The following is a 219331-nucleotide window of genomic DNA, read 5'->3' on the forward strand; positions in this document are numbered from 1 at the left end:
CCGCGCCGCTGAAGCCATGCTCCGCTCGATGGCGGAGGATCTGGGCCAGACCCAGGTCGGCATCGAGATCGACTCGAACGCCACGAAGACGAGCTCGATGGGCTCGGTCAAGATGACGACGCCTTCGCTGAGCCTGGAGGTCTACATGGATGCCTTCGGCCCCCGTGAATCCCCCCGACTCATCTACCGCGACCGCTTCGGCAACGAGCAGGCGCGCTCCAAGTGGCTGTCCGACCTGGACGCCAGCGCTCGCAGCAACCTGATCCAGGAACTGCGCATCCTCGCTCGCAACGCCCGCCCGGGCACCTCGGCTGCCAGCCAGTCCAAAGGCGGATTCGTCCGCAAGTTCACCGGCCTCTTTGCGGCCTGAACCCCTCCGAAGCCCCGCGCAGCCATGCTGCGTGGGGTTTTTCTTTGCCTGGCCGGTATGCGCCGGCGTTCGTCATCTCGCCGGCATCAGGAGCATCCCGCCCCTGCCTCAACCAAGGAAACCCACCCATGAAGTTCTCGATGCCCTCACAGAGCTACACCAAGCTGTGCCACGCCAAGCCTGGCATGGTCGTCATGCTGGTCGACTCGAAGATGCAGCTGGACCAAGAACCCTACCTCGTCTGTGTCATTGCTGACGAGAAGAAGCGTTCCGCGCGCATCGGCATGTCGCACGGCCTGTACGATGACGAGCGTCGCCTCTTCCTGGTCAGCCTGAGCACCGGGCAGATGAAGGAGATGCCGAACTTGTCGTCGCGCGTGATCATGTTCCCCGATGCGGATCTGCAGCTCGGCCCGGAGTCCCCCAAGGACGCGCTGGCCAGCCTGGTGGCGCCGTCGAAGGAGCAGGCATGAGCACGGCAGTCGCCACGGCGCCGCGCTGCGGCCAGATGGCCCTGGTGTACGGCGGCTTGCGTCTGAACCTCCAGGTGCTCGAGTCGGCGGCCGGCTTCTACATCGGCACGACCCACGAGGACATGCCGTACAGCCGCGAGTCGGCCGAATACTGGCGAAAGCGCGAGGCGGCCGAGCAGGCCCTGGCCGACGGTACCTGGACGCAGCGCGACCAGCCGTAACCCCACAAGCCCGATGCGACCATGTCGTGTCGGGCTTCTTCTTTGCCCGCCTTCGCATTGCTTGGTTCGCATCACCAGGGGTCTAAACAACCTGGTGCACCGCCATGATCGATTGGCCCGCGCTTTCCTTCCCACCCGTGAACCTGCACAACGCGCCCGGCGGCACGCCGCGCGCACTCATCGCCTCCTTGGGTCTCCTCAAGGGCGTCGGCGCAGAACCCCTGCCTCCGCCCGCCCGGCCCGGCGCGGCACTTGTTCCTGCGGAACCAGTGCGGCCGGCCTCGTGAGCAGGCCTCACGCCCCCGTATCAGCCATTGCGCTGGACGGGGGCTCCTCTTTTGTGCATCATGTGGGCGTTTCGATACTGACAGGATTACCGCTACCTGTTACACTCTGGGGATGCATTCCCCCGAGATCTTCAACCTCCTCGAGCAGATTGCTGCGGAGAAAAAGTCGACCGGCAAGCTGGCGCTGCTGAAGGCGCACGCCGGCGACGCCACGCTCCAGCGCGTCCTGGAGCTCGCGCTGAACCCGCTGAAGACCTACGGGGTCAAGTCGCTGCCGCCACGCGGCGGATCCGGCTCCGAGCCGTTCGGCGACTGGCACTGGGCGCTGATCGAGCGCCTGCGCACGCGAGAGCTGACCGGCCACGCCGCGCGCGACGAGATCCGGCGCGCGCTGGGCGCGCTCGATGCCGGGTCTGCCGCCCTGCTGGGCCGCATCCTGCGCAAGGACCTGCGCGCTGGCATCAGCGACACCACCGTCAACAAGGTGTTCGCGGGCCTGATCCCCGAGTTCCCGTACATGCGGTGCTCGCTGCCCAAGGATGTCAAGCTGGCCGAGTGGCCCTGGGCGCGCGGCGTCTACAGCCAGATCAAGGCGGACGGCACGTTCGCCAACGTCAGCGTCGAGCAGGACGGGCAGATCTTCGTCACCAGCCGGCAGGGCTCGGAGTATCCGCTGGAGTCCTTCGGCGCGCTGGCCGACCACCTCGCCGCGGCGCTGGCGCCCGGCTTCCAGTACCACGGTGAGCTGCTGGTGCAGCGTCCGCAGGGTGCTCTCTGGGAGACCCTGCCGCGCGAGGACGGCAACGGCCTGCTGACCAGCATCCTCAAGGGCGGCGAGCTGCCCGCGGACCACCGCATCATCTACCAGGCCTGGGACATGATCCCGCTGTCGGTCGTGCAGCCCAAGGGCCGGTATGCCGTCGCCTACGAGGATCGATTCGCGCGCCTGAAGAGCCAGATCGAGTCGTCGGCCCAGCCGGACTCCCAGGTCTCGCTGATCCCCACGCGCATCGTGCACTCGCTCGAGCAGGCGTATGCGCACTACCGCGAGCAGCTGGCCGCCGGCCTGGAAGGCACGATCCTGAAGCGTCCGGACGCCATCTGGCGCGACGGGGACTCGAAGGAGCAGTGCAAGCTGAAGCTCGAGGTCGTTGTCGAGCTGCGCGTGGTCGGCTTCAACGAGGGTTCCGGCAAGAACGTCGGCGCCCTGGGCTCGTTCCAGTGCGTGTCCGAGTGCGGCCGCCTGCGCGTCGACGTGAGCGGCCGCGGCGACAAGATGCGCGCCGAGGTGTGGGCCAACCGCGAGGACTGGCTCGACGCCATCATCTCGGTGAAGGCGAACGACATCATGGAGCCGGAGTCCGCCGACGGCTACTTCTCGCTCTTCCTGCCGATCTTCCAGGAGCGCCGTCTGGACAAGAAGGCGGCCGACACGTTCGACCGCATCCGCGAGCAGTTCGACGAGGCGGTCAAGGTATGACCCGACTCGACGGCTTCACGTCGGCGCCCCGTGTCCTTCGCGTTCCGCTCAATGAGCTCGGACGCGACTTCATCGTGGGCGACATCCACGGCGCCTACGACATGGTGATCGAGGCGATGCGGCTGGTCAGCTTCGACAAGGAGAAGGATCGCCTGTTCGCCGTGGGCGACCTGATCGACCGCGGCCCGGACTCCTGGCGCGTCGCGCGCTTCCTGTCGCAGCCGTACGTCTTCTCGGTGCGCGGCAACCACGACCACAACCTGGTGAGCCTGTACGTCGGCGGCGAGCCCAACGAGGCCGCCCTGGACTTCATCGCGCCCCGGTTCGGCCTGCAGTGGTGGCTGGAGACCCCGCCCGAGCTGCGCGCGGACATCCTGCAGGCGCTCATCCGGCTGCCCGTGGCCATCGAAATCGCCACGCGCCGCGGCACGGTCGGCATCGTGCACGGCAACGTCCCCGCCGGCATGGGCTGGTCTGCCTTCCTCGTGCACCTGCAGCGCGGCACGCTGTCGGTGATCGACGAGGCGCTGGAGGGGCGCACGCGCATCGCCAACGGCGACACCAGCGGCGTTCTGGGCGTCGGCCGGCTGTTCGTCGGCCACACGCCGCGCCGCGGCGGACCGAAGCGCTACGGCAACGTCTACGCGGTCGACACCGGCGCGATCTTCAACGCGCTGATGGGCAAGGACCACTACGGCCTGACGATGGCCAACATCGAGGCGGCCTCCATGCCGCTGGTGCGCATCGGCGAGGACAAGGTCTCCCGGATCATCGCGATCCCCGATGCCGAGGAGGGGCGGCCCTTCGGCCTGTACGCGCGTGACCAGGGAGGCTCCGTTGTCTGACCTGATCGTCGACGCGGCGCCGCCGGAGGCCCTGCTCGAGCAGGTCGCGGTCACGCTCTCGCGCTACCGCTACCGGTTCAGCGACGAGGACTCGCTGCAGCAGGGCATCGCCAAGGCGCTCTCGGCCAACGGGCTGATCTTTCAGCGGGAGAAGTCGCTGAGTCAGCGCGATCGCCCGGACTTCCTCTTGACCGGTGGGCTGGCCATCGAGATCAAGATCGGCGGCTCCCTGGCTGACGTGCTGCGCCAGGTGGCGCGCTACGCGGAGCACGAGAGGGTGCGCGGCATCCTCGTGGTGGGCACGCCGGCCTGGCTGTCGCGCGTGCCGGAGTCGCTCGCCGGCAAGCCGCTGTTCCACCTCCGTCTTCTGGGCAGCCTCCTGTGAGCGGGCCCGCCAACACCTTCGGCACCATCACCCACGAAGGTGGGCGCTGGCGCATCGAGTGCGAGCCGCACGTGCGCACGAAGCTGCGCCGGCTGTTCCCGCAGGTGGACCAGCGAGCGAGCGAGGTGGTCTGGCTGTCGGACAGCGCCGAGAACAGCCGCGACCTGCTGTGGTTCATCGACCGCTACCCGATGTCGGTCTCGCCGATGAAGCTGCTGAAGGGCCTCTCAGCGGACCACGTCGAAGCGGAGAGCCTGGTCCACCAGCTGTTGAGCCGCGTGCGCGCGCCGGACCCGTTCGAGCTCGCGCTGCCGCCGCGCGACTACCAGGCCGCGGCCGCGTCACTGGCGCGCATCAAGTCCGGCCTGCTGCTGGCCGACGACGTGGGCCTTGGCAAGACGGCCACCGCCATCTGCCCGATGGTGATGCCCGAGTACCTGCCGGCGCTGGTGGTGACCTTGAGCCACCTGCCGCCCCAGTGGGTCAATGAGCTGCAGAAGTTCGCGCCGAACCTGAAGGTGCACATCCTCAAGAGCGGCCGCCCCTACGATCTGCTGGAGCGCCCGAAGCGGCGCCGCGGCGCGCCGGCGCAGACCGCGCTGTTCGACGAGGAGCTGCCGCGGCTGCCGGACGTCATCGTCTGCAACTACCACAAGCTCGCCGGCTGGGCCGAGACCCTCGCCGGGTTCATCCGCTTCGTCGTCTACGACGAAGTGCAGGAGCTCCGTGTGGCGGACTCGATGAAGTACGCCGCCGCCAAGCTGATCGCGAGCAAGGCTCGTCTGCGCATTGGCCTGAGCGCCACGCCGATCTACAACTACGGCTCCGAGTTCTTCAACGTCATCGACGTCCTGCTGCCGGGGGCCCTCGGCACGCGCGAGGAGTTCGTGCGCGAGTGGTGCGTCGACGACCGCATCAAGGACACGAAGGCCTTTGGCCTGTACCTCAAGCGCGAGGGGATCATGCTGCGCCGCACGCGCAAGGACGTCGGCCGGGAGCTGCCGCCGTGCCAGGCCATCCCGCACACGATCCAGTCCGATCGCGCCGCGCTGGACAAGATCAAGACCACGGCGGCCGAGCTGGCGCGCGTGATCCTCGCCGACCGGCAGCAGTACCGGGGCCAGAAGTTCATGGCCTCGGAGGAGTTCAATGGCCTGCTGCGGCAGGCGACCGGGGTGGCCAAGGCGCCCTACGTCGCCGAGTTCGTGCGCATGGTGCTGGCCAGCGAGGAGAAGGTCATCGTCTTCGCCTGGCACCGCGAGGTCTATGCGCTGCTGATGGAGGCGCTGGCCGAGTTCAAGCCCGTCATGTACACGGGCAGCGAGTCACCGAGGCAGAAGGAGGAGGCCAAGAACGCGTTCATCAACGGCGATGCGCGCGTGATGCTGATGTCGCTGCGCGCTGGCGCCGGCACGGATGGCCTTCAGCACGTGTGCAAGGTCGGCATCTTTGCCGAGCTGGACTGGAGCCCGGGCGTCCATGTGCAATGCATCGGGCGCTTCCACCGCGATGAGCAGGACGAGCCCTCGATGGCCTACTTCCTGCTGGCCGAGGACGGCTCGGACCCGGTCATCGCCGACATCGTCGGACTCAAGAAGACGCAGCTGGAGGGAGTGCGAGACCCCGATGCCGAGCTGATCGAGGAGCTGGAGATCGACGCCGGCGGCGTCAAGCGCATGGCCGAGTCCTACCTGGCCAAGCTGGGGCAGGGCGCTCCCGTGCGCACCGAGGCTGAAGAGGAGGCCCTTGCATGAGCACGACCCCGGCGAAGCAGAAGGGCGGTCGCTGGATGCCGGCCTTCGGTCTGATCGAGGGCGGCCGACTCGACGGCCACCGCTACCTGTTCCACGGGTTCGTGGTCCAGGCCGAGACGCTGCTTGTTGACGCGACGGTGTCGCGCCCGAACTGGCCGTTCCCCAAGCGCCAGCTTCTCTGGCCCGGCGACTACCAGACCCTGCACGCCGTTCCCGGCGAGCGCGCGAAGCGCATCGCGGCCGAGAGCCTGATCACCACGGCCTGGGCCTGCGCCCAGTCTGCGGCCTGAGGCCATGTTGGACGAACTGCTCGACCACGCACCGCCGGCCGGCGACTCGCTGTCCGACCCGGACTGGAGCCGCGGCGACTGGGAGGCCACGTGCCTCACGCGTCTGGTGCGCCAGCGCAGCTCGCACGACTGCGGCGTGGCCTGCCTGGCAATGGCTGCCGGCACGGCCTACGAGGACGCGCTTCAGACCTTCCGCGCCCTGGGCCTGGACGGCAAGCCGAAGCCCCTGTCCTCGAACTTCACCGACCTCGGCCGCGCGCTGCGTGCGCACGGCATGTCCTGCCGCCTGAAGCGCTGGGCCGGCTGGGAGGCATTCACCGGGCTGGGAGTGATCAAGGTCGGCAAGCGCGACGGCCGGCAGCGCGACTGGCACTGGGTGGTTGCCGAGGCGCACCCGGAGTTCGGCCTGGTCGTTCGAGATCCCGGTTCGCCTCTGGTCGCACTGCGCAACCCACCGCTGTCGGTGTGCTACCGGGACATCGACCGGATCGACCCCTATGGCAGCTGGCTGAGCGTCGCGCGCGCCGCCGGCGCCGCCGCCTCGCACCTAGCCTCGGCATGAGCGGCCTCTTCTGCATCCGGTGGGACGAGTGGCGCGGCAGCCTTGACGGCCGGCCGACCATGTGGATCCGCCGCCTGGCGCGCGTGCGCGGCTGGACGATAGACCTGCACAAGTTCGTCGGGCCCGACGACCCGGGCTGCTTCCACACCCATCCGTCCCGCGCCTTCCGGCTGGTTCTGGCCGGCGGCTACGTGGAGGAAGTGGAGGGCGGGCAACGCCGCGCCTGGCGCGTCGGACGCTTCGGGCTGGTCCGGCCGGAGCTGTCGCACCGCATCGAGCAGCTGCTCAACGGCCGCTGGTCCTACTCGCTCTGGATCCGCGGGCCGAAGACGCACAGGATCGAACTCCGCGGGCAGGGCTGGGATGCGCAGCGGGGCGCGGCGACCTAGGATTCGCGGTACGCCCGGGTGTTTTGCATCACGGTGGGTCAGGAGCATCCCGCCCTGCCTTTTCAAGGAACCCCACATGAACGCTACTGTCGAGACTCCCATCACCGCCGGCGACATCTCGGTGGACATCGAGCTGGACCACGTGCACCAGTCGGTGAACTCCAACCCGGACAAGATCCGCCTGGTGCTCCGCCCGCACCTGATCGCGCAGATCGCCAAGATCCAGGCCGGCCTGCTGGCCATGGACCTGGGCTACAGCGAGGTCACGATCCCGCTGCCCGACGACCTGCAGATGTTCGAGGACGGCGAGGAGTGGATCGAGGAAGAGAAGGACCCGGCCACCGGCGACTTCAACGCTTCGAGCACCTGGCTGCACGTCCAGCACAACACGCTGTCGGTCGAGATCTGGGACGAGCACGGTGACGACGAGCTGCACGGCAACGTGCTGATCTCCAGCATCCCCGGCCTGACCGAAGCGCTGCTTGCTGCGAAGGAACAAGCCCACAAGGACTTGATCGCCCGCCTCAGCTGACCCTGAAGCGCAACCCCTGAGCCCCGCCCGACACATTGTCGCGGCGGGGCTTTTCTTCTTTGCCGCCTTCGGTTCCTTCGCTTGTATTATCGGTACGTGTTATGTATCATGGCGGCTCAATGAAGATCGAACTCACCGCCCCACTCGCCAACGACCTCGTCGCTGCCAGCCCCTCGGATGAGCGGGCTGTTCGTCGTGCCTCGATGTACGACAAGAACGCCTTCACCATCGACCACGAGGCGCTCAGTCGCGCGGCGCTGGATGCTTTGTACGAGATCGCCAAGAAGCATGGCGAGCGCGGGCTGATGATGCAGCTGACCTCGCTGCGCAACGTCCTCGCGGCACCGGCCACGTCGAAGCTGGGCAACCTGAAGGCGCTCGAGCCCGGCCTGATCGCCTACCTGCAGCACGAATGCATCGACGGCTGGCTGTACCGCTACGGCGTCGGCGGCGAAGCCGTCCCGTTCCTGGTCACCAGCGTCGAATTCCAGCCCGCCGATCCGCGCAACGAGCGGCCGGCCTATGTGAAGGTCGGCTACTGCTGGAACGCCATGGGCGGCTTCCACCAGGAGCAGATGCGCTTCGAGCTGTCCGACGTGCAGGGCAAGACGATCCCCGAGGTGCTAGCCAAGTACCAGTTCGTGCACGAATCGCCCGAGCTGAAGGAGGCCTACTCCGCCCATCTTGCCCGGTACCTGGAGCTGCGCGACCTGCACGGCAAGCAGTTCCGATGCACGGGCCTGGCGATCACCGCGGAGCGCTACGGGCGCTCGGACTACAAGGCTGCCGGCGCGCGCATGGTCAACGACGAGGACACGGTCCCGCGCAAGGACTACCGCGTGGGTTTCTCGGGCTCGGTTCGCCTGCGCGCCTCGATGGAGGACGACGAGGTCTTCTCGACGGTCCCGATGCACCCGTTCATCTTCATGTACGACCTTCACCGGCACATGCACGCGTGGGTCCACGCCTCGAAGGTCGAGATCTACAAGTACGACAAGTCGGTCGGCGCCAAGCTGGTGCTGCCGGAAGTGCACCGCGACCTGGTCGACGTGCTGACGCAGGACATGGACGTCCTGGTCGAGGACATCGTGGAGGGCAAGTCCGGCGGCACGATCGTGCTTTGCAAGGGCGGCCCGGGCCTGGGCAAGACGCTGACCGCTGAGGTCTACAGCGAGATCGCCGAGCGCCCGCTGTACCGCGTGCACTCCGGCCAGCTCGGCGTGGAGGCGGCCGCCCTGGAGAAGCAACTGGGCACGGTCCTGGACCGCGCTAAGCGCTGGGGCGCCATCCTGCTGATCGACGAGGGCGACGTCTATGTCCGCGCCCGTGGCAACGACCTGGACCACAACGCCGTCGTGGCGGTCTTCCTGCGCGTGCTGGAGACGTTCGACGGTCTGCTGTTCATGACGACGAACCGCGGCGACGAGATCGACGACGCGATCGTCAGCCGCTGCATCGCGGTCATCAGGTACGAGAAGCCGAACGAAGAGGACTGCAAGCGCCTGTGGCGGATCCTGAGCACGCAGTTCGGCGCCGAGCTGAGCGACCAGTTGATCGACGAACTCGTGGCGTCGTTCGGCTGTCTGGCCGGCCGCGACATCAAGGGGCTGCTCAAGCTGACGGTGAAGTTCTGCCGCCGCCGCAACGAGCCGTTCTCGGTCGAGACGTTCCGCCGCTGCGGCCAGTTCCGGGGGCTCGTCTGATGGCCGCGCCCGCTTTCAAGCCCGGCATGTGGGCCATGAGCGCCGACGAGGTGTACAAGCCGATGCTCGGCCGCATCCGCGACGTGCACTCCGACGGATCGATCGACGTGGTGATCTACGCCGCCGACGGCCAGCGCCGCGGCCGCGTCTCTCCGGCGATGGGTGGCCCGCGCGGCTTCGAGCCGTGCTGCGGCGCCCAGAACTGGATCCCCATCGAGCGCCCCAACTTCGAGCTGCTCGCCACGAAGCGCTACGACTACCGCGACTGCCTGAAGCCCCTCGTGGCCGAGGAGCCCTGAGCATGGCACGCAAGAGCAACAACGGACGCGACGGCGCGCTCATCGACACCTGGACCTGGAAGTACCGCGGCATCGAGGACGACCTCAGCGCGCACCTGCGCGGCGAGGAAGACGAGCCTCATGGTGCCGATGGCGAGATGCACCGCAGCGAGGACAAGCGCCCGCTGTTGGTCAAGGAACAGGTCATCAAGATCGAGGTCCGGCTGCTCAAGGACCTGGCCGACGAGGCCTTGCCGCGCACCGTGAAGGCGGTGGAGTTCGCGGTCATCTGCCGCGAGCTCGACATCCGCCTGGTGGGCAGCGACATCGAGGCGCTGCGGGTCGCGCTGTGGGCGAAGCTGGAGGCGGCCCACGAAATCACCTGGGAGCGGTGGTATCTCGTTCAGATCGCCTCGGCCCAGTCGTTCGTCGGCGACCAGGAGACGGGCTTCGCGCTCAGCCAGAACACGATCTACCGCGGCGTGACGCGCGACGGTACGCTCCTGATGCGCGAGTACGAGCGCGGCCGCACCTTCGGGCCCTGGCGCTACAAGCCCTGGCCCGGCGAGTACCAGGACAAGGGCGGCCACGTGATCGCCTGCATCCCGGCGACATCCGCCAACGACAAGGCGCTGTCCGAGTTCCGTTCGCGCATCCTCGAGCTGCAGCGCCGTCTCAGCGACCTGGTCAAGCCCGCCGTGATCCTTCAGACGCTGGCCAACCTGTCCGCGGTCGGCCTGCCGGCGCCAACCCGCGAGGGCGACGCCGAATGAGCGCGCTTCGCCAAGCCGAACTGTTCGACCACGTCCTGGAGGCCTACGGGGCCGCCAGCGCGCCCTTGTCCAACGCACAGCTCTACCGCGAGGTCGGCGAGCGCGCCGGCATCGACCCGGAGGCCTGGGCGGAACAGATCCCGCTGGGCCCGGACCAGCCCGGTCACAGCATGCTCAAGCGCCGCGTGCGCTGGTACCAGCAGACCCTGCGAGAGCTCGGGCTGCTGCAGCGCGATGCCGACCGTGGCCGCGGCTTCTGGAGCATCACCCCGAAAGGGCGCCGCAAGCTGACGCCCGCCGAGCCCGGCCGCGTGCTGCTCGGGTTCAGCACCGACCTGGGTCTGGCCCTGTGGGCGGATGCCGGCGACGTCTTCCTGCACGTCGACGAGCCCATCGCGCTGTGCCTGAGCAGCCTGCCGTATCCGCTGGCGCGGCCGCGCGCCTACGGCAACCCCACGTCGCACGAGTACGTGGACTGGACCATCCGGCTGCTCGAGCCGATCGCGAAGCACCTGATGCCTGGCGGCAGCATCTGCCTGAACCTGTCGAACGACATCTTCGAGCCCGGCTCGCCGGCACGCTCGGACTACCTGGAGCGTCTGGTGATCGCGCTGAAGGACCGGCTGGGCCTGTGGAAGATGGCGCTCGACCCCTGGGTCAACCCGACGAAGCCGCCGGGCCCGATCCGCTGGGCGAGCATCACGCAGCAGCACCTGAACGTGGCCTGGGAGCCGGTCTACATCTTCTGCAACGACCCGGTGCTGTGGATGGCCAAGAACCAGCGCGTGCTGGAGCCGCACAGCGAGCGCCATCTGGCCTACGTGCGCGGCGGCGGCGCCAAGCGCGCGAAGACCAACGGTGACGGCGCGTACCGGCTCTACCCGGGCAGCTTCGGCCGCGAGACGGCCGGTCGCATCCCGAAGAACGTCCGCATCCTGCCGCATCGCTGCGCCGACAAGGAGCGCGCCCGCAAGCTGGCGATCGAGCAGTCCCTCCCGGTGCACGGCGCGACCATGCCGCTGAAGCTGGCCCAGTTCTACATCGAGTACCTCACGGAGCAGGGCCAACTCGTCGTCGACCCGTGCGCGGGCTGGGGCACGACCGCCAGGGCGGCCGAGATGGCCGGGCGCCGCTGGCTGACCACCGAGCAGATGGGCGAGTACGTCCTGGGCGCCTCGAACCGCTTCGTCGACGCCGACGGGTTCGAGCTGTTCGGCGCGATGCGCCACGCTGCCTGAACCTGAAGGGAAGCGGCATGGCTGAAACCGTCATCGAATGGGTCCGCAACCCGCAGGGCGAGCTGGGCTTCACGTTCAACGCCTGGATCGGGTGCGAGCACGTCTCGCCCGCGTGTGACCACTGCTACGCCGAGGTGGACACGCCGGCGCGCGTGCTGCGCGCCAAGGGCATGGAGACCTGGGGGCCGCACGCCGAGCGGTACCGCACCTCGGATGCCAACTGGCGCCAGCCGTTGCGATGGAACAAGAAGGCGGCGGCCAAGGGCACGCGTCTGCGCGTCTTCAGCGCTTCGCAGTCGGACTGGCTGGACAACAAGGTGCCGATCGAGTGGCTGGTCGACCTGCTGGACCTGATCCGGTGCACACCGAACCTGGATTGGCTGCTGCTGACCAAGCGCATCGGCAACTGGCGCAAGCGGCTCGAAGAGGCGGCGACCTACCGCCTGGCGGTGATCCTGGCGGACACGTCCGACCCGCGACGCGACGCGCTCTACCAGTGGATCAAGGCCTGGCTCGACGGCCACCCGCCTGCGCACGTCTGGCTCGGCGCTACCGTCGTCAACCAGGAGGAGGTCGACCGCGACGTCATCAAGCTGCTGCGGACGCCGGCAGCCGTGCGTTTTCTCAGCATGGAGCCGCTGCTGGGCCCGGTGAACATCACGCGCATCGACCTGGACGGGCACTCCGAGATCTACCCGCTGCGCGGCACCACTGGCTGCGAGGACGATGACGGCGAGCCTGTTGCCGACCTTCCGGCGATCGACTGGGTGATCGTCGGCGGAGAGAGCGGCCACAAGGCGCGCCCGATGCTTCCTGAGTGGGCGTTCAACGTGCGCGATCAGTGCGAGGCGGCCGGCGTCAGCTTCTTCTTCAAGCAGTGGGGCGAGTGGCACACCAGCGCCGTCCGGCTCACCGACGGCCGGGCCGTCTTCCGCCAATTCACGGACTTCCAGCACTGGGTCAACAAAGCCAGCACCTGGGTCAACGGCGGCATCTGCCTGGACCGCAACGGGGTCGAGCTCAAGATCGGGCGAGACTTCATGCGTGCGCGCGACGAGGATGCGTTCCCCGTGACGATCATGCACCGGGTGGGCAAGGCGAGCGCCGGCCGGCTGCTCGACGGCAGGCTCCACGACGCCTCACCAGCGAGCGTATTGCACTAGCCTTGTATTATCAGCACGTGTTAGGTATCATCTGCAAACAATGCGGATCGAACCTAACGAAGAGCGCGCCAACGATGCGCGCAAGAGCCTGGGCCAGTATTTCACTCCCCGATGGGTCGCCGAGGCGATCGTCGAGCGGCACTTCGCCGACCTGGCGCCCGGCGCCACGGTGATCGAGCCTTCGTGCGGGGATGGGGTCTTCCTGCACGCGCTGCCGGCGCACGTCAACGCGATCGGTGTCGAGATCGACCCGCACTGGGCCGAGCAGGCGCGCCGCGCCACCGGCCGCACCGTGCTGCTGGGCGACTTCCTCAACGTCCCGCTGCCCGCGCAGGTCGACGCCATCGTCGGTAACCCGCCGTTCCACGCCGACACCGTCGCGCGGTTCCTCGACCGTGCTCACCCCTTGCTCGGTGAGGGGGGCAAGTGCGGCCTGATCCTGCCGGCCTACGTGCTTCAGACCTCCAGCAAGGTGCTGTCGATGTCGGAGAAGTGGTCCATCGAACAGGAGCTGATGCCGCGCAACATCTTCCCGCGCCTGAGCGTGCCGATCGTCTTCTCCGTCTTCACCAAGGAGGCGCATCGCCGCCTGTTCGGCTTCTTCCTGTACCGCGAGGCGGCCGAGGTGAGCGCGCTGAGCAAGCCCGCGCGCCAGGTGCTCGAGCGCTCCGGCAAGGCCGGCTCCGTCTGGCGCCAGGCGGTGCATGCCGCCTTCGACCACGTCAGCGACGACGTCGCGCCGCTCGATGCGCTCTACCGCGCGCTGGAGGGGCGCCGGCCGACCGACAACCCGCACTACCGCGCGAAGGTGCGGCAGACGCTGCAGGCATACCCCGAGTTCGTCAGCGTCGACCGCGGGGTCTGGCGCCGGCAGCAGGCCGAGGCGGTCGCAGCATGAACGCATCCATCCATTCCCTCCCGCTGCGCAGCTCGGCGCCCGACGTGCGCAACCCGCTGCTGAAGCTGGCCAGCGCGCCGGCCTTCGCATCGCTTCCCGAGGCCGACCGCCGGCAGCTGCGCGTGCTGCTCGACGGCGTGCGCCGCGGCGCGAAGGCGGTGGCTGACGGCCTCTGGCGTCGCGGCCGTGTCCGCAAGGCGGCCTACTGGCGTGCTTGCGCCGTCTACGCCGGCCACGCCGCGCGCCTGGCGCATCCGAAGCCGTCGCCAGCCGCCGCTTGCGCGCTCCCGCTGGCGCTCTCGGGCCCGAACCCGTTGCTGGCGCTGCCGGCGGCGCACCTGGCGCGCGACATCTCCCCCGCGGCCGCCGCGGCGCTGGCGCACCTGATGCTGGATCTCCGGCAGGACGCCAAGCGCAGCTCGGTCAAGTCGTGGCAGACCGCGAAGTCGCCGATGGCCAGCTACTGGGCGGACGTGGCGACCTACGCCGGCCACTGCGCCCGCTTCGTGCGCGCGGGCCGTCCGACCGCTGCCGAGCGGCCTGCGCGACTCGCCGCCTGATCGCGGCCGCCACCTCTTTCCATTCAACTCCTTCACCCGCATCACCATGGGCGCCAACCACGCTGAATTCAAACCCTGGGCCAACGACCTCAAGTACGGCTTCATCATCCTGCTGGTCGGCGTTGCTGCGCTGTGGCTGGCTTGGCGCAACGCGGCGCTGCCTCTGGGTGTGGCTGCCGTCGCCGTGACCTGGTTCGGCCAGGCCAAGCTGCGCCGCGGGTACTACCGCCGGCGCGGCAAGCGCATCGAAGTCGCCGCCCTGCGCGCAAAGGATCTCCCGAGCGACTGGCACTTCCAGGCCGGCCGGCGCGTGCAGACCGGCGGGGACATCGACTTCTACGTCGAGTCACCGGACAAGGAGAAGAAGTTCGCGATCGAGCACAAGACGTTCGAGAGCATCGTCGTGCGGCACACGTGGCTGGGCCTGGGCGAGACCAAGTTCGAGATGGCCAATGGCAAGCCGCTGCGCGGCGATCCCGTCGGCCAGACGCTGCGCAATGCGAGGGCGGTCGGCGCCACGCCCGTGCTGTGGCTGTCGCGTGGCAACGCCAAGACCATCAAGCTGGGCAACGGCCTGATCATCGTGCAGGGCGGCCGCGGCAAGCTGCTGCGCGCGATCGGTGCGCGCTGGTTCTTGTTCTTCTGAGCCAGTAGGTGCCACCGCGTAGCGCGTGCTATCCGCGCCGCGTTGCATCGATGCAAAGCACGTGCCGTATCGATAAGTGTTAGGTACAATGGTGCGCATGAACCTGACATACCAACTACTCGGCGGCGGCGCGCATGGCTGACGTTCATGTGACCGGCGCGGAGTACAAGCGCTTCTACAGCGATCCGATCATCTGGGGCGCCGACGACGGCACGACCTACATCGAGGAGGACGAGGTCTATGTCGACAGCCTTCCGGTCGACCCGGCCACCTTCAATGCGCGCGAAATCGCCGACTCCGCCATCGTCAAGGTGACCGGCGGCTATCTGGTCAACCCGCCCCCCGGCGTGCCCGAGGACTACGTCAAGGCGATCAAATTCTGGTTGCGCAAGCAGTCGACGCGCCAGGTGCTGTTCGAGATCTCCGCCGAGAAGCTGCCCGAGTTGATCGCAGCAGCCAAAGCTCTCGGTGCCAAGGAGGTCGACGCCTGATGGACTGGTTCGAAGTCGACAAGAAGGGTCTCGCGAAGCTGCTCGAGCGCAAGGGCAAGGCCTGGGTGCTGTACGAGTTGCTGCAGAACGCATGGGACGAGAACACGACGCGCGTCCATGTGACGCTGGAGCGAATCCCGGGCGCGCGCACGGCGCGACTGGTGGTGCGTGACGACAACCCGACGGGCTTCTCCGACCTGTCGCATGCGTGGCGCCTCTATGCCGAATCTGGCAAGAAGGCGGACGCGGCCAAGCGCGGCCGGTACAACCTCGGCGAGAAGCTCGTTCTTTCCTTGTGCGACGAGGCCGAGATCTCCACCACGACCGGCACCGTGCGTTTTGATGCAACCGGCCGGCACGTGTCGCGCGTGCGCATCGACCGAGGTTCGGTCTTCACCGGCCTGCTGCGCATCACCAACACCGAGATCGTGGACTGCGCGCGCGCTGTGCGCGAGCTGATCCCGCCGCCTGGCATCGAGACCTTCTACAACGGCGACGAACTGCCGCGCCGGGCGCCGATCGCCTCCTTCGAGGCGACGTTGGCCACCGTGTTGGCCGACGAAGAGGGCTACCTGCGCCGCACCGAGCGCAAGACGGTGATCGAGGTGTACGAGCCGTTCGAGGGGGAGGTTCCTTCCTTGTACGAGCTCGGTGTCCCGGTTGTCGAGACCGGCGATCGTTGGCACCTAAACGTCCAACAGAAGGTCCCGCTCAACCCGGACCGCGACAACGTGCCGCCGGGCTACCTGGCGCGCCTGCGCGCGCTGGTGGTGGCGCACATGGCCGACAAGCTCCAGGCCGACGACGCGAACTCCAGCTGGGTGCGCGATGCGATTCAGAAGCACGGCGACCTGGTGCCCGACGCGGCGATCAGCCGCATGGCCGACCTGCGCTTCGGCGAGAAGCGGGTGGCCTTCGACCCGTCCGACCCGGAGGCTAACAACCGCGCCGTGGAGCAGGGCTACACGCTGGTCTATGGCTCGCAGCTGTCCAAGGCCGAATGGGAGGCGATGCGTCGCTCCGGCGCCGTCCGTCCGGCCGGCCAGGTCACCCCAACGAGCAAGCCGTTCAGCGAGGACGGCGACCCGCTGCGCACGGTCTCCGAGGCGGACTGGACGGACGACATCCGCGCCGTCGTCGAGTACGCGCGCCGCGTGCTCCCTCTCCTGGTCGGTGGACCGGTTCACGTCACGATCGCTTCGGACGTCACCTGGCCGTTCGCAGGGGCCTACGGCTCGCGCCGCCTGACGCTGAACCTCGGGCGTCTCGGTCACAAGTGGTTCTCCGGGCCTCTGGAGGCGATCAATGACCTCTTGCTGCACGAGGCTGCGCACGAGTTCGCGAGCAACCATCTGTCTGCCGAGTACCACGACGCCCTGTCGCGACTCGGCGCCAAGCTGACCAGCATCGCGCTGCGGCAGCCGGAGCTGTTCGAACTGCGCCGTACCGTCGAGGCATGATCTCGGCCTTTCTCCACCTGAACAAGTCATGACCCTTCTGATCAAGATCAAGCGCACTCGCCCCGACGCGCGCGTCCCCGAATACGCCACCTCCGGTGCGGCCTGCTTCGACCTGCACGCCTGCATCGACGACGGCCCGCCGAGCATCGTTCCCGGCGCCTCCGTGGCCTTCGACACCGGCCTAGCCTTCGAGATCCCAGAGGGCTACGTGCTCCAAGTCTTCTCGCGCAGCGGCCACGGCTTCAAACACGGAGTGCGCCTCGCGAACACCACGGGGATCATCGACAGCGACTACCGCGACTCGGTGAAGGTCAAGCTGCACAACGACGGCAAGGAGCCGTTCGAGGTGAAGGCCGGTGACCGCATCGCTCAGGCGATGGTGATCCCGGTGCCGCGCTGCAGTTTCGAAGAGGTCGACCAGCTGACCGACACGGCCCGCGGCCTGGGCGGCTTCGGCTCGACCGGAGCCTGAGCGTGATTCAGCCCGGCGACGTCCGCGTCGTCAGCAAGCGCAAGGGCGGCACGGCGCCCGAGCCCGGCGAAGTCGTGATCGACATCGACCGGACGAACCCGGTGCTGGGGAACCGCCACGTGCTCCGCGATCACCGCGACGCGGCCGGCCGCCAGGCGGTGATCGAGGCCTTCGAGCGCGATCTCGAAGCGGACCTGGCCGCTGGCGGCCCGATGCATGCCGAGATCGTGCGCCTGGCCACGCGTGTGCTCGCCGGCGAGCGGCTGGCGCTGCGCTGTTGGTGCGCGCCGGATCGCTGCCACGGCGACCCGATCCGCGACGCCATCCGGTCCGAGGCAGGTCTGGCGCCTGCCTGCGACCTGTCGCCAGCGAGGCAGGCTGCGCTCTTCTGAGTCGGCAGACTCAATCCTCCGCTTTGCCGTTACGCATCTCCAGGGATCACGACCCCGCGAGCCCTGCTCGCACCAACCTGGAGCAAACCATGCAACCCCAACTGAAACTGACCCTGACCCTGACGACGGCCGGCGGCCGCATCGGCGTGTCCGACCTGCTCATCCCCAAGTCCGAGATGACCTGGAGCCGTGAGTGGACGGACATCGACGGCGACGACCAGACGGTCAACGCCCGCTTCGAGCTCGTCAAGGGCGAAGAGGTGGCGAACGAGTTCGAAGTCGACGGCGACGCCTGGCGGCAGCTGGAGAGCGAAGGCGACATGGCCGAGTTCGTCAGCGACTGCGTCAGCGGTTCGACGATCGAATCCGCGCTGCGCGCCCAACTCGACGTCTTCGAGAACCACTACGAGCACGAAGAGTGCGGTGCCACCTGGACCGACACCCACAGCTGCGGCTGCGACGACGAGTGCCCGAAGTGCGGCGCATCGATCTCGCCCCACGACTCGGTGATGCAGTCCGGCCTGAGCGACGACTACCCCGCCAAGTACCTGGCCAACGCGCTGGCCGACGCCTGACGGTCTCGCCCGGCACAAGCCTCAACCCCTCAAGCCCCTCCCGGTCATTCCGGGCGGGGCTTTTCTCTTGCGCCACCCCCTTCAACTTGAACGCGCGTACCGGTACAATGAGCGTATGCACACGTGTTATGTATCTAGATGAGCGGCAGCAGTCTTGTCCCTGTCCGCCAAGGGTCTGCCGCCGGGCCTGACGTTGTAGTCGATGACGTCGGCGGCGACCTTCTGCGCTCTGAGCAGGTGCTCGAGCCGGGATACTACTGGCGCGCCAAGGCGACCCTCGGCGAGCACCCTGAGATCGAGGAAGGCGACGCGTTGCTCCTGGTCGACTTGATCGACTTCGAGGAGAAGCTGCACTCCGTCCAGCTGCTGTGTCATCCGCGCCATGGCGAAGGCAAGTACACCTTCCTGATCGACGACTTCATCGCCTCGTTCGAGCCGTGCCAGGACGCCGACGCGATCCGCGCGGCCGAGCAGCAGGCGATCCTGGACCGCGTGACCGAGCTTCAGCAGGAGCTGGTGAGCGCCCAGGCCAACCCGCAGCTGATGCTCGAGGCGATCAAGCCTCAGGTGGACCAGGCAGAGAAGAAGCACCAATACGAGGCCGGCCAGCGCCAGCAGCGCGCAGAGAACGACCGCCGCGAGCGCGACCGCAACCTGTCCAAGATCCACCGGCGCGCCGCGCGCCGCTCGGCCGCCAAGGGCAACCCGCTGGCGCTGCCTAAGGTCGCGGTGGGCACGAACGTCTCGCAGTTGCTGACGGCCGGCATCGACGAGGGTGGGGTGGTTCAACTGCGCGAGATCGCGGACAGGCAGCTCGTGCTGGCCCAGGCCCAGGCGAACTGGCTGACCAAGAAGACCGAGGAAATCACCGGCACGCTCAAGGAGCTGGCGCCGTACGCGGCCGAGAAGGCGGCGGTGGCGCTCGCTCGCAGTTCCGACGCGCTCAAGCGCGCCGAGCGCATCCGCCAGGGGATCGAGTCGCTCGACCTGTACACCGGCAAGGGCGTCGACGTCTTCGAGGTGCGCGACGGCCCGGAGGCGCCGACCCACGTGCCGCTGATGATCGTCCAGGGCAAAAGGTACATGGAGGAGGAGCTCGCCGCCCAGGCCGACGTGGGCATGTCCTTCGACTGGCGCGACCAGCCCCAGTTCTTCGCCGAACTCGCGCGCAACGACGCGCTGCTCAACCAGGTGTTTCCGAGCGAGCGCTGCGTGATCTCGATGGCCGTGACGCGCCACGAGCGCCGCTACGGCAAGGACATGTGGGCCAACCTGATCAACAACCTGCAGAACCAGCTGGTGTTCCTGCTGGTGCGCAACGGCGGCAAGGTGCACGTCGTCTACTCGGCTACGCCCTCGCACGAGGCCGCCAGCCGGCTGTTCCCCACGGCCGACGAGCTCGGCAACGTCTTCCGCGGCGTCGACGGCTCGACCATCACGCTGCGCGACGTGGAGTTCGGCGAGCGCAAGAAGGACTTCGACGACCTGGCGCTGCACTACCGCCGCTTCCTCATCCTCTTGTGCGGTCTGGACCACAGGCTGCGACTGCTGGGCGAGTTCTATCCGCCGGAGCAGCAGATCAACTTCATGACCGCGGACTTCCAGGCCCGGTACATGCGCTTCTACGCCGACCAGGAGGCCGGTTCGCAGATTGGTGACGACCTGCCGTGGGTGTCGGCATGGATCAAGGCGAAGAACACGCTGGTGCAGTCGGGCTCGCGCGTCTTCGTGATGAACTCCGACGGCGCGATCAACAACAGCCCCGAGGTCAAGCGCCGTCACGGCCTGCGCTTCCGCGAGCGACAGTTCGAGACCGCGCAGATCGCCCAGCAGGAGGGTGCGCGCTTCTACGTGACGCTGGCCACGAAGGACACGTGGGGGCACGACCGCTCCGAGCCGAACGTGAAGTGCTACCTCGAAGGCGAGTCCTCCGGCGGCGACGAATCCTGGTGGCTCTGCCTGGACGGGGTCTCGGTCGACGAGATCCGCCGATACCTGGGCAGCCGGCGCAACTGGGGGATGGGCGTGGGCTACCTGCGCCTCTTCCGTCGCCTGGAGGCATTCCTGGCCGCCGAAGCCGAAGCCGAGGCGCCGGCGCGCGCCTACCTGCTCCAGCAGGCCACGACGCACGGTGGCCTGCCTGAGCACGTCGCCCGGCCCGCGCTGGACGTGGCGGTGCGCAACTGGCGCGCGGCCCGCCGCGGCGCGGCGCTGCCCGGCCTGGACCGGCTGGCCGAACTGAACGAGGTGCTGAGCCTGGTCGCACCCGAGGGCTACGTGCCCGCCGGCATCGAAAGCCTGCTGCAACGCTACCTGGATGCCTGCGCCGCGGCCGACCCCGGGCGGCAGCCGCTGCTGCTGACACGATCCGGCTCCAACCGGTACGTCCTCTACACGACCGCGTCCGACCGCGATCGCGAGCCCTATCCCTCGGTCCTGTCCTGGGGCTGGGTCCGGCGCGTGGTGCTGGAGCCGACCAAGACGGCGCGGCACCTGCGCGAGGTCTCCGAGTCGCTGACGTGGCTGCATGAGGCGCTGCCGGCGTCCGAGGCGGAGCTGCGTCGCTACTCCGGCGCGGACGACTGGTTCCACAAGGACGCCGAGCCCATTCGTCTGCGCACCTACGCGACCATCAAGCGCAACCTGGCGGACGCAGTGGTGTGGGAGCCGGTGTTGCGCGCCGGCCCCGGCGCTGGCATCCCCGCGGAGATCTTCACGACGCTGGCAGCGACGTGCGCCCAGCGCCAGCGCGCGAACCACACACGCAGCGTGCTGCACCTGTCGCTCGGCATCCCGGTGGGTGTCTATGGCGGCGGCCGCAAGCTGTCCGTGGTCTACATGACGGCCCGCGCCGAGCACGTGCTGTACACCTACGGTGACGACGCACAGCGCGCCGCCATCCGCGCCCAGTTCACATCCCGATTCCACAACGCGCGCCGCGGCAGCGAGATCCTTGCGGCGCCGCTCGAGTGGGCGCTGCGCGTCTCAGAGGAATGCCTCGACGGCGAGGCCCTGCAGGTGCACAAGGGCGAGATCCCGGGCGTGTCCAGCTATCAGGTGGACTGGATGCGGCTGGGCATCAGCCAGAACCACAAGCGCCATCGCGGCACGGTCGACCGCCCGGGCGTCAAGGGTGATGGCAAGCCGTCGCTCGACACGCATGCCCACGCGACCCTTTCGCTCAACCGCGCCTTCGACGAGCTCGCCGGCGTCGGCCCGCTGCTGCGGCGGCGGTTCTACCGGCAGCAACTCGACCGCGTCCAATGGGACTGCCGCTGGGAGGCTCCGGAGAAGGCCAAAGCCAAGCGCAAGCAGATCCTGTCCCAACGCTACACGCCTCGTACCGCCCAGCTGTCCCCGCTGGTCTGGCTGGAAAGCCGCAATCGCTCTATCGCCCAGTCGGTGTTCGTGGCACCGCTGCGCAAGAAGGAATCCTGATGTTCGCCCGCCTCTTCGGCCACGACGCCGACCAAGTCCTCATCACGCTCGACCAGAACGACGAGGGCAGGCCGACCCTGTTCTTCCACGCCCAGCCGCGTGGCCTGGGCATCTGCCGGTTGGGCCTGTCCTTCACCGATTGCGACGTGGGCTGGGGCCTCGCGCGCAAGGGCCTGGCCGAGATGACCGAGGAGCGGGCGCGCGCGGCTGTGCGCGGCATCTACGAGTCCCCGCTGGTGCTCGCAGTTCAGGAGCCCTGATCGTGGTCGCGGCCCCCATCTCGTTCTACAGGGCGTCCGAGCGGCCGTTCGGCGCCTTCAGCAACCTCTTCCGCCGCGAGATCCTGATCGCCGGGCGCACGTTCGCGACCACCGAGCACGCCTACCAGGCGCTGAAGCCGCGCGACGCGCGTGTGCGCGACTGGCTTCTGGCCGCGCCGGCGCCATCGCTGCTGGCGATCGCGGCACACACGCTCCCTTCCGAGTCGGCAGACCCGACCGAGATCATGGCTCGCACTGCCGACGCGCTGCTGGGCTTCCACACGCGGCCTGGCTGGTCTCGGTTGCGCTTCCCGTGGATGCTCCGGTGCCTCGACGCGAAGTTCGACCAGCACCCCGATCTCGCCGAGCTGCTGCTGTCGACCGGCGACAGCGCCATCATCGAAGCCGGCCGCATCGACGATGACGCCGGCCGGCGCTGGGGCATCGTCAACGGCCGCGGCTCGAACTACCTCGGTCGCATGCTCCAGCGCGTGCGCCACCGTTTGGGCGGGCCCTGCGTCGAAGATCCCGACCTCGACGAGCGCCTGGCCGCCGGCGCAGTCCCGCTCGCTGCCGCGCTCGAGGAGCTGGGTTGGACCTGAGCATCCTGGCCCACGCCCGGCACGCGCTGCACCTGCTTGTCTCGGCGGCGCACCACCTCGCCGGTGACCTCGGCCGCGGCGACGCCTTGGTGCTGGCCGCTGTCTTCGTGCTGTCCCAGCTGGCGGCCCGGCTGGGTTTCGCCGCCTACTGCCTCTTCGCGCTGCCCGGCACGCTCGCGCACGAGCTCGCGCACTACCTGGTCGCGCTGTTGCTCCGCGCGCGCCCGTCGCTGCCGTCCATCATCCCCGAGAAGACCGAGTCCGGTTGGCGCCTTGGGTCCGTGACGTTCTACGCTGGCCTGTTTCGCTCCGTGCCGATCGCGTTGGCTCCGATGGCGCTGGCGCCACTGAGCCTCTGGTGGGCATCCTCGACGCTGCCTGGCCAGCCATTCGGCCTGCCCTACGCTGCCTATGCCTGGGCCGCGGTCACAGCCTTCCAGGCCAGCCTGCCATCGAGCGCGGACTGGTGGATCGCAGCACCGGCCCTGTTCCTGATCGGCGCTGTGGCGGCGCTCGCGATCCTGGGTTGACGATGCCGAACGTGACCGACCGTATGTCCGCCGCCGACTACCTGGCCATGATCCAGGCGCGCGCCGGCGGCGCGGCCCCCACCAAGCGGAAGAACAAGTTCGGCAACCGCCGAGGGCTTGAGTTCGACGGCGAGAAGTACGACTCGTCGAAGGAGCTGAAGCACCACCAGATGCTGAAGCTCGCGCGCACGGCAGCTGACCCGCGCGACCGCGTCGTGCGCATCGAGCGCCAGGTGCCGTATGTTCTGCTGGACAAGCAAGAGGGTGAGCGGGCTGTGCGCTACTACGCCGACTTCGTCGTGGAGTACGCCGACGGCCGCACCGAGGTGCACGACACGAAGTCCCCGCCGACGCGCGCGGACAAGACCTACGTGATCAAGCGCAAGCTGATGCTCAGCCGGCACGGCATCCGCATCCAGGAGTTCTGACAGCGCGCGCTCAGCGCGTGCGTTGGTTCCAGGTCTTGATCAGCTGTCGCAACTGCTTGCGGCCATCGCTGTTGGTGCCACGGTAAGCCTCGAGAGCCGAGGCCAGGAACTGCTGCTCCGCCTGTGACAGACCCTGCGGCGCGCGCTCTTCGTCCATCCATCCAGCCGGCAGCGCGCAGCGGTGCTCGAACTGGCGCGCGAGCTTGTCGCCGATCGGACGGCTGCCCGACTTGGCCATGCTCCAGGTGGCGCCACTGATGCCCAGCTTCTCCGCGAACGCGATCTCCAGTCCCTTCGGCTGCTCGCCCGCAGCGATGCGCTCTTCCGCGAACTGCTGGAACAGCGACAGCGCGTTCTGGCGCCTGATGGTGTGAGGGTCTGAAGACACGGAGGCCGGCGTGTTGTGAAAATACTTCACAGAGATTTTATGCGAAGAATCTTCACAAGAGGGGTTGACGCCGACGTTAAGAGTCTTCACAATCCGTCCTATGCGTTGCATGAGGCGTCCCGCTTCGTGCTCCAAGCAGAGAACTGAACCCAAGCAATCTAGGAAACACCGTGAACCGCACACTGCCCTTGACCACGAACAGGCTGCCCCAGTCGGGCGCGGTCGCGTTCGCCTGTGTCAGTGGCATGCACAACGGTCTTCCGTTTGCAAAGCGCCTGCCTTCGCCCTCCGTCCGCTACCAGTGGATTCGTGGGAACGAGGGCCAGGTGCATCCGGGAGAGGGAGCGGCGTAGTCGCACACCTCCAAGCTCGCAAGAGGCCCGGATTCCGAAAGGATCCGGGCCTTTTTGTTTTCAACCCTTCAACCCGCAGCGCGGCCTGGCAGCCGAACTGCAGCGATCGTTGGATCGCGCCTCCCGGCAACGGCCGACGAGGATGCTCTTTAACAACTCAGCGCGAGGCGACCCCGAAACTGGTTGGGATCATCGCTTCGCACTATGCGGACGTGGCGCAGTTGGTAGCGCGCGAACTTGCCAAGTTCGAGGCCACGGGTTCGAGACCCGTCGTCCGCTCCATCTCGGGTGTGCCCGTGCACAAGCACTGGGCCGGCTCGGTGTGCATGTGTGCAGGTGCGGCCGCGCCTGTGTGCAGCGAATGGCCTGGCTTGCCGGGCGACCTCGCGTGCGGACACAGCCGAGATGGAAAGCTCATCGCCCTTGTAGCTCAGCCGGAAGAAGCACCGACCTAGTAAGTCGGGGGTCGCGCGTTCGAATCGTCGCCGAGGGCACCAGTCAGATGCGGGGTGGGAAAGTTGGCAATCCGCTGGCCTCATAAGCCAGAGATCGAGCGTTCGAGTCGCTCCCTCGCAACCAGGTAGTAGAAGCTGCACAGCGGCGCCGCGAACTTCATGGGCGTCCAGCAGCGGAAATCGCCCGCACCACCGAGCGGGTCCGGAGCTCGTCACCGGAAGCCACATGCCCCGTTAACTCAGAGGCCAGAGTGCCGTCCTGTCCAGACGGAAGCCGCGGATTCGAATTCCGCACGGGGCGCCAGGTCAGTCCTGCAGCGTGACCAGAACTCGCATGACGGCGCAGCCGGTTCAGTGCGGTACTCTGCCGGGCGACACATCAATGCCGCGGTAGCTCAGTCGGTAGAGCGTTCGCCTGAAGAGCGAAGCGTCGAAGGTTCGATCCCTTCCTGCGGCACCACACATCGCGAGCGCAGCGCTCGCACTTTCGTTGCCGGAACAGAAGGCCCGCCTCCTGCCCGGTGTGTTGTTCAACATCCCCCGCGTGGCGGAATTCAGGTAGACGCGCTCGGCTCAGAACCGAGTGCCCATCGGGCGTGTCCGTTCGACTCGGACCGTGGGGACCAGTTCATGGATGGTTGGCCGAGTGGTCTAAGGCACCTGTCTCGAAAACAGGAGAGGGCGAGAGTCCTCCGCGGGTTCGAATCCTTCGCACCATCCTCCAGTTCGCTACCTCGTTAGCTCAGCGCGGAAGAGCACCCGGCTACGAACCGGGAGGCCACACGTTCGACCCGTGTACGAGGTGCCACGTCATCAACATCACCAAGGAGCATCGAGATGAAGAAGAGCATCGTGCAGCGCATCGCGACGCTCAAGCCGCGCAACGTGTTCGCGCCGCTGGCCGGCCGCCGCGCCGCCGGCGCGCACGCATCGCGCAAGCGCCATGCCGATGTGCAGCGCAAGGACCTTGTCCAGCGTCTGCGCGAGGCGGGCATGTAGATCAACGGATGGTTGGCAGAGTGGCTGATCGCGCCTGGCTGTAACCCAGGTTCCCCAAAGGACGCGGAGGTTCGAATCCTTCACCATCCACCAGACTCGCGCGGGCAACCGCGTGTCGGCACCCGGCCCTGTGGTGTTGACCCAAGAAGCAGGGAAGGGCAGTAGTGCCCTCGGCGCAGTCGCCACGATAGGCGGCGCCAACCGAGATCAGCCACTGACCCACGCGACGACGTGCGCAAGATGACCGCGCATGCCGGCCGGACGCAACCCGGTGCGACGCCCAAAGAGGCGGACCCTCGAAGCCTGTGCAGAGCGGTCTCACGACCGAGTCATCAGGCACATGCGGGCGGTCAAGTGGTGAACGTCTGGCCTTCCAAGCCGGAACAGACCGGGTCGGATCCGGTCGCCCGCTCCAGTCTTCAGCGCATCGAGCGTGCTCTGAAGACTGGGGGTGTAGTTCAGTTGGCAGAACACCCGCTTTGCAAGCGGGATGTCGCAGGTTCGATGCCTGTCACCTCCACCAGTCTCATACCGGGTTAGCTCAATTGGCAGAGCGGCGGCCTCCAAAGCCGAAGGTTTGCGGTTCGACTCCGTAACTCGGTGCCAAGCACCATCATCACCATCTCGACGTAGCCAAGTTGGCCGAAGGCACCTGGTTGCAACCCAGGCGGCGAAAGCCCGCATCCGTTCGAATCGGATCGTCGAGTCCACCACACAAGAAGGAGTGCGCCATGCACGTGTTTTCGAGCCCGGGCGCGCGTGCCGCGTTCAGGTTCGCGGACATCGCGCACGCCGGACAACTTCGCCGCTATGTGATGCGGCCCTACATCGAGCACCCCGTCGCGGTGGCTCGCCTGGTCGAACGCTTCGATCATGACGAGGCCATGGTGATGGCGGCGCTCTTGCACGACACGAAAGAGGACTGCGGCGTCAGCGTCGCGCTCCTCGAGCACGAGTTCGGTGGCGAAGTCGCTGGCCTGGTCGACGACCTGTCCGACGTCAGCACGCCGGCCGACGGCAACCGCGCGTCTCGCAAGGCAGTCGATCGTGCGCACACGGCGCGCGCGCGGCCGAAGGCCAAGACGATCAAGGCGCTCGACCTGGTGCACAACACGCCGTCGATCGTCGCGAACGACACGGCCTTCTCTCTGGTGTACCTGCCGGAGAAGGCGCTGCTGCTCGACGTCCTTGGCGACGCGAGCGACTGCCGTGCCGTTCACCTTGCCCGTCGAGTCCATGCGCGTGCATGCGCGCGCCTCGGCATCTCGCCTCGTTAGCTCAGCGGACAGAGCGGCCCGTTCCTAGCGGGTAGGTCGGCTGTTCGATCCAGCCACGAGGCACCACAACACCACGCGTCCGTAGCTCAGGTGGACAGAGCGCGGCTTTCCGAAGGCCGAGGCCGGCGATTCGACTTCGTCCGGACGCACCACAACCCATTCCCCGGTAGCGCAGCTGGTAGCGCGCCTGGCTGTTAACCAGGAGGTCCTTGGTTCGAGACCAAGTCGGGGAGCCACCACACGCATGAAAGGAACGCCATGAAGGCGCCAGTCACCTACGAGGCGGGCTTCGTTGCGGATCCTGCCTCCCTGTTCAACACCCTGTGGTCCGAGCTCGACTGGGAGCGCAGGGGCTCGACGCCAAGGCGCGAGTTCTACTGCAACGACGTGGCCGTGCCGTACACCTACGGCAGCGGCGCCGGCGTACGCGAGTACCTGCCCAAGGAGTGGCACCCCGCGCTGTCGGCCGTGAAGGCTGCCGTCGAGTCGCGCGTCGGCGCGGCCATGGAGGTCTGCTTCCTCAACGGGTACGAGGATGCTCGCGATCACCTCGGCTGGCACGCCGATGATTCGCCGGAGATGGACGACGAGCGCCCGATCGCGATCGTCACCGTCGGCGCGGAGCGCGAGATCTGGTTCCGTCCGAACAGCGACACGCTGTCGGTCGAGAAGTTGTTGCTCGAGTCGGGCAGCCTGTGCGTGATGAAACCCGGCATGCAGGACACCCACATGCACAGGATCCCGAAGGCCGGCTTCATCTGCGGGCCGCGGATCAGCATGACGTTTCGCGGATACGTCCGCACCTGACCTGGCGCGAGAGCGCTGGGTCACCTTGGCCGCTTAGCTCAGCCTGGTAGAGCACCGTCTTGATAAGGCGGGGGTCGTTGGATCGAAGCCAACAGCGGCTACCAAGAACACACAACGGCGTGTAGGAAAGCCAGGTCAATCCGCCTGCTTCGGGAGCAGGAGAACGCGGGATCGAAGCCCGCCACGCCGACCATCACCACCAGATCCACCTCGGTGTAGCGCAGCTGGTAGCGCATCGCGTTTGGGACGCGAGGGTCGCAGGTTCGAGCCCTGTCACCGAGACCACAGCCACTTCGGGATGTAGCGCAGCCAGGCAGCGCGCCTGCTCGGGGAGCAGGAGGCCGCGGGATCGAAGCCCGCCATCCCGACCATCTTCTTCCAGTGGTGCAGGTAGCTTAGTTGGCAAAGCCCCAGGATGTGACCCTGGTAGTCGGCGGTTCGAGGCCGCTTCTGCACCCCATCTCGATCATGCCCAGCTGGCGGAACTGGTAGACGCAGTCGCCTCAAAAGCGGCCGCCGCAAGGCGTGAGGGCTCGACTCCCTCGCTGGGCACCACCTGCCTGTCCCAGCCTCCGACTATGTGTTGAGGGGCCGCGGCTGTCACGGCCTCCGACTACTGGACAGGAGGCCTGCACATGGGCATGAACATCGTTTCCAACAAGCGTCGCGCCGCGGCGCGCAAGCACGCCACTCGCATCCACACCTGCAGCTGCGGCAAGACCGTACGCGGCAACGGTGGATGGTCGAGCCACCGCAAGGCGTGTCGCAAGAACAAGGAGAGCTGCCCGAGCGGCAAGGGGGCGGCTTGCTAAGCCGATGCCGGTGCTGAGAAGCGCCGCGCGCGTTCGATCCGCGCGCTCTCCGCCAGATCATCAACTCCCGACCTCCTTTCTTGGTCGGTGCCTTCTTCGTCTCGTTCGTCTAGTGGTCCAGGACACCGGGCTTTCACCTCGGAGATCGCGGGTTCGAACCCCGCACGAGACGCCACTTTCACCCATCGCGGTTGTAGCTCAAGGGGGTAGAGCAGCCGGCTCTTAACCGGCAGGCCAGGGTTCGATGCCCTGCGACCGCACCAACTGATTCGTCCGATGGCTCATGCCTTGTTGTACGGCAGCAGGCATGCGTGATCGGATGGCGCGTAGTCGAGTGGCCTCAGACAGCCGGCTTTGACCCGGTGTACGCAGGTTCGAATCCTGCCGCGCCTGCCACCATCCAGTCCCCTAGCTCAGAGGCAGAGCAGCGCTTTCACACGGCGAAGGTCGAGATTTCGAAACTCTCGGGGACTACCACCAACATCTCCGTCTGGCGAAATCGGTAGACGCGCGAGGTCGAGAGCCTCGTGCCGCAAGGCGTGCAGGTTCGAGGCCTGCGACGGAGACCAGCGCACACGGAGAGCCCTTTCCGAGCTGGTGGGGTCTTCAGCCCCACTCATCGGAAAGGAGGAACCTCAATTGCATCACGACGTGCTCCAGCTCGACATCAACGGCACCCCGCAGGCCTGGATCTCGCCTCAGGCAGCGGCGCTGCACTACGCGACCGACTCGGTGGCTTGGTTCGACGGCGATGGCCCGCTGACCACGCTGCGCGGCGGCATCAACATGGCCACCGGCCGCCAGTCGCTGATCGAGGTCCACCCCATCATCGCGCTGCGCGGCTCGGCGAAGGTCAACCTCTTCGACATCGAGCCGGCGTTCGCGCGGGACAAGCTGATGCGGCGCGATCGCTTCACCTGCGCCTATTGCGGCGACACCTTCCCCGACCGCGATCTGACCGTCGACCACATCCTGCCTCAAAGCCGCGGCGGGCGCGACGGCTGGATGGAGTGCGTGGCGAGCTGCTCGGCGTGCAACTTCCGCAAGGCCGACCGCACGCCGGAGGAAGCCGGCATGCCACTGCTGTACCTGCCCTACGTGCCGTCGCTCTTCGAGACCTTCCTGCTCGAGGGCCGACGCATTCGGGCTGACGTGCACGAGTGGCTGGCCAGCCGCCTGCCCAAGGGCTCGCGGCTGTGCTGACCCAGACCGAAGGGGCGCTCCGAAAGGGGCGCCCCTTTCGTCATTCTGGCGCCGGCGCGCCTACCAGGCTGCGTGCAGGACCTCGTGCACCTTCTTGGCTGTCTTCGCGCCTAGCCCCGGCACGCCCGCCAGTTCCTGTTCCGTGGCCACAAGCGCGGCGTGCACGCTGCCGAAGTGGGCGATGATGGCCTGCGCTCGCCCCGGGCCGACGCCTGGCAGGCCCTCGACGAGGAACTGCTGCAGGGTGCGCAGGTCCTTCGGCTTTCCTGATCGCAGCGAGATCTCGTAGCCCAGGCCGTGCTGCAGGTGGCGCGCCATCGTGGCCACGAGCCCGGCCGAGTCCGCGGCGTCGCGCGCGTAGATGAGCGAGACGCCCTCGAGCATGGCCAGCCAGGAGATCGCACCGTGCAGCGCCGCGTCTGCGATCCGGGAAGAGGTGTTGTGCACGTCGCCTTCGATCAGGACGACCACCTTCTCGAACTCTGCCTTCATCAGCTTCACCTGCGGCATGAGCCGGCCGTCCAGTATGGACGCGGCGAAGTCGTGGTTACGCTTGCGCTCGACGACTACGCCCGGCGCGACGATGAAGTCGCCGGAGTCCAGCTGCGCGCTCTCGACGACCACGCCGGGCATCTGGGCCAGGCGCGCCGGTATGCCTCCGACCGTCTCACGACTGTCCGCGACGATGGTGATGGACTTGCTTTCTGGCATTCGCCTTTCCCCTTGCGTTCATTCTCAGTTGCGAGCACACCGCCGCGTTTGCATCAACGGCCCTTTTATTCGCGCTCAGCGCTCGCATTTTCGGCTTTTGCTCATCTCGCCTCGGTCGCACATGATCTCAATCATGAACACCAACATCACCGCTGTCCAGGCGCGCCTTGACGACCTTTCGCTGCTCGGCCGCATGGCGCTATCCCTCTCTTGTTTCGGCTGTGACTCATCCGAGATGCTCCATATCGCGAGGGTCATGACGGACCCACGAGCCTCGCTCGCTCAACAGCTCAGCGCTGCGCAAAGTCATCTGGGGCAGCTTTACCTCTTCTTCCTCGAGCAAGCTGAGACGCTCGAAGCCACATCGCGGCAGCGCGGCCTTTTCACTGGAGACTTGGTTTACACGCCCTTCGGCGACTCCAGGCTCGCAAATGCCATGAGGGCAGCCCAAATACTCACTTGGGAGGACCTGGCTGACAGGGATCTTGATGCACTGGGTGCCGGAGCCCCTGGTTTCGGCCCGCACGACCTAGATCGGATTCGGGGCGGCGTGCAGGCGCTCGCGCGTGTTGGTCAGGTCGAAGGCATCGCGATGTCTGGGACTGGGAAGAGGCTGCTGGCCCGCGTCAATCATTCGTCGTTGGAAGCGCTTCGGCTTCGGATCGCGCCCCTCTTTCCTGGCCTGGCACCGCCTGCCTCACCACTATCCCCGTGAACCACGGCTGCACTGACGCAACAGTTTGATCCTGATTGGGACATAACACGTAGGTATACTAGGCGTGAATCATGTCCTTTCCAACCAGATTGCTTGCGCTGCTGAAGCGCCGCCGCGGCCCGCTGCTTGCCGCCCTCGCCATCGGCGCGGCCCTCCTCGCCTCAAACGCCGTGGAGCGGATGTCCGAGGCCGAATCCCTGGCCCGCAAGAGCCCCGCCGCCGCCGCCTTCGAGAAGGCGCCCGACGACTGGGTCAAGAACCCGCGTCCGGTCAGCGACTTCCAGCTCGCACTGGAGGCCGGCAGCCTGGCCGACGTCGGCATCGCCTCGGGCGGCGCTGGCACCATGCTGCTCTACACGCTCAAGGACGGAACGAAGCTCAGCGCGCTGGTGCCGGGCTGCACCGCCGTTTCCTGCGCCGGCACGGCCGCCGACCACCTCGCAGAGAAGAGTGCTGCGAAGGGCTTCACACTGGTAGCGGTCGACGTCGACTGGCGCGGCCGAGTCGAGCGCATCGTGGCGGTGTTCCAGCGCATCTCCGGCCCGGCTCTCTGGATTGCCGGCGTGGCGCTCGTGATGCTGCTGTGCGTGCAGATCCAGGCGCGCGGCGACGATGACCGCGTGCGCCTGGCGCAGCGGCCGCGCGAACGCTTCGACGACGTCGTCGGCGCGGGCTCCGCCAAGTCGGCGCTGCTGCGCGTCGGCCGCTTCATGGAGGATCCGGCTGCCTACCTGCAGGTCGGTGCCCGCGCGCCGCGCGGCGTGCTCATGACCGGCCCGTCCGGCACAGGCAAGACTCTGTTGGCCAAGGCACTCGCCGGTGAGACCGGCGCCCGCTTCATCGCCGTGGACGGCTCCTACTTCACGAGCATGTTCTTCGGCCTGGGCGTTCTCAAGGTTCGCAAGCTGTTCCGCCAGGCTCGCCGGAGTAGTCCGTGCATTCTGTTCGTCGACGAGATCGACGGCATCGGGCGCCGCAGCTCCGGCGCCGGCCAGAACGCCAGCACCACGGAGATGAACCGGATCATCAACTGCATGCTGGTCGAGATGGATGGCTTCTCCGACGAGGAGCGCGTCATTGTGGTCGCCGCGACGAACCACGCCGACAACCTTGACCCGGCGCTGCGCCGCGCGGGGCGGTTCGACATGGTGATCCCCGTCGATCTCCCCACCGTTGCCGAACGCGCCCAGCTGTTCGACCTGTATGCCGGCCGTGTCGCTGCCGAGCCGAACCTGGACACCGCCGCGCTGGCGCGCATGACCTCCGGCATGTCGCCGGCGGACATCGCCAACGCCGTGAACAAGGCGGCCTCGTGCGCCGCGGAGGCTGGCAGCCCTGTTGTCACGCAGGAACATCTGACGCAAGCCGTCGAGGCATTCCAGCTGGGCGGCGAGGTCACCGGAGCACCGCGTGTGCTCACCGAGGACACGCGCAAGCGCCTGGCGTACCACGAGGCAGGGCATGCACTGGTCGCGCACCGGGCCGGCGCCGGCAACGTCGAGCGCGTGTCGATCGAGCCGCGCGGCGGCGCACTCGGCGCCACCTACGTGTCGCGCGACAACGAGGATCCGCTCTACGCCGAAGGCGAGCTGTCCGGCCGGCTGGCCATGCTGCTGGGCGGGCGCGAGGCCGAGCTGGCGATCTTCGGCGACGTGTCATCCGGCGCTTCCGACGACCTGCGTCGAGCGACGGAGCTGGCGATCTCGATGGTCTCGACCCTGGGCTTCTCGCCGAACTTCGGCCTGCTCAGCATGGCGGGCGTCCCCAAGGAGCTTCTGGGTCCGCAGACGCAGGAGCAGGCGCTGCAGGAGGCGCGCGAACTGCTGTCCGCCGCCCAGCGCCGTGCGCGCGAGATCCTCACGGCCAATGCCTCCGCGCTGCACCAACTGGCTGCGGCGCTGCTCGAGCGGGAGATCGTCGGCGGGGAGCCTCTGCGCCAGATCCTGTCGCCGTCGCCACAGGAGGCGCGCGCCGCCTGATGCCCCGCGCGCGGCGCCACGCGCGCACCAAAGAAGAAGCCCCGAGGTCCGATAGGACGCCCGGGGCTTTGTGTTTACTGGATCACCTGGACCCAGGTTTCGTGGCCGTGCTCGAAGTCTTCGAACCGGTTGAAGCAGGTCAGGCTGTCGCCATCGAGCTTTCCAGGGAAGGACACGTACAGCTGCTCGCCGGGCTTGACCCAGACTTCGTGGTCGCGCATGCGCCGGCGGGCCGGTTGGTTCAGGCGCAGTACGGCGCCGTGGTGCTCGACGAACTGCTCGATCGTGCCTTCGACTTGGTCGACGCGGCCGTAGCGGCCGACGCAGCGTTGAACCATGACCTTCGCGCCCACCGTCACCGGTGTGCCGTTGCGGTCCAAGATGTTGATGGCCTTCATGTGGCGTTTCTCCATGGGTTCCAGGGGCGGGATGCTCCTGATCCAGGGTGATGCCGATCAGGCGGGCGTACCCTTCGCCGCCTCGGCGACCACCGGCGGCGGCGGCGCGCGCAGCTCGAACCGCACTGCGTAGGCGAAGTCGCCATCGCTCCCGGCCAGGCCGAGCATCACCTGCACCGGCGTGTTCGGCAGCCGGCCGAGCAGCTCGCGCACTGCGTCGGCGGGGATGACCAGCGTGTTGTCGCTGGCGTCGTGGCGCCAGTAGCCGGCGAGTTGGATTGACGTGCGCGTCTTGTCGTCGAACACGACCCCGATGGATGCGCTCGCGTCCAGCTTCGGTGCGCCGACGAGTTGAATCCTCATCTCCTCGGGCTGGATCACGTTGTCCTGGCTGATCCCTGCCATCAGCAGGATCGGCTGGGCCGGCGTCGGCCTTTCGTCGATCTCGGTGGTCACCTGCAGCCCCTGGGGTTGCCAGGCCTGGCGCTCTGGGGTCTCGATCGCTCCCAGGGTAGGTGGGCTGCTACAACCGTGCGAGAGGAGGGCGGCGGCAAATGCGAAGGCGCGCAATGCGCGCGGGAGGAACGGCCGGCAGCTCATCGTCGTCGCTTCGAGTTGCGGCCGGAGTAGCCGTTCGTCGGCACGGGATTGCCCGCGGCGGCGCGCTTGTCATCCAGGTGGTAGGTGATGGCCTGGGCGATGTCGGAGAGCTTGCGGCGCACGCTGTCGATGTACAGCTGCGGCCCGCCGGCGGTGTTGCGGCTGGCCGGGTCGGCACAGAGTTCGGACTGCATCTCGACGAGCGCCGCTTGCGAGTGGCGCCGGTAGAGGGCGAGAGCGCGGGTCATTCGGATCTTTCGTGGTTGCGCAGCTGGGCCAGCGCTTGCGGCTCCAGGCGGGTGTAGATGGCCTCGTGGACGAAGTCGATGAAGCCCTTGATGTCGGCGTCGAGCCGTCCGCTGGCGCGATCGATCTCGAGCTCGATCGGCGCGCCGCGGCGGCTCAGGTTGGTGCCGCGCAGGCGGTCATAGTTGGCGACGAGTTCGCCGTTGCCGGCGGCGGCTTGCAGGCACCGCACAAAGGCGGGGTCCAGGAGATGGGTAGGCGACAGGCTCACAGCAGGCCGTCCCCGAGCACCAGCGCGGTCAGTCGCTCCATGGCGCCCTCGCGAGCCAGGTTGATCACCGGCACGCCGCGGCGGTTGGCCAGCGCGATCGCCGTCCCGGTCCCACCCGTCTCGGCACTCCTTTCCTGTTCGGTCTGGGCCCCATCGGGCGTCCAGCAGACGACGAACTGCGACGGGCTCGCCAGATCCTGGCCGAGCACCTGGTAGACGTTGCGCGTGTGCAGTCCTTGCACGGACGGCTTGAGCCTGGGCCACGCCGGGTGGATGGTGGCCGCGATCTCGGCGGCGGCATCGCTGTTGGTCAGGTTGAACAGTGTGGATCGGCTGCCATTGAAGCCGCGCCAGGGGAGGTAGATCTCCTTGGGTCCTTCGCCCGCGCCGGTCTCGAACGCCAGGTCCGCGCCGTCGGCGCCGCCCGAGCGCAGCACGAAGCCGCGCGCAGCCAGGCGGCGGGCGATGCCCTGCATGAGCTGGATCACGGCACCGGGCGTTTTCCTCGACCCAATGCCCGTGTACGCGAGGGGTGGCTTGCGGTCATCCATAACACGTGAGTATAATTCAAAGAGGCATCAAACGCAATCTAGGATGGAATCTGCACTCGTCGACGGCAAGCGCATTCGCGCCAGCGCCTTGGGGCAGCCCCCGCAAGGCTCCCCTGAACGGACCATCCGGTGTCTGTGCTGCGGTGCGCCCACGTACCACGGCGGCAAGAACTCATCCGCGCGCGGCGCCTACTTTGCCCACGCGCCCGTGAAGGCTGGCGAGCCGGACCCGGCCGATCGGTGCCCGCTGCACTCGAAGAACGAGCGTCGCTTCGCCTGGCTCAAGGAGGCCCGGCGCGACGCCGTGACGGGCGAGCGATTCCGCACGAGCTACCTCCAGGATGCCAACCTGCGAAGGTCGTTTGCGTTCTGCCTGCGCGCGCTGAACTCCAAGCCGCCCATGTCGGCCGAGGTGTTCGCGGGCCTGCTCATGGTGGCGGACGGCTTGGATCTGTGGTCGCTGCCCGGCCAGACCGTCGCGACGCTGAGTGCTTTGCTGCTGACCCTGGAGGATGTGCGCTCGACCACCGGCGACCAACGCGAGATCTGGTACCGCTACGAGCTGCAGAAGCCGCGCGGCCTCAAGGATGTTTGCCTGAGCCCCGACCAGTGCCTGATCTCCAAGCACTTCGTCAACCGCGACGGCTCCACCGGCCCGCTGCTGGCGCGCGGCCAGAACAACGTCATTCACCTGACGCAGGACGACTTCGACCGCCTGGCCGGCAAGTCCGACTGGGTCTCCTCCGGCACGCTGATCGCCATCCGTCGGCGCGCCGACCACCAAATCCAGCCCGGCGCCGCCTCCGCGCCGGCCGTCTCCCGCCCGAAGCCGACCCCGCACGAGCTTCTCTGACCCTCGACCTTCATGCCTTCCTTGTTCCACCTGATCGACAGCCGCTGGCTGCTTTCGCCCTGGGCGCTCGGCGCAGCCGGCCTGCTGGTCGGCATGGCCCTTTCCGTGATGGCGCGCCTGCTGCCGCGCGTGCTCGAAATGCGGTGGCTTGGCGAGGCGGCAGTGCAACTCTCCGACCCCGACGCGCTGCGCGCGCATGCAGGCCTTGACCCCGCGGCCGCAGCTCGGTTGTCGCAGTCCGCCGACGGGGTGCGCCAGGCCATCGAGAGCCAGGACATCAGCGTCAGCGCTTCGTGTGCGACGTGCGGCCACCGCTTCAGCTGGCTCGAGCGCGCTCCTGTGGTCGGCTGGCTTCTGCATCGCGGACGCTGCGGCCGGTGCGCCGCATCCCGCCCGGTTCGCGGCCCGATCCTGGAGGCCGCCACCGGCATGCTGTTCGCGGCGCTTGCGTGGCGCCTTGGCGCGCAGCCGGCGACCCTTCTGTGGTGCGCATTCGCGGCGGCGCTCGTCGTGCTCGCGGCGATCGACTTGGAAACCCAGCTCCTGCCGGATGCGATCACGCTGCCCTTGCTCTGGGCCGGGCTTGCGGCCTCCGCGCTCGGCGCCACCATCCCGCCTGCCGACGCCTTGCTCGGCGCGGTCGCGGGCTACCTTTCGCTCTGGTCCGTCTACTGGGCGTTCCGCCTTGCCACCGGCCAGGAGGGCATCGGCTACGGCGACTTCAAGCTGCTTGCCGCGCTGGGCGTCTGGCTAGGCTGGCAGATGATCCTGCCGATCATCGTGATCGCCGCGCTCTTCGGGGCGCTCGCCGCGCTCGCGATCAGGCTGGCCGGCCGCAGCGTTGGTGGATTGCGCATTCCATTCGGCCCCTTCCTCGTCGCAGGCGCGTTGCTCGTCCTCTTCGCCGGGCCCGGCCAGATCATCATCGCGGTGGTCGGCCGGGCCTGACGGCGCGTAGCCGCGGCCGTTCTGCATCTCCGGGGGTCAGGCACTTCGCGTGTGCCTGCGTTCCCATCAACCCCCATAGGAGATCCCATGTCAATTCTTCAGGCGTGGCAACAGGTCGTTCACCACGGCCGCCACATGCTCACCCCGGAACAGGTCACCTTGCTCACCAGCGCCGGCATGCAGGAAGCCGCTGCAGCTGCGGACGATTCGTCGACCGCAAAGGCAGCGTTCATGCTGGAGACGCTGCGCGGCGTGTCCCTGGACCCGTTGCACGGCACCGCGGTCGAGCACTTCGTGATCGACGGCCCGGACTCGTGGGCGTTCTGCCTGCAGTTCGATCGCCTCTCGCACTTCGTGCTGTCCTTCAGCGTCCCCAAGAAGGAAGAGATCGGCGCTCAGCTGGTCACCCAGGTCCTGCTGAACCTCAACAGCCGGAAGTTCAAGGCCGCCGCCGCGCTGCGGCGCCTCGAGCGCAGCCGGCGTCTGCAGCGCCTGCACGACCAGATGCAGGAGCGCGGCAACGCGGCTCGCCGGGCCTACCTGAGCGCGCACCTCCGCGGTGGCGAGACCCGCGCCGAAGCGCAGGCCGTCTACGACGGCGCCGACGCGCTTCACGAGCAGGAGACCGCGGCGCGCCGCGCGCAACTGGACCGCCGCCGGCGGAGCCTGACTCACGCCGCCTCGCCGGCGCTGGCCGACCGCGGCTACACCCAGTGGGTGGCCGACGTGCTGTGCCGCGTGCTGCCGCTGCAGCGCGCGCTGGAGGCGGCCTGAATGGGCAGCATCGCCACCGAACTCCACGACAAGTCGCACGAGGTAGACCGTGAGCCGTTCGAGGTCATCTTCTCGGTGCGCTTCCGGGCCGGCAACGGCACCAAGCGCGACGTCAAGGTCCCCCTGACCGCAACGTACGAGGAGCTGGCCTGGTCGCCGAAGGACGTATCGGCGCGGGCGCGAACGCTGGCGGCTGCCCAACAGCAGCCCGGCGAGCGCCTGCTCGTGGCCGACTACTGCCTGGACGCGCTGACGAGCCAGAGCATCGAACGCGAACTCGAGGGTCAGCACGGCTTCCGCGCGACACCGGTGCCCAGCCTCTACAACCCGGTGCACAGCTCGTTCGTAAGGTATCGCGAGCAGTGGATCGACGGCCAGCTTGTCCTGGCCGTTCAAAAGTCGGCGTTCTACCGCTACTGCGTGGTGCCCCAGCACCTGTGGTCGCGGGCGACGCCTGGCTCGATCCCCGTCCTCGTGGTCTAACCCCGCCCGCCCGCCGCGTTCCTCATGGACCGGCGGGCTTTTCTTTGCGCTCTGCTGTTTCGCATCTCCTCGGGCACTCAACCGCGGCCGCAAGCCGCACCAACCCAAGGAGAAACTCTCATGTCCAGCCACGATATGGCCGTCCGCGCCACGCTCAAGGTCAAGCCCGATGTGACCTTGCCGTTCATCTGGGCGTCCATCACGCTCTTCACGGACCACTTCAACATCAACCTGGCAGAAGGCGAGTCGGTTCCGAACTTCGGCGAGATGCCGCTGGCCGACGACTACGAACAGAGCATCGAGCTGACCGAGGACGGCACGCTGAGCCTGTACCTGTCCTGCCACGCCGGCCACGGCGAGGAGCCCAACTACCTCCAGAACCTGATCGATGCGCTCGATGGCATGGTGATCGCCGGCGGCGCGCTCGAAGTTGTCGACCACGACACCTCGGCCGCCAACAACGACGCCGTCTGGGCGCGCTTCATCGGCGCCGACGACACCCAACGCATCTACGCACGCCTGGCCTACGGCCTGGAGCGTGGTCGCGAGTGGCTCGTCGACGTGATCGACCCGTCCGGGTTCGAGCAGTTGTCTCAGCTGGCCAAGAGCCTCGCCGACGCGAAGCTCATCAAGGCCTGAAGGGAGATCCGATGATCCGCGTTTGGTTTTCGTCGGGGCAATATGCCGCTTCGACGCATGACAACGTGCTGGACGCGGTGGCTTCGGCCATCACGAATCCGATGACGCTCGGACATGTCGTTGCCGTGACGCACGACGAGGACCCCATGGTCACCGCGGTGGCTCTGGGATTCCGCTAGGCACCATCACCAACCCGCGCTGGTGGGTCGGCGGCCGAACAGGGCCACCCGATCTACCTGGGCGCTGAAACAAGGAAGACCGATGGAAGAACTGGTCACGAAGGTAACCCGGGTCATCACCCGGAACGACGGATCGGAAGTCAAGCTGGTGGCCCAAGCCTACTTTGGCGTGGGCCTGCACCGCTCTGTGGGGGTGGACGTCTTTCGTCGTTCGACCCCTCATGACGGCTGGCATCTTTGCAGCGACCGGCCCGCCCCCGATTGGCGAACGATGTCCGTCGACGAATACTGCAAGCGAGGCCGATCAGAAAAGCTGCAGGCAGCTCGTCCGGGGGAGATCCTGGCCGTTGCAAGCCTGATCGGCAAACCGATGGCCGGCCTCCGCGCCGCCGCTTGACCCCGGGCTCCAACACCATTCCGGTGACGGAGCCTTTCACTAACCCCACCTTGCCCGCCGAGTTCCACATGGACCGGCGGGCATTTCCTTGCACCCCTCTGTTCCACATCCCCCTGGGTATTGAACCGCGGCCGCAAGCCGCACCAACCCAAGGAGAACCCATTGGAACAACGCAACACCCAAGCCGCCGAGAGGCGCGAATTCCGGATGGACAAGTCCATCCTCTGGTCGATCATCAAGTCGCAGGCCGGCACGCTCGGCAAGGCCGTGCTCGAGCTGGTGATGAACTCGATCGATGCCGGCGCGACGAAGGTCCAGGTCACCCTCACTGGCACCCACCTGACCGTCAGCGATGACGGCCGCGGCTTCCAGTCGCGCGAGGAGATCGAGAACTGGTTCGAGACGTTCGGCACGCCGCACGAGAAGGGCGACGCCCGCTACGGCCGTTTCCGCATGGGAAGAGGTCAGGTCATGGCCTTCACCCGCAATCGCTGGCGCTCAGGCGCTTTCGCGATGGCCGTGGACATCCGCGACATGGGCCTGGCATACGACCTGACCGCGGTCGACGGCAAGCCCCACAAGGGCTGCCAGATCGAGGGCGAGCTGTATGACCCGCTGTCGCCTGCCGAGGTGATCCGGGTGACCGACAACCTGCGCGAGCTGTGCAAGTACGCCCCGATTCCCGTCCTCGTGAACGGTGACCGGGTGTCGGTGAAGCTGGACAAGGAGAAGTGGACCTTCGTCGATGACGATGCGTACTACCTGCTCCGACCCCAGGCGCGCGCTTTGGAGGTCTACAACCTCGGCGTGCACGTGCGCAACTACTTCGGCGACTACGGCATCGGCGGCATCGTCGTGTCCAAGCAGCAGTTGGAGGTGAACTTCGCCCGCAACGACATCCTGCTGGCCGAGTGTGCGGTCTGGAAGCGCATCGCGCAGAAGGTCCGAGCGCACGCGAAGCAGTTCGAAGAGAAGAAGCCGACGCAGAACGACGCCTACCGCGACATGATGCTCGGCCGGTTGCTCTCTGGCAGCTTCGAAACGCTGGAGGAGATGACGGACGCATTGGAGAACGCCAAGGTCTTCACCGACTACAGTGGCAAGCACCACTCGTTGACGGGCCTGCACCGCGCAGGGCGGTTGGCTGGCAACGCAATCGCAGTGCCGGACGACTACTCGCTCAAGGCCGACAAGGTCCACCAGCGCAAGCTGGCACTGGTGATTTCGCCGAAGACGATCGAGCGCGCGCGGCACATGGCGCTGCCCGAGATCTTCGAGCGGATCGCCAAGAACCTGGCGACGTTCATGGGCTCAGTCAGGCACGGCGCCGGCTACTCGGCAACGTACCACCTCGAGGAGCTGCAGAAGATGCTGCGCCCGATCGATGAGGTGGCCGGCGTCATCAGCGAGAACCACCACATCGTGGACGACAAGGAGCTGAGCAAGCACGAGAAGCTGGTGCTTCGCGTGCTGCGCGACCTGTCCTACCAGTTCCGCGCGGCGGTGCCTGGCTGCAACACGGACCGCGAGATCCGCGTCTGCGAATCGGAGACGGTCGATGGCTTCACGGACGGGCGCACGAAGATCTTCATCGAGCGCAAGTTCCTGAAGATCGGAGGCTCCGCCGGGCACGCGTTCAAGGCATTCGATGCGCTGAAGCACCTGCTTCTGCACGAGTACCTGCACGACGCAGACGACTCGACCGGCCACGGCCATCCGCAGGAGTTCTACCAGGCGTTCCACGACATCCTGTCCGACGAACGATCGCGGATCGCCGGCTTCACCTACGATGCCGTGATGCGCTACGTGGCCATCCGCCGCAAGGCGGGGATCAAGATGCGCGCGGGAGATCTGCACGCCCTGGATCTGGTCACCCTGGAAGACGAGCCCGGCGACGAAGCCGACGAAACGACCGCGATGGTCGAAGCGACCGAAGTCGCCGCTGCAGCGCCCGCGCCGCAGCCCGAGGAACCGAAAGATCCGATCGCTGCCGTCGTGAGACGCCAGGAGCAGGAGCAGTTCGAGCTGGTGGTCTGACCCCAGCAAACCCCTCAAAGCCGCCCCTCACCGGGCGGCTTTTTCTTTGCCGGGGCCCGCCGGCTTGTCCTTCGGTGTTCCTCATCACCCTTGACCTAGACCCGCGGCCGCAAGCCGCATCCACCCAAGGAGAAACCCATGTACACCCGTTCCCAAGTCCAGCCCCTGCTGGCCCTCGTGGCCGAGATCGCCTCCATGTCCGCCGCCGACGGCTGTGCCGACGGCTACACCGTGACCAGCGGCGATGCCGTCGACGCGGCCGCGGCCGTGGCGAAGAAGCTGGAAGGCGCGTCGTTCGGCCTGGTCATCGGCCAGCACGATCACCGCCACGGTTCGAGCCACTACGCGTTCGGCGTCCCCGCCGGCGCGCAGTTCGGCGAGGCCGAGTTCCAGGCGTTCCTGGGCGACCAGTTCGAACCCGACCGCGAAGAGTTCGCCAACGTGATCGCCTTCCCCGAGAAGGAGATCCAGGTCCTGGCGGCTCCCGAGGCTCAGCCGGAACCGGTCGACTTCGAGCCGCTGGAGGTCCTCATCGAGGCCGCCAAGCAGCACGGGGAGGACTCGGAACCCGACCACGAGGTCGGCGACCTGCAGGACTTCCTGCGCGCCATGTGGGAACTGCTCACCCCCGAGCAGCGCCTGGCCTACGCCGGCCTGCCGGCCGTCCGCGACACCTACCGCAACGCCACCGGCGACATCTGACCAACCCTTTCACCCAACGGAAACCCCACCATGACCAAGAAGTTCAAGATCCTCGGCGACCTGGTCGCCTTCTCGCCGGCCGGTACCGAGATCGTCAACACGCTGGAGGGCAACCTCAGCACCCACTCGGTGCGGCACTTCTACCGTGACGAGGACGGCAGCTTCACCCACGAGTGCGGCGACGACTACGACGACGGCAACTACCCCGACACGGTGGCCATCGGCGGGCACACGGCCTACTGCGACTCGAACGGCGCCATCTGGCTCGAGCCGTCGCTCACGTACAAGACCGAGAGCGGCAAGGTCATTCGCCAGGGGCTGGACATGCCCCCGGTGGAAGAGCCCAACCTCGACTTCGCCCTGACCCTGGGCGTCAACGCGGAGAAGATCCGCGGCGACGTGACGGAACCGCTCGGCGAGAGCGACTGGGAAGCGACCTGCAACGCGCAAGGCTGGAACGAGGCCAGCCAGGTGATCCACCTGGAAGGCTTCATCCGCGAGATGGGGCTCATGCCCATCTTCGCGGCCTACGCCAAGCGCGCGGCCGCCGAAGAGAGCGCCGACGCCGCCGCCCTGCGCTGACCTACCAAGGACAGAGCATGGCCATCGGCTACGACAACGAAGCAGGCTGCTGCGTTCGCAACCCCGACCTGGATGCCGGCCACTGGTATTTGGACGAGGATGGTGCGCTGTACATCGTGCCGGACAACGGAGAGATCGAAGGGCCTGACAGCCCGATGATCGACCAGCTGAACGCGGCCTACCGGCGAATGAACTTCGCCGAGATCTGCCAGGAGACGCTCGCGACCGAGCTCGGACTGACCGTTGCCTACCCATGGCAACACCGGTTCGACCCGACCGCCGGCTACTTCACGGCCTAACCCCACCGCCCCGCTCGCGACTTCGGTCGCCTGCGGGGCTTTTCTTTGCGGCACGGCGCGTATGCATCGGCTATCGGCATCCCCGGGGTACCAGGCGCAATTCCGCGCCCTTTTCCCGGAGAGACCACATGCAATTCTTCAACGTGACCATGCCCTACAACGCCGACGACATCGACGGCGAAGGCACCTACTCGACCACGGTACGCGCCGCGGACACGGACCATGCCAAGCGCTTGTGCGCGACGGAGATGGCCGACAGTGGCCAGCGCGAGTTCGACAGCGACTCGGACCGCGAGGCCTACATCGACGAGCACGCCGAAGGCTGGGCCGACGTCTACGCGACGGCCGACCAGCTCACGCAGGACATGTCGACGGTGTTCGCCGATCAGCTGTTCCCGGACGGCGTCAAGCGCGAGATCAACCTCGAGGTGCTCGGCCAGATCCTGGCGCAGAACCGCGAGCTCGTGATCGGCACCAGTGTGCCCGACCTGAACGCCGAGCGCCGTGACGTCACCCGTTACGCCCTCGAATCGCTGGTCGAGTTGCTCAGCAGCCCGGAGAGTGCCGACCGCGCCGCCGACGCTGCGCAGGCCGACCGACACATCGAGGTCGCCAAGGAGCTGCTGAAGCTGATCCCGCAGATCGACGACACCGTCATCCGCAAGGCCCGCGCCCTGGACCGCCTGATGGGCGAGCTGGTCGAGATGGGCTTCGCGACGGACGACCCGATCAACGGCGGCGACTGCGTCGACTCGATCGCGCAGATCTACGAGCGCCTGGCGAAGCAGTTCCCGCGCTGATGTAACCCCCACGACCCCTCCTGGCCATGCCAGCGAGGGGTTCTTCTTTTGCTGCCAGGTGTAGCGCATCCCCAGGGCATGAGGTGCACGACCGCACCTTTCACCCAAGGAGATCGACATGAGCAACATCGAGCAAGAGGCCTTGCGCCTCGACCATCCGGCGTACCACGCTGAGCCGCGCCGCGGCTGGGGCGGCTACACGCGCCGCGTGTCCGTCATGAGCACCATGGACCCGGCCGGCGGTCGCCGGCTGCTGCGTCGCTACATGCCCGGCCTGACCGCCGAGCAGCATCGCAGTATCGCGCGAGGCCACGTGGAGCTCGCACTCAAGCACCGCCAGGGCTGGTCCGACACGGCCGACGAGGCCGCGCAGGCGACGTTCGGCAGGAACTTCGGGATCCACGACTACAAGGTGTCCGCCATCGGCCGAGACGAGTTCTCGGAGGCGCACAAGGAACGCTTGCGCCAGCACGCCTACAGCAAAGGCGACCACCATCGCCTGGCTGTCCTGCACTTCATGGCCGCCGGTCACCGGCACCAGACCGCTCTCGGCTTCTGCCGCGAGTCCGGCCTCTAAGCCCTCCGCCCGCCGCGATCACCTGATCCGGCGGGCTTTTCTTTGGCCGCTCGGCGTGGCCTTGCGTGTTCTGCATCCCCTGCCATGAGGCTGACGCCGCCCATCCCGGGCGGCCCTCTTTCACAAGGAGATCAAGATGAGTTCCACCTACGTGGTCGGAAAGGCGGCCGCGGCCTGCGTCGACGAGAAGGGCACCGTGTTCTTCCTGCTGTCGGAGCAGAGCTACGAGTCGAACGTGCACCCGCGCACCCCGCGCTGGTGCACCACGTTCTTCGGCACCTACGAGGCCTGTATCGCGCGCATGATCCGCTCTGCCGGCGCCATCGAGGGCGGCAGCCTGCGGGGTGACGCCCGCACGCCATCGGCCTGGATCAAGCACTGGCGCGAGCACCTGGCGAACCCCGTTCGCCTGGAAAAGGGCCTGGTCGAAGGCGAGTTCGGGCCCGGCCTGTACAAGCTGCCGGAGGCTCACCGCGACGCGGTGAACGCTCTGCTCGCTTCGTATGGCTTCCCGGCCGCCGAGGGCCCGAAGTTGACCATCGACATGAACGCCGACGGCGCCCTGCGCCTGCTGGCTGACCTGACCGATGGTCGATTCGAGGGCTTCTACGCTTGGCGCTTCTTCAGCAACGCGGTGTACCGCAGCATCCCGTTCCCGGAGATCGGCACGCCGATTCCGGCGCCGGCGAAGGTTTCGCTGGACGTGCAGGTCTACACCCTCCCGGGGGCTTCGACCTGTGGCACCGAGCAGGAGCATGTGATCGTCGGTCGCGACGGCGCGCGCCTCACGGGCTGGGAATACAGCACGGTGGGCAGCTTCGTGTCGAACGAGGTAATCGAGCTCGAGATGGCGACGCCCGGCTCCGCGGAGCCTGCGCTGCGCGAGTTCCGCAAGGTGCTCAAGAGCAAGACGGTGCTGCCGGCTTCGACGCGCGTCACGCTCGTGCGCCCTCCAGAAGAAGAGCGGTACCACCGCGGCAAGTTCGACGAGCTGTGCACGGCGCTGGGCCTTCCTGCGCTGGGCAACGTCGACGTCAAGCTGGGCGACCTGAACGACAGCCAGCTGTACGGTCTTCGTCACCTTGGCAATGAGTACGTCCGGTTCCATGTGGACCAGGCTGCGAACTCCCAGAACGAAACCGAGCAGCTCGACCTGGCGTGACGGGACTGGCCATGAGCTTGCAACCCAACGTGCCCGAGAAGGTGCTGCAACTGCTGCGTGCCGGCGGCTGGACCGAAAAGGCTGGACGCGACGACTTCGTCGCCAAGCACTTCGAGACGGCAGTCGGCGTCAAGGCGGCTTCCGCCTGGTGCTGGCCCGGCGACGACGGCAGGCACTGGATCGGCGGCAGCTACTACAGCGAAGGACGCGATGTCCTGGCGAGCTGCGGCGTCTGCATCTTCGCGAACGCAGACGATGCCAGCATCGCTGCCGCTGCCGAACGCTTCCTGGGCCTGGCCCAGCGTGAAGTCGAAGGCACCTACGCCATGCGGCTGATGCGCCCCAGCGCTTCCTGACCGCCCAACCCCTCCGCCCGCCGCGTTCCTCTTGGACCGGCGGGCTTTTCTTTGCGCCGGCGCGGCCTCGCCCTAGCAGCCGCTGTTCGTCATCTCCCCGTATCCGGTCATTCCGACCACAACCTTTGCGGACCCCACGTGCCCGCAAGGCGCGGTCGGGTTCGCTCCATCAGGAGCTTTGAATGGATACCAAGACGATTGAGTTGTTCCGCATGGACGAAGTCATGCCCTCGATCGAGGAGCGTGTCGAGTCCGCGACCAAGGCCATCAAGGCCATCTTCCTCGAAGGCCGGCCCGCCGTCTGCGCGTTCTCGGGCGGCAAGGATTCGTCCGTCGTGGCGGCCCTGCTGCTGAACACCGCAGCCGAGTTCGCTGCCGAGGGAGGCAAGCCGTTCGTTATCTTCACTACGGGCGACACGCTCGTGGAGAACCCCGAGATCGTGGAGCACTACCGGGCCGAGCTGGCCAAGGTGCGGCAGTTCTGCAAGGAGCGCGGCATCAGGGTGCACACCAAGATCGTCTCGCCGACGTTCGCATCCTCGTTCCAGTTGAGCATCCTCAGCGGGCGCGCGCTGCCGAGCTGGGCGGGCACCAAGGGTGACTGCACCGTGAGCTACAAGATCGTGCCCCAGCGTTCGTATCGCCGGAAGCTGTTCCGACAGCTGAAGGACCAGAACCTCCCGGAAGCGGTGACGCTGCTGGGAACCAGGTTCGACGAGAGCGAGCGGCGTGCGATGCACATGAAGGCGCGCGGCGATCGCGCTGACGTGCCGGTGCGCAACAAGGACGACGAACTCGTTCTTTGCCCGGTGGCCATGTGGTCGAGCGAAGACATCTGGGAGTACGTGGGTATGGTCACCTCTGGTGTCTGGACCGCGTTCACCGACTTCGAGGAGACGATGCGCATCTACTCTCACGCCGCAGGCACGTCCTGCGCAGTGGTGGCGGATGCGATCCACGAGGGCGCGAAGGCCAAGAAGGGCGGCTGCGGCGCGCGTCATGGGTGCTATGTATGCCTCCAGGCAGAAGACAAGAGCCTGGAAGCGATGCTCGAGCACGACGAACGCTATGAGTACGCGCGAGGCCTCAATCGGCTGAACAAGTTTCTCAGGGCGATCAGGTACGACTGGAGCCGCAGGCACTGGGTGGGTCGCACGATCCGCGCGGGGTTCATCGCGGTGCAGCCGGACACGTTCCACCCGTCGACGATCCGAGAGCTGACGCGGTACATGATGCAACTCGACTACGACGAAACTGTGCGCGCACGACGCGCCGGTGAACGTCCGAAGTTCCGCATCCTGCCCGACGACATGCTGCTGGCGCTGGACGCGATCCAGAGCTTGAACGGCGTGGCCAAGCCCTACCAGGTCTGGGCCGACAAGCGCGACATCTGGGAGCGTGGCGTCCGCTACGAGATCCCGGAAATCGAAACGGCACCGAAGACCGACGTCCCCGACGCGCGGTTCCTCTACGTCGGCGAAGACTGGGACGAGACGGCGAACTACCTTGGCCTCACCGGCCTGCGCGACGCCTACATGGAAGCGCTGACCGAGGGCAGTGGCTGCGCACCGGACCTGAAGGTGCTCCCGAGCGGCGAAACCGCGTGGGACCTGGAAACCGGACAGTCGCTGGATGTGGACATCGAGAGCATGAGCCTCATGCTCGAGTTCGAGATGGATCGCATGCTCGAGAAGTTCGACAACGGCTTCTTCCCGGGAGGGATCACCGAGGCCTACAAGTGGTACGTGTCATACGGCGTGCTGACCGTGTCGCACTCGCAGCAAAGCGAGCACGACGAGGTCTGCCGGCGCACTGCCTACAAGGACCGACTTGGTCTGACCCTGGAGTACGACATCGAGGACCTGCTGGCCAAGACGATCTCCTTCAGCCAACTGCCACCGAACGCGCGCAAGGCGTGGGCCCACAAGGCCACCACCGACTCCAGCCAGACCGACTTCCTGTCGACGCTGGATGAGACGGTGGAGGACATGCTCGAAGCTGCCTAACCACCCGACCCGGGCCTCTCATGAGGCTCGGGTTTTTCTTTGCGCGCGCGGCGCAAAAGACGAAGCCCGCCGGACGGTGAGGTCACGGCGGGCGGCGTCTGGAGCATCAGTGCAGCAGCGAGGATCGGATGAGCTTGGAGATGTCGTCCGGCTTGGTCGATGGTGCGACCTCCCGGATGTTGCCCCAGAAGGTCTGGAGCAGGCGACTTGCCAGCTTGTCGATCACCGCATCGTGCGGCGGATGCTCTCGATCCCAGACCGCCCCGTGCGCTCCGGCCGTCCCGAGCTCGAAAGCCGAGATGAGCGCGACGCGCGCGGGGTCTTCGGGCCCGTCCACATGGAACTGGCCGCAGAAGGTCTCCGAGATGTCTCGCAGCGCCGGATCCAGGCCGTACTGCTCGCAAACCTGCGCGAGAAGGGTCGGCTCAGAAGCTGCTGCTGCGGTGTGCAGATCGAGGTTCATGTGGTGGCTCCGGTGGAGGGGGTGTTGGTTCGTACGCAAGGGGATGCACCACATGAGCGATGAGACCGCACAGCCCTACTACACGTCACGATACGCTAGATGCGGAGAACGGATACTGATATGATTCTGGGGTGAGCCAGTCCGCACCGCCCCAGCCTGCCGCAGCACCGCTGCAGCAGTCCCCCATCCAGCGGCGCTACTACTGGTCAATCATCCGGCACGCCGCGCGCGCGACCCTCCCGGCTGGCACGCCTGTCCAGGCGCAGAAGTACCTGCACAACGAGTTCAAGGAACAGATCCTGGGCCTGGAAGAGGTCCGGGGCGCCGATGGCGTCGTTGCGCTGCAGGCGATCAGCACTACCTCTCTCGATCACGCCGAGTTCTCCGACTACATCGAGGCCGTCCTTTCGATCCTGGCCGATGCCGGCATCGACATGCCAGATCGCCCGGAAGACCTGCTCGAGATCTGTCCGCGCGATCTACCCGAACCTCTTCCTCGACCCAAGCGCAGGCCTCGCAAGTGATTCGACTCATTCTCCTCGGTGCCGCGGTTCTGGCCGGCGGCGTGCTGCTGAAAGCGGCACACGACAAGCCAGGCCCTCTGACGATCGACAGCGCTGCCCAGGCCGTTCGCCCCGGCGCGCAGGCCGCCACGCGTGCAGTCGACTCTGCTGGCGAGCTGGCCGGAACGATCTCCAAGGCGGCCGACTCGGGCTGGACGGCGGCCAAGGACACCGCGGGCATGCTGGGCGATGCGGTGGACGCAGGGTCCAAGCTGATCGGCGTCACGACGCCCAAGCTCGGCGAGATCCTTCCGAAGCGTCAAGAGCCTGCTGCGGCCAGGACCGAAGCCGCCCCTGCTGCTTCGCGGGTCGATCGACACGCGCCCTCGCCGGTACCGCCGGCCGCGCCTGCCGTCTATCGCGCGCCCGCCACACGATCTGGCGCGATGGCAGTTCTTCCGCTGGAGCAAGCGTCGCCTGACGCTGCCTCCGACGACGCTCAAGGCGATCGCTGATTCTGTTTCCGTTCGCGTGTATTTCGTCACCGTGGTACTCGGGCAATGGTGCTTGAGCAACCCAACGGAGTACACGCTATGACGAACGAAGAAGTCGTTCAATCGCGAACCATCAACGCCCGCGGCAACACGGTGTTGATGAACGAAGAGGCCGATGCGCAACTCGGCTTCGTGCGCGGCGGTGCGCGCGCCTACGAGCGCCGTCTGACGCAATGTGGTTGGCAGGTCTACCGCACGCTGCACGACGCCTGGTACTTCGGCGTCTTCGTCGACGTCGCGGGCATGCAGATCATGACCTACAGCGACTGCGAGCGTCAGCTCGTCGTCTGCTCGAACGAGGACAGCTTCCAGCTGGAGCTGCTGTCGATGGCCGAGTTCTACGGTCCGGCGGACCTGGACTTCTCGGCACTCAACCCGCACGCGCAGCCGGCACACCGGCACCGCGAAGCGGCTCTGTCTCATTGAGACGCAACCCCCACGCCCCTCCTGACTTCGGTCAGCGAGGGGCTTCTCTTTTGTGCCTGCGCGTGTCGCATCACCGGGGTACCAGGCGCAGTTCCGCGCCTTCAACCCCGGAGAACCCAAATGAGCAAAGCACTGGCCAGCCGCGTCGCCGTACTGGAGAACGCGCTGAAGACCATCATCGCCCAGGCGCCGCAGACGGCGCCGACTGAAGAGGACTACGACGACACCGAGTCGGCCTACAACAACGGCATGGATGTCGGCAGCTGGGAGCAGGCGCAACGCGCCTCGGCCGCCCTGAACGGCACCGGCACCGCGACCGAACGCGACATGGTCAGCCTGGCGATCGCCAAGCTGCGCGAGGCCCGCGACCTGCTGGCCGCCGCCAACGCGCCGCGTGCCACCGAACGTGTCCGCCTGGCGCTGAGCTCGGCCGAAGGCGCCGAACGCAACGCGGGCTACCGCGAGGTTCGCTCCCTGCGCACCAAGCAGTCGACCTAACCCCTCCACGCCCCGAGCAGACATCTGCCGGGGCGTTTTCTTTGCGCACTCGTTCACGGCGCCAGCGCGCTACGCCGAGCCTCCCCGCCTCTCGTTACACATAAACAAGTGTCGATAGATACACTGGCCGTATTGCGACGTGTTAGGTATGCGACTGGATAGAAGAGGCTTCCGTCTGGGTGTTCGACATCACCTCTCGTAAAGCAAATGCGCCGCCGGCGCACCTCTTCAACCCACTAGGAGTTTTCAGTCATGTTCCAACGCATCACCATCGCCGCCCTCGCTGCTTTCGCCTTCCTCGTCTTCTCGGGTTCCGCTTCGGCGGCCGAGCCGGTCGAGCAGGAAGAAGGTGGCAACTTCTGGGTCACCAGCGGCTTCTTCTCCAAGCACACCTCGGACCAGTTCGCCCCCAAGGGCGGCTACAACGAGACCAACACCGGCATCGGCATCGAGTACGGCATCGACCGCAACTGGACGCTCGCCGTCGGCACGTACAAGAACTCCGTCTTCAAGCGGAGCACGTACATCCAAGGCGTGTGGACCCCGGACGTCACGACCTACAACTTCGGCGAGCTCTCGCTGAAGGCTGGTCTGGCTGTCGGTGTCGTCAACGGCTACCCCGACCAGATGCAAGGCGGCTTCTTCCCTGCTGTCCTGCCTGTCCTGTCGGCCGAGTACAAGCGCGTGGGTGTCAACCTGACGTACATCCCCTCGCTCGACGGCGCAGTCGACGGCGCGGTCGCGCTGCAATTCAAGTTCAAGTTCTTCTGAGCTTGCAACCTCGAAGACCCCTCCAGCCATGCTGGCGGGGTCTTTCTCTTTGGTGCTCTCGGCGCCGCCGAGCGCATGCGATCACGTCACTGCGCCTAGTCGCACCTGTTCTTCATCTCGGGTCTGTAACGGCAATCCTGCCTCACACCCAAGGAGTTTCATGAACACCATCACCACCACCACGGCCAGGCCCTCTCTGGGCGCAACCGCAATCGAAGTCTGGCGCGCTTGGAAGGCCGAGGGATACCTCGCCGGGACATCCGTCTACGCGAGCGCCGTCGGCCTGGGAGAGTTGACCTTTCAGAACGACGGGCTGTATCGCGTCGTCGACGCCCACCTGATCACCAAGCTCAGCAAGGACGCGGAAGACGAGGCCTGGGACGCGCTGCTCAAGGGACAGTTGCAGATCTACCGCCGCCGGAACGCCCCCTTGAGCGGTGCCTCGACCGCTCCGACCCAGATCCTCCACCAGGCCACGGGCCGGCAGATCCCCAGCGGGCTGGAGTGACCATGACCAAGAAGACCGAACACCCGTTCTTCTGCGTGAAGAAGCTGGTCCGCAAGTCCGCCTGGGAAACGCCGGAGTACCTGTCGGCCCGTGACCTCGAACTGGCTCGCCGCCTGGTCGACGTCTCCAGCTACGATGAGTTCGCCTCGATCGTCTACGAGCGTCGCCTGACGGCAGAGACCCGCGTCGGCAACGACGAGGCGTTCTTCTACCGCATCGTGGGCTGGCCGGAAGGCATGAGCTACATGCGGAACGCGGCGTACGGCGAATGGGCCTTCCCGATGGTCCGCAAGCAGATCGAACGCGCCGCTGTTGCGCTGGGCTTCATGGAGCCGTCGGCACAGCCGGCCTAACCCCCTCCGCCCCTGTCTTCGGACAGGGGCTTTCTCTTTCAGGCCGCCGACTTGGCGTGTTCGGCCAGCCAGGCGCTCGCCTCGTTGGGGTCGAGGCGCAAGCTGGCGTAGGAGCGGCGCAGCATCACGTCCGGCAGCGCCCAGTCCCACTTCTCTCGGTCGATGTTCGCGGCGCCGGCCAGGAGTTGCTCTGGCTGCGGGATCTCGCAGCCGGCCAGGTCGGCGAGGACCGCGGCGATGCCCTGCTCGGACATTTCACCTTTCTGGATGTCGATGCCCGGCCCGGCCAGGGTGGCCGTGAGGCCACGGCTGAGCAGCAGGAAGACGATCGCCTCGTTCGCAGCGTCGCCCAGCCACGTGAACAGCCGCACCTGCGCGCCCGAATCCACCAGCACGACCTGGTCGAGCTGGAGATCGGCGTAGGCGCGCCGGGCCTCGGCCACGAAGCGAGCAGCGGTTGGATCCAGGAACCCGGGCTCGACCTCGCCGCGGAGGATCTCGCGCATGCGCTGGCGCACGCGTGTGTGCACGCGCCCCGACTCGCCTGTGAACAGCGGCGGTGCGCCGCCCTTCGTCTGCGTCACGTAGATCGTGCGCTCCTTCTCCGCCACCTCATCGACGCGCCAGGTCCGGCCGGCGAAGAGGATGCGCTGCCCGGCCACCAATGCCTGCGACAGCGGCAGCGTTCCCAGCGGTCTGCCGCCCGAGATGAGGCGGTACTCCTCTTCCGCGGCGAAGGCCGCATAGAAGCTGTAGTGGTTGACGATGCGCTCGCCGACGCCACCATGCAGGAGAAGGCCGGCTTCTTCTTGGACGATCAGGTCCTTGGAGGCCAGGTGGCGCAGCAGTGCCGCGAAGTCGGCCTTGCCGACGCCCGAGAAGGGCGCCTGCGGTCCGCACAGGTCGCGGTAGGCCTCGGCGGCCATGACCCCGCCCCGCTGCGCGATCAGCGACATCAGCTGCTGCACGAGGGTGGACAGGTGCGCGCCGTTCGTCACGGGCGGCTCGAACCAGCCTTCGAGCGCCAGGCCGACCATCGCGGCCAGCTGCACCGTGCTGACGCGCAGGCGCACGTCCAGGTCCGACTCGACGGTGACTGCGTCCTCGATCGAGTAGCCGCGCAGGATCGCCGGTTCCCCCTTGCGGCGGCCCGAGCGCCCCAGGCGCTGGCGCAGGCCGGCGACGGAGGATGGCGGCCCGACCTGGGCGACGCTCTTGACCGGGCCGATGTCGATGCCGAGCTCGAGCGTGTTCGTGCAGATGGCCGTGGCCACGCCGTCGGTGCGCTTGAGCGCCGCCTCGGTGTCCGTGCGGATCTCCTTCGACAGGCTGCCGTGGTGCGGCCAGAACTCCGGCGGCACCCCATCGGCCTTGCACAGGCTGTTCAGCAGGTGCGTGTAGCGCTCGACCTCGCGCCGGCTGTTCGGGAACACCAGGTTGTTCGCGCCGCGCAAGACGCCGTACATGTGCTGCGCCACCTGGGCCGGCGTACTGGGCTCACGAGGCCCGCGCGCGTCGCCCTCGCGAGGCACGAAGGGCTCTTCGTAGCCCTTGACGATGACCTTGACCTCACCGGCGCCGCGGCCGGAGTTGACCATCGCCACTCCGCGGCCGCAGCCCGGGCGCAGGAAGTCGGCAGCCATGTTCATGTCGCCCAGCGTGGCGGACAGCCCCACGCGCGGCACGCGACGCCCGAGCGCCAGGTCGATGCGGTGCATCAGCGACTGCAGCTGCTTGCCACGCTCCGAACCGATGAAGGAGTGCAGCTCGTCGATCACGACGTAGGCTAGGCGCGCCAGCGTGCCGGCGATGGCGTGGCCACGGTTCACGAGCAGCGCTTCCAGCGATTCCGGCGTGATCAGCAGCACGCCGCGCGGCGCCTTCAGGAACCGTGTCTTCTGGCTCGACGCAATGTCGCCATGCCAGGGCCACACAGGGATGTCCAGGTCGGCGCACAGGGCCTCGAGGCGGCCGAACTGGTCGTTGATCAGCGCCTTCAACGGGCTGACGTAGACCACCAGGCCGTCAGCGGGCTCCCGGCGCAGCAGGTGCGTGAGCGCCGGCAGCATTGCCGCTTCCGTCTTGCCGGCGGCGGTCGCCGCGGCCACGATGACGTCGCGATCAGCCTCGACGATGAGCGGGATGGCCGCTTCCTGTGCCGGGCGCAGCTGATCCCAGCCCTGCGTCCAGATGAAGCGCCGGATCCTCTCGTCCAGCAGGAAGAAGGACTTGCTGTCGCTCACGGCCTGGCGCTCAGACCTTGAACGTGGCCAGCTCGTCGTCTTCGACGGCCGCCGAAGCCACCGCGGGCGCGTCGCCGCTGTCCGGCTCCACCTCCTGCTCGGTGCGTGCCCCGTCGTCAGCGCGGACGTCGACGGCACCGACCAGATCCTCCCAGCGCGCGCCCGGGTTCTGCTCGAGCACGGCCAGCAGGTTGATGAAGGAGGTGATCGTGGTGCGCGGCGTGCGGAAGTAGGCGTCGCCGACGCGCTTGGCGCAGTGCTCCATGAACGCCTTGATGCCCGCATCCGGGATGAGGCGCTTCTCGGCTTCGCCGAGGGCGTGCACGTGGCTGATCTTCTGCAAGAGGACGTAGAAGTCCTCTGGGGTGAGCGCCGCAAGGCGAACGACAGGGCCGCTGAAGTCCACCAGGCCGCCGGCGGCGTAGCTGTTCTGGACCAAGCGGCTCTGCAGCGCCTGGTAGCTGTAAAGGCCGCGCCGCGTGTCCATCAGGAACTCCGGCGTGCCGCCCAGGACGAAGCCCAGGCCGACCGCGCTGCCTTGCAGCGAGTCGTTGAGGATGCGCAGCAGCTGCTCGTAGTTCGCGTCGCGCGCCTGCTTGTTGGCCAGCTTGTACAGGTTGACCATCTCGTCCAGGCAGATCATCAAGCCGGCGAATCCGGCCAGGCGCACGAAGCGCGCGAACAGCTTCAGCTGGTCATACACCGAGGCGTCGTCGACGATGGTGCGCACGCCCAGCGCGCTGCGCGCGTCGGTGCGGGTCGTGAACTCGCCGCGCAGCCAGCGGATGGCGTCGGCCTTGAGCTGCTCATTGCCTTCTTCGTGGCCGCGGCAGTAGGCGGCGATCACGTCGGCGAAGTCGAAGCCGTTGACCATCTCGGTCAGCTGTTCGAGCCGCTGACGGATGACCGCCTCGGTGGTGACGCCGCCGCCTTTGGCCTCTTCTTTCGCCGTGGCGATGAACTTCTCGACGATGGCGCCCATCGCGCCGCCGTCGGGCCGCGAGCGCGTCGACAGGTTGCGCATCAGTTCGGCGTAGAGCGATCGCGCCTGGCCGCCGCTGGCGTGCAGCCGGCGATCCGGGTTCAGGTCGGCCGAGGCCACGACCAGCTTCTTCTCCAGCGCGACGGAGCGAACCAGCCCCAGGAAGAAGCTCTTGCCGGCGCCGTATTCGCCCAGGACGATGCGGAAGGCCGAGCCGCCGTTGGCGATGCGCTCGATGTCGTGCACGAGCGTCTCGACCTCGCGAGCACGGCCGACCTGGATCAGGTGCTGGCCGGCGCGCGGCACGACGCCGGCGCGCAGCGATTGGATGACCGCGTCGCGGTCCTTGGTGCGGATGGTTGTCATCGAAGGATCTCCAGGATCTCGGGGTTGATCTCCACCGGGTCATCGCCCTCGGTGAACGGGAAGTCGTGTGTATCGAAGCAGGCTTCGTTGATGCGCTCGATCGCGCCGGCCGGCATGAGGTCCAGCGCGGCGGCGGCAGCGGCGATTTCGGCGGCGCTCCAGGAGCTGCGCTCCATCAGCTGTGCGGCCAGGGCGCTGTGTGCGGCATCGAGGCCCAGCAGGGTCTCGGCAGGCGGTGTGTCCCCTGCTGCCGCGGCTTGCGGAGTCGCGACGGCTTGCGGGGGATCCTCCTCGCGCTCGTCGTCGACGAAGATGCTGGACAGCATCGCGGCCACGCGCGCGGTATCCGAGTGCAGCGCGGCGATGCGAGCCGCGTCCAGGGCCAGCGGTGCATCAGCCTTGCGCGGAGCGCCGCCGGCGGCCGCTGCATGCAGCTGCGCCGGCACTGTCTTGCCATCCAGCCCCAGGGTCGTGAGCAGCTTCGTCAGCAGCTTCACCTGTGCCGGGCTAGGTTCTCCTGTGCACGCCACTGCGCGCACCGCAAAGTCGCCGACGGCGCGCCGCTGGTCTTCGTCCAGGGGCTGGGCATCCTTCTTGATTGCTGCGAGCCCCTGCGGGTCCGCGATGGCGATCCGCAGTGCTGCGCGAAGCTGGATGCTCGCGCGAAGCGGCTCTTCGTGCCAGCCCTCCAGGCTCGCCTCCAGCCACTGCGCCTGGTGCGCCTCGATGGCCTTGTCGGCTGTCAGCACGGTGACCGCCGAAGCCAGCGCGATGCGCGCGCGCTCCACCGCCGCCGCCTCGGCGCAGTCGCCCTTCAGCAGCTGCGAGGGCACGAGCACCACGCTGGCGTCGGCCTTGATGGCTCGGGTGCCACCAATCAGGAGGGGAGGGTAGGTGCTCAGGCCGACACCCTCCAGCAGTGCTTGGGCACCAGCCGCGGCCGCTTTCGAGTATCTGGCTTCGGGGTCGATCGATTGCACGAGCGCCGATGCCTGGAATGGGCGCAGGCCCTCGGCGGCATGCTGGATCAGGGCGCGCATGGCGTCCTTGGTCTTCTGCGGCCACAGCCTGGTGGGCAGCTGCTGGAGGTAGTCCAGCGTGCCAAGCAGGTGAGGCGATCGAACGACCAGTTTCGCGTACCGCTCCACCTCGGCCGATGCCGCGTCGAAGATCGCCTTGACCTTGGCGAGGTGGTCCTTGAAGTCGGTCGGGTCGATGGTTCCGGGCAGTTCGCGCGCCAGGGCAGGGTGCTCCATCAGCCCGATCGAGCGGGGGCTGTAGTGGAGCTTGATCGGCTTGCCTGTCCGCGGCAGAACCACGCCGGCGCCGTGCACGCCGGCGTACAGGTCTTCGAAGAGGCCGTAGAACTCGTTGCGGTGCAGGCGTACGTCGGCACGCAGGTAGGAACTGCCGGCTTCGATGGACCATGTTCTGGCCAAGCTCGCCGACAGCGGCACGCCGGCCGCCGCTGCCTGGCCCACGGCGATCTGGGTGTAGGCGCGCAGCCCGTGGGCCTTGCGAAACGCCGGATCCTTCTGCGCGTACAGAGCTGGCGGGCAGCCGGTGTTCTGCACCCAGTAGCTCAGGCTCTCCACCGCGGTTGCCAGCGCCTGTTCGCGCGCGCCGTAGACGGCTCGAAGCCGATCCAGTTCTTCAAGCAGCGCAGGAATCTCCGCCGGCGAGCACTTGCCCTCGTGGACGTCGACGGTGAGCCTTCGTTCGAGGCCGTAGAAGTAGAGGAACACCAACCGGGCGTCGACGTCCGGGTGATTGCGACCCTGAGCGAGCCAGGCGAGGTAGCCGCGGCGCTCCGCAGGCGTCAGCGCCTTGTAGCTGGCGCGTAGCGCGAGCGAGACCCTGAAGAAGTCCCCGACGGCAGCCACCTGCAGCGTCGGGTCGATCAGCGACAGTTCCGCGCCCGAGCCGCCGGCCGGCGGGGTGCCAAAGTAGACCATCCCGCCGATCTCCAGCCCGCCCGCACGGATGACCTCGCCCTTGGGTACCCAGCGAGGCGCCGGGTACTGCGGCGGCTTGGGTACGGTGAAGCCGCCCGGGCTCTGGTTCTCGTTGCGTATGTCGGTGCTGAGCTCTGCGGCCTGCATGCTTTGGCGGGTTGGGGTGGTCGCGGGTGATCCGCCGTGTTGAGCGGCGGGTGGGTTGTGGCGTGGTCTGCGCATTCTAACACATCACAATACGCGCACAGTATCGGCAAGATACAATAGCCGCAAGCTGGATTGCGCATTCCACGGCATCGCAGGTAGGTGCGTGTGTGACCGATCTCCGCTCTGCAAGGCGCAATCCCGCGCCTCCTTTCAATGGAGATCAGATGGAACTCATCAAATCAATCAGCATCGAGAACGTCGTCGCCAAGCGCGACGCCGCGGTCGCACGGCTGAAGGCTCTTTTCGACACCGTCAACGAGGTCGACGGGGAGATCGCGGGGCTCTGCGGCTCGCAACTGCGGTCCCTTCTGGGCGGCCGCGACTGTCGGCTCTTCGAGCGCGACGGACTGCCGGAAGCGATCCGTGAGATCGACTCGGGCATCTGGGCCAAGCTGCTGCTGGAGTCGGGCATCCGCTCTTTCATGGCGAGCGCCGACCGCGACAAGTGGGACACCAACATCATCAACAACGACGTCCCGGAGCTCACGCTCGACAACGTCACGTCCACGTTCAAGGCGCTCTACGCCCAGCGTGGCGAGATGTTCGTCGACGGCGTGGTCGCTGTGTTCCGTTCGCTGTCCTGGGACCACAAGACCAACAGCCCGATGGCCTTCGGCAAGAAGATCATCCTGGCGAACCTGTGGACCGACAAGGGCATGTTCCTGAACTCTCGCCGGTGCGACGTGCTGGACGACCTTCTGCGCGCCATGTGCGTGCTGGACGGGAAGCCGGAGCCTGACGTTCGCAACGGCATGAGGAACAGGATCCACCTGGCCGACCGCCCGGCGGACTACTGGGACGACGCTCTCGGGCGTCGTGTGCAGCCGGAAGGCTCGGACGTGCTCGAGGACGGGTACTTCACGGTCAAGTGGTTCAAGAAGACCGGCACGGCTCACGTCGTGTTCAAGCGCCAGGACCTGGTCGACAAGATGAACATGGTGCTCGGCAGCCGTTTCCCGGACGCCATCGCCACCGACATCCGCAACCCTGTCCACCGGCCGAAGCCCGCGCCTGCCCCCGGCAAGCGCAGCATCTCGCCGGCGGCCCTGACGGCACTGCGCGCGGCGCGCCAGGTCGAGAACCGACTCGAAGGCCTGCCCCGACTCGATCGCCTGGTCTACGAAGAGGTCGCACGCGTCCTTTCTTCCTTGGGCGGTGCGTGGAACAGCGGCCTGAAGGCGCACGTGTTCGAAGGCCTGTCAGCCACCTGGCTGGAAAGCAGTCTGAGGCGATGCATGCGTGAAGGCGCCTACGCCGAGCCGGACGACTTCGGCTTCTTCCCGACGCCCGAGGCGGTGGTGAAGGAGCTGATCGTGATGGCGGAGCTGAAGCCCGGCATGCGCGTGCTGGAGCCCTCGGCCGGCCGCGGCGCGATCGTCAAGGCGCTGCTCGACGAGGGCTGCACCGTGAAAGCGATCGAGCTGATGGAGAGCAACGTCTCGCACCTGTACCAGTTCGGCTGCTCGCTGTCGCAGGCCGACTTCCTCGAGACCCGAGTGGAGCCGGAATTCGACGCCGTGGTGATGAACCCGCCTTTCTCGAAGCACCAGGACATCGCTCACGTGATGCACGCGGTCCACTTCCTGAAGCCCGGCGGGCGTCTCGTGGCCGTCATGGCCGCCGGCGTGAAGTTCAACAGCGACAAGTACAGCACGCAGTTCCGGCAATACGTGGCCGAGTTCGGCGAGCTGATCGACCTGCCTGCAGGCTCGTTCAAGGAGTCGGGCACGATGGTCAACACCGTCGTCGCCGTGATCGACAAGCCGGACCCGGCGCTCCAGCTCAAGGCTGCAACGTCCGCTGCGGAAAAGTCGCAGGGACAGCTCGCGCTGGCCTGATCGCCAACCCTCTCAAGGCCGCCCACACCGGGCGGCCTTTTTCTTCGCCTTCCTCAAGCTGCGCGCCGCGCTCCGGGCAGACGGCGCTCGTCCAGCTGGACCCATACGCGTTCGCGCCCGGTTTCGTCGAGCTTCGACCATGCGGCGATCTCGTCAAGCGTGCGGAGACAGCCCGCGCACAGCCCGGATGCTTGTTCGATGCGGCATACGCCGACGCATGGCGAGGCCGGCCGCTGCTGGCTTGGGGTGAGTTGTTCGGCTGACACGGTGACCTGCATTCCTCCTCGCCCATAAGAAAAGCCCGCCGCCATTTCTGGCGCGGGCTCTGCTTCCGGACATTCGCGGCGTTCGCGCGATGACGTTTTCTGCTAGCGCTGGGGCACGGGTTCCCATGGTTGCCGCTCCAGTCATTGCGGCGTCGGTTCTGCACTAGCGAATGTTCGACATTGTACACGTAGCAATAAGCCTGTCAACACCGATCCGATTCAGGCTGTAGCTGAACGCTTCGCGTCGCGCCTCCTGTTGCGCATCCCCCTGGACCCTGCAACCGCGGCCGCAAGCCGCACAACCCAAGGAGATTCCCGATGGATAAACCCGGCATGCCTGTCAGGCAGGTCAATGCGGTGCTCGACGACGAGATGGTCATGCGCGTCGGCGTTCCGCACAAAGGCGGCAAGCTCGCCTTCCACGCCTTCGAGCAAGGCTACCCGGTGATGGTGTCGGCCAACGCCTTCTGGGACCTGAAGTCGCAAGAGTTCAAGTTCCCCGAGTACACCGATCTGACCGAGCTCGACTTCGCGCTCGATTCGGCCGGCTACACCGCGATGAAGCTGTGGCAGTCCAAGGGCAAGCAGGCCGGCATGGCCGGCATCTTCCCGTGGACGTACGCCCAGTACCTGGAGATGGCCAACCTCAGCGGGTGCAGCTGGTATAGCCAGCCCGATCTTTGCTGTGAGCCGGAGATTTCCGCTTCGCAAAGCGAGATCGACTACCGCATCAACGCGACCGCCACGCTGCTCGAGGGGTGCCTGCGTATCGTCTACGACTGGCAGAACGAGCTGGCGAAGACCTCGTCGCCCAGCGTGGTGGCGAGTCTGGTGCGGCCTCCGGTCCCTGTTCTGCAGGGCTGGTCGGCCAGCGACTACATGCGCAGCCTCGATCTGCTGATGCAGGTCTGGCAACGCTGGGAGCCATGGCTTGCCGCGCCCGCGCTCATCGGTGTCGGCTCTGTGTGCCGGCGCAGCCTGAACCACCCGACGCATGGTCTGCATGCCATCCTGGCGGCACTCGAAGGCCAGCTTCCGAGCGGCTCGAAGGTACACATGTTCGGCGTGAAGGGCGCATGCCTTTCGGAGCTGAAGATGCTGGACTGGGTCGGAAGCTGCGACAGCATGGCCTACGACTTCGGAGCCCGCGTGAAAGCGCATCGCACCGGCGTGTCCAACACGCTCGCGCACCGCTCGAAAGAGATGACGCGCTGGATGTCGGCAGCAGCCCAACGACTGAAGCCCGCCGCGGGTGACCAGTACCGGCTCGGCCTGTTCGCCTGACCACAACCCCCTCAAGCCCCGACTGCACACCGCAGCCGGGGCTTCTTCTTTCTCGCCTTGCCTGTTGGCCATCACCAGCCTGCAAGGGTCGAACGTCTCGACCTCCCAACGGAGATCCCATGAACACCATCATCCAAACCGCCCGCGAAACCGTCATTGCCGCCCTGGCGCAAGACCTGGCCAACAGCTACACCGGCGATCGCGACGACAGCCACCTCGTTTCGTTCCTGCGCCGCGGCTTCAGCGGCTTCGACAACATGACGCTCGCCGAGCTGCGCCAGGCCGCCTGCGACGCCGGAATGGATCGTCGCCTTGCCGAGCATCTGGCCGTGCTGGAAGACGCCGAAATCGAACTCGCAGGCCCCGACTTCACGGTCACCGTGGAGGTGTCGGTCACCGCCGACAGCGCGGAGCAGGCGCTGAATCACGCCCTGGACGACTTGAGCGACCCCGAGCTGCGACACAGCTGGTCGGGCCGCGTCAAGGACGTGCAGGCCAAGGTCAGCGTCGACGTCGACGCGTCCGATCTGGACTGCTAACCCCTCTCGCCCCGGTCGCGCTTCTGCGCTTCCGGGGCTTTTCCTTCTTGCGCCAGGACGCGCGTGCGTCCCCCTGTTGCTCATCACCTCTCACCTGGCCTCGCTCTGAGCGCGCCCCACCTCGGGGAATGGAGAAAGACCAGCACCGGCCGCAAGGCCACCACCACCCACACCACACCGATTCCGGACCTTCAAGGCCGGGCCTGGCGTGGCAACTCGCGCTCCCCACATCCGTCGGCCTGGCCGACTCACAAGGAAAGGAAATCCCATGAGCAAGACTCAAATCGAAAAGCGCGCGAAGCGCATCATGTCCAAGGCCAACACCCTGGGCTTCACCAAGAACGGCGCCGCCATGGTCATCGACCAGGCGCGCGAGATCCTCGCAGCAGCGGAGGGCCACCGGAACTGGCACGCGATGCTTGCATCGCTCGGTCAGCAGCCGGCCGGCTCCGTCCAGGCCGCAGCGTCGCACGTCGAGTCCGCCTCGGCCACGATGCTGCAAGCGCTGGAGCTCGTTTCCAGCGTCCTCGACCGCCTCGCGCACGGCGCAGACTTCGACCGCGTCGTCGACGAGACCGGTGTGACCCACCAGGTGCTCACCGCGATCCGCGAAGCGAAGACCGGGCAGAAGGATGGCGCAGCGATTCAGGGTCAGCCGACCTACGACCAGCTGTACAAGACGCTGTTTGCGCTCGGCTCCCAGAACCCCATCTGGACCAAGCAGCCGAACATCGACGTCATCGTCAACGAATGGCTCCAGTCGGCGCGCGATGTGCTGGGCATGGAGCTCAACGCTTCCGGCGATCTCGTCGCGAAGTCCGAGGCCGACCAGCCGAAGGATGACGCCGATGACAACGGTCTGACGGCAGCGCAGCGCCGCGAGGCGGGGCAGCAGGGCTGGAACCTGTTCGATGCCGATGGCGTTGAACTGCAGATCCAGCGAGAGGACGACTCGATGGTGTTCCCTGGCGACGACGAGGCCTGGCTCTTCGTCATCCGCGAGGCAGTTCGCAACCCGGCCTCGGCGGCCGCGAAGGCGCTGGCTCTGGTGCGCGAGCGATCGCCGGCGGAGTACGCCCGGATCGAGTCGTTCGACCGAAACAACGAGCAGCTGCTCGTGAAGGGGCCGAAGGCTTCCACTGGCCACCCGGTGGATCTGGCTGAAGTCGCGGAGTGGGTCGGGGCGCACTACAAGGTGAACTTCGACACGGTCGGTGAACGGCAGCAGGAGTGGATCGACAGATTCGCTCTGGCACACGCAAACGAGGATCGTTTCGCGAACTACCTGGTGGCGCACGGATGGGAGCACATCTTCATCGGCAAGACCCGTTCGGAGACCCGCTGGGTTTTCCGTCTGGGCGGCGACGACGAAGGCGTGATCCACGCACAGATCCGCAACGAACTGGGTGGCTGGGTCGACCTCGACCGCGTCGCGATGGACGACCTCGAGGAGTCGATCTACGACAACTCCGTCCCCGACGACTACCAAACCTGGGCGCCCGAAGTGCAGCTGACCCTGCGACTGCCCAACTGGGCGGCGCCGGGAGGCGTCAAGAAGCAGCGTGACACCAGCGAAGGCTGGTTCGACGTCGAAGGCTATTCGACGAAGGCGCGCTGGGAAGGCCCGGAGTCGAACGATGGCGGCCTGGACGGCTTCACAACGCTGGAAGCAGCGAAGGCGTACGCAGCCGGCAGCGCGATGGATGGCTTCTACGAAGTCGTCGTCACCGCTTACGGCCAGCACGTCGACTATGAGCCCGGCGAGCGTGTCTGGGCACGCCACAACCGCCCATACGCCGGAGACGGCAACGAGGATTCGTTCACCGAGATCCTGCAACACCGCGTCCGCTGGCATCTGCGCGGCGACGGCGCTCCGAGCGCTCTGAACGAGTCCGCCGAGGAGCACGTGGAGCATCTGATCCGCAACGGCTTCAACCAGGGCGAGCTCCTGGTGACATCCGATGACGGAGAAGCCGAGTTCCGCGGCTGGTGGTCCATCGACAAGTCCTAACGCAAGCCTGCAGCCAGATCCTCTGGCCAACCCTCAAAGCCGCCCGGTCACATCGACCTGGGCGGCTTTTTCTTTGCTTTATCGCTACCTGTTCCTCCTCTCCGTGTACCCATCAACCCTTCCTTCTGGAGGAACTTCTCATGTACGCAAACCTCAACGGCATTTCTGTTCAGTCGCAAGCGGACCTGGGCGACACCCGCGGCAACAACGCGGCGTGGTACCTGGTCGACCGTCAATCGCTGCGCGCCAAGTCCGCTCAGTGCGTCCGCGAAGGTCGTGTCCCGGCGCTCCTGCGCCAGCGCCCCTCCAACAAGGAAGGCCTGCCCGTCATCGACGGTCAGCACCTGAACTGAATGGACTCGCTCGACGACCTGCTCGCCGAGTTCCGTCGCAAGCGGGCCGAAAGGACCGCTTCGATCGGCGATGTGAGCAACGGCGCGATCCTGACCTGCGAGTCGGGTCAGCGCTGGGTGTTCTTGTTGCCCGACATGACGGAACCCGGCAAGTGGCGGATGCAGCGTTTCGATGAGCGTGGCTTCTCCGGCCACAGCATCTTCAACACGCAGGACGAGCTCGTCTCGGCAGCTGCCGATGACGGATTCTTCCGCCACGACCCCGGTGCACTGGACCGGCTTCAGGGGACTTCGCTGTTTCAGCGGGGCAACTTCCTGACCGACCTGGTGCAGCGCATCAACGCGCGCGAGCTATCGCACGCAGAGGCTGATCGCCTCCTGGCCGAGTACGACGCTCAGCCAGCTTGACCGAGACGCCCGCCGTGATCCTTGATCCGGTGGGCTTCTTTTTTTCCGCGCACAGCCCTTCGGCCCAGTCGGACACTGCCAGTATCGCCTATACTCTTTCGCAGTACACCTACCTGTTAGGCATTACTCCTCTACCAAGAGCAATCCCGCCCTTGGGCAACTAGGAGTCCGATTAGACAATGGAACTGACTGAATGCCACGTCGCCCTCAGCGTCTCTGCAAGAGCGTTGATCGACTACGTCGACCCCGACACCGGGATGTCGATCTACGGCCAGGAAACGCTCGACGGCATGCGCGAGCGGTACCCGGATGCCGAGGTCGTCTCGTCCTGGGAAGCGGCGCAGCGACTGATCGAGAAGGAGTTCGTTCAGCCGCCGAAACCGATCGGCCGTCAGGAGTGGAACGACATGCTGTGTTCCAAGACACCGCCTGTCGGCCGCTACGGACACGGTCAAACCGAGTCGTTCAGGCTCCCCGACCTGGTCTTCGGCCAGACCGGTGTGATCCTGGCTCGAGACGGTTGGCGCTTCTACAGGCTGATCGACCGAATCGACCTGACCCACCGGGAGATCCTGGCGAAGTGTCGTGCGATGCAGTGACGTAACGGGTCTCTGACCCAGCTTCGTTGCAAGCAATCCGAGAGGCCGCACCCCCATGGGGTGTGGCCTTTTTTCTTGCGTGCGCGCGTATCGCATCCCGCAGGACAAGGACGCATCCCGCGCCCTATCTCCAAGGAGGTCCTCATGGGCTTTGATCAACACGAGCTGGCTCTCGAAGAGCCGCAGGAGGGGGCGAAAGACCTCCAAACGGTGAACCCGCTCGACTACGAGCGCGTGCTCATCTTCTTCTCCGGTGGCAAGGACTCGGTCGCGTGCGTGCTGCACCTGCTCGAGCTCGGCGTCCCGAAGGAACGCATCGAATTGCACCACCACCTGATCGACGGCCGCGAAGGCTCCGAGCTGATGGATTGGCCGGTGACCGAGGCCTACTGCAAGGCCTTCGCCGACGCGATGGGCATTCCCATCACGTTCAGCTGGAAGCAAGGCGGCTTCGAACGCGAGATGCTGCGCAACGGCCAGCCGACAGCGCCCACGATGGTCCCGGTCGGCAACGACATGGTGGCGATCGGAGGCGAAGGTCCGGTGGGCACGCGAATGAAGTTTCCGCAGCTGGCTGCTTCGCTGAACGTGCGCTGGTGCAGCTCGTATCTCAAGATCGGCGTCGGCGCTGCCTACATCACGAACAATCCAAAGTTCGTGCAAGGCAAGACACTGGTGATCACCGGTGAGCGAGCGCAGGAGTCCGCATCGCGGGCGAAGTACCAGACGTTCGAGCCGCACCGCACCGACAACCGCACAGGCGCACGCATCAAGCGATGGATCGACCACTGGCGCCCCGTCCATGCGTGGACGGAGCAGCAAGTCTGGGAGATCATCGAGCGCTGGCGCATAGCTCCGCACCCTTGCTACAGGCTTGGTTGGGGACGTGCCTCGTGCATGCTCTGTATCTTCGGGAGCAAGGACCAGTGGGCGAGCGCCGCGAAGATCGCGCCGAAGAAGGTGATCCGCATCGTCGACTACGAACAGCAGTTCAAGGTCACGATCCACCGAACGCTCAGCGTCGAGCAACTCGTCGCCGCCGGCACGCCGTACAACATGGACGAGCGCCTCATCGCGCTGGCCATGTCCACCGAGTACAACGAGCCGATCATCGTCGAGAACTGGACCCTGCCTGCAGGGGCCTACGGGGAAGGCTGCGGCCCGACCTGATCACCCTCCCGCCCTGGTGCGCGTCTTCGGACGCCCCAGGGCCTTTCTTTTCCTGATCGGTGATCTTCATCACCTCGAGCATGGCAATTCCGCCTGTTTCAAGGAGATCTTCATGAGCAACAACCAACTGGTGCCCAGCGAGGGCGGCGTCGCACTCAACCTGATGGTCGAGCAAGCCTCCTGCGCCGAGGTGGCCAAGTTCACGATGCCCCAGGCAGTGATCATGGTGGCGACGCAGGTGCTGCTGGACCGCGCTGTCGACGACTCGTCGTCCCGGCTTCGCGTCATCGGCGCACGCAAGAGCACCCATCACGGCGCCGACGAGATGTGGTGCGTCCAGGGCCGCGGCAAGCGCAAGATCGGCCTGGTGGTGCCGAGCATCCATCGGCACTACAAGACCTCGATCCTGTCCGTCCTGCGTGTGACCGCGCCGAGCGGCCAGTGCAAGCTGCAGCTGAACGGGATGCCTGGCGCCGGCATGGCGACGGTCTCCCGGTGGGGCGACTCTGGCGAGTGCGAGATCCGCTGGCCGCAAGCCTGGGTCGCGGACTACCTGAACGCCCTGAAGTTCGAGACCATGGGAGCCGAGAACAAGGCCAACATGGCCGCAACCTACGGCGAAACGCCCACGCTGGTGGTCGAAGGCGAGCGCATCGCGCTGCCGTCGATCGCGCAGTGCGGCTATGTGGCACGCGCGCTGGCCGGCGAACACGTCGTCTGCAGCTCGCGCGACCTGGACGCGATCGAACCCTTCATGGCCTGCGGCCTGCCGCTGGTCTCCGGCCCGAACCCGAACCAGGTCGGCATCCTGGACGCCTACACGCTCCAGCTTCCTCCAGCCAGGGCTTGATGGTCAACCACGCAAGAACGGGGCTCTGCCTCGATCCTGCCCAGGGTCTGCGCTCGCGCGCGGACCCTTTTTCTTTGGCGCAAAAGGAAACGGCCGCCCGGGTAAGGGGCGGCCGTGGGTGGGTTCGGCGTCGATCAGTTGACCGCCTGCGAATTCAGGCGGTCGATCAGGATCTTGAAGGCCTGCTCGGACATCTTCTCGGCGTTGCTCGGGCGGCCGAAGAAGACCGCCTGGTCGGCGAGCGCCTTGGCGGAGCCGGGGACGCAGTTGCTCTTGAGCTCGCCGCGCCCGTCGGTGACGAGCAGGATGTCTTCGAGGGCCCCGACGCCCGGCACCTCCCGTTCACGGTACATGATGACTTGCATGTGGAATCTCCAGTGGTGGGTGCTGCAGCGGGATGCTGCCTTGCTCACGGGAATGCCTATCACCGACGCATACTCAACTCCACTCACCTGTTCGTCATCCCGGTTTCGTCAAGCAAGCGCAATGGGTGCGCTTCCATTACCAAGGAAACCAATGATCTACTTCGTCACAGTCCACCTCGAGGACGAGGTGCACGCCGGCCCGCTGGGGTTCACCAAGACGGTCTACCTGTTCACCTGGGGCGTCGATCCCGCCGAGGCCGAGAGGCACGCCCGGGCCTACTGCCTGGGCATCGGGGTGCGGGTTCGCGCTTGCTCCAAGCCCACGCTGTCGCAGAACCAGGACATGGGGCGCCTGACCTTCCCGGAGCAGGTGTACGGTGCGCCGCGCGATCTCGTGGAGCGGGCCATCCGAAGCCACGACTTCGGCGACACGATCACCAACGAGACGCTGCTCACCCTCACGAAGAAGCGCGAGATCGTCCGCCGCGGGCTGGAGGCACTCGCGACCGCCTGATCCTCAATCTGCCCGGCCTCCGGCCAGGCCCGCCCCGTCATCGCTTTGCGTGACGGGGTTTTCTCTTTGGTGGCGTCGCAGTGCGTGTGCCCGATCACCCCAGTGCCAAGAGAGAGCGCATCCCGCGCTCCGGTTCAACTGGAGATCCAAACCTAATGAGCACCCCCAAGCCCGTCCGGGCCTACATCCTGGCGATGGCGTTCGCTGCCAAGTTGCACGAATGGCTGAGCCCGGAGGAGATGGCGGAAGTTGTCGCGCGCAACGCCGCCTCGACAGACCCGCTGGTTTGCGCCTCGCACGACTTCTGCGACGCGAACATGGCGATGGCCGAGGCCTTCGAGGCGACGCAGGGGCGGGAGATTCTCTTCCCGTCCGATGTGGAGTCCGGCGCCTGCACCCAGGAGCAAAGCGATGCCGACCTGGCGCTCTTCAACAGCGCCTGGGATCTGGCCAAGGCCGCCGGCTTCGACGCCGAACAGATCGAGAGCAGGGCCGATGAGTCGATCCTCGATGCCGCAACGCACGCCGCGCTCGACGAGGCCTGCCGGATGATCCAGGATCACCTGGGCGTCACGACGGGTGACTTCGCCGGCATGTACTTCAGCGGCAACGCGTTCGACAGCGTCAAGGCCACGCTTCGCAGCTACCTGGAAGCCGAACGCGCGAGCGCCTCGGCCGACTGACCCAACCCCCCAAGCCCCGCGCATCTCTTGATGCCGGGGCTTTTTCTTCTTGCCTGGTCGCCCTTGGGCCGCGTGTGTTCGGGTGTGGGCGATCCCCTCGTATCAGGGCAATTCCGCCCTGGACCATGCAAGGAGAGATTCATGACTTCACTGCATACCTACGCAGTACGCAAGATTGGCAGCCACCGTGGTTCGCCACGGCTCTGGCTGGAGGGCAGGGAGCCGACCAAGGGAGGTTTCCTGCCGGGCACGCGCTTCAACACGCGTGTCGACACCGGCCGGGCACTCCTGGTGCTGGAGGCGGTCGAAGATGGTGTTCGCATCGTCTCTGGCAAGCAGCGCGGCGACCGGCAGATCCCGGTCATCGACATCAACAGCAAGGAACTGCTCGACATCTTCACGGGTATCGAGGCGGTCCGCGTGATCGTCCAGGAGGGTGTCATCAGCATCCTGCCGCTGGCCTCCGAACTGCGCGCGCGCGAGCGCGTCATTCGGCTGAAGGACGGACTGGCGAACGGAACCCTTTCCACCGGCTCGGTTTCGAGCGGCATCGGGGTGCTTGACCGTGCGGCGCACGAGGGCCTTGAACAGGCCGGCGTGGAGTGCCGCCTGGCCTTCGCGAACGAGATCCGGGAAGACTGCGTCGAGCACATGTGCGATCACAACCCGATCGTGGACCAGCACACCGTGACCCTGACGGCGCCGATGCAGGAGCTCGCGTTCGACGAGTGGGCGATGAGCCGCTTGCCGAAGGTGGACGTTCTGGTCGGCGGCATCCCTTGTTCCGGCGCAAGCAGGGCAGGGCGCGCGAAGCGGGGCGCCTCGCACGCGGAAGCGCACCCCGAAGTCGGTCACCTGATCGTGGCCTTCCTCGCCATCATCGCCAAGGTGAACCCGTCGGCCATCGTGCTGGAGAACGTCCCCGTCTGGGGAACCTCTGCTTCGATGTTCATCCTGCGCAACCAGCTGCGGGACCTGGGATACGACGTCCACGAGACGATCGTCAACTCGGCCGAATGGAACGTGCTCGAGCACCGGGAGCGCCTGTGTGTCGTGGCGGTGACCAAGGGGATCGAGTTCAGCTTCGACGGCCTAGAGCGGCCGGAGCCCGTGAGTCGCCGTCTCGGCGAGATCATGGACGAAGTGCCGGTGGACGCGCCGTGCTGGAGCGAGATGGCCTACCTGAAGGACAAGCGTGCCCGCGACGAGGCCAAAGGCAACAACTTCAAGATGACGGTGCTCACGCCCGACAGCGAGAAGGTGCCTTGCCTGAACAAGTCCTTGTGGAAGCGCCAGAGTTCTGGCAGTTTCTGGAAGCATCCGGACGACAGCAACCTTCTGAGGCTGCCCACAGTGCGTGAACACGCGCGCTGCAAGGGTGTCTGGGAGGATCTGGTCGAAGGTGTCGGCCTGACCTTCGGGCACGAGGCTCTCGGACAATCCGTCACGGTTCCGCCGTTCATCTCGATCTTCAAGCTGCTCGGCCAGGCGCTCAAACGCTTTGCCAGTGAGGCTGAGGCTTCGATCCAACCCTTCGCGCTCCGCGAGCTCAAGGCAGCCTGACCTCAGGCTCAAGCCATCGCGCCACCTGGTCTTCGGACTCGGTGGCGCTTTTCTTTCCGGTGATGAGTTGTGGAAATTCTCCACATCTATTGTCACAACTTCCCGGATCTCGGTTGCGGAGACCGCCGCCTTGACCCGCGCCTGCGGCGACCGCCGCCGCCGTCACTCTGCCTGTGAGGCATCTCCAGATCGCCAAGCAATCCCGCTTGGATCAACTCAGGAGTTGCCCTTTGAGCGACAACGAAGCCTCCCCCCAGAGCCTCGACGGCCTGGAAGTCGAAGTGATGCAGATCCCGGTTCTTTCGACCGCCCACATCACCAAGGCCACCAACGACCTGCTGCACGCCGGCCCCTCGGCCTGGCACCCGCACTGGTTCCACCACTGCGCCGGCTACGAGTTCGGCTGGTTCCTCTCGGTCCCGACCGAGGAGTTCCAGCAGGCCACGGACCCGGCGCCGCCGGCGGACATCCAGGACATCATGGCCTGGGCTCGCAAGCACGGTTTCGGCTGGATCCGCCTGGATTCGGATGGATCCGTCACCAACGAGCTGCCGACGTACGCCTGGTAGTCGTCTAACCCACCCCCGCGCCACCCGTCTTCGGACGTGTGGCGCTTCTCTTTTGCGTTATCTATGCTTGTGCGATACACTACACGTATGCGCAAGCGTTATGCTTGCTTCCGATCCACTAACCACCCCACCACTGCCGATGCCTCTGCCCAAGCCCCCGCGCCGCAAAGCGGCTTCCCTGGACCTTGAACCGGAGCGCGGCGACCGCGAGCCGGGCGTTCCCGTTCTGGAGCTGCGCGGCTCCGAAGCTCGTGGCGGCGGCGGGACTTCTGCCAAGGCGGCGCCGGCGAAGCCCGCTCCGGCCAAGGCCACGGCCCGTGGCAAGGCGGCGCCCAAGCCGGCCGCCAAGCGCGGTGCGCCCGTGAGCGCCAAGACCAAGCTCTTCGTGCTCGATACCAACGTGCTGATGCACGATCCGGTCTCGATCTTCCGCTTCGACGAGCACGACGTCTACCTCCCGATGATCACGCTGGAGGAGCTCGACAACAACAAGAAGGGGACCACGGACGCTTCGCGCAATGCGCGCCAGGTCAGCCGTGAGCTCGACGCCCTGGCCAGCGACCACCTGACACAAGGTCAGGGCCTGCCGCTGTCCAAGACCGGCCGGCGCGAGGCGCGTGGCTCGATCTTCTTCCAGACCGGCGCCCTCGAGATCAAGCTCCCGATGGGGCTGCCGGACACGAAGAACGACAACCAGATCCTCGGCGTGGTGCAGGCGCTGCGCGCCCAGCAGCCCGATCGCCAGGTCGTTCTCGTCTCGAAGGACATCAACGTGCGCATCAAGGCGCGCGCTCTCGGCCTGGACGCCGAGGACTACTTCAACGACAAGACCCTCAACGACGGCGATGTCCTGTACACCGGCTACCTGGCGCTCCCGCCGAACTTCTGGGAGACGCACGGCAAGGGCATGGAGAGCTGGCAGACCCGCGAAGGCACCCGCTACCGCGTCCGCGGCCCGCTGGTCTCCGCCATGTCGGTGAACCTGTTCGTCTACCTGGAGCAGGTAGGCGAGAAGCCGCTGTACGCCAAGGTCGTCGAACACCACGGCACGTCTGCCGTGCTGCAGACGCTGCGCGACTACTCGAACCCGAAGAACAGCGTGTGGGGCGTCGTGGCCAAGAACCGCGAGCAGAGCTTCGCGATGAACATGCTCATGGACCCGGACTGCGACTTCGTGACGCTGGCCGGCAACGCGGGCACCGGCAAGACGCTGATGACGCTGGCGGCGGCGCTGGCCCAGGTGTTCGACGACAAGCGCTACAGCGAGGTGATCATCACGCGCGCCACGGTCTCGGTCGGCGAGGACATCGGCTTCCTGCCCGGCTCCGAGGAGGAGAAGATGTCGCCCTGGATGGGCGCGATCGACGACAACCTGGAGTTCCTCGCCGCCAACACCACGGCGCGCGGCGACTGGAATCGCGCCTCCACGGCCACGAACGACGTGATCCGCAGCAAGCTCAAGATCAAGTCGATGAACTTCATGCGCGGCCGCACGTTCATGAACAAGTTCGTGATTCTGGACGAGGCGCAGAACCTCACGCCGAAGCAGATGAAGACGCTGATCACGCGCGCCGGCCCGGGCACGAAGATCGTCTGCATGGGCAACCTGGCGCAGATCGACACCCCGTACCTCACCGAAGGCAGTTCCGGCCTCACCTACGCCGTCGACCGGTTCAAGGGGTGGGAGCACGGCGGCCACGTCACCCTGGCTCGCGGCGAGCGCTCGCGCCTGGCTGACTTCGCATCGGAAGTCCTCTGACGCAATCCACAAGACCAGACAAGGTACACACCATCATGCGTCCCACTACCCAAATCCTCGCCGTGACGGCGAGCCTCCTTTTCGCTGCAGCGCTGACTGGATGTGGCAAGGAGGAGGCTGTACGGCAGGACAAGGTGCCGGCAGTAGCCTCCAAGGCCTCGGCACCTGCCAGCTCTGCGCTCAACCCCGGCAAGGTGGTCGTGGCCCCCGTGTCGAAGATCGCGTCGGCGCCCGGCATCGACCCGATGAAAGCCTCGACGATCCCGCCCATGCCCGCCTCGGCTCGCGCGGCCGGGCCCGCCGGCGCCGCCTCGGCGCCGGTCAAGGTGGCGTCCAAGTAATTCCTTGCCGCCCAGGAGAAGCCGCCCATGAGGCGGCTTTTTCGTTCGCGGCCTCAACGTGCCACTGAGCGGCGCCAACTTCGATTGCGCGCCCGCGGGTCGGCCTTTGGAATAGACACGCACCGGCAAATGCGATACACTGACAGTATAAGTACGTGTTAAGCACGTGCAGAATACTCGCAAGCAAACCCCAACCTCACCCCCTCAAGCCATGCAAAAACGCCGCTCCCGGTTCTTGCTCGCGCTCGTATCGCTGGCGCTCGCAGCCCAGCCCGTACTTGCCGCGCCACGCTACATGATCAAGGTGCCGGTCGTCGGCATCACATCGCAGCCTGCTGGCGACCTGAGCGTCGCGCCGTCTCCGGCGAATTTTGCTGGCCAAGTGGCTGTCGGCACTGCCGCCGCGCCGCTGAAGCTCACGGTCACCAACAACGGCTTCTCGTCGATCGGCAACTTGTCGGTCTCGATGCCGCAAGGTGCGCCCGATTTCAGCCAGAGCACCGACTGCCCGGCCGCTCTGCCGGGCCGCAGCACTTGCACGATCACGCTGGGCTTCACGCCGTCGACTGACGGCGCACGCACTGGATCTGTGGCGGTGTCGAGCACGGCGGCCAACGGCCTGCAGCTCGTTTCTGTCTCCGGTTCCGGCTCGGTGCCTTCCGTCACCGTCGCGCCGGCCGCCTTCCCTGCAACCCAGGTCGGCGACTCTTCCGTCGCGGCCGTCACGGTCTCGAACACCGGCACCTCGGCCCTCGGCCTCTCGCGTGGCACGCCGACGTCGCCCTTCAGCGTCAGCGGCGGCACTTGCGGCAGCACGCTGGCCGCCGGCGCGAGCTGCCTCTACCAGGTGACCTTCGCGCCGACCAGCTCGGGCTCTGCCACGAGCCCGTTCGCCGTCAACTTCAGCGTCGGCAGCTACTCGTTCTCGCGCACGGCCACGCTCAGCGCGACGGCGCAGGATGCGGCAGCGTCCCTTACCGCCCCCTTGTTCGGTGCGGTGGCGGCGGGCGCGACCAAGGACATCAGTGCGACGCTTCGCAATGACGGCGTTGGCGCGATCACCGTTGGTACCGCTTCTGTCAGCGGCTCCGGCTTCAACCTCACCAGCAACAGCTGCTCCGGCAGTCTCGCGGTCGGCGCCACGTGCTCGATCGGCGTTCGCCTGACCGGCTCTGGCACCAACGCGCACTCGGGCACCTTGTCCGTGGCTACCCAGGCAGGCACGAAGACGGCCGCGCTTTCTGGCCAGAGTGAACAGGCTGTCCTGAGCTTCAACCCGGCCAACTATGCTTTCGGTTCGGTCCAGGTCGCCTCTACGGGCACTCAGGCCTTCACGCTGCGCAACATCGGCAACATTGCCACCGGCGCACTGTCGTTCAACGCTCCGGCCGGCTACAGCGTCTCGGCGCCCAGCTGCGCGACCGGCATTCCCGCGGGCGGCAACTGCGCTGTCTCCGTCACCTTTGCTCCCTCTGCTGCCCAGGCTTACAGCGGCAACGTCGGTGTGACCGGCTCCGCCTCAAGCGCCACGCTTGCGGTCAGCGGCTCTGGCCAGGACGCCAGCGCCACGCTCAGCGCGGTCGCTTTCGGCAACGTGCCGGCTGGCACCAGCGCGCAGGCCGATGCGACCCTGACCAACACCGGCGTTGGCCCGCTCACCCTGAGCGCGCCGAGCGCCAGCGGCGCTGGCTTCAGCGTTGCCACGGGCGGCAGCTGCGGTGCGACCCTTGCGGCCGGCGCCAGCTGCACCATCAAGGTCCAGCTCACGGCTTCCGGCACTTCGGCGCACGCGGGCTCGCTCAGTGTTGCGACGACCGAGGCCGGCACCAAGACGGCTTCTCTGTCTGGCCAGAGCCAGCAGGCCTCGCTCGCCGTTTCGCCCTCGACCGAGGCATTCGGAAACGTGATGGTGGGCCAGACGCCCACTTCGGCGGCGCACACCGTCACCAACAGCGGCAACATCCCCGCTACCGGCATCGCAATCACCGCGCCTCAGGGCTACCAGATCGTCGCTGGCTCGCCGGCATGCTCGTCTTCGCTCGCCGCGGGTGCGTCGTGCAAGTTCAGCATCCAGTTCGCGCCCGGCGCGGCTCAGGCGTACACGGGCAATGTCACGGTGGCCTCGGACAACGCGGGATCGCCCACCGTTGCGGTATCTGGCACGGGACTGCTGAAGTCCACGGCGACGCTCACTTCGCCGGCGACCGTGTTGTTGGCCGACTGGTACCAGACGGGCACGATCACGGGCGGCTTCACCTATCGCAACGACGGCAACACGCCGATGACGCTGGCCAGCCCCGCATTGGCTAGCCCGTTGAGCGTGTCGGCGAACACTTGCACGAGTGTTGCAGCCGGCAGCAGTTGCACGATCACGGTGGCGCTTACCCGCAACGCCAACAACGGCGGCACGTCCTCGCAGTCCTTCATTGCCAGCGGGGCCGACGTCGCGCCCGCGCAGGCCACCGTCAACTGGTCGATCTACTCGGCGATCCCTAACTGGGCGTCCACCAGCCTGTCGTTCGGCAGCATTCAGGTCGGCCAGAGCTCGACCAAGAGCGTCACGCTGACCAACAGCGGCAGCGTGGCCTACAACTGGGCTACCAACAACACGCTCGCCAACGCGCCGGCGGGCTTCAGCTTCGATTTTTCGGCGTGCGCGAACGTCACGCCTGGCGGCTCGTGCGCGGTCAATGTGACCTTCAGCCCGAGCGCGGCGCAGGCCTATGGCGGTTCCAACATCTACCTGACCGCCGCCTCGATCATCGGCAACACGCTGACGCTGTCGGGTTCCGGTGCGGCCCAGTCCGCCTCTATCACCGATGTCGCGTTCGGCAACCAGGCGGCGGGCGCAACCCCGACGCTGACCTCGACGCTGACCAACACCGGCGTTGGTCCGCTGAGCGTGACCGTTCCGGCTGCGGGTAGCGTGACCGGCACCGCCTTCTCGTTCGTCAGCACGAACTGCGGCTCCAGCCTCGCTGTCGGCGGCTCGTGCACGACCACCGTGCGCTACACCGCCAGCGGCACCGCCGCTGCGTCCGGCTCGCTGACCATCGCCACTGGCGCTGGCAGCAAGGTCGCGGCGCTGTCCGGCCAGAGCCAGCAAGCTATCGTTTCGGTCAGCCCGACGAGCCGCGCCTTCGGCAACGTCCAGGTAGGACAGACTTCGACCTCGGCTGCGCACACCGTTTCCAACACCGGCAACATCGCGGCGACCTCGCTGTCGATCAGCGCTCCGACGGGCTACTCGATCACTGGCAACACCTGCTCGACCAGCCTCGCGGCCGGCGGCAGCTGCTCGTTCACGATCACCTTCACCTCGGGTGCTGCGCAAGACTACAGCGGCAACGTGATCGTCTCCACGGCCAACGGCGGCTCGCCGACGGTGGCTGTGTCGGGCACAGGCCAGGCGCCTTCGGCCTCGATCACCGACATCGCGTTCGGCAACCAAGCCGCCGGCGCGACGCCGACGCTGACTTCGACGCTGACCAATACCGGCGTGGGCTCGATCAGCGTGACCGCGCCGTCTGCGGGTAGCGTGACCGGCACCGGCTTCTCGTTCGTCAGCACGAACTGCGGCTCCAGCCTCGCTGTCGGCGGCTCGTGCACGACCACCGTGCGCTACACCGCCAGCGGCACCGCTGCCGCGTCCGGCTCGCTGACCATCGCCACCGGCGCTGGCAACAAGGTCGCTGCACTGTCCGGCCAAAGCCAGCAGGCGATCGTGGGCGTCTCGGCGACCAGCCGCGCGTTCGGTAGCGTGCAGGTGGGCCAGAGCTCGACCTCGGCAGCGCACACGGTGTCCAACACCGGCAACATCGCGGCGACCTCGCTGTCGATCAGCGCGCCGACGGGCTACTCGATCACCGGCAACACATGCTCGACCAGCCTCGCGGCCGGCGGTAGCTGCACCTTCACGATCACGTTCAGCCCGAGCGCGGCGCAGGCCTACAACGGCAATGTGAGCGTGGCCACGGCCAACGGCGGCTCGCCGACGGTGGCTGTGACCGGTGCGGGCGCGGCGCAGGCTGCGACGATCACCGACATCGCGTTCGGCAACCAGGCGGCGGGCGCAACCCCGACGCTGACCTCGACGCTGACCAACACCGGCGTTGGTCCGCTGAGCGTGACCGTTCCGACCGCTGGCAGCGTGACCGGCACCGGCTTCTCGTTCGTCAGCACTACCTGCGGCACCAGCCTCGCGGCCGGCGCCAACTGCACGACGACCGTTCGCTACACGGCCAGCGGCACCGCCGCTGCGTCCGGCTCGCTGACCATCGCGACCGGCGCAGGCAACCAGGTGTCCGACCTGTCGGGTCAGAGCCAGCAGGCCATCCTGAGCCTGACGTCGTCGCTGGCATTCGGCACCATCCAGGTCAACGACACCAAGGATCTGGTCGCGACCCTGAACAACACCGGCAACATCGCGGCGACGACCACGGCGCGTTCGATCGCGGGCACCGGCTTCGCCATCAATGCGACGACCTGCAGCACGAGCCTGGCCGCCGGCGCAAGCTGCACGATCACCGTGCGCTACTCGGCGCCCAGCGCAGCCTCGCATTCGGGCACGCTGACGGTGACGTCCGCCAACGCGGCGACCGACACCTCGTCGCTGTCTGGCACCGGCAGGGCCGCTTCGGCGACGTTGAGCGCTCCGGCGCACGGCACGATGGCAGCAGGCTCGACCAAGGACGTGACTGCGATCCTGAGCAACACCGGCATCGCCCCGATGTCGGTCACGGTGCCGACGGCCGGGTCGGTGTCCGGCTCTGGCTTCAGCTTCGTCTCCACGACGTGCTCGACGTCGCTCGCTGCGGGCGCGGACTGCAGCATCGTCGTGCGCCTGACGTACTCCGGCACGACCGCTCACAGCGGCACGCTGTCGGTGGGCACTGAGGCCGGCACCAAGACGGCTTCGCTGTCCGGTCAGAGCCAGGCGGCGGTTGTCGGGTTCTCCGGGTCCAGTGTTGCCTTCGGCAACGTCACGGTCGGCAACACCGTTGTCTCTGCAACGCAGACGGTGACCAACAGCGGCAACGTCGCAGCGACTTCGCTGGCGATCACTGCCCCGACCTTCGCGCCGAACTATCCCTACTTCATCGGCGCCAACACCTGCGGCAGCTCACTCGCTGCCGGGGCCAGCTGCACGTTCACGATCAGCTTCACGCCGCAGGCTGCCCAGGCCTTCAACGGCAACGTGACGCTGACCTCCGCCAACGGTGGTTCGGATGCGTTGGCCGTAACCGGCACCGGAACGCAATCACTGCAGTTGGAAGTGCAGACGCTTGCTGTCACAGGGAAAGAGGCGCAATGCGGAGCCACCAGCGCTTGGTACAACCACGCCTTCACGGGGGACGTGGGTGGGCAAAGCTGGAACTGCACGCCGCAGACCTGGAACCTGCGCTTGACGAACAAGACGGCGTCCACGATGACGATCGGCTCCTTCACCAAGACCAGCGCCTCCTGGACGATTGCATCGAACAGCTGCGGCACTACGCTGGCCGCCGGTGCGAGCTGCGTGGTGGCCATCAAGTCGCCCACGTACACATCCAGCAACTCCTCGAGCACGTACGTGCGGTGGACTACGGTCGGCATCGACAAGTACGTCTACATCTACTAACCCATCGGCCTTAGCCGCCTTCAGAAGGCCCACCCGAAACGGTGGGCCTTTTTTCGTCTACGCGCCTGTCCGCCATCCCCTCTGGCAAGTGCAAAGCGCATCCCGCGCTCACCCAACAGGAGAACCCATGAAGACCATCATCTACACCTACGAAGAGGGGCGCGTGCCCAGCGACGGCTCCGGCCGCAAGAGAACTGTCAAGCTGTGGTTTGTCCGGCGCAACAAGCCGGTCGAGATCGGCGAGTACAAGGCGGCTTTCATCGGCGAGTACCAGCTGGTGATGGAGGCCCTGAAGCACTTCAAAGCGCTTCCCGCCAAGGCTTTCGAGCGCCGCGGCCCGAGCAACACGCTGGCCTACCAGTCCGCGGAAAAGCTGCGCGAGGCCGGCATCGCCGACCTGATCCGCCTGTAATGGTGGGGCAGGAGATGAAGCTGCGCGCAGTGCTGCACCACGGACAGCAAAACCTCACGAAGACCGAGCTGACCGTCGAGGCTGAGTTCGCGGCCAACGCCGCACGCCAACTCGCGGCCCAGGTCGACGCCACGTCACGGGTCCTGCCGGGTCGGCTCGAGCAGCCGACCGCAGAAGGCAAGACCTGGTCGTTTGGTGTGACCGGATTCGGGCAACGAATCTGGGTCTACGAGATCCGCTAACCCCCACGCCCGCCGCGATCGCATGATCCGGCGGGCTTCTTCTTTCAGCTGGTCAGGCGCCCGCGGTGAAGCGCGCGCTGCAGTCGCCGCAGTCGACGTTGATGTTGGGCTTGGCCCAGATGTTCGTCTTGCAGCCCGGGCAGGTGTACTTCAGGCGATTGGAGGCATTCGCCTTGGTCGCAGCGCCGGCCGGCGCGCCTCCCGCGCGCTCCTCGGCACTCTCGACCATCGCCACGTCCAGGCCGGCGTCGATGGGCGGCGCCGAGAGCATTGGCACCTTCACGACCTGCCCATCAGCCCCGTCCGTCTCGCCGCCACCGTCCGAAGCCCCTTCTTCCTGATCGGTCGCAGCATCGTCGTGCTCGAGGCTGGCTGCGTCCTGCTTGGGCCCGTCCGTCTGCGCGCCAGGCTTCGACGGCACGCTGACAGTCACGCCGTTGGCGTAGTCGAAGTCCTTCGGACAGGCCATCGGGAAGCGATCGAACCAGACGATGCCGAAGGAGGTGCGCAGAAGCTCCTTGCAAGCCTGGATGAACAGGCCGTCCGCCAGCACGTAGTGCGACATCTTCTCGCCGACTTCCTTGCCGCCAGGCCGGCCTGTGCTGCTCGGGTGAAGGCCGATCTGCTTCATCTTGGCGGCCCACTCCTTGTCGTGATAGCAGCGCCGCGGCGGGTTGCCCCCATGTTCCCGCCACTGGTGTGTCATCTCGTGACCGAGCGTCGACAGCGTGTCCTCGATCGGCCTGGTGGCGAAGTAGCCTGGGTTCATGTTGATCTCGTCGGCCTTGGCGCCGCTGCGATCCACGTACCTGGCAGAGGAGTAGTGGCCGAGCGACCGGCCGGTTCGCTGCATCGTGATGAGCGCGCCCGGCAGTTCGTTGTCGAAGAGACGTTCGTTGAAGAAGTCATAGGCGCGCTGCAGTTCTTCGTAGCACTCCTGGGTCGCGCGCAGCGCAGCTCGTTCGGACTTCACGGTCTGGGGAACCTTTGTTGTGGTGCGCCCTCAGAGGGGTGATCGGCGCCCGGTTGCAATACATAACAAGTACGTGTAATAATAGCCGAATCGAAACGCAAACTCAACGGTCACCTCTCCAGCCCCCTATGAAACGCACCATCCTCACCCTGGCCGCCGCGGCCGCCACCCTCTTCGCCGGCGCCGCCCTGGCCGACGCGAAGACCGACTCGATCCTCCTGAACCTCAAGGTCAAGTACCCGGCGACGACGTTCACCGGCGTGCGCGCCACGCCCCTGCAGGGCATCTACGAAGTGCAGATGGGCCGCAACCTGGCCTATGTCGACGAGTCGGGTCGCACGTTCCTGTTCGGCTCCATGTACGACATGGAGGCGCGCTCGGACCTGACCGCTGCCCGCAAGACCGAGCTCGGCATCCAGGACGCGCCGGCGCCGCAGCAGCAGCGTGCCGAGGCTCCCCCGATCAAGTGGTCCGATCTGCCGATGGCCGATGCCATGGTGCGCGTGATCGGCAAGGGCGAGCGCAAGCTGGCTCTGTTCAGCGATCCCGACTGCCCGTTCTGCCGTCAGCTCGAGCGCGAGCTGGAGAAGCTGGACAACGTGACCATCTACACCTTCCTGTACCCGCTGGCGTCGCTGCACCCCGGCGCGCCGGCCAAGTCCGAGAACATCTGGTGTGCCGGCGAGAAGGCGCGCAACAAGGTCTGGATCGACCAGATGATCGGTGGCAAGACGCCCCCTGCTGCGAAGGCCTGCGCCACCCCGCTCGAGCGCAACGTCGCGCTGGGAGACTCGCTGAACGTGCGTGGCACGCCGACCATGTTCACCTCCGACGGCCGCAGGATCTCCGGCGCGATGCCGGCCGCGCGCATCGACGCGTGGCTGAACGCGGGCAAGTGATGTTTCGCCGCGCCCTTCGAGCTGCCGCCTTGTGGGCGGTCTACTTCACCGGCGTCTTCGCAGCCACGTTGCTCGCGTTGTTCGGGGTGAGCTGGGCCGCCGGCAGCTGGTCTGCCGACGCGGACTTCGCCCACATGGCGCGCATCGCGCTGGCAGTCGTCGTCGCCGCGGCGGTTCTTCACACCTTGCGCCTGGAAAGGGACGCGCATGCCGATCCTGAGTCGCAGCTGGGCTGACCCGGCTCGCCTGATCTTCGTGACCGCGGTGCATGCCGCGGTCTTTCTTCTGGCCGCGCCGTCAGCCACTGCGCAGCAGCTGGGCGTCTACGGCAACGTCTGGGAGATCCGAGAGCCCGATGCGATCGACGCGCTGAAGGGCAAGCTCACCCAGATGGAGAAGAAGGGCGAGCTCAAGCGCATGTGGGAAAACTACCGGGACCGCTACGTGGCCTCGATCGAGAACCCGGCGCCGATCCGCGGCATCAGCAAGGCGACGGCGCCGGCTGTGCGCACCTTCGATCCTTCCGTCGTCTTCGGCGATGACGTGACCGACCCGAGCAGCGGCAAGCTGCTGGTCAAGGCCGGCACGAGGGTCAACCCGCTGGACTACACGCCGCTGACGAAGGCCCTGATCTTCATCGACGGTCGCGACCCGGCCCAAGTCGCCTTCGCCAAGGCCCGCTCCGACGCCAATCCGCGCGACAAGGTGATCCTGGTGGCCGGCTCGTTCCTCGAGCTGAACCGGAAGTGGGGCCGCGTGACGTACTTCGACCAGCGCGGCCACCTGACCACGCGCTTCGGCATCAAGCGTGTGCCGGCAGTGGTCAGCCAGAAGGGCCGCGCGCTGCAGATCGAAGAGTTCGCCAACCTGCCTGCCGCGACGCCGGTCGTGAAGAAGTGACCTACATGTTCCGCATCAACATCAAGCCTCTGCGCAGCGCCGCCATGGCGGTGCTGGCCGCCGTCGCCGCCATCGCATCGAGTCCGGCTTCCGCTGACTCTATGTGCCAGGGCAGCTTCCCCAACCTGATCACGGACGTCTGCTGGTCGTGCACGTTCCCGCTGAAGCTGTTCGGCCAGGCGGCGTTCGACAGCGCTGGCGGCGAGGACTACGCGTCCTCCGACAAGACGTCGGTGTGCACCTGCAAGAGCCCGCCCACGGTCGGCATCCCGACGAGCTTCTGGGAGCTCAACCAGATGACGGACGTGACCACCACGCCCGGCTGCTTCCCCATGCTCGGTGGAGCGAAGGTGAACGTGGGCGTGAACGCCGACGCCTATGGTCACAACGGCAACAACGAGCAGGGTGGCATGGCCCAGGCACGCGAGTCGTTTCGCCAGGTCAACCTGTACATCAACCCCGCGATGTACATCATGGGTGCCGTGCTGGACAACTCCTGCATGGACAACCGCGGCATCGACATCCCGTGGGTGAGCTTCGCGGACCCGACGCACAACGACGAAGAGCTCGCGAACATCCTGACCCCGTACGCGTTCCCGTTCGGCTCGATGGTCGCGATCGGCGCCATGTCGGCCGATGCTGTCGCAGCCACCGCGGGCTTTCCGATCCCGGAGATCTTCTGGGCGGCGGGTTCGTTCGGCCCGATGTACCCGCTAACAGGCACGAACCAGGCGCACCTTTCGAATGAGCAGTCCGCGCGCCTGCAGACCACGCGCGTGCTGGCCAAGCTGCATGCCGCCGGCACGCAGTGGGCGGCCGCGGGCAACGACGCGATGTGCAGCTACTACCCACAGATCATCATGGACAAGCGCCAGTACAAGCTGCAGCGCCTGTACCCGCGTCCGCAGACGGAGAAGATCAACGGCAAGTGCTGCGACCCCATCGGCCGTACCACCATCCTCACCGAGTCGGGCACGGAAGCCCCGCTCTCCACCTTCAGGGACTTTGGCTATGCGATTTTCCGCAAGCGCGATTGCTGTTCTGGCGCTTTCCCTTGAGATCGGCGGCGCGATCGCGCAGCCGGCCGTGCAGCCCTCGACCACGCCACAGATGCCGTCGGATCAGCAGATCCGGGCGGTGATGGAGCAGCAGCGCAAGGGGCTCAAGGACCAGGGCGTCTTGGGGGCCGGCGCCGCCTCTCGGGTGCAGCCTGTCGCGCCCGGCACCTACAAGACCGAGGTGTTCCCCGGCACGCTGCCGGACGCCGCCGGCAAGAAGCGCGACACGCCAACCGGCGACAACCTCGAGGAGCTGGTCAGCAAGTACAACAGCGCACTGCGTGGCGACGCGCCGAAGGCCGTGTCAGCTCGCGGTGACCTGGTGGTCTTCGTCTCGCTCTCGATGCCGAAGGAAGTGCTGACCGAGTTGTCGCGCCAGGCCAAGGAGATGGGTGCGATGCTGGTCCTTCGCGGCTTCAAGGACGGCAGCGTCGACAAGACGCGTATTGCAGCCCAGGAGGTCAACCCGTCCGGCGCGCCATGGGAGATCCACCCGGACCTGTTCAAGGCGTTCAAGGTGAACAAGGTGCCGACGATTGTCCTGGCCAACGCGGCGTCAGGCTCGCTCGACGAGGAGGGCTGCGCCCCGGAGGCGACCTACGGCTCCGTCAGCGGCAACGTCTCGCTCGAGCTCGCGCTGAACACGCTGCGCCTGCGCGGCCGTCCGGACATCGCCAAGCTCGCCGAGTTGCGCCTGGCCGATCTGCGCTCGCGCAACGCGCCTGCGAAGCTGCGCTGAGCGTCTTCATCACCGCGCCCATGGCGCGCTTCGGCGCGCCCTTTGTTTTTCTGGACGCCAGGTCCCAGGCACCGTTCGAAGGGAGGCGGGCAGGGCGGTTTCGTCACTAGATGCGCAAACGAAAACGCGGCCCGAAGGCCGCGTTGACTTTCACTCTCTGCTGCAGTATCTTCTAGTCTAATGCCGAAGTGAGCACTTACATGCTAAAACGGAATTTCGTCGTCAAACCCGTCCCCTGCCGTGGCCGGCTGACGCGCTTGCTGACGCGGCGCTGGTGCGGGAGCTGCGGCGCGCTGTTGCGGGCGCTGTCCACCGCCGTAGCCGCCGCCACCGCCTTCGCCGCGGGACTGGCCGCCTTGGCCGCCGCTCTGGCCGCCTTCGCCGCCGCCGAGCAGCTGCATCTCGTTGGCAACGATCTCGGTGGTGTACTGGTCCTTGCCGTCCTTGTCCTGCCACTTGCGGGTCTTCAGGCGACCCTCGATGTAGACGGGGCGGCCCTTCTTCAGGTACTCGCCGGCGATCTCGGCCAGGCGGTCATAGAGAACGACGCGATGCCATTCGGTCTCTTCCTGCTTCTCTCCGGAGTCCTTGTTCTTCCAGTTGCGCGTGGTGGCCACGCTGATGTTGCAGACCGCCGAGCCCGAGGGGGTGTAGCGGACTTCGGGGTCTCGACCCAGGTTGCCCAGAATGTGGACCTTGTTGACGCTTGCCATGGATGCAGGTTTCCTTTCCGTTGATCCGTTAGTTGGCTCCGCGCGCGATGCGCGGCTTTCGTTTGTTGATCGGAAACCGGCCCTATGCCGATCCGACAGCCTCCACTATACCAACACGTAGTATTAAACGCAAGCACACGACGTATGCATGCGTGTTGTGCTGCCAAGACGTGGCCCTTGGAATGTCTGGACGATACAGGCGGCGTATATGACAATGTTGGTCCATGAGCGCAACCCTTGTCCCTGCCCACGTGGCACTTCCCTTCGGCGTCATCGGCGACACCCGCATCGCGCACGCCGTGACCCCCGAGCACCTTCGTGTCAACGGCGGGCTCTACTCCATGGCGCGCTTCGACCTGGCCGACGGCCGCCGCCTCTTCGTCGTCTCCGAGCTCGCCGAAAACGATGGCCCCTCGGTCACCAACGCTGCGGAAACGATCGCGACCGCGATCCTGTCCAACTACGCCAGCGACCTGGAGCCGAGCCAGGTGGTCTTCTTGGAACACTACGACGACGAGTTCTCATACTCGTTCATGCGCGCGGCCGGCCGCGCGAACCGCGTCAGCTTCGACCGCTGGGAGATCACCTGGCAGGGCCGCCGTGCGGTGTTCGTCGACTGGATGCCCGTCTTCAACTCAGGCACGCACTGACGCCTGGCCGCCCTGCCGCGCAGGGCCCAGAAAGGACAAAGGCCACTCGGTCGCAACCGGTGGCCTTTGTCGCTTTTCACTCTGAGTCGGGGGCGTCCCTCCCGACCGGATCGAGCGACTCGTTGATCGCTTGAATGTTCCCCGTCGGTGGGCGAGCTTGTCCCCCGGAAATGCCTATCAGGTTCGCGTAATCGTTCGTTTGCGGGATCTACAGGCCGCCGCGAGGCGCCGCCTCTGCAGTGGAGGTGTCGCTGGCGGCATACCTGGGGCGTCCACGCTCGAACTCTTCCCGCAGCCTCCAGTCACTGCACCGGAACTCTTGCACGCCGAAGACCTGCTCCCAGGTCGAATCCCTGCTTCGAGCCGGCCGACGTGTCACTTGGCCGTCAACGCACACCAGCACCCCTTTCCCGGCCGACTCTTCGGCGATCCGGCGCGCCGCCTCCATCGAGTCAGACGTGGCCATCGCGACCGGGACAAAGAGGACTGCGCCGATGATCGGCGCAAGGGCGATTGCGATTGTTCGTAGCATGGGCGTACCTGCTTGTCTTCACGGACAGATACGCGCATTGTATCGCAGCGATACTGCTACGTGTTAGGGCTAGTGCACGTTGATGCGCGGCAGCTGCTGGAAGGCTTCGTCGGTCATGTGGCTGACTGCGTCCATCGCGGCGACGGGGTCGGATGCCATAACGCGAACGTCTTCGATGACGCCGTGCTCGTCGACGACGACGCTGACGTCGTGCATCACCTCCATGAGGGCGTCGGTGTCGGCGTCGTTCGGGCCTGAGGTGGAGGCGCTCAGTGCGCGCCGGCGGAATCGGATGCTGGACATGAGTCCATTCTAATCCTCGCCGTCTTATCAGTAAATGTTATGCGGCAGCCGCGCAACACCCGCGGTCTGGCCTACCGCCGCCCGCCTTCGCCCGGCTGCGTGATGCCCGCGCGCTCGGTGACGAGTGCGTTGCGAACGAGGTCCCTGGAGTTGGGGAACTCGCGGTAGGTGGCTTCGACGTTGCGCTGGTGCTGCTCCGCGGTCAGGCCGTTGGCGACCTGGCGCCTGAGCATGCGTTCGAACAGCTCGCTCATGTGCGTCGAGTACGTGACGGCGCGCAGCGCGCGCACCAGGCCCGTGTCGGAGTCGACCAGCACCATGGTCAGGAGGATCTTGCCGGCACCCGGCTGCGGTTGCGGGATCTCGCGGGCGTCGGGGGGCAGGGCGTTGATCGAGAAGGCCTGGTCGGACCAGTCATAGAGTCCTGCCACCTTGAACAGGAAGAACAAGGAGTCCCCTCGGGTGTACAGGCCGACGTGAATGGCGCCGTGCTGGAAGGCCTGGATCTCACGCTCTGTGAGCTTGCCCAGGACGAACTGCAGCAGGTGCGTGCCGTTCGTGTAGCGATACTCGAACCGATCGACCCCGCCGTAGGTCACCCCGGGCGCGAACGGCTCTCCCACCGCCAGGCGCCAGATCTCGTCAGGCATTCTCACTTCCTTGTTCGGTCGACTCGAGCTCGGGCCAGTCGCAGTAGACCGTGCCCGGCACGCGCGGCAGGGGCGTCATGGTGCGCGGGTCCGTCTCGAGGCTCTCCCGCGCCTGTTCGGCGTCGAAGTAGACCGCGACGTGGCCGATGACCGCCGCCGCGTAGATCTCGCGCCGCGGCTCGCTGTGAAAGCCCGCGCCGCGTGCCTCGTAGACGTTGACCGTGTCGCCTTCCTCTGTTCGGATCACGATGATGCAGCCGTGGATGTCCGTGAACGCACGCCGCACCAGGTCGACCAGCGGCGTGTGCGGCTGGCCGTCGTCTGGGATCTCCGCACCGCCCGGCGTGAGTACGACGCGCCGATGGCTGTCGTCGGCGAAGCCGAAGGTGATGACCTGGCGGCCACCGAGCGCGTAGAGGCGACGAAGCAGGTCCTGCATCGAGGGGAGGGGAAGGCGGTCGAGAGCGCGCTGCAGGCGCTGCACGCGCGCCGTCGATTGTCCACCCAGTTCTTCCGCGGCCGCGTCATCGAGCCGCCGCAACGCGCGCCGGAAGGCGTCGCGCTCGGCTTGCGAGATCTCCACCTGGTCGATGCCGGCCGGCCGGCGGCTCTCGATGCCGGTCAGGCGCCGGGCGACGTGGCTCTGGGCCAGGTATTCGCCGACGGCGTCGTCCCCCAGTTGGCGGCGCTGGTACAGCTTGCGCCGGGCGCGCCGGTAGCTCTGGACGAGGCGTCTGGCCTTGTCGCTGCCCTCTGCGGCCGCGTGGCTCACTTGCCGCCCATCGAGAACGCCCCATAGCTGGCGCCGCCGAAGCCGGGCTCGGGCTTGCCGTCCGGGTCGGGCAGGGCGCCCAGGTAGTTCTTGAAGCGCGAGAAGGCCTTCTCGAACAGCAGGCCGATGCGCCCGGTCGGGCCCATGCGCTGCTTCGCGATGATGACCTCGGCGACACCCTGGAACTTGGAGTTCGGGTTGTAGTAGTCGTCGCGGTACATCATCATGATGACGTCTGCGTCCTGCTCGATACTGCCGCTTTCGCGAAGGTCGGACATGACCGGTCGCTTGTCCGCGCGCGTCTCGACGCTTCGGTTCAGCTGCGACAGTGCGATCACCGGCACCTTCAGTGCCTTGGCCATGAGCTTCAGCGCTCGACTGATCTCGCTGACCACTTCCGTTCGGCCGCGCGACGAGGCGCCCTGGTCGATCAGCTGGATGTAGTCGACCACGATCAGGCTGAGGCCGTGCTTGCGCTTGTGGCGTCGCGCCTTGGCCAGCATCTGCGCGCAGGAGATGCTGGCGGAGTCGTCGATGTAGAAGTTCTTCCCGGACAAGCGCTCCATCGCTTCGCAGAGCCTGGTCCAGGTCTCATCCGTCTTGATGTTCGCCGGGTTCATCAGCTCGCGCAGGTCGACGGACCCCTGGCTGGCCAGCGCGCGCAGCCCGGACTGCCGAAGGCTCATCTCCAGGCTGAACACCAGCACGCCGCCGTCGTTCACGGCCACGTGCTCGGCGATGGTCTGCGCCAGGGCGGTCTTGCCCATCGCGGGGCGTCCGGCCAGAACGATCAGGTCGCCGGCCTGGAGGCCCGCGGTTTTCTCGTCGAGGTCCAGCAGCCCGGTTCCGAGGCCGGTCACCGTCTCGCCGGACTCGTGCCGTTCCTGCACCCATTGCACGGTGTCGGCCAGGACCTGGTCGATCGACGCCGGTTCGGACGACTGGCGCGCTTCGCCGAGCTCCAGCAGCAGTGACTGGGCGCGGTCCATGCGCGCATGCACATCGCCGCCTTCGTAGGCGATCTCCTCCAGCGCCTGCGCAACTCCCATCAACTGGCGAGCCATCCGGCGCTCGACGACGATCTCGGCGTAGCGGATGATGTTGCTCGCCGGCGGCGCGTTGCCCGCGATCTCGCTGATGTAGGAGCGGCCGCCTGCCTTCTGGAGGGAACGCTGCCCCTCCAGCCAGTCGGTGACGGTGATCGTGTCCGCCGGCCGGCCGGCCTTGGCCAGCGCCTCGATGGCGCGGTAGATCAGCTGGTGCTGCTCGTGGTGGAAGTCCGCTTCGCGCAGGACGTCTCCGATGCGGTCATACGCGCGGCCGCTGGTGGCGAGCAGCGCGCCGAGGACGGCGCACTCGTTCTCGGTGCTGTGGGGGGCTTGAATCGTGCGCATCAGGTCCGCTCACGGTGGTAGAAGCCCTCGAGAATCAGGGCGAACTTGGTGGGCCGAAGCATCCATTCCAGGGTGGGGGTCGCGTACGCACCGCCCCCCGGCTTCGGCTCAGCCCGACCGGTCAGGTAGGCGGACTTGGTGCAGTGCTCGAAGAAGCGGCGCCACCACAGCAGACCCTTCTCGGTCGAGTCATAGCCGCCGAGTTGCGGGTGATTGGTGGCAGCCATCTCGCGCCATCGCGCGCGCAGGTGCTTTTCGCGCTCGCCGCCCCAGGTCAGCACCCGCGGGTTCGTGCGCATCACCTCGTGGTAGATGGCGACGATCTCGGCCTGCGGGCATGGCGGAATCGCATTGCTGGGCTTCGCGATGACGACAGCCTGCTCCGGCTCCCCGAAGAGATCGCCCGTCGGCTGTGTCTTCGCTGTCTTGGCCTGCGCCGCTGGCGCCGGCTGCGCGGCGACATCAGCCTTGGGCAGCAGTTGCACTGCCGACTTGGACTGCCTCCAGCGCCGCTCGGCGCCGATCGCGCCGGCGGCAGAGCGCGCCGCATGGCTCGCCTTGCTGGTGGCACGTTGCTCTTGGAGTCCGTCGTGGACCAGTCGCCCCGGCAGGAACACGTCCTCGGAGAAGCACGGCCTGATCTGGTGCCAGATCGCCTGCAGCGCAGCGGGTGTCTCGCCGCACAGGCGCGCGATCGACGGGATGTCGTTGGGGATGCTTCCTTCGCGCCAGGCGAAGCACATGAGCTTGACGTAGCAGCCGAGCGCCGCGTTGCTCATCAGGGCGGTCTTCTCCTCGGTGGGGAGCGAAGACGAGATCGTGAAACCGTTGGCAGTCATTCCTAAGACGCGGTCGTTTCCTTGCTTGTTGCGCCGGCGCAAGTTCATGCGCACGATGCGGCGTGTAGTAGAATGCAAGCATAACACGTACTGGTAATACAGTGTCAATTCTCTGCCGTCCGCATCCGGTCGCCAATGCCTACGCCATAGCTCCGCCATCGCCAGCTCGGCGCCGGCGCGAGCTCGACACGGCTGCGCACGCGAAACACGTTCGCACTCCGTGTGTGGCATCCCCGGAGGTATTGGATTCCCTGAAAGGAGATGCGTTATGACAACGAACCGGGGCCGCGGGGCCCGTTCTGTAGATTTTTCGGAGGTGCGAGAGCGCGTTCCGCTGGAGTGGTTCTTCGAGGCCGTCCTCGGGGCGACCCCGAAGGCAATGAGCGGCACCATCCGCTTTCCCGTCTGCCCTCAGTGCGGCCCTTCGTCGAAGCACTCGGTGAAGGTGTCCTGCAAGGACGGCAAGTGGAAGTGCCATGCGTGCCCAGGCAAGGGTGACGTCGTGGAGGCGGCCGCCAAGCATTGGGGCCTCTCACTGAAAGACGCCGCGCTGCGCCTGGTCAACGCCGACCAGGAGGTGATGCAGTCCTACGAACCGCCCAAAGCACGGCCGGCACTCGAGCGCGACGACTCTGCTCTGCACGAGGTGATCGCGAAGCTCCTGGCCGTGTCGCAACCCCCTACGAACGCCGCCCTGGCGTACTTCAAGGGCCGCGGCATCGGCGAGGCGATCGTCAAGGAGGCCGTCAAGCGCGGTCTGCTGGTGGTCCTGCCTCACGATCCGGAACTGTGCAAGAAGTACCTGGTCGACGTGGCGGGGCGTGACGCACTGATCGCTTCCACCCTGTGGCGCGAAGACGCGAAGGCTCCTGCAGCTGCATTCCGACCGCTGATGTTCGTCTCCAAGGAGGGGAAGGCAGCGGAGTTCCGGATCATGCGACTGACGGAGCCGGGCGAGCACAAGAGCTTGCGCTATGGCGGCATCCACCCCTGGGCCTGGGTCAACGAGAGCCAGGACAGGATCATGCTGACGGAGGGCTGCCTCGACCTGCTGGCCAGCCTGGCCATGGGAACGAAGCGAAGCATCATCGGCTTGCCTGGATGCGAGAACTGGCGCGACGACTGGTTCGCAAAGCTCAAGGGGCGCGATGTGCTGACGGCTTTCGATGCCGACGAAGCTGGCTTGGCCGCGACCCAGAAGATCACGCCGGTCCTCCAAAAGGCTGGCGCTTCCAAGGTCGATGCGTACGAGCTGCCGAAGGACGCGAAGGACATCAACGAGCAGCTGATCCTGCAAGGGCCTCACTGCAAGCTGGATTTCTTCGAGACGCAGGAGAGCACCGAACCGTACCGCGACGCGACCCTCTCGCTGCCCGGCTGCGATCAGTGGATCTCGCTGCAGTTCGGAACGCTCAAGGGCCGCCACGTGAAGCTCACGCTCGGTGGACCCAAGACGCGCAACGACGCGGCGCTCGAGCGCCTGGTGTCAACGCTCAAGTCGGGCAAGGCAACCGTTTCGGTCGCCAACCCCCGATAGGCGCACGACGCCCAACCTCCACAGCCCGCCCCTCTTCGGAGAGGCGGGCTTTTTCTTTCTGACGCACAAGCAGAAACCTTGCTGTATCGGGCCGATACTGGTAACATTCAGTCTCGGTGTCGGCGGTTGCCGGCATCGTGATGGGATCGACCGTTCCCGAGGGGCCCTTGATGGGGTTTCCTTACCTTCGCCCCGCGACTAACCCTCGCGGGGTCTTTTTTGGCCAGGGCGAACGTGCAAGAGGCCTGGCGGTCGCCCGCTCAGGCCTCTGCGCTCTGAGAACCGCCCGAGGCTCAGCTCCGCGGATCGTCCTTCTGCTGGGCTGCCAGCTGCATGGCCGCCACGGCCGTTGCCGCGATCTGCCACCCCCCAAACCAGACGCTATGCCGGACGGTGTCCACGCCGGCGACGAGGTGGGCGGCAACCGCCGCCAGGTCTACGCCGATCGACGCTGCCATGAACAGGCAAACCGCGCCGAGGTGCCGCGAGCCGCTCAGGTAGATGAGCAGCGGCGTCACGATGGCCCAGCCGGCCAGCTCGCCGACGGCCGGGCGGCCCCCCAGTGCGACATTGCGCAGCATACCGGCCATGACGGCCGCGGTGACGAGCGCGATGAAGCCGCCGCTGCCGAGGCGGACCCCTGGCGGCAGGAGGCGGCCAGGCCTGAGGAAGAGCGCCGTCGCGAAGGACAGCACCGCCACCCCGCCGGCGAGTGCGCCTGCGTACCTCAGCCTGGCCAGCATCAGAACATCCTCGACCAGCTCAGGTGCGTGCGACTCACCCGGTTCGGCGCCGAACTCAGGTCCATGGCGCGCAGCACCGGGTTGCGCCCGGTCAGGTACCAGCTGTCGTTGTACTGGGACATCAGGTACTTCTCGCTGAGCAGCTGCAGCGCTTCGCGCATGCGGTCTTCGGTCGGGCGCTTCTTGCTCTTGGCCTCCGTTGCCGCCGCAGCCACTTCGAGCAGTTGGCTCGAGCGGATGCCCGGATGCATCCAGGCGGCCCGCGCGAGCGCGTAACCCTCGTCGCCGGCCAGCATGTAGATCTCGCCCTCGACCGAGTCCGGCACAGCATCGATCACGAACGGGAACTCGATCGGGAAGACGTACCAGCGACGCCAGAACTCGTAGTGGATGCGCAGGCGCAGCACGTCCTTGCGCGTGCCCAGCGCGATGCAGCACCGTTCGAAGGTGAAGTCGCCGAGCGTGCGTCCGAACACCCAGTGCGCGGCCTTGATGTAGTCCTCGGGCTTGCGCTTGCGGTCGAAGAGGCACTCGACGTTGGCGCGGACCATGTTGAAGCAGATCCGCTCCACGCCCTCTTCGAAGTCCTCCTCGGTGAAGGTCCTCAGTCCTTCGTCTTTTTTCCGGCGCTTGGGCGCTGCAATGTCGGGTACACCACTGAGTGCGGCGACAGCAAGTTCTTGATCAGGACCGTATGCGAGCGCATCAGTCTCTTCATCAGGAACAAGATCCACTTCATCACCACCTTCAGCGTCTCCGCTATCGAAGGCGTCAACACTCGCGAGAAGATTCCCGAAATCAAAGTTCGAAAGAAGCTGATGCACATCAGAAGGATCAGCAGAATCCCGGCCATCACCAGGTAGGTCATCATGTCGCCGCTCATCGCGTGCTCCTTGCTTGTTCGTGGGTTTGCTCATGGTTGTTGCTCTGTCTGGATGGGTTACTCGTCGGCCAGCATTTCCTGAGCCGTCTGCTTGCGGTGCCCGGACGGAACGGAGTTGCCGCCCAGGTACCGATCGCTGTTCTTGAAGTAGTCGGCGCCTTCGACCTGGCGCTCGCGCCGGTGGTGAATGCGAAGCGGCCCGATCTCGCGCGCGACCTCGGGGTCGACGTAGATCATCGGCACGCGGATGTTGAAGACGGCATCGCCGCCGTACAGGACTACGCACTCGCCCTTGTCCAGCGCCTTCAGGTCTTCGGGGCTGACGCGGTGGCGCTCTTCCTCGCGCTCACCCTCGGACACGCCCATGCCTTCGCCTTCCCCGCCCTCCGGCGCCACGGCCAGCAGCGGGTTGTTCTCGCTGCGGTTGTTCGTGTGCGTCATCGACCTCGCGATCTGCATCTCCTTGCCGATCAGGTCGGCCACCGGTTCGGCGGTCTCCTGCGTGCCCAGCTTGAAGAAGATCTTGGTCCAGGTGTTGCCCAGCACCATCTGGGCGAAGTCGGGGGACACGACCTCCAGGTTGGCCAGCGTCTGGAAAGCCGGGAAGAGGGCGATCCGCGCCGAGCGCGCCTGCTCGAACGGGCGCGCCAGCGATGCGACTGCGTACGAGCCGAGCTCGTCCATGAAGGCCAGGAACGGGATCCGGGGCTTCTGGTCTTCCGGCAGCGCCTGCACCCAGGAGATCGCCGTGCGCAGATCGCCCAGGAACATCTTGCCCATGTTGCCCGCCGCCTCGTTCTTGCCCATGGTCGGCAGGGCCACGTAGATGATCTTGTTCTGGCGGATCGCCTCGAACAGATCGATCTCCGGCGAGTAGGTGTTGAGCACCTCGCCGAACTTGCCCGTGCCGAACTGGAACATCCGGCCGCCGACGCCGCCGAAGGTCTCCTTCATGCGCTTGATGTCGACCATGTTCTCCAGGCCGCTGCCGGGCTTGCCGCCGCCCTTGTACTGCTCGAGGAACAGGCTGAGGTTCTTCGTCGCCGCCGAGCCGCCCTTGCTGCGCTTCAGCCGCGACTCCAGCTCCTCGATGGCCTTGTGGTTCATCAGCAGGATGGTCAGGTCGATGAAGTTGAAGGCCAGGCCGGCCTCCTGCAGCGCTGCGACCAGCGTGGTCAGGCCTTGGTTGGCCGACTGGCGGTAGTGGTCGGCGCCGGGGTTGTTCTCGGTCGAGGGGATGAGCGAGAGCACGCGCGCCGCGATCTCGTCCGGGTCGCCGCGCAGGATCGGGTTGTAGGAGTGGCTCATGCCCGGATTGCCCGGGTTCAGGATGAGCAGATCCTGCTCGCGGCCGCACAGGCAGCAATACTGGTAGATCGTCTCGATGTCTTCGGCGTTCATCTTGCCGTCGACGAACGCCAGGCCGCCGCCGCGCTGGATCTGCTGGTACATCAACAGCTTGCCGAGCACCGTCTTGCCGACACCCGACTGGCCGCCGATCAGGCCGTGCCGCATCAGGTCTTCGTCGGGGATATAGACCGGATCGCCGGTGTCGGTCCGGTAGCCCAGCAGCAGGCCGTCCGGGCTGGACAGCATGTCGGCCGAGCGGACGTTGATCTTTGAGGCGAGGGCGTTGGCCTCCTCCCACGGCTGCAGGAAGCGCCGCCCGAGGTGCGCGGCGCCGGCCGCCGCCATGAGGAACGACAGCTTGCCCCCGGACTCGACGAACGCCGGCGACGACAGGATGGCTCCCGCGCCCAGCGCGGTCATCGCCAACGTGTCCACCGTGCCGCCGATCTTGGCGCGGTACATCGATGCAAACGACATGAACTTCTCTTCTGATCGGTGAATGAAAAGAGCCCCGAACGCACACAAGGTGCGTCGGGGCTGTGGGGGGTTAAAGAAAGGACTCCTCGCGTTCGTTGGCGGAACGCTTCGGCTTGCCTTGTGCTCCTTCGCCGTCCAGCTTCAAGCCTTCGTTGGCCAGCAGCATCTGGCGCTCGAACTTGTCCAAGAGCGTGTCGTTCTCGATGATCTTTCGTGCGGTGGCCTTGTCGCCGATCGAACCCTTGCGGATCCGTTCCTTGTACTGGTGGTACCGCTCCGAGAGTTCGCCCTTCTTGCCTTCGCCTTGCGGGGCTCCGGCTGCGGCAGGCTGTGCGCTTCCGGCCGGCGTGGTGCCCGTCGGGCTCATGCCAGCTGCGAAAGCAGCTTCGAGGTCCTGCACGTACTTCGAGTCATCGTAGAGGCCCAAGTGCACGTCAGCACCGAAGCCGAGCATGGACAGCGCCTTGCACATCGCGTCGGTCTGCGACATCTTGGGCGCTTCTTCGTTCGTGTAGATCTCGCCGGATGTCGACCTGCCAACGAACGTGGTTTGCCCGTAGTGCTTGGCGCTTCCGCGCTTGCCGTCGAGTTCGTACCAGACCTCGTAGCGACCAACGTGAACGACCGCGCGCACCGGTGCCCCGCCTTCGGCGGCCGGGTAGCCGATCACGTGCCCTTCCACGAAGCTCTCGCTGATCAGCTCCACGCCCCAGCCGATGCCGAAGGGACCGAAGACTTCGGTCGCCTTTCGCACCAGGTAGGTCGGGTTGATCGCGGTGCCCTCGAAGCCGCTCGGACGCGTGAAGCGCCGCGTGTAGGCGGGGTCCGTCGTCTGGACCTGCTCCCAGATCCGCAACCCTGACGGTTGGTTTGTTTGCGTCATCAGTTCTCCTGTGAATGCACGCGGGTTTGCGTTGCCATGCGAGATGCGTCACATCGACCCACAAAGCCCGGCCGCATAACACTTAGCGATATTCTAGCTGTATCTGGACGCCTTACACAAGCGTTCGGATACTTGCGGCGCGTATCGTTACCTGTTAGAGTAGCCATTCGATACAGGAACGGACATGCACAGACCCAACAACCTCCTCTTCGCGGCAGCCCTTGCGCTGCTCTCTGCCGGCGCGCTGGCGGCCGACGCTCGTGAGGCGCAAATCCCGTTGAGCGCCGGTGTAGCGCTCGAGCCGGCCCACCGTGCCCACGTGATCTCCCCGCTGAACCGCCGCTTTCAGGTCGACCTGTCCCGCGCGGCGTGGTTCGTGGCCGAGCCTGCGAAGGTGAAGGTGCTCCTGCCGGCCGAGGAGCGCGCTCTGCTTGCTGCGCGTGCGGCCGAGCAGGCGTCTGCCTCGGGCCAGGATGGTGGCCTCGATGGCGCCGACAGTTCGCTTGCCACGCCGCGCGCACCGGATGCCACGGTCTATTTCCCGTTCGACGGCGCCACCGCGCTGGACCTTTCGCCGGCGACTGCCCTGATCCCCCGGGTGACCCAAGGGCTCGGCCTGCGCCTGACCGGGCACGCCGACTCCCAGGGTTCCGACCTCTACAACCTGCGCTTGTCCGAGCGCCGCGCGCGCGCCGTCTCCAAGGTCTTCCTCGGTGCCGGGATCTCGGCCGACCGCCTGGAGATCGAGGGTCGTGGCGAACGTGACCTGATCGACCTGGCAGATGGGGCTAAGAACCGTCGCGTCGAGATTCGCCTGGTGGGCGGGGAGGCCAAGTGAAGGAAGTCGAAATCCCTCGCTACGTCGACGCCCAGCCCCAGATCTTCTTCTGGGAGCTCGACGAGGCGATCGTCTACGTCTCCTGCATGGCGGCCGGCATCTTCATCGGCGGCATGTTCACGCCGATCTCCATGGTCGTGGGTTGGTTCGTCGTGAAGCTGTTCAAGCGCTTCAAGAACGGCTCGCTCGAGGGCGTGTTGCTGCACATCTGCTACCGCGCCGGCCTGCTTGGCCTGAACAAGCGCTACCGGGACGCGATGAAGCGCGACTTCTTCCTGTAGTTTGACGCATGCAACGTATGCGCACGTGTTATGTATCTGTGATAGGATAGTCGCATGAACCTGAAGAACATGACCAAGACCTGGCAGGCGGCGAACAAGGTCGCCGCTCTGATGCTGGTTTCGAACGTCGCTCTGGCGGCGGCGCTGCTCGTTTCGATCGTCGCCTTCTCCGGCAATCGTGAGCGCGTGGTGCTCGTGCCGCCGCACCTGGAGAAGCGCGTGTCGGTGGGCTGGAACACCGCGGACGCGGAGTACCTGAAGGGCTTCGGCACGTACTTCGCGATGCTGACCGCGAACGTCACGCCCAAGAGCGCTTCCTTCGTGGCGGACACGCTGTCGAGCGCGGTCTCGCCGGCGATCTACCCGGAGGTGCGTAAGCAGGTCCTGGTGCTGGCCAAGGATCCCGTGTTCCAGAAGTCCGGCGCGTCGGTCCGCTTCGACCCTATCCAGGTGGAGTACGAGGCGGCCACCAACAAGGTCTTCGTCGTGGGTGAGATCACGACGAACGACGCGACGGGCCGAATCAGCCGCGTCCAGAGCGTCTACGAGATGGAGATCCGCATGGACAACGGCCGGCCTCAGGTCACCGCCATGGCTTCGTACGCCGGTGCCGACCCGCACACGCTCCAGTGGATCGAGAACAACAAGGAGCGCCTGGCTGAACAGCAGGCGCAGGCCGACGCAACCAAGGAATGAGCCCCGTGAAGAATGTCTTTGCCGTCACGCTGGCGTCGGTAGCGCTGAGCGCCGTCGCCCAAACCCTCCCGCCGCCGCCGGTGGTCGCCGCGCCGAAGTCGGCCGCACCGGTGGTCGCCGCGCCGAAGTCGGCCGCACCGGTGGTCGCCAAAGCTGCCGTCAAGGCGCCCCCCGTGGACGACAAGCTCGTGAAGCGCGTTGTCGAGCAGCCGTTGCCCGGCCTGGGTGTGATGCCCGGCGAGAAGCAGCTGTCCCGCGCCAACGTGATCCGCGTCCAGTCCGATCGCAACGAGATCGCCTACGTGAGCTCGTCCATGGCCAACCGAATCTCGACGCCGTTCGACGCGCCTCGCGTGATCGATACCCAGGACGTGGAATATCAGACCGTGGGTCAGTCGATCTACCTCCTGCCCAAGGACCCCGAGAAGCCGGTTGCGCTCTACATCACGGGCTCGAACGCGAACGACCCCGTCGTCTCGCTCACGCTGGTGCCCAAGCCCATCCCGCAGCAGACCATCGTGCTGCAGATCGATGCGCCGCTGGCCAAGGGGGGTGTCACGGGCGTCGACTCGGAGCCTGCTCCGGTGACCGACGTCTACAGCGAGCGCCTGCGCTACCTGCTGCGTCAGGTCGCCTTGAACAAGGTTCCCGAGGGGTTCGCCGAGGGCACGCTGCCCAACGCGGCCGCCGTGCTGCCGGGCGTTTCGATCCACCCGATGACCCGCTACTCGGGGCCGGCCTATGACATCTACCGCTATCGCATTCGCGGCACGGGTGATCAGGTGGAGCTCGCTGAGGACGCCTTCTACACCGAAGGTGTGCGTGCTGTCGCCTTCTTCCCGACCGCGGTGATCCGCAAGGGCGAAGAGACCACGATCTTCGTGGTCGCGGACAAGCGCGCGACGGAGAACTGAGATGCTGCCCAAGTCGATCAAGGACTTCTGGGTCACCGCAGGGCCCAAGAAGCGAAACATGGTGCTGATGGCTGGAGCCGCCTTCGCGATGATCGTCGTCGCCACGGTGATGGACTCCGGTTCGTCGAAGGGTGGGCCGGCGCGCAAGTCGCCCGTCGACACCAGCCGCACGCAGCTGATGCTTCCGAAGGCGCCGGACAACTCCGTCGAAGCGCTTGCGGCGGACAGCCGCGCGCAATCCGAGCAGCTCACGCGTCTGCAGGAGCAGCTGAAGAAGGAGACGGCCGACAAGGAACTGCTGCTCAAGCGGCTGGACGAGGGTGATCGCGGCCGCAAGCCGGACGCAGTCACCACCGACCTGTTGAACGAGGTCGTTGCCCTCAAGACCAAGATCCAGGAAATCGAGACGCGTGGCGCTCCTGTTGCCCAGGCTGCCGCTTCGTCGCCTTCGCTGGGCGACCCGCTTCCTGGCGCCAGCGTACCGATGGCGGAGCCGCCGGCTCCGGCCGAGCCGGTCAACCGGTTGCGCGTCAGCGGCGAGGCCAAGAAGATCGATCGCAAGGCCGCAGTCTCCGAAGACAAGCCGGTTGCCTACATCCCGGCCGGCTCGTTCCTGGAGGCCTCTCTCCTGAACGGTATGGATGCGCCGGTTTCGTCGGTCGCGCAGAAGAACCCGGTGCCCGCGGTGATGCGAGTCAAGACCGAGGCGGTCCTGCCGAACCACTTTTCCCAGGACGTCAAGGAGTGCTTCGTCCTCGTGAGCGGCTTCGGCGTGCTCAGCAGCGAACGCGTCCAACTGCGCACGGAGACGATCTCGTGCGTCAAGGAAGACGGCAAGGCCATCGAAGCCAAGATCGACGGCTACGTCGTCGGCGAAGACGGCAGTGTCGGACCTCGTGGCCGCCTCGTGAGCAAGCAGGGCCAGCTGATCGCTCGCTCGCTGGCCGCTGGCGTGCTCGCGGGCTTCGGCGAGGCGCTGACTCCTCAGGCCGTTCCGCAGCTGAGCCTGTCGCCCAGCGGCACCACCCCGACCACTCGCCTCGACGCCCAGACCTTCGCGGCGACCGGCGTGGCGCGCGGCTTCTCCGATGCATCGAAGGCGGTCTCCGGCTTCTTCCTCGAGATGGCGCGCGAAGCAACCCCTGTCGTCGAGATCAACGCCGGTCGCAAGCTGACGATCGTCGTCATCAAGGGCTTCGAACTCAAGTAATCACAGGAACATCATGAACCGTCGAAACTTCCTCTCTCTCGGCGCGCTGGTCCCTGCGACCGCGCTCCTGGTCGGCTGCGATCCCGAGACGCTGCAAGACTACGCGCAGCTCGCCGTCGATCGGCTGCTCCCGCAGCTGAAGGCCAACTTCGATGCGACCAAGCCGCTGGTCGTCGCCCCGCTCGTCAACGTCGACGACCTCGAGGCCTCGTCCACCTTCGGCCGCACGTTCGCCGAGATGGTCAGCTCGCGCCTGGCGCAGGCCGGCGTGCGCATCGCTGACGTTCGCATCCGCAACCCGCTGGTCTACCGCCCGAACGGCGAGCTCGTGCTGTCCCGTGAAGCTGCTGCAGCTGGCCGTACCTACGACGCACAAGGGGTTCTTGTCGGCACCTACTCGGTCATGCGCCCCCGTGTGTACGCCAACCTCAAGGCCATCCGTATCGCCGACAACCTGGTGCTCGCCGCCACCGACGCGGAGCTGCGCTATGAAGGGTAATCCGATGCGTCTCCTGCTCGCGATGGGCGTCACGTTGCTGGCCAGCGGTTGCGGCACCATCCTCAACACGGCCGGTTCGGACGAGTACGGCTGCACTCCGGGCGAGGCGAAAGTCACCTGCCGAACGCCGACCGCGATCTACCGCTCGACCAACGGTTCGCCGCCTGTTGCTGAGACCGATTCGCCGGTTGCCTGGAGCAAACTGATCCGCGGCACGAGTGGCGCTCTGGTCGAAGAGCAGCCCGACGCCGCTGCCCCGATCCCGGGCGTTGCGCGTTCAGACGCCTCCGGCGGTGAGCGCCGCACTCCCAACGAGCGCAGCGTTCCCGGCCTGAACGCCCAGACGCTGGGCCTGGTGGGCGCCACCATCGGCGGCCGCCCGGTGCGCGAGCCTGCGCAGGTCATGCGCATCTGGATCGCGCCGTGGATCGACAAAAACGACGACCTGCACTACCCGAGCTACCTCTTCACCGAGGTGCAGGCGCGTCGATGGACATTCGGCAAGCAGGCGTTCGCCGGTCGCGGCGTCGTCGTGCCCCACAAGGATTTCGCGTCGACCGACCCGCAACGGTCGACTGCGAGCGCTGCGGAGCAAGCCCCTCGGGGTTTCGCCAAACCAGCGACCCCCACGGCCGAACCGGCCGAGGGCTCCTCTTCCGCGGATTTCTCTCTCCCTAACTGATCAGAAAGGTTTCACCATGAAGTTCAATCTCTCCACCCTGTCCAAGCGTCGCCTCGCGGTTGCCGCTGCCGCCCTGGCCCTCGCCGGTGTCGCTGTCGCCGGCACCGCGACGACCGGTACCAACGACTTCAACTCCGTGACGACGCGCCTGACCGCCTGGCTCGAAGGCTCGCTGGGCAAGACGTTCGCCCTCGGGTCGCTCGGCGTCGGCCTGGCCATCGGCGTCGTGAAGCAGTCGGTCATGTCGGTGGTCACCGGTGTGGCTGTCGCGCTGGCGGGCTCGATCGGCCCGGCCGTGCTCGGCGGCATCTTCACGGCGACGATGTAAGCATCCCGTGACTGTCTGCATGACGGTCATCGAGGACTTCAAGTCGGAAAGGGCAACCTGCCGCTCGTGGCATCACCGGCGGCAGGTTCTTTCCGCGTAGACACCCATGGTTGTCCGCAGATTCCAAGGGGCCTCAGGCTCCTAGTCGCAAGGAAAAGATCAAGATGTTTGGATTCCTGAGGCAAGAGCGGGACAACGTCCCATTCGCCAATCTCACTGTGATGGCGCATGACCCAGCCACGCGGTTGTTTCACATGACCGACGGCGAGGTCAGCTATCTCGGCGCCTGCTTCGTTGGTGACCCGCTGACCGGCGCAGACCAGTCGACCGTGGACAAGTTCAGCTCCGCCTTCGGAATGCCTTTCCCGGCCGGTACCTTCGTACAGATCGGCCTGCTGTCGACGCCCGACGTCGACGAGTATCTCGACGCCTACGTCGGCGCGAAGGCGCAAGACGGCGTCCTCGGCGCTCTCGCTGCTCGCCACCGCGACCTCATCTCCTCGGGGCGCGAGAAGCCGCTGGTATCGCGCTCGGGCATCTACCTGCACCGGCAGCGCCTGGTGATCACGATCAAGACGCCGCTCCACAACAATCGACCGACCGAGGCCGACATCTCTTCGGCCAAGGAGTATGCCGACCGCCTGCAGGAAGCGCTCAAGGCCTCCGGCCTGCACATGGAGGCCCTGGACGCGCCGCGCTACGTCGCGCTCATGCGCCTGATGACGCACCCTCACGACCCCATCGACGACCGCTACGACGCGCACAAGCCGATCCGCGAGCAGATCTTCTTCCCCGGCGATTCGGTCAGCTACGACGACAAGTCGACGATCAGCTTCCACGACGGCAAGCACTTCGCCAAGCTGCTGAGCGTGAAGCACTTCCCGAAGCGCGCAACGCTCGGGCTCATGAACTTCATCGTCGGAGAGCCGCAGGGGCTGTCGAACCAGATCACGGAGCCCTACTGGATCACGCTGACGCTGCACTACCCCGACCAGGTCAAGAAGGCCGACTGGGTGCGCGGCCGCTCGGCCATGATCAATCACCAGGTCTTCGGCCCGACGGCACACATGATCCCGGTGCTCGGCTACAAGAAGGCAGGCATCGACACCCTGGTGCACGAGATGGAGGGACGTGGCGCGGTCCTCTGCGACGTCAACTTCTCGATCTTCCTGATCTCACGAGACAGGAGCCGTCTCAACAAGTCGATCGCCGGCCTGCAGGCCTACTACTCGTCGCTCGCCTTCGAGTTCCGCGAGGACAGCCGCATCCTCGAGACGATGTGGGACAACCTGCTGCCGCTGAACGTCAGTGCGCCGGCGATCGAGAAGACCTTCCGTTTCCACACCATGGCCGTGTCGCAGGCCGTCTGCTTCCTGCCGATCATCGGCGAGTGGCGCGGCAGCGGCGTGGGCCGCTCGGTTCTGATGGTTACGCGACGCGGACAGCCGGCCCTGTTCGACCTCTACGATTCGTCGACCAACTACAACGGGGTCGTGTTCGCCGAGTCCGGCGCCGGCAAGTCGTTCTTCACACAGAAGCTGGTCTCGGACTACCTGGCGGAGGGCGCCAAGGTGTGGGCGATCGACGTCGGCCACAGCTACAAGAAGCTGTGCCGCTCGGTGGGTGGCGAGTTCGTCGAATTCCACGCCGAGAGCAGGATCTGCCTCAACCCGTTCACGAACATCGACGGCAACCTGGACGAGGAGATGGACATCCTCAAGGCGACCATCGCCAAGATGGCAGCGCCCGAGGAGTCGCTGTCCGACTACCAGATGGCCATCCTCGAGCAGGCGATCACCAGCGTCTACACGAAGTTCGGCAACAAGGCCAACGTCATCGCGATCGTCGAGTTCCTGATGGCGCAAACGGACAGCGAGGCGCACCGCCTGGCGAAGCAGCTCTATCCGTTCGCAGGCGGCGCCTACACGCGCTGGTTCGATGGCGACAACAATCTCGACCTCGACAACGCGTTCGTCGTGCTGGAGCTCCAGGACCTCAAGGGCCGCAAGGCGCTCCAGCAAGTGGTGCTGCTGCAGCTCATCTCGCGCATCAACCACGAGATCTACCGCACGCACGGCCGCAAGAAGATCCTGATCATCGACGAGGCCTGGGAACTGCTGGACGACCCGCTTATGGCCAAGGCTATGGAAGCGGCCTATCGCAAGGCACGGAAGCACGACGGCGCTGTTCTGGTCGTGACCCAGTCGCTGGCCGACCTGTACAACTCACCCAACTCGCGCGCGATCGTGGCGAACTCGGCCTGGCAGTTCATCCTGAAGCAGAACGGCGAGGCCGTCGACGCGGCGATCGATGGTGGCCAGTTCAAGATCGAGCCGTACGGCGCGTACATGCTGAAGACCGTGCACACCGTGAGGGGTGCCTACTCGGAGGTCATGGTCAAGCGCGGCGACAACAGCTGGGGGATCCTGCGCCTCGTGGTCGACCGGTTCACCCAGGTCATGTTCTCGACCAGCGGCGCCGAGCGTGATCAGATCCTCGGCGCAATCGATCGCGGGGAGGATGTCGTCGAGGCCGTGGATGCGTACATCGCCAGCGAGAACGATCGGGCCGGCAGAGAGCTGGAGGCCGCCTAAGCCTATCGCCTCTCCACCTCAGCCGAACGGGCCGCCTTGCGCGGCCCGTTTTGCTTGAGTTGCGCATTCTTGTATCGCCAGAGATTCACACGGCGTATGTGGTCGTGTTATGATTCCGCGAGATACACCCATCATCGCTCGAACAGGTCACCCATGAACGCCCCCGATCCAGCCCAGAACGCACCCGCCGCCGAGCCGCGCTCCGGCGTTTCGCTCATCAACGTCATGATCGTCGCGATCGCCTGCTCGGCGATCAGCGGCTACGCCTCCTGGCGCCTTGCCACGTCGTCGCGCGCTTCGTCGCCCGTGGTGATCGTCGACACGGAGAAGATCGCGAAAGCTCAGATCGACCAGACGTTGAGCAAGCCTGGAATCACGCAGGAACAGGCCGCGGCGGCAGGCCAGCAGTTCATTCGTGCGCTCAACGCAGAGCTGATCCGCTACTCCGATGCTGGCGTGGTGGTCCTGAACGCCTCCGTCGCGCTGAACCGGCCGGCCGGCGTCGATGCCACGCGCGAGATCGCTGCTGCGCTTGGGGTGGACCTCAAGTGAACGCCGTCGCAACTTTCCATCGCACCCGGGACTGGTTCGCCGCGATCGCGGAAGACCGGGCCCGCATGCGGTTCCTTCGTCTGTCCCTCATCTGGACGGCGGTCGCTTGGCTAGTCGTGACGGTGGCGGCGAACACCATCTCGCACACCTACAAGATCGGCCTGGATCTCGAGGAGGTCCGCTGCATGCCGTGGCGCGTCTACGTGCTCCATTTCGAGCGCCCCCAAATCGCGCGTGGCGGCTTTGTGGCGTACCGCGACTTCGAGGGCGTCATGGGTCCCAACTACGCCGGCAAGATGATCGGCAAGATGGTCGCCGGTGTGCCTGGCGATCACGTCGTCGTGAAGGACGACTTCGCTTGGGTCAACGGCGCGCCCGTGGGCAAGCTGATCCACAACGCCAAGCTGGGTCGCGCGCCCGGGGCCTTCGATCGCGACGAGATCGTTCCGGAAGGGAAAATCTTTGTTGTCGGCACCGAACCCCGCAGCTTCGATAGCCGCTACTGGGGCTTCCTGGATCAGCGCTCCGTCATCGGCAGCCTGAGCCCGTTGTTCTGAGGTTGCTGGCATGACTCGCTTCACGCTTCGTTTCGTCTGGGCAGCGCTGACTCTTGTCGTCGCCGCGCCCGCGCTGCGTGCCCAGGATGCCGCCGGCGGCGATGACGCGCCCGGCCGCTTCATCGAGCGCAAGGCGGAGGGGTGGTTTTGGTACAAGGACCCGAAGGACGCCCCGAAACCTCCGGCGCCAAAGGCCTCCGCTCCGGCGGCTGCCAGGAGCGCGCAGCCGGCGGACGCCAGCCAGGAGCCGTTCTCGGCCAAGTGGCTGCAGCAAAACATGCCGAAGCTGCTCGAGGCTGCCATCGACAACCCCACCAAGGAAAACGTCGAGGCCTACCTATACGCGCAGCGCGTTGCGATGGACAAGTCGCAGACCTACGCCGAGAAGGCGCGCAGCGTGGTGGCCAGCGACCCATTCCTCGACGAGAACAACCGCGTCCCGCTGTCGACCTACGCGAAGCCCTCCTTCCTGAAAGGTGTGGAGTCCGCGAAGACCGATGCGCTCAAGCACCTGACGACCGTTGGAGGTCTCTGGGTGTTCTTCGACTCGAAGTGCGAGTTCTGCCGGCCGCAGATCTTCTCGGTGCAGGAGCTCGCGCGCAAGCACGGCTTCTACACCAAGTTCATCTCCCTGGACGGCGTCGGCGTGCCGGAGCTGAAGACCTTCGAGAAGGACAACGGCCACGCCAAGCTGCTCAACCTGAAGCTGACACCCACCACCGTCCTGGTCGTTCCGCCGAACAACTACTACGTGGTCTCGCAGGGAATGATGTCCGAAAGCCAGCTCGCCGATCGCCTTGTGCTCGCGGCTGAGTCGCAGAACCTGCTCCCCAAAGACGTCGCCTCCAAGGTCCGCACGTATGACCGCGGCGTCCTTTCAGCAGAGGACACGCAGCAGGGTGCCGGATCCAACCCCAAAGACTGGGTGCAGTACCTCAAGGACAAGCTGCAGGGCCGCTACTGAACTACCGAACAAGGGACACCTGAATGAAGATCAACCTCCGCATCCTTGCCGCCGCGACCGCCCTGGCGGCTTCGCTTTTTGCCAGCCCTGCGCATGCCGGCCTCCAAGACGCACTCGACGGCATGTTCATGTCGAACTCGACCGCGCCACAAGCCTTCTCCTCGCAGTCGCGAGGCGGCTTCGTCGGCGGCAGCGTCGCAATGCGCACCCCGGTGCGCAACATCAATCTGGTCGCGTTCGATCCGCCGCGCCTGGCGGCCGGCTGCGGCGGCATCGACATGTTCGGCGGCTCGTTCTCGTTCATCAACGCGGACCAGCTGGTGGCGCTGTTCCGGCAGATCGCAGCGAACTCGGTCGGCCTGGCCTTCAAGGCGGCGATCGACTACATCAACCCGGCGCTCGGCAAGCAGATGCAGGAGTTCCAGGCCAAGATGCAGGCGCTGAACGAGAACATGCGCAACACCTGCGCGATCGCCAACCAGGTGGTCAAGAGCTTCAGCGACCCGTCCGCGCGCAAGGACATGGTTGACGGCGCGACCGCGGCCGCGGAAGCGGCCAAGGGCGGCTTCGACGACCTGTGGAGCGGCATGACCAGCTTCTTCACGACCCCCAACAGCGCGACGCGCACGGCAGACGCTGGCGGCTATTGCGCGGAATGCGGCAACCCTGTCTGGAAGGCGCTCGTATCGAGCAATTCCGGTGTGCTGCTGGGTGACCCGACGACGTCGACCGACTCAAACGCGAATCGGACGAACGAGATCATCATGAGCCTGATGGGCACGGTGATCATGAGCACCACCAAGGCCGACACGACAACGACTGGTGGAGTGACGCAGAAGGACACCGGCACCGTCAAGCCGTACTTGCTCACTTTGTTCGATCTTCGTGACGGATCCAGTTCCGGCAAGCCGTTCAAGATCTGGACCTGTTCGGACGGCTACGCGAAGCACCAGTGCACGCAGCTGACCGAGACGGCTGTGACGTTCGACGGCATGAAGGGCTACGTCAACAAGATGCTCTTCGGCTACGCGGACGGCCTGGCCAGCGGTGTTCCGACCGCAGGCTCCATCATCGGCAAGCTCGAGTCCTGCTCCACGACCAGCTGCGGCTTCACACAAGCCCAGAAGGATTTCCTCAACTCGGTCCAGACGCCGACCTTGGCGCTGGTCCGCAAGGTGCAAGCGGTACCCGGTGCATCCCAACACGTCGCGACGCGTCTGGTCGACCAGATCGCCAACGAGATCGCTGTGAAGTACGGCGAGGCTGCGGTGCGCGCGATCCGCATGAGCTTCACCGAGGGCAAGTTCCCCAAGCCTCCCGAGATCGTCGAAGCCGAGAAGCAGCGCCTGGCCGAGCTCTCCGAACTGCGCCAAGAGAACACCAAGCTGACTGAGCAGACGATGGCGGTACGCGCCTATGTGGCTGCGGTCGTCTCCGACAACCCGGCCGTATTCGCGCGCATCAAGTGATCAGGGCAGCACTCGAATGAACTTCAGCATCTACGTTCTCGGCGAAGTCGGCTCGTTTGTCGCCGCCCTCAACAGCGTGGCGATGGTCCTGGGAAGCACCGACTTCCTCGGCGGCGCGGCTCTCCTCGGCGCCTTGGTTGGCCTGACGGCTTTCCTGATCTTCCTGGTCAACAAGGAGGCTGGACAGCAGCTGATCCAAGGCGGCAGCCCCATCGTTGGTCTCCTGGTGTTCTGGGTCTTCGTCTCATCGATCAACATCAAGACGAAGGTCGAGATCACCGATGTCTACACCGGAAACACAAGCGTCGTGGACAACGTCCCAGCGCTGCTCAGCATGCCGGCCTCGGCGATCAGCACCGCGGCCTACAAGATCTTCGACTTCTCGAACACTGCGTTCCAGGGCGTGGACGGCAGCTTCATGGCGCTCGGCGAGACCGGCTATGTGATGCCCCTCCAGATCCTGAACTCGCTGCGTCAAGGCATGGAGAGCGTCGACCCTCTGCTCGCGGCTTCCACGAAGCAATTCATCGTGGACTGCGTCCCCGGCGGCACGGTCAACCCCGAGTCGCTGGCAGCGGCTCCGGATGCGCTCGACTACATCTTCACCAATGCCCGGGACAACGGGCTCACCACCGCCTTCACAGCGGCAGCACCCTCGGGCACGTCGACCTCGTGCGTTCAGGCGAAGGCGTCTCTCGCGGCACGATCGAACGATCTGCTGCACACCGCCGATTCCAATCTCGGAGGCGCCACGAAGCTCGAAGCGCTGGTCAACACCAACGTCAAGTCGAAGAATCCGAACGCCGGCCCAATCGACGGGGCCATGATCACCGATTCGGTCAACCGCTTGATCCTGAACTCGATGACCGGCTCCGCGCGCCAGAACGCTGACCAGTTCATGCTGAACGTGCTCTTCTACAACACGATGACCAGCACGTTCAACTGCATCGACAAGTCAGCCTCGCAGGACGCGTTCTCGTCGTGCGACGTCATGATGACGCAGGCCGCGGAGCAGTGGAAAACCGACTCCGCAGCGTCGGCGAGCCTCTTCGCCAAGACGATGATGCCCGCGATGGTCTTCATGCAGCTGATGTTCTACAGCTTGGCTCCCATCGTCATCATCTTCGGTCTCCTCCGTGGTGCCGGCGCCATCGGCATGTACGTCAAGTTCCTCGGCTTCGGTGTCTGGACTGCGTCGTGGCTCCCCGTCGCAGCCGTGATCCAGATGTACATCCAGAACAACGTCGCCGGAAAGGTCGCGCAGATCACCGCGCGCGCGGTGACCCCGGGCAACCTCAAGTCCGTCTACTACGATGTGATCAGCACGAACCTGGCGATCGCGTCCGACATGCTGGCCGCGACCCCCTTGGTGACCGCAACCATCCTCGGTATCTCCGGCATGGCGATCTCGCAGCTCGCGAACAACATGGGCGGCAAGGATCGCGTCGACGAGAAGCTGGCCACGCCGGACCTCATGAAGAACTCGCCTCTGGCGCAGCGCACCAGCATGGCTGAGCAGAACGCGAACACCGGCGTTGTCACGCAGACCGGTACGCCGCCGCTGATGATGACGCACCGTGCCGCCAACTCGAGCGCGATGGCCAGCGCCAACGCAACCCGCGAGGCGGATCAGAAGTCGATCGGCGCCGACCTGAGCAAGGGTCTGAACGCTGCGGAAACCAGGATGCTCTCGACGCTCAACAGCGTCGGCGCTGTCAGGACCGAAGGCGACAGCGTTGGTTTCCGCACGACCGATGGCCACACGATCTCGTTCGGCAATGCCGCAAGCAGCACTGCGGCCCAGCAGGCATTGGCCAAGGCGGCGGTCAGCTCGCAGGCCGGCATGGAGATCGGCGCAAGCATCAAGGCGGCCATCGTTCCTGGCATGTTGAAGGCCCTGGCCGCGGGCGGCAGCAAGGTGAAGGACGCCGCCGGCGCCGAAGCGCTCCTTTCGGGCGCGGCCAAGGATCTGGCAACCAAGGATGCCTCGTTCATGTCGCGCTTGGCGCGCGGCGATGAGGATGCGGTTGGCACCCTGATCGACACGGCCATGACGGCGGGCATGATCGGTGCGACTGTGGTCGGAACGGCGACGACTGGTGTCGGCGGCGCTGCTGCTGGCCTCGCGGTTCGCGGTGCGGCCATTGCAGGCCGTGGCGCAATGATCGCCGGCGCGACCAAGGCGATCCGCGGCATCAGCTCCGCACTGGAGAAGGGCGGAACGATCGCGACCATGACGTCCGCCATCTTCGACAACACGCAGGCAGGCGCGAAGGCGAACATGTCCGCCGCGATTTCGGCTGCCAAGGAGCTTTCCGGAACGACGGCCGAGCAGCAGCAGCAGATGGCCTCGGACATGACGAACTGGACCCGCGGCGACTACGTCGGGCACGACGTCACAAACTCCAAGACGCGTGGCACGCAACGGTCCGATCAGAGTCAGCGCTCGACTGCCGCAATGATCAGCGAGACCTTCAAGGCTGCCGAGCAGCGGATTCAGTCGAGCGATCAGACCTACCAGCGCAACGCGCAGCAGGCACTCGACGCTGGCGTCGCGTGGAGCGGCTCTGCGGCCGACTTCGCGGCGCTGCTGCGTGCCAACCCGGCAATGGCTGCCGACCTGCGCCAGCGCATGGCGCAGATGGACGGCGCGATCGCTGGAGATGTCGCGAGGGCTCGCATGCTCATCGACAACCAGATCAAGGGCGGCATGACGGAAGACGAGCGCAACCTCGCCGCCGGCGCCATGGCTCTGTCTGCGGTCGACAAGAGCTTCAATCTGGTGTCGGGTCGCGATCCGTCTGGGCTGAACGCCGACAGCAACGCCGGGCTGCCGGCGCCGAACATCGGGGATCGGATCTCCCAGGCTCAGCGCGAGGTGCCTGCTGCAGGCACTATCGTCCCGCAGCCTGTCGCGGCCACGTCCGCCATCGGCGGCACGGCCTATACCCAGGCCCCCGTGATGCCCGCTCAGCCGGCCCCGCAGCCAGCTGCGCCCAGGCACACCGCGCCCGTTGCCGCAGGCGCTGGGTCGCCCGCCGTGCGCCCCGTGACGGCCCACGCGGCGCCGAAGCACGCCGCGCCTGCTGTACCCGCCGCGCCCGCGGCGCCCTCGATGCAGGAACTGCGGGACCGGCACGTGCAGCATCGGACCGATCCGGCCGGCATGGCGCAGCTGGTGAACAAGGACGGACCGGCCGCCGCGGGCCCGCAGACGCCGGACATTCAGAAGCTCAACATCACCGACCCCATGAAGCAGGTCTTGAGCTCCGAATCTGGCCAGACGATCGCCACGACCGTGGCTGCGGTGACCGCCGTCAACGCACTCTCCGGCCTCGGCGCCGGCGGTCGCCGTGGAGGGGGTGGCGCTGGCGGTGCCGGCGGGCCTGGTGGCGCTGGCGGCGCTGGCGGCTCTGGCGGCGCGCCGCAGGCACCTGGCACTCCGGGCCAGGCACATTCTGGCGGCGGCGGAAGCAATCCTCCCCCCGCCTCCAGGCCTGGCAGGAAGGTGCCGGCGCTGTTCAAGAGGAAGTAGTAGACAAGGGCCCCGCGGGGCCCTTTCCTATGGGCGACCCGAGCGGGACGCCGACGGCGCAAAGCAAACGCCCCTGGACCGAGGTCTCAGGGGCGTTGCCACTTGATGAGCGGCACCGGTGCTACAGCTTTGCTCCGGCCACCACCAGGCGCCCGTTCTCGTAGATGTCGCCATTCGATGCTTGCAGGCGCACGTCGCGCCCGAGGCCGGCGAAGAACGTCAGCCAGCCTTCAGCCACTCCTCGCTTTTCATGCCAAGGACCGCGGTCGGCGGGCACGCCGGACCGCAAAGTGCCCTTCGTGAATATCACCCTCCAGAGGGGTCTGGTCATCTGCTTCACTGCTCAGACCTCAGTACGACATTGCCTTGGAGACCATCCCGTTGGCCAGCTGGAAGAAGAGGCTCGCGTCCCCGTTGGTGTTGTCCGGCGTGATGACGAAGCGCCCGCCGATCGCGATCGACGGCGTAGCGTTGATGCCGTACGCCAGCAGCTTGGCCATGGCCTCCTCGAGCTGGCGCTGCGACACACTGGCCCAGGCCGCATCGAAGCCGCGCACGCCGGCATCGGCCACCGCAGCACGCCACATTGCCGGCTCGCTGCGGCGCATGCCGCCTTGGTGCACGCGGCGATACGCCGCCGCCATGAAGGCCGACAGCTTCGCAGGATCCGCAGCCGCAACAGCGAAGAACGCGCGCGCCCCGACCGCACTTTCCTTGCTCGGTAGGGTGACCGGAACGAACTCCGCACGCCAGGTGCGAGGCAGTCCGGTGCCCCATGCGACCAGCCGTTCGTGATACTCGGCGCAGACCGGGCAGCCGAAGTCGAAGAAGATCAGCGCGCGCTGTGCATCGTCAGGCTGCGGCTGCACTTCCTTGAACGGCGTCATGGCCGTCTGCGCGCGTGCCAGCGACGGCAGCAAGATAGAGCCCAGTGCCAGGGCTGAAAAGAATCGACGGTTCATGGAGATCTTCCTTGGAAATGAGACCGGCCTCTTCGCACAGGTCGAAGAGGGAGCTGTTCTGGTGTGACTCTTGCCAACGACGGACGACGCCGGCCAGGTCGTTGCGCGGGATCTTTCCGCTGCGCACGAGGTGATCGAGGATCGCCGGCGCGCCCTCGGTGAATCCCAGCGCTCGAGCGAGCTGCTCGGGCGTGCACCACCCTTCCTCGACGATGATCTCGCCCATTCGCCGCACCGAGCCGGCCTTGCGCAGCTCGGTCTGCTTCTCGATCGCCTGGAAGACCTGTTCGTGCGTCAGCACACCCATGTCCACCAGCACGTCGCCGACGCGCTTGACTTGCGGCGCGATCGCGTCGTCGCCGACGATCTTCTTGATCTGCTCGATGGTCGTGTAGCCGTTGGATGCCAGGCGCACGCCGGCCTGCGCCAGCGTCTCGAACTGAGGCTGTCGCGCGGCCGCGTTGAGGATCGGCAGTTCTCCCTGCTGCGCAAGCAACGCAGCGCGGACGTGGCTGTCAGCACGGATCATCTCGATGACCGGCACCATGCCGACATATCTCTTGGGGCTGTCGACGACCGGGTAGATGTCCGAAACCGACTGCATCTGGTGCTTCGCGAGCCAGACCTGGTCCGCCTCGGTCGGCTGCTGCCAGAGCGGTGCCGACTCTTCGGTGATGCGCCGCACGAGCCGCTGCGCCATGACGCCGCGCAGCGACGCAGCCAGGGAGTGGGGATCGACGCCCATGTCGACCAGGCGCGTGATGGCCAGGGCCGCGCTGTTGGCGTGCAGGGTGGCGAGCACCAGGTGACCGGTGTTGGCCGCCTGGACCGCGATGGTTGCCGTCTCCTGGTCCCGGATCTCGCCCACCAGGATCACGTCCGGGTCCTGCCGTAGAGCGGCGCGCAGGCCGTCCGCGAAGGACAGGTGGTGGTCGATGTTCACCTGGGAGATCCCGGGGATCACGTATTCGACCGGATGCTCGAGAGTGATGATGTTGCGGCGGCCGTTGTTCAACGCGCCGATGAGACCGTACAGGGTGGTGGTCTTTCCGGAGCCGGTCGGGCCGACCACCAGCAGAAGGCCTTGCGGCTCGTCGATGAGCTCGTCCACGCACCGGCGAACCATGGGCGTCATCTCGATCGTGTCCAGGCTCTTCGCTGCGTTCGACTGGTCCAGGATCCGGCACACCATCTTCTGGCCGCCGATGACAGGCAGGACGGACAGGCGAACGTCGATCGTGCGCTCCGGGAACCGCAGGCGCATGCGCCCATCCAGCGGAACATTGCGATCAGCTGCGGAGAGGTTTGCACGCGAGCGGATCTTCTCGTCTATCAGCTTGGCCAGCTGGGAGTCGACGCGATCGTAGGTCTCGAGGTCGCCCGATAGGCGCAGCTTGATCTCGCAGATGGCGTCCCACCACTGCATGTGGACGTCGTTTGCACCTTGCCGGGCCGCCTCGCTGAAAAGCGCGTTCAGGTAGTCGACAGCCGCCTTGTCGTGGTGGCCCGACGGGATGAACAGATCTGGTTCACGAGCCACGCTTCGACTCCTTCGGCTCGCTCTGGAGCTTGGGCGTCGGCAGGGCCTGCGCGGCGCCGGAGGCGGCGGTCTCGGCCGCGGCTGCAGCCGCCGGGACTTCACGAGGCGCCACGCACCTGCCTTCGCTGCCGTAGAACTGGTGCTGAATGAAACGCTGCGTCGCCTGGTCCGCGTTGATGCTCCAGCGGATCATGTCGATGCGAGCCTCGGTGCTCAGCCAGTTCTTGGCAGCCCAGCGCGCCGTGTCCATCGTGATGCGCACCGGCGCGGCGCCGCGCTCGATGCGATCGCACGGGTTGGGCGAAGAGAACACGAACAGCATCCAGGCGATGCCGATGACTGCGGCAGCGCCGCCGATTGCTTGTTTCATTCAGGGGGTTCCGTTCTTCTTGAGCTTGATCGAGTTGAGCCACACCTTCTCGACATAGACGACTTGCTTGCTGGGTGTGGCAGCGTTGTAGGCGCCGACGGCGCGCCAGGTCTCACCGTGCCTGGCGATGTTGTTTGCGAGGACCCAGGCTCCGATGTTCACGTTGGTGCAGGGGTCCTTCAGCTGCTCCCGACCGATGCCGAACTGGGCGAGTGTCGGCAGCCAGCTCGAGTTGATCTGCATGACGCCGATGTCTTCGGTGCCGTTGCTGTTGCGGTTCAACGCCTTCGGGTTGAAGTTCGACTCGGTCTTGGCGATGGCGCGCAGAAGCGCTTCGCTGACCTTGTATCGCTCAGCGGCCTCCTTGAAGCACATGGCGTGCGCCTGGCCGGCAATGGCTAGGGCAGCGGCCGCGAGCAGGGCTTTGGTTGATCGTTTCATGGCATCCCGGATACACTACACGTAATGATAAACCAGCCATTGGCGATCTGCAATCTCATGGATTCGACCTACTCCTCTCATCAGGGGCGGCGCCTCGCACTGGCAGCTGTCTTCGCGGCCGCGTTATCCATCCCCACTGCGGTCATGGCCCAAAGCGCCGGCGCCGGCATCGGGGACGCGATGTCATCGCTCTTCGAGCGGGCGCGCAAGTCCGACGACGCATCCAAGGCCTGGAACCGCCTTCGCACCGGTGACAAGGCGGCCCTGAACGAGCTCGTCGCCCTCGCCAAGCAGGGCAACCACATGGCCCAGCTCTACGTGGGCTATCTGCTCGACAACGCGGAATACGTCACGCTCGACAGCGCGTCGGCAGCCGCCTACTTCAAGGCCGCCGCGCCGCAGAACCAGCTCGCCGCCTACAACCTCGGCCTTCTTTACCTGCTCGGTCGAGGCGTCCCCAAGGATGAGCGCGCCGCGGTGCGCCTGTTCGAGCAGGCTTGTCAGAAGGGCGTCGTCGAGCAGGCGGCCGTCAGGCTGGCGCAGTACCACCTGAAGCAGGGGAACGCTCAGGAGGCCTGGAAATGGGCCGAACAAGCGGCTAACGTCGGCAATGCCTTCGCCTACTTCGTCCTCGGGAAGATCTCGTTCGACCGCGGCGACTATCGCCCCGCCAGGATGTGGCTGGAGAAGGCAGCGCAGGCAGGGGAGCGCAACGCCCCCTCCCTGTTGGCTCGCTTGTACGCCTCGAACGCGCTCGGCCAGCCTGATGAGCCGATGGCCGTTTCCTGGGCCATCATCGCGGCGGTTCTGAACGGCCAGGCGCCTTCTGCGACCCAGGCAGCGACGGGCGGCTACGGCTCGAGGCTGACCGAGTCCGAGATCGCACGCGCCCGCGGCATGGCGACGAACTGGCTGGCCAACCACGGCGCGCCGCAAGACATCCACTACTCGAAGACGATCTACGAGCCTCGTCGCACCTTCTAGCAAGCGGTTGCGCCGCACCAATAAGAAAAGGGGCCCGAAGGCCCCTTTCGCTTTCTTAGCCCTCAATCAAGGACCAGGCGAAGGCTGATTCACCGGGACCATGCCGAACGGCGCCTTGGGCAACGCATCGTAGTTCTCGTTCTTCGTCTTGCCCTTCATCTTGTCGGCGATGACATCGCTGACCTTGCCCGGGTCAGGCATGTCGGTCGCGCTCATCACGTCGTCGATGAACTCCGACATGTCGACCTTGGAGAAGTCGATCTTCGAGAACTCAGGCACCGTGAATCCCGAGCAGTCAGGGCTCTTTGGGTCGCCCCAGGACTTGTTCAGCTGCTTGCGGCCTTGCTCGTTGATGATTCGTGCCAGCTTGCTGTTGAACGAGCAATAGGCTTGGCTGCGCTGCGTGCACGCGCCCAGCACCTTCTTGCTGCAGTACGAGCCGACATACACCGTCAGGCCCGACCCCTTGTGCATGCCCAGCTCCTGTTCGGATGGCTCGCACGAGGTCAGCGACATGATGACCTGGACTGCGACCGCGAAGGCGAAAGAGTACGGATCGAAGTAGAAGCCGTTTCCGAGCACCGTTGCACCGGACGGCGCTGCGCCTGCCGACCAACCGAGACCATAGAGCTCCACGCTCGGGGTGTAGCTGGTGGAGGTGAACGCCCCCGTCGCACCCGTCGAAGCGTTGACCGCCACCTGGGAGCCCGAGTTCGTCACAAACGTCGCCCACTCGCTGCCTGAGTACATGAAGTCGAAGAGATACTTGGACCCAATGTTTGCAGCTTCCTTGCCGACCGCTGTCGCCGCGCTGAAGCCAGCCTTCATCAAGACGTTGTTGTTCGTCTTGCCGCCAGGGCTCGAATCGCAGCAGTCGCGCAACCCACCCCAGCCGTCCCGGCACTCTTCACCAATGCCGGTGAAGAGCCTGCCGTCTTTCGACTGGTAGGTCGCTGCCTCGCGGCTGATCTCGTTGGCGATCACGGCGTTCGCGAAATCGGTGTCCGCTGGCGAGCCGGTCTCCCAGCAGGTGTCGCCAACGCACGCAGTCTTCGTGCTGCAGTCCGTCACCGTCTGGGTGGATCCGGGCTTGGTGATGCAGCTGTACTGGATGTCTTTCAGCGTGCAACCCAGCTTCGGATCCGTGTCGGTGCAGCTTTCGCTCACCTTCGTGCAGGCCGGGTTGTTGGCCAGATCAGCGCAGGTGTTCTGCGGCGCCGGGTTGACGCAGGTGTATTCGTCCTCCCACCTCCAGCAGTCCTTGTAGATCGGCTTGCCGTTGATCACTCGCGTTTCCGCGCCCTCGACGCAGGTGTGCGACGCGACCTGGCAGTGCGTCGTGTCGTCCTTGTACGGATCGCACTGAGCCGTGTCCAGCTTCTCCGTGACGGTGTATGTGTCGTCCAGCACGACGGTGTTGGCCGGCGGCGGCTTGCTCGGATCGTCACACCGGTAGGTGCGGCGCTCCTTCATGCACGATCCGTCGAACGCGCGCTCGATGCAGCTGCTCGAGGTCTGAATGCAACTCGAAGTGCTCTGCAGCGCGGCGCAGTAGTTCACGCTGTTGGGCTTGAGGCACTCGTACTTTGCCTCGTACTTCCAGCAGTCCTGGTAGATCGCTGTGCCGTTGATGTTGCGGACCTCGGCGGGCTCGACACAGGTCTGCCCCACGTAGCGGCAGTCACCGGCCTGGGCCTGCGGCGCCGTGAGCAGCGCACCAACTGAAACGAGCAGGGCAGCCGCCCAGCGCAAGATGTTCATGGCCTTCACTTCGTCCGCTCCTCGAGCTCGCCGCAGTTGTCTTCCCACGAGGTGGTGCACTGCTGCTTCACGTTGTAGATCTGGCCCGTCACCTGGATGCGGCCGCAAGCCTTGCCGGACGTGTTGGTTCCCCAATAGACGAACAGCTTGTTGGCACCGGTCTTCAGCGGCATCGTTGCATCCACGGTGCCACCCCAGTTGCCCGTTCCTTCGGCGCGGTTCAGCAGGAACTTGCCCTCCGAGTTGCAGAAGAAGCCTTGCACGTTGTACGGGGTGTACGGATCCGGTTGATGGCAGTAGCCAGAGTCGTCGCACCAATACATGAAGTCCATCTGGCTCGACGGCGAGTACCCGCTCGGGCAGGTGTCCATGAGCTTCGCTGTGGCCGTGTACGTCTGATACGTGGGTGTGTAGTGCGTGCAGACGTAGTTGCCCCCTTCACCGCCACCCATGTCTTGCCAGGTGTCGCACACTTGGCCTGCCATCTCCGTCCACCGATAGCCCATGTCCACCGAGGCGTTCGTCGGGAACCAGCTTCCGTGGTACTCGGGCCCGCTGTTCGGATGCCCGGCGAACACAGGCTTGTTGTTCACTGCCACGATCGCGGTGTCGTCCAGGCCGGCGACGTTGATCGTCACGTAGCCGCCGGCGCCGACGGTGTCGAAGTTGAAGTTGATCTGCGACGTACCTTCGGTTCCGCACGCATTCGCGAAGCCTAGCCGGTAGTTGTACAGGCCCGGGGTCTCCGGGACTGGGGTGATCGAGACGTCGGTGAACGGGCTGTTCTTGGTGACGCTGGCATCCGACATCTCTGCGCCGCCGTTGTTGCATGCCACGTGAAGCGTGCGCTGGCAGAACAGGTACTCGGTCGACTTGTACGTCTGGTCGCACTGGAAGTTCGAGTCGGCGTTGACATCGACATTCCAGCCCATCGAGCACTCCTTCTGCTCGACGGGCAGGTACTCCGCGCAGGTCTCGATCGACTTCTCGGGCGGGGTCGTCGTGGTCTTGTCGGTGCAGTTCTGGCCACCCGTGATCTGATCCGCCAGGCCGGCTGCATTGCCCGCGATCACGCGACCGGCGATGACGGCCGGGTCGTTCGGCGTGAGATCGAAGTGAGCGCGCGGATTGCCAGCCAGGAAGTTGACGGCCTCGCACTCCTGATCGGCCACCGCGTTGCCGGTCTTCGAAGACGTCTTGCAGCTCGTGATGCGGCCCTTGCCCACGTTGAGCAGCGAAGTCGCCCCGTAGCTGGCCTTCTGCGGAGGGTCGTTCGTGTAGTGGGGGGCATCCTTGGCGTTCTTGTCCGAAACGCTCGACTTGATCTTGTCGAGTTGCCCCTTGCCGAAGGTTTTGCCGTCGGCGTTGTAGTCGCCGGCCCACGCGGCCCCACCGAACGCCCCAACCAGGGCCAGAACGACAGCCGTGCGCTTCACTTCCGGCCTCCCATCGCCTCGATCGCACGCGAAAAGGCGGTCGGATCACGTCCTTCTTCGGGCGCCGTGCCATCGGTGCAGACGTTAAGCTGCCAGTTGCTCTTGAAGGGCGCCGTACCGCCACTGCGCAGCGGCACCCCATCCTGGCTCATCGTGACGTCCAGGCGAGCGCACCCAGCCTGCTTGAAGCGCGAAATCACCTTCGCGCTGAGCACGATCGGCTGATCGGAACGTGTGACAGATTTCCACTTGTCCGACATCACGCCGGTCAGCTCGCCGCGCGACTGACCTTCGCCGATCGCGCGCGTGAACACCGCAAGGGGTTCCTCGGCGGCCGCCTGCCCGGCGGCGCCGAGCACCATGAGTGCAGCCGCCAACCTGGCTGCGATGTGCTTCGTGTGGGGCATGTTGTTCCTGTGGCGCAAGTTAGATACTCATGGTATTATACGCACATGTTGAGCTTAAATCGAGTGCTCTGATGCTGGGCCGGACTACTCACGCCCAGATGACGCGATCGAAACCGGCCCACCTTCCCTTTGCCTGGTGCATCGGGCGGCAGGCCGCGTCTTGCTGCGTGTTTGGCATCTCGGGTCATCTAGACAACCGGCATCAGCCATGACCTCGACCTCAAACACCTGCCTCACGTGCGCCCAAGCGACGCCGTCCGAGACCATCAACGGAATGCTCTGGTGCCTCCAGAACATGGGCGCCGGCACGCTGCGCGGCCAGTTCACATACAAGCCGTTCAACCTCTCGCCGAATCGCGCCGCGTGCGGCATCTACGCCAAGCGTTCGTCGCCGATCGTGTTCAAGGAGCGCGCAGTGGCGCCGCCCGAAGAGCAACAGACCGAAGAGGCGATCGCCGCTCCCGCGGCGTCGACGCGCGCCGCGCCTGCGCGCCCGAAGGACGACTTCCCGAAGGAGTTCTTCTTGTAACCACCCCCGACCCCTGCCGGCATCCGCTGGCCAGGGGTCTTTCCTTTATGCATCTGTGAGTCGCATCACCGATTGCTAAGTCCCGGGGCGTCGCTGCCCCATCCATCCCTCAAACAGGAGTTTTCAAATGAACATGAACGATCTTCCGCTGAACGCCTTCGAGCCTCAGCAAGTCACCGTCGACACCCTGCTCGAGAAGTACGCCAAGGGCGACGAGCAGACCGCTGTCGAGATCTTCGCGCGCGTCTCCAAGGGCATCGCCCAGGCCGAGAAGCCGGAGCTGCGCGAGCACTTCGAGAAGGTCTTCTTCGACAACATGCAAGCCGGCGCCATCGGTGCCGGGCGGATCATGTCCGCCGGCGGGTCCGAGATCCGCGCGACCCTGGCCAACTGCTTCGTGCAGCCGGTCGGCGACGCGGTGATGGGCCAAGACGATGACGGCTACCCCGGCATCTACGTGGCGCTGCTGCAGGCGGCCGAAACCATGCGTCGCGGTGGCGGCGTGGGCTACGACTTCTCGCGCATTCGCCCCAAGGGCGCGTTCGTGAAGGGCACCCACAGCTCCGCTTCGGGTCCGTGCTCGTACATGGACGTCTTCGACAAGAGCTGCAAGACCGTGGAAAGCGCTGGTTCGCGCCGCGGCGCCCAGATGGGCGTGCTGCGGATCGACCACCCGGACGTGATGGAGTTCATCACGGCCAAGCGCGAAGAAGGTCGCTGGAACAACTTCAACGTCAGCGTTGGCATCGTCGAAGGCTTCATGGAAGCCGTCGTCGCCGGCGGTGACTGGGAGCTGGTCCACAAGGCCGAACCGGGCAAGGAGCAGAAGGACGCGGGAGCGTACCGTCGCGCCGATGGGCTGTGGGTCTACTCGAAGGTCCCTGCGAAGCAGATCTTCGACACGATCATGCGCAGCACCTACGACTTCGCGGAGCCGGGCATCCTGTTCATCGACAACATGAACAAGGACAACAACCTGCGCTACTGCGAGCGAATCGAAGCGACCAACCCGTGCGCGGAGGAACCTCTGCCGCCGTACGGCTGCTGCGACCTGGGTCCGGTGATCCTGCCGCGCTTCGTGCGTGACCCGTTCACGCCGGCCGCGCGCTTCGACTTCGAGGCCTACCGCGCCGCGGTGGCTGTGCAAGTGCGCTTCCTGGACAACGTCCTGGACGTCACGCACTGGCCGCTCGAGCAGCAGGAGCAGGAATCGCGCAACAAGCGCCGAATCGGTGTGGGCTACACGGGTCTGGGTGACACCCTGATCATGCTGGGCCTGCGCTACAACAGCGATGAAGGCCGCGCCAAGGCGGTCGAGATCACGCGGGAAATGCGCGACGCCGCGTACCTGGCCTCGGTCGACCTGGCCAAGGAGAAGGGCCGGTTCCCGCTGTTCAACGCCGAGAAGTATCTGGAAGAGGGCACGTTCGCGTCCCGCCTGCCGGAGCACATCAAGGCCGCGATCCGCGAGCACGGCATCCGCAACAGCCACCTGCTGGCCATCGCGCCCACGGGCACGGTGAGCCTGGCGTTCGCGGACAACGCGAGCGGTGGCATCGAGCCGGCGTTCTCGCTGGCCTACAACCGGAAGAAGCGGACCAAGGACGGTGGCCACACGTTCTACGCTGTCAAGGACCACGCGTTCCGCGTGTTCTCCGAGACGGTGTGCGAGCCGGCCCTGCGCGATGGTCTGATCGACGCCGTGTGCAACTACAAAGACTCGTTCGTCGTCGGCGGCCAGACCTACCAGGTCAAGGACGTCCTGCCGGCTTCGTTCGTCACCGCGCTCGACATGACGGCGGCCGAACACCTGCAGATGATGAAGGACGTCCAGCCGTACATCGACACTTCGATCTCGAAGACGGTGAACGTGCCGGCGGACTACCCGTACGACGACTTCAAGGGTCTGTACCTCGCGGCCTGGCAGGCTGGCCTCAAGGGCCTGTCGACCTACCGCCCGAATGCCACGCTGGGAAGCGTGCTGTCGGTTGGCGCGCCTGCGCCGGCGCCGGCGGCCGCGGCACCCGCCGTGACCCCGGACGACGATCCGCTGCGCAAGCAGTTCGAGAGCCGCCCCGAAGGGGAACTGGAAGGCGTGACTTCGAAGGTCGACTACTGGACCCACGAAGGCAAGCAGTCGGTGTACCTGACGGTGAACTACCAGCGCGTCGAAGGCGTGCTCGGTGGCGAAACGGTGGTGATCGAGCGCCCGGTGGAGTTCTTCATGCCGGCCGGCCAGCTCGGTGAGGGCCAGCAATGGATCTCGTCGAACATGCGTCTGCTGTCGATGGTCGCCCGCTCGGGTGGCTCGATCGCGAAGGCACTGGCCAACATGCGCAAGATCATCTGGGACAAGGGCCCGGTGCGCTGCGGCTACGTGGAGAAGGACGACGGGGCGAAAGCACCGCGCTTCCACGACTCCGAAGTCGCTGCCATCGGCTACGCGCTCCAGCGCATCCTGCACAACCGAGGCTTCCTCGACGTGAGCGGCAACCAGGTCCCCGTGCGCAAGCTCGCGGAACGCCTGGCGCGTCGTGACGCGGAGTTCGGTGTCGCCACGAGCGAGACCGACGAAGCGACCACGGCTGCAGCCAAGAACGCACCGGTGCTCAACGGCGCCGGCAAGAAGTGCCCGGAGTGCGGCGCGCATGAAGTCCACCGCGTGGATGGATGCAGCAAGTGCTTCAACTGCGGAGCGATCGGCAGCTGCGGCTGACGAAAAGGCGAGAAATCGCAAACGGCATAACGTGCGCCTAGCACCACATGCCGTAATCCTGAAGGCCCATCGCACATGCGGTGGGCCTTTTTCTTTGCCCTCCGAGCATTGCGTTCCCGTGTGACTCATGACCGTGGTACGAGGCTTCGCGAAATTCGCACTGGCCTTACCCAACCAACCCCTTCATCATTTAGAGACTCATCATGAAACACACCATCTGCACACTCCTCCTTTTGCTCGGTACCCACGTTGCGTTCGCACAGGACGCTGCCACCGAAGTTGTCCCGGCAACCGCGCCTGCTGCCTCTGCGGCTGAAGCCGCTTCGGCTCCCGCGGTCGCCGCCAGCGCTGTTGCACCTGCCGTGGTCCGCGAGGGCTACATCTACAAGATGCAAGAGTGCGGAGACGGCCACAGTGGCTCGGGCTCGCGCTGGGGCAACATCTTCAAGAACACCGTCCTGCAAGTCAGCGGCAAGACCGGCGGAGCGCTGCTGGGCCAGGTCATCGCAGCTGACGCCGTCGGCAATGTCGCCGGCGCTGCGGTGGACGGTGGACAGGAGAAGCGCCAGGTCTGCGTGACGGTCGCGTTTCGCGACGGCACGGACGACCAGGAGACGAAGGTCCCGGGCAGCGTCTACGACAAGCTCCAACTGCGCAACCGACGTCCGGTGAGCGTGAGCTTCGTGGACAACAAGCCCACGGACTTCAAGTTCTAACCCCCTCCATCAGGCCACCTCCGGGTGGCCTGATTTCTTTGGTGGCCCGCGTTGGCCATCTCCGGGAACGAGGACGCAACGGTGCGTCCCTTTCACACCGGAGAACCCACATGCCCCAACGCCCAGCACCGAAGTTCGAGCTCGTCGCGCGCTGCGTCGACATCCCGATGTCCAAGGTCCAGGACCTGTTCGACATGATGGATCGATCGCGCGACGTGAGCTTCGCGACCTTTGCGCGTCGCACCAACTGGCAGCCCGTCGCGTCGCGCCTCGGCTGCGCGGTCGGCAGCCAGAAGGGCTTGCACCTGAAGGACGACTACCACGTCGGCTACAAGCGCAGCACCTGGCGCGGACATCCCTGCTACTACTTGGACCACTCGCGAATCGAACACATCTTCGTGGCGCCGGATCACCCCGACTTCCACTAAGCCAACCCTGACCACGCCCCGCGCCAGTTCATTCTGGCCGGGGCGTTTCTCTTTCAATCGCGCGTCGGTGCACGCGTTGCGCATCTCCAGGGCGTCAAGCAGCTCGCAACTGCCTGGCGAATCCCTTTTTCAACCAGGAGAAGCAACATGTGTCGTGTCGGAAGCTGGGTCGGCGCTTCGCGCTGGCCCAACCGTGCCGCCCATCCAAGCCAGTGGGGCCGACCCATTGGTGGTCGCGTCCTCGAGGTCGATTCCCCGATGGCGTGGGCGAATACCCCTGACTTTCCGGTGTCACAGCCGGATGGTGCGCTGGTGATGAACCACGTCATGGCCCTTCGAAAGGCCGGCAAGCTGGACGGTGTCCTGCCTGTGATGTGGGACTACGGCGATGGCCATCGTGCCATCCGCTGGGAGCGCGCGTCCTCACTGCGCCCGTACAGCGAGGACATCCATCTGTGGAACGCCGCGAAGTTGATGAAGCTCGACGAGCTCGCACATCCTCGCCGCAAGAAGCCTCGGTCCATCGCCGAGTTCCTTCCCGAAGCCCTTCAGCATCTTGCGCCAGCAGAAGAAGCTGCCGCCTGATGCCACACCCCGGTCCGTCAATCGGATCGGGGTTTTCTTTTCACACGTACCAATACGATGCGTGTATCATTGTGCCCAAATCATGAGCAAGGAAATCGGCCGCCTCTCTCGCCTGGGCTTCTCGTCGCTGCCCGAGTGCCTCCTGTCGTCCCCGAAGGAGTACCGGGACTACCTCGAGCCCATGCATGTGCTGCCGATTGCGGACACTGGCATCAAGGTCTACATGGTCCTGACCTTGACCGATCGCACGTTGTTCGACCGCACGAACATGCCCACCAGCAACTGGAAGCGCGGCTGGCGCCTGGCGATGCGCGGCGTCGACGGGCGAGGGCAGGGGGTCGACATCACCGTCTTCGGCTCCTACTTCCCCTGGATGGAGTTTCAGCCTGGCGACGAGCTCCACCTGTACGGCCAGGTCACCACGTTCAAGGGAAAGCTGCAGATCGGCAATCCCGATCTCGTCCTTCCCGAGCAGCGCGGCCGCATCGTCCCGATCTACGCCGGCAAGCCCGGTCAGGTCTCCGGCGACTCGCTGGCCAAGGGCGTCGCCGGCGCGCTGTCGAGCATCAATGAAGCCGCGTGCATGCTCCTGGCGCAGTCCGGCATGCGCGAGGCCGAGTTCCGGCGTCGCGCCGGAATGGAGCCGGAGATGCTGCTGGCCAGCTTGCACACCCCCAAGTCGACGCGCGAAGGCGAGATGGCCGCCAAGGTGGCCACGGAGCTTTCGCTGGCTGCCATCCTGGGTCGCGCCGCCCGAAACCAATCCGCTGCGCCCGTCACCGAATCTGCGCTGCCGATCGACCGCGCCGCCATCCAGGCGCTGTGCGCCCGCCTGCCCTTCTCCTTGACCGGTGACCAGGCCAAGGCGATCGACGAAGTGGTGGGTGATCTGCGTGCGCCTTTCCCGATGCGCCGCCTTCTCTCTGGTGACGTCGGCACCGGCAAGTCGATCGTCTTCATGGTTCCCGCGGTGGCGGCGTTCAATGCCGGCGCGCGGGTCGCGATCGTGGTGCCCAACCAGCTGCTGGTCGAGCAGATTGCCGGCGAGCTCCGCGCCTACTACCCGGAGATTCCGGTCCAAGAGGTGACCTCCGGCGCCCAGATCGGTTCGAGCCTTGTCGTTGGTACCAGCGCCGTGATTCACGCCGCTCGCAAGCACAAGCTCGAGTTCGACTTGGTCATCGTCGACGAGCAGCACAAGTTCTCGGTCGAGCAGAAGGACGCCCTGCGAGTCGCTCGCACCAACTTCCTCGAAGCGACCGCCACCGCGATCCCGCGCACGCTGGCCCTGGTGGGCTTCGGCGGCATGGCAGTCTCGGTGCTGCGCGAGCTGCCGGTGGTGAAGAAGATCGCCACCCGGATCGTGGAGAAGGCCGACGGCGCACGCCTGTTCGACTTTGTTCATGCCCAGATCGCCGCGGGCGGCCAGGTGGCAGTGATCTATCCGCTCGCCGAAGACATGGGTGACGGCGAGCGGGCGTCCGTGGAGGCCGCTTTCGAGCGCTTCAAGGCGCGCTACGGCGACCGCGCGGGCATGCTCCACGGGAAATTGTCGGATGACGAGAAGGCCGCCGTAATCAATAAAATGAGGGACGGCGAGTTGAGCTTGCTCGTAAGCTCGACAGTGATCGAAGTTGGTGTCACGCTACCGTCGCTTCGCGCCTTGGTGGTGGTTCACCCGGAACGCTTCGGCGTTTCACAACTCCACCAGCTGCGCGGCCGTGTGGCACGAAAGGGTGGGTCAGGTTACTTTTTCCTCTACCTGCCCGCGGAGGTAGAAGATATGGCAATGCAGCGTCTTGAGCTCTTGGTCGAGTGTAGCGACGGCTTCACTCTGGCCGAGCGCGACGCTGACCTGCGTGGGTTCGGCAACGTCGACGCCGGCGGAGACGCGCAGACGGGGTCCTCCAGGCTGCTCTTCTGGGGCGTGAATCTGACACGCCAGGACATTGAACGTGGCGCCGAGCGTCTCGGCCTGTTGGAGGCGGCCTGATTGCCGCGTGCGACTTGGCGCAACGCAATCCTTCCCTAGCGGTCAAGGTCGCGATCTACGAAGCGATCGTACGGGGCGAGTCCGGCCGATCGGTGGCATCGCGTTACGACATTTCACATCCGACGGCCATCAAGTACGCCGAAGAGGCTGTTATTCATCTTCGCGGACTGGATGCCGTCACCGCGGACCCCGACTTGAGCCAGTTCCTTGCGTCGAACCTCAAGCTGCAGCTCTACACCGAGGACATCGACACCAAGAACCGTCTCCTGGCGCTGGTCCAACCGATGCTCGAAGAGGTAGGCGACCTCGTGCAGCCGGGAGAGAAGGGGCCCACCCTGACCGTCTCCGCTCGTGTGCCCGAGTCGGTCTTCTACCAGTTCAAGCGTTTGGCGGCCGAAGAAGGCGCCCGGCGCGGTGTCGAGGTGACGATCTCTAGCCTTCTCACCGAGGTGCTTTCCCAGTACGTCGAGACGGGGAAGGTTCCTGTCTCCCAGGCCAGCTTCAAGCAGTCCGACCTGATCATGGATGAGATCAGGGCGGTGCTTGCCAAGTACGGCATCACCCGCGAGTAGCTCGCCGCCGCGTCGCTCGCGCCGCGCTCCCACGCCGCCGTCCGCGCGTGCGCGCGCGCACCAAGATGGCACCCACGGGTTGCGCGCCCGCGTTGCGCATCTCCTCTCCGTAAGGCCGCGCATTTCGCATGGCCATCAACTGGAAGGAAGAAACGATGCAACAGGGAGCCAAGACGGTGTCCATGCGGCACCTCTACCTCTACACCCACCTGCTTCTCGACGAGGCGGGCCGCCAGGGCCGCAAGGTCCGGCTGGAGTGGGCCAACATCGAGACCGCGGCCATCGGCCCGGACCCGAAGAACCCCGCGGGTCTGCTGATGAAGCTGCCCCACATGGCTTCGGTCGGTACGGAAGGCGATGCAACGCTCCTGCGCGCGCTCGTCTCACACGAAGTGCTCTGCCACGGCCACCACACCGACTTCAGCGTCATGCCTGACAAGGGCATCGGCGGCGTACTGGAGAACGTGCTGGAGGATCCGCGCGGCGAGCTGCTCGCGCTGGCCCGGTATCCCGGGTCCAAGAAGGTGATCCGCGAGGGGATCGAGGTCCTGGTCGACCGCGGCGTGTTCGCCGGCCCCAAGGCCGACGAGCAACTGCACCCGGCCGAGATCCTCACGTCCTGGCTGGTGACCGAGCTGCGCTCGGAACTGCTTGGGCAATCCTGCTTGGAAGCGTTCTCGCGCGACTATCGAAAGCTGGCCATCCAGACTTTCGGCAGCCGCCTGACCGCCGCGGTGAAGTCCGAGGCCCTCAAGGCCACGGCTGCACCCACAACGGCAGATGTCCAGGTGCACTCGCGCAAGATCCTCGAGCTGCTGAAGATGGCCAAGGAGAACCCGCCGCCGCAACAGCAACCGCAAAGCGGCCAGTCCGGCCAGCCTGACAAGGCTGATGCAGGGCAGGGCGCAGGCAACTCGAGCGACCCTTCGCAGGGTGGCAACCCGGGCGACAAGCCTGGGAAGGCTGACGGCGCGCCCCAACCGGGCAAGAAGGGCAGGGCCGGGAAGGGCGACCAACCTGGCGATCAGCCCGGAGATCCTGCAAAGGGCGGGTTCGAGCCGAACCAGGGCGACCTGGCCAAGGCGATCGAGCAAGTCCTCAAGGCATCGAAGGAAGACGCCGGCACGTACGGCAAGGGCCTCGAAGACCACCTGGTCGAAGGCAGCGAAGCCATGGCGACTGGCGGCGGCATGAGCCACACCCACGAGATGGGAGTGGCATCCAGGCCGCAGCGCGACTCGGAAGAGAACCGCACTGCGATGCGCGCCGGCGCGCGGGCGATCACGGCCGCGCTGGGGCTCAAAATCGAGGAACTCCTCGAATCGCGAGCACTGGTGCACCGTCGCCGCTCGACCGAAGGCCGCATCCGGCCTGGCCGGGTCTGGCGCTTGGTGCAAGGCGACACGGAGATCTTCCAGAAGCGCAGCCTGCAGGAGGAGCTCGACACGTGCGTGATGGTCCTGGACGACGAGTCCGGATCGATGAACGAGCCGTTCGGCGACATGCGCCGCGAGGACGCTGCCTCACGCGTTTGCGTGGGCGCTGGCGAGGTGCTCAACAACGCCGAGGTGCCGTTTGCACTGGTGGGCTACAACACGTCGCTCCATCAGTACAAGGGCTTCGACGACAGCTGGGCTGAAACGCTCAAGGACTTCGGTCCCCACAGCGCGAGCAGCACCAACACGCACCTCGCGGTCGTTTGGGCACTTCGGGAGCTGATTAACCGCAAGGAGCGTCGCAAGATCCTGAAGGTCGTGACCGACGGAGATCCTGGCGATCAAACGGTGCTGGCCGCCGCGATCGAGGAGGCCAAGGCCTTCGGAGTCGAGGTTCGCTTCGTGCTCATCTCTTCGCGAGAAGAGTACAAGTACCGCAGCATGGGCGTCCCCTACGGCGTCGCCAACGACGCCCCGGAGCTCGCCAACGCGGTGTTCGCAAGCCTCGAGGCGGCATTCGCCTGAGAGCCATCAACCCCTACAAGACCACCCCTCACCGGGTGGTCTTTTTCTTTGTACGCGCGCAGGCGCCGCGCATGCACGTGCCCGTTTGACATCCCGGTGTACCAGGCGCACCCCCGTGCCTGGATCAACCAAGGAGTCTCTTCTGCCGATGAAACATCAAACTCACCTGACGGCCATGCCGCTCGGGCAGCTGGACATCTTCGCGATGCTCGATGCCGTCGATGCTCAGCCCGCCGCGGCGGCCAGGCCTGCGGCGTCGCCCCTGCCGGCCGGCGCCTACGTCATCCGCTCCGAAAGCGAGCGCGGCTACTGGTCCAACGAGATCGGCTGGGTCTACGACGTGGCCAGCGCCACGCCGTTCCTGCCGCGCCAGGCCTGTGGTGCAACGCTGGCGCAGTGGCGCGCGGACGGCAAGCCCATCACCAGTGCCTCCGGTCACTGGATGTGGATTGCACGATCCGGCGGCTTGTCCGGACACCGCGGCGCCGACTTCGACGGCCCGTTCCGCACCGAAGCCGACGCCCTGGAAGCCGCGATCGCAACCGTCGGCCTGGCCTCGCCGGGCATGACCCAACTGGACGCCGAGTACGTCCTGGCCAACAGCGCCACGGATTACCCGCTGGATGCTTGAACCCACGCAAGGCCCGCCGCACACCACGGCGGGCCTTTTCCTTTGCCTGGTGACGTAGGTCTTCGCGTGCTGCATCCCGACCTGCAAGGCGCAATGGTGCGCCAGCTCAACCGGAGACCCACATGAGCAACGAAACGGAAGTGAAGACGATGACCGCAGTGACCCCCAATGACATCACGCAGGTGCAGGTCGAGCACTGGGAGTCGCCGAAGTACGGTGGCGACAACGAGCGCGCCGGCGGCGAGCCGTTCACGATGGAGATGATCGACCACCGCGTGGTGAGCGGCCAGCTGCTGGTGAACCTCGCGCCCGTCGACGGAGACGTGGACGACATGCTGTCCGCAGCCTTCGAGGTGGCCTCGGCGCCGGGCAGCAACGATCCGGTGCAGGCAATCAGCCTCTACATGGACAGCGAACACGTCGCGCTGCGCCTGTACAAGCAAGGCAACCAGGTGCTGATCGTGCCCGGCAACGCCGAGGTCCAACTGCTTCCCACGCGTCTTCCCGACGGTGGCCACGGCTGGATACTGCGCTAACCCGACGCCCGCCGCGCTCCACATGGACCGGCGGGCTTTTACTTTCGGGGCCCAGAAACCACAACGCCGGCGTGAGCCGGCGTCTGGTCGCAAGTGCCGGTAGCAAGCCGGCTTAATCCCAACAGGAGAAACATTGTTCGGGGAGGTCATCTCCCGTCCCAATGAGCGCTATTAGAGCACAGCGATCAGTCCAACGCAACCGTCTTATGTTCGCGTGTTAGGTTTGCAACGTCGCCCGCACTCTTGTGCGCGCGCGTGCTGCATCACCACACGTCAGGCTAGCCGCAAGCTGGCCATCCCATCGCCCTTTCGCGCACTCGAGTGTAGTGCCGCGAAAGCGGCCGCACAGGGTGGGTGAAGGGGTCTTTTCCTTCCTTTTTCTCACAGGAGAGATCCCCATGGAAATCGTCAAGAAGTCCGTCGCCGACGTGTTCGGCATCAACGACGCTGCGTTCGCGAAGACCGCGGTCAAGGTGTTCCCGTCCACCCCGGACACGCCGAAGTCGACCCCCGACTTCATCTTCGTGGCGGACACGCTGCGTCGCATGATGGTCTGGGCGGCATCGGTCTCGCTGCCGGCCGGTCACTTCGGCGCGCAGATGAAGCGCAACCTGATGGTCTACGGACCGACGGGCTGCGGCAAGACCAAGCTGATCCAGGAGTTCTGCGCCCGCACGGGCCGCTCGCTGTTCCGCTTCCAGTGCAACGAAGACACGGAGCCGTCGGCGCTGTTCGGTACCTGGAAGCTCTGCCGCCCCATCGTCAAGGAGGAGGTGGCGGAGGACGCAGGGATCATCGAGCGCGGCATCGCCGGCATCGCCAGGTCGATCGAGAAGCTGGCAGTCGCCATCAAGAAGTCGACGGGCGTCGGCCCCGAGATGACCTTCGTGGACGGCCCGGTCCTGCGCTGGGCACGCACACCGAACTCGGTGCTGCTGCTCGACGAGAAGGACCAGCTGCTGCCGTCGGTGGCCATGAGCCTGAACGGCGTGCTGGACGGCGACGACATCGTGGTGCCGGAAACCGGTGAGCGGATCACGCCGGCACCGGGCTGCCTCATCGCAGCGACCGGCAACACGAACGGCCGCGGCTCCGCAGGCGGAAACGGTGGAAGCGCAGCCCTCTACAAGGGGGTGAAGCGCCAGAACATCGCGACGCTGGACCGCTACTTCGTGATCGAGGCGCACTACCTGTCCGAGGCCGAGGAGAAGCAGCTGCTGATGAAGCAGGTGCGCATCCCCGAGGCGGCGGCAGAAGCGATGGCGAAGCTGGCTTCGTCGATCCGCAAGCGCTTCCTGGGCCTCAACGAGGATCCGGGCGGCGGCGCGGCGCCGATGGAGTTCACGATCACGACGCGCAACCTGCTGAACTGGGGCATGAGCTACTCGCTGCTGGCCAACACCGGCATGTCGTCGCAGCTCGCCTTCAAGGAGGGGCTGCGCATGACGCTGCTGGACTTCGGCTCCGCCGATGAACGCAAGGCGGTCGAAGACGCCTGGGACAACATCGTCGGCACGGCTGCGTGATGAGCGTCAAGCTGTTCGTACATCCGAACCCTGGGCAGTCCGTGCCCAAGGTCTGGGGGTATCGACCTGTCGGCGCGCACTTCGAAGTCTTCTGGGGCTCGGTCAACAAGACGTGGCAATCCAAGCCTCAGTCGCGTGACAAGGCCCTGAAGACAGAAGACGAGAAGGTGCGTGGCGGCTACGTCCTGGTGGGCAGCTTCTCCAGCTACGACAAGGCAAGGAGGGTGTGCGATTGCTGGCCCAACCGGCAGTCATACGCCTACGACCCGAAGGACAACGACGCACGCCTGGTGGCTCTGGCCTACCAGCAGCTGGGCTTCTCGCCGCAGCAAGTCGCCACCCCAAAGGCTCAGCCACCGGCACCCCCTGCCGCGAAGCCTGCCCCCAGGCGGAAAGCCGAGTTCTTCAAGCAGATCGATGCCCAGGTAAAGACTGGCGACGACGGCTTTGAACTCAGCTTCTAACCCCACGACCCCGGCACGCACTGCGCGCTGGGGTCTTCTTTTTTCTCCGCATCTCCCCTTACGCGTTCATGTTGGCGCGCGTATTGGTCCGCGTGAAGCATATCCAGGTACCAGAGCACGCCGGCTCTCGCAAAGCCGGGTCTTCCACATGTCGCAACCAACCAGGAGCGGCGCCATCGCAAGGCGCTGATTGACACCATGGGCACTCCCCAAGCTCTCGAATCCAACCTGAATCCTGTCGACCTTCGTTGTGGCCCCGCCGCAGCGAACGATCCCGACTTGCAGGCGTCCGAGTTCTTGGCGGGCGTCGATGCGGTCGAGCTCGAGGTCGAAGTGATCGAGTTGTGATCTTCCCCTCGCCACAGGCCCGCCGGTTCACCCCGGCGGGCTTTGTGCTTTCTGGGCGCGCCACATACGCGTCCACGTGCTGCATCTCCGATGGCAATTGCGCAACTGCGGCCCGCAAGCCGCTCAACCCTAGGAGATTCCACGTGGAAACCATGAATGTTCTGAATGAAATGGTGCTTGTCGACTTCATCGTCGGCGGAAGCACCGGAGAGAAGACCACCGCCGCGGACGACTTCATGCGTGAAGTCGGCAAGATGCTGCCCAAGGGCGCGTTCTCGTGGGTGTCGAAGTACCGCACCCTCGCCAAGCGCGAGATCCTGAAGGTCGGCGTGGCACGCCGCGTCAACAACCGCGTTCGCGGCTACTTCGTCGAGCTGAAGTCGGCGCCGGCGCTGACGGACAAGCTGAAGGTGATCAAGACCGACTTCCTCAAGGAGAAGGCCGAGTTCCTGCAGAAGCTGCCGACGATCGTCAACGACTGGGCCAGCCACCCGGACAACCAGGCGGCAACCAAGGGCGGCACGCTGCGCGCGGATCTGATCCGCTTGCACGCGCCCTCCGTGGCGGACCTGGACCGGGTTCTCTCGTTCGACGTTTCGGCCATCCAGCTGCAGCAGACGAGCTTCTTCGGCGAGGACGACGCCCTGAAGACCGAGGTCAACGGCCTGGTCGGACAGGCGGCGCTCGAGATCGCCGAGGACGTCAAGAAGTCCTGGAAGGGTCCGGCCGGCGGCCGCACGAGCTCGCGAGTGCTCGGCCTGGTCCGTCGCATCCGGAACAAGGCCAACGCCGTCGCGGTGCTGTCGCCCAAGTTCGAGAACCTGCGTCGCATGTGCGATGACGTGCTGCAAAGCGCGCCGGGCGAAGGCCTGATCGAGGGCATCGCCTTCCTGCAGGTCTCGGCTCTGCTGGGCTTCTGCACGGAACCGGAGAACATCCTCGCTGACCAGGCGATCGACTTCGACCCGCTCGACGTGGAAGCCCCGGCCGAAACTCAAGCGGCTGCTGCCGAAGCCGAAGCGGGCGTCGACACCCAGCAGCAGCTGGGCATCGAAACCGTGGAAGCCGAGGCGATCGTCGCCGCCGAAACCGCCGCCGTCGCGGAGGATCACGCCGCCAGCGAGGCAGCCGAAGAAACGACCGAATCGGTCCAGACCGACACGCCTGTGTTCGAGTTCTGACCCATGCAAAACGCCCGGATCCTCACGGATTCCGGGCGTTCTTCTTTGCCCTGCTCAGGGCGCGGGCCGGTGGGCTCCGCAGATCCTGCTCTGCCTTACTCGGCGATCTCGATCTTGGTCGCCTTGAGGAAGGAGCGGTGGCTGATCTGCTCGTACAGCGTGGCCAGCAGCACCTTGGTGCGATCCGGCATCTCGTCCCACTCCTTCTTGCTCGGTGCGAGGGCGAGCCACTTCGGATCGGTGCGCATGAATTCGATCATGCGCTCCAGATCGCCGGGCAGGTGCTTGTAGACGACGAAGTCGGCGCTGGTGAAGTGGTCGGCGAGCACGTAGACCTGGATCAGCGGGATCTCCAGGAACTCGGCCAGGCGCTGGAGCTTGTCCTTCGGCAGTGCGCTGATGCGCCGGTTGCCGTTGGTCATCGAGTTCCAGTAGATGGAGGTGATCCCCATCAGGTCGGCGACGTAGCGCTCGGGCAGGTCGCGGTCGAGCAGCGTCTTGCGAATCAGGTTGATCAGTCGCGTACCGACGATGGTGCGCGGGCCTTCCTCGGCCACGTCACCTTCCTCCGGAGCTTCGGCACGCGGCTTTGCGCGCGCGACGCGCGTCTTCTTGGCTGCCGGTTGTGCGGTCTTGGCCATGTGTCTCTCCGTGAGCTGCGCGCCTCGCTGGAATGCGTGGCTTCAGACGCGGCCCTTCAGTCCTAGTGATTCGGATACTAGCACCATATTGGGAAGTGTGCCAGTACCACGTTTCCGCCCCCCTTGCATCAGGTGTGGCTCGATGACCACGCGCCTGTTGCGTCCGCGCACTTCACGTAATGCGCCATGTTCGATTTCTGCACTGCTTGCGTTCTCTGTACGTGTTATGTATTATCCGCAAACGCTGACCCTTAAACGATCGCCCAGCGATCACAGACTGATTGAAGGAAATCTGACATGTTGACCATGGACGCCAAGCGCAACGCCGAGTCCTACGCCTACCCGAACGGCATGCTGAACACCGGCTGGATCGCCGGCGTGCTGCGTCTGCCGGACCCCGCCAACGGCATCTGCTACATCCAGCAGACCCGCAGCGAGAACCACATGCTGCCCATCCACTTCGACCCGAAGACGTCGCCGCTGCCGCGCGACCTGAAGGAGTGGGATCTGGTGATGGCCTACTGCCACGTTCACGGCGGCCGCGATGGCGACCAGCGCGTCGTCTCGCTCAAGAGCATCCGCTTCGAGGCGGCCAACGCTCTGCACATGGACAAGAAGTTCGCGACGGCGCTGCTGCAGAAGTGGGCGGTGCACGTGCACGAAGCGGCCAAGGACTCGGGCACGCCCGAAGCCATCCGCAAGCTGGGTGAGGCGCACGGCCAGCCCGACGCCGCGAGCCGCGTCGACTCGTTCGACTGGAAGGCGATGAAGATGAACCACAACGCCTCGAACCACGTTCGCCTGGCCGGCTTCATCGAGGCCAAATCGTTCGAGACGAACCGCGTCGGCCCGGACGGCAAGCAGATGAACGACCGCCTGGTCGTCCTGCTGCGCCAGACCGCCGATCCGGACCGCGCGATCGCCATCCGCTGGTACTCGCGCAATCTCAAGCCGCTGAGCGAGGCGCTGCAGCGCAAGATGCCGATCATCGTCACGGGCGAGTTCCGTCTCGACGTCAAGGCGATCGGTGCGCCGGACCCGGCCACCGGCATCGCGCCGGTGTCGAAGATCCCCTACATCCAGGCCAAGGACATCCCGCAGCCGGTCCTGCCGGGCTCGGACGCGATCCGCGTCGTCCCGCACTGGCTCAGCACGATGCTCAGCCGCGACGCCGAGCTGGCGCCGCAGGCGGCGGTCGGCGAGGCCCCGGCGGCGGCGCCGGTCGTGAACTCCGAGGCGGCCAAGATGTTCGCCGCGACGTTCGCCGCCGCCGAGAAGAAGGGTGATGCCAATGGCTGACATCTGCGACATGGCCGCCGACCGCATGGAGGTCGAGGCCGACTTCCAGGCGCGCATCGCGGCGCAGCGCGCGGCAACGCGCGAGCTCGAGCCGAACGGCTTCTGCCACAACCCGCTGTGCGGCCTGGATCTGTTCGAGGCCGACGGCAGCCCCTCGAGCGTCAGGCTGTTCTGCGACGCGCACTGCTCCGCGGAGTACGAGCGCGCCAAGCACACCAAGCGCCGGCCCTCCTGATCGCCGCGCCGGCGGCTGCCCAGCAGGCCGCCCTCTCGAGGGCGGCTTTCGTTTCCTTCTGACGACCGAGAAGCATCCCCTTCCGATGGGAAAACTCCTGATCATTGCCGAGAAGCCCTCTGTCGCTCGCGACATCGCTGTGGCCCTCGGCGGCTTTGCCAAGAACGATCGCTGGCTCGAGAGCAACGACGCGGTCGTGTCATCGGCTCTTGGCCACCTGGTCGAGATCTACGCGCCCGAGGCGGAGACGACCGGTCGTGACCTCTCCAGTCTGCCCGTGATCCCCGCTGCCTTCGCGCTGCGCGAGATCCCTGGGCGTGAAGACCAGTTCCGGCTGCTGAGCAAGCTGCTCAAGCGGCCCGACATCGACGCCATCGTCAACGCCTGCGACGCGGGGCGCGAGGGCGAGCTGATCTTCCGCCTGATCTATGAGCACGCGGGCTGCCGCAAACCGATCAAGAGGATGTGGCTGCAGTCGATGACCGCGGACGCGATCCGCGATGCCTTCCGCGGCATGCGGCCGGGGAAGGACTTCGACGCGTTGGCCGCAGCTGCGCGCAGCCGTAGCGAGGCCGACTGGATCGTTGGCATCAACGGCTCGCGCGGCATCACTCGCCTGCGCGAACGCCAGACTTCCGGGCCCGGGTCAATGAACGCCGGACGCGTGCAGACGCCCACGCTGGCGATCGTCGTGGACCTGGAGAACCGCCTGCGCAACTTCGTGGCGAAGGACTACTGGGAAGTGCATGGCACCTTCTCGGTGGCCGCCGGCACCTACATCGGCCGCTGGTTCGACCCGAACGCGAAGACCAACGGCTCGGACGATCCGCCGGAGCGGCTGTGGGACCGCGCGCGCGCACAGGCCATCGTGGCCAAGTGCGCCGGCCAGGACCCGAGCGACGTTCAGGAGGAATCGAAGCCCTCGCTGTCGCATCCGCCCAAGCTCTACGACCTGACCTCGCTGCAGCGCGAGGCGAACAAGCGCTTCGGTCTGTCTGCCAAGCGCACGCTTGACATCGCGCAGGCCCTGTACGAGAAGCACAAGGTCACCACCTACCCGCGGACGAACTCGTCGGCCTTGCCCGAGGACTACGTGCCCAAGGCGATCGGCACGATGCGCGACTTCGCCGGCACGCCCTTCGAGAAGCACGCCACGAAGGCGCTCGACCAGGGCTGGGTGCGGCCCGACAAGCGCATCTTCAACAACGCCAAGATCACTGACCACTTCGCGATCATCCCCACCGGCAAGAAGCCCGAAGGACTCAGCGCCGAGGAGGCCAAGGTCTACGAGATGGTGGCCAAGCGATTCATTGCCGCCTTCTACCCGCCGGCCGAGTACCGCGCCACGACGCGCATCACGACCGTGGCCAGCGAGCTGTTCAAGTCGACCGGCCGCGTACTGATCCACCAGGGCTGGCTCGAGGTCTACGGCGCCAGCCTGGACGATGACGACAAGACGCCGGCGCTGACCGAGTTCGTGCCGGGCGAGGCCGTCAAGACCGACAAGATCGAGCTCAAGACGCTCAAGACCAAGCCGCCGGTGCGCTTCACGGAAGCCACGCTGCTGGGCGCGATGGAGAACGCCGGCAAGCTGGTCGACGAGGACGACCTGCGCGACGCCATGAAGGAATGCGGCCTGGGCACGCCGGCCACGCGCGCGGCGATCATCGAAGGCCTGCTCGCCGACAAGGACGGCGCCGGACGCGCCAAGGAGCCCTACCTGACTCGGGAGGGCAAGCAGCTCGTCCCGTCGCAGAAGGGCATGGACCTGATCGCCTTCCTGAACGCCAACGGCGTGCAGTCTCTGACGTCGCCGAAGATGACCGGCGACTGGGAGCAGAAGCTGCTCAAGATGGAGCAGGGTGCCTATGCGCGCGACGCCTTCATGGCGGAGATCTCCACGCTGACCCGCGACCTGATCGACGTCGTGCGCAAACAGGCGGCGCTGGTCAAGCTGCCGACCACGAACACGCCGTGCCCCAAGTGCGGCGGCGCGCTCGGCGTCGGCCCCCGGGTCATCGAGTGCCAGGCCGCCTGCGGCTTCACGCTGTGGCGCACGATCGCAGACCGCGCGCTGTCGATGCCGGAGGTCGAGAAGCTGCTGGCCGAGCGCGAGCTGGGCCCTCTCGAGGGCTTCCTGAGCCGATCGAAGAAGCGCTTCACCGCTGGCCTGCGCATGAACGACGAGTTCAAGATCGAGTTCTCGTTCGACAACGCGGCCGTCACTACCGATGCCAGCGGGAACGAGGTGACATGCCCGAAGTGCAGCCAGAGCATGCGCCGCATCAGCGGCAAGAACGGCTACTTCTGGTCCTGCTCCGACCGCGAGTCCTGCAAGACGACCCTGGACGACGTCGACGGCAACCCGGCCGAGCCGCCGAAGACCAAGCCGTGCCCCAGCTGTCAGCGGCCCATGTTCCTGCGCAGCGGCGGCCGCGGGCCCTTCTGGGGCTGCAGCGGCTACCGCGACGGCGACTGCAAGACGATCGTTGAAGCGGAGGAGGGCGAGGTCGCGCCCCCGCCCCGCGGCGGCGGCAAGGCCAAGCCTGGCGCGAAGGCGCGCGGTAAGCCCGCCGGAGCCAAGACCACCGGAGCACGTCGCCCTGCGGCCGGCTCTTCCCCGAAGGGCCACTTCCTCTGATCGGTGGCCTGAAAGGACTTCCTCGTGCGAAAGAACAACCCCATCCTCAGCTCCGCCCTGATCGTCTTCTCGTTCTGGTGGTGCTTCTTCACGCTGCGCGACTTCAGCATGTCCCCGCTGGAGGTGATCCGCAACTGGGCCTACATCGGCTACTCGATGCGCTTGTGGATGATCGGCCTGGTCGCCGGCATCGGCGCCGGCGCGTGGTACATCTGGTTCAAGCGGACTAAGGTCGAAGAGGCTCTGAAGGGCGTGAAGGCGCGTGGGATGGTTTCGACGCTGGGCTCTGTGCCCTCGCCGTCGATTGCGCCACCGCGCGCGCCGAGCGCCAAGACGCGCCTGCCGTTGAATTCGCCGCTGGTGGTCCAGTGGATGAATCGTGCCAAGGAGGAGCATCCCGAGCACCTGGCGCTCTTCCTTGCTGTATGGGACGTCTATTCGATCCACAGAAGCTGGCCCGCAAGCCATCGCCCGGGCGGACACGGCGATCGTCGGCTTTGGCAGCACTGCCTCGGCGTAGTCGAGACCGCGCTCACGCTGGCGCCGAACTGGAAGTACGACGGCGTCTACGTGAAGTCGCGCGGCCGCAAGCCTCGCCGCATCATTTCGCCGAGCCGGCCTGATTTCGAGTTCGATCCCAATGACCCGTTGATCCCCATCCTGGCGCTGGCGCACGACATCGGCAAGCTGGAGGCCTACAAGCTGCAGCCGGACGGGTCCGTCGTCACTTCGGAAACGGGCTCAACGCAAGACCATGACGACATCGGTGTGCATCACGATGCCTTGGGCGCTCGCATCCTGGCCCGCCTGCCGGAGTTCTGGGGGCTGCCGGCCGCGGAGCGTCGCATCTTGAACTTGGTCATCGCACACTACCACCACCCGAGCGCGTTCCCAGTCGACAAGGACGGTCTCAGCGTCGACGACCGCACGACCGCGCTGCTCGAGTTCCTGATCCTGTCCGACAAGCGCACCGGAATGGAAGAGGCCGGCCTCACTCAGGACGACGTCGACAACGAGATCACGGAAGATGAGAGCGCCGATCTCTACCGAGCCTTCGTGGAGATCGTGACTGAGCATGGCCGCATCAACGGCATCCATGGCGACTCGAAGGCCGACAAGCACTTCATGATCGGCAGCAAGCACGACGGCCTCATCGTCGTTCAAGAGCTTCCGCTGCGCAATCTGCTGCTGGCCAAGCTCGGCCAGGCGATCGGCAACGGGGATGCGAAGTACCGCATCACTCGCAACCTACTGGCGATCCTCATCGAGAAAGGCTTGCTCTACACCAAGGACAAGGGCGCCGACCTCACACGCTACGCGCCGATGTGGGAGATCTCGCAGCGCCGCACGAAGGACGGCGGCTTCATCTGCACGTGGAAGCCGGTCATCATCTTCAAGCCCACGCCGACGACTCGCGAGCTCGACGTCCTGGTCTCCCTGCAGGAGAAGAAGGCGCGCCTGCGTATCGACAAGCCGCTCTTTACCCACAACCCCAACATTCGCGACCACCAGGCGCTCCGCGCAATGCTGCGCGCGACATGGGGTGACGAGGTGGCCGACTCCTACAAGTTCAACAAGGCAGGCCAGGAGGAAGAAGGTGCTGACTCGGCGGAGGCTCTGCCCGCGGCCGCGCCGGCGCCAGCCGCTCAGGCTCCCGAACCTCAGGCTGCGCCAACCGCTGCGGCGGTCGCTGCAACCGCAGCGCCGACGACCGTCGCTGTGCCACCGGCCGCTCCCGTCCCTGCCGCGGCACCGCAGCCCGCGGAGCCCGCGCTTGCGCCCGCGCCCGCGCCCGAAGCCGATCCATCGAGCGCGGTTGCCGATACGTCTCCGCCCTTCGATGTTGATGCCAGCGATCTGCCGACGGCAACAGGGGAGCCCGACGTCCTGGAAGCCGAGGGCAGCGATGATGTTCGTCAAGCCGCTGACGACGCTGTCGGCTCGGCGGATGATCTCTTCGACGGATTCGGCGCTGAAGCCGCTGAACTTGCTCCCGCCGTTGCTCCGCCTCCTGCTGTCCCGTCGCGCGACCTGGGCATGAGCCCGCGCGACGCACAGATGCTGGCCAGCCTACGCGGCGCCGAATCCCCAACCTCGCTCGTGCCGGCTGTCGAAGGTGTCGCAATCCGCGACGAAGATGCTCAGCGCGGCCGCGACCTGGGGCGCAGCGCGAAGGACAAGGACGCCCTGAAGCTGCTGCGCAGCGGGGCTACCGGTGCCGCGGCAATCGCGCCACCACCTCGCAAGGGCAGGGGCGCCGACATGCCCACGCTCGCGCAGCTGCAAGCGATGGTGGCCTCCGGCCGCATCCCGGTCGCAGGTGTTCACGAGGGGCACCACATGATCCTCCGCCGCGACCTGGAGCGCGCAGTTCCCCAGAAGGGCATCTTCGGCCACCTGAAAGACACGCTGCAGCTTCCGGTGCACAGCTCCGGCGACACGGGCGTTGACTTCATCGGCATCCCCGTGGTGTCCGCACCAGCTGGGGCCTGATCGTGGCGCAGCTCATTCGCGCTACCAGCCCCAAGACCCAGATGCCCGAGATCGCGGCCTGGATCGAGGAGCTGCGCGCGAGCCTGGGCGCCGAGATGATCGACAAGGCGATGCGCAATGGCCTGAAGAACGGCGGCTTTTGGGCGATCGAAGATGGCTTCGTTGTCGGCCAGCCCCCACCGGACGCCATCCGACGCGCCCAGGAAGATCTCGACATGCGTGAGCGCGCCGATCGCGACGCTGCTTAGCTCCTTGCGCCGCCGAAACGCCAACGCCCCTCAAGGCGGAAGCATCTCGTAGGTTCCATCCGGCGCCTGGGCGCCAGGCTGCGGTCTGTCCGCTCTTGGATTTGCCTCGCCGCCCGTGTGCGCCGGGCGCTCAGAGGTGTGTAGCACCCAGGTTTGCGCCTGGTCGCGCCGCGTCAGTTCGTCGCGCTCGATGCCGTTGAGGATGAGTCGATCGACGTCGGCGTAGATGAGCTGCGCCTCGATGAGCCTGGGGAACACGTCGTGCCCGCGCTGGGTGAAGAACCTGGCCACCCGGACGGTTCTGCCGAGCCAGTCGTCGCGTTCCTCGCGCAGCTCCATCTGCCCTTCGGCCCAGGAAAGGGCGTGCAGTTGCCACCGCGGTATCGGCTTCCCTTCTCGCCGCGCTCGATAGGCCCAAAAGCGAAGCATGGACGAAGGGTTGGCTGATTGAGCGCTGAAGCTGTACGGATTCACAGTATGCGCCAGCGATGGTGCGCGCGAAGGCCCGGCAGGACTCGGCAATATAAGCAAGGCGATCCCTCGCCAACCATCAAAACGGCTGCCCAGAACAGGGCGACGCTTTGCTTATACTGGCGACTCTGTCGAAGGAGGGGCCTCGTGTCCACGAGCTCGAGCCGCCAACAACAACAAGGTGGTGATGAAGTCGACGGCTCCGTCCCGCCCAGGCCGGGCCAAGCTGACCTCGCCGAGCAGCGGTCACTCTGGCTGCTGCACCCCCGCGACGCGGCGCTCCAGTGGCTCAAGACTCGACCGGGGCGGGCGCTCAGATCGCACTCGCTTGACCAATACGCTGCGATGCTGGCCGCCGCGCCGGCCTGGTGGTCGAGCCCGCGTGACGGGGCAGGGCGGACAGGTCGATCCACCGCGACCCTGCTGAACGCCGACGCCATCGACATCAACGACTTCCTCGCGAGCCGCGGGCGGCGCAAAGAAGACGAGACGCTGAAGGCATCGCTCAACACCCACCGGCGCTACCTGGTCCTGCTTGACTCGCTGTTCGACCACCTGGTCGAGATCGGGCTGCGCCGCGACAACCCGGCCAAGGACCTGCTGAAGAACCCCGACCTCGCAAACCCCGCGCGTGGCACGCCTATGTTCCTGCCGGCCTGGCGCGCCGAGGAGTACATCGCCGCCGTTCGCGCCGAGCCGGTCGAGACTTGGCGCCAGCGCCGCGACCGCGCGCTTCGCCTGATCTTTCTGGCCACCGGGATCACGCTCGAGGAGGCGCGCTCCCTACGCGCGATCGATGTCTACTTCGGCCGGCCTGACGCACCCGCTGGAGATCGCAGCGATGCCCCCAGGCTCAGCATCGCCGCCCACGGCAGCGTCGCCGCGCGCTCCGTCCCCATGCCCAGCTGGTTCGTCGACGATCTGCGCGCCTGGCTGAAGGACCGCGACGATCTCGTGATCGACCGCCAGGGCGGCGCGGACGAGGTCGAGCGGCAGCGAGCTCGCTTCCAAGCGCAGCCGGTCTTCTTCTCGACGCAACAAGACGATGGCGATCTGCGGCCGCTCACCGACGTCGAGATCTACGAGATCGTGACCGTCACCCTGCGTGCTGTTGGCCACAACGTTGCTCGCATGGGCCCGCACACCCTGCGCAACACGTTCGCGATCCGCCAGATGGACCACGGCGTGAAGGATGAGACCATCCGGCGCTGGATGGGCCTGCGCACCAACTTCACGCTCGACTCGCTGCGCAAGCAGGTGCCTCTGGCCGCTGGCGAGACCGTGTATTGACGGCCGCCCGGCGCCCTTACACAGGCGCGTAAGGCGCCGCGCGCCGCGGATAAGCCTTTGCACCGCGCCCTCAGCAGCACGCTAAGTCGTTGATCCGTAGCGACTTTCAGCGCGCCTCGAAAAAAAGTCGGATTCCACTGTTGCGGTTCTAGATTCTTTGTGTATGATTGCGACGTGTTGTGCTTCAGATCGAAGCCAACCAAACCAACCCAACCCTCCATCAAAGGAAATCTCTCCCATGAAGATCAAGTTCCAGCCCCGCAAGCAAGGTGGCTTCATCAACGGCATGCTGATGATCGGCATCGCGCTGCTGGCCGTCGTGGTCGGCGCCATCGCCATGGCCAGCTCGGGTGCGAACACCGACATCTCGACCCAGAAGACCAAGACGACCGCCTCGGTCGGCCTGAAGCGCATGGCCGACGCCGTCGAAGCGTTCCAGATCTCGGCCGCCGACGTGGGCATCGCCGCCGCCGAAGCCGCCGTGGTCGTGCCGGCCATGCCGAAGGGCTTCCAGTCGTCGACCACCGACCCGGTCATCTACGCCGCGAAGCACTTCGAGGTGCCGAACGTCGACGCCGACGTGTGCGCCGCGGTCAACAAGACGCTGGGCGTCGACGCCGCTCCGGCCACGGTCGCCGCCCTGGGCACCGCGAAGGAAGCGTGCACCGGCGACAACGTCTACGTGCGCGTCGTCCGCGACTAAGCACCGCTGGCCTCGCTGGGCTCTCCGTGAGTCCAGCGAATCTCTTCCCTGGTGGCGCGTCGAGGCTCTGACTTCGCCGCGCCACTCTCACGTCTGAACGCCAACATAACTCTTACCATGAAGACTCAACGCGGTTTCGTCAACGGGATGCTGATGATCGGCATCGCCCTCATCGCGCTGATCGCCGGCGCGGTTGTGCTTGCCACCCGTGGCGAAGTGCGCGACGTCGAGGCGGAAAAGGCCAAGGCCGCCGCTTCGGTGGTGGTCAAACGTGTCGTCGATCTGATCGAGGACCATCGAATCAAGGTCGCCAACGGCGACACCAAAATGGGCCAGGGTTTCCTGAGCTCTGTCGAGAACGACATCCCGCTGTGGCCGAAGGAAGTCTTCGCTGGCGCCCGCGGCGCCGTGAACGAGGGCACCGTGACCTACGTCACCGGCGTCAACGAAGAGTTCTGCCAGACCCTCAACGACACGATGCAGGTCAGCGGCATCCCGACGCCCGAAGGGGCGCCGATCGATCGCATCTCTTGCGTCGCCGTGGATGACGGCGCGTAAAGCAAACAACCGAACGGTCAACACCCCATGCGAACCAAACCCCGTCGCGCCGCGTTCCTGCTGGCGCCCCTGACGCTTGCGCTGCTGTCCGGCTGCGCCAGCATCCTCCCCGGTCGTTCGACCGATTTCCCCGCTGACAAGCCTGTCGCAGGCCCGAACATTCCTTCCAGCGTTGCGGCGCAGGATCTTGTCGAGCTCCCAGTCCAGTCGGCCACCCTCGACATGCAGCCCGCCGAGCCGGACGACGCGCTCCCGAACACCCAGGTTCCACCCATCAGCGTGACCGGCGTCGGCTACATCGAGGCGCTGCGCCTTCTCCTGGAAGGCTCGTCCTACTCCCTGGCGGTCGCTGGCGATGTCCGCGCCTTCGAGGGCGTATCCGCCGGCTCGCTGCGCACACCTGCCGGCCCGTTGCGCGACGTCGTCGAGCAGCTCTCCAGGGGCGGCGGCTTCTTCCTCTCGGTGCGGGGCAACAAGGTAACCGCCTCCGCGACGAAGCGCTTCGTCATCGAGGTACCGAACCTGATGGACCAACCTGCGGCCGCCAACCTGCTGGCCTCGCTGCGCCGGCTCGGCGCGCGCGACGCCTATCTGGACGCGATCGGCAACACCATCACCTTCGAGGCATCGCGCTCCAGCTGGCAAGCCATCGACGGCTACCTGGCGCACATGCGTCGCTCCAAGCCCATGCTGGTCTACGAGGTGGAGGTCTACCAGGTCGAACTGACGGACACCACCAACAACGGCATCGGCTTCACCTCGCTGGCCAAGAACCTCGCTGGCGATCCGAACAACTGGTCCGTCGCGCGCGGCGGCACGGGAATCGGCTCGGCCTCGTTCGCGTTCGTCGGCAAGAACGTCACGATGGCGGCCGTCGTCGATCTGCTGCAGACGCAGGGCACCGTCTCGTCGTTGTCGCGCCCGCGCGTCGCGATGCTCTCCGGTTCGTCTTCGAAGTTCCGCGTTGGCCAGACGACGAAGTACGTCGCGAAGATCTCGCAGCAGAACACCGGCTCAGGCTCTGCGTCGACCACGACCACCTCGAGCGCCGACACCGACGAACTCAAGACCGGCTTCGAGCTCCAGATGAAGGGCGGGTACCAGGAGGGCTCGGTCTTCACCAACCTGAAGCTGACGATCTCCGAGCTGATCCGCTTCAACGACTTCGAGGCCTTCGGCACCAAGCTGCGTCTTCCCGACACCACCGAGCGCGAGATCGAGACGCTGGTTCGCGCGCGCCCGGGTGACCTCATCCTGCTCGGTGGCCTCGGCTCGACCAAGCAGAACGCCGGCCACGAGGCGGGCATCACCGGTGTCAACAAGAGCACCACCGCTTCGCGCTCCGAGATCGTCGTCGCGATGCGCCCGCGCGTCATCAGCTTCACGGCGGCCAAGGAAGCCCAGCAATGAACAGCCTGCACATGAAGACCTTGGCCGTCGCCCTGATGGCCGTCACCTATGCCTGCGGCGCGGCCGCGGCCGACCCCAAGAACCCGCTCGTGCGTCCGATCAAGGTCGCCCCGACCAAGGTGGACAGCGGCGGTCCCGCCGGCGCGCCTTCGGGCCTGCCTCCGCCGCCCAGCGCGTCGCCGGCACTGAACGCGGCGCTGCCGGGCGACGGCGCAAACCCGGTCGAGCGTGTTGCAGAACACCTCTCGCCGATGCGCGTCGTGGTCACCGTCGGTGATCGCGCGATCCTGCGCGGCGCGCTCGGCAAGACGGGCAACCTGGCCCTGACCTCCAGCGATGGCGCGTCGAAGTTGCCAGCCGGCGCTGTTGCGCCTGGCGCTCCGGCCCCCGCCAGTCAGCTCGACCCCAGCAAGCCGTCGCCAGACCGCTCGGTCACCGTCGTCAACGGTGAGGTGTTCCAGTTGGCCGATGGCGTGTGGATTCGTCCGGTCGTTTCTGGCTCGAGCGTGAAGCTGTTCTACCAGGCATCCGCCAAGGACAAGGGCTCCGAGGCGCTGGTCTACTCGTCCTCCGTCGAGATCGCCAGCGCGATCGCTGCCCCGCTCCCGGACACCAAGCCGGAGGAGGATGAGAAGAAGAAGGCGACCGCCAAATGAGCGTGCTCTCCATCCGAGACATCGAGGGCTCGCTGGATCAGCGGCTGGTCGAGGCCGCGCTTCGCGAGAAGAACGCCGTCACCGACCAGCAACTTGCCGTCGCGCTCGCCAAGCAGCGCGCACTGGCGGAAACCGGCGAACGCGCCGGGCTGTGCGAGATCCTGGTACGCGATCGTTTCCTCAGCCGGCCCGCCGCGCTCGAGTTCGTCCAAGGCCTGGCCAACGCCGAGATCGATGCGGCGGACGAGATCCTGACCGACGAGATCTGCGACCGCTACGCCGTGCGGCCGCTGCAGGTGGTGGGTGGCGTGCTTCACCTGGCGGCCGTCAAGCCGCTGCTGCCGGCCCAGCTCGACGTCATCCGCGCGACCGCCAAGGTGCGCCTGAATGACATCAAGGTGGTTCCCGTCGCCCGACTTGATCACCAGGCGCACCGTCGGCGCGTCGCCGCGACCGGCGTGACGCTGCCCGAGGCGCTCGCGCGCCTCAAGCGGGAGGAGGTGAGCAGCGAAGGCCTGCGTGCCGTGATCGACGCGCTCTTGACGGAGGCATCCCTCCAGCGCGCCAGCGACATCCACATCGACTGCCAGCCCGACCCCAACTCGTGGATCAGCTTCCGCGTCGACGGAAAGCTGCGCCAGTACGCCCCGGTTCCAGAGCGCGTGATGGCGGCGATCTTCACCCGACTGAAGACGCTCGGCGGCATGGATGCCAGCGACAAGCTGCGCCCGCAGGACGGCCGCATCACCCACATCCACAAGGGTCGCCAGATCGACCTTCGCATGGCTTCACAGCCTATCATCGGCGGCGAGACGATCACCCTGCGGCTGCTCGACCCCGACTCGCTGCCTTCGATCTCGCAGCTGTTCGCCGGCCAACCCGAGATGGCCGAGTTCTTCACCGGCCTGGCCCGGTTCAACGGCAAGAACGGCGGCCTGGTGCTGATCTCCGGCCCGACCGGCTCGGGCAAGACCGCAACGCTTTACACGCTGCTGCAGCGCTTCGAGCGCGATCGCTTCAATGTGATCACGGTCGAGGACCCGGTGGAGTACACCGTGTCCTTCGCGCGGCAGATCCAACTGAACCAGATCCTGAAGCAGCGGGCCGTCGACATCGAGAGCTCGCTGCTGCGGCACGACCCGGACGTCATCGTGTTCGGCGAGGTGCGCAACTACGACATGGCGCTGGCCGTGCTGAAGCTCGCCGAGTCCGGGCACATGGTCCTCGCGACCATCCACGCCGGCAGCGCGATGCAGACCTACGAGCGCTTCCTGTCGTTCTTCCCACAGGAAGCCAAGGGCGACGCAGCCTACATCCTCGGCCACTATCTGCGCACGATCATCAACCAGCGTCTGGTGCCTCGCCTGTGCAAGTGCGCCGAGCCGGTCGCGCCGGGGGCTTCCGAGAAGGTGGCTGTGGGCTGCCCCGCGTGCGATCACACCGGCTACATCGGCCGCGTCGTCGCGCACGACTCGGTTCTCCTGCCAAGCGACGAGGCGCGCCGCGCACCGATCGCCAAGGCCATCGCGGATGCCGGCTCCCGCCTCGACGGCGCACTCAGCTGCGACGGCGCACGCCACATCTCGCGTAGCGAGGTGCTGTCATCGCTGCTCAAGGCTGGCGCGATTGACGAAGCGACACTGCGTCGCGTGATGGAGGGCTGAGATGGAAGCAATCGCGGACTACACCGTCGTCTACCTGCTCCCTTCGGCCGAAGGGCCGACCGCGTCGCCGGAACCCGCGTCTCCTGGCATGTACCGTCACGAGAGCAAGTTCCGCGCGCGCGGCGAAGACGACATCGTGCGCCAGGTCGTGTTGAAGGGCGGCACGGTGATCTCGATGACGCGCGACCGGCCGGTCAACAGCTGGATGCATTCGGTTCCCAAGGAGTACAAGCGCCAGCTGCTGCAGGCAACCACCTTCAGCTGCCGTGGCGGCATGTCGCCTGGGCGCGCGCTCCAGTCGGTCATCGAAAACGAGACCGGGCCGCTGCGTGCCCGCCTCGAGCCGGCGCTGTCGATCCTCACCTCGGGCGGCTCCTGCTACGAGGCTATCAAGGCGATCGATCTGTACGACGAGACGACGCTGGCGATCATCGAATCCGGGGAGCTCACCGGCACGATCGTCGACGCCCTGGAGACGGCCGCCAAGCACCAGGACGGTCGAGCAGCCGAGCAGAAGATCATGTTCGGCGCCGTCACCTGGACGCTGATGGACATCCTGTTCTCCATCAGCGGCATCGCCGGCAACATCTGGGGGATGCTCCCGCAGGCCGAGTCGTCGATGCAGAACGTCGGCCCCGAGGCTGCCGAACGCGTCGAGCGGGCCATCCACATGGCCTACGTCATCAACTGGGCGCTGCTGTTCGGCACCTTCCTGATGCTCGGCCTGTTCGCCTATTGCGCGCTCGGCGTGATGAGCAAGAACTCCAAGTGGCGCTCCGGCGCGGACAAGGCGTTGCAGAAGATCCCGTTCTTCAACGCCGCGGTGCTGGAATCCGCCATCGCTTCCTCTTGCACGGTGGCCAACTCGCTCGTGAAGGGCGGCGTGTCGCTGATCACGGTCTCCGACATCGCCTCGCGCTCGACTCGGAACTGGCAGGTTCGCCTGTTCTGGGATGGCGTGATGCGCAAGCTGAACCAGGGCGAGACGATCGCGCGCTGCTTCGCGACGACGACGCTGTTCACCAATGCAGAGCGGCTGCTGCTGGTCTCGCACACCAGCCGCGAGCAGCTCGCCGACACGTTCGGCCAGGTCGCGGCGCAGCGTCGACTTCGCGCCGAGGCTGCGGCGAAGAAGTTCAGCGCCTTCGCATTCTTCGGCTCGCTGATCTACTCGTCGCTCGCCGTGTGCGTGACGCTATGGGTCAGCTACCTGCAGTATTCGGCCATGATGGCCAGCAACAACTCGCTCGGATGATCGACCGCGCTGCTGGTGCCGCACTTCGAGGCATCCGCACTGGCAGCGCGCCCGCGTACACGTTCACTCGCTCAATCCGCCTTGCTCGTATGTGTACGTGTGATGTATCATTCAGTGTCTAACTAGGATCACGAGACCCATGTCTTCGCTTTCGTTCGAGTCCCTGTACGGGTCAATGATCGCCGGTTCGGTGCCTGTGCACGCCGGAGATGTGGAGCAGAGCGTGGCCTACGCGGCCGCGGACGCTCTCGACACCCGCGCGGTGCACTACCACTACTTTCGCGCCAAGGATGCGCCGAAGGCCTACTACTTCGCCGTGCCGTCGAAGGCGCTCGCGTCGCACTCCGACGCACGCACCCCCCTGACGGCCGCGATCCCGGGGTCTCCGGAACATCTTGGCGACGGCGCCTACCTGATCGCTGACGGCAGCTTGGCCGCGGTGGCGATCAGCGTCGACGGCGACCTGCGGCTGCTGATGAACACCCGAGACGTCATCGAGCGCCACCTGACCGAGATCGGTGTGCCGGTTCACGACGTCAGCCACGCCGTTGGTGGCGAGCTGAGCTCGAGCCTCTCACGCGGCCGCCGCGCCTCCGACAAGCTGGCCGGCATCGCCTCGAAGGCCTCCATCTTCACGCTTGGCGTCACCGTGTTCGCCGCCTTCCTTCTCAGCCTCGCGAACGGCTACCTCAATGCGAAGGTCCAGGACGGCTACCGCGAGCGCTCGCAAGCGCTGGCCAAGGTGGTCGAGGAGCTGAACTTCAGCTCGCCCCTGAGCCAGCAGGTCTACCGGCTGCACAGCCTTGCCGCCGTCGCCATCCAGGGCAAGGGCTGGGTCGAGAAGTTCGAGTACCGGGGAGGTGTCACGTCCTACGAGCTGGGCGTCCAGCCTTCGGCCCGAGATGAGGCTATGAAACGCCTTGGAGTCGGCCATCAGGCCGAGGAGCGCGGCGACTTCGTGGTGATCTCGTACAGCGACAGCAAGCCGGCGGCCCCGGCCGTCGCGAAGGCCGCCAGCGCCGCCGAGCCGGCCGCTTCCACCCCGGCCGGCCGTTCCACCAAGGTCGCCCAGCTGACCGCTCAGAAGGAGAAGTCCAAGTGAAGCTGTCCTCGCGAAAGATCGCCGACATGAAGTCGACGTTCCTCCACTACCCGGCTGTTGCCATCGTGCTGATCGCGGCCGCTCTGGCGAGTTCGGCTTTCGCTGCCTTCGCAGGGAAGGAGTTCGCTCATTCTCTGCGCACCCACAACCTGATGTCGCCCGATGCCAAGAAGGGCCTGATCAAGCTGACGAAGCAACCGGTGCCGCCGGCCGACGTGGCCTCCCTCGTGTCCGTCCTGAAGGAGAACCATCCCTCACTGGACATCGCGAGCTCGGCCGCTCCCGGCAGCCTGGTGATCACCGCCGGATCGGCAGACGACTACCGCGAGTGGATCACCGCTCTCGGAACGATCCAGGGTGCCGGCAAGGCGGGCTCGGTCTGGATGGCGACCGAGCTGTGCGTCGGCTCCTGCGGTGGGCAGGCCATGCGTGCCGAGATCCAGGGCATCTCGCAGTCCGTCAGCAAGGGGAGCTGAGCGTGACTCAGCGCAGAAGCAGCGGGTTCGTTCTCGGCCTTCTTGTCGCAGCACTTGCTGTGGCATCGATCGCGGCCTTGGCGCTCACGGCGAAGCGGTTCGAAGACCAGACGCAGCGCGCCTGGATGAAGAATACCGCCGACCTGCTGGCATCCCAGGCATCTACGATCGAGCGAGCAATTCTCCGGTGCGGCGAGGCATATCCCTCCGGCCTCAACAACGATCCCGCCGCGCCTGCTTCCACCAAGATGTTCCCAGCCAGTAGCGGGACGCTTGCCGGTGTACGGTGCCCAGGCGCTGCCGAGCAGGCTGCGCAGATTTTTTCCGGCCGAGATGGTGCATTCGTCTATCAGCTGCCGGGCGTCGACTTTGGCCCTTGGACTTTCTCGAACACGTCAGCTGGACTCATTGCCTCGATCGAGGCGAAATCACAGCGAGCGATAGACGCAACCCGCGCGGCTGCGCGGCAGTCTGAAGCAGACCTCCGTTTCGACGGCCATATGGCCCAAGTTGTGATTACCCCGGCGGCGGCGCCCGGTACCGGTTCAGGCGACGGTACCTCGGGCGCGCCACCAGCCACACAGCCACCCCCGGCCTCTGGTGGCGCTATCGAGTGTGGCTCGAAGCCGAAGCAGACCAAGCCGCCAATGGATCACGGCAAGTACGCCGAGCTTGTGCACCAATGGAATGAGTGCAAGAAAGCCAGCAAGGATCGATGAAGCACTTCAAACCGATTCGACGCGGAGTCCGGCTCGACAGCCAGGACGGCTTCGTGGCCGCCTATCTCCTCTTCGCGATCGCCCTGTTTTCGTTGGTAGCGTGGGCTGCGTCGCAAATGATCGACGCCAACTCGCAGCTGCGCTGGATCAGCACGACGGCCGACTCGATCTACGAGCAGGCGCAGCTGACGCGCAAAGTCGTGATCGATTGCGGCACAACCTACCCCGCCGGCGTGAACGGCGATGCGCAGTCGCTCTCGTACTACAAGAAGTACCCGGGCGGCAACGCGAGCCTCAGCTCGATCCAGTGCCCCGGCGCGCCGGCGGGCCAGCAGAGTCTGCTGTCCGGCCGCGACGGCGTGTTTCTCGGCAAGCTCTCTCCCGACTTCACGGCCTGGTCCTACTCGAACAATTCCGCGGGCATCACGATCTCGCTGCGCGCCACTTCGTCACGCGGCGTCGAAGCACTTGCGAGGGTCTCCAGGCGGATCGGCTCTACCGAATCCATTCTCTCCGGTGATCAGCTGACATTCATCGTGGCCGCGCCATAGCGCCCTCGACCATGCGGCAGGAGGCCCGCTGGTGGGAAGTCCCCAGCGGGCTTTATCCTTGGTGCCCCAAAGTTGAGCACGGGAAAAAGATGGCCACCAAGACGTACTCAAAACTGATGAGGCAGATTGCCAAGCTGCAGCAGGAAGCGGAGGCAATCCGGCAGCGCGAGATTCAGGGTGTTGTCGCCCGAATTCGCGAGGCAATAGAGCACTACCAATTGACCGCCTCCGATCTCGGCTTTGGAGGCCCCAAACGCGGGCGTGGCGCTGCTCGCAGCAAGGTGCCCGTCAAAGGTAAGGCCAAGCCCGCGGTTGGACGCGTTCGATTCCGTGACGCCAACGGCAACTCCTGGACCGGCCACGGCCGGCGTCCCAAGTGGTTCGTCGACGCGATCGCTGCCGGTGCGACGCCCGAATCACTCTCGGTGAAGTAACTCCAACCTGGCTCTGCCATGGCGTAGCCATAGCGCACGTATGGCGACGCCAGGCACCCCTGGAATGGCCGGTGTTCGCTTCCGAACCTGTAACAAGCGCCCCTTCTCACGTTACAAACTACGGCCGACAATGCCTGCGTTTTCGTTCCCGCAGAGGAGCGCATGAATGCATTTGTCCACCTGATAGGCCTTGATCCTCTGGACGAGGCGGCCACCGACCCCTCTACGCTTGACGAAGCCGTGCGCGACCGGATGTTCCGGTTCGGCGCTTTCTCGCTCTCCGTCGTCGTTCTGATCTACGTCGCGATCCACATCATCGACGCCCGCTGGCGCGCACTCGGTGCCGATGCGCTCCTCCTGACCGCGATCTTCCTTTGTGCGGTGTACGACAGGCTCACGCGAAACCACTTCATCGCGCTGAACGCCATGAACCTGAGCCTGTTCGTGATCGTGTGCTACCAGGGCTACCTTCAGGGCCTGTTGAACACGTCGGCGTTTTGGTGGCTCTCGGTGCTTCCGTTCATTGCGATCGTCTCGGGCGCGCGCGTGCTGGCCGCGGTCCAACTGACCGCGTTCGTCGCGCTGGCTGGGGTCCCCTTGTTTTCGGTGCCAAAAGTGACGGTACGCCTCTGCCCGTAGAGCCAGCATTGGCGCGGGGTTCGCTTTCAGACCGCGCGCAAGTGCTTGTCAGGCAATGAGTTCCTGTTGGTCCTCCGATCGGCCGCTGAAGGCCTGTTTGTGGGGTCGATCTCAGCCAGCAGCACCTGTTTTCACTGCAGTTTGTGACGGCAGGATCTGGCCCGCGTAGCGCTCCAGCGGGAAGCGGAAGACTCCCCGCAGGTTGATGCCTTCAAGGCGCGTGGGCGCAATGCGCCCGGTCAGCTCGGCCGGCACGATCTGCCGCCTATTGGCCCACCGGTCCAGCACTACCTGCATCTGCGCCGTGTTCCATGCCATCACGATGTTGGCCAGCAGGCTCAGCGCATCGGCCACCGCTTGCATTTCGTCGGCTCTCCGTGCCTGCGCTGGCCCCACACGGCCGGTGTAGATCGCCCGCTTCAGCGCATTGACCGCCTCGCCGCGGTTGAGGACCCGTCGCAGCTCGCGGCGGAACGCCTCGTTGACGAAGTAGTCGGCCAGGAACGCCGTGCGCAGCAGCTTGCCCAACTGGACGCCGGCGTCGTAGATCGGGTCGCCTCGGGCGGCCGAGCCGAACCTGGCCAACGCCGTGACCGCGCTGGCGTGGCCCGTGATCACCGAGGCTGCCAGATGCACCAGACTGTCCCAGTGGGTCTCTATCAGGGCCGTATCGATGGTGGCCTCGCACACGGCAGCGATCTCCTCGGGCACCTTCATGCCGCGCGGCACGAACAGGTGCCGCTGATTGAGCTCCCTGAGCCTGGGACACAGATCGAAGCCCAGCAGCCGAGCCAGGCCCATGGCGAAGTCGGTGTAGCCGTGCGTGTCCACAGCCAGTTGCGTGGTCTCGACCTTCTCCTGCCGCACCACGCCCTCGATGGCCGCGCCAGCCTGACGCTCGTTGAGCACGATGGGCTGGGCATGGAAGATCCCCCAGCGGTCCTTGACGTGGCTGTAGATGCCGATCGAGGCCGTCTGCCGCCTGGGGTCCTGCCGTGCCTGCCAGACCCGGCGGCTGGTCTCCAGGCTCATCATGTCTGACGAAGCCAGATCCGCTCGGCCCCAGGTGGCGGCGATCGGTTGGCGTTGCATGTGCTCCAGCACCGCCTGGCAGGCCAGCGCCAGGCGCCGCTCGTCACCGGCCCAGCGCATAGCCTGGCGAATACTGGTGGCCGACAGCTGCGGGATCATCCGTGCGCACTCGGCCGCAGTCAGGCTGGTGCCGTGGGCCAGGATGCCGGCGTAGACCATCAGCAGTTCCTGGCCAGATCGCGGCTCGCGTGCGAGCATGATCCAGCTGAAGCGCACCTGGGCGTCCACCGCCAGGATGACCTCGGGCAGTTGCACTTCGCCGATGCGCTGATCGAGCCGGCTGCGCAGCCTGCTGACTTCGGGGTCCTCATCGTCGGCCGCCAGCGGAGCCAAGTGCAGTTCGTCGTCGACACGCAGCGCGCCGGTGCGTACCGCCGTGGCCACGGCGTCGACGCCGGCGCGCACGCGCTCCAGCAGCGGCGCGAGGTAGTTCGCTGCCTTGGCCGGCATCTGTAGCCTGGCGTAGTGGCGCCGGGCCTCAACCTCCCAGCGCTCGTCCGGGATGAACAGCCGCTCGCGGCCTCGGAAGCTCAGCGAGTGTTCGATCCAGATCGAGCCATTGCGCAATCCCCGGCGCAGCGCGAACAGGGTGGCCACTTCCAGTGCCCGGAACGCCCGCTCCCGGTCGGTGTCAGCGATGTCCTGGCGCCACGCTGCCCCCAGCCGTGCAGCGGTGACATCGACAGGCAAGGTCTTGTCGCCGGCTGCGTACTGCGCGCGCAGGATGTCCAGCGCCTGCAGCGCCGGGTGCTCACCCGTGGCCGTCCACGACAGGCTCCCAGCGGCCACCAGCAGCGAGCGCACCGGGGCGATGGCGGCGATCAACTGCCGACGGATGCCCGAGGCCCGGCTCGGTGTTCTCTGCGCGCGCCGGGCTGCGACCAGTTCGAGCAGGCGCGTGCGCAGTTCGGCCGTGCCGGCTTCGTCCCGGGCCAGCTCGGCCAACTCCTGCAGCAGCAACTGGTACTGCCGCGACCAGTCGATGGGGGCAACCGCATCGTCGGCACATTGGCGCCAGAGATCGGCGACGCGGCGCTGGAACATGAGGATGAACTGGTCGGTGGCCGTCAGCAAGCAGTAGCGCAGGAAGCAGGCCGTCTCGACGGTCCGGGCGGGCTCCTTGACGCGGGCGTTGACCGACGGCGCTCGCGAGGCCATGCGTCGCGCGTAGCGGCGCACCAGCACGTTGTTGATCTCGGCCAGCGCGCGGTCGACGCCGAGCTCCTTCAGGCAAGTGATTCGCTCCAGAACCTCTGCTATCTGCCGCGTGGAATGCTTGGCCGGCGCGCTCCACAACCAGGACTGGCAGGGTTGTCCATCAGGACGCGGGGCATCCAGCACCGCGCTCCAGCGCTTGAGGGTCGAGACGGGAACCGACTGCCGAACCGCCTCGGCCGTCGTGCGCTCGAGCTCGCTCAGGGCGGCCGCCACCAGGCCGCGGATGTCGCGCTCGCGCAAGACCAGCAACCTGTGGCTGTACAGCCATTGCCGGGCGTGGACGATCAGACGTTCTCGGTCGGCGCACTGCGCGACTTCATCGCGCAGCACACGCACGAGCGCACGACGCTGGTGCTCAGTCATCCAGCCAAATCCCAGGGACTCGCAGGCCAGCTGTTGGTGATCGAACAGGGTGCGGCCCCGTGCATACAGCGCCCGCACGGACGCCAGATCGGGAGTCTCGATGCCGAGTTCGCGGCCCAGGTGGGCCAGCAGGACGCTCGGCACGACGCGCACGCTGTTCAGCGGCCGGCCGGTCATGCGCACGAAGCCGATGTGCAGCGCCAGGCCCAGCCGCAGACCGTCGCCGCGGCGTCGCGCGATCAGCTCTCGCTCGGCGGGGCTGAAGCTGAAGAAGGCCTGCAGCTCAAACTGGCTGAGCTCACGCGGCAGCTCGCGCTGGCCCAGATACGGTGATTGCCAGCCTTGCATGGCCTCGCTCCCAACTCAAGCCTCGGGCCGCCCACGATAAGCCCCTGCGCGAGCCAACAGGAAAGTTCATCGAATCAACAACTTACCGAACAGCGCTCGAACGGACCCGCGCCAATGCTGGCTCTACGGGCAGGAGCGTACCGTCACTTTTGGCACCGAAAACAAGGGGACCCCGGTTACGACTTCTCTTGTGTGAGCGGCGCCGTTCATCGGTTCCGATGGCGCGCAGTACTTGTGTGGGGAGCGCCTCCACGCGATCGACGCAATGCTGGCCTTACCGCTCGCGCCCCGTGCCTTTGCGCCTCTACTCTGAATCCTTCGGACGCCAGTCCCACAGCGCAGGGTGAACGCCGTCTCCTGGTGTCGTCGCCGGTAGCTCGCATGGCGAGCGAGGAGTGCGACGGGCTGCAAGTTTCATTTCGCCGACACATCGCTGTCACGAAGCCTGCCGAGACTTCGCTCCCAGATATCTAGACATCTGGAGGAAGCGTGATCCAACGTGGCATCGGCGAGACCGTCTATCGACAAGTCCAGCGGCAGCTGGAAGCCGAGATCCGCTCGCTGCATCGCCCGGGCGACGCCCTGCCGCCGGAGGCCGCCCTGGCCGAGCGTTTTGGCGTCAACCGGCACACGCTGCGCCGCGCCCTTGAAGGGCTGATCGCCGAAGGCTGGGTCGAGCGTCGCCACGGGTTGGGCAGCTTCGTGCTGCACAAGCCGCTGGACTACGACATCGGCCAGCGTACCCGCTTCACGGAGACGCTCGAGGCCCAGGGTCGTGTCACCGAGAGCACGGTGCTGCGCAAGCTGCGCATCCCGGCCCAGGGCGGCGTGGCCCAGCGCCTGCAACTCGACGAGGGCGAGCCGGTGGCCTGGATCGAGACGCTGCGCAGCGTGGACGCGGCGCCGTTCTGCGTCATCTCGCACTACCTGCCGCTGACCCTGCTGCCGGGCGTGCTCGACGACTACAGCGGCGGGTCACTGCACGAATTCATCGAAGCACAGCACGGCTGGCGCCTGAAGCGCACCGAGAGCCTGGTCTCGGGGGCGCTCCCGCAAGGCGATGACGCCAGCCTGTTGGCGATGCCGGCCCATGTGCCTGTACTTCGCGTCAAGAGCGTCAACGTGCGCGACCGGGATGGAGCCCCGGTCGAGTACGCCCTGACTCGGTTCCGCGCAGACCGCATGCAACTGCGCATCACCCCTTGAACCTTGCCAGTTCCCGACTGATTCCATCGACCTTACAGGAGCGTCATCAATGTATCGCAAAGCTTTCCTCCGCACAGCGATCGGCCTGGCCATTGGCCTGGCCGGCGTCGCCGCCACCACCAGCGCGCTCGCCCAGGCGCAGCATGACGGCAGTGCTGCCAAGCCGCTGCGCGTGATCCTCGTGCCCGCCGACGGGGGCACCGAAGACGGCACGAAGAAGGACTTCCAGCCCATCTTCGGCGCCATCGGCCAGGCCACCGGCCTGCGCTTCGACATCAAGGTCGGCCAAAGCTACTCGGCCGTGGTCGAGGCCATGTGCAACGGCGCCGCCGACATCGCCTGGTACGGCCCCGCCACCTACCTGCAGGCCAAGGCCCGGGGCTGCTCCGAGCTGCTGGCGCTGGCCGTACGCCACGGTGAGTCGGTCTACTACTCGGGCATCTTCGCGCGCACCGATGCCGGCATCAACGGCGTGGCCGACCTCAAGGGCAAGCGCATCGCGCTGGGCGACGTGAACTCGACCTCGAGCTTCAACGTGCCGGTGGCGATGATGATCGCCGGCGGCGTGGACCCGGCCCGCCAGGCCGGCTCCATCAACATGGCCGGCAGCCACGCCAATGTGCTCAAGGCGCTGGCCGAGGGCCTGGTCGATGCCGGTGGCGCGTCCTTCGACTCGTTCGAGAAGGCCGTGAACGCCAAGGCCCTGGACCCGAGCAAGGTCAAGGTCATCGCCAAGAGCACGCCGATCCCCTATCCGCCGCTGGCCATTCACCCGAAGGTGAGCGACGGCGTCAAGGCCAAGCTGCGCGACGCCTTCAACAACGTCGACAAGCTGCCCGGCATCAGCAAGGACCAGATCCGCGGCTACGGCGGCGGGAAGGTCGACGGCTACACCGCCAAGGTCAGTGAAGCCGACATGGCAGCCGCCGGGAAGATGTTCGAGCTGGTCACCGACACGGTCAAGACCGACATCATGAAGAAGGCCAGCGCGCGCTGATCGCCCCTTGTGCGGCTGCCGCGTCGGCAGCCTTCAACCCAAGAGTCACCCGCGCGGCTTCGCCCGCCGGGTGCTCCCGCCACGCGGAGCAACCCATGATCGAATTCCAGCATCTCGGCAAGACCTGGCCCGACGGCACGCGGGCTCTGTCCGATGTCAGCCTGCAGGTCCCGCGCGGCCAGTTCTGCGTCGTGCTGGGCCCCTCGGGCGCCGGCAAGTCGACGCTGCTGCGCGCGGTCAACGGACTGATGCGGCCGACCGAGGGCCGGCTGACGATCGACGGCATTGAGTTCAATGCCGACACCGAACGCGCCCTGCGCCAGCGCGTGGCGATGATCCACCAGCATTTCAACCTGACGCTGCGCATGAGCGTGGCCGGCAACGTGCTGTCGGGCCTGCTGCCGGTGGTGTCCACGGGTCGCGCGCTGCTGGGCTGGTTCACGCCCGAACACCGGCGCAAGGCCTGCGCGCTGCTGGAGCGCGTGGGTCTCGATCCCCGGCACCTGCGCCGCCGTGCCGGTGAACTCTCCGGCGGCCAGCAGCAGCGCGTGGGCATCGCGCGCGCCTTCATGCTCGACCCCGAGGTCGTGCTCGCCGACGAACCTGTGGCCAGCCTCGACCCCAAGATCTCGCGCGACATCCTCGCGCTGGTGCGCGAAGCGGCCCGCGAGCGCAACACCACCGTGCTGTGCAGCCTGCACCAGGTGGACCTGGCGCGCGAGTTCGGCGACCGCATCGTCGGCATGCGCGACGGCCGCGTCGTCTTCGACGGCACGCCGGCCGAGTTCAGTGACGAGCGGGTGCAGCAGCTCTACGCCGGCGCCCATTGGGATGACCAGCCGGCCGATGAGCACGGCAGTTCGACGGTCGCGGCGCCGCTCGATGCCCAGGGCCGCCAGCCGCTGGCGGCATGAGTGGACGTGATGCAGCACCCCGCGGAGTGAACGCCATGCTTGCCAAGCCCATCCCCGTGCCGCCGCAAGGCACCCAGCTCGAATGGCGCCTCGACCCGCCGTACAGCGCCAAGCACCTGCTGGTCGTGATCGGCCTGCTGGCCCTGCTGCTGTGGACTGGGCATCGCACCGAGATGGACCGCATGGTGGCCATGAGTGTCCAGGCCGTCGGCAAGCTCGTCGGCCTGGCCGACGACTCGCAGGTCGTGCGAGGCCTGTCGCGGGTCGGCACGGCGATGTGGCCGCCGGCGATCAGCGAGCAGGAAGACGTGGCCCGCCTGCCCGGTCTGGACCGTGACCGCTTGCCGCCCTTGGCCTATATCGAGGTGCAGGAGCGCACCGAGCAGCGGCTGAACCCGCAGACGCTGAAGATGGAAGCCTCCGTCGAGCGCACCGAGACGCTGGTCAAACCCGTGGGCTATCTCTGGACGGTCACGGTGAAGATGCTGGAGACCTTGGAGATTGCGCTCTGGGGCACGATCCTGTCGGTGCTGCTGTCGGTGCCGCTGGCGTACTTTGCGGCGCGCAACTACACGCCGTACCGGGCCACCTACACGCTGGCCCGCGGCACGATCAGCCTGCTGCGCTCGGCGCCCGAGCTGATCGTGGCGCTGTTCCTGGTGCTGGCCTATGGCTTCGGGCCGATCGCCGGTGTGCTGGCACTCGGGCTGCACGCGGCCGGCTTCCTGGGCAAGTTCTACGCCGAAGACATCGAGAACGCCGACAAGAAGCCGCAGGAGGCGCTGGAGGCCATCGGCGCCGGCAAGCTCAAGACGTTGTGGTACGGCGTGCTGCCGCAGGTGCTGCCGCAGTACATCGCCTACACGCTGTACATCCTGGACCGCAACGTGCGCATGGCCACCGTCATCGGCCTGGTGGGCGCCGGCGGCATCGGCCAGGAGCTCAAGGGCCGCTTCGACATGTTCCAGTACGACCACGTGGCCACCATTCTGATCGCGATCTTCGTCGTGGTCTTCCTGCTCGACCAGTTCTCGGCCCGCCTGCGCGCGCGGCTGATGTGAGGACGCCATGACCCACCACTCATTGATCGGTCCCGCACCCGTGATCGAACGGCGCCACCTGGTCGCCTGCCTGTCGGCGGCCGGCCGCGAGGCCGTGCTGAGCACGGCCGCCCAGCTCAGCGAAGGCCTGACAGTGACGCCGCTGCAGCCGGCCGAGGCCGGCCTGGCGCTGATGCAGTGGCGCGACGCCGTGCAGCACCAGCCCTTCTTCCTGGGCGAGGTGCCGATGGCGCGCGCGGCAGTCGCGCTGGTCGACCACCGGGGCGAACGCGCCGAGGGCGGCGCCGTGGTGATGGCCGACGACGCCGAGCTGGCCCAGGCGCTGGCGTTGCTGGACGCCGTCTTCGCCCACCGCTGGCCCGGCGCCGACGCGGTGGACGCCCTCGCGGCGCGCGGCGCGCAGGCCCGCGAGGCTCTCCGCACCGTCCGGCAGGCAGGGCTGCAGCGCACGCGCGTGGACTTTGCGCTGCTGGCCGAGGCCGATGAGGACGAGGAGGGCGCCGCATGAAGCCCGCCGATTGGTGGACGCCGCAGGCGCAGCAGCAGGCCTTTCGTGCCGTGCTCGACGGCTTCGCCCGGCCTGGCACCCGCGTGCCGGCCACGCCACCAGGTGCGGTGCTGATGTTCCTGTCGGCGGTGCTCGACGAGTCGGTGAGCCTGGCCGATCCGGGGGGCGTGCTGGGTGCGGACCTGCGGCGTCTGCTGCTCGCACCGACGGCGCCTGCGGCGCTGGCACGCTTCGTCCTGCTCGATGGCCGCAGGCCACCCGAGGCTGGCTTCGAGCCGGCGCTGGGCACGCTGGAGTCGCCCGAAGGCGGCGCCACGCTGCTGCTGACCGTGGACGCCGTGGGCAGCAGCCGATCGGAGGCGACTCAGGAAGAGGACGTGGTGCTGCACCTGCAGGGCCCGGGCGTGGCGGGCACGCGCACCCTGGCCGTGAGCGGGCTGCATCCCGACTGGCTGGCGCGGCGCGCGGCCTGGGTCGCGGCCTACCCGCTGGGCGTGGACATCGTGCTGGCGGCGCCCGATGCGCTGGTGGCGCTGCCGCGCACCACGCGCATCGAGATCACGGCCGTGGCCGGGGAGCACTGAGCATGGGCTATGTGGCCATCAAGGGCGGAGAGACAGCCATCCGCGAAGCCGCCCGCGTGCTGGAGTTCCTGCGCGCACAAGGAGGCGGCGCGCCGCTGGCGGTGGATGCCGTGCGGGATCAGCTTCACTTCCTGACCGGGCGCGTCATCGGTGAAGGAGGCCTGTACGACCCCGACCTGGCGGCGCTGGCGCTCAAGCAGGCCGCGGGCGACACGCTGGAGGCGGCGTTCTTCCTGCGGGCGTTCCGCTCGACGCGGGCGCGCCTGGCGGTGACCGACGCCCACGACGGTGGCGGCATGCGCCTGGTGCGCCGCATCTCCTCGGCCTTCAAGGAGATCCCGGGCGGCCAGATGCTGGGCCCGACGCCGGACTACCTGCAGCGCCTGTTCCGCTTCGAGCAGTTGGCCGAAGGCCGCGAGGCCTTCCAGGCCCTGGCGCGCGAGTGGCTGCACGACTTGCCGAGCCCGGACCTGCCCGACAGCTTCCCGAAGGTGGTGGACGCCCTGCGCGCGGAGGGCCTGCTCCCGGCGCCGCCCGACGCGGCGGCACCGGCCTTCGACATCACCCGCGACCCGCTGGTGTTCCCGGTGTCGCGCAGTGCGGCCCTGGCCACCATGAGCCGCGCCGAGACGGGCTCGATGCTGGCCATCGCCTACTCCAACATGCGCGGCTACGGCGACGTGCACCCGACGGTGGCCGAGCTGCGCGTGGGCTACGTGCCGCTGATGCTGCCGCACCCGCTGACCGGCGAGCCGGTCGAGGCCGGCGAGGTGCTGGTCACCGAATGCGAGGTGGTGGCCATGTACACACCGACCGAGGAGCCCGGGGCGAAGCCGGTGTTCTCGCTCGGCTACGGCGCCTGCTTTGGCCACAACGAGGTCAAGGCGATCTCGATGGCCATCCTCGACCGCTCGCTGCAGAAGGGCATGGCGGGCACCCCCGACAACCCCAGCGAAGACCCCGAGTTCGTGCTGCTGCACATCGACGGAGTCGACTCGATGGGCTTCTGCACTCACTACAAGATGCCGCACTACGTGACCTTCCAGTCCGACATGGACCGCCTGCGCGCGACGCGGGCCAGGCAGACAGGGCAGCCCCATCAGGCCGTGCCCGCCGAGCAGCCGATCTCTGGAGGCCAGGCATGAGCACCACCCACCGCAGCGCCGGCTATGCCTTCGGCTTCCTGGACGACCGCGCCAAGAAGGAACTGCGCCGGTCGATGCTCAAGGCGGTGTGCCTGCCCGGCTACCAGGTGCCGTACGCCTCGCGCGAGATGCCGATCGCACGCGGCTTCGGCACCGGCGGGCTGCAGCTGACACTGGCCCTGATCGGCCCTACCGACACCGTCAAGGTGATCGACCAGGGGGCCGACGAGTCGGTCAACGCGGTCAACCTGCGCCAGTTCGTCGAGCTGACCTGTCCCGGCACACGCACCACCCCGCACGCGGGCGAAGCCACGCTGATCCAGACGCGGCACCGCATCCCCGAACGGCCGCTGAGGGCCGACCAGATCCTCGTGCTGCAGGTGCCGTACCCCGACCCGCTGGTGGTGGTCGAGCCGTCGGAGGAGCGGCGCAAGACCATGCACGGCGAGGGCGACTACGCCCGGCTGTGGGTCAAGCTGTACGAGGACATGGTGCACTTCGACGAGATCACGATCTCGCACCGCTACCCGACGCGCATCGCCGGCCACTACGTCATCGACCCCAGCCCGATCCCGCGCTGGGACGTGCCCAAGCTGCACCAGGCCGAGTGCCTGTACCTGTTCGGGGCCGGGCGCGAGAAGAAGATCTATGCCGTGCCGCCGCACACCGACGCGGTGCCGCTGACCTTCGACGACGTGGCCTTTCGCGTCGAGGACTTCACCGACCCGGCCACCGGCCGGCGCTTCGCGTGTGCGCGCTGCGGCGCCACCGACAGCTTCCTGGACGAGCTGATCGGCGAGGACGGGCGCAGGACGCACCAGTGCTCGGACGCTGGCCACTGTCTGGAGCGCCTGAACGCGCAGTCGGCGGCCCAAGACACGCGGGAGGCGGCATGAACACGAAGCCCGATGCCATCCTGGACGTGAGCGGCCTGACCCGGCTTCACGGCAGCGGCTGCACACGCTGCATCGAATCCACCGGCCCCGAGGCCGGCACCAACGTCTGCCCGCACTGCGGCAGCGTGGTGGCCTGCGCGGACGTGAGCTTCAGCCTGATGCGCGGCGAGGTGCTGGGGGTGATGGGCGAGTCGGGCAGCGGCAAGTCCTCGTTGGTGCGGCTGCTGTACGGCGACGATGCGCCGACGCGCGGCAGCGTGCGGTTTCGCGACCCCGACGCGCCCGCGGAGGCCATCGACCTGCTGGCGCTCAACGCGCAGCAGGCCCGCCGCCTGCGCAACCGGCGCTTCGGCATCGTCTACCAGAACCCGCACCTGGGCCTGAACTTCCAGGTCAGCGCCGGCGGCAACATCGCCGAGCGGCTGCTGATGAGCGGCGAGATGCGCTACGCGCACATCCGTGAACGCGCCATGCAGCTGCTGTCGCGCTGCGAGGTGCCGGCCACGCGCATGGACGAGCTGCCCGGGCGCTTCTCGGGCGGCATGCAGCAGCGGGTGCAGATCGCCCGCGCGCTGGCCACCGACCCGCCGCTGCTGTTCCTCGACGAGGTGACGACGGGCCTGGATGTGTCGGTGCAGGCGCGCATCCTCGACCTGATCCTGGAGCTGCAGCACCAACTGGGCGTGTCGATGATCGCCGTCACCCACGACCTGGGCGTGATCCGCATGCTGGCCTCGCGCACGCTGGTGATGAAGATGGGCCGTGTCGTCGAGTCCGGCCTGACCGACCAGATCCTCGAAGACCCCCAGCATGCGTACACGCAGCAGCTGGTGGCCTCGGCACTGTGAGGGACCGCGCCATGACCCCCTGGATCCTCAAGGCCGACAAGCTCGACAAGCACTTCTTCCTGCACGAGCAGGCGCGCCGGATTCCTTCGACCTTCCAGGTCGACCTCGAGCTGCATCCCGGGCAGCTGCTGGCCATCACCGGGCCGTCGGGCGCCGGCAAGTCCTCGCTGCTGAAGTGCGTCTGGCGCACCTACCTGCCCACCGGCGGCCACCTGTGGCTGCGCGAGGCCGATGGCGCGCTCACCGACCTGGCCACGGCCAGCGAGCAGCACATGCTGGCCCTGCGGCGCACCGAGCTGGGCAGCGTCACGCAGTTCCTGCACTGCCTGCCGCGCAAGAGCGCGCTGGACGTGGTGGCGCAGCCGCTGGTCGATGCCGGCGTGCCGCTGGCGCAGGCGCGCGAGCGTGCGGCCGAGCTGCTGCGGCGGCTGAACGTGCCTTCGCACCTGTGGGCGGTTGCGCCGGCCACGTTCTCCGGCGGCGAGCAGCAGCGCATCAACCTGGCGCGCGGGCTGATCCGCCCGGTGCGCCTGCTGCTGCTGGACGAGCCCACGGCCAGCCTGGACCAGGTCTCCCGCGACTGCGCGATCGCGTTGCTGCGCGAACTCAAGGCCGCCGGCACCGCGATGCTGGCGATCTTCCACGACCCGGCGCTCGTGAGCGCGCTGGCCGATGGCGAGGTGCGGGTGTTGCCGCATCCGTCGCTCCCGGGCGGCAGCGCCAGTGCGGATCAACCTCATAGGCAGGCGGCATGACGACATCCACCACCACCTCTTCCATCGCCCACCACGCGGCCCCGATGCTGTACCTGACCCACGCGCGCGTGGTGCTGGCCGACACCACCCTCGACGACGCCGCCGTGCTGGTGGCCGACGGGCGCATCGAGGCCATCTGCCCGAGCGCGGCGCCCGCAGGCGCCCGCGAGATCGACCTGACGGGGCGCATCCTGATGCCAGGCATGATCGACCTGCATTGCGATGCGCTGGAGAAGGAGGTCGAGCCGCGGCCGGGCGTGCACTTCCCGCTCGACTTCGCGTGTGCGCAGGCCGACAAGCGCAATGCCGCGGCCGGCATCACGACGGTGTTCCACGCGCTGTCCTTCGCCAACCACGAACTCGGCGTGCGCAACAACGCCTTCGCCGCCGACATCGCCCGTGCCGTGACGGCGTGGCAGCCGCATGCGCTGGTGGACAACCGCGTGCACGCCCGCTATGAAGTGACCGACGAGTCGGCGCCGCCCTTCCTGGTGGACCTGCTGCAGCAGGGCCAGGCCCACCTGGTCAGCTTCATGGACCACACGCCGGGTCAGGGGCAGTTCAAGGACGTGACGGCCTTCCGCAGCTACCTGGCCCGAAGCTACAAGACCAGCGAGGCGGAACTCGACGCCATCGTGGCGCGCAAGCAGGCCGCGGCGCTGGGCGCGGCCGAGCGCATCGCGCAGGTGGCCCAGGTGGCACGCGAGCGCGGCGTGGCGGTGGCCAGCCACGACGACGATTCGCCGGAGAAGGTCGAGGCCGTCGTTGCCTTCGGTGCGGCGATCTCGGAATTCCCGGTCAACCTCGCGACGGCGCGGGCCGCGCGGGCGCAGGGGCTGGCCACGCTGTTCGGCGCACCCAACGTGCTGCGCGGAAAGTCCCAGTCCGGTTCGATGCGCGCGCTCGACGCGGTGCTCGAAGGCGTGGCCGACTGCCTGTGCGGCGACTACTCGCCCGCCGCGCTGCTGCCCTCGGTGCTGCGCCTGCCCGAACTGGCCGGCATCGGCCTGCACGAGGCCGTGGCGCTGGTGACCGCCAACCCGGCACGGGCGGCCGGGCTGCACGACCGCGGTCGCATCGCCAGTGGCCTGCGCGCCGACCTCATCGCGGTGAAGGCGCTGGGCGGCCTGCCGCAGGCCGAGTACGTGTGGGTGCACGGTGCCCCGGCGCTGAGCGCGCACTTCGACCACGCCTGAGGCGGCTTGCCTGGAGACTGCCATGTCCGCACGATTGATCTATGTGGTCGGCCCTTCGGGCAGCGGCAAGGACAGCCTGCTGCGCTATGCCCGCGAGAAGCTGGCCGACGACCCCGGCGTGGTGTTCGCGCACCGCTACATCACCCGGCCCGCCGACGCCGGTGGCGAGAACCATGTCGCGCTGACCCCCGCCGAGTTCGCCAGTCGCCTGCGCAATCGGCTGTTCGCGCTGGCCTGGGAGAGCCACGGCCACGCCTACGGCATCGGCATCGAGATCAACCAGTGGCTGGCCAAGGGCGCCTCGGTGGTGGTCAACGGCTCGCGCGAGTACCTGGGCGAGGCCGGCCGGCGCTTCCCGGAACTGCTGGCGGTGCGCATCGAGGTGCCCACCGAGGTGCTGCGGTCGCGCCTGCTGGCGCGGGGTCGCGAGGATGCAGCGTCGGTCGAGCAGCGGCTGGAACGGCATCGCCGCATGCAGGCTGTTCCTCAGCAGACCACACAGTCGGCCTGCGCGGGCCATGTGATCACCAACGACGGACCACTGGAACGCGCCGGGGACCTGCTGGTGGCTCTGGTGCGCCAGCACGCCGGGCAGCCGCTGTGCGCGTGACCTTCCTGGGTACCGGCGCGGCCGGCGGCGTGCCGCTGTACGGCTGCACTTGCGTGGCCTGCGAACGGGCGGCCCGCGACCCGAGCCGGATGCGGCGTCCGTGCAGCGCCCTGATCGAGCACGCGGGCACCCGGGTGCTGGTCGACGCCGGGCTGACAGACCTGCACGAGCGCTTTGTGCCGGGCGCGCTCGACGCCATCGTGCTGACGCACTTCCACCCCGACCACGTGCAGGGCCTGTTTCATCTGCGGTGGGGGCGCGGTGCGCCGATCCCGGTGCACGCGCCGCCCGACGCCGAGGGCTGCGCCGACCTGTACAAACATCCGGGCCTGCTGGACTTCCAGCGCCTGGCCAAATTGGAGCCGCAACGCATCGGGGCCCTGAGCTTCACGCCCTTGCCCCTGGTGCACTCCAAGCCGACCTTCGGTTATGCCGTGCAGGCCGAGGACGGGGCCCGGTTCGCCTACCTGACCGATACGCTGGGCCTGCCGCCCCAGACCGAGACGTTCCTGCAGGCCTGGCAGGCCGACGGGCTGGCGCTCGACTGCAGTTTCCCGCCGCAGGAGGCGCCGCCGCGCGGCCACAACGACTGGCCGATGGCGCTGGACACGATCGAGCGCGTGGCCCCGCGCCGGGCGTGGCTGACGCACATCGGCCATGCCCTCGATGCGTGGATGATGCAGACGAATCCGGCTCTGGCCGGGAATGTGTCGGTGGCGCGGGATGGGGAACAGATCGAGCTGGGCCGCGGGCAGCCGCTCGGCCACCCATGACCGACGGCTTCGCGGTCGTTGCCATCGGCTTGTCCGTGCTGATGCACGTGACCTGGAACCTGATCGCCCGCCACCAGCCGCGTGACGCCGAGCCCTTGTGGTGGGTGCTGCTGGGCCATCTGGTCCTGGTCGCGCCGTGGGGCGTCGTCCGGTTCGTCATCGATGCCCAGTGGAGCGTCCACCTGCTGGCCCTTCTGCTGACCTCGGCAGCGGCCAACGTGCTGTACTTCCACGGGCTGCACCGGGCCTACCAGCACGCGCCGGTGGCCTACGTGTACCCGCTGGTGCGCAGCTCGCCGCTGCTGATCGCCGCCTGGAGCCTGCTCTTCTTCGGCGAGTCGCTGGGGGCGCTGGCGTGGATCGGCATCGCCATCAGCGTTGTGGGCCTGGTGCTGATGGCCCGCACGGCGCGCGGCAGCGACGAGGGGCGGGCGCTGCCCTGGACCTTGCTGGCCATGCTGGCGACCAGCGTGTATTCGCTCTCGGACAAGGCCGCCACCGCGCACATCGCCGGCTTCGGTGGCATCCTCGGCTACCTCAGCGTCGGCTACCTCGCGGCCTGGCTGGCCATGAGCTGGCGGCTTCGGCGCAGCACGGGGCGCTGGATACCCAAGGCCCGACCGCGCGCATCGGTGCTGCTGGTGGGCAGCGTGTGCGTGGGCACGGCCTATGCCCTGGTGATCCACGCCATGCGAACGCTGCCGGCCGCCGAGGTCGTGGCCTACACGAATGCCGGCATCGTGCTGGCGACCGTGATGTCGATGGTCGTGTTCCAGGAGCGGGTCCAGTGGCAGCAGCGGGCGGTGGCTGCCGGCGTGGTCTGCGCCGGACTGGCGTTCATCGGGGTGGGGCGGACGCTGTAGGGCGGGGCTCGTTGGTGACTGCGCGTCCCAGGGCAGACTTCAGCCTTCCGGCGCCAGTTCGTCGGCCGCCTGGTCGGCCCTGCGCCAGTCCCGCGGCGCCACGCCGTAGCGTTGCTTGAAGGCCTTGGACAATGCCGTCGCGCTGCCATACCCCACCGCGTCGGCCACGCCCTTCAGCAATCCTCCGGCGCGCAGTTCGGACATCGCCAGGGTCAGCCTAAATCCGGCAGTTACCCTGTCGCCGGCAGCCCCAGCGGGCCAGGTTCTTGAGCTGCTCCGCAGCAGCCTTGACGTGCTGCAACGCCATGCCGATGTTGGTGATCAGCCGCTTGAGCACTTGGGACCGGCCGTGCAGCGGCGTCAGGTACAGCGTGGTCTGGTTGGCATGGCTGGCCGCTTTGCCCACCGCCGCCAGCAGCAGCGGCCGGCTGGTGATGGCTTCCAGCCGGCCCGTCGGGTGCGCCGCCCGGCAGTACCAACTCCACCACTTGTAGACCAGCGCGCAGGCCCGAGCCACGGTCTGGCAGCGGTTGATGTCCTGCGTGGTGAAGCCCCCGAGCCCCCACTGGTTCTTCAGCTCGTCGAAGGCGTTCCCCGCGTCTGCCCGATCGCGGTAGATCTGCCCGATCGACTCCAGCGGGTAGGCCACGTCGGTCACCAGCACCGCGTACTCCCAGAGCTTGTCGCCCTCGTGTACGCTCGGGCCCGCCAGAGTTCGAGTCACGCACCGACCCTGGGCCTGTCGTCCGCGCCGGGCTCTGCAGCGCTCGGTCACGACCTGCGCGACGAAGTCCCGTAGGCTTTCCTGGCAGCGCTGCGCACGCTCTTCGCATGGGTGCGCGCGCTGCCTCGCGCGCCGCCGCTCCTCTCCTGATCGACCGAACACGGCTTGGCACAGGGTCGCTTCGACCCTTCGCCAGGCAAGTCGTCGTGCCGGACGCCTGTCCGGGCACTGTGGAGCGTTGGTGAAGACGATCGGTGGCGGCCTTGGTGGGCTGTGTCTTGGTCAGCACCACGCGTTGGGCGCGGTAGCCGGCGTAGCACGCACGCCGTGGCCGGACCCGACAGCGCGTGCCCATGGCGCGGTCCACCTCGGCCAGCAGGGCCACGTCGGCGCTCGTGTAGCGCCGCGCAAAGCCTGCTCCGGGGCGCGGTACTGCTTAACCAGCGGCTTGCCGCCAGCCCAGCGCGAGACCAGCCGGGTGACCTGCGCACGGTTGTAGCCGCTCAGGCGCTGCAAGTAGGCCAACACCGGCGCGCGGTCCTCGCGCAGCAGCTGGCGGTAGTCAAAGCGCCGCAGTACGGCGTCGATCCAGCTGCAGCGCCCCGCGTGTCGTCTTCGGCGCGCCGGAACTCCAGCGTCTGCGTCCCCTCCAGCACCTGCCGCACCTGCTCCACGGTGCGCACTTGCGCTTCGTTCATGTCGATCACCATCGCTTCGATGATCGACGCGCTGCGCCGGCTGCCCCTCAGCCGCCCAACCGCCGCAGCCAGAACCCCTCCAGGCTCATACCTCGTTGGACAAGACTGCTGCTCGCACCGCGTGATCCGCTTGTGCTACGATGAAATTACGTTGGTGCTCGCGTCGGCCATTCGGTCGGCGCAGTGAAACGGGAATCAGGAAGACGCGTTCCGCCGGAACAGATCCAACCTGAGCTGCCCCCGCAACGGTAAGCGGACGAGGTGCTTGCGCCTCGACCCGTGTGAGTCGCCCACTGCAGGTTTTGGCCTGTGGGAAGGGCACACGGGAAAGTCCGTCAGCCCGGAGACCGGCCAACTGGGTGGGTGCGCATGTGCCGAAGGTGCTGCGTGCCTGTACACGGCGGCCTGCGGGGAAGCAGGCGGCCGGCTGGTCTGTCCGAGTCTTTGCCGATGCCTGTTTCCGCGGTGCGCCCTGTGCGCTGCCCCGCCTTGCTGATTGCCGCGCCCGCTTCGGGGCAGGGCAAGACCAGCGTGACGGCGGCCCTGGCGCGTCTGCACCGGCAGCGCGGGCGCCGCGTGCGAGTGTTCAAGACCGGGCCCGACTTCCTCGACCCGATGGTGCTCGCCCGTGCGAGCGGCGAGCCCGTGCACCAGTTGGACCTGTGGATGGGCGGCGAGGCGCATTGCCGCGCGCTGCTGCACGAGGCAGCGTCAGGGGCGGACCTGGTCCTGGTCGAAGGCGTGATGGGCTTGCATGACGGCGAACCGTCCAGCGCCGACCTGGCCTTGCGTTTCGGCCTGCCCGTGCTCGCGGTGATCGATGGCAGTGCAATGGCGCAGACCTTCGGTGCCGTGGCGCTGGGCCTCGCCCGTTATCGCGACGGGCTGACGCTGGCCGGCGTGCTGGCCAACCGCGTGGCCGGCGAGTCCCACGCCGCGCTGCTGCGCGACAGCCTGCCCGCGTGCTTGCGCTGGTCGGGCAGCCTGGCGCGCGACGAGCTGATCGCCTTGCCCGAGCGGCACCTGGGCCTGGTGCAGGCCGGAGAGCTCGCTGACCTGGATGCGCGGTTGGACCGGGCCGCTGCCGCACTCGGGCCGGATGCGGCCGAGTTGCCGCCCGAGGTGAGTTTCGAAGCGCCGCAGATCAGTGACCTTCGCGGCCTGGACTCGCCGCTGCAAGGCGTGCGCATCGCGGTCGCGCGCGACGCGGCCTTCGCGTTCATCTACCCGGCCAACCTGGCGCAGCTCGAAGCCTTGGGTGCCGAGTTGTGTTTTTTCTCGCCGCTGAATGACGCGGCCTTGCCCCCCTGCGACGCGGTCTGGCTGCCCGGCGGCTACCCCGAATTGCACCTGGACACGCTGAGCGCGAACCGGCTGCTGCACCAGGCGCTGCGCGAGCACCATGCCGCTAGCCGGCCGCTCTTGGCCGAATGCGGTGGACTGCTGTTCCTGCTGGATGCGCTCACCGACGCGCAGGGCCGGCGCGCCGTGATGGCCGGCCTGCTGCAGGGCGAAGCGGTGATGCAAGCGCGACTCGCCAACATCGGTTTGCACGAAGCGACGGTGCCCGAGGGCACGCTGCGAGGTCACAGCTTCCACTACTCGCGCCTGCAGACTCCGCTCGCGCCCTTGTGCTCCACCACACCGGCCCGCGCGGGGCGGCGCGGAGAAGCGGTGTACCGCAGCGGGCGGCTGACGGCCTCGTACTTCCACGCCTACTTCCCGTCGAACCCGCGCGCGGTGGCGCGCCTGTTCGCTCCCGATGGAGGCGCCCGATGAGCCCCGGTACGGTGTGGTTCGTCGGTGCCGGCCCAGGGGACCCGGATCTCATCACGGTCAAGGGCCGCGACCTGATTGCACGCGCCGGGGCCATCCTGTTCGCCGGCTCGCTGGTCAACGAGGCGGCCACGCGCTGGGCGCCCGCCGGCTGCGAGATCGCCGACAGCAAGGGCATGACGTTGGAGCAGATCGCGGCCTGGCTGATCGCCCGAGCGGCAGCACACCAGACAGTGGTGCGCCTGCAGACCGGCGACCCCGCGCTCTACGGCACCTTGATCGAGGTGGTGCAGCCACTGGACGCGGTCGGCGTGCCCGTCGCCGTGGTGCCGGGGGTGTCGTCGGCAATGGCCTCAGCCGCCGCGGCGGTGGTGAGCTTCACGCTGCCCGAGGTCACGCAGACGACCATCTTCACCCGCGTCGCAGGCCGCACGCCGATGCCCGAGGGCGAATCGCTGCGTGAGCTCGCCGCGCACCGCTGCACGCTGTGCATCTTCCTGTCGATCACGCTGCTGCACAAGGTCGAGGCCGGCCTGCGCGAAGCCGGCTGGCCCGACGACGCGCCGGTGCTGGTCGTGCACAAGGCCAGCTGGCCGGGCGAAGAGCGCATCGTGCGCGGCACGCTGGCCACTATCAAACAGCTTTGCCGCGAGGGCGGCATCGTCAGCCAGGCCATGGTCATCGCCAGCCCCACACTGGGCGCGCGCGGCTGGCCCGAACTCGCCAAGTCCAAGCTCTACGACGCGGCATTCACCCACCGCTTCAGAAGGGCCAGCGTATGACCGCCGACACCATCCTGCTCGTGGGCCACGGCTCGCGCGAGAAGAGCGGCAACGACGAGATCGAGCGTTTCGCGGCGCAGTGGCGCGAGTGCCATCCGCAGTGGCGCACCGAGCTGTGCTTCATCGAGTTCGCTGACGTCGAGGTCGAGCAGGGGCTGGAGCTGGCCGCGAAGGACTCGAGGCGTGTGATCGTCGTGCCGTTGATCCTCAATGCAGCGGGCCACGTCAACATCGAGATTCCGTCGCACATCGCGCGGGCGCGCCAGCGCCACCCCGGCGTGCGCTTCGACTACGCACCGCACCTGGGTGTCTGCGAGCCGGTGCTGGCCATCCTGAAGCGGCAGTTGCGCCAGTGCATGCAGGCGCTGGACATGCCCGACCCGGCGGGCACTGGCATCGTGCTGCTGGGACGCGGTTCGTCCAGCCGAGAAGCCAACGGCGAGATGGCGCGCATGGCGCGCTGGCTGTTCGAAGAAGGCGAGCACGAGCTGGTGGACCTCGCCTTCACCGGCATCGCCTGGCCGCGGCTGGAGCGCGTGGTGCAGCGCCAGGCGCAGTTGGGCATGCGCCAGATCGTCGTGCTGCCCTACTACCTGTTCACCGGCACGCTGATCCAGCGCATCGGCCGCCAAGTGGAACACCTGCGCAGCCAGTATCCGCAGCTGCGATTCGCGCTGGGCTCGTACTTCGGCTTCGAGCCCGAGATCGCCCAGCTGCTGGCCGAACGCGTCGGCGGCCTGCTGCGCGGAACGGAGCACGCAGTGCCGGTCAGCGACGAGGCCGCGCAGTGGCAGGGGCACCATCACGGGCCGGGCCATGGGCACGACCACGCTCGCGCCCATGAGCACCACGAACACCACGATCAGCATGGCCACGCCCAACACGGTCACTGAGCAGCTCACGCGCGCCGGCCAGGCGATCGAGCACGACAGCTTCGCGGTCATCGACCGCGAGGCCGGCCCGCATGCCTATGGCCCCGAGCAGTGGCCCATCGTGCGGCGGATGATCCATGCCAACGCCGACTTCGACTTCAACGGCCTGACCCGCTTCCATCCCGAGGCGGTGCGCGCCGGGCTGGCGGCCGTGCGCTCGCGCGCCAGCCGCGTCGTCGCTGACGTGGAGATGATCTGCGTGGGTCTGTCGGCGCCGCGCCTGGGCCACTTCGGCATGACGACGCATCAGTTCATCGCCGATGCGGACGTGATCGCGGCGGCCCGTGCCGAGGACACGACCCGCGCCGTGCAGGCCATGCGCAAGGCCCACCGGCTGGGTCTCGTGGACGGCGCCATCGTCGGCATCGGCAATGCCCCGACCGCGCTGATCGAGGTGGTGCGCCTGATCCGCGAGCACGGGGCGCGGCCAGCTCTGGTCGTGGGCATGCCGGTGGGCTTCGTCTCGGCGGCGGAGGCCAAGGCGCTGATGAGCGAGGAGACCGAGGTGCCGTGGCTCGTCATCGACGGCCGCAAGGGCGGCTCGACCCTGGTGGTGGCCGCGATCCACGCGCTGCTGGGCCTGGCGGAGACGGCGGAGGGCCCGTGCTCATGATGGAGAAGACCGTCAAGCGTGGCACCCGGACCGGCTTCACCACCGGTGCGTGCTCGGCCGCGGCGGCGCGTGCGGCGGTGCTGGGTCTGGTGGACGGCCAGGTGCCGGCCACGGTGGAGGCGCTGCTGCCCAACGGCCAGCGCGCGCGCTTTGACGTGCAGGACGGCCGCTGCGATGCCGAGGCCGCTCACGCGATGGTCATCAAGGACGCCGGCGACGACCCCGACTGCACCGACAAGGCCCACCTCACCGCCGACGTGCGGCGCCTGCCCGGCCAGGCCGATGCTTTCGTGCTGCTCGGCGGCTTCGGTGTCGGCACCGTCACCATGGCCGGGCTGGGCCTGGACGTGGGCGGCCCGGCGATCAACCCCGTGCCCCGCCGCAGCATCGAGGACAACGTGCGCGAGGCCGGCGCCACGCTGCTGACGCACGATGGCCTGGAGGTGACGATCTCAGTGCCGCAGGGCGTGGAGATGGCGAAGAAGACGCTCAATGCCCGGCTGGGCATCCTGGGCGGCATCTCCATCCTGGGCACCACCGGCATCGTCAAGCCCTACAGCACCGCGGCCTACCGGGCCAGCGTGGTGCAGGGCGTGGAAGTGGCGGCCAGCACCGGTGCCGGCACCGTGGTGCTGACGACCGGCGGGCGCACCGAGAAGTTCGCTGTCGCCGAGCTGCCGGGGCTGCCCGAGGCCTGCTTCGTGCAGATGGGCGATTTCCTGCGCTACGCGCTCGACACCGCGGGGAAGATGAAGCTGCAGCGCGTGGTGATCGGCGGCATGGTGGGCAAGCTGACCAAGATCGCGCAGGGCGAGACCATCACCCACGCCAACCGGGCCGAGGTGGACACCGCGCTGCTGGCCGAGCTCGCCGCCGGCATCGGCGCGCCGCCCGACGAATGTGCGGCCATCGCGGCGGCCGAGACGGCGCGCTTCGCGGCCGAGCGCATGCAGGTGCTCGGCCTGGTCGATGCCTTCCACGGTGCACTGGCGCGCAAGGTGGTGAGCACCGTGACCGGCCGCTACCCGGGGCGCTTCCGCCTCGACGTGCTGGTGTGCGATTTCGATGGTCGCAAGATCGCCGAGGCTTCATCCGATGACTGAATCCATTGACCTGCGGCCTCCGCGCTGCCACGTCGTCGGCGTGCTGGACGATGGCGCCGCCAGCCTGGGTGCCGCCGCGCTGCGTGCACTGGCCCAGGCCGATGTCGTGATCGGCGCGCGCCGCACGCTGGATCTGCTGGAGGCGCGCATCGCCCCGGAGGCCGAGCGCCACCCCATCGCCGGCATCGCCGCCGTGGCCGAGACCGTGCGCGCCGCACAGGCGGCCGGCCGGCGCTGCGTGGTGCTGGCCACCGGCGACCCGCTGTGCCACGGCATTGCTGGCACGCTGGCGATGCAGTTGTGCCTGGAGGCCATCGAGGTGCTGCCGAACCTGTCGACGATCCAGATCGCCTGTGCGCGCGTCCGCCTGGTGTGGCAGGAGCTGAAGATCGTCAGCATCCATGCCAAGGATGCCGGCGAGTGGAGCGTCGGCGCCGATCCGCGCCACGGCCTGTATCCGCTGGCCCGGGTCTTGCGCCACCATGATCGGCTGGCCGTGTTGACCAGCCCCGACAACACGCCCGACCGCGTCGCGCGGCTGCTGCTGGCCGAGGGCTTGGCCGACGAGTTTCAGCTCGCCGTGGCGGAACGGCTGTTGCAGCCCGACGAGCGCGTCGTCACCAATCTCGGCGTGGCCGAGGCGGCCCAACAACGCTTTGCCGATCCCAACGTGCTGCTGCTGTGGCGCAGCGCGGCGCGCCCGCAGCCGGTCCGCTTCGGCCTGCCGGATGACCGCTATGAACAGCGCCACCCCGACAAGGGCCTGATCACCAAGCACGAGGTGCGCGCCGTGTCGCTGGCGCGGCTGCAGCTGCGCGAAGATAGCATCGTCTGGGACATCGGTGCCGGTTCGGGCGCGGTGGGCCTGGAGGCAGCGCGCCTTTGCCAGGCTGGCCACGTCTACGCGATCGAGAAGAACGAGGGCGACGTGGCCATCGCGGCGCGCAACCGCGCGACGATGGCCGTGGGCAACCACACCCTGGTGCATGGCAAGGCGCCCGCGCACCTGGACGGCTGGCTGGACCCCGACGCCGTGTTCATCGGCGGCTCGGGCGGCGAGCTGGCCGAGCTGATCGCGCTGGCCCTGCGGCGCCTGAAGCCCGGGGGGCACCTGGTGATGAACTTCGTGACGCTGGAGAACCTGGACACCGCGACCGCCACGCTGCGCGAGCTGGGCGCGGCCTGGGATGTCGTGCTGCTGCAGGCCTCGCGCAGCAAGCCAATCCTGCACATGCACCGCATGGCGGCCGAGAATCCGGTGTGGATCGTCTGCGCGCAGGCTGGGGCCGGCGCCCCGGCGGCCTCGACCGCCATGGAGCGCGCCGATGAGTGACGATCCGCGCATCGGCCGGCTGATCGGTGTCAGCCTCGGCCCGGGCGACCCGGGCCTGATCACGCGTACGGCCTGGGCGCTGCTCGAGCGTCGCGACACCGTCTGGGCCTATCCCGCGCGCAGCACCAAGACGCCGAGCTACGCGTTCGACATCGTGCAGCGCGCTGGCCTGCTGCCACCGACAGAGCACCACTGCCTGCTGTTCCCGATGACGCACGACGGCGAGAAGCTCGGCCGGGCTTGGCTGCGCGCAGCCGAGACCGTGCTGCCGCGGCTACAGGCCGGCCGCGACGTGCTGTTCCTGGTGGAAGGCGACGCCAGCACCTACGCCACCTTCGGGCACCTGGCGCGTACCGTGCGCTCGCTGGACGGGCGCATCGAGGTGCAGACCGTGGCCGGCGTCAACGCCTTCACCGCTGCTTGCGCCACCTTGGGGCAGCCACTGTCTGAACAGGACGACACCGTGGCCATCGTGCCGGCGGCCTATGGTGTTGCCGCACTGGACCGCCTGCTGGCCGACTTCGACACGCTGGTGCTGCTGAAGGTCAAGCCGCTGGTCGACGAGCTGTTCGACTGGCTGCAAGCGCGAGATCTGCTCGATGGCGCGTCCTTCATCGAGCGCTGCGGCGCGCCCGACGAGCGTGTCTTGCGCGGCGCCGAGATGCTGGCCCTGCGCGGCAGCAAGGTCAGCTACTTGTCGCTGATGCTGGTGCCCAACCCGTACCGTGTGCGCGGCGAACGCATCAAGGGCTGCCTGAAAAAGACGTCACCGATGTCGGCTCCTGCCGGGCCGATGGAAATCGAGATCGAGCTATGAGTGCCACGGATCAACCTAACCCGGCCCCTGTTCGCGTGGTGTTGGTGGCCATCACCAAGCACGGCGCTGCGCAGGTGGCGGCGATGGCGCGGCAAATGCCGCAGGCCGCTGTGTGCGTGTCGGCCAAGTTCGCCGACGCCATGCAGGGACTGCCCAACCCGGTCGCGGCCTACGCCGGCGCTTTCAAGGACGAGATCGCCGGCTTGTTCGAGCGCTACGACCAGATCGTGTTCTTCGTGTCGCTCGGCGCGGTGGTGCGCCTGATCGCGCCGCACCTGAAGAGCAAGGACGAAGACCCGGGTGTGCTGGTGGTCGACGACGCCGGCCAGTTCGTGATCCCGGTGCTGTCGGGCCACGTCGGCGGCGCCAATGCGATGGCGGAGCAGGTGGCGGCTCTGCTGCGCGCCACGCCGGTGCTGACCACCGCATCGGACGTGGGCAAGACCATTCCGGTGGACATCCTCGGCCGCGAGCTGGGCTGGCGGGTCGAGGCGCCCAAGATCAACATCACCCGCGTCTCGGCCGCCGTGGTCAACGAAGAACCGGTGGCCGTGGTGCAGGAGGCCGGCAGCCCGCATTGGTGGACACGGCCGACGCCGCTGCCGCCCCACATCCAGCGCTTCGACCGCTTCGATGCGGTCGACCCGGCGCGTTTCAAGGCCGTGCTGTGGATCACCCATGCCGAGGTGCCTGAGGCGCTGTGGCAGCGCCTGCACGAGCGTCTGGTGGTGTACCGCCCGCCCCGCGAGGCGGATGCATGAAGATCGCGCTGGGCATCGGCTGCGACCGTGGCACGCCTGCGGAGACGATCGCGCAAGCGGTGGTCGAGGCGCTCACCCTCGCGCGGGTGGATCTGGCTGACGTGGCCAGTGTTGCCAGCATCACGCTGAAGGCTGATGAACCTGGGCTGCTGGTGCTGGCCGCGCAGCGAGGCTGGGACATCGTGTTCTACCGCCCGGACGAATTGGCCGCCGTGCCCGTGCCCAACCCCTCGGAGGTCGTGCGCCGCTACACCGGCACGCCTTCGGTCAGCGAGGCCGCCGCGCTGCTGGCGGCCGAGGCCGACGATGGCGCACCCGCGCTGCTCGTCGAGAAGCACAAGTTTCGTGGCACCGACGGGCGCAGCGCGACGGTGTCCATCGCCTGCTGCGCCGAGCTCTCCTGAAGGCCGGCCCACTTCTCCGCAATCTCCCCTGCAACCTCAACGAAAGGACCCAACCATGACCGCACAGAACTTCTCCCCCGCACAGGGCATCCCGGCCACCGCCTCGCGCCTGGTGCCGCGCCAGCTCGCCGCCGCGGCGGCGCTGGGCCTGGCGGTGCTCTACGGCGTGGCCTTTGCCGAGAGCCCGCTGGCGCACAACGCCGCGCACGACGTGCGCCACGTCACCGTCAAACCTTGCCACTGAAAGGGCGCAGCCATGCTGTTCCGACGCTTGGTCTGGTGCGCGCTGGCCGCCGCGCTGCTGGTGGGCAGCCTGCAATTCGCCATGCAGCGCTGGCAGGCGCTGCCCATCATCCTTGCGGCGGAGCGCTTCGAGGACCAGAAGGCGGCAGCGCCGGCACCCGCACACGAACACACGCACGAGCCCGTTCACGAAGGGGCCGCAGCGGGCGGGCACGAGCATGCCGCCGCTGAGCACCACCACGATGAAGCCGCATGGTCGCCTGCGGACGGCGCGGAACGCGGCTTCTGGACCTGGGTGGCCAACGTGCTGCACAGCTTCAGCATGGCCATGCTGTTGTTCGCCGTGATGGGCGCCTGGGTCTGGCGCCGCGGTGGGAGCGGCGGCATGGCGCGCTTGGCGTTGGCGGTGGCCGCCGCGGGCTGGCTCAGCCTGCACCTGTGGCCTTCGCTTGGGCTGCCGGCCGAAGTGCCCGGCATGGACGCAGCCGACCTGCGCGCGCGCCAGGCCTGGTGGCTGCTGGCCGCCGCCGGCGCCGCAGGAGCCTGCGGGATGCTCGCCTTCAGCACCGCGCGCTGGCGTTGGATCGCAGCTGCGGTGCTGCTGGCCTTGCCGTTCGTCGTCCGCGCGCCGCAGGTCGCGGACCCCTTGGCCGGGTTCAGCGGCGAGGCCCATGCTCGGCTGGCGCAACTCGGGCGCGACTTCGTCTGGGCCACGACCTGGGTGTCGCTGTCCTTCTGGGCTTCGCTGGGCGTGATCGGCGGCGCGCTCTTCGCTCGCTGGCTGCAGCCGGTGCTGGCCGAGATGCGGACCAACGCAGCCAGCGCTGCGCCGGCGATCGGAGCTTCTCGATGAGAACGACGCAGGCTGCCGGCAAGATCATGCTGGTGGGCATCGGCCCCGGCAGCGTGGGCCACATGACCCAGCGGGCCCGCGAAGCCATCGCCGAGGCCGACGTGGTGGTGGGCTACGTCACCTACATCAAGCTGGTGGCCGACCTGATCGAGGGCAAGGAGGTCGTGCGCAAGGGCATGACCGAGGAGTTGGACCGCGCGGTGAGCGCGCTCGAAGCCGCGCGCGCCGGCAAGAAGGTGGCGCTCATCTCCTCGGGCGACGCGGGCGTCTACGGCATGGCCGGCCCCACCTACGAGGTGCTGTTCCAGGCGGGCTGGACGCCCGAGGACGCGGTGCAAGTGGAGATCGTGCCTGGCGCCTCCGCGCTCAACGCCTGTGCCGCGCTGGTGGGCGCGCCGCTGACGCACGATTTCTGCGCCATCTCGCTGAGCGACCTGTTGACGCCCTGGCCGGTGATCGCGCGGCGGCTGGACGCGGTGGCGATGGCCGACTTCGTCGTCGCGCTCTACAACCCCAAGAGCGGCCGGCGCACGCGCCAGATCGTCGAGGCACAGCGCCTGTTCCTGCGCCACCGCCGGGCCGACACGCCGGTGGCGATCGTCAAGAGCGCCTACCGGCGGCGGCAGCACATCGAGTTCCGCACGCTGGAAACGATGTGCGAGGCCGACATCGGCATGCTCAGCACGGTGCTGATCGGCAACAGCCACACCTTCGTGCGCGACGGCCTGATGGTCACGCCGCGCGGCTACGCCAACAAGTACGACATTGAGCAAGGCGGCGAGACGCGCGAGGGCGAGAGGCCGGGGCGTTCGCTGTCGACCGGGCTGAACGGCTGGCTCGAGAACCTGCTGGACGACCACGCCGGCGGCGAGAGCATCGAGCAGCTCGCCGCGCGACACCGCCTGCCGGCCGACTACATCGCCGCGACCCTGGCCGAGCCGATCGAGGCACAGCCCGAAGCCGCGGCCGAAGACACCGAAACCTGAAGGGGCGCCCACACCACCAGACACCGAACCCGGGCGCGACCTCCGCAAGGCGGCCGCGCCCCCACGCCCCAGGTGCCTTGCCCAGCGATGGTCCGGGTCAAACGGGAACGGGGTAGGCCGGCCTGGCTTGGATGCCAGGCCGGCCGTAATCCCCGGCTGCCCCCGCAACGGTAGGCGAGTGCGGGTGCGTCCACGGCGCTCGAACCATCGAGCGCCAGCCACTGAACGGTTGCGTGGCGTCGTCGCCGAGACGACGCGCGCGGACCGCTTGGGAAGGCGATGCACCAAGACTCGCGAGCCCGGATACCGGCCTGTGGCGACGCGCCGCCGCGACGCGAATCGTGGCGGTCATCGCAATGCGACCAGCCGCGGGGAGCGGATGGCGGCGAACGCGCCGCGCTCACTCGCGTGGGTATCGCGCCATCCCGTGCAGCGGGTCGTTCCTGGAGTTGATGCCACGTGAGAACCACCGAACCAGGCGCCCGACGCGCGCCCCATTTGACGCCGCTGTCCATGGCCAGTTTCCTGACCGCCCTGCTGGCGAGCGCCACCGCGTGCGCCGAAGAACCGGCTGCGCTCGACGCGATCGTCGTCACGGGCCGGCGCACGGCGGCGCGACTGGAAGACACGCCGCAGCGCGTCGAGGACATCGAGCGCACGCCGACGCGTGAGCTCGCCGACCTGCTGAAGAAGAACGCGAGCGTCGACGTGATCCAGTACCCGGGCAACCTGTCGGGCGTCGGCATTCGCGGGGTCCGGCTCGAGTTCTCGGGCATCAACAAGCGCTGGCTGCCGCTGATCGATGGCCGGCCCGCGATGTCTACCAACCCGAGCCTGGTGAACCTGGACCAGATCGAACGCATCGAGGTGCTCAAGGGCCCGGCTTCTGCGCTGTATGGTGCGCAGGCCATGGGCGGCGTGGTGAACCTGATCACGCGCGAGAGTCACGGCGGCGTGGCCGGCACGGGGCAGATCTCGCTCGGCGAGTTCGATCTGAAGGAACTCCGCGGCCGCATCGGCGGCAGCCTGAGCGACGCGCTGGATTTCGACTACGCCGGTTCCTGGTTCGACCGGGGCGACTTCAGCGCCGGCCAGGGCGTCGAGCGGCCCAACACGGCGTACCGCCAGCAGAACCATGCGCTGCGCCTCGGCCTGGCCCCGGCGCTGGATTGGCGCCTGCGCGCCAAGACCGACCTCTACCGGGGCCGCGACATCGCCACGCCCGGCGACATCGCCTACGGCCTGAACCCTGCGCACGCGAGGAGCCTGTCGTGAGCCTTCTGCGCCCACAGGGGCTGACTGTTCGCATCGGCGGCAAGACATTGCTGCACGATGCGAGCCTGTCTCCGCGTGCGGGCGAACTGCTGGGCGTCGTCGGCAGCAACGGCGCCGGCAAGACCACGCTGCTGCGCACGATGGCCGGATTGACGCGCGCCGCACAGGGGCGGGTGCTGCTGCCCGGGCGTGGCAGCTTGCCTACCTGCCGCAAGGCCAGGCCGTGCACTGGCCATTGCCGGGGCGCGAGGTGATGGCGCTGGGCCGGCTGCCGCATGGCGATGCGCTGCGGCCCAGCGGGCGCGACGCCATCGCGCGCGATGGCGGCCACCGCGACGCAGGGCTTTGCCGAGGCCGCCGCGCACACCTTGTCCGGCGGCGAACGTGCGCGGCTGCTGCTGGCCGGCGAGCCGCAGGTCGTCCTGGCCGACGAATCCCTGGCCGCGCTCGACGCGGCCCATCAGCTGCGCGTGCTGGCTTTGCTGCGCCAGCAGTCCCATGGCGGCCGAGCCGTGGCGCTGGTGCTGCACGACCTGGCGCTCGCCGCGCGCTCTTGCACCCGCATCGCCGTGCTGCACCAGGGCCGCCTGCTGGCCGACGGCCCGCCTGCACAGGTGCTCGATGAAGCCTTGATCGCCCGCGCCTTCGGCGTCAGCGCCCTGCGCATCGACCACGCGGGCGAAACCTGCCTGCTGGCCTGGCAGCCGCTGCCGGCCGACTCCCATCTGGAAACCACGCCATGAGCCTTCCTGTTGAAAAACCCAAGATCGGCGCCTACCGCCGCCACATCCTGATCTGCACCGGGCCGCGCTGCACGAAGGACGGCCAGTCGCAGGTGTTGTTCGACAGCCTGGGCGACAAGTTCAAGGCGGTGGGCCTTCACCAAGGTGAACTGCGCGTCAAGCGCAGCCGCGTCAGCTGCTTCGCCGCCTGCAACGGCGGGCCGGTGATGTGCGTGCAGCCCGACGGGGTCTGGTACTACGACGTGACGCCGCAGAACATGGACCGCATCATCGAGCAGCACCTGGTCGGCGGGCAGCCCGTCGACGAACTGGTGTTCCACCGCGGGCCCGGCCATGTCGAATGAGCCGAGCTTCGCTGCCGGCACGGTGTGCATCGTCGGCGCCGGGCCGGGTGCGGCGGACCTGCTGACGCTGCGTGCCCTGCGGCGCCTGCAGCAGGCCGAGGTGATGGTGCATGACCGGCTGATCGCGCCGGAGGTGCTGGCGCTCGCGCCGCCGCAAGCGCTGCGGGTGTACGTGGGCAAGGCTTCGGGCGACCACGCCGTGCCGCAGGCGGGCATCCATGCGCTGTTGGTCGAGCATGCCCGGGCGGGCCGGCGCGTGGTGCGGCTCAAGGGTGGCGATCCCTTCGTGTTCGGCCGCGGCGGCGAGGAGGCACTGGCGTTGCAGGCCGCCGGCATCGCCTGCGAGGTCGTGCCCGGTGTGACCGCCGCCGGCGGCTGTGCGGCGGCCGCCGGCATCCCGCTGACGCACCGCGACCTGGTCAGCAGCTGCGTCTTCCTGCCCGGGCATCTGGCCGAGGGTGAGGGTGCGCACGGCCGCACGCTGGACTGGGCTGCACTGGCGCGGCCCGGGCAGACGCGTGTGTTCTACATGGGCGTGCAGCGCCTGCCCCAGATCGCGCAGCGGCTCATTGCCCACGGGCTGGCGCCCGAGACGCCGGCCGCGATCGTGCGCGACGGTACGCGCGCGACTCAAAGCGTGCTCGCCACTGGCCTAGCAGCGCTGGCGCAGGCCGCGCCCGCGTACGGCCCGCAGCCCGGGCTCCTGATCATCGGCGAGACGGTGAGCCTGAGCCCGGACTATCGGCCCACGGTGGCGCCGCAGCCGGAGCTTCGGCGCACCATGCACTTCGATGCCAACGAGCGCGATGCCGTCTACCGCGTCATCGCCGCGCGGCGCGACATGCGGCACTTCGCGGGCGGGACGGCGCTGGCCCCGGCCGTGCTCGAGCGCCTACTGTGCGCGGCGCATCAGGCGCCGTCGGTGGGGCTGATGCAGCCCTGGCGCTTCATCCGCGTCGCCAACCCGGCGCTGCGCGAGTCCCTGGCCGCGCAGGTGGCCGCCGAGCGGGAGCGCACGGCGCAGGCGCTGGGCGAGCGTGCCGAAGAGTTCCTGCGGCTCAAGGTCGAGGGCCTGCGCGAGTGCGCCGAGCTGCTGGCCCTGGTGCTCGCGCCCGACGACGGAACGGTCTTCGGCCGCCGTACGCTGCCGCGCGAGATGGCGCTGTGTTCGGTGGGGGCGGCGGCGCAGAACCTGTGGCTGGCCGCACGTGCGGAAAACCTGGGCCTGGGCTGGGTGTCGATGTTCGAGCCGGCGGCCGTCGCCGCGCTGCTGGGGCTGCCTGAGGGCGCCTTGCCGCTGGGCCTGCTGTGCCTTGGCCCGGTCGATGCCTTCTACGACGAGCCGATGCTGCAGGCTGAGCACTGGCGTCAGGGCCAGCCGCTCGGTGACATGGTGTTCGAAGACACCTGGGGTCGATCGGCTGACAAGCCGTGAACGAATTGCTGGCCACAGTTCCTGATGGGTCCGATGTTGGCCGGCGTGGATGGCTACGGTCAGACGCGCCGGGCGAGGTCGCCGCTGGCGAGTGGGGCGACTTCGGAGGTCGTGGCGGCACTGTGGGGCGGCAGGAGTGCGTGGCGAGGCCCTGGGGCCGCGCCGGGTTCAGGCCGCGAAGGCGATGTTCAGGCTGCGCATGCGCATCAGGTTGCGCGCCAGGGCATGCCACAGCAGCACGGCTCGCGCCTTTGTCAAGCCACAGACGTTGAACCTGGACAGTCCTCGGCGCCGCAATTGCGCGTTGGCATAAGTGAACTGGCCCCCGAAAATGGACGCCAAGAGGTCTGGTATTTTGACCATGTGGAAGGATGGCAAGGACGGCGATGGGCCGCCCGCCCCGGGCAGCGAGTTCGAGCCCAAGCCGGGCGACAGCGACGCGGTGGCGCAATGGCGGGCCCGCATGGCCACCGACGCCGCGCGCGAGATTTACAAGGATCGTGCAGCCACGGCCGAATGCGTCAACGCGCAGGCCCGCAACCGGGGCTTGTTGCGCATGCCGGTGCGCGGGCTGGCCAAGGTCCGCTGCGTCGTCAGGCTGTACGCGCTGGCGCACAACCTGATGCGCATGCCCTCGCGCCGCAACTCCTCGGTCCGGGCACTCCCGCGTCCGCGATGACCGCAACGGCCGCATGAGTCCGCAAACCATGCCCGACCCCCCCAAAACACGTCCCTGCGCGACCCCGGACTGCTGCGGGATCGCGCCAACAAGCGCACCCGCCTCACCGGATCGGCGTTCACCCGCGCCGCCATGCCTCATGGGGTCCCCTTGTTTTCGGTGCCAAAAGTGACGGTACGCCTCTGCCCGTAGAGCCAGCATTGGCGCGGGGTTCGCTTTCAGACCGCGCGCAAGTGCTTGTCAGGCAATGAGTTCCTGTTGGTCCTCCGATCGGCCGCTGAAGGCCTGTTTGTGGGGTCGATCTCAGCCAGCAGCACCTGTTTTCACTGCAGTTTGTGACGGCAGGATCTGGCCCGCGTAGCGCTCCAGCGGGAAGCGGAAGACTCCCCGCAGGTTGATGCCTTCAAGGCGCGTGGGCGCAATGCGCCCGGTCAGCTCGGCCGGCACGATCTGCCGCCTATTGGCCCACCGGTCCAGCACTACCTGCATCTGCGCCGTGTTCCATGCCATCACGATGTTGGCCAGCAGGCTCAGCGCATCGGCCACCGCTTGCATTTCGTCGGCTCTCCGTGCCTGCGCTGGCCCCACACGGCCGGTGTAGATCGCCCGCTTCAGCGCATTGACCGCCTCGCCGCGGTTGAGGACCCGTCGCAGCTCGCGGCGGAACGCCTCGTTGACGAAGTAGTCGGCCAGGAACGCCGTGCGCAGCAGCTTGCCCAACTGGACGCCGGCGTCGTAGATCGGGTCGCCTCGGGCGGCCGAGCCGAACCTGGCCAACGCCGTGACCGCGCTGGCGTGGCCCGTGATCACCGAGGCTGCCAGATGCACCAGACTGTCCCAGTGGGTCTCTATCAGGGCCGTATCGATGGTGGCCTCGCACACGGCAGCGATCTCCTCGGGCACCTTCATGCCGCGCGGCACGAACAGGTGCCGCTGATTGAGCTCCCTGAGCCTGGGACACAGATCGAAGCCCAGCAGCCGAGCCAGGCCCATGGCGAAGTCGGTGTAGCCGTGCGTGTCCACAGCCAGTTGCGTGGTCTCGACCTTCTCCTGCCGCACCACGCCCTCGATGGCCGCGCCAGCCTGACGCTCGTTGAGCACGATGGGCTGGGCATGGAAGATCCCCCAGCGGTCCTTGACGTGGCTGTAGATGCCGATCGAGGCCGTCTGCCGCCTGGGGTCCTGCCGTGCCTGCCAGACCCGGCGGCTGGTCTCCAGGCTCATCATGTCTGACGAAGCCAGATCCGCTCGGCCCCAGGTGGCGGCGATCGGTTGGCGTTGCATGTGCTCCAGCACCGCCTGGCAGGCCAGCGCCAGGCGCCGCTCGTCACCGGCCCAGCGCATAGCCTGGCGAATACTGGTGGCCGACAGCTGCGGGATCATCCGTGCGCACTCGGCCGCAGTCAGGCTGGTGCCGTGGGCCAGGATGCCGGCGTAGACCATCAGCAGTTCCTGGCCAGATCGCGGCTCGCGTGCGAGCATGATCCAGCTGAAGCGCACCTGGGCGTCCACCGCCAGGATGACCTCGGGCAGTTGCACTTCGCCGATGCGCTGATCGAGCCGGCTGCGCAGCCTGCTGACTTCGGGGTCCTCATCGTCGGCCGCCAGCGGAGCCAAGTGCAGTTCGTCGTCGACACGCAGCGCGCCGGTGCGTACCGCCGTGGCCACGGCGTCGACGCCGGCGCGCACGCGCTCCAGCAGCGGCGCGAGGTAGTTCGCTGCCTTGGCCGGCATCTGTAGCCTGGCGTAGTGGCGCCGGGCCTCAACCTCCCAGCGCTCGTCCGGGATGAACAGCCGCTCGCGGCCTCGGAAGCTCAGCGAGTGTTCGATCCAGATCGAGCCATTGCGCAATCCCCGGCGCAGCGCGAACAGGGTGGCCACTTCCAGTGCCCGGAACGCCCGCTCCCGGTCGGTGTCAGCGATGTCCTGGCGCCACGCTGCCCCCAGCCGTGCAGCGGTGACATCGACAGGCAAGGTCTTGTCGCCGGCTGCGTACTGCGCGCGCAGGATGTCCAGCGCCTGCAGCGCCGGGTGCTCACCCGTGGCCGTCCACGACAGGCTCCCAGCGGCCACCAGCAGCGAGCGCACCGGGGCGATGGCGGCGATCAACTGCCGACGGATGCCCGAGGCCCGGCTCGGTGTTCTCTGCGCGCGCCGGGCTGCGACCAGTTCGAGCAGGCGCGTGCGCAGTTCGGCCGTGCCGGCTTCGTCCCGGGCCAGCTCGGCCAACTCCTGCAGCAGCAACTGGTACTGCCGCGACCAGTCGATGGGGGCAACCGCATCGTCGGCACATTGGCGCCAGAGATCGGCGACGCGGCGCTGGAACATGAGGATGAACTGGTCGGTGGCCGTCAGCAAGCAGTAGCGCAGGAAGCAGGCCGTCTCGACGGTCCGGGCGGGCTCCTTGACGCGGGCGTTGACCGACGGCGCTCGCGAGGCCATGCGTCGCGCGTAGCGGCGCACCAGCACGTTGTTGATCTCGGCCAGCGCGCGGTCGACGCCGAGCTCCTTCAGGCAAGTGATTCGCTCCAGAACCTCTGCTATCTGCCGCGTGGAATGCTTGGCCGGCGCGCTCCACAACCAGGACTGGCAGGGTTGTCCATCAGGACGCGGGGCATCCAGCACCGCGCTCCAGCGCTTGAGGGTCGAGACGGGAACCGACTGCCGAACCGCCTCGGCCGTCGTGCGCTCGAGCTCGCTCAGGGCGGCCGCCACCAGGCCGCGGATGTCGCGCTCGCGCAAGACCAGCAACCTGTGGCTGTACAGCCATTGCCGGGCGTGGACGATCAGACGTTCTCGGTCGGCGCACTGCGCGACTTCATCGCGCAGCACACGCACGAGCGCACGACGCTGGTGCTCAGTCATCCAGCCAAATCCCAGGGACTCGCAGGCCAGCTGTTGGTGATCGAACAGGGTGCGGCCCCGTGCATACAGCGCCCGCACGGACGCCAGATCGGGAGTCTCGATGCCGAGTTCGCGGCCCAGGTGGGCCAGCAGGACGCTCGGCACGACGCGCACGCTGTTCAGCGGCCGGCCGGTCATGCGCACGAAGCCGATGTGCAGCGCCAGGCCCAGCCGCAGACCGTCGCCGCGGCGTCGCGCGATCAGCTCTCGCTCGGCGGGGCTGAAGCTGAAGAAGGCCTGCAGCTCAAACTGGCTGAGCTCACGCGGCAGCTCGCGCTGGCCCAGATACGGTGATTGCCAGCCTTGCATGGCCTCGCTCCCAACTCAAGCCTCGGGCCGCCCACGATAAGCCCCTGCGCGAGCCAACAGGAAAGTTCATCGAATCAACAACTTACCGAACAGCGCTCGAACGGACCCGCGCCAATGCTGGCTCTACGGGCAGGAGCGTACCGTCACTTTTGGCACCGAAAACAAGGGGACCCCGGTTACGACTTCTCTTGTGTGAGCGGCGCCGTTCATCGGTTCCGATGGCGCGCAGTACTTGTGTGGGGAGCGCCTCCACGCGATCGACGCAATGCTGGCCTTACCGCTCGCGCCCCGTGCCTTTGCGCCTCTACTCTGAATCCTTCGGACGCCAGTCCCACAGCGCAGGGTGAACGCCGTCTCCTGGTGTCGTCGCCGGTAGCTCGCATGGCGAGCGAGGAGTGCGACGGGCTGCAAGTTTCATTTCGCCGACACATCGCTGTCACGAAGCCTGCCGAGACTTCGCTCCCAGATATCTAGACATCTGGAGGAAGCGTGATCCAACGTGGCATCGGCGAGACCGTCTATCGACAAGTCCAGCGGCAGCTGGAAGCCGAGATCCGCTCGCTGCATCGCCCGGGCGACGCCCTGCCGCCGGAGGCCGCCCTGGCCGAGCGTTTTGGCGTCAACCGGCACACGCTGCGCCGCGCCCTTGAAGGGCTGATCGCCGAAGGCTGGGTCGAGCGTCGCCACGGGTTGGGCAGCTTCGTGCTGCACAAGCCGCTGGACTACGACATCGGCCAGCGTACCCGCTTCACGGAGACGCTCGAGGCCCAGGGTCGTGTCACCGAGAGCACGGTGCTGCGCAAGCTGCGCATCCCGGCCCAGGGCGGCGTGGCCCAGCGCCTGCAACTCGACGAGGGCGAGCCGGTGGCCTGGATCGAGACGCTGCGCAGCGTGGACGCGGCGCCGTTCTGCGTCATCTCGCACTACCTGCCGCTGACCCTGCTGCCGGGCGTGCTCGACGACTACAGCGGCGGGTCACTGCACGAATTCATCGAAGCACAGCACGGCTGGCGCCTGAAGCGCACCGAGAGCCTGGTCTCGGGGGCGCTCCCGCAAGGCGATGACGCCAGCCTGTTGGCGATGCCGGCCCATGTGCCTGTACTTCGCGTCAAGAGCGTCAACGTGCGCGACCGGGATGGAGCCCCGGTCGAGTACGCCCTGACTCGGTTCCGCGCAGACCGCATGCAACTGCGCATCACCCCTTGAACCTTGCCAGTTCCCGACTGATTCCATCGACCTTACAGGAGCGTCATCAATGTATCGCAAAGCTTTCCTCCGCACAGCGATCGGCCTGGCCATTGGCCTGGCCGGCGTCGCCGCCACCACCAGCGCGCTCGCCCAGGCGCAGCATGACGGCAGTGCTGCCAAGCCGCTGCGCGTGATCCTCGTGCCCGCCGACGGGGGCACCGAAGACGGCACGAAGAAGGACTTCCAGCCCATCTTCGGCGCCATCGGCCAGGCCACCGGCCTGCGCTTCGACATCAAGGTCGGCCAAAGCTACTCGGCCGTGGTCGAGGCCATGTGCAACGGCGCCGCCGACATCGCCTGGTACGGCCCCGCCACCTACCTGCAGGCCAAGGCCCGGGGCTGCTCCGAGCTGCTGGCGCTGGCCGTACGCCACGGTGAGTCGGTCTACTACTCGGGCATCTTCGCGCGCACCGATGCCGGCATCAACGGCGTGGCCGACCTCAAGGGCAAGCGCATCGCGCTGGGCGACGTGAACTCGACCTCGAGCTTCAACGTGCCGGTGGCGATGATGATCGCCGGCGGCGTGGACCCGGCCCGCCAGGCCGGCTCCATCAACATGGCCGGCAGCCACGCCAATGTGCTCAAGGCGCTGGCCGAGGGCCTGGTCGATGCCGGTGGCGCGTCCTTCGACTCGTTCGAGAAGGCCGTGAACGCCAAGGCCCTGGACCCGAGCAAGGTCAAGGTCATCGCCAAGAGCACGCCGATCCCCTATCCGCCGCTGGCCATTCACCCGAAGGTGAGCGACGGCGTCAAGGCCAAGCTGCGCGACGCCTTCAACAACGTCGACAAGCTGCCCGGCATCAGCAAGGACCAGATCCGCGGCTACGGCGGCGGGAAGGTCGACGGCTACACCGCCAAGGTCAGTGAAGCCGACATGGCAGCCGCCGGGAAGATGTTCGAGCTGGTCACCGACACGGTCAAGACCGACATCATGAAGAAGGCCAGCGCGCGCTGATCGCCCCTTGTGCGGCTGCCGCGTCGGCAGCCTTCAACCCAAGAGTCACCCGCGCGGCTTCGCCCGCCGGGTGCTCCCGCCACGCGGAGCAACCCATGATCGAATTCCAGCATCTCGGCAAGACCTGGCCCGACGGCACGCGGGCTCTGTCCGATGTCAGCCTGCAGGTCCCGCGCGGCCAGTTCTGCGTCGTGCTGGGCCCCTCGGGCGCCGGCAAGTCGACGCTGCTGCGCGCGGTCAACGGACTGATGCGGCCGACCGAGGGCCGGCTGACGATCGACGGCATTGAGTTCAATGCCGACACCGAACGCGCCCTGCGCCAGCGCGTGGCGATGATCCACCAGCATTTCAACCTGACGCTGCGCATGAGCGTGGCCGGCAACGTGCTGTCGGGCCTGCTGCCGGTGGTGTCCACGGGTCGCGCGCTGCTGGGCTGGTTCACGCCCGAACACCGGCGCAAGGCCTGCGCGCTGCTGGAGCGCGTGGGTCTCGATCCCCGGCACCTGCGCCGCCGTGCCGGTGAACTCTCCGGCGGCCAGCAGCAGCGCGTGGGCATCGCGCGCGCCTTCATGCTCGACCCCGAGGTCGTGCTCGCCGACGAACCTGTGGCCAGCCTCGACCCCAAGATCTCGCGCGACATCCTCGCGCTGGTGCGCGAAGCGGCCCGCGAGCGCAACACCACCGTGCTGTGCAGCCTGCACCAGGTGGACCTGGCGCGCGAGTTCGGCGACCGCATCGTCGGCATGCGCGACGGCCGCGTCGTCTTCGACGGCACGCCGGCCGAGTTCAGTGACGAGCGGGTGCAGCAGCTCTACGCCGGCGCCCATTGGGATGACCAGCCGGCCGATGAGCACGGCAGTTCGACGGTCGCGGCGCCGCTCGATGCCCAGGGCCGCCAGCCGCTGGCGGCATGAGTGGACGTGATGCAGCACCCCGCGGAGTGAACGCCATGCTTGCCAAGCCCATCCCCGTGCCGCCGCAAGGCACCCAGCTCGAATGGCGCCTCGACCCGCCGTACAGCGCCAAGCACCTGCTGGTCGTGATCGGCCTGCTGGCCCTGCTGCTGTGGACTGGGCATCGCACCGAGATGGACCGCATGGTGGCCATGAGTGTCCAGGCCGTCGGCAAGCTCGTCGGCCTGGCCGACGACTCGCAGGTCGTGCGAGGCCTGTCGCGGGTCGGCACGGCGATGTGGCCGCCGGCGATCAGCGAGCAGGAAGACGTGGCCCGCCTGCCCGGTCTGGACCGTGACCGCTTGCCGCCCTTGGCCTATATCGAGGTGCAGGAGCGCACCGAGCAGCGGCTGAACCCGCAGACGCTGAAGATGGAAGCCTCCGTCGAGCGCACCGAGACGCTGGTCAAACCCGTGGGCTATCTCTGGACGGTCACGGTGAAGATGCTGGAGACCTTGGAGATTGCGCTCTGGGGCACGATCCTGTCGGTGCTGCTGTCGGTGCCGCTGGCGTACTTTGCGGCGCGCAACTACACGCCGTACCGGGCCACCTACACGCTGGCCCGCGGCACGATCAGCCTGCTGCGCTCGGCGCCCGAGCTGATCGTGGCGCTGTTCCTGGTGCTGGCCTATGGCTTCGGGCCGATCGCCGGTGTGCTGGCACTCGGGCTGCACGCGGCCGGCTTCCTGGGCAAGTTCTACGCCGAAGACATCGAGAACGCCGACAAGAAGCCGCAGGAGGCGCTGGAGGCCATCGGCGCCGGCAAGCTCAAGACGTTGTGGTACGGCGTGCTGCCGCAGGTGCTGCCGCAGTACATCGCCTACACGCTGTACATCCTGGACCGCAACGTGCGCATGGCCACCGTCATCGGCCTGGTGGGCGCCGGCGGCATCGGCCAGGAGCTCAAGGGCCGCTTCGACATGTTCCAGTACGACCACGTGGCCACCATTCTGATCGCGATCTTCGTCGTGGTCTTCCTGCTCGACCAGTTCTCGGCCCGCCTGCGCGCGCGGCTGATGTGAGGACGCCATGACCCACCACTCATTGATCGGTCCCGCACCCGTGATCGAACGGCGCCACCTGGTCGCCTGCCTGTCGGCGGCCGGCCGCGAGGCCGTGCTGAGCACGGCCGCCCAGCTCAGCGAAGGCCTGACAGTGACGCCGCTGCAGCCGGCCGAGGCCGGCCTGGCGCTGATGCAGTGGCGCGACGCCGTGCAGCACCAGCCCTTCTTCCTGGGCGAGGTGCCGATGGCGCGCGCGGCAGTCGCGCTGGTCGACCACCGGGGCGAACGCGCCGAGGGCGGCGCCGTGGTGATGGCCGACGACGCCGAGCTGGCCCAGGCGCTGGCGTTGCTGGACGCCGTCTTCGCCCACCGCTGGCCCGGCGCCGACGCGGTGGACGCCCTCGCGGCGCGCGGCGCGCAGGCCCGCGAGGCTCTCCGCACCGTCCGGCAGGCAGGGCTGCAGCGCACGCGCGTGGACTTTGCGCTGCTGGCCGAGGCCGATGAGGACGAGGAGGGCGCCGCATGAAGCCCGCCGATTGGTGGACGCCGCAGGCGCAGCAGCAGGCCTTTCGTGCCGTGCTCGACGGCTTCGCCCGGCCTGGCACCCGCGTGCCGGCCACGCCACCAGGTGCGGTGCTGATGTTCCTGTCGGCGGTGCTCGACGAGTCGGTGAGCCTGGCCGATCCGGGGGGCGTGCTGGGTGCGGACCTGCGGCGTCTGCTGCTCGCACCGACGGCGCCTGCGGCGCTGGCACGCTTCGTCCTGCTCGATGGCCGCAGGCCACCCGAGGCTGGCTTCGAGCCGGCGCTGGGCACGCTGGAGTCGCCCGAAGGCGGCGCCACGCTGCTGCTGACCGTGGACGCCGTGGGCAGCAGCCGATCGGAGGCGACTCAGGAAGAGGACGTGGTGCTGCACCTGCAGGGCCCGGGCGTGGCGGGCACGCGCACCCTGGCCGTGAGCGGGCTGCATCCCGACTGGCTGGCGCGGCGCGCGGCCTGGGTCGCGGCCTACCCGCTGGGCGTGGACATCGTGCTGGCGGCGCCCGATGCGCTGGTGGCGCTGCCGCGCACCACGCGCATCGAGATCACGGCCGTGGCCGGGGAGCACTGAGCATGGGCTATGTGGCCATCAAGGGCGGAGAGACAGCCATCCGCGAAGCCGCCCGCGTGCTGGAGTTCCTGCGCGCACAAGGAGGCGGCGCGCCGCTGGCGGTGGATGCCGTGCGGGATCAGCTTCACTTCCTGACCGGGCGCGTCATCGGTGAAGGAGGCCTGTACGACCCCGACCTGGCGGCGCTGGCGCTCAAGCAGGCCGCGGGCGACACGCTGGAGGCGGCGTTCTTCCTGCGGGCGTTCCGCTCGACGCGGGCGCGCCTGGCGGTGACCGACGCCCACGACGGTGGCGGCATGCGCCTGGTGCGCCGCATCTCCTCGGCCTTCAAGGAGATCCCGGGCGGCCAGATGCTGGGCCCGACGCCGGACTACCTGCAGCGCCTGTTCCGCTTCGAGCAGTTGGCCGAAGGCCGCGAGGCCTTCCAGGCCCTGGCGCGCGAGTGGCTGCACGACTTGCCGAGCCCGGACCTGCCCGACAGCTTCCCGAAGGTGGTGGACGCCCTGCGCGCGGAGGGCCTGCTCCCGGCGCCGCCCGACGCGGCGGCACCGGCCTTCGACATCACCCGCGACCCGCTGGTGTTCCCGGTGTCGCGCAGTGCGGCCCTGGCCACCATGAGCCGCGCCGAGACGGGCTCGATGCTGGCCATCGCCTACTCCAACATGCGCGGCTACGGCGACGTGCACCCGACGGTGGCCGAGCTGCGCGTGGGCTACGTGCCGCTGATGCTGCCGCACCCGCTGACCGGCGAGCCGGTCGAGGCCGGCGAGGTGCTGGTCACCGAATGCGAGGTGGTGGCCATGTACACACCGACCGAGGAGCCCGGGGCGAAGCCGGTGTTCTCGCTCGGCTACGGCGCCTGCTTTGGCCACAACGAGGTCAAGGCGATCTCGATGGCCATCCTCGACCGCTCGCTGCAGAAGGGCATGGCGGGCACCCCCGACAACCCCAGCGAAGACCCCGAGTTCGTGCTGCTGCACATCGACGGAGTCGACTCGATGGGCTTCTGCACTCACTACAAGATGCCGCACTACGTGACCTTCCAGTCCGACATGGACCGCCTGCGCGCGACGCGGGCCAGGCAGACAGGGCAGCCCCATCAGGCCGTGCCCGCCGAGCAGCCGATCTCTGGAGGCCAGGCATGAGCACCACCCACCGCAGCGCCGGCTATGCCTTCGGCTTCCTGGACGACCGCGCCAAGAAGGAACTGCGCCGGTCGATGCTCAAGGCGGTGTGCCTGCCCGGCTACCAGGTGCCGTACGCCTCGCGCGAGATGCCGATCGCACGCGGCTTCGGCACCGGCGGGCTGCAGCTGACACTGGCCCTGATCGGCCCTACCGACACCGTCAAGGTGATCGACCAGGGGGCCGACGAGTCGGTCAACGCGGTCAACCTGCGCCAGTTCGTCGAGCTGACCTGTCCCGGCACACGCACCACCCCGCACGCGGGCGAAGCCACGCTGATCCAGACGCGGCACCGCATCCCCGAACGGCCGCTGAGGGCCGACCAGATCCTCGTGCTGCAGGTGCCGTACCCCGACCCGCTGGTGGTGGTCGAGCCGTCGGAGGAGCGGCGCAAGACCATGCACGGCGAGGGCGACTACGCCCGGCTGTGGGTCAAGCTGTACGAGGACATGGTGCACTTCGACGAGATCACGATCTCGCACCGCTACCCGACGCGCATCGCCGGCCACTACGTCATCGACCCCAGCCCGATCCCGCGCTGGGACGTGCCCAAGCTGCACCAGGCCGAGTGCCTGTACCTGTTCGGGGCCGGGCGCGAGAAGAAGATCTATGCCGTGCCGCCGCACACCGACGCGGTGCCGCTGACCTTCGACGACGTGGCCTTTCGCGTCGAGGACTTCACCGACCCGGCCACCGGCCGGCGCTTCGCGTGTGCGCGCTGCGGCGCCACCGACAGCTTCCTGGACGAGCTGATCGGCGAGGACGGGCGCAGGACGCACCAGTGCTCGGACGCTGGCCACTGTCTGGAGCGCCTGAACGCGCAGTCGGCGGCCCAAGACACGCGGGAGGCGGCATGAACACGAAGCCCGATGCCATCCTGGACGTGAGCGGCCTGACCCGGCTTCACGGCAGCGGCTGCACACGCTGCATCGAATCCACCGGCCCCGAGGCCGGCACCAACGTCTGCCCGCACTGCGGCAGCGTGGTGGCCTGCGCGGACGTGAGCTTCAGCCTGATGCGCGGCGAGGTGCTGGGGGTGATGGGCGAGTCGGGCAGCGGCAAGTCCTCGTTGGTGCGGCTGCTGTACGGCGACGATGCGCCGACGCGCGGCAGCGTGCGGTTTCGCGACCCCGACGCGCCCGCGGAGGCCATCGACCTGCTGGCGCTCAACGCGCAGCAGGCCCGCCGCCTGCGCAACCGGCGCTTCGGCATCGTCTACCAGAACCCGCACCTGGGCCTGAACTTCCAGGTCAGCGCCGGCGGCAACATCGCCGAGCGGCTGCTGATGAGCGGCGAGATGCGCTACGCGCACATCCGTGAACGCGCCATGCAGCTGCTGTCGCGCTGCGAGGTGCCGGCCACGCGCATGGACGAGCTGCCCGGGCGCTTCTCGGGCGGCATGCAGCAGCGGGTGCAGATCGCCCGCGCGCTGGCCACCGACCCGCCGCTGCTGTTCCTCGACGAGGTGACGACGGGCCTGGATGTGTCGGTGCAGGCGCGCATCCTCGACCTGATCCTGGAGCTGCAGCACCAACTGGGCGTGTCGATGATCGCCGTCACCCACGACCTGGGCGTGATCCGCATGCTGGCCTCGCGCACGCTGGTGATGAAGATGGGCCGTGTCGTCGAGTCCGGCCTGACCGACCAGATCCTCGAAGACCCCCAGCATGCGTACACGCAGCAGCTGGTGGCCTCGGCACTGTGAGGGACCGCGCCATGACCCCCTGGATCCTCAAGGCCGACAAGCTCGACAAGCACTTCTTCCTGCACGAGCAGGCGCGCCGGATTCCTTCGACCTTCCAGGTCGACCTCGAGCTGCATCCCGGGCAGCTGCTGGCCATCACCGGGCCGTCGGGCGCCGGCAAGTCCTCGCTGCTGAAGTGCGTCTGGCGCACCTACCTGCCCACCGGCGGCCACCTGTGGCTGCGCGAGGCCGATGGCGCGCTCACCGACCTGGCCACGGCCAGCGAGCAGCACATGCTGGCCCTGCGGCGCACCGAGCTGGGCAGCGTCACGCAGTTCCTGCACTGCCTGCCGCGCAAGAGCGCGCTGGACGTGGTGGCGCAGCCGCTGGTCGATGCCGGCGTGCCGCTGGCGCAGGCGCGCGAGCGTGCGGCCGAGCTGCTGCGGCGGCTGAACGTGCCTTCGCACCTGTGGGCGGTTGCGCCGGCCACGTTCTCCGGCGGCGAGCAGCAGCGCATCAACCTGGCGCGCGGGCTGATCCGCCCGGTGCGCCTGCTGCTGCTGGACGAGCCCACGGCCAGCCTGGACCAGGTCTCCCGCGACTGCGCGATCGCGTTGCTGCGCGAACTCAAGGCCGCCGGCACCGCGATGCTGGCGATCTTCCACGACCCGGCGCTCGTGAGCGCGCTGGCCGATGGCGAGGTGCGGGTGTTGCCGCATCCGTCGCTCCCGGGCGGCAGCGCCAGTGCGGATCAACCTCATAGGCAGGCGGCATGACGACATCCACCACCACCTCTTCCATCGCCCACCACGCGGCCCCGATGCTGTACCTGACCCACGCGCGCGTGGTGCTGGCCGACACCACCCTCGACGACGCCGCCGTGCTGGTGGCCGACGGGCGCATCGAGGCCATCTGCCCGAGCGCGGCGCCCGCAGGCGCCCGCGAGATCGACCTGACGGGGCGCATCCTGATGCCAGGCATGATCGACCTGCATTGCGATGCGCTGGAGAAGGAGGTCGAGCCGCGGCCGGGCGTGCACTTCCCGCTCGACTTCGCGTGTGCGCAGGCCGACAAGCGCAATGCCGCGGCCGGCATCACGACGGTGTTCCACGCGCTGTCCTTCGCCAACCACGAACTCGGCGTGCGCAACAACGCCTTCGCCGCCGACATCGCCCGTGCCGTGACGGCGTGGCAGCCGCATGCGCTGGTGGACAACCGCGTGCACGCCCGCTATGAAGTGACCGACGAGTCGGCGCCGCCCTTCCTGGTGGACCTGCTGCAGCAGGGCCAGGCCCACCTGGTCAGCTTCATGGACCACACGCCGGGTCAGGGGCAGTTCAAGGACGTGACGGCCTTCCGCAGCTACCTGGCCCGAAGCTACAAGACCAGCGAGGCGGAACTCGACGCCATCGTGGCGCGCAAGCAGGCCGCGGCGCTGGGCGCGGCCGAGCGCATCGCGCAGGTGGCCCAGGTGGCACGCGAGCGCGGCGTGGCGGTGGCCAGCCACGACGACGATTCGCCGGAGAAGGTCGAGGCCGTCGTTGCCTTCGGTGCGGCGATCTCGGAATTCCCGGTCAACCTCGCGACGGCGCGGGCCGCGCGGGCGCAGGGGCTGGCCACGCTGTTCGGCGCACCCAACGTGCTGCGCGGAAAGTCCCAGTCCGGTTCGATGCGCGCGCTCGACGCGGTGCTCGAAGGCGTGGCCGACTGCCTGTGCGGCGACTACTCGCCCGCCGCGCTGCTGCCCTCGGTGCTGCGCCTGCCCGAACTGGCCGGCATCGGCCTGCACGAGGCCGTGGCGCTGGTGACCGCCAACCCGGCACGGGCGGCCGGGCTGCACGACCGCGGTCGCATCGCCAGTGGCCTGCGCGCCGACCTCATCGCGGTGAAGGCGCTGGGCGGCCTGCCGCAGGCCGAGTACGTGTGGGTGCACGGTGCCCCGGCGCTGAGCGCGCACTTCGACCACGCCTGAGGCGGCTTGCCTGGAGACTGCCATGTCCGCACGATTGATCTATGTGGTCGGCCCTTCGGGCAGCGGCAAGGACAGCCTGCTGCGCTATGCCCGCGAGAAGCTGGCCGACGACCCCGGCGTGGTGTTCGCGCACCGCTACATCACCCGGCCCGCCGACGCCGGTGGCGAGAACCATGTCGCGCTGACCCCCGCCGAGTTCGCCAGTCGCCTGCGCAATCGGCTGTTCGCGCTGGCCTGGGAGAGCCACGGCCACGCCTACGGCATCGGCATCGAGATCAACCAGTGGCTGGCCAAGGGCGCCTCGGTGGTGGTCAACGGCTCGCGCGAGTACCTGGGCGAGGCCGGCCGGCGCTTCCCGGAACTGCTGGCGGTGCGCATCGAGGTGCCCACCGAGGTGCTGCGGTCGCGCCTGCTGGCGCGGGGTCGCGAGGATGCAGCGTCGGTCGAGCAGCGGCTGGAACGGCATCGCCGCATGCAGGCTGTTCCTCAGCAGACCACACAGTCGGCCTGCGCGGGCCATGTGATCACCAACGACGGACCACTGGAACGCGCCGGGGACCTGCTGGTGGCTCTGGTGCGCCAGCACGCCGGGCAGCCGCTGTGCGCGTGACCTTCCTGGGTACCGGCGCGGCCGGCGGCGTGCCGCTGTACGGCTGCACTTGCGTGGCCTGCGAACGGGCGGCCCGCGACCCGAGCCGGATGCGGCGTCCGTGCAGCGCCCTGATCGAGCACGCGGGCACCCGGGTGCTGGTCGACGCCGGGCTGACAGACCTGCACGAGCGCTTTGTGCCGGGCGCGCTCGACGCCATCGTGCTGACGCACTTCCACCCCGACCACGTGCAGGGCCTGTTTCATCTGCGGTGGGGGCGCGGTGCGCCGATCCCGGTGCACGCGCCGCCCGACGCCGAGGGCTGCGCCGACCTGTACAAACATCCGGGCCTGCTGGACTTCCAGCGCCTGGCCAAATTGGAGCCGCAACGCATCGGGGCCCTGAGCTTCACGCCCTTGCCCCTGGTGCACTCCAAGCCGACCTTCGGTTATGCCGTGCAGGCCGAGGACGGGGCCCGGTTCGCCTACCTGACCGATACGCTGGGCCTGCCGCCCCAGACCGAGACGTTCCTGCAGGCCTGGCAGGCCGACGGGCTGGCGCTCGACTGCAGTTTCCCGCCGCAGGAGGCGCCGCCGCGCGGCCACAACGACTGGCCGATGGCGCTGGACACGATCGAGCGCGTGGCCCCGCGCCGGGCGTGGCTGACGCACATCGGCCATGCCCTCGATGCGTGGATGATGCAGACGAATCCGGCTCTGGCCGGGAATGTGTCGGTGGCGCGGGATGGGGAACAGATCGAGCTGGGCCGCGGGCAGCCGCTCGGCCACCCATGACCGACGGCTTCGCGGTCGTTGCCATCGGCTTGTCCGTGCTGATGCACGTGACCTGGAACCTGATCGCCCGCCACCAGCCGCGTGACGCCGAGCCCTTGTGGTGGGTGCTGCTGGGCCATCTGGTCCTGGTCGCGCCGTGGGGCGTCGTCCGGTTCGTCATCGATGCCCAGTGGAGCGTCCACCTGCTGGCCCTTCTGCTGACCTCGGCAGCGGCCAACGTGCTGTACTTCCACGGGCTGCACCGGGCCTACCAGCACGCGCCGGTGGCCTACGTGTACCCGCTGGTGCGCAGCTCGCCGCTGCTGATCGCCGCCTGGAGCCTGCTCTTCTTCGGCGAGTCGCTGGGGGCGCTGGCGTGGATCGGCATCGCCATCAGCGTTGTGGGCCTGGTGCTGATGGCCCGCACGGCGCGCGGCAGCGACGAGGGGCGGGCGCTGCCCTGGACCTTGCTGGCCATGCTGGCGACCAGCGTGTATTCGCTCTCGGACAAGGCCGCCACCGCGCACATCGCCGGCTTCGGTGGCATCCTCGGCTACCTCAGCGTCGGCTACCTCGCGGCCTGGCTGGCCATGAGCTGGCGGCTTCGGCGCAGCACGGGGCGCTGGATACCCAAGGCCCGACCGCGCGCATCGGTGCTGCTGGTGGGCAGCGTGTGCGTGGGCACGGCCTATGCCCTGGTGATCCACGCCATGCGAACGCTGCCGGCCGCCGAGGTCGTGGCCTACACGAATGCCGGCATCGTGCTGGCGACCGTGATGTCGATGGTCGTGTTCCAGGAGCGGGTCCAGTGGCAGCAGCGGGCGGTGGCTGCCGGCGTGGTCTGCGCCGGACTGGCGTTCATCGGGGTGGGGCGGACGCTGTAGGGCGGGGCTCGTTGGTGACTGCGCGTCCCAGGGCAGACTTCAGCCTTCCGGCGCCAGTTCGTCGGCCGCCTGGTCGGCCCTGCGCCAGTCCCGCGGCGCCACGCCGTAGCGTTGCTTGAAGGCCTTGGACAATGCCGTCGCGCTGCCATACCCCACCGCGTCGGCCACGCCCTTCAGCAATCCTCCGGCGCGCAGTTCGGACATCGCCAGGGTCAGCCTAAATCCGGCAGTTACCCTGTCGCCGGCAGCCCCAGCGGGCCAGGTTCTTGAGCTGCTCCGCAGCAGCCTTGACGTGCTGCAACGCCATGCCGATGTTGGTGATCAGCCGCTTGAGCACTTGGGACCGGCCGTGCAGCGGCGTCAGGTACAGCGTGGTCTGGTTGGCATGGCTGGCCGCTTTGCCCACCGCCGCCAGCAGCAGCGGCCGGCTGGTGATGGCTTCCAGCCGGCCCGTCGGGTGCGCCGCCCGGCAGTACCAACTCCACCACTTGTAGACCAGCGCGCAGGCCCGAGCCACGGTCTGGCAGCGGTTGATGTCCTGCGTGGTGAAGCCCCCGAGCCCCCACTGGTTCTTCAGCTCGTCGAAGGCGTTCCCCGCGTCTGCCCGATCGCGGTAGATCTGCCCGATCGACTCCAGCGGGTAGGCCACGTCGGTCACCAGCACCGCGTACTCCCAGAGCTTGTCGCCCTCGTGTACGCTCGGGCCCGCCAGAGTTCGAGTCACGCACCGACCCTGGGCCTGTCGTCCGCGCCGGGCTCTGCAGCGCTCGGTCACGACCTGCGCGACGAAGTCCCGTAGGCTTTCCTGGCAGCGCTGCGCACGCTCTTCGCATGGGTGCGCGCGCTGCCTCGCGCGCCGCCGCTCCTCTCCTGATCGACCGAACACGGCTTGGCACAGGGTCGCTTCGACCCTTCGCCAGGCAAGTCGTCGTGCCGGACGCCTGTCCGGGCACTGTGGAGCGTTGGTGAAGACGATCGGTGGCGGCCTTGGTGGGCTGTGTCTTGGTCAGCACCACGCGTTGGGCGCGGTAGCCGGCGTAGCACGCACGCCGTGGCCGGACCCGACAGCGCGTGCCCATGGCGCGGTCCACCTCGGCCAGCAGGGCCACGTCGGCGCTCGTGTAGCGCCGCGCAAAGCCTGCTCCGGGGCGCGGTACTGCTTAACCAGCGGCTTGCCGCCAGCCCAGCGCGAGACCAGCCGGGTGACCTGCGCACGGTTGTAGCCGCTCAGGCGCTGCAAGTAGGCCAACACCGGCGCGCGGTCCTCGCGCAGCAGCTGGCGGTAGTCAAAGCGCCGCAGTACGGCGTCGATCCAGCTGCAGCGCCCCGCGTGTCGTCTTCGGCGCGCCGGAACTCCAGCGTCTGCGTCCCCTCCAGCACCTGCCGCACCTGCTCCACGGTGCGCACTTGCGCTTCGTTCATGTCGATCACCATCGCTTCGATGATCGACGCGCTGCGCCGGCTGCCCCTCAGCCGCCCAACCGCCGCAGCCAGAACCCCTCCAGGCTCATACCTCGTTGGACAAGACTGCTGCTCGCACCGCGTGATCCGCTTGTGCTACGATGAAATTACGTTGGTGCTCGCGTCGGCCATTCGGTCGGCGCAGTGAAACGGGAATCAGGAAGACGCGTTCCGCCGGAACAGATCCAACCTGAGCTGCCCCCGCAACGGTAAGCGGACGAGGTGCTTGCGCCTCGACCCGTGTGAGTCGCCCACTGCAGGTTTTGGCCTGTGGGAAGGGCACACGGGAAAGTCCGTCAGCCCGGAGACCGGCCAACTGGGTGGGTGCGCATGTGCCGAAGGTGCTGCGTGCCTGTACACGGCGGCCTGCGGGGAAGCAGGCGGCCGGCTGGTCTGTCCGAGTCTTTGCCGATGCCTGTTTCCGCGGTGCGCCCTGTGCGCTGCCCCGCCTTGCTGATTGCCGCGCCCGCTTCGGGGCAGGGCAAGACCAGCGTGACGGCGGCCCTGGCGCGTCTGCACCGGCAGCGCGGGCGCCGCGTGCGAGTGTTCAAGACCGGGCCCGACTTCCTCGACCCGATGGTGCTCGCCCGTGCGAGCGGCGAGCCCGTGCACCAGTTGGACCTGTGGATGGGCGGCGAGGCGCATTGCCGCGCGCTGCTGCACGAGGCAGCGTCAGGGGCGGACCTGGTCCTGGTCGAAGGCGTGATGGGCTTGCATGACGGCGAACCGTCCAGCGCCGACCTGGCCTTGCGTTTCGGCCTGCCCGTGCTCGCGGTGATCGATGGCAGTGCAATGGCGCAGACCTTCGGTGCCGTGGCGCTGGGCCTCGCCCGTTATCGCGACGGGCTGACGCTGGCCGGCGTGCTGGCCAACCGCGTGGCCGGCGAGTCCCACGCCGCGCTGCTGCGCGACAGCCTGCCCGCGTGCTTGCGCTGGTCGGGCAGCCTGGCGCGCGACGAGCTGATCGCCTTGCCCGAGCGGCACCTGGGCCTGGTGCAGGCCGGAGAGCTCGCTGACCTGGATGCGCGGTTGGACCGGGCCGCTGCCGCACTCGGGCCGGATGCGGCCGAGTTGCCGCCCGAGGTGAGTTTCGAAGCGCCGCAGATCAGTGACCTTCGCGGCCTGGACTCGCCGCTGCAAGGCGTGCGCATCGCGGTCGCGCGCGACGCGGCCTTCGCGTTCATCTACCCGGCCAACCTGGCGCAGCTCGAAGCCTTGGGTGCCGAGTTGTGTTTTTTCTCGCCGCTGAATGACGCGGCCTTGCCCCCCTGCGACGCGGTCTGGCTGCCCGGCGGCTACCCCGAATTGCACCTGGACACGCTGAGCGCGAACCGGCTGCTGCACCAGGCGCTGCGCGAGCACCATGCCGCTAGCCGGCCGCTCTTGGCCGAATGCGGTGGACTGCTGTTCCTGCTGGATGCGCTCACCGACGCGCAGGGCCGGCGCGCCGTGATGGCCGGCCTGCTGCAGGGCGAAGCGGTGATGCAAGCGCGACTCGCCAACATCGGTTTGCACGAAGCGACGGTGCCCGAGGGCACGCTGCGAGGTCACAGCTTCCACTACTCGCGCCTGCAGACTCCGCTCGCGCCCTTGTGCTCCACCACACCGGCCCGCGCGGGGCGGCGCGGAGAAGCGGTGTACCGCAGCGGGCGGCTGACGGCCTCGTACTTCCACGCCTACTTCCCGTCGAACCCGCGCGCGGTGGCGCGCCTGTTCGCTCCCGATGGAGGCGCCCGATGAGCCCCGGTACGGTGTGGTTCGTCGGTGCCGGCCCAGGGGACCCGGATCTCATCACGGTCAAGGGCCGCGACCTGATTGCACGCGCCGGGGCCATCCTGTTCGCCGGCTCGCTGGTCAACGAGGCGGCCACGCGCTGGGCGCCCGCCGGCTGCGAGATCGCCGACAGCAAGGGCATGACGTTGGAGCAGATCGCGGCCTGGCTGATCGCCCGAGCGGCAGCACACCAGACAGTGGTGCGCCTGCAGACCGGCGACCCCGCGCTCTACGGCACCTTGATCGAGGTGGTGCAGCCACTGGACGCGGTCGGCGTGCCCGTCGCCGTGGTGCCGGGGGTGTCGTCGGCAATGGCCTCAGCCGCCGCGGCGGTGGTGAGCTTCACGCTGCCCGAGGTCACGCAGACGACCATCTTCACCCGCGTCGCAGGCCGCACGCCGATGCCCGAGGGCGAATCGCTGCGTGAGCTCGCCGCGCACCGCTGCACGCTGTGCATCTTCCTGTCGATCACGCTGCTGCACAAGGTCGAGGCCGGCCTGCGCGAAGCCGGCTGGCCCGACGACGCGCCGGTGCTGGTCGTGCACAAGGCCAGCTGGCCGGGCGAAGAGCGCATCGTGCGCGGCACGCTGGCCACTATCAAACAGCTTTGCCGCGAGGGCGGCATCGTCAGCCAGGCCATGGTCATCGCCAGCCCCACACTGGGCGCGCGCGGCTGGCCCGAACTCGCCAAGTCCAAGCTCTACGACGCGGCATTCACCCACCGCTTCAGAAGGGCCAGCGTATGACCGCCGACACCATCCTGCTCGTGGGCCACGGCTCGCGCGAGAAGAGCGGCAACGACGAGATCGAGCGTTTCGCGGCGCAGTGGCGCGAGTGCCATCCGCAGTGGCGCACCGAGCTGTGCTTCATCGAGTTCGCTGACGTCGAGGTCGAGCAGGGGCTGGAGCTGGCCGCGAAGGACTCGAGGCGTGTGATCGTCGTGCCGTTGATCCTCAATGCAGCGGGCCACGTCAACATCGAGATTCCGTCGCACATCGCGCGGGCGCGCCAGCGCCACCCCGGCGTGCGCTTCGACTACGCACCGCACCTGGGTGTCTGCGAGCCGGTGCTGGCCATCCTGAAGCGGCAGTTGCGCCAGTGCATGCAGGCGCTGGACATGCCCGACCCGGCGGGCACTGGCATCGTGCTGCTGGGACGCGGTTCGTCCAGCCGAGAAGCCAACGGCGAGATGGCGCGCATGGCGCGCTGGCTGTTCGAAGAAGGCGAGCACGAGCTGGTGGACCTCGCCTTCACCGGCATCGCCTGGCCGCGGCTGGAGCGCGTGGTGCAGCGCCAGGCGCAGTTGGGCATGCGCCAGATCGTCGTGCTGCCCTACTACCTGTTCACCGGCACGCTGATCCAGCGCATCGGCCGCCAAGTGGAACACCTGCGCAGCCAGTATCCGCAGCTGCGATTCGCGCTGGGCTCGTACTTCGGCTTCGAGCCCGAGATCGCCCAGCTGCTGGCCGAACGCGTCGGCGGCCTGCTGCGCGGAACGGAGCACGCAGTGCCGGTCAGCGACGAGGCCGCGCAGTGGCAGGGGCACCATCACGGGCCGGGCCATGGGCACGACCACGCTCGCGCCCATGAGCACCACGAACACCACGATCAGCATGGCCACGCCCAACACGGTCACTGAGCAGCTCACGCGCGCCGGCCAGGCGATCGAGCACGACAGCTTCGCGGTCATCGACCGCGAGGCCGGCCCGCATGCCTATGGCCCCGAGCAGTGGCCCATCGTGCGGCGGATGATCCATGCCAACGCCGACTTCGACTTCAACGGCCTGACCCGCTTCCATCCCGAGGCGGTGCGCGCCGGGCTGGCGGCCGTGCGCTCGCGCGCCAGCCGCGTCGTCGCTGACGTGGAGATGATCTGCGTGGGTCTGTCGGCGCCGCGCCTGGGCCACTTCGGCATGACGACGCATCAGTTCATCGCCGATGCGGACGTGATCGCGGCGGCCCGTGCCGAGGACACGACCCGCGCCGTGCAGGCCATGCGCAAGGCCCACCGGCTGGGTCTCGTGGACGGCGCCATCGTCGGCATCGGCAATGCCCCGACCGCGCTGATCGAGGTGGTGCGCCTGATCCGCGAGCACGGGGCGCGGCCAGCTCTGGTCGTGGGCATGCCGGTGGGCTTCGTCTCGGCGGCGGAGGCCAAGGCGCTGATGAGCGAGGAGACCGAGGTGCCGTGGCTCGTCATCGACGGCCGCAAGGGCGGCTCGACCCTGGTGGTGGCCGCGATCCACGCGCTGCTGGGCCTGGCGGAGACGGCGGAGGGCCCGTGCTCATGATGGAGAAGACCGTCAAGCGTGGCACCCGGACCGGCTTCACCACCGGTGCGTGCTCGGCCGCGGCGGCGCGTGCGGCGGTGCTGGGTCTGGTGGACGGCCAGGTGCCGGCCACGGTGGAGGCGCTGCTGCCCAACGGCCAGCGCGCGCGCTTTGACGTGCAGGACGGCCGCTGCGATGCCGAGGCCGCTCACGCGATGGTCATCAAGGACGCCGGCGACGACCCCGACTGCACCGACAAGGCCCACCTCACCGCCGACGTGCGGCGCCTGCCCGGCCAGGCCGATGCTTTCGTGCTGCTCGGCGGCTTCGGTGTCGGCACCGTCACCATGGCCGGGCTGGGCCTGGACGTGGGCGGCCCGGCGATCAACCCCGTGCCCCGCCGCAGCATCGAGGACAACGTGCGCGAGGCCGGCGCCACGCTGCTGACGCACGATGGCCTGGAGGTGACGATCTCAGTGCCGCAGGGCGTGGAGATGGCGAAGAAGACGCTCAATGCCCGGCTGGGCATCCTGGGCGGCATCTCCATCCTGGGCACCACCGGCATCGTCAAGCCCTACAGCACCGCGGCCTACCGGGCCAGCGTGGTGCAGGGCGTGGAAGTGGCGGCCAGCACCGGTGCCGGCACCGTGGTGCTGACGACCGGCGGGCGCACCGAGAAGTTCGCTGTCGCCGAGCTGCCGGGGCTGCCCGAGGCCTGCTTCGTGCAGATGGGCGATTTCCTGCGCTACGCGCTCGACACCGCGGGGAAGATGAAGCTGCAGCGCGTGGTGATCGGCGGCATGGTGGGCAAGCTGACCAAGATCGCGCAGGGCGAGACCATCACCCACGCCAACCGGGCCGAGGTGGACACCGCGCTGCTGGCCGAGCTCGCCGCCGGCATCGGCGCGCCGCCCGACGAATGTGCGGCCATCGCGGCGGCCGAGACGGCGCGCTTCGCGGCCGAGCGCATGCAGGTGCTCGGCCTGGTCGATGCCTTCCACGGTGCACTGGCGCGCAAGGTGGTGAGCACCGTGACCGGCCGCTACCCGGGGCGCTTCCGCCTCGACGTGCTGGTGTGCGATTTCGATGGTCGCAAGATCGCCGAGGCTTCATCCGATGACTGAATCCATTGACCTGCGGCCTCCGCGCTGCCACGTCGTCGGCGTGCTGGACGATGGCGCCGCCAGCCTGGGTGCCGCCGCGCTGCGTGCACTGGCCCAGGCCGATGTCGTGATCGGCGCGCGCCGCACGCTGGATCTGCTGGAGGCGCGCATCGCCCCGGAGGCCGAGCGCCACCCCATCGCCGGCATCGCCGCCGTGGCCGAGACCGTGCGCGCCGCACAGGCGGCCGGCCGGCGCTGCGTGGTGCTGGCCACCGGCGACCCGCTGTGCCACGGCATTGCTGGCACGCTGGCGATGCAGTTGTGCCTGGAGGCCATCGAGGTGCTGCCGAACCTGTCGACGATCCAGATCGCCTGTGCGCGCGTCCGCCTGGTGTGGCAGGAGCTGAAGATCGTCAGCATCCATGCCAAGGATGCCGGCGAGTGGAGCGTCGGCGCCGATCCGCGCCACGGCCTGTATCCGCTGGCCCGGGTCTTGCGCCACCATGATCGGCTGGCCGTGTTGACCAGCCCCGACAACACGCCCGACCGCGTCGCGCGGCTGCTGCTGGCCGAGGGCTTGGCCGACGAGTTTCAGCTCGCCGTGGCGGAACGGCTGTTGCAGCCCGACGAGCGCGTCGTCACCAATCTCGGCGTGGCCGAGGCGGCCCAACAACGCTTTGCCGATCCCAACGTGCTGCTGCTGTGGCGCAGCGCGGCGCGCCCGCAGCCGGTCCGCTTCGGCCTGCCGGATGACCGCTATGAACAGCGCCACCCCGACAAGGGCCTGATCACCAAGCACGAGGTGCGCGCCGTGTCGCTGGCGCGGCTGCAGCTGCGCGAAGATAGCATCGTCTGGGACATCGGTGCCGGTTCGGGCGCGGTGGGCCTGGAGGCAGCGCGCCTTTGCCAGGCTGGCCACGTCTACGCGATCGAGAAGAACGAGGGCGACGTGGCCATCGCGGCGCGCAACCGCGCGACGATGGCCGTGGGCAACCACACCCTGGTGCATGGCAAGGCGCCCGCGCACCTGGACGGCTGGCTGGACCCCGACGCCGTGTTCATCGGCGGCTCGGGCGGCGAGCTGGCCGAGCTGATCGCGCTGGCCCTGCGGCGCCTGAAGCCCGGGGGGCACCTGGTGATGAACTTCGTGACGCTGGAGAACCTGGACACCGCGACCGCCACGCTGCGCGAGCTGGGCGCGGCCTGGGATGTCGTGCTGCTGCAGGCCTCGCGCAGCAAGCCAATCCTGCACATGCACCGCATGGCGGCCGAGAATCCGGTGTGGATCGTCTGCGCGCAGGCTGGGGCCGGCGCCCCGGCGGCCTCGACCGCCATGGAGCGCGCCGATGAGTGACGATCCGCGCATCGGCCGGCTGATCGGTGTCAGCCTCGGCCCGGGCGACCCGGGCCTGATCACGCGTACGGCCTGGGCGCTGCTCGAGCGTCGCGACACCGTCTGGGCCTATCCCGCGCGCAGCACCAAGACGCCGAGCTACGCGTTCGACATCGTGCAGCGCGCTGGCCTGCTGCCACCGACAGAGCACCACTGCCTGCTGTTCCCGATGACGCACGACGGCGAGAAGCTCGGCCGGGCTTGGCTGCGCGCAGCCGAGACCGTGCTGCCGCGGCTACAGGCCGGCCGCGACGTGCTGTTCCTGGTGGAAGGCGACGCCAGCACCTACGCCACCTTCGGGCACCTGGCGCGTACCGTGCGCTCGCTGGACGGGCGCATCGAGGTGCAGACCGTGGCCGGCGTCAACGCCTTCACCGCTGCTTGCGCCACCTTGGGGCAGCCACTGTCTGAACAGGACGACACCGTGGCCATCGTGCCGGCGGCCTATGGTGTTGCCGCACTGGACCGCCTGCTGGCCGACTTCGACACGCTGGTGCTGCTGAAGGTCAAGCCGCTGGTCGACGAGCTGTTCGACTGGCTGCAAGCGCGAGATCTGCTCGATGGCGCGTCCTTCATCGAGCGCTGCGGCGCGCCCGACGAGCGTGTCTTGCGCGGCGCCGAGATGCTGGCCCTGCGCGGCAGCAAGGTCAGCTACTTGTCGCTGATGCTGGTGCCCAACCCGTACCGTGTGCGCGGCGAACGCATCAAGGGCTGCCTGAAAAAGACGTCACCGATGTCGGCTCCTGCCGGGCCGATGGAAATCGAGATCGAGCTATGAGTGCCACGGATCAACCTAACCCGGCCCCTGTTCGCGTGGTGTTGGTGGCCATCACCAAGCACGGCGCTGCGCAGGTGGCGGCGATGGCGCGGCAAATGCCGCAGGCCGCTGTGTGCGTGTCGGCCAAGTTCGCCGACGCCATGCAGGGACTGCCCAACCCGGTCGCGGCCTACGCCGGCGCTTTCAAGGACGAGATCGCCGGCTTGTTCGAGCGCTACGACCAGATCGTGTTCTTCGTGTCGCTCGGCGCGGTGGTGCGCCTGATCGCGCCGCACCTGAAGAGCAAGGACGAAGACCCGGGTGTGCTGGTGGTCGACGACGCCGGCCAGTTCGTGATCCCGGTGCTGTCGGGCCACGTCGGCGGCGCCAATGCGATGGCGGAGCAGGTGGCGGCTCTGCTGCGCGCCACGCCGGTGCTGACCACCGCATCGGACGTGGGCAAGACCATTCCGGTGGACATCCTCGGCCGCGAGCTGGGCTGGCGGGTCGAGGCGCCCAAGATCAACATCACCCGCGTCTCGGCCGCCGTGGTCAACGAAGAACCGGTGGCCGTGGTGCAGGAGGCCGGCAGCCCGCATTGGTGGACACGGCCGACGCCGCTGCCGCCCCACATCCAGCGCTTCGACCGCTTCGATGCGGTCGACCCGGCGCGTTTCAAGGCCGTGCTGTGGATCACCCATGCCGAGGTGCCTGAGGCGCTGTGGCAGCGCCTGCACGAGCGTCTGGTGGTGTACCGCCCGCCCCGCGAGGCGGATGCATGAAGATCGCGCTGGGCATCGGCTGCGACCGTGGCACGCCTGCGGAGACGATCGCGCAAGCGGTGGTCGAGGCGCTCACCCTCGCGCGGGTGGATCTGGCTGACGTGGCCAGTGTTGCCAGCATCACGCTGAAGGCTGATGAACCTGGGCTGCTGGTGCTGGCCGCGCAGCGAGGCTGGGACATCGTGTTCTACCGCCCGGACGAATTGGCCGCCGTGCCCGTGCCCAACCCCTCGGAGGTCGTGCGCCGCTACACCGGCACGCCTTCGGTCAGCGAGGCCGCCGCGCTGCTGGCGGCCGAGGCCGACGATGGCGCACCCGCGCTGCTCGTCGAGAAGCACAAGTTTCGTGGCACCGACGGGCGCAGCGCGACGGTGTCCATCGCCTGCTGCGCCGAGCTCTCCTGAAGGCCGGCCCACTTCTCCGCAATCTCCCCTGCAACCTCAACGAAAGGACCCAACCATGACCGCACAGAACTTCTCCCCCGCACAGGGCATCCCGGCCACCGCCTCGCGCCTGGTGCCGCGCCAGCTCGCCGCCGCGGCGGCGCTGGGCCTGGCGGTGCTCTACGGCGTGGCCTTTGCCGAGAGCCCGCTGGCGCACAACGCCGCGCACGACGTGCGCCACGTCACCGTCAAACCTTGCCACTGAAAGGGCGCAGCCATGCTGTTCCGACGCTTGGTCTGGTGCGCGCTGGCCGCCGCGCTGCTGGTGGGCAGCCTGCAATTCGCCATGCAGCGCTGGCAGGCGCTGCCCATCATCCTTGCGGCGGAGCGCTTCGAGGACCAGAAGGCGGCAGCGCCGGCACCCGCACACGAACACACGCACGAGCCCGTTCACGAAGGGGCCGCAGCGGGCGGGCACGAGCATGCCGCCGCTGAGCACCACCACGATGAAGCCGCATGGTCGCCTGCGGACGGCGCGGAACGCGGCTTCTGGACCTGGGTGGCCAACGTGCTGCACAGCTTCAGCATGGCCATGCTGTTGTTCGCCGTGATGGGCGCCTGGGTCTGGCGCCGCGGTGGGAGCGGCGGCATGGCGCGCTTGGCGTTGGCGGTGGCCGCCGCGGGCTGGCTCAGCCTGCACCTGTGGCCTTCGCTTGGGCTGCCGGCCGAAGTGCCCGGCATGGACGCAGCCGACCTGCGCGCGCGCCAGGCCTGGTGGCTGCTGGCCGCCGCCGGCGCCGCAGGAGCCTGCGGGATGCTCGCCTTCAGCACCGCGCGCTGGCGTTGGATCGCAGCTGCGGTGCTGCTGGCCTTGCCGTTCGTCGTCCGCGCGCCGCAGGTCGCGGACCCCTTGGCCGGGTTCAGCGGCGAGGCCCATGCTCGGCTGGCGCAACTCGGGCGCGACTTCGTCTGGGCCACGACCTGGGTGTCGCTGTCCTTCTGGGCTTCGCTGGGCGTGATCGGCGGCGCGCTCTTCGCTCGCTGGCTGCAGCCGGTGCTGGCCGAGATGCGGACCAACGCAGCCAGCGCTGCGCCGGCGATCGGAGCTTCTCGATGAGAACGACGCAGGCTGCCGGCAAGATCATGCTGGTGGGCATCGGCCCCGGCAGCGTGGGCCACATGACCCAGCGGGCCCGCGAAGCCATCGCCGAGGCCGACGTGGTGGTGGGCTACGTCACCTACATCAAGCTGGTGGCCGACCTGATCGAGGGCAAGGAGGTCGTGCGCAAGGGCATGACCGAGGAGTTGGACCGCGCGGTGAGCGCGCTCGAAGCCGCGCGCGCCGGCAAGAAGGTGGCGCTCATCTCCTCGGGCGACGCGGGCGTCTACGGCATGGCCGGCCCCACCTACGAGGTGCTGTTCCAGGCGGGCTGGACGCCCGAGGACGCGGTGCAAGTGGAGATCGTGCCTGGCGCCTCCGCGCTCAACGCCTGTGCCGCGCTGGTGGGCGCGCCGCTGACGCACGATTTCTGCGCCATCTCGCTGAGCGACCTGTTGACGCCCTGGCCGGTGATCGCGCGGCGGCTGGACGCGGTGGCGATGGCCGACTTCGTCGTCGCGCTCTACAACCCCAAGAGCGGCCGGCGCACGCGCCAGATCGTCGAGGCACAGCGCCTGTTCCTGCGCCACCGCCGGGCCGACACGCCGGTGGCGATCGTCAAGAGCGCCTACCGGCGGCGGCAGCACATCGAGTTCCGCACGCTGGAAACGATGTGCGAGGCCGACATCGGCATGCTCAGCACGGTGCTGATCGGCAACAGCCACACCTTCGTGCGCGACGGCCTGATGGTCACGCCGCGCGGCTACGCCAACAAGTACGACATTGAGCAAGGCGGCGAGACGCGCGAGGGCGAGAGGCCGGGGCGTTCGCTGTCGACCGGGCTGAACGGCTGGCTCGAGAACCTGCTGGACGACCACGCCGGCGGCGAGAGCATCGAGCAGCTCGCCGCGCGACACCGCCTGCCGGCCGACTACATCGCCGCGACCCTGGCCGAGCCGATCGAGGCACAGCCCGAAGCCGCGGCCGAAGACACCGAAACCTGAAGGGGCGCCCACACCACCAGACACCGAACCCGGGCGCGACCTCCGCAAGGCGGCCGCGCCCCCACGCCCCAGGTGCCTTGCCCAGCGATGGTCCGGGTCAAACGGGAACGGGGTAGGCCGGCCTGGCTTGGATGCCAGGCCGGCCGTAATCCCCGGCTGCCCCCGCAACGGTAGGCGAGTGCGGGTGCGTCCACGGCGCTCGAACCATCGAGCGCCAGCCACTGAACGGTTGCGTGGCGTCGTCGCCGAGACGACGCGCGCGGACCGCTTGGGAAGGCGATGCACCAAGACTCGCGAGCCCGGATACCGGCCTGTGGCGACGCGCCGCCGCGACGCGAATCGTGGCGGTCATCGCAATGCGACCAGCCGCGGGGAGCGGATGGCGGCGAACGCGCCGCGCTCACTCGCGTGGGTATCGCGCCATCCCGTGCAGCGGGTCGTTCCTGGAGTTGATGCCACGTGAGAACCACCGAACCAGGCGCCCGACGCGCGCCCCATTTGACGCCGCTGTCCATGGCCAGTTTCCTGACCGCCCTGCTGGCGAGCGCCACCGCGTGCGCCGAAGAACCGGCTGCGCTCGACGCGATCGTCGTCACGGGCCGGCGCACGGCGGCGCGACTGGAAGACACGCCGCAGCGCGTCGAGGACATCGAGCGCACGCCGACGCGTGAGCTCGCCGACCTGCTGAAGAAGAACGCGAGCGTCGACGTGATCCAGTACCCGGGCAACCTGTCGGGCGTCGGCATTCGCGGGGTCCGGCTCGAGTTCTCGGGCATCAACAAGCGCTGGCTGCCGCTGATCGATGGCCGGCCCGCGATGTCTACCAACCCGAGCCTGGTGAACCTGGACCAGATCGAACGCATCGAGGTGCTCAAGGGCCCGGCTTCTGCGCTGTATGGTGCGCAGGCCATGGGCGGCGTGGTGAACCTGATCACGCGCGAGAGTCACGGCGGCGTGGCCGGCACGGGGCAGATCTCGCTCGGCGAGTTCGATCTGAAGGAACTCCGCGGCCGCATCGGCGGCAGCCTGAGCGACGCGCTGGATTTCGACTACGCCGGTTCCTGGTTCGACCGGGGCGACTTCAGCGCCGGCCAGGGCGTCGAGCGGCCCAACACGGCGTACCGCCAGCAGAACCATGCGCTGCGCCTCGGCCTGGCCCCGGCGCTGGATTGGCGCCTGCGCGCCAAGACCGACCTCTACCGGGGCCGCGACATCGCCACGCCCGGCGACATCGCCTACGGCCTGAACCCTGCGCACGCGAGGAGCCTGTCGTGAGCCTTCTGCGCCCACAGGGGCTGACTGTTCGCATCGGCGGCAAGACATTGCTGCACGATGCGAGCCTGTCTCCGCGTGCGGGCGAACTGCTGGGCGTCGTCGGCAGCAACGGCGCCGGCAAGACCACGCTGCTGCGCACGATGGCCGGATTGACGCGCGCCGCACAGGGGCGGGTGCTGCTGCCCGGGCGTGGCAGCTTGCCTACCTGCCGCAAGGCCAGGCCGTGCACTGGCCATTGCCGGGGCGCGAGGTGATGGCGCTGGGCCGGCTGCCGCATGGCGATGCGCTGCGGCCCAGCGGGCGCGACGCCATCGCGCGCGATGGCGGCCACCGCGACGCAGGGCTTTGCCGAGGCCGCCGCGCACACCTTGTCCGGCGGCGAACGTGCGCGGCTGCTGCTGGCCGGCGAGCCGCAGGTCGTCCTGGCCGACGAATCCCTGGCCGCGCTCGACGCGGCCCATCAGCTGCGCGTGCTGGCTTTGCTGCGCCAGCAGTCCCATGGCGGCCGAGCCGTGGCGCTGGTGCTGCACGACCTGGCGCTCGCCGCGCGCTCTTGCACCCGCATCGCCGTGCTGCACCAGGGCCGCCTGCTGGCCGACGGCCCGCCTGCACAGGTGCTCGATGAAGCCTTGATCGCCCGCGCCTTCGGCGTCAGCGCCCTGCGCATCGACCACGCGGGCGAAACCTGCCTGCTGGCCTGGCAGCCGCTGCCGGCCGACTCCCATCTGGAAACCACGCCATGAGCCTTCCTGTTGAAAAACCCAAGATCGGCGCCTACCGCCGCCACATCCTGATCTGCACCGGGCCGCGCTGCACGAAGGACGGCCAGTCGCAGGTGTTGTTCGACAGCCTGGGCGACAAGTTCAAGGCGGTGGGCCTTCACCAAGGTGAACTGCGCGTCAAGCGCAGCCGCGTCAGCTGCTTCGCCGCCTGCAACGGCGGGCCGGTGATGTGCGTGCAGCCCGACGGGGTCTGGTACTACGACGTGACGCCGCAGAACATGGACCGCATCATCGAGCAGCACCTGGTCGGCGGGCAGCCCGTCGACGAACTGGTGTTCCACCGCGGGCCCGGCCATGTCGAATGAGCCGAGCTTCGCTGCCGGCACGGTGTGCATCGTCGGCGCCGGGCCGGGTGCGGCGGACCTGCTGACGCTGCGTGCCCTGCGGCGCCTGCAGCAGGCCGAGGTGATGGTGCATGACCGGCTGATCGCGCCGGAGGTGCTGGCGCTCGCGCCGCCGCAAGCGCTGCGGGTGTACGTGGGCAAGGCTTCGGGCGACCACGCCGTGCCGCAGGCGGGCATCCATGCGCTGTTGGTCGAGCATGCCCGGGCGGGCCGGCGCGTGGTGCGGCTCAAGGGTGGCGATCCCTTCGTGTTCGGCCGCGGCGGCGAGGAGGCACTGGCGTTGCAGGCCGCCGGCATCGCCTGCGAGGTCGTGCCCGGTGTGACCGCCGCCGGCGGCTGTGCGGCGGCCGCCGGCATCCCGCTGACGCACCGCGACCTGGTCAGCAGCTGCGTCTTCCTGCCCGGGCATCTGGCCGAGGGTGAGGGTGCGCACGGCCGCACGCTGGACTGGGCTGCACTGGCGCGGCCCGGGCAGACGCGTGTGTTCTACATGGGCGTGCAGCGCCTGCCCCAGATCGCGCAGCGGCTCATTGCCCACGGGCTGGCGCCCGAGACGCCGGCCGCGATCGTGCGCGACGGTACGCGCGCGACTCAAAGCGTGCTCGCCACTGGCCTAGCAGCGCTGGCGCAGGCCGCGCCCGCGTACGGCCCGCAGCCCGGGCTCCTGATCATCGGCGAGACGGTGAGCCTGAGCCCGGACTATCGGCCCACGGTGGCGCCGCAGCCGGAGCTTCGGCGCACCATGCACTTCGATGCCAACGAGCGCGATGCCGTCTACCGCGTCATCGCCGCGCGGCGCGACATGCGGCACTTCGCGGGCGGGACGGCGCTGGCCCCGGCCGTGCTCGAGCGCCTACTGTGCGCGGCGCATCAGGCGCCGTCGGTGGGGCTGATGCAGCCCTGGCGCTTCATCCGCGTCGCCAACCCGGCGCTGCGCGAGTCCCTGGCCGCGCAGGTGGCCGCCGAGCGGGAGCGCACGGCGCAGGCGCTGGGCGAGCGTGCCGAAGAGTTCCTGCGGCTCAAGGTCGAGGGCCTGCGCGAGTGCGCCGAGCTGCTGGCCCTGGTGCTCGCGCCCGACGACGGAACGGTCTTCGGCCGCCGTACGCTGCCGCGCGAGATGGCGCTGTGTTCGGTGGGGGCGGCGGCGCAGAACCTGTGGCTGGCCGCACGTGCGGAAAACCTGGGCCTGGGCTGGGTGTCGATGTTCGAGCCGGCGGCCGTCGCCGCGCTGCTGGGGCTGCCTGAGGGCGCCTTGCCGCTGGGCCTGCTGTGCCTTGGCCCGGTCGATGCCTTCTACGACGAGCCGATGCTGCAGGCTGAGCACTGGCGTCAGGGCCAGCCGCTCGGTGACATGGTGTTCGAAGACACCTGGGGTCGATCGGCTGACAAGCCGTGAACGAATTGCTGGCCACAGTTCCTGATGGGTCCGATGTTGGCCGGCGTGGATGGCTACGGTCAGACGCGCCGGGCGAGGTCGCCGCTGGCGAGTGGGGCGACTTCGGAGGTCGTGGCGGCACTGTGGGGCGGCAGGAGTGCGTGGCGAGGCCCTGGGGCCGCGCCGGGTTCAGGCCGCGAAGGCGATGTTCAGGCTGCGCATGCGCATCAGGTTGCGCGCCAGGGCATGCCACAGCAGCACGGCTCGCGCCTTTGTCAAGCCACAGACGTTGAACCTGGACAGTCCTCGGCGCCGCAATTGCGCGTTGGCATAAGTGAACTGGCCCCCGAAAATGGACGCCAAGAGGTCTGGTATTTTGACCATGTGGAAGGATGGCAAGGACGGCGATGGGCCGCCCGCCCCGGGCAGCGAGTTCGAGCCCAAGCCGGGCGACAGCGACGCGGTGGCGCAATGGCGGGCCCGCATGGCCACCGACGCCGCGCGCGAGATTTACAAGGATCGTGCAGCCACGGCCGAATGCGTCAACGCGCAGGCCCGCAACCGGGGCTTGTTGCGCATGCCGGTGCGCGGGCTGGCCAAGGTCCGCTGCGTCGTCAGGCTGTACGCGCTGGCGCACAACCTGATGCGCATGCCCTCGCGCCGCAACTCCTCGGTCCGGGCACTCCCGCGTCCGCGATGACCGCAACGGCCGCATGAGTCCGCAAACCATGCCCGACCCCCCCAAAACACGTCCCTGCGCGACCCCGGACTGCTGCGGGATCGCGCCAACAAGCGCACCCGCCTCACCGGATCGGCGTTCACCCGCGCCGCCATGCCTCATGGGGTCCCCTTGTTTTCGGTGCCAAAAGTGACGGTACGCCTCTGCCCGTAGAGCCAGCATTGGCGCGGGGTTCGCTTTCAGACCGCGCGCAAGTGCTTGTCAGGCAATGAGTTCCTGTTGGTCCTCCGATCGGCCGCTGAAGGCCTGTTTGTGGGGTCGATCTCAGCCAGCAGCACCTGTTTTCACTGCAGTTTGTGACGGCAGGATCTGGCCCGCGTAGCGCTCCAGCGGGAAGCGGAAGACTCCCCGCAGGTTGATGCCTTCAAGGCGCGTGGGCGCAATGCGCCCGGTCAGCTCGGCCGGCACGATCTGCCGCCTATTGGCCCACCGGTCCAGCACTACCTGCATCTGCGCCGTGTTCCATGCCATCACGATGTTGGCCAGCAGGCTCAGCGCATCGGCCACCGCTTGCATTTCGTCGGCTCTCCGTGCCTGCGCTGGCCCCACACGGCCGGTGTAGATCGCCCGCTTCAGCGCATTGACCGCCTCGCCGCGGTTGAGGACCCGTCGCAGCTCGCGGCGGAACGCCTCGTTGACGAAGTAGTCGGCCAGGAACGCCGTGCGCAGCAGCTTGCCCAACTGGACGCCGGCGTCGTAGATCGGGTCGCCTCGGGCGGCCGAGCCGAACCTGGCCAACGCCGTGACCGCGCTGGCGTGGCCCGTGATCACCGAGGCTGCCAGATGCACCAGACTGTCCCAGTGGGTCTCTATCAGGGCCGTATCGATGGTGGCCTCGCACACGGCAGCGATCTCCTCGGGCACCTTCATGCCGCGCGGCACGAACAGGTGCCGCTGATTGAGCTCCCTGAGCCTGGGACACAGATCGAAGCCCAGCAGCCGAGCCAGGCCCATGGCGAAGTCGGTGTAGCCGTGCGTGTCCACAGCCAGTTGCGTGGTCTCGACCTTCTCCTGCCGCACCACGCCCTCGATGGCCGCGCCAGCCTGACGCTCGTTGAGCACGATGGGCTGGGCATGGAAGATCCCCCAGCGGTCCTTGACGTGGCTGTAGATGCCGATCGAGGCCGTCTGCCGCCTGGGGTCCTGCCGTGCCTGCCAGACCCGGCGGCTGGTCTCCAGGCTCATCATGTCTGACGAAGCCAGATCCGCTCGGCCCCAGGTGGCGGCGATCGGTTGGCGTTGCATGTGCTCCAGCACCGCCTGGCAGGCCAGCGCCAGGCGCCGCTCGTCACCGGCCCAGCGCATAGCCTGGCGAATACTGGTGGCCGACAGCTGCGGGATCATCCGTGCGCACTCGGCCGCAGTCAGGCTGGTGCCGTGGGCCAGGATGCCGGCGTAGACCATCAGCAGTTCCTGGCCAGATCGCGGCTCGCGTGCGAGCATGATCCAGCTGAAGCGCACCTGGGCGTCCACCGCCAGGATGACCTCGGGCAGTTGCACTTCGCCGATGCGCTGATCGAGCCGGCTGCGCAGCCTGCTGACTTCGGGGTCCTCATCGTCGGCCGCCAGCGGAGCCAAGTGCAGTTCGTCGTCGACACGCAGCGCGCCGGTGCGTACCGCCGTGGCCACGGCGTCGACGCCGGCGCGCACGCGCTCCAGCAGCGGCGCGAGGTAGTTCGCTGCCTTGGCCGGCATCTGTAGCCTGGCGTAGTGGCGCCGGGCCTCAACCTCCCAGCGCTCGTCCGGGATGAACAGCCGCTCGCGGCCTCGGAAGCTCAGCGAGTGTTCGATCCAGATCGAGCCATTGCGCAATCCCCGGCGCAGCGCGAACAGGGTGGCCACTTCCAGTGCCCGGAACGCCCGCTCCCGGTCGGTGTCAGCGATGTCCTGGCGCCACGCTGCCCCCAGCCGTGCAGCGGTGACATCGACAGGCAAGGTCTTGTCGCCGGCTGCGTACTGCGCGCGCAGGATGTCCAGCGCCTGCAGCGCCGGGTGCTCACCCGTGGCCGTCCACGACAGGCTCCCAGCGGCCACCAGCAGCGAGCGCACCGGGGCGATGGCGGCGATCAACTGCCGACGGATGCCCGAGGCCCGGCTCGGTGTTCTCTGCGCGCGCCGGGCTGCGACCAGTTCGAGCAGGCGCGTGCGCAGTTCGGCCGTGCCGGCTTCGTCCCGGGCCAGCTCGGCCAACTCCTGCAGCAGCAACTGGTACTGCCGCGACCAGTCGATGGGGGCAACCGCATCGTCGGCACATTGGCGCCAGAGATCGGCGACGCGGCGCTGGAACATGAGGATGAACTGGTCGGTGGCCGTCAGCAAGCAGTAGCGCAGGAAGCAGGCCGTCTCGACGGTCCGGGCGGGCTCCTTGACGCGGGCGTTGACCGACGGCGCTCGCGAGGCCATGCGTCGCGCGTAGCGGCGCACCAGCACGTTGTTGATCTCGGCCAGCGCGCGGTCGACGCCGAGCTCCTTCAGGCAAGTGATTCGCTCCAGAACCTCTGCTATCTGCCGCGTGGAATGCTTGGCCGGCGCGCTCCACAACCAGGACTGGCAGGGTTGTCCATCAGGACGCGGGGCATCCAGCACCGCGCTCCAGCGCTTGAGGGTCGAGACGGGAACCGACTGCCGAACCGCCTCGGCCGTCGTGCGCTCGAGCTCGCTCAGGGCGGCCGCCACCAGGCCGCGGATGTCGCGCTCGCGCAAGACCAGCAACCTGTGGCTGTACAGCCATTGCCGGGCGTGGACGATCAGACGTTCTCGGTCGGCGCACTGCGCGACTTCATCGCGCAGCACACGCACGAGCGCACGACGCTGGTGCTCAGTCATCCAGCCAAATCCCAGGGACTCGCAGGCCAGCTGTTGGTGATCGAACAGGGTGCGGCCCCGTGCATACAGCGCCCGCACGGACGCCAGATCGGGAGTCTCGATGCCGAGTTCGCGGCCCAGGTGGGCCAGCAGGACGCTCGGCACGACGCGCACGCTGTTCAGCGGCCGGCCGGTCATGCGCACGAAGCCGATGTGCAGCGCCAGGCCCAGCCGCAGACCGTCGCCGCGGCGTCGCGCGATCAGCTCTCGCTCGGCGGGGCTGA

236 protein-coding genes, 26 tRNA genes, 4 pseudogenes and 4 riboswitches (2 of these 270 running past the window's edge) are annotated in these 219331 nt (G+C 67.4%); of the genes and pseudogenes, 221 read left to right on the top strand and 45 right to left on the bottom strand.

Annotation, left to right across the window (positions count from 1 at the left end; all coding sequences use genetic code 11):
* The 29 genes from MPE_RS20635 to MPE_RS20780 all read left to right on the top strand — a co-directional run.
* A protein-coding gene (locus MPE_RS20635) for a hypothetical protein (RefSeq protein ID WP_011831626.1) crosses the window boundary here: on the top strand, window positions 1–370 show its 3' portion. The gene continues 53 nt to the left of window position 1, outside the view; only the last 370 of its 423 coding nucleotides appear in the window; its start codon lies beyond the left edge, outside the window; it ends in the stop codon at window positions 368–370.
* A gap of 128 nt (window positions 371–498) precedes the next feature.
* Window positions 499–843, top strand: coding sequence for a hypothetical protein (locus tag MPE_RS20640; protein WP_011831627.1), 345 nt, complete (start codon window positions 499–501; stop codon window positions 841–843).
* Window positions 840–1064 carry a hypothetical protein gene (locus tag MPE_RS20645; protein WP_011831628.1) on the top strand — a complete coding sequence of 75 codons (225 nt, stop codon included), beginning with the start codon at window positions 840–842 and terminating at the stop codon, window positions 1062–1064. Before MPE_RS20640 ends, MPE_RS20645 begins: the two co-directional genes overlap by 4 nt.
* Before the next feature lie 399 nt (window positions 1065–1463).
* Entirely contained in the window at window positions 1464–2831 is a 1368-nt protein-coding gene (locus tag MPE_RS20650) for an ATP-dependent DNA ligase (RefSeq protein WP_011831629.1), read from the top strand.
* Window positions 2828–3676, top strand: a complete 849-nt coding sequence (locus MPE_RS20655) for a metallophosphoesterase (protein WP_011831630.1) — start codon at window positions 2828–2830, stop codon at window positions 3674–3676. Before MPE_RS20650 ends, MPE_RS20655 begins: the two co-directional genes overlap by 4 nt.
* Window positions 3669–4061, top strand: coding sequence for a hypothetical protein (locus tag MPE_RS20660; RefSeq protein WP_011831631.1), 393 nt, complete (start codon window positions 3669–3671; stop codon window positions 4059–4061). Before MPE_RS20655 ends, MPE_RS20660 begins: the two co-directional genes overlap by 8 nt.
* Window positions 4058–5815, top strand: a complete 1758-nt coding sequence (locus MPE_RS20665; protein WP_011831632.1) for a DEAD/DEAH box helicase — start codon at window positions 4058–4060, stop codon at window positions 5813–5815. Before MPE_RS20660 ends, MPE_RS20665 begins: the two co-directional genes overlap by 4 nt.
* On the top strand, window positions 5812–6105 hold the full coding sequence (locus tag MPE_RS20670) for a hypothetical protein (RefSeq protein ID WP_011831633.1): 294 nt from the start codon (window positions 5812–5814) through the stop codon (window positions 6103–6105). The genes MPE_RS20665 and MPE_RS20670 overlap by 4 nt, the downstream gene beginning before the upstream one ends.
* Window positions 6106–6109: 4 nt before the next feature.
* A complete protein-coding gene (locus MPE_RS20675) occupies window positions 6110–6667 on the top strand; it encodes a hypothetical protein (RefSeq protein WP_049820953.1) in 558 nt (185 codons plus the stop codon).
* Window positions 6664–7056 (top strand): hypothetical protein, encoded by a 393-nt coding sequence (locus MPE_RS20680; RefSeq protein WP_011831635.1) that lies wholly within the window; start codon window positions 6664–6666, stop codon window positions 7054–7056. The genes MPE_RS20675 and MPE_RS20680 overlap by 4 nt, the downstream gene beginning before the upstream one ends.
* Window positions 7057–7132: 76 nt before the next feature.
* Window positions 7133–7588 (top strand): hypothetical protein, encoded by a 456-nt coding sequence (locus tag MPE_RS20685; protein ID WP_041930384.1) that lies wholly within the window; start codon window positions 7133–7135, stop codon window positions 7586–7588.
* Between the two features lie 119 nt (window positions 7589–7707).
* Window positions 7708–9291 (top strand): AAA family ATPase, encoded by a 1584-nt coding sequence (locus tag MPE_RS20690; protein ID WP_041930385.1) that lies wholly within the window; start codon window positions 7708–7710, stop codon window positions 9289–9291.
* The gene (locus MPE_RS24365; protein WP_011831638.1) at window positions 9291–9590 is read left to right on the top strand and encodes a hypothetical protein; all 300 of its coding nucleotides are present in this window, start codon (window positions 9291–9293) and stop codon (window positions 9588–9590) included. The genes MPE_RS20690 and MPE_RS24365 overlap by 1 nt, the downstream gene beginning before the upstream one ends.
* A 2-nt stretch (window positions 9591–9592) precedes the next feature.
* Window positions 9593–10342: a hypothetical protein gene (locus MPE_RS20700; protein WP_011831639.1), complete on the top strand. Its 750-nt coding sequence runs from the start codon at window positions 9593–9595 to the stop codon at window positions 10340–10342.
* A complete protein-coding gene (locus tag MPE_RS20705; RefSeq protein WP_011831640.1) occupies window positions 10339–11580 on the top strand; it encodes a site-specific DNA-methyltransferase in 1242 nt (413 codons plus the stop codon). The genes MPE_RS20700 and MPE_RS20705 overlap by 4 nt, the downstream gene beginning before the upstream one ends.
* 17 nt (window positions 11581–11597) lie before the next feature.
* Complete coding sequence (locus tag MPE_RS20710; protein ID WP_011831641.1) at window positions 11598–12743, top strand: phage Gp37/Gp68 family protein; 1146 nt, start codon at window positions 11598–11600, stop codon at window positions 12741–12743.
* Between the two features lie 40 nt (window positions 12744–12783).
* Window positions 12784–13641 carry an N-6 DNA methylase gene (locus MPE_RS20715; RefSeq protein ID WP_011831642.1) on the top strand — a complete coding sequence of 286 codons (858 nt, stop codon included), beginning with the start codon at window positions 12784–12786 and terminating at the stop codon, window positions 13639–13641.
* Window positions 13638–14201, top strand: coding sequence for a hypothetical protein (locus MPE_RS24465; RefSeq protein WP_011831643.1), 564 nt, complete (start codon window positions 13638–13640; stop codon window positions 14199–14201). The genes MPE_RS20715 and MPE_RS24465 overlap by 4 nt, the downstream gene beginning before the upstream one ends.
* A 46-nt stretch (window positions 14202–14247) precedes the next feature.
* Complete coding sequence (locus MPE_RS20730; RefSeq protein ID WP_011831644.1) at window positions 14248–14847, top strand: hypothetical protein; 600 nt, start codon at window positions 14248–14250, stop codon at window positions 14845–14847.
* 134 nt (window positions 14848–14981) lie between these two features.
* On the top strand, window positions 14982–15338 hold the full coding sequence (locus tag MPE_RS20735; protein ID WP_011831645.1) for a hypothetical protein: 357 nt from the start codon (window positions 14982–14984) through the stop codon (window positions 15336–15338).
* Window positions 15338–16798 (top strand): ATP-binding protein, encoded by a 1461-nt coding sequence (locus MPE_RS20740; RefSeq protein WP_011831646.1) that lies wholly within the window; start codon window positions 15338–15340, stop codon window positions 16796–16798. The genes MPE_RS20735 and MPE_RS20740 overlap by 1 nt, the downstream gene beginning before the upstream one ends.
* A 28-nt stretch (window positions 16799–16826) precedes the next feature.
* Window positions 16827–17270 carry a dUTP diphosphatase gene (gene dut, locus MPE_RS20745; protein WP_011831647.1) on the top strand — a complete coding sequence of 148 codons (444 nt, stop codon included), beginning with the start codon at window positions 16827–16829 and terminating at the stop codon, window positions 17268–17270.
* A 2-nt stretch (window positions 17271–17272) separates the two neighbouring features.
* Window positions 17273–17662, top strand: a complete 390-nt coding sequence (locus MPE_RS20750; RefSeq protein WP_011831648.1) for a DUF4326 domain-containing protein — start codon at window positions 17273–17275, stop codon at window positions 17660–17662.
* 89 nt (window positions 17663–17751) lie between these two features.
* Window positions 17752–18237: a hypothetical protein gene (locus MPE_RS20755; RefSeq protein WP_011831649.1), complete on the top strand. Its 486-nt coding sequence runs from the start codon at window positions 17752–17754 to the stop codon at window positions 18235–18237.
* A 237-nt stretch (window positions 18238–18474) separates the two neighbouring features.
* A complete protein-coding gene (locus MPE_RS24740; RefSeq protein ID WP_041930386.1) occupies window positions 18475–21675 on the top strand; it encodes a hypothetical protein in 3201 nt (1066 codons plus the stop codon).
* Window positions 21675–21935: a hypothetical protein gene (locus MPE_RS24745; RefSeq protein WP_041930387.1), complete on the top strand. Its 261-nt coding sequence runs from the start codon at window positions 21675–21677 to the stop codon at window positions 21933–21935. The genes MPE_RS24740 and MPE_RS24745 overlap by 1 nt, the downstream gene beginning before the upstream one ends.
* A gap of 2 nt (window positions 21936–21937) precedes the next feature.
* Window positions 21938–22537, top strand: coding sequence for an NADAR family protein (locus MPE_RS24750; protein ID WP_011831651.1), 600 nt, complete (start codon window positions 21938–21940; stop codon window positions 22535–22537).
* Window positions 22528–23067 (top strand): hypothetical protein, encoded by a 540-nt coding sequence (locus tag MPE_RS20775; protein ID WP_011831652.1) that lies wholly within the window; start codon window positions 22528–22530, stop codon window positions 23065–23067. Before MPE_RS24750 ends, MPE_RS20775 begins: the two co-directional genes overlap by 10 nt.
* A gap of 2 nt (window positions 23068–23069) precedes the next feature.
* A complete protein-coding gene (locus MPE_RS20780; protein WP_011831653.1) occupies window positions 23070–23495 on the top strand; it encodes a DUF1064 domain-containing protein in 426 nt (141 codons plus the stop codon).
* A gap of 10 nt (window positions 23496–23505) precedes the next feature.
* Here MPE_RS20780 and MPE_RS20785 read toward each other — a convergent pair whose 3' ends face one another.
* Window positions 23506–23883 carry a hypothetical protein gene (locus MPE_RS20785; protein WP_041930505.1) on the bottom strand — a complete coding sequence of 126 codons (378 nt, stop codon included), beginning with the start codon at window positions 23881–23883 and terminating at the stop codon, window positions 23506–23508.
* Between the two features lie 559 nt (window positions 23884–24442).
* On the opposite strand from MPE_RS20785, the gene MPE_RS20790 reads away from it, so the two are divergent.
* From MPE_RS20790 to MPE_RS20930, 31 genes are all read left to right on the top strand, one after another.
* Window positions 24443–24518, top strand: a tRNA-Gly gene (locus tag MPE_RS20790).
* A gap of 137 nt (window positions 24519–24655) precedes the next feature.
* Window positions 24656–24733, top strand: a tRNA-Thr gene (locus MPE_RS20795).
* Window positions 24734–24739: 6 nt separating this feature from the next.
* Window positions 24740–24815 (top strand) — tRNA-Met (locus MPE_RS20800).
* Between the two features lie 104 nt (window positions 24816–24919).
* Window positions 24920–24995, top strand: a tRNA-Asp gene (locus MPE_RS20805).
* An 80-nt stretch (window positions 24996–25075) separates the two neighbouring features.
* Window positions 25076–25151: transfer RNA gene (locus tag MPE_RS20810), tRNA-Phe, on the top strand.
* A 78-nt stretch (window positions 25152–25229) separates the two neighbouring features.
* Window positions 25230–25317 (top strand) — tRNA-Leu (locus MPE_RS20815).
* Between the two features lie 6 nt (window positions 25318–25323).
* Window positions 25324–25415 (top strand) — tRNA-Ser (locus MPE_RS20820).
* A 7-nt stretch (window positions 25416–25422) separates the two neighbouring features.
* Window positions 25423–25499: transfer RNA gene (locus tag MPE_RS20825), tRNA-Arg, on the top strand.
* Between the two features lie 29 nt (window positions 25500–25528).
* Window positions 25529–25690 (top strand): hypothetical protein, encoded by a 162-nt coding sequence (locus MPE_RS24370; RefSeq protein WP_011831655.1) that lies wholly within the window; start codon window positions 25529–25531, stop codon window positions 25688–25690.
* A 6-nt stretch (window positions 25691–25696) separates the two neighbouring features.
* Window positions 25697–25783: transfer RNA gene (locus tag MPE_RS20830), tRNA-Tyr, on the top strand.
* A gap of 249 nt (window positions 25784–26032) precedes the next feature.
* Window positions 26033–26105, top strand: a tRNA-Gly gene (locus tag MPE_RS24150).
* Between the two features lie 32 nt (window positions 26106–26137).
* Window positions 26138–26213: transfer RNA gene (locus MPE_RS20835), tRNA-Ala, on the top strand.
* A 7-nt stretch (window positions 26214–26220) separates the two neighbouring features.
* Window positions 26221–26296, top strand: a tRNA-Trp gene (locus MPE_RS20840).
* 17 nt (window positions 26297–26313) lie between these two features.
* A tRNA-Cys gene (locus MPE_RS20845) sits at window positions 26314–26400 on the top strand.
* 21 nt (window positions 26401–26421) lie between these two features.
* On the top strand, window positions 26422–26967 hold the full coding sequence (locus MPE_RS23570) for an HD domain-containing protein (RefSeq protein ID WP_011831656.1): 546 nt from the start codon (window positions 26422–26424) through the stop codon (window positions 26965–26967).
* A tRNA-Arg gene (locus MPE_RS20855) sits at window positions 26958–27033 on the top strand. Before MPE_RS23570 ends, MPE_RS20855 begins: the two co-directional genes overlap by 10 nt.
* A gap of 9 nt (window positions 27034–27042) precedes the next feature.
* Window positions 27043–27119, top strand: a tRNA-Arg gene (locus MPE_RS20860).
* A gap of 8 nt (window positions 27120–27127) precedes the next feature.
* Window positions 27128–27203 (top strand) — tRNA-Asn (locus tag MPE_RS20865).
* A gap of 22 nt (window positions 27204–27225) precedes the next feature.
* Entirely contained in the window at window positions 27226–27774 is a 549-nt protein-coding gene (locus MPE_RS20870; RefSeq protein ID WP_011831657.1) for an alpha-ketoglutarate-dependent dioxygenase AlkB, read from the top strand.
* Window positions 27775–27801: 27 nt separating this feature from the next.
* Window positions 27802–27878, top strand: a tRNA-Ile gene (locus tag MPE_RS20875).
* 11 nt (window positions 27879–27889) lie between these two features.
* Window positions 27890–27967, top strand: a tRNA-Pro gene (locus tag MPE_RS20880).
* A gap of 16 nt (window positions 27968–27983) precedes the next feature.
* Window positions 27984–28059, top strand: a tRNA-Pro gene (locus MPE_RS20885).
* A 9-nt stretch (window positions 28060–28068) separates the two neighbouring features.
* Window positions 28069–28145: transfer RNA gene (locus MPE_RS20890), tRNA-Pro, on the top strand.
* 13 nt (window positions 28146–28158) lie between these two features.
* A tRNA-His gene (locus MPE_RS20895) sits at window positions 28159–28234 on the top strand.
* Window positions 28235–28244: 10 nt separating this feature from the next.
* Window positions 28245–28329: transfer RNA gene (locus MPE_RS20900), tRNA-Leu, on the top strand.
* An 86-nt stretch (window positions 28330–28415) separates the two neighbouring features.
* The gene (locus MPE_RS24375; RefSeq protein ID WP_158304641.1) at window positions 28416–28586 is read left to right on the top strand and encodes a hypothetical protein; all 171 of its coding nucleotides are present in this window, start codon (window positions 28416–28418) and stop codon (window positions 28584–28586) included.
* Window positions 28550–28641 (top strand) — tRNA-Ser (locus tag MPE_RS20905). The genes MPE_RS24375 and MPE_RS20905 overlap by 37 nt, the downstream gene beginning before the upstream one ends.
* Window positions 28642–28684: 43 nt before the next feature.
* Window positions 28685–28761 (top strand) — tRNA-Glu (locus MPE_RS20910).
* Between the two features lie 12 nt (window positions 28762–28773).
* Window positions 28774–28849: transfer RNA gene (locus tag MPE_RS20915), tRNA-Lys, on the top strand.
* 139 nt (window positions 28850–28988) lie between these two features.
* Window positions 28989–29063: transfer RNA gene (locus tag MPE_RS20925), tRNA-Val, on the top strand.
* 162 nt (window positions 29064–29225) lie between these two features.
* On the top strand, window positions 29226–29789 hold the full coding sequence (locus MPE_RS20930) for an HNH endonuclease (RefSeq protein ID WP_011831658.1): 564 nt from the start codon (window positions 29226–29228) through the stop codon (window positions 29787–29789).
* A gap of 60 nt (window positions 29790–29849) precedes the next feature.
* On the opposite strand, the gene MPE_RS20935 is transcribed toward MPE_RS20930, so the two are convergent.
* Window positions 29850–30500: an ERCC4 domain-containing protein gene (locus MPE_RS20935; RefSeq protein WP_011831659.1), complete on the bottom strand. Its 651-nt coding sequence runs from the start codon at window positions 30498–30500 to the stop codon at window positions 29850–29852.
* Between the two features lie 133 nt (window positions 30501–30633).
* On the opposite strand from MPE_RS20935, the gene MPE_RS20940 reads away from it, so the two are divergent.
* Window positions 30634–31215: a hypothetical protein gene (locus MPE_RS20940; RefSeq protein WP_041930388.1), complete on the top strand. Its 582-nt coding sequence runs from the start codon at window positions 30634–30636 to the stop codon at window positions 31213–31215.
* Between the two features lie 71 nt (window positions 31216–31286).
* Complete coding sequence (locus MPE_RS20945; RefSeq protein WP_011831660.1) at window positions 31287–33194, top strand: ATP-dependent metallopeptidase FtsH/Yme1/Tma family protein; 1908 nt, start codon at window positions 31287–31289, stop codon at window positions 33192–33194.
* 74 nt (window positions 33195–33268) lie between these two features.
* On the opposite strand, the gene MPE_RS20950 is transcribed toward MPE_RS20945, so the two are convergent.
* From MPE_RS20950 to MPE_RS20970, 5 genes are read right to left on the bottom strand one after another with little or no spacing between them, the layout of a single operon-like run.
* On the bottom strand, window positions 33269–33592 hold the full coding sequence (locus MPE_RS20950; protein WP_011831661.1) for a hypothetical protein: 324 nt from the start codon (window positions 33590–33592) through the stop codon (window positions 33269–33271).
* Window positions 33593–33649: 57 nt separating this feature from the next.
* Entirely contained in the window at window positions 33650–34192 is a 543-nt protein-coding gene (locus MPE_RS20955; RefSeq protein ID WP_011831662.1) for a hypothetical protein, read from the bottom strand.
* Window positions 34189–34440 carry a hypothetical protein gene (locus tag MPE_RS20960; RefSeq protein WP_011831663.1) on the bottom strand — a complete coding sequence of 84 codons (252 nt, stop codon included), beginning with the start codon at window positions 34438–34440 and terminating at the stop codon, window positions 34189–34191. Before MPE_RS20960 ends, MPE_RS20955 begins: the two co-directional genes overlap by 4 nt.
* The gene (locus MPE_RS20965; RefSeq protein ID WP_148211113.1) at window positions 34437–34670 is read right to left on the bottom strand and encodes a hypothetical protein; all 234 of its coding nucleotides are present in this window, start codon (window positions 34668–34670) and stop codon (window positions 34437–34439) included. The genes MPE_RS20960 and MPE_RS20965 overlap by 4 nt, the downstream gene beginning before the upstream one ends.
* Before the next feature lie 35 nt (window positions 34671–34705).
* The gene (locus tag MPE_RS20970) at window positions 34706–35197 is read right to left on the bottom strand and encodes a hypothetical protein (RefSeq protein ID WP_237706448.1); all 492 of its coding nucleotides are present in this window, start codon (window positions 35195–35197) and stop codon (window positions 34706–34708) included.
* On the opposite strand from MPE_RS20970, the gene MPE_RS20975 reads away from it, so the two are divergent.
* The 16 genes from MPE_RS20975 to MPE_RS21045 all read left to right on the top strand — a co-directional run bounded on the left by MPE_RS20975 (window position 35184) and on the right by MPE_RS21045 (window position 48054).
* Complete coding sequence (locus MPE_RS20975; RefSeq protein WP_162467882.1) at window positions 35184–36113, top strand: hypothetical protein; 930 nt, start codon at window positions 35184–35186, stop codon at window positions 36111–36113. The two genes, MPE_RS20970 and MPE_RS20975, sit on opposite strands and share 14 nt — an antisense overlap.
* Window positions 36114–36125: 12 nt before the next feature.
* Window positions 36126–37061: a prepilin peptidase gene (locus MPE_RS20980; RefSeq protein WP_011831667.1), complete on the top strand. Its 936-nt coding sequence runs from the start codon at window positions 36126–36128 to the stop codon at window positions 37059–37061.
* An 87-nt stretch (window positions 37062–37148) separates the two neighbouring features.
* Window positions 37149–37835 carry a hypothetical protein gene (locus tag MPE_RS20985; RefSeq protein WP_011831668.1) on the top strand — a complete coding sequence of 229 codons (687 nt, stop codon included), beginning with the start codon at window positions 37149–37151 and terminating at the stop codon, window positions 37833–37835.
* Window positions 37836–38318 carry a hypothetical protein gene (locus MPE_RS20990; protein ID WP_011831669.1) on the top strand — a complete coding sequence of 161 codons (483 nt, stop codon included), beginning with the start codon at window positions 37836–37838 and terminating at the stop codon, window positions 38316–38318.
* Window positions 38319–38438: 120 nt separating this feature from the next.
* Window positions 38439–38957: a hypothetical protein gene (locus MPE_RS20995; protein ID WP_011831670.1), complete on the top strand. Its 519-nt coding sequence runs from the start codon at window positions 38439–38441 to the stop codon at window positions 38955–38957.
* Window positions 38958–38968: 11 nt separating this feature from the next.
* Entirely contained in the window at window positions 38969–39136 is a 168-nt protein-coding gene (locus MPE_RS24380; protein ID WP_158304642.1) for a hypothetical protein, read from the top strand.
* Window positions 39137–39218: 82 nt separating this feature from the next.
* On the top strand, window positions 39219–39533 hold the full coding sequence (locus MPE_RS24470) for a hypothetical protein (RefSeq protein WP_011831671.1): 315 nt from the start codon (window positions 39219–39221) through the stop codon (window positions 39531–39533).
* 207 nt (window positions 39534–39740) lie between these two features.
* Complete coding sequence (locus MPE_RS23015; protein ID WP_011831672.1) at window positions 39741–41570, top strand: ATP-binding protein; 1830 nt, start codon at window positions 39741–39743, stop codon at window positions 41568–41570.
* Window positions 41571–41708: 138 nt separating this feature from the next.
* Entirely contained in the window at window positions 41709–42272 is a 564-nt protein-coding gene (locus MPE_RS21010; RefSeq protein ID WP_011831673.1) for a hypothetical protein, read from the top strand.
* A 30-nt stretch (window positions 42273–42302) separates the two neighbouring features.
* Window positions 42303–42854, top strand: a complete 552-nt coding sequence (locus tag MPE_RS21015; protein ID WP_011831674.1) for a hypothetical protein — start codon at window positions 42303–42305, stop codon at window positions 42852–42854.
* A 17-nt stretch (window positions 42855–42871) separates the two neighbouring features.
* Window positions 42872–43153, top strand: a complete 282-nt coding sequence (locus tag MPE_RS21020; RefSeq protein ID WP_011831675.1) for a hypothetical protein — start codon at window positions 42872–42874, stop codon at window positions 43151–43153.
* Between the two features lie 128 nt (window positions 43154–43281).
* On the top strand, window positions 43282–43953 hold the full coding sequence (locus MPE_RS21025; protein WP_011831676.1) for a hypothetical protein: 672 nt from the start codon (window positions 43282–43284) through the stop codon (window positions 43951–43953).
* 118 nt (window positions 43954–44071) lie between these two features.
* The gene (locus tag MPE_RS21030; protein WP_011831677.1) at window positions 44072–44530 is read left to right on the top strand and encodes a hypothetical protein; all 459 of its coding nucleotides are present in this window, start codon (window positions 44072–44074) and stop codon (window positions 44528–44530) included.
* A gap of 136 nt (window positions 44531–44666) precedes the next feature.
* Window positions 44667–45692, top strand: coding sequence for a hypothetical protein (locus tag MPE_RS21035; protein ID WP_011831678.1), 1026 nt, complete (start codon window positions 44667–44669; stop codon window positions 45690–45692).
* An 11-nt stretch (window positions 45693–45703) separates the two neighbouring features.
* Complete coding sequence (locus MPE_RS21040) at window positions 45704–46048, top strand: hypothetical protein (protein ID WP_011831679.1); 345 nt, start codon at window positions 45704–45706, stop codon at window positions 46046–46048.
* A 182-nt stretch (window positions 46049–46230) separates the two neighbouring features.
* The gene (locus tag MPE_RS21045) at window positions 46231–48054 is read left to right on the top strand and encodes a phosphoadenosine phosphosulfate reductase domain-containing protein (protein ID WP_011831680.1); all 1824 of its coding nucleotides are present in this window, start codon (window positions 46231–46233) and stop codon (window positions 48052–48054) included.
* Window positions 48055–48160: 106 nt separating this feature from the next.
* Here MPE_RS21045 and MPE_RS21050 read toward each other — a convergent pair whose 3' ends face one another.
* The gene (locus tag MPE_RS21050; protein WP_011831681.1) at window positions 48161–48517 is read right to left on the bottom strand and encodes a hypothetical protein; all 357 of its coding nucleotides are present in this window, start codon (window positions 48515–48517) and stop codon (window positions 48161–48163) included.
* Window positions 48518–48648: 131 nt separating this feature from the next.
* Between MPE_RS21050 and MPE_RS21055 the strand changes: the two genes are divergently transcribed.
* The 7 genes from MPE_RS21055 to MPE_RS21085 all read left to right on the top strand — a co-directional run bounded on the left by MPE_RS21055 (window position 48649) and on the right by MPE_RS21085 (window position 52130).
* Window positions 48649–49041: a hypothetical protein gene (locus tag MPE_RS21055; RefSeq protein ID WP_011831682.1), complete on the top strand. Its 393-nt coding sequence runs from the start codon at window positions 48649–48651 to the stop codon at window positions 49039–49041.
* Window positions 49038–49535 (top strand): flagellar hook-length control protein, encoded by a 498-nt coding sequence (locus tag MPE_RS21060; RefSeq protein ID WP_011831683.1) that lies wholly within the window; start codon window positions 49038–49040, stop codon window positions 49533–49535. The genes MPE_RS21055 and MPE_RS21060 overlap by 4 nt, the downstream gene beginning before the upstream one ends.
* A gap of 78 nt (window positions 49536–49613) precedes the next feature.
* Window positions 49614–50000, top strand: a complete 387-nt coding sequence (locus MPE_RS21065; RefSeq protein ID WP_011831684.1) for a hypothetical protein — start codon at window positions 49614–49616, stop codon at window positions 49998–50000.
* Between the two features lie 120 nt (window positions 50001–50120).
* A complete protein-coding gene (locus tag MPE_RS21070; RefSeq protein WP_011831685.1) occupies window positions 50121–50498 on the top strand; it encodes a hypothetical protein in 378 nt (125 codons plus the stop codon).
* A gap of 252 nt (window positions 50499–50750) precedes the next feature.
* Window positions 50751–51269, top strand: a complete 519-nt coding sequence (locus MPE_RS23020; RefSeq protein WP_011831686.1) for a hypothetical protein — start codon at window positions 50751–50753, stop codon at window positions 51267–51269.
* A 160-nt stretch (window positions 51270–51429) separates the two neighbouring features.
* Window positions 51430–51777, top strand: coding sequence for a hypothetical protein (locus MPE_RS21080; RefSeq protein ID WP_011831687.1), 348 nt, complete (start codon window positions 51430–51432; stop codon window positions 51775–51777).
* Window positions 51778–51779: 2 nt separating this feature from the next.
* On the top strand, window positions 51780–52130 hold the full coding sequence (locus MPE_RS21085) for a hypothetical protein (protein WP_011831688.1): 351 nt from the start codon (window positions 51780–51782) through the stop codon (window positions 52128–52130).
* A 38-nt stretch (window positions 52131–52168) separates the two neighbouring features.
* Here MPE_RS21085 and MPE_RS21090 read toward each other — a convergent pair whose 3' ends face one another.
* From MPE_RS21090 to MPE_RS21100, 3 genes are read right to left on the bottom strand one after another with little or no spacing between them, the layout of a single operon-like run.
* A complete protein-coding gene (locus tag MPE_RS21090) occupies window positions 52169–54373 on the bottom strand; it encodes a DEAD/DEAH box helicase (RefSeq protein WP_011831689.1) in 2205 nt (734 codons plus the stop codon).
* A gap of 10 nt (window positions 54374–54383) precedes the next feature.
* Entirely contained in the window at window positions 54384–55721 is a 1338-nt protein-coding gene (locus tag MPE_RS21095) for an ATP-binding protein (RefSeq protein WP_011831690.1), read from the bottom strand.
* A complete protein-coding gene (locus tag MPE_RS21100) occupies window positions 55718–57823 on the bottom strand; it encodes a tellurite resistance TerB family protein (RefSeq protein ID WP_041930393.1) in 2106 nt (701 codons plus the stop codon). Before MPE_RS21100 ends, MPE_RS21095 begins: the two co-directional genes overlap by 4 nt.
* A gap of 224 nt (window positions 57824–58047) precedes the next feature.
* Between MPE_RS21100 and MPE_RS23025 the strand changes: the two genes are divergently transcribed.
* Window positions 58048–59721: a DUF4942 domain-containing protein gene (locus tag MPE_RS23025; protein WP_011831692.1), complete on the top strand. Its 1674-nt coding sequence runs from the start codon at window positions 58048–58050 to the stop codon at window positions 59719–59721.
* Window positions 59722–59774: 53 nt separating this feature from the next.
* On the opposite strand, the gene MPE_RS23575 is transcribed toward MPE_RS23025, so the two are convergent.
* Window positions 59775–59999: a DUF1289 domain-containing protein gene (locus MPE_RS23575; RefSeq protein WP_112183012.1), complete on the bottom strand. Its 225-nt coding sequence runs from the start codon at window positions 59997–59999 to the stop codon at window positions 59775–59777.
* Between the two features lie 306 nt (window positions 60000–60305).
* On the opposite strand from MPE_RS23575, the gene MPE_RS21115 reads away from it, so the two are divergent.
* The 8 genes from MPE_RS21115 (at window position 60306) to MPE_RS21150 (ending at window position 67201) form a co-directional block, all read left to right on the top strand.
* Complete coding sequence (locus MPE_RS21115; protein ID WP_011831694.1) at window positions 60306–61271, top strand: deazapurine DNA modification protein DpdA family protein; 966 nt, start codon at window positions 60306–60308, stop codon at window positions 61269–61271.
* A 119-nt stretch (window positions 61272–61390) separates the two neighbouring features.
* On the top strand, window positions 61391–61810 hold the full coding sequence (locus MPE_RS21120) for a hypothetical protein (RefSeq protein ID WP_011831695.1): 420 nt from the start codon (window positions 61391–61393) through the stop codon (window positions 61808–61810).
* A gap of 352 nt (window positions 61811–62162) precedes the next feature.
* On the top strand, window positions 62163–63821 hold the full coding sequence (locus MPE_RS21125; RefSeq protein ID WP_148211114.1) for a hypothetical protein: 1659 nt from the start codon (window positions 62163–62165) through the stop codon (window positions 63819–63821).
* A gap of 140 nt (window positions 63822–63961) precedes the next feature.
* Complete coding sequence (locus MPE_RS21130; RefSeq protein WP_041930394.1) at window positions 63962–64174, top strand: hypothetical protein; 213 nt, start codon at window positions 63962–63964, stop codon at window positions 64172–64174.
* Window positions 64175–64582, top strand: a complete 408-nt coding sequence (locus MPE_RS21135) for a hypothetical protein (RefSeq protein ID WP_011831697.1) — start codon at window positions 64175–64177, stop codon at window positions 64580–64582. It abuts the gene before it with no gap.
* A gap of 227 nt (window positions 64583–64809) precedes the next feature.
* Window positions 64810–65181 carry a hypothetical protein gene (locus MPE_RS21140; RefSeq protein WP_041930395.1) on the top strand — a complete coding sequence of 124 codons (372 nt, stop codon included), beginning with the start codon at window positions 64810–64812 and terminating at the stop codon, window positions 65179–65181.
* Between the two features lie 144 nt (window positions 65182–65325).
* Window positions 65326–66351: a phosphoadenosine phosphosulfate reductase domain-containing protein gene (locus MPE_RS21145; protein ID WP_011831699.1), complete on the top strand. Its 1026-nt coding sequence runs from the start codon at window positions 65326–65328 to the stop codon at window positions 66349–66351.
* Window positions 66352–66463: 112 nt separating this feature from the next.
* Window positions 66464–67201 carry a hypothetical protein gene (locus tag MPE_RS21150; RefSeq protein ID WP_011831700.1) on the top strand — a complete coding sequence of 246 codons (738 nt, stop codon included), beginning with the start codon at window positions 66464–66466 and terminating at the stop codon, window positions 67199–67201.
* Window positions 67202–67335: 134 nt separating this feature from the next.
* Here MPE_RS21150 and MPE_RS21155 read toward each other — a convergent pair whose 3' ends face one another.
* Window positions 67336–67566 (bottom strand): hypothetical protein, encoded by a 231-nt coding sequence (locus tag MPE_RS21155; RefSeq protein WP_041930396.1) that lies wholly within the window; start codon window positions 67564–67566, stop codon window positions 67336–67338.
* 151 nt (window positions 67567–67717) lie between these two features.
* Here MPE_RS21155 and MPE_RS24160 point away from each other — a divergent pair, with 151 nt between their 5' ends.
* From MPE_RS24160 to MPE_RS21200, 9 genes are all read left to right on the top strand, one after another.
* Window positions 67718–68080: a hypothetical protein gene (locus MPE_RS24160; RefSeq protein ID WP_041930397.1), complete on the top strand. Its 363-nt coding sequence runs from the start codon at window positions 67718–67720 to the stop codon at window positions 68078–68080.
* Window positions 68081–68235: 155 nt separating this feature from the next.
* Window positions 68236–68763 (top strand): hypothetical protein, encoded by a 528-nt coding sequence (locus tag MPE_RS21165; RefSeq protein WP_011831702.1) that lies wholly within the window; start codon window positions 68236–68238, stop codon window positions 68761–68763.
* Between the two features lie 141 nt (window positions 68764–68904).
* Window positions 68905–70326, top strand: coding sequence for a DNA cytosine methyltransferase (locus MPE_RS21170; RefSeq protein ID WP_011831703.1), 1422 nt, complete (start codon window positions 68905–68907; stop codon window positions 70324–70326).
* 230 nt (window positions 70327–70556) lie between these two features.
* Entirely contained in the window at window positions 70557–70895 is a 339-nt protein-coding gene (locus MPE_RS21175) for a DUF5983 family protein (protein WP_011831704.1), read from the top strand.
* Between the two features lie 139 nt (window positions 70896–71034).
* Window positions 71035–72654: a PhoH family protein gene (locus tag MPE_RS21180; protein WP_041930398.1), complete on the top strand. Its 1620-nt coding sequence runs from the start codon at window positions 71035–71037 to the stop codon at window positions 72652–72654.
* A 35-nt stretch (window positions 72655–72689) separates the two neighbouring features.
* Entirely contained in the window at window positions 72690–72995 is a 306-nt protein-coding gene (locus MPE_RS21185; RefSeq protein ID WP_148211115.1) for a hypothetical protein, read from the top strand.
* A 235-nt stretch (window positions 72996–73230) separates the two neighbouring features.
* Window positions 73231–78615, top strand: coding sequence for a beta strand repeat-containing protein (locus MPE_RS21190; RefSeq protein ID WP_158304643.1), 5385 nt, complete (start codon window positions 73231–73233; stop codon window positions 78613–78615).
* A 127-nt stretch (window positions 78616–78742) separates the two neighbouring features.
* Window positions 78743–79027 carry a hypothetical protein gene (locus MPE_RS21195; RefSeq protein ID WP_011831707.1) on the top strand — a complete coding sequence of 95 codons (285 nt, stop codon included), beginning with the start codon at window positions 78743–78745 and terminating at the stop codon, window positions 79025–79027.
* 14 nt (window positions 79028–79041) lie between these two features.
* Window positions 79042–79269, top strand: coding sequence for a hypothetical protein (locus MPE_RS21200; RefSeq protein ID WP_148211116.1), 228 nt, complete (start codon window positions 79042–79044; stop codon window positions 79267–79269).
* 52 nt (window positions 79270–79321) lie between these two features.
* Here the strand turns inward: MPE_RS21200 and MPE_RS21205 are convergent, their stop codons facing one another.
* Window positions 79322–80242 carry a SprT-like domain-containing protein gene (locus MPE_RS21205; RefSeq protein ID WP_011831708.1) on the bottom strand — a complete coding sequence of 307 codons (921 nt, stop codon included), beginning with the start codon at window positions 80240–80242 and terminating at the stop codon, window positions 79322–79324.
* A 128-nt stretch (window positions 80243–80370) separates the two neighbouring features.
* On the opposite strand from MPE_RS21205, the gene MPE_RS21210 reads away from it, so the two are divergent.
* From MPE_RS21210 to trbC, 5 genes are read left to right on the top strand one after another with little or no spacing between them, the layout of a single operon-like run.
* A complete protein-coding gene (locus tag MPE_RS21210; protein WP_041930402.1) occupies window positions 80371–81141 on the top strand; it encodes a DsbC family protein in 771 nt (256 codons plus the stop codon).
* A complete protein-coding gene (locus MPE_RS23585; RefSeq protein ID WP_112183011.1) occupies window positions 81141–81377 on the top strand; it encodes a hypothetical protein in 237 nt (78 codons plus the stop codon). The genes MPE_RS21210 and MPE_RS23585 overlap by 1 nt, the downstream gene beginning before the upstream one ends.
* Complete coding sequence (gene traW / locus MPE_RS21215; protein ID WP_011831711.1) at window positions 81349–82041, top strand: type-F conjugative transfer system protein TraW; 693 nt, start codon at window positions 81349–81351, stop codon at window positions 82039–82041. The genes MPE_RS23585 and traW overlap by 29 nt, the downstream gene beginning before the upstream one ends.
* 5 nt (window positions 82042–82046) lie before the next feature.
* Complete coding sequence (locus MPE_RS21220) at window positions 82047–83099, top strand: TraU family protein (protein WP_237706429.1); 1053 nt, start codon at window positions 82047–82049, stop codon at window positions 83097–83099.
* Between the two features lie 28 nt (window positions 83100–83127).
* Window positions 83128–83838, top strand: a complete 711-nt coding sequence (gene trbC / locus MPE_RS21225) for a type-F conjugative transfer system pilin assembly protein TrbC (protein WP_237706430.1) — start codon at window positions 83128–83130, stop codon at window positions 83836–83838.
* Between the two features lie 203 nt (window positions 83839–84041).
* Here trbC and MPE_RS21230 read toward each other — a convergent pair whose 3' ends face one another.
* Entirely contained in the window at window positions 84042–84551 is a 510-nt protein-coding gene (locus tag MPE_RS21230; RefSeq protein ID WP_011831714.1) for a single-stranded DNA-binding protein, read from the bottom strand.
* Window positions 84552–84775: 224 nt separating this feature from the next.
* Here MPE_RS21230 and MPE_RS21235 point away from each other — a divergent pair, with 224 nt between their 5' ends.
* Window positions 84776–85201 carry a hypothetical protein gene (locus MPE_RS21235; RefSeq protein ID WP_011831715.1) on the top strand — a complete coding sequence of 142 codons (426 nt, stop codon included), beginning with the start codon at window positions 84776–84778 and terminating at the stop codon, window positions 85199–85201.
* Between the two features lie 208 nt (window positions 85202–85409).
* On the opposite strand, the gene MPE_RS24165 is transcribed toward MPE_RS21235, so the two are convergent.
* The 6 genes from MPE_RS24165 to MPE_RS21265 form a co-directional block, all read right to left on the bottom strand.
* A complete protein-coding gene (locus MPE_RS24165) occupies window positions 85410–85733 on the bottom strand; it encodes a hypothetical protein (RefSeq protein ID WP_041930403.1) in 324 nt (107 codons plus the stop codon).
* A 69-nt stretch (window positions 85734–85802) separates the two neighbouring features.
* On the bottom strand, window positions 85803–86036 hold the full coding sequence (locus MPE_RS21245) for a hypothetical protein (protein ID WP_011831717.1): 234 nt from the start codon (window positions 86034–86036) through the stop codon (window positions 85803–85805).
* 71 nt (window positions 86037–86107) lie between these two features.
* The gene (locus MPE_RS21250; RefSeq protein ID WP_011831718.1) at window positions 86108–86686 is read right to left on the bottom strand and encodes a hypothetical protein; all 579 of its coding nucleotides are present in this window, start codon (window positions 86684–86686) and stop codon (window positions 86108–86110) included.
* Window positions 86679–87458: a hypothetical protein gene (locus MPE_RS21255; protein WP_011831719.1), complete on the bottom strand. Its 780-nt coding sequence runs from the start codon at window positions 87456–87458 to the stop codon at window positions 86679–86681. The genes MPE_RS21250 and MPE_RS21255 overlap by 8 nt, the downstream gene beginning before the upstream one ends.
* Window positions 87455–88852 (bottom strand): replicative DNA helicase, encoded by a 1398-nt coding sequence (gene dnaB, locus MPE_RS21260; protein ID WP_011831720.1) that lies wholly within the window; start codon window positions 88850–88852, stop codon window positions 87455–87457. Before dnaB ends, MPE_RS21255 begins: the two co-directional genes overlap by 4 nt.
* On the bottom strand, window positions 88852–89739 hold the full coding sequence (locus tag MPE_RS21265) for a DUF1376 domain-containing protein (protein ID WP_158304644.1): 888 nt from the start codon (window positions 89737–89739) through the stop codon (window positions 88852–88854). The genes dnaB and MPE_RS21265 overlap by 1 nt, the downstream gene beginning before the upstream one ends.
* A gap of 172 nt (window positions 89740–89911) precedes the next feature.
* Between MPE_RS21265 and MPE_RS21270 the strand changes: the two genes are divergently transcribed.
* A complete protein-coding gene (locus MPE_RS21270) occupies window positions 89912–91228 on the top strand; it encodes a toprim domain-containing protein (protein WP_237706431.1) in 1317 nt (438 codons plus the stop codon).
* A 293-nt stretch (window positions 91229–91521) separates the two neighbouring features.
* Here the strand turns inward: MPE_RS21270 and MPE_RS21275 are convergent, their stop codons facing one another.
* The 5 genes from MPE_RS21275 to MPE_RS23030 all read right to left on the bottom strand — a co-directional run bounded on the left by MPE_RS21275 (window position 91522) and on the right by MPE_RS23030 (window position 95564).
* On the bottom strand, window positions 91522–91971 hold the full coding sequence (locus tag MPE_RS21275) for a hypothetical protein (protein WP_011831722.1): 450 nt from the start codon (window positions 91969–91971) through the stop codon (window positions 91522–91524).
* On the bottom strand, window positions 91971–92522 hold the full coding sequence (locus tag MPE_RS24755) for a hypothetical protein (protein ID WP_011831723.1): 552 nt from the start codon (window positions 92520–92522) through the stop codon (window positions 91971–91973). The genes MPE_RS21275 and MPE_RS24755 overlap by 1 nt, the downstream gene beginning before the upstream one ends.
* A gap of 53 nt (window positions 92523–92575) precedes the next feature.
* Window positions 92576–92854 (bottom strand): hypothetical protein, encoded by a 279-nt coding sequence (locus MPE_RS24760; protein ID WP_237706432.1) that lies wholly within the window; start codon window positions 92852–92854, stop codon window positions 92576–92578.
* Between the two features lie 57 nt (window positions 92855–92911).
* On the bottom strand, window positions 92912–94681 hold the full coding sequence (locus MPE_RS21285; protein ID WP_011831724.1) for a type IV secretory system conjugative DNA transfer family protein: 1770 nt from the start codon (window positions 94679–94681) through the stop codon (window positions 92912–92914).
* Window positions 94682–94751: 70 nt separating this feature from the next.
* Window positions 94752–95564 carry a hypothetical protein gene (locus tag MPE_RS23030; protein ID WP_011831725.1) on the bottom strand — a complete coding sequence of 271 codons (813 nt, stop codon included), beginning with the start codon at window positions 95562–95564 and terminating at the stop codon, window positions 94752–94754.
* A gap of 184 nt (window positions 95565–95748) precedes the next feature.
* On the opposite strand from MPE_RS23030, the gene MPE_RS23035 reads away from it, so the two are divergent.
* From MPE_RS23035 to MPE_RS23040, 14 genes are all read left to right on the top strand, one after another.
* On the top strand, window positions 95749–96402 hold the full coding sequence (locus MPE_RS23035) for an OmpA family protein (protein WP_011831726.1): 654 nt from the start codon (window positions 95749–95751) through the stop codon (window positions 96400–96402).
* Entirely contained in the window at window positions 96399–96683 is a 285-nt protein-coding gene (gene traL / locus MPE_RS21300) for a type IV conjugative transfer system protein TraL (protein ID WP_011831727.1), read from the top strand. Before MPE_RS23035 ends, traL begins: the two co-directional genes overlap by 4 nt.
* Window positions 96684–96737: 54 nt before the next feature.
* Window positions 96738–97379, top strand: coding sequence for a type IV conjugative transfer system protein TraE (locus tag MPE_RS21305; protein ID WP_011831728.1), 642 nt, complete (start codon window positions 96738–96740; stop codon window positions 97377–97379).
* Entirely contained in the window at window positions 97376–98293 is a 918-nt protein-coding gene (locus MPE_RS21310) for a TraK domain-containing protein (RefSeq protein ID WP_011831729.1), read from the top strand. Before MPE_RS21305 ends, MPE_RS21310 begins: the two co-directional genes overlap by 4 nt.
* A 1-nt stretch (window position 98294) precedes the next feature.
* The gene (locus MPE_RS21315) at window positions 98295–99503 is read left to right on the top strand and encodes a TraB/VirB10 family protein (RefSeq protein WP_011831730.1); all 1209 of its coding nucleotides are present in this window, start codon (window positions 98295–98297) and stop codon (window positions 99501–99503) included.
* A gap of 13 nt (window positions 99504–99516) precedes the next feature.
* A complete protein-coding gene (locus MPE_RS24385; RefSeq protein WP_011831731.1) occupies window positions 99517–100002 on the top strand; it encodes a FlgO family outer membrane protein in 486 nt (161 codons plus the stop codon).
* Window positions 100003–100006: 4 nt separating this feature from the next.
* On the top strand, window positions 100007–100684 hold the full coding sequence (locus MPE_RS21325; protein WP_049820962.1) for a TraV family lipoprotein: 678 nt from the start codon (window positions 100007–100009) through the stop codon (window positions 100682–100684).
* A gap of 16 nt (window positions 100685–100700) precedes the next feature.
* A complete protein-coding gene (traA, locus tag MPE_RS21330) occupies window positions 100701–101012 on the top strand; it encodes a TraA family conjugative transfer protein (protein WP_011831733.1) in 312 nt (103 codons plus the stop codon).
* 110 nt (window positions 101013–101122) lie between these two features.
* The gene (gene traC, locus MPE_RS21335; RefSeq protein WP_237706433.1) at window positions 101123–103606 is read left to right on the top strand and encodes a type IV secretion system protein TraC; all 2484 of its coding nucleotides are present in this window, start codon (window positions 101123–101125) and stop codon (window positions 103604–103606) included.
* 153 nt (window positions 103607–103759) lie between these two features.
* Window positions 103760–104158, top strand: coding sequence for a TrbI F-type domain-containing protein (locus tag MPE_RS21340; protein WP_011831735.1), 399 nt, complete (start codon window positions 103760–103762; stop codon window positions 104156–104158).
* On the top strand, window positions 104155–104715 hold the full coding sequence (gene lepB, locus MPE_RS21345) for a signal peptidase I (protein ID WP_011831736.1): 561 nt from the start codon (window positions 104155–104157) through the stop codon (window positions 104713–104715). The genes MPE_RS21340 and lepB overlap by 4 nt, the downstream gene beginning before the upstream one ends.
* Before the next feature lie 10 nt (window positions 104716–104725).
* On the top strand, window positions 104726–105679 hold the full coding sequence (locus MPE_RS21350; RefSeq protein ID WP_011831737.1) for a conjugal transfer protein TraF: 954 nt from the start codon (window positions 104726–104728) through the stop codon (window positions 105677–105679).
* 23 nt (window positions 105680–105702) lie between these two features.
* A complete protein-coding gene (locus MPE_RS21355; RefSeq protein WP_011831738.1) occupies window positions 105703–107148 on the top strand; it encodes a conjugal transfer protein TraH in 1446 nt (481 codons plus the stop codon).
* A gap of 16 nt (window positions 107149–107164) precedes the next feature.
* The gene (locus tag MPE_RS23040) at window positions 107165–110683 is read left to right on the top strand and encodes a conjugal transfer protein TraG N-terminal domain-containing protein (protein WP_011831739.1); all 3519 of its coding nucleotides are present in this window, start codon (window positions 107165–107167) and stop codon (window positions 110681–110683) included.
* 121 nt (window positions 110684–110804) lie between these two features.
* Here MPE_RS23040 and MPE_RS24170 read toward each other — a convergent pair whose 3' ends face one another.
* Genes MPE_RS24170 through MPE_RS21380 form a run of 5 tightly spaced genes read right to left on the bottom strand, consistent with a single transcriptional unit; the run spans window position 110805 to window position 113996 of the window.
* Window positions 110805–111014, bottom strand: a complete 210-nt coding sequence (locus MPE_RS24170; RefSeq protein WP_158304646.1) for a hypothetical protein — start codon at window positions 111012–111014, stop codon at window positions 110805–110807.
* Window positions 111015–111033: 19 nt separating this feature from the next.
* Window positions 111034–111570 (bottom strand): thiol:disulfide interchange protein DsbA/DsbL, encoded by a 537-nt coding sequence (locus MPE_RS21365; protein ID WP_011831740.1) that lies wholly within the window; start codon window positions 111568–111570, stop codon window positions 111034–111036.
* The gene (locus MPE_RS21370) at window positions 111536–113185 is read right to left on the bottom strand and encodes a GspE/PulE family protein (RefSeq protein WP_041930405.1); all 1650 of its coding nucleotides are present in this window, start codon (window positions 113183–113185) and stop codon (window positions 111536–111538) included. The genes MPE_RS21365 and MPE_RS21370 overlap by 35 nt, the downstream gene beginning before the upstream one ends.
* The gene (locus tag MPE_RS23045; RefSeq protein ID WP_049820963.1) at window positions 113175–113555 is read right to left on the bottom strand and encodes a hypothetical protein; all 381 of its coding nucleotides are present in this window, start codon (window positions 113553–113555) and stop codon (window positions 113175–113177) included. The genes MPE_RS21370 and MPE_RS23045 overlap by 11 nt, the downstream gene beginning before the upstream one ends.
* Window positions 113556–113996, bottom strand: a complete 441-nt coding sequence (locus MPE_RS21380) for a lytic transglycosylase domain-containing protein (RefSeq protein WP_011831742.1) — start codon at window positions 113994–113996, stop codon at window positions 113556–113558.
* Between the two features lie 57 nt (window positions 113997–114053).
* On the opposite strand from MPE_RS21380, the gene MPE_RS21385 reads away from it, so the two are divergent.
* Window positions 114054–114980, top strand: coding sequence for a tetratricopeptide repeat protein (locus MPE_RS21385; RefSeq protein WP_158304647.1), 927 nt, complete (start codon window positions 114054–114056; stop codon window positions 114978–114980).
* A 66-nt stretch (window positions 114981–115046) separates the two neighbouring features.
* Here MPE_RS21385 and MPE_RS21390 read toward each other — a convergent pair whose 3' ends face one another.
* Genes MPE_RS21390 through MPE_RS21400 form a run of 3 tightly spaced genes read right to left on the bottom strand, consistent with a single transcriptional unit; the run spans window position 115047 to window position 118584 of the window.
* Window positions 115047–116741, bottom strand: a complete 1695-nt coding sequence (locus MPE_RS21390) for a conjugal transfer protein TraN (RefSeq protein WP_011831744.1) — start codon at window positions 116739–116741, stop codon at window positions 115047–115049.
* A gap of 5 nt (window positions 116742–116746) precedes the next feature.
* A complete protein-coding gene (locus MPE_RS23050; RefSeq protein ID WP_011831745.1) occupies window positions 116747–118177 on the bottom strand; it encodes a hypothetical protein in 1431 nt (476 codons plus the stop codon).
* A complete protein-coding gene (locus MPE_RS21400) occupies window positions 118174–118584 on the bottom strand; it encodes a hypothetical protein (RefSeq protein WP_011831746.1) in 411 nt (136 codons plus the stop codon). Before MPE_RS21400 ends, MPE_RS23050 begins: the two co-directional genes overlap by 4 nt.
* A 208-nt stretch (window positions 118585–118792) precedes the next feature.
* Between MPE_RS21400 and MPE_RS21405 the strand changes: the two genes are divergently transcribed.
* The 14 genes from MPE_RS21405 to MPE_RS21465 all read left to right on the top strand — a co-directional run bounded on the left by MPE_RS21405 (window position 118793) and on the right by MPE_RS21465 (window position 132770).
* Window positions 118793–119113 carry a hypothetical protein gene (locus MPE_RS21405; RefSeq protein WP_011831747.1) on the top strand — a complete coding sequence of 107 codons (321 nt, stop codon included), beginning with the start codon at window positions 118793–118795 and terminating at the stop codon, window positions 119111–119113.
* A 127-nt stretch (window positions 119114–119240) separates the two neighbouring features.
* Window positions 119241–121829, top strand: coding sequence for an adenosylcobalamin-dependent ribonucleoside-diphosphate reductase (locus MPE_RS21410; protein WP_011831748.1), 2589 nt, complete (start codon window positions 119241–119243; stop codon window positions 121827–121829).
* A 362-nt stretch (window positions 121830–122191) separates the two neighbouring features.
* Window positions 122192–122545 (top strand): hypothetical protein, encoded by a 354-nt coding sequence (locus MPE_RS21415; protein WP_041930407.1) that lies wholly within the window; start codon window positions 122192–122194, stop codon window positions 122543–122545.
* Window positions 122546–122655: 110 nt separating this feature from the next.
* Window positions 122656–122973 (top strand): hypothetical protein, encoded by a 318-nt coding sequence (locus MPE_RS21420; protein WP_011831750.1) that lies wholly within the window; start codon window positions 122656–122658, stop codon window positions 122971–122973.
* Window positions 122974–123231: 258 nt separating this feature from the next.
* The gene (locus tag MPE_RS21425) at window positions 123232–123558 is read left to right on the top strand and encodes a hypothetical protein (protein WP_011831751.1); all 327 of its coding nucleotides are present in this window, start codon (window positions 123232–123234) and stop codon (window positions 123556–123558) included.
* Window positions 123559–123640: 82 nt separating this feature from the next.
* The gene (locus MPE_RS21430) at window positions 123641–125551 is read left to right on the top strand and encodes a helicase-related protein (protein WP_011831752.1); all 1911 of its coding nucleotides are present in this window, start codon (window positions 123641–123643) and stop codon (window positions 125549–125551) included.
* A gap of 14 nt (window positions 125552–125565) precedes the next feature.
* Complete coding sequence (locus MPE_RS21435; RefSeq protein WP_011831753.1) at window positions 125566–126123, top strand: hypothetical protein; 558 nt, start codon at window positions 125566–125568, stop codon at window positions 126121–126123.
* Window positions 126124–126251: 128 nt separating this feature from the next.
* Window positions 126252–128084, top strand: coding sequence for a VWA domain-containing protein (locus MPE_RS21440; protein WP_237706434.1), 1833 nt, complete (start codon window positions 126252–126254; stop codon window positions 128082–128084).
* A gap of 148 nt (window positions 128085–128232) precedes the next feature.
* Window positions 128233–128715: a hypothetical protein gene (locus MPE_RS21445; protein WP_011831755.1), complete on the top strand. Its 483-nt coding sequence runs from the start codon at window positions 128233–128235 to the stop codon at window positions 128713–128715.
* Window positions 128716–128837: 122 nt separating this feature from the next.
* On the top strand, window positions 128838–129251 hold the full coding sequence (locus MPE_RS21450; RefSeq protein ID WP_011831756.1) for a hypothetical protein: 414 nt from the start codon (window positions 128838–128840) through the stop codon (window positions 129249–129251).
* Between the two features lie 398 nt (window positions 129252–129649).
* Window positions 129650–130777, top strand: coding sequence for an AAA family ATPase (locus MPE_RS21455; RefSeq protein ID WP_011831757.1), 1128 nt, complete (start codon window positions 129650–129652; stop codon window positions 130775–130777).
* Complete coding sequence (locus MPE_RS21460; protein ID WP_011831758.1) at window positions 130777–131241, top strand: hypothetical protein; 465 nt, start codon at window positions 130777–130779, stop codon at window positions 131239–131241. The genes MPE_RS21455 and MPE_RS21460 overlap by 1 nt, the downstream gene beginning before the upstream one ends.
* A gap of 198 nt (window positions 131242–131439) precedes the next feature.
* On the top strand, window positions 131440–131589 hold the full coding sequence (locus MPE_RS24390) for a hypothetical protein (RefSeq protein ID WP_158304648.1): 150 nt from the start codon (window positions 131440–131442) through the stop codon (window positions 131587–131589).
* Entirely contained in the window at window positions 131586–132770 is a 1185-nt protein-coding gene (locus tag MPE_RS21465; protein WP_193373404.1) for a DUF3150 domain-containing protein, read from the top strand. The genes MPE_RS24390 and MPE_RS21465 overlap by 4 nt, the downstream gene beginning before the upstream one ends.
* A 95-nt stretch (window positions 132771–132865) precedes the next feature.
* Here the strand turns inward: MPE_RS21465 and MPE_RS21470 are convergent, their stop codons facing one another.
* Window positions 132866–133411, bottom strand: coding sequence for a helix-turn-helix domain-containing protein (locus tag MPE_RS21470; RefSeq protein WP_011831761.1), 546 nt, complete (start codon window positions 133409–133411; stop codon window positions 132866–132868).
* Between the two features lie 297 nt (window positions 133412–133708).
* On the opposite strand from MPE_RS21470, the gene MPE_RS21475 reads away from it, so the two are divergent.
* The 5 genes from MPE_RS21475 (at window position 133709) to MPE_RS21495 (ending at window position 140327) form a co-directional block, all read left to right on the top strand.
* Window positions 133709–134710, top strand: a complete 1002-nt coding sequence (locus tag MPE_RS21475; protein ID WP_011831762.1) for a hypothetical protein — start codon at window positions 133709–133711, stop codon at window positions 134708–134710.
* Entirely contained in the window at window positions 134697–134945 is a 249-nt protein-coding gene (locus MPE_RS21480) for a hypothetical protein (protein WP_158304649.1), read from the top strand. The genes MPE_RS21475 and MPE_RS21480 overlap by 14 nt, the downstream gene beginning before the upstream one ends.
* A gap of 85 nt (window positions 134946–135030) precedes the next feature.
* Complete coding sequence (locus tag MPE_RS21485; protein WP_011831764.1) at window positions 135031–137586, top strand: DNA topoisomerase 3; 2556 nt, start codon at window positions 135031–135033, stop codon at window positions 137584–137586.
* A gap of 24 nt (window positions 137587–137610) precedes the next feature.
* Window positions 137611–140079, top strand: a complete 2469-nt coding sequence (locus MPE_RS21490) for an HD domain-containing protein (RefSeq protein ID WP_011831765.1) — start codon at window positions 137611–137613, stop codon at window positions 140077–140079.
* Window positions 140080–140120: 41 nt separating this feature from the next.
* A complete protein-coding gene (locus MPE_RS21495) occupies window positions 140121–140327 on the top strand; it encodes a hypothetical protein (RefSeq protein WP_049820965.1) in 207 nt (68 codons plus the stop codon).
* Between the two features lie 30 nt (window positions 140328–140357).
* Here the strand turns inward: MPE_RS21495 and MPE_RS21500 are convergent, their stop codons facing one another.
* Complete coding sequence (locus MPE_RS21500; RefSeq protein WP_041930410.1) at window positions 140358–140666, bottom strand: hypothetical protein; 309 nt, start codon at window positions 140664–140666, stop codon at window positions 140358–140360.
* A 279-nt stretch (window positions 140667–140945) separates the two neighbouring features.
* Here MPE_RS21500 and MPE_RS21505 point away from each other — a divergent pair, with 279 nt between their 5' ends.
* The 13 genes from MPE_RS21505 (at window position 140946) to MPE_RS24395 (ending at window position 152255) form a co-directional block, all read left to right on the top strand.
* Window positions 140946–142088, top strand: coding sequence for a tyrosine-type recombinase/integrase (locus MPE_RS21505; RefSeq protein ID WP_011831768.1), 1143 nt, complete (start codon window positions 140946–140948; stop codon window positions 142086–142088).
* A 238-nt stretch (window positions 142089–142326) separates the two neighbouring features.
* Window positions 142327–142791 (top strand): hypothetical protein, encoded by a 465-nt coding sequence (locus tag MPE_RS21510; RefSeq protein WP_011831769.1) that lies wholly within the window; start codon window positions 142327–142329, stop codon window positions 142789–142791.
* 117 nt (window positions 142792–142908) lie between these two features.
* A complete protein-coding gene (locus MPE_RS21515) occupies window positions 142909–143349 on the top strand; it encodes a cell fusion protein (protein ID WP_148211118.1) in 441 nt (146 codons plus the stop codon).
* Between the two features lie 27 nt (window positions 143350–143376).
* Window positions 143377–144759, top strand: coding sequence for a secretin GspD/PilQ domain-containing protein (locus MPE_RS21520; RefSeq protein ID WP_011831771.1), 1383 nt, complete (start codon window positions 143377–143379; stop codon window positions 144757–144759).
* Complete coding sequence (locus MPE_RS21525) at window positions 144756–145415, top strand: hypothetical protein (RefSeq protein WP_011831772.1); 660 nt, start codon at window positions 144756–144758, stop codon at window positions 145413–145415. The genes MPE_RS21520 and MPE_RS21525 overlap by 4 nt, the downstream gene beginning before the upstream one ends.
* Window positions 145412–147079 (top strand): GspE/PulE family protein, encoded by a 1668-nt coding sequence (locus MPE_RS21530; protein WP_011831773.1) that lies wholly within the window; start codon window positions 145412–145414, stop codon window positions 147077–147079. The genes MPE_RS21525 and MPE_RS21530 overlap by 4 nt, the downstream gene beginning before the upstream one ends.
* A gap of 1 nt (window position 147080) precedes the next feature.
* Complete coding sequence (locus MPE_RS21535) at window positions 147081–148334, top strand: type II secretion system F family protein (RefSeq protein ID WP_011831774.1); 1254 nt, start codon at window positions 147081–147083, stop codon at window positions 148332–148334.
* Window positions 148335–148473: 139 nt separating this feature from the next.
* Window positions 148474–149436, top strand: coding sequence for a hypothetical protein (locus MPE_RS21540; protein WP_011831775.1), 963 nt, complete (start codon window positions 148474–148476; stop codon window positions 149434–149436).
* On the top strand, window positions 149433–149912 hold the full coding sequence (locus MPE_RS21545) for a hypothetical protein (protein ID WP_011831776.1): 480 nt from the start codon (window positions 149433–149435) through the stop codon (window positions 149910–149912). Before MPE_RS21540 ends, MPE_RS21545 begins: the two co-directional genes overlap by 4 nt.
* 2 nt (window positions 149913–149914) lie before the next feature.
* Complete coding sequence (locus tag MPE_RS23600; protein ID WP_011831777.1) at window positions 149915–150631, top strand: hypothetical protein; 717 nt, start codon at window positions 149915–149917, stop codon at window positions 150629–150631.
* Window positions 150628–151182: a hypothetical protein gene (locus tag MPE_RS21550; RefSeq protein WP_011831778.1), complete on the top strand. Its 555-nt coding sequence runs from the start codon at window positions 150628–150630 to the stop codon at window positions 151180–151182. The genes MPE_RS23600 and MPE_RS21550 overlap by 4 nt, the downstream gene beginning before the upstream one ends.
* An 89-nt stretch (window positions 151183–151271) precedes the next feature.
* Window positions 151272–151616, top strand: coding sequence for an H-NS histone family protein (locus MPE_RS21555; protein ID WP_011831779.1), 345 nt, complete (start codon window positions 151272–151274; stop codon window positions 151614–151616).
* A 162-nt stretch (window positions 151617–151778) separates the two neighbouring features.
* Window positions 151779–152255, top strand: coding sequence for a hypothetical protein (locus tag MPE_RS24395; protein ID WP_011831780.1), 477 nt, complete (start codon window positions 151779–151781; stop codon window positions 152253–152255).
* A 111-nt stretch (window positions 152256–152366) separates the two neighbouring features.
* Here the strand turns inward: MPE_RS24395 and MPE_RS21565 are convergent, their stop codons facing one another.
* Complete coding sequence (locus MPE_RS21565; RefSeq protein WP_011831781.1) at window positions 152367–155276, bottom strand: Tn3 family transposase; 2910 nt, start codon at window positions 155274–155276, stop codon at window positions 152367–152369.
* Between the two features lie 489 nt (window positions 155277–155765).
* On the opposite strand from MPE_RS21565, the gene phnF (MPE_RS21570) reads away from it, so the two are divergent.
* The 14 genes from phnF (MPE_RS21570) (at window position 155766) to MPE_RS21635 (ending at window position 167632) form a co-directional block, all read left to right on the top strand.
* Complete coding sequence (phnF, locus tag MPE_RS21570; RefSeq protein ID WP_011831783.1) at window positions 155766–156482, top strand: phosphonate metabolism transcriptional regulator PhnF; 717 nt, start codon at window positions 155766–155768, stop codon at window positions 156480–156482.
* Window positions 156483–156531: 49 nt separating this feature from the next.
* Window positions 156532–157479, top strand: a complete 948-nt coding sequence (locus MPE_RS21575; protein ID WP_011831784.1) for a phosphate/phosphite/phosphonate ABC transporter substrate-binding protein — start codon at window positions 156532–156534, stop codon at window positions 157477–157479.
* Between the two features lie 95 nt (window positions 157480–157574).
* Window positions 157575–158393: a phosphonate ABC transporter ATP-binding protein gene (gene phnC / locus MPE_RS21580; protein WP_011831785.1), complete on the top strand. Its 819-nt coding sequence runs from the start codon at window positions 157575–157577 to the stop codon at window positions 158391–158393.
* A 35-nt stretch (window positions 158394–158428) separates the two neighbouring features.
* Window positions 158429–159454 (top strand): phosphonate ABC transporter, permease protein PhnE, encoded by a 1026-nt coding sequence (phnE, locus tag MPE_RS21585; protein WP_041930414.1) that lies wholly within the window; start codon window positions 158429–158431, stop codon window positions 159452–159454.
* A 7-nt stretch (window positions 159455–159461) separates the two neighbouring features.
* Window positions 159462–159962, top strand: coding sequence for a phosphonate C-P lyase system protein PhnG (gene phnG, locus MPE_RS21590; RefSeq protein ID WP_011831787.1), 501 nt, complete (start codon window positions 159462–159464; stop codon window positions 159960–159962).
* Window positions 159959–160546: a phosphonate C-P lyase system protein PhnH gene (gene phnH, locus MPE_RS21595; RefSeq protein WP_011831788.1), complete on the top strand. Its 588-nt coding sequence runs from the start codon at window positions 159959–159961 to the stop codon at window positions 160544–160546. Before phnG (MPE_RS21590) ends, phnH (MPE_RS21595) begins: the two co-directional genes overlap by 4 nt.
* 2 nt (window positions 160547–160548) lie before the next feature.
* Entirely contained in the window at window positions 160549–161691 is a 1143-nt protein-coding gene (locus tag MPE_RS24765; protein WP_011831789.1) for a carbon-phosphorus lyase complex subunit PhnI, read from the top strand.
* On the top strand, window positions 161688–162587 hold the full coding sequence (locus tag MPE_RS21605) for an alpha-D-ribose 1-methylphosphonate 5-phosphate C-P-lyase PhnJ (protein WP_011831790.1): 900 nt from the start codon (window positions 161688–161690) through the stop codon (window positions 162585–162587). The genes MPE_RS24765 and MPE_RS21605 overlap by 4 nt, the downstream gene beginning before the upstream one ends.
* Complete coding sequence (locus tag MPE_RS21610; protein ID WP_011831791.1) at window positions 162584–163435, top strand: ATP-binding cassette domain-containing protein; 852 nt, start codon at window positions 162584–162586, stop codon at window positions 163433–163435. The genes MPE_RS21605 and MPE_RS21610 overlap by 4 nt, the downstream gene beginning before the upstream one ends.
* A gap of 11 nt (window positions 163436–163446) precedes the next feature.
* The gene (gene phnL / locus MPE_RS21615) at window positions 163447–164190 is read left to right on the top strand and encodes a phosphonate C-P lyase system protein PhnL (RefSeq protein WP_011831792.1); all 744 of its coding nucleotides are present in this window, start codon (window positions 163447–163449) and stop codon (window positions 164188–164190) included.
* Window positions 164187–165386, top strand: coding sequence for an alpha-D-ribose 1-methylphosphonate 5-triphosphate diphosphatase (locus MPE_RS21620; protein WP_011831793.1), 1200 nt, complete (start codon window positions 164187–164189; stop codon window positions 165384–165386). The genes phnL (MPE_RS21615) and MPE_RS21620 overlap by 4 nt, the downstream gene beginning before the upstream one ends.
* A gap of 22 nt (window positions 165387–165408) precedes the next feature.
* Window positions 165409–165996 (top strand): phosphonate metabolism protein/1,5-bisphosphokinase (PRPP-forming) PhnN, encoded by a 588-nt coding sequence (gene phnN, locus MPE_RS21625; RefSeq protein WP_011831794.1) that lies wholly within the window; start codon window positions 165409–165411, stop codon window positions 165994–165996.
* Window positions 165987–166769: a phosphonate metabolism protein PhnP gene (gene phnP, locus MPE_RS21630; RefSeq protein WP_011831795.1), complete on the top strand. Its 783-nt coding sequence runs from the start codon at window positions 165987–165989 to the stop codon at window positions 166767–166769. Before phnN (MPE_RS21625) ends, phnP (MPE_RS21630) begins: the two co-directional genes overlap by 10 nt.
* Complete coding sequence (locus tag MPE_RS21635; protein ID WP_011831796.1) at window positions 166766–167632, top strand: EamA family transporter; 867 nt, start codon at window positions 166766–166768, stop codon at window positions 167630–167632. The genes phnP (MPE_RS21630) and MPE_RS21635 overlap by 4 nt, the downstream gene beginning before the upstream one ends.
* A 39-nt stretch (window positions 167633–167671) precedes the next feature.
* Here MPE_RS21635 and MPE_RS23610 read toward each other — a convergent pair whose 3' ends face one another.
* A complete protein-coding gene (locus tag MPE_RS23610) occupies window positions 167672–167836 on the bottom strand; it encodes an AraC family transcriptional regulator (protein ID WP_011831797.1) in 165 nt (54 codons plus the stop codon).
* A gap of 13 nt (window positions 167837–167849) precedes the next feature.
* Window positions 167850–168356 carry a hypothetical protein gene (locus MPE_RS21640; protein ID WP_011831798.1) on the bottom strand — a complete coding sequence of 169 codons (507 nt, stop codon included), beginning with the start codon at window positions 168354–168356 and terminating at the stop codon, window positions 167850–167852.
* Between the two features lie 833 nt (window positions 168357–169189).
* A riboswitch (cobalamin riboswitch) is annotated at window positions 169190–169424 on the top strand.
* Between the two features lie 80 nt (window positions 169425–169504).
* Here MPE_RS21640 and MPE_RS21650 point away from each other — a divergent pair.
* From MPE_RS21650 to cobA (MPE_RS24940), 17 genes are all read left to right on the top strand, one after another.
* Window positions 169505–170833, top strand: coding sequence for a cobyrinic acid a,c-diamide synthase CobB (locus MPE_RS21650; protein ID WP_011831800.1), 1329 nt, complete (start codon window positions 169505–169507; stop codon window positions 170831–170833).
* Entirely contained in the window at window positions 170830–171612 is a 783-nt protein-coding gene (gene cobM, locus MPE_RS21655; protein ID WP_011831801.1) for a precorrin-4 C(11)-methyltransferase, read from the top strand. The genes MPE_RS21650 and cobM (MPE_RS21655) overlap by 4 nt, the downstream gene beginning before the upstream one ends.
* Window positions 171609–172505: a sirohydrochlorin chelatase gene (locus MPE_RS21660; protein ID WP_011831802.1), complete on the top strand. Its 897-nt coding sequence runs from the start codon at window positions 171609–171611 to the stop codon at window positions 172503–172505. Before cobM (MPE_RS21655) ends, MPE_RS21660 begins: the two co-directional genes overlap by 4 nt.
* On the top strand, window positions 172480–173157 hold the full coding sequence (locus MPE_RS21665) for a precorrin-8X methylmutase (protein WP_011831803.1): 678 nt from the start codon (window positions 172480–172482) through the stop codon (window positions 173155–173157). Before MPE_RS21660 ends, MPE_RS21665 begins: the two co-directional genes overlap by 26 nt.
* Window positions 173154–174260 carry a cobalt-precorrin-5B (C(1))-methyltransferase gene (locus tag MPE_RS21670; RefSeq protein ID WP_041930417.1) on the top strand — a complete coding sequence of 369 codons (1107 nt, stop codon included), beginning with the start codon at window positions 173154–173156 and terminating at the stop codon, window positions 174258–174260. The genes MPE_RS21665 and MPE_RS21670 overlap by 4 nt, the downstream gene beginning before the upstream one ends.
* Complete coding sequence (locus MPE_RS21675; protein WP_011831805.1) at window positions 174253–175593, top strand: bifunctional cobalt-precorrin-7 (C(5))-methyltransferase/cobalt-precorrin-6B (C(15))-methyltransferase; 1341 nt, start codon at window positions 174253–174255, stop codon at window positions 175591–175593. Before MPE_RS21670 ends, MPE_RS21675 begins: the two co-directional genes overlap by 8 nt.
* Window positions 175586–176410 carry a precorrin-2 C(20)-methyltransferase gene (cobI, locus tag MPE_RS21680; RefSeq protein WP_011831806.1) on the top strand — a complete coding sequence of 275 codons (825 nt, stop codon included), beginning with the start codon at window positions 175586–175588 and terminating at the stop codon, window positions 176408–176410. Before MPE_RS21675 ends, cobI (MPE_RS21680) begins: the two co-directional genes overlap by 8 nt.
* Window positions 176407–177171, top strand: coding sequence for a cobalamin biosynthesis central domain-containing protein (locus MPE_RS21685; RefSeq protein WP_011831807.1), 765 nt, complete (start codon window positions 176407–176409; stop codon window positions 177169–177171). The genes cobI (MPE_RS21680) and MPE_RS21685 overlap by 4 nt, the downstream gene beginning before the upstream one ends.
* Window positions 177168–177575 (top strand): cobalamin biosynthesis protein, encoded by a 408-nt coding sequence (locus MPE_RS21690; RefSeq protein ID WP_011831808.1) that lies wholly within the window; start codon window positions 177168–177170, stop codon window positions 177573–177575. Before MPE_RS21685 ends, MPE_RS21690 begins: the two co-directional genes overlap by 4 nt.
* A 55-nt stretch (window positions 177576–177630) precedes the next feature.
* Window positions 177631–177819 carry a CbtB domain-containing protein gene (locus MPE_RS21695; protein WP_041930418.1) on the top strand — a complete coding sequence of 63 codons (189 nt, stop codon included), beginning with the start codon at window positions 177631–177633 and terminating at the stop codon, window positions 177817–177819.
* Between the two features lie 12 nt (window positions 177820–177831).
* Window positions 177832–178671 carry a CbtA family protein gene (locus MPE_RS21700; RefSeq protein WP_011831809.1) on the top strand — a complete coding sequence of 280 codons (840 nt, stop codon included), beginning with the start codon at window positions 177832–177834 and terminating at the stop codon, window positions 178669–178671.
* On the top strand, window positions 178668–179657 hold the full coding sequence (cobJ, locus tag MPE_RS21705) for a precorrin-3B C(17)-methyltransferase (RefSeq protein WP_011831810.1): 990 nt from the start codon (window positions 178668–178670) through the stop codon (window positions 179655–179657). The genes MPE_RS21700 and cobJ (MPE_RS21705) overlap by 4 nt, the downstream gene beginning before the upstream one ends.
* A gap of 69 nt (window positions 179658–179726) precedes the next feature.
* A riboswitch (cobalamin riboswitch) is annotated at window positions 179727–179971 on the top strand.
* Window positions 179972–180170: 199 nt separating this feature from the next.
* A complete protein-coding gene (locus MPE_RS24935) occupies window positions 180171–180932 on the top strand; it encodes a TonB-dependent receptor (protein WP_148211120.1) in 762 nt (253 codons plus the stop codon).
* On the top strand, window positions 180929–181186 hold the full coding sequence (locus tag MPE_RS24775; protein ID WP_049820968.1) for an ATP-binding cassette domain-containing protein: 258 nt from the start codon (window positions 180929–180931) through the stop codon (window positions 181184–181186). Before MPE_RS24935 ends, MPE_RS24775 begins: the two co-directional genes overlap by 4 nt.
* A 21-nt stretch (window positions 181187–181207) precedes the next feature.
* Entirely contained in the window at window positions 181208–181675 is a 468-nt protein-coding gene (locus MPE_RS24780; RefSeq protein WP_237706435.1) for an ATP-binding cassette domain-containing protein, read from the top strand.
* Window positions 181672–182019 carry a (2Fe-2S) ferredoxin domain-containing protein gene (locus tag MPE_RS21720; RefSeq protein WP_011831812.1) on the top strand — a complete coding sequence of 116 codons (348 nt, stop codon included), beginning with the start codon at window positions 181672–181674 and terminating at the stop codon, window positions 182017–182019. The genes MPE_RS24780 and MPE_RS21720 overlap by 4 nt, the downstream gene beginning before the upstream one ends.
* Entirely contained in the window at window positions 182009–183454 is a 1446-nt protein-coding gene (gene cobA / locus MPE_RS24940) for a uroporphyrinogen-III C-methyltransferase (protein WP_011831813.1), read from the top strand. Before MPE_RS21720 ends, cobA (MPE_RS24940) begins: the two co-directional genes overlap by 11 nt.
* Window positions 183455–183622: 168 nt before the next feature.
* Here cobA (MPE_RS24940) and MPE_RS24195 read toward each other — a convergent pair.
* Window positions 183623–183763 (bottom strand): annotated as a pseudogene (locus MPE_RS24195) (IS5/IS1182 family transposase); the annotation flags it as partial.
* A 106-nt stretch (window positions 183764–183869) separates the two neighbouring features.
* Between MPE_RS24195 and MPE_RS21730 the strand changes: the two are divergent.
* Window positions 183870–184150, top strand: a pseudogene (locus MPE_RS21730) (transposase); the annotation flags it as partial.
* Between the two features lie 286 nt (window positions 184151–184436).
* On the opposite strand, the gene MPE_RS21735 reads toward MPE_RS21730, so the two are convergent.
* Window positions 184437–187346 carry a Tn3 family transposase gene (locus tag MPE_RS21735; protein ID WP_011831781.1) on the bottom strand — a complete coding sequence of 970 codons (2910 nt, stop codon included), beginning with the start codon at window positions 187344–187346 and terminating at the stop codon, window positions 184437–184439.
* A 489-nt stretch (window positions 187347–187835) separates the two neighbouring features.
* Between MPE_RS21735 and phnF (MPE_RS21740) the strand changes: the two genes are divergently transcribed.
* The 14 genes from phnF (MPE_RS21740) (at window position 187836) to MPE_RS21805 (ending at window position 199702) form a co-directional block, all read left to right on the top strand.
* Window positions 187836–188552 (top strand): phosphonate metabolism transcriptional regulator PhnF, encoded by a 717-nt coding sequence (gene phnF, locus MPE_RS21740; RefSeq protein WP_011831783.1) that lies wholly within the window; start codon window positions 187836–187838, stop codon window positions 188550–188552.
* 49 nt (window positions 188553–188601) lie between these two features.
* Complete coding sequence (locus tag MPE_RS21745; protein WP_011831784.1) at window positions 188602–189549, top strand: phosphate/phosphite/phosphonate ABC transporter substrate-binding protein; 948 nt, start codon at window positions 188602–188604, stop codon at window positions 189547–189549.
* A gap of 95 nt (window positions 189550–189644) precedes the next feature.
* Entirely contained in the window at window positions 189645–190463 is an 819-nt protein-coding gene (gene phnC / locus MPE_RS21750) for a phosphonate ABC transporter ATP-binding protein (RefSeq protein ID WP_011831785.1), read from the top strand.
* Between the two features lie 35 nt (window positions 190464–190498).
* Window positions 190499–191524 carry a phosphonate ABC transporter, permease protein PhnE gene (phnE, locus tag MPE_RS21755; RefSeq protein WP_041930414.1) on the top strand — a complete coding sequence of 342 codons (1026 nt, stop codon included), beginning with the start codon at window positions 190499–190501 and terminating at the stop codon, window positions 191522–191524.
* 7 nt (window positions 191525–191531) lie between these two features.
* On the top strand, window positions 191532–192032 hold the full coding sequence (phnG, locus tag MPE_RS21760; protein ID WP_011831787.1) for a phosphonate C-P lyase system protein PhnG: 501 nt from the start codon (window positions 191532–191534) through the stop codon (window positions 192030–192032).
* Window positions 192029–192616 carry a phosphonate C-P lyase system protein PhnH gene (gene phnH / locus MPE_RS21765; RefSeq protein ID WP_011831788.1) on the top strand — a complete coding sequence of 196 codons (588 nt, stop codon included), beginning with the start codon at window positions 192029–192031 and terminating at the stop codon, window positions 192614–192616. Before phnG (MPE_RS21760) ends, phnH (MPE_RS21765) begins: the two co-directional genes overlap by 4 nt.
* Window positions 192617–192618: 2 nt before the next feature.
* On the top strand, window positions 192619–193761 hold the full coding sequence (locus tag MPE_RS24785; RefSeq protein ID WP_011831789.1) for a carbon-phosphorus lyase complex subunit PhnI: 1143 nt from the start codon (window positions 192619–192621) through the stop codon (window positions 193759–193761).
* On the top strand, window positions 193758–194657 hold the full coding sequence (locus tag MPE_RS21775; protein ID WP_011831790.1) for an alpha-D-ribose 1-methylphosphonate 5-phosphate C-P-lyase PhnJ: 900 nt from the start codon (window positions 193758–193760) through the stop codon (window positions 194655–194657). The genes MPE_RS24785 and MPE_RS21775 overlap by 4 nt, the downstream gene beginning before the upstream one ends.
* Window positions 194654–195505: an ATP-binding cassette domain-containing protein gene (locus MPE_RS21780; RefSeq protein ID WP_011831791.1), complete on the top strand. Its 852-nt coding sequence runs from the start codon at window positions 194654–194656 to the stop codon at window positions 195503–195505. Before MPE_RS21775 ends, MPE_RS21780 begins: the two co-directional genes overlap by 4 nt.
* Window positions 195506–195516: 11 nt before the next feature.
* Window positions 195517–196260 carry a phosphonate C-P lyase system protein PhnL gene (gene phnL, locus MPE_RS21785; RefSeq protein WP_011831792.1) on the top strand — a complete coding sequence of 248 codons (744 nt, stop codon included), beginning with the start codon at window positions 195517–195519 and terminating at the stop codon, window positions 196258–196260.
* Window positions 196257–197456: an alpha-D-ribose 1-methylphosphonate 5-triphosphate diphosphatase gene (locus MPE_RS21790; RefSeq protein WP_011831793.1), complete on the top strand. Its 1200-nt coding sequence runs from the start codon at window positions 196257–196259 to the stop codon at window positions 197454–197456. The genes phnL (MPE_RS21785) and MPE_RS21790 overlap by 4 nt, the downstream gene beginning before the upstream one ends.
* Window positions 197457–197478: 22 nt before the next feature.
* A complete protein-coding gene (phnN, locus tag MPE_RS21795; protein WP_011831794.1) occupies window positions 197479–198066 on the top strand; it encodes a phosphonate metabolism protein/1,5-bisphosphokinase (PRPP-forming) PhnN in 588 nt (195 codons plus the stop codon).
* Window positions 198057–198839 (top strand): phosphonate metabolism protein PhnP, encoded by a 783-nt coding sequence (phnP, locus tag MPE_RS21800; RefSeq protein WP_011831795.1) that lies wholly within the window; start codon window positions 198057–198059, stop codon window positions 198837–198839. The genes phnN (MPE_RS21795) and phnP (MPE_RS21800) overlap by 10 nt, the downstream gene beginning before the upstream one ends.
* Window positions 198836–199702, top strand: coding sequence for an EamA family transporter (locus MPE_RS21805; protein WP_011831796.1), 867 nt, complete (start codon window positions 198836–198838; stop codon window positions 199700–199702). The genes phnP (MPE_RS21800) and MPE_RS21805 overlap by 4 nt, the downstream gene beginning before the upstream one ends.
* Window positions 199703–199741: 39 nt before the next feature.
* Here the strand turns inward: MPE_RS21805 and MPE_RS23625 are convergent, their stop codons facing one another.
* Both MPE_RS23625 and MPE_RS21810 read right to left on the bottom strand, forming a co-directional pair.
* Window positions 199742–199906, bottom strand: a complete 165-nt coding sequence (locus tag MPE_RS23625) for an AraC family transcriptional regulator (RefSeq protein WP_011831797.1) — start codon at window positions 199904–199906, stop codon at window positions 199742–199744.
* Between the two features lie 13 nt (window positions 199907–199919).
* On the bottom strand, window positions 199920–200426 hold the full coding sequence (locus MPE_RS21810) for a hypothetical protein (RefSeq protein ID WP_011831798.1): 507 nt from the start codon (window positions 200424–200426) through the stop codon (window positions 199920–199922).
* Between the two features lie 833 nt (window positions 200427–201259).
* A riboswitch (cobalamin riboswitch) is annotated at window positions 201260–201494 on the top strand.
* Between the two features lie 80 nt (window positions 201495–201574).
* Between MPE_RS21810 and MPE_RS21820 the strand changes: the two genes are divergently transcribed.
* The 17 genes from MPE_RS21820 (at window position 201575) to cobA (MPE_RS24950) (ending at window position 215524) form a co-directional block, all read left to right on the top strand.
* Entirely contained in the window at window positions 201575–202903 is a 1329-nt protein-coding gene (locus MPE_RS21820; protein ID WP_011831800.1) for a cobyrinic acid a,c-diamide synthase CobB, read from the top strand.
* On the top strand, window positions 202900–203682 hold the full coding sequence (gene cobM, locus MPE_RS21825) for a precorrin-4 C(11)-methyltransferase (RefSeq protein WP_011831801.1): 783 nt from the start codon (window positions 202900–202902) through the stop codon (window positions 203680–203682). The genes MPE_RS21820 and cobM (MPE_RS21825) overlap by 4 nt, the downstream gene beginning before the upstream one ends.
* Complete coding sequence (locus tag MPE_RS21830; protein WP_011831802.1) at window positions 203679–204575, top strand: sirohydrochlorin chelatase; 897 nt, start codon at window positions 203679–203681, stop codon at window positions 204573–204575. Before cobM (MPE_RS21825) ends, MPE_RS21830 begins: the two co-directional genes overlap by 4 nt.
* On the top strand, window positions 204550–205227 hold the full coding sequence (locus MPE_RS21835; RefSeq protein WP_011831803.1) for a precorrin-8X methylmutase: 678 nt from the start codon (window positions 204550–204552) through the stop codon (window positions 205225–205227). Before MPE_RS21830 ends, MPE_RS21835 begins: the two co-directional genes overlap by 26 nt.
* Window positions 205224–206330, top strand: a complete 1107-nt coding sequence (locus tag MPE_RS21840) for a cobalt-precorrin-5B (C(1))-methyltransferase (protein WP_041930417.1) — start codon at window positions 205224–205226, stop codon at window positions 206328–206330. The genes MPE_RS21835 and MPE_RS21840 overlap by 4 nt, the downstream gene beginning before the upstream one ends.
* On the top strand, window positions 206323–207663 hold the full coding sequence (locus tag MPE_RS21845; RefSeq protein ID WP_011831805.1) for a bifunctional cobalt-precorrin-7 (C(5))-methyltransferase/cobalt-precorrin-6B (C(15))-methyltransferase: 1341 nt from the start codon (window positions 206323–206325) through the stop codon (window positions 207661–207663). The genes MPE_RS21840 and MPE_RS21845 overlap by 8 nt, the downstream gene beginning before the upstream one ends.
* Window positions 207656–208480: a precorrin-2 C(20)-methyltransferase gene (gene cobI, locus MPE_RS21850; RefSeq protein WP_011831806.1), complete on the top strand. Its 825-nt coding sequence runs from the start codon at window positions 207656–207658 to the stop codon at window positions 208478–208480. Before MPE_RS21845 ends, cobI (MPE_RS21850) begins: the two co-directional genes overlap by 8 nt.
* Window positions 208477–209241, top strand: coding sequence for a cobalamin biosynthesis central domain-containing protein (locus tag MPE_RS21855; protein ID WP_011831807.1), 765 nt, complete (start codon window positions 208477–208479; stop codon window positions 209239–209241). Before cobI (MPE_RS21850) ends, MPE_RS21855 begins: the two co-directional genes overlap by 4 nt.
* Entirely contained in the window at window positions 209238–209645 is a 408-nt protein-coding gene (locus MPE_RS21860) for a cobalamin biosynthesis protein (protein ID WP_011831808.1), read from the top strand. Before MPE_RS21855 ends, MPE_RS21860 begins: the two co-directional genes overlap by 4 nt.
* A 55-nt stretch (window positions 209646–209700) precedes the next feature.
* A complete protein-coding gene (locus tag MPE_RS21865) occupies window positions 209701–209889 on the top strand; it encodes a CbtB domain-containing protein (RefSeq protein WP_041930418.1) in 189 nt (62 codons plus the stop codon).
* Window positions 209890–209901: 12 nt separating this feature from the next.
* The gene (locus MPE_RS21870) at window positions 209902–210741 is read left to right on the top strand and encodes a CbtA family protein (protein ID WP_011831809.1); all 840 of its coding nucleotides are present in this window, start codon (window positions 209902–209904) and stop codon (window positions 210739–210741) included.
* The gene (cobJ, locus tag MPE_RS21875) at window positions 210738–211727 is read left to right on the top strand and encodes a precorrin-3B C(17)-methyltransferase (protein WP_011831810.1); all 990 of its coding nucleotides are present in this window, start codon (window positions 210738–210740) and stop codon (window positions 211725–211727) included. Before MPE_RS21870 ends, cobJ (MPE_RS21875) begins: the two co-directional genes overlap by 4 nt.
* Before the next feature lie 69 nt (window positions 211728–211796).
* A riboswitch (cobalamin riboswitch) is annotated at window positions 211797–212041 on the top strand.
* 199 nt (window positions 212042–212240) lie between these two features.
* Window positions 212241–213002 (top strand): TonB-dependent receptor, encoded by a 762-nt coding sequence (locus MPE_RS24945; RefSeq protein WP_148211120.1) that lies wholly within the window; start codon window positions 212241–212243, stop codon window positions 213000–213002.
* Window positions 212999–213256 (top strand): ATP-binding cassette domain-containing protein, encoded by a 258-nt coding sequence (locus tag MPE_RS24795; protein WP_049820968.1) that lies wholly within the window; start codon window positions 212999–213001, stop codon window positions 213254–213256. Before MPE_RS24945 ends, MPE_RS24795 begins: the two co-directional genes overlap by 4 nt.
* A 21-nt stretch (window positions 213257–213277) precedes the next feature.
* Window positions 213278–213745, top strand: coding sequence for an ATP-binding cassette domain-containing protein (locus MPE_RS24800; protein WP_237706435.1), 468 nt, complete (start codon window positions 213278–213280; stop codon window positions 213743–213745).
* Window positions 213742–214089 (top strand): (2Fe-2S) ferredoxin domain-containing protein, encoded by a 348-nt coding sequence (locus MPE_RS21890; protein WP_011831812.1) that lies wholly within the window; start codon window positions 213742–213744, stop codon window positions 214087–214089. The genes MPE_RS24800 and MPE_RS21890 overlap by 4 nt, the downstream gene beginning before the upstream one ends.
* Window positions 214079–215524 (top strand): uroporphyrinogen-III C-methyltransferase, encoded by a 1446-nt coding sequence (gene cobA / locus MPE_RS24950; protein WP_011831813.1) that lies wholly within the window; start codon window positions 214079–214081, stop codon window positions 215522–215524. The genes MPE_RS21890 and cobA (MPE_RS24950) overlap by 11 nt, the downstream gene beginning before the upstream one ends.
* A gap of 168 nt (window positions 215525–215692) precedes the next feature.
* Here the strand turns inward: cobA (MPE_RS24950) and MPE_RS24215 are convergent.
* Window positions 215693–215833, bottom strand: a pseudogene (locus MPE_RS24215) (IS5/IS1182 family transposase); the annotation flags it as partial.
* Window positions 215834–215939: 106 nt separating this feature from the next.
* Here MPE_RS24215 and MPE_RS21900 point away from each other — a divergent pair.
* Window positions 215940–216220 (top strand): annotated as a pseudogene (locus MPE_RS21900) (transposase); the annotation flags it as partial.
* 286 nt (window positions 216221–216506) lie between these two features.
* Here the strand turns inward: MPE_RS21900 and MPE_RS21905 are convergent.
* On the bottom strand, window positions 216507–219331 hold the 3' portion of the coding sequence (locus MPE_RS21905) for a Tn3 family transposase (RefSeq protein ID WP_011831781.1). The gene runs 85 nt beyond the window's last position; the window shows 2825 of its 2910 coding nt (coding positions 86–2910); its start codon lies off the right edge, out of view; it ends in the stop codon at window positions 216507–216509.

Source organism: Methylibium petroleiphilum PM1, assembly GCF_000015725.1.
In the GTDB taxonomy this organism is placed as follows: domain Bacteria; phylum Pseudomonadota; class Gammaproteobacteria; order Burkholderiales; family Burkholderiaceae_C; genus Methylibium; species Methylibium petroleiphilum.

Excerpts from the sequence above, each read along its gene's own strand:
- phnG (WP_011831787.1), top strand. The coding sequence starts at position 191,532 with ATGACCCACCACTCATTGATCGGTCCCGCACCCGTGATCGAACGGCGC.
- MPE_RS24470 (WP_011831671.1), top strand. The coding sequence starts at position 39,219 with ATGGAAGAACTGGTCACGAAGGTAACCCGGGTCATCACCCGGAACGAC.
- cobM (WP_011831801.1), top strand. The coding sequence starts at position 202,900 with ATGAGCCCCGGTACGGTGTGGTTCGTCGGTGCCGGCCCAGGGGACCCG.
- MPE_RS20945 (WP_011831660.1), top strand. The coding sequence starts at position 31,287 with ATGTCCTTTCCAACCAGATTGCTTGCGCTGCTGAAGCGCCGCCGCGGC.
- MPE_RS21100 (WP_041930393.1), bottom strand. The coding sequence starts at position 57,823 with ATGCAGGCCGCAGAGCTCAGCACCGACATACGCAACGAGAACCAGAGC.
- phnG (WP_011831787.1), top strand. The coding sequence starts at position 159,462 with ATGACCCACCACTCATTGATCGGTCCCGCACCCGTGATCGAACGGCGC.
- MPE_RS21550 (WP_011831778.1), top strand. The coding sequence starts at position 150,628 with ATGAAGCACTTCAAACCGATTCGACGCGGAGTCCGGCTCGACAGCCAG.
- MPE_RS21430 (WP_011831752.1), top strand. The coding sequence starts at position 123,641 with ATGAGCAAGGAAATCGGCCGCCTCTCTCGCCTGGGCTTCTCGTCGCTG.
- MPE_RS21305 (WP_011831728.1), top strand. The coding sequence starts at position 96,738 with ATGAACCTGAAGAACATGACCAAGACCTGGCAGGCGGCGAACAAGGTC.
- MPE_RS21425 (WP_011831751.1), top strand. The coding sequence starts at position 123,232 with ATGGCGTGGGCGAATACCCCTGACTTTCCGGTGTCACAGCCGGATGGT.
- MPE_RS20730 (WP_011831644.1), top strand. The coding sequence starts at position 14,248 with ATGGGCGCCAACCACGCTGAATTCAAACCCTGGGCCAACGACCTCAAG.
- MPE_RS23610 (WP_011831797.1), bottom strand. The coding sequence starts at position 167,836 with ATGTCCGAACTGCGCGCCGGAGGATTGCTGAAGGGCGTGGCCGACGCG.
- MPE_RS20710 (WP_011831641.1), top strand. The coding sequence starts at position 11,598 with ATGGCTGAAACCGTCATCGAATGGGTCCGCAACCCGCAGGGCGAGCTG.
- MPE_RS21780 (WP_011831791.1), top strand. The coding sequence starts at position 194,654 with ATGAACACGAAGCCCGATGCCATCCTGGACGTGAGCGGCCTGACCCGG.
- MPE_RS24765 (WP_011831789.1), top strand. The coding sequence starts at position 160,549 with ATGGGCTATGTGGCCATCAAGGGCGGAGAGACAGCCATCCGCGAAGCC.
- MPE_RS20705 (WP_011831640.1), top strand. The coding sequence starts at position 10,339 with ATGAGCGCGCTTCGCCAAGCCGAACTGTTCGACCACGTCCTGGAGGCC.
- MPE_RS21735 (WP_011831781.1), bottom strand. The coding sequence starts at position 187,346 with ATGCAAGGCTGGCAATCACCGTATCTGGGCCAGCGCGAGCTGCCGCGT.
- MPE_RS21165 (WP_011831702.1), top strand. The coding sequence starts at position 68,236 with ATGAGCACCCCCAAGCCCGTCCGGGCCTACATCCTGGCGATGGCGTTC.
- MPE_RS24170 (WP_158304646.1), bottom strand. The coding sequence starts at position 111,014 with ATGACCAGACCCCTCTGGAGGGTGATATTCACGAAGGGCACTTTGCGG.
- MPE_RS20715 (WP_011831642.1), top strand. The coding sequence starts at position 12,784 with ATGCGGATCGAACCTAACGAAGAGCGCGCCAACGATGCGCGCAAGAGC.
- MPE_RS21400 (WP_011831746.1), bottom strand. The coding sequence starts at position 118,584 with ATGCCCCACACGAAGCACATCGCAGCCAGGTTGGCGGCTGCACTCATG.
- MPE_RS21475 (WP_011831762.1), top strand. The coding sequence starts at position 133,709 with ATGTTGACCATGGACGCCAAGCGCAACGCCGAGTCCTACGCCTACCCG.
- MPE_RS21030 (WP_011831677.1), top strand. The coding sequence starts at position 44,072 with ATGAGCAACATCGAGCAAGAGGCCTTGCGCCTCGACCATCCGGCGTAC.
- MPE_RS21865 (WP_041930418.1), top strand. The coding sequence starts at position 209,701 with ATGACCGCACAGAACTTCTCCCCCGCACAGGGCATCCCGGCCACCGCC.
- MPE_RS21650 (WP_011831800.1), top strand. The coding sequence starts at position 169,505 with ATGCCTGTTTCCGCGGTGCGCCCTGTGCGCTGCCCCGCCTTGCTGATT.
- MPE_RS21485 (WP_011831764.1), top strand. The coding sequence starts at position 135,031 with ATGGGAAAACTCCTGATCATTGCCGAGAAGCCCTCTGTCGCTCGCGAC.
- traW (WP_011831711.1), top strand. The coding sequence starts at position 81,349 with ATGCCGATCCTGAGTCGCAGCTGGGCTGACCCGGCTCGCCTGATCTTC.
- MPE_RS24755 (WP_011831723.1), bottom strand. The coding sequence starts at position 92,522 with ATGGTCCGCGCCAACGTCGAGTGCCTCTTCGACCGCAAGCGCAAGCCC.
- MPE_RS24390 (WP_158304648.1), top strand. The coding sequence starts at position 131,440 with ATGGGCACTCCCCAAGCTCTCGAATCCAACCTGAATCCTGTCGACCTT.
- MPE_RS21390 (WP_011831744.1), bottom strand. The coding sequence starts at position 116,741 with ATGAACATCTTGCGCTGGGCGGCTGCCCTGCTCGTTTCAGTTGGTGCG.
- MPE_RS21155 (WP_041930396.1), bottom strand. The coding sequence starts at position 67,566 with ATGCAAGTCATCATGTACCGTGAACGGGAGGTGCCGGGCGTCGGGGCC.
- MPE_RS21025 (WP_011831676.1), top strand. The coding sequence starts at position 43,282 with ATGCAATTCTTCAACGTGACCATGCCCTACAACGCCGACGACATCGAC.
- MPE_RS21275 (WP_011831722.1), bottom strand. The coding sequence starts at position 91,971 with ATGCTGGCCAGGCTGAGGTACGCAGGCGCACTCGCCGGCGGGGTGGCG.
- MPE_RS21230 (WP_011831714.1), bottom strand. The coding sequence starts at position 84,551 with ATGGCAAGCGTCAACAAGGTCCACATTCTGGGCAACCTGGGTCGAGAC.
- MPE_RS21445 (WP_011831755.1), top strand. The coding sequence starts at position 128,233 with ATGAAACATCAAACTCACCTGACGGCCATGCCGCTCGGGCAGCTGGAC.
- MPE_RS20960 (WP_011831663.1), bottom strand. The coding sequence starts at position 34,440 with ATGACCCGCGCTCTCGCCCTCTACCGGCGCCACTCGCAAGCGGCGCTC.
- MPE_RS20640 (WP_011831627.1), top strand. The coding sequence starts at position 499 with ATGAAGTTCTCGATGCCCTCACAGAGCTACACCAAGCTGTGCCACGCC.
- MPE_RS20650 (WP_011831629.1), top strand. The coding sequence starts at position 1,464 with ATGCATTCCCCCGAGATCTTCAACCTCCTCGAGCAGATTGCTGCGGAG.
- MPE_RS21010 (WP_011831673.1), top strand. The coding sequence starts at position 41,709 with ATGTACACCCGTTCCCAAGTCCAGCCCCTGCTGGCCCTCGTGGCCGAG.
- phnL (WP_011831792.1), top strand. The coding sequence starts at position 195,517 with ATGACCCCCTGGATCCTCAAGGCCGACAAGCTCGACAAGCACTTCTTC.
- MPE_RS20870 (WP_011831657.1), top strand. The coding sequence starts at position 27,226 with ATGAAGGCGCCAGTCACCTACGAGGCGGGCTTCGTTGCGGATCCTGCC.
- MPE_RS24165 (WP_041930403.1), bottom strand. The coding sequence starts at position 85,733 with ATGCTACGAACAATCGCAATCGCCCTTGCGCCGATCATCGGCGCAGTC.
- MPE_RS20755 (WP_011831649.1), top strand. The coding sequence starts at position 17,752 with ATGCAACCCCAACTGAAACTGACCCTGACCCTGACGACGGCCGGCGGC.
- MPE_RS20690 (WP_041930385.1), top strand. The coding sequence starts at position 7,708 with ATGAAGATCGAACTCACCGCCCCACTCGCCAACGACCTCGTCGCTGCC.
- MPE_RS21670 (WP_041930417.1), top strand. The coding sequence starts at position 173,154 with ATGATGGAGAAGACCGTCAAGCGTGGCACCCGGACCGGCTTCACCACC.
- MPE_RS21450 (WP_011831756.1), top strand. The coding sequence starts at position 128,838 with ATGAGCAACGAAACGGAAGTGAAGACGATGACCGCAGTGACCCCCAAT.
- MPE_RS21700 (WP_011831809.1), top strand. The coding sequence starts at position 177,832 with ATGCTGTTCCGACGCTTGGTCTGGTGCGCGCTGGCCGCCGCGCTGCTG.
- MPE_RS20935 (WP_011831659.1), bottom strand. The coding sequence starts at position 30,500 with ATGCCAGAAAGCAAGTCCATCACCATCGTCGCGGACAGTCGTGAGACG.
- phnE (WP_041930414.1), top strand. The coding sequence starts at position 190,499 with ATGCTTGCCAAGCCCATCCCCGTGCCGCCGCAAGGCACCCAGCTCGAA.
- MPE_RS21890 (WP_011831812.1), top strand. The coding sequence starts at position 213,742 with ATGAGCCTTCCTGTTGAAAAACCCAAGATCGGCGCCTACCGCCGCCAC.
- MPE_RS21460 (WP_011831758.1), top strand. The coding sequence starts at position 130,777 with ATGAGCGTCAAGCTGTTCGTACATCCGAACCCTGGGCAGTCCGTGCCC.
- phnE (WP_041930414.1), top strand. The coding sequence starts at position 158,429 with ATGCTTGCCAAGCCCATCCCCGTGCCGCCGCAAGGCACCCAGCTCGAA.
- MPE_RS21515 (WP_148211118.1), top strand. The coding sequence starts at position 142,909 with ATGAAGACTCAACGCGGTTTCGTCAACGGGATGCTGATGATCGGCATC.
- MPE_RS21150 (WP_011831700.1), top strand. The coding sequence starts at position 66,464 with ATGAGCAACAACCAACTGGTGCCCAGCGAGGGCGGCGTCGCACTCAAC.
- MPE_RS20740 (WP_011831646.1), top strand. The coding sequence starts at position 15,338 with ATGGACTGGTTCGAAGTCGACAAGAAGGGTCTCGCGAAGCTGCTCGAG.
- MPE_RS21145 (WP_011831699.1), top strand. The coding sequence starts at position 65,326 with ATGGGCTTTGATCAACACGAGCTGGCTCTCGAAGAGCCGCAGGAGGGG.
- phnC (WP_011831785.1), top strand. The coding sequence starts at position 157,575 with ATGATCGAATTCCAGCATCTCGGCAAGACCTGGCCCGACGGCACGCGG.
- phnL (WP_011831792.1), top strand. The coding sequence starts at position 163,447 with ATGACCCCCTGGATCCTCAAGGCCGACAAGCTCGACAAGCACTTCTTC.
- MPE_RS21180 (WP_041930398.1), top strand. The coding sequence starts at position 71,035 with ATGCCTCTGCCCAAGCCCCCGCGCCGCAAAGCGGCTTCCCTGGACCTT.
- phnH (WP_011831788.1), top strand. The coding sequence starts at position 159,959 with ATGAAGCCCGCCGATTGGTGGACGCCGCAGGCGCAGCAGCAGGCCTTT.
- MPE_RS21440 (WP_237706434.1), top strand. The coding sequence starts at position 126,252 with ATGGCCATCAACTGGAAGGAAGAAACGATGCAACAGGGAGCCAAGACG.
- MPE_RS21195 (WP_011831707.1), top strand. The coding sequence starts at position 78,743 with ATGAAGACCATCATCTACACCTACGAAGAGGGGCGCGTGCCCAGCGAC.
- MPE_RS20680 (WP_011831635.1), top strand. The coding sequence starts at position 6,664 with ATGAGCGGCCTCTTCTGCATCCGGTGGGACGAGTGGCGCGGCAGCCTT.
- MPE_RS21245 (WP_011831717.1), bottom strand. The coding sequence starts at position 86,036 with ATGTCCAGCATCCGATTCCGCCGGCGCGCACTGAGCGCCTCCACCTCA.
- MPE_RS21325 (WP_049820962.1), top strand. The coding sequence starts at position 100,007 with ATGCGTCTCCTGCTCGCGATGGGCGTCACGTTGCTGGCCAGCGGTTGC.
- MPE_RS21690 (WP_011831808.1), top strand. The coding sequence starts at position 177,168 with ATGAAGATCGCGCTGGGCATCGGCTGCGACCGTGGCACGCCTGCGGAG.
- MPE_RS21040 (WP_011831679.1), top strand. The coding sequence starts at position 45,704 with ATGAGCTTGCAACCCAACGTGCCCGAGAAGGTGCTGCAACTGCTGCGT.
- MPE_RS24395 (WP_011831780.1), top strand. The coding sequence starts at position 151,779 with ATGAATGCATTTGTCCACCTGATAGGCCTTGATCCTCTGGACGAGGCG.
- MPE_RS24935 (WP_148211120.1), top strand. The coding sequence starts at position 180,171 with ATGGCCAGTTTCCTGACCGCCCTGCTGGCGAGCGCCACCGCGTGCGCC.
- MPE_RS21555 (WP_011831779.1), top strand. The coding sequence starts at position 151,272 with ATGGCCACCAAGACGTACTCAAAACTGATGAGGCAGATTGCCAAGCTG.
- phnN (WP_011831794.1), top strand. The coding sequence starts at position 165,409 with ATGTCCGCACGATTGATCTATGTGGTCGGCCCTTCGGGCAGCGGCAAG.
- MPE_RS23040 (WP_011831739.1), top strand. The coding sequence starts at position 107,165 with ATGAACTTCAGCATCTACGTTCTCGGCGAAGTCGGCTCGTTTGTCGCC.
- MPE_RS20670 (WP_011831633.1), top strand. The coding sequence starts at position 5,812 with ATGAGCACGACCCCGGCGAAGCAGAAGGGCGGTCGCTGGATGCCGGCC.
- MPE_RS21170 (WP_011831703.1), top strand. The coding sequence starts at position 68,905 with ATGACTTCACTGCATACCTACGCAGTACGCAAGATTGGCAGCCACCGT.
- MPE_RS20990 (WP_011831669.1), top strand. The coding sequence starts at position 37,836 with ATGGGCAGCATCGCCACCGAACTCCACGACAAGTCGCACGAGGTAGAC.
- MPE_RS20675 (WP_049820953.1), top strand. The coding sequence starts at position 6,110 with ATGTTGGACGAACTGCTCGACCACGCACCGCCGGCCGGCGACTCGCTG.
- MPE_RS21265 (WP_158304644.1), bottom strand. The coding sequence starts at position 89,739 with ATGAACTTGCGCCGGCGCAACAAGCAAGGAAACGACCGCGTCTTAGGA.
- MPE_RS21685 (WP_011831807.1), top strand. The coding sequence starts at position 176,407 with ATGAGTGCCACGGATCAACCTAACCCGGCCCCTGTTCGCGTGGTGTTG.
- MPE_RS23625 (WP_011831797.1), bottom strand. The coding sequence starts at position 199,906 with ATGTCCGAACTGCGCGCCGGAGGATTGCTGAAGGGCGTGGCCGACGCG.
- MPE_RS21045 (WP_011831680.1), top strand. The coding sequence starts at position 46,231 with ATGGATACCAAGACGATTGAGTTGTTCCGCATGGACGAAGTCATGCCC.
- MPE_RS21065 (WP_011831684.1), top strand. The coding sequence starts at position 49,614 with ATGACGAACGAAGAAGTCGTTCAATCGCGAACCATCAACGCCCGCGGC.
- MPE_RS20655 (WP_011831630.1), top strand. The coding sequence starts at position 2,828 with ATGACCCGACTCGACGGCTTCACGTCGGCGCCCCGTGTCCTTCGCGTT.
- MPE_RS20780 (WP_011831653.1), top strand. The coding sequence starts at position 23,070 with ATGCCGAACGTGACCGACCGTATGTCCGCCGCCGACTACCTGGCCATG.
- MPE_RS20985 (WP_011831668.1), top strand. The coding sequence starts at position 37,149 with ATGTCAATTCTTCAGGCGTGGCAACAGGTCGTTCACCACGGCCGCCAC.
- MPE_RS20700 (WP_011831639.1), top strand. The coding sequence starts at position 9,593 with ATGGCACGCAAGAGCAACAACGGACGCGACGGCGCGCTCATCGACACC.
- MPE_RS20980 (WP_011831667.1), top strand. The coding sequence starts at position 36,126 with ATGCCTTCCTTGTTCCACCTGATCGACAGCCGCTGGCTGCTTTCGCCC.
- MPE_RS21455 (WP_011831757.1), top strand. The coding sequence starts at position 129,650 with ATGGAAATCGTCAAGAAGTCCGTCGCCGACGTGTTCGGCATCAACGAC.
- phnN (WP_011831794.1), top strand. The coding sequence starts at position 197,479 with ATGTCCGCACGATTGATCTATGTGGTCGGCCCTTCGGGCAGCGGCAAG.
- cobI (WP_011831806.1), top strand. The coding sequence starts at position 207,656 with ATGAGTGACGATCCGCGCATCGGCCGGCTGATCGGTGTCAGCCTCGGC.
- MPE_RS21805 (WP_011831796.1), top strand. The coding sequence starts at position 198,836 with ATGACCGACGGCTTCGCGGTCGTTGCCATCGGCTTGTCCGTGCTGATG.
- MPE_RS21250 (WP_011831718.1), bottom strand. The coding sequence starts at position 86,686 with ATGCCTGACGAGATCTGGCGCCTGGCGGTGGGAGAGCCGTTCGCGCCC.
- MPE_RS21720 (WP_011831812.1), top strand. The coding sequence starts at position 181,672 with ATGAGCCTTCCTGTTGAAAAACCCAAGATCGGCGCCTACCGCCGCCAC.
- MPE_RS21520 (WP_011831771.1), top strand. The coding sequence starts at position 143,377 with ATGCGAACCAAACCCCGTCGCGCCGCGTTCCTGCTGGCGCCCCTGACG.
- MPE_RS21125 (WP_148211114.1), top strand. The coding sequence starts at position 62,163 with ATGGTCATCGACCAGGCGCGCGAGATCCTCGCAGCAGCGGAGGGCCAC.
- MPE_RS21525 (WP_011831772.1), top strand. The coding sequence starts at position 144,756 with ATGAACAGCCTGCACATGAAGACCTTGGCCGTCGCCCTGATGGCCGTC.
- MPE_RS23015 (WP_011831672.1), top strand. The coding sequence starts at position 39,741 with ATGGACAAGTCCATCCTCTGGTCGATCATCAAGTCGCAGGCCGGCACG.
- MPE_RS21675 (WP_011831805.1), top strand. The coding sequence starts at position 174,253 with ATGACTGAATCCATTGACCTGCGGCCTCCGCGCTGCCACGTCGTCGGC.
- MPE_RS21210 (WP_041930402.1), top strand. The coding sequence starts at position 80,371 with ATGAAACGCACCATCCTCACCCTGGCCGCCGCGGCCGCCACCCTCTTC.
- MPE_RS20645 (WP_011831628.1), top strand. The coding sequence starts at position 840 with ATGAGCACGGCAGTCGCCACGGCGCCGCGCTGCGGCCAGATGGCCCTG.
- cobA (WP_011831813.1), top strand. The coding sequence starts at position 214,079 with ATGTCGAATGAGCCGAGCTTCGCTGCCGGCACGGTGTGCATCGTCGGC.
- MPE_RS21500 (WP_041930410.1), bottom strand. The coding sequence starts at position 140,666 with ATGGAGCTGCGCGAGGAACGCGACGACTGGCTCGGCAGAACCGTCCGG.
- MPE_RS21120 (WP_011831695.1), top strand. The coding sequence starts at position 61,391 with ATGAACACCATCATCCAAACCGCCCGCGAAACCGTCATTGCCGCCCTG.
- MPE_RS23045 (WP_049820963.1), bottom strand. The coding sequence starts at position 113,555 with ATGAAACAAGCAATCGGCGGCGCTGCCGCAGTCATCGGCATCGCCTGG.
- MPE_RS21610 (WP_011831791.1), top strand. The coding sequence starts at position 162,584 with ATGAACACGAAGCCCGATGCCATCCTGGACGTGAGCGGCCTGACCCGG.
- MPE_RS24785 (WP_011831789.1), top strand. The coding sequence starts at position 192,619 with ATGGGCTATGTGGCCATCAAGGGCGGAGAGACAGCCATCCGCGAAGCC.
- MPE_RS21310 (WP_011831729.1), top strand. The coding sequence starts at position 97,376 with ATGAGCCCCGTGAAGAATGTCTTTGCCGTCACGCTGGCGTCGGTAGCG.
- MPE_RS21235 (WP_011831715.1), top strand. The coding sequence starts at position 84,776 with ATGAGCGCAACCCTTGTCCCTGCCCACGTGGCACTTCCCTTCGGCGTC.
- MPE_RS21355 (WP_011831738.1), top strand. The coding sequence starts at position 105,703 with ATGAAGATCAACCTCCGCATCCTTGCCGCCGCGACCGCCCTGGCGGCT.
- MPE_RS21855 (WP_011831807.1), top strand. The coding sequence starts at position 208,477 with ATGAGTGCCACGGATCAACCTAACCCGGCCCCTGTTCGCGTGGTGTTG.
- phnH (WP_011831788.1), top strand. The coding sequence starts at position 192,029 with ATGAAGCCCGCCGATTGGTGGACGCCGCAGGCGCAGCAGCAGGCCTTT.
- MPE_RS21350 (WP_011831737.1), top strand. The coding sequence starts at position 104,726 with ATGACTCGCTTCACGCTTCGTTTCGTCTGGGCAGCGCTGACTCTTGTC.
- cobJ (WP_011831810.1), top strand. The coding sequence starts at position 178,668 with ATGAGAACGACGCAGGCTGCCGGCAAGATCATGCTGGTGGGCATCGGC.
- MPE_RS24160 (WP_041930397.1), top strand. The coding sequence starts at position 67,718 with ATGATCTACTTCGTCACAGTCCACCTCGAGGACGAGGTGCACGCCGGC.
- MPE_RS20995 (WP_011831670.1), top strand. The coding sequence starts at position 38,439 with ATGTCCAGCCACGATATGGCCGTCCGCGCCACGCTCAAGGTCAAGCCC.
- MPE_RS21285 (WP_011831724.1), bottom strand. The coding sequence starts at position 94,681 with ATGTCGTTTGCATCGATGTACCGCGCCAAGATCGGCGGCACGGTGGAC.
- phnC (WP_011831785.1), top strand. The coding sequence starts at position 189,645 with ATGATCGAATTCCAGCATCTCGGCAAGACCTGGCCCGACGGCACGCGG.
- MPE_RS21860 (WP_011831808.1), top strand. The coding sequence starts at position 209,238 with ATGAAGATCGCGCTGGGCATCGGCTGCGACCGTGGCACGCCTGCGGAG.
- MPE_RS21410 (WP_011831748.1), top strand. The coding sequence starts at position 119,241 with ATGAACATGAACGATCTTCCGCTGAACGCCTTCGAGCCTCAGCAAGTC.
- MPE_RS20950 (WP_011831661.1), bottom strand. The coding sequence starts at position 33,592 with ATGAAGGCCATCAACATCTTGGACCGCAACGGCACACCGGTGACGGTG.
- MPE_RS21695 (WP_041930418.1), top strand. The coding sequence starts at position 177,631 with ATGACCGCACAGAACTTCTCCCCCGCACAGGGCATCCCGGCCACCGCC.
- MPE_RS21405 (WP_011831747.1), top strand. The coding sequence starts at position 118,793 with ATGACCTCGACCTCAAACACCTGCCTCACGTGCGCCCAAGCGACGCCG.
- MPE_RS21115 (WP_011831694.1), top strand. The coding sequence starts at position 60,306 with ATGGATAAACCCGGCATGCCTGTCAGGCAGGTCAATGCGGTGCTCGAC.
- MPE_RS21135 (WP_011831697.1), top strand. The coding sequence starts at position 64,175 with ATGGACTCGCTCGACGACCTGCTCGCCGAGTTCCGTCGCAAGCGGGCC.
- MPE_RS21790 (WP_011831793.1), top strand. The coding sequence starts at position 196,257 with ATGACGACATCCACCACCACCTCTTCCATCGCCCACCACGCGGCCCCG.
- MPE_RS21365 (WP_011831740.1), bottom strand. The coding sequence starts at position 111,570 with ATGACGCCGTTCAAGGAAGTGCAGCCGCAGCCTGACGATGCACAGCGC.
- MPE_RS21660 (WP_011831802.1), top strand. The coding sequence starts at position 171,609 with ATGACCGCCGACACCATCCTGCTCGTGGGCCACGGCTCGCGCGAGAAG.
- MPE_RS21565 (WP_011831781.1), bottom strand. The coding sequence starts at position 155,276 with ATGCAAGGCTGGCAATCACCGTATCTGGGCCAGCGCGAGCTGCCGCGT.
- MPE_RS21340 (WP_011831735.1), top strand. The coding sequence starts at position 103,760 with ATGAACGCCCCCGATCCAGCCCAGAACGCACCCGCCGCCGAGCCGCGC.
- MPE_RS23030 (WP_011831725.1), bottom strand. The coding sequence starts at position 95,564 with ATGACGCAAACAAACCAACCGTCAGGGTTGCGGATCTGGGAGCAGGTC.
- MPE_RS21605 (WP_011831790.1), top strand. The coding sequence starts at position 161,688 with ATGAGCACCACCCACCGCAGCGCCGGCTATGCCTTCGGCTTCCTGGAC.
- MPE_RS24370 (WP_011831655.1), top strand. The coding sequence starts at position 25,529 with ATGAAGAAGAGCATCGTGCAGCGCATCGCGACGCTCAAGCCGCGCAAC.
- MPE_RS21575 (WP_011831784.1), top strand. The coding sequence starts at position 156,532 with ATGTATCGCAAAGCTTTCCTCCGCACAGCGATCGGCCTGGCCATTGGC.
- MPE_RS21385 (WP_158304647.1), top strand. The coding sequence starts at position 114,054 with ATGGATTCGACCTACTCCTCTCATCAGGGGCGGCGCCTCGCACTGGCA.
- MPE_RS21745 (WP_011831784.1), top strand. The coding sequence starts at position 188,602 with ATGTATCGCAAAGCTTTCCTCCGCACAGCGATCGGCCTGGCCATTGGC.
- MPE_RS21495 (WP_049820965.1), top strand. The coding sequence starts at position 140,121 with ATGCCCGAGATCGCGGCCTGGATCGAGGAGCTGCGCGCGAGCCTGGGC.
- MPE_RS21635 (WP_011831796.1), top strand. The coding sequence starts at position 166,766 with ATGACCGACGGCTTCGCGGTCGTTGCCATCGGCTTGTCCGTGCTGATG.
- MPE_RS21080 (WP_011831687.1), top strand. The coding sequence starts at position 51,430 with ATGAACACCATCACCACCACCACGGCCAGGCCCTCTCTGGGCGCAACC.
- MPE_RS24760 (WP_237706432.1), bottom strand. The coding sequence starts at position 92,854 with ATGAGCGGCGACATGATGACCTACCTGGTGATGGCCGGGATTCTGCTG.
- MPE_RS23025 (WP_011831692.1), top strand. The coding sequence starts at position 58,048 with ATGGAACTCATCAAATCAATCAGCATCGAGAACGTCGTCGCCAAGCGC.
- MPE_RS23585 (WP_112183011.1), top strand. The coding sequence starts at position 81,141 with ATGTTTCGCCGCGCCCTTCGAGCTGCCGCCTTGTGGGCGGTCTACTTC.
- cobJ (WP_011831810.1), top strand. The coding sequence starts at position 210,738 with ATGAGAACGACGCAGGCTGCCGGCAAGATCATGCTGGTGGGCATCGGC.
- MPE_RS21535 (WP_011831774.1), top strand. The coding sequence starts at position 147,081 with ATGGAAGCAATCGCGGACTACACCGTCGTCTACCTGCTCCCTTCGGCC.
- MPE_RS21070 (WP_011831685.1), top strand. The coding sequence starts at position 50,121 with ATGAGCAAAGCACTGGCCAGCCGCGTCGCCGTACTGGAGAACGCGCTG.
- MPE_RS21095 (WP_011831690.1), bottom strand. The coding sequence starts at position 55,721 with ATGACAACCATCCGCACCAAGGACCGCGACGCGGTCATCCAATCGCTG.
- MPE_RS24365 (WP_011831638.1), top strand. The coding sequence starts at position 9,291 with ATGGCCGCGCCCGCTTTCAAGCCCGGCATGTGGGCCATGAGCGCCGAC.
- MPE_RS21820 (WP_011831800.1), top strand. The coding sequence starts at position 201,575 with ATGCCTGTTTCCGCGGTGCGCCCTGTGCGCTGCCCCGCCTTGCTGATT.
- MPE_RS21835 (WP_011831803.1), top strand. The coding sequence starts at position 204,550 with ATGGCCACGCCCAACACGGTCACTGAGCAGCTCACGCGCGCCGGCCAG.
- MPE_RS21020 (WP_011831675.1), top strand. The coding sequence starts at position 42,872 with ATGGCCATCGGCTACGACAACGAAGCAGGCTGCTGCGTTCGCAACCCC.
- MPE_RS20955 (WP_011831662.1), bottom strand. The coding sequence starts at position 34,192 with ATGAGCTGCCGGCCGTTCCTCCCGCGCGCATTGCGCGCCTTCGCATTT.
- MPE_RS21510 (WP_011831769.1), top strand. The coding sequence starts at position 142,327 with ATGAAGATCAAGTTCCAGCCCCGCAAGCAAGGTGGCTTCATCAACGGC.
- MPE_RS23020 (WP_011831686.1), top strand. The coding sequence starts at position 50,751 with ATGTTCCAACGCATCACCATCGCCGCCCTCGCTGCTTTCGCCTTCCTC.
- MPE_RS20940 (WP_041930388.1), top strand. The coding sequence starts at position 30,634 with ATGAACACCAACATCACCGCTGTCCAGGCGCGCCTTGACGACCTTTCG.
- MPE_RS20685 (WP_041930384.1), top strand. The coding sequence starts at position 7,133 with ATGAACGCTACTGTCGAGACTCCCATCACCGCCGGCGACATCTCGGTG.
- dut (WP_011831647.1), top strand. The coding sequence starts at position 16,827 with ATGACCCTTCTGATCAAGATCAAGCGCACTCGCCCCGACGCGCGCGTC.
- cobA (WP_011831813.1), top strand. The coding sequence starts at position 182,009 with ATGTCGAATGAGCCGAGCTTCGCTGCCGGCACGGTGTGCATCGTCGGC.
- MPE_RS24745 (WP_041930387.1), top strand. The coding sequence starts at position 21,675 with ATGTTCGCCCGCCTCTTCGGCCACGACGCCGACCAAGTCCTCATCACG.
- MPE_RS21420 (WP_011831750.1), top strand. The coding sequence starts at position 122,656 with ATGCCCCAACGCCCAGCACCGAAGTTCGAGCTCGTCGCGCGCTGCGTC.
- MPE_RS21870 (WP_011831809.1), top strand. The coding sequence starts at position 209,902 with ATGCTGTTCCGACGCTTGGTCTGGTGCGCGCTGGCCGCCGCGCTGCTG.
- cobI (WP_011831806.1), top strand. The coding sequence starts at position 175,586 with ATGAGTGACGATCCGCGCATCGGCCGGCTGATCGGTGTCAGCCTCGGC.
- MPE_RS24945 (WP_148211120.1), top strand. The coding sequence starts at position 212,241 with ATGGCCAGTTTCCTGACCGCCCTGCTGGCGAGCGCCACCGCGTGCGCC.
- MPE_RS21540 (WP_011831775.1), top strand. The coding sequence starts at position 148,474 with ATGTCTTCGCTTTCGTTCGAGTCCCTGTACGGGTCAATGATCGCCGGT.
- MPE_RS21085 (WP_011831688.1), top strand. The coding sequence starts at position 51,780 with ATGACCAAGAAGACCGAACACCCGTTCTTCTGCGTGAAGAAGCTGGTC.
- MPE_RS21845 (WP_011831805.1), top strand. The coding sequence starts at position 206,323 with ATGACTGAATCCATTGACCTGCGGCCTCCGCGCTGCCACGTCGTCGGC.
- MPE_RS21015 (WP_011831674.1), top strand. The coding sequence starts at position 42,303 with ATGACCAAGAAGTTCAAGATCCTCGGCGACCTGGTCGCCTTCTCGCCG.
- MPE_RS24380 (WP_158304642.1), top strand. The coding sequence starts at position 38,969 with ATGATCCGCGTTTGGTTTTCGTCGGGGCAATATGCCGCTTCGACGCAT.
- MPE_RS21185 (WP_148211115.1), top strand. The coding sequence starts at position 72,690 with ATGCGTCCCACTACCCAAATCCTCGCCGTGACGGCGAGCCTCCTTTTC.
- MPE_RS20975 (WP_162467882.1), top strand. The coding sequence starts at position 35,184 with ATGAGCTGGATCACGGCACCGGGCGTTTTCCTCGACCCAATGCCCGTG.
- traA (WP_011831733.1), top strand. The coding sequence starts at position 100,701 with ATGAAGTTCAATCTCTCCACCCTGTCCAAGCGTCGCCTCGCGGTTGCC.
- MPE_RS21530 (WP_011831773.1), top strand. The coding sequence starts at position 145,412 with ATGAGCGTGCTCTCCATCCGAGACATCGAGGGCTCGCTGGATCAGCGG.
- MPE_RS24375 (WP_158304641.1), top strand. The coding sequence starts at position 28,416 with ATGAACATCGTTTCCAACAAGCGTCGCGCCGCGGCGCGCAAGCACGCC.
- MPE_RS24800 (WP_237706435.1), top strand. The coding sequence starts at position 213,278 with ATGGCGATGCGCTGCGGCCCAGCGGGCGCGACGCCATCGCGCGCGATG.
- MPE_RS21620 (WP_011831793.1), top strand. The coding sequence starts at position 164,187 with ATGACGACATCCACCACCACCTCTTCCATCGCCCACCACGCGGCCCCG.
- MPE_RS21775 (WP_011831790.1), top strand. The coding sequence starts at position 193,758 with ATGAGCACCACCCACCGCAGCGCCGGCTATGCCTTCGGCTTCCTGGAC.
- MPE_RS24780 (WP_237706435.1), top strand. The coding sequence starts at position 181,208 with ATGGCGATGCGCTGCGGCCCAGCGGGCGCGACGCCATCGCGCGCGATG.
- MPE_RS21380 (WP_011831742.1), bottom strand. The coding sequence starts at position 113,996 with ATGAAACGATCAACCAAAGCCCTGCTCGCGGCCGCTGCCCTAGCCATT.
- dnaB (WP_011831720.1), bottom strand. The coding sequence starts at position 88,852 with ATGCGCACGATTCAAGCCCCCCACAGCACCGAGAACGAGTGCGCCGTC.
- MPE_RS21665 (WP_011831803.1), top strand. The coding sequence starts at position 172,480 with ATGGCCACGCCCAACACGGTCACTGAGCAGCTCACGCGCGCCGGCCAG.
- MPE_RS21050 (WP_011831681.1), bottom strand. The coding sequence starts at position 48,517 with ATGAACCTCGATCTGCACACCGCAGCAGCAGCTTCTGAGCCGACCCTT.
- MPE_RS23035 (WP_011831726.1), top strand. The coding sequence starts at position 95,749 with ATGCACAGACCCAACAACCTCCTCTTCGCGGCAGCCCTTGCGCTGCTC.
- MPE_RS24385 (WP_011831731.1), top strand. The coding sequence starts at position 99,517 with ATGAACCGTCGAAACTTCCTCTCTCTCGGCGCGCTGGTCCCTGCGACC.
- MPE_RS21480 (WP_158304649.1), top strand. The coding sequence starts at position 134,697 with ATGCCAATGGCTGACATCTGCGACATGGCCGCCGACCGCATGGAGGTC.
- MPE_RS21220 (WP_237706429.1), top strand. The coding sequence starts at position 82,047 with ATGTTCCGCATCAACATCAAGCCTCTGCGCAGCGCCGCCATGGCGGTG.
- MPE_RS21200 (WP_148211116.1), top strand. The coding sequence starts at position 79,042 with ATGAAGCTGCGCGCAGTGCTGCACCACGGACAGCAAAACCTCACGAAG.
- MPE_RS21035 (WP_011831678.1), top strand. The coding sequence starts at position 44,667 with ATGAGTTCCACCTACGTGGTCGGAAAGGCGGCCGCGGCCTGCGTCGAC.
- MPE_RS20735 (WP_011831645.1), top strand. The coding sequence starts at position 14,982 with ATGGCTGACGTTCATGTGACCGGCGCGGAGTACAAGCGCTTCTACAGC.
- cobM (WP_011831801.1), top strand. The coding sequence starts at position 170,830 with ATGAGCCCCGGTACGGTGTGGTTCGTCGGTGCCGGCCCAGGGGACCCG.
- MPE_RS21830 (WP_011831802.1), top strand. The coding sequence starts at position 203,679 with ATGACCGCCGACACCATCCTGCTCGTGGGCCACGGCTCGCGCGAGAAG.
- MPE_RS21470 (WP_011831761.1), bottom strand. The coding sequence starts at position 133,411 with ATGGCCAAGACCGCACAACCGGCAGCCAAGAAGACGCGCGTCGCGCGC.
- MPE_RS21315 (WP_011831730.1), top strand. The coding sequence starts at position 98,295 with ATGCTGCCCAAGTCGATCAAGGACTTCTGGGTCACCGCAGGGCCCAAG.
- MPE_RS24465 (WP_011831643.1), top strand. The coding sequence starts at position 13,638 with ATGAACGCATCCATCCATTCCCTCCCGCTGCGCAGCTCGGCGCCCGAC.
- MPE_RS21130 (WP_041930394.1), top strand. The coding sequence starts at position 63,962 with ATGTACGCAAACCTCAACGGCATTTCTGTTCAGTCGCAAGCGGACCTG.
- MPE_RS23575 (WP_112183012.1), bottom strand. The coding sequence starts at position 59,999 with ATGCAGGTCACCGTGTCAGCCGAACAACTCACCCCAAGCCAGCAGCGG.
- MPE_RS23570 (WP_011831656.1), top strand. The coding sequence starts at position 26,422 with ATGCACGTGTTTTCGAGCCCGGGCGCGCGTGCCGCGTTCAGGTTCGCG.
- MPE_RS21840 (WP_041930417.1), top strand. The coding sequence starts at position 205,224 with ATGATGGAGAAGACCGTCAAGCGTGGCACCCGGACCGGCTTCACCACC.